Source organism: Algoriphagus sp. SE2 (genome assembly GCF_039563885.1).
GTDB lineage: Bacteria > Bacteroidota > Bacteroidia > Cytophagales > Cyclobacteriaceae > Algoriphagus.
Genome location: NZ_JBCLWJ010000005.1, coordinates 1 through 230,686, shown reverse-complemented (window position 1 = coordinate 230,686; position 230,686 = coordinate 1). Strand labels below are relative to the sequence as shown.

Genomic DNA, 230,686 nt, shown 5'->3' with positions numbered 1-230,686 from the left:
CTCAGCATCTGTAAATCCAAATAGTTTCTTAAATAGTCAATCTCCCTAGAAAGCGGGATTTTATCCATTTGGTTTTCATGAAGCATAAAGCGCATCATATCGCCCAACTTTTGAATCCCATCAGAAGTCTTTTCCGCATTTTCAATCAATGCAGTGCCGTAAAGCGTGTTTAGAGCATTAAAAAGAAAGTGAGGATTAATTTGTGATCGAAGGAAACTTAGGTTAGCCGAACTCTGATTTACTTGAACTGAAAGGGTATCTATTTTTCCGATAACGCTGTCATACTTTCTAAATACGAGCTCCGAGAGTGGGAAAATCACGAAAAATAAAAGGGCAATAAGTCCGAATCCAAAAAGGATGATTTCTGGAACATTATTTTCAGCAGAAATAATTATAAATAGTAAAATAATAAAACCAAATAAGCACCATAGATACCAACGATAAGGTTTGATTTTTCCCGCTAATTTGTTTTTATACAATAGGAAATAATTATACAAAACAACTAACAAGACTCCTGGTACAATCATTAAAATGACAACCAAAACTACGTCATTTACAAATATTTGCGATATAAATAGAAAAATTGAGATGAAGACAAAAACCATAATTAGCCTCAGACCATTATAGATTTGAAAGTCATTAAAGGCTGGTGGATAAAAGATCCTTTTGATCAAAATCGCAGTCAATAAATACCCGGGATAAAGGGCGATGACACTAAAAAAGAATCTAAAGAACTGAGTGTGTACATTTCCTATTGCTGAGGCAGCTAAACCGGAAAGAGCTCCCATAATTGCAGTAGTCAAAACACTGAACAGAATCAGATGTAAAACATTTTTATCTCGCAGGTATTTAGGGATAATTACCAAATGCATCAGGTAGAAGCCTAGGTATACGATGATAGGCATGGCTACTTTTCCAAAAAACCGCATCATATCATGATATCCATTACCCATTCCCATTAAAATATTGGTAATGATAATTATCAAAAATACAAAGGTTACCGACCACCATTCAATATCCCGAAATACAAGACTTTTAGATTTCATAAGTATCTGTAAATAAATAAGTTGATTTACTTTAATTCAATTGGAGTAGAAGCTGAAGTTAAAGTAGTCTCCTGTTTCTTTTCGGCTTTGTTTGTGCAGGATTTGAGGTTGATCAAATTGTACAAGGCGGCCAAGAAGATTAACAAATAAAAGACTTTCTTCGTGTTCATTAAATCTATTCGTAAATGATACACCAAGAATACTCGGTCAAATTAGCCTCTGCAAAAGTATGGGACGAAAAGTGGGAAATGTGGGATGGAAATAAATAATGGAGATACGCAAGCCCTAGGCTTTCGAAATATAACTCCCTGCAGTCGTTGAAATATGCCTTCGGCGAGATAAGGGAAAGTTTGAAGTAAGAAATATGAAATGTAATTCAAAGCATGGCATTAGTAACGTCATTGAGAACGCAGTGAAGCAATCTCGGGAGACTTTGAACTTCTTATAACGGGACTGCCACGCTTCGCTCGCAGTGACGGATTAAAATGAGATTGGGCAAAATGACTGCATTAATGTCCTTATCAACTCAGTGAAGCAATCTCGAATAGAATTACTTATTTATTAGGGATACGTTACGAATCGAAATCAACTCCCCGTTTAAAAGGGGGCTAGGGGGATTAAATTTTAATTTTGCACAATCTAATCTAAGGTTTAACATAGATTGCCTGCCGGCCGGTAGGTTGGCCACATCAGCTTTTTAAGCCCCCTTCCTCCTTCGGAGGACAGGTGCTATGACGTTACATCAGCTTTCTCATTTCAACTTTATGACTTTAAAAAGGATTGCTCAACAAATCGATTCCCCACAACCAAGGAAGTACAATAAACACCATCAGCGTCACTAAAATGACAGAAATGATATTCAACCAAAAACCAGCGCTCACCATATCTTTCATCCGTAAATAACCGGAACCGAAAACCACTGCATTTGGAGGGGTGGCAACAGGAAGCATAAAGGCACAACTTGCAGCTAGAGTAGCACCAATCATCAACCCAAAAGGATGTAAATCAAGTTTTAAAGCTACCGAAGCTAAGATTGGCAAAAGCATGGAAGCGGTTGCAACATTGGATGTCACCTCGGTCAGGAAATTAACCGAAGCCACAATAATCAGTAACAGCAATATAAAACTTACTCCTTCCAATAGGGTGAATTTCTGACCGATCCATTCCGCCAAACCTGTACTTTGGAACCCTTCAGCCAAAGCTAAACCACCACCAAAAAGTATCAATATTCCCCAAGGAATTCGCTCCGCTGTTTTCCAGTCAAGAATCCGATCCTCTTTAGATGAAGAGGGGAGAACGAAGAGTATTACGACTCCAACTAATACGATTATTGTATCATTAATTGAAGGAAGGAAATTTACCAACACATAATCTTTGATTATCCAGGAGATACAAACTAAACCAAAAACAATAAGGACATTCCATTCCTCATAGGTTGTTTTTCCTAAATCAATTAACTGTTTCCCGATAATACTTTTTTCATCCGATAGACTAAAGCGTTTTGGAAGTGGGTTTGCCGATGAAACCAAATAGTACCAGCAAATCATCAAAAGAACAAGGGATAAAGGCAAACCGAACATAAACCATTCGTTGAAGCCAATTGTATAGCCGTATAAGTCCTGTATTACAGCAACCATAATGGTATTTGTAGGCGTGCCAATTAAAGTTGCCACGCCACCTATAGAAGCGCTATAGGCGATCCCGAGCATGATGTTTTTACCAAGTCTATCTGCAATTGACGTATTGGATTCCCCTAAATGAGCTTTAAATTGACCAACAACAGCCAATCCAATCGGTAGCATCATCAGCGAGGTGGCTGAATTGGAAATCCACATCGAAAGAATTCCTGTAGCTAGAATAAAGCCTAAAACGATTCGTCGGAGATCTGTTCCTAGTAAATTAATAATGTTAAGAGCAATCCGACGATGCAGTCCCCATTTTTCAATTCCAGTAGCGAGTAAAAAGCCTCCCATATATAGCATCACGGTTGGATGCATGTAATTGGCAGATACTTTTGAGATTGGAAGAATCTCGAGCAATGGCATAAAAATTAGGGGTAGAAAAGCAGTAGCAGCAATAGGTAAGGCTTCCGAAATCCACCAAATAGCCATCCAGGCAGCGAGTCCTAACATAGCTTGGGCAGCTGGATTGAGGTCATTAAAACCCACAAAAAAAGTAATTAAAACGAAGGCTAGAGGCCCCAAGTAAAGCCCCAGTGATTTGATATTGACTTTCATGAAGCCTCAAAGCTAAAACTTTTCATTTCATAATCTTTGACAAGGAAAAAAATGAAGCCTTAAAATTCAAATTTTTATTTTAAGCAATACCCATACGTTTCTTAATCTCCGCTTCAATAGAAGCTGATAATTTCCGAATCGTATCCTGCTCAAAAAAGTCTTGAATAGAAATTTCCAGATTAAGCCTTTTGCTCAGTAAAGAAACGATTCGTATGGCCGAAAGAGAATTACCACCAAGAGGAATGAAAGAGTCTGTCACATCGATACTGTCCAGCTTTAAGACAGTACACCAGGTGCTATGTACCAACTCTTCAATTTTATTTTTAGGTTTTACAATTGCTTTGTTTTTTCTGGGAGCACTTTTAGTCTGACTTCTCAAGAGTGCTTGCTTGTCTACCTTTCCATTTGAAGTGAGAGGGAAGGAGTCAACTTGAATATAAGTTGAAGGAATCATGTTTGTAGGCAGGAAAGTTTTGAGGTATTCAACCAACTCATTCTTATCCACTTGAGAAGAAGCTTTGAAATAAGCCCGGATTTCTTTGGAATCAGAATTTTGATCTTCTAGGCCAATCTCTTGCATGAGTTTTTTTATCTCTTGAGTACCTAGCTCATCATTCAACTCATCAATAGTTTCTTCCCTTTTTTTATGCCCAACCCGAACATCCCAGCTATATGGGAATGCATAATTATGATACCCTTTCTTTCGCTTATGAACAAAAATCCCAAGATCATTAATGATGCAATTTGTACTACGACCTGTATCTGTTGGTCTTCTCCATCCAATTTTCTCCTCCAAATAAGAATACATCTCAGAAAGGCTTACGTCGCTGAAACGATAAAAATCAACAAAAGAAACCTTGGTAAAAACATCATCTGTTTCAAACATCGAAACATCCAAATACTCGCTTACCGCATCTTTGCTTCTGTGGTAGGATTTACGAGTTTCTAAAATTATTTTATCTATATCTGCCGGATCAAAATGATCTTTTAAGAAAAGCTCTTCAGTTAAACGAGTTTCAAAGAATTGTCCCCTAGAAAGTCCTGTGACAATCACCGGGATATTTTTATCAAGAGCAAGCTTGGTACTGAGTGTATAAACGGTTTTAAAACAGCCGTTACACACATTTTGATGCCTTTCTAAACTATCTCTGAAAATAGCATTCATTGCATCTGTTCTGCCATAAATATGGTCGACACCAAGTTTCGTAACCGTATTATTAATATTCTCTTTGGCATTATCAGAAATGAACCCATTGTCTAGAGTCCAAGCAAGTACATTGAGTCCAAGTTCTACCAGTCGTGCCAACGCATAACTACTGTCTTTTCCTCCACTTAAGAGCATCAGACAATCGTATTCTTTTTCTTTATTTTCGCCTAAGCCCAAAATCTCAGATTTTAGGTTGTCAATGGATTTAAAGTAAGAAGAAACATTTTTTTGATATTCTTCAAATGATTCACACAAGTTGCAGATTCCCTCTTCATTAAAGGTTGCATCAGGATAATTAGATGGTATTCCGCAGTTTTTACAGTAAAAATCAGGGGCTTCGTATAAATCCTCATTTGAATCTGCCACGATGATATGAGTTTCCTCCACACCAGGAAATTCGGAAAGCAACATTTCCAACTCTGCCGATTCAATTCTTACTCCATTTAACTTGATCTGCTCATCTATTCTTCCAAAATATTCGAGTATCCCTGAGACGTTTAACCTTACCAAGTCTCCGGTTTTATAAATCTTTTGACCTTCCCGAAAAGGGTTAGTAATAAAAGACTCAGCTGTACGGTTGGGGTTTTTATAATATCCTTTTGCAAGTACTTCACCCCCAAGGTATAAGTTCCCTTGTACTCCTTGAGGCACTAGATTTAAACCTTCATCCAAGATATAGTAATAACAGCCCGAAATAGGCTTTCCAATTGGTACTGAAGGAGCTTTTTCACCGAGATCAAATTTATGAACTATACATCCTACTGTCGCTTCAGTAGGTCCGTATTCATTAAATATTTCTGCACCTTCAGGTAGATTATTTTGAAAATCTGTAGCCAGCTTTGTTTCGAGATTCTCACCTCCAAAAATTACTGTTTTAAGATTCGATTCAATTAATGAAGTCCCCAGGATAATTCTCGCATGAGAAGGGGTAAGCTTAATTGTGTTTATCTCTTTGTTTTTGATTACTTCCAAGATAGAAACGTCAGGTCCAGTTTTTCCTTCCGGGTAAATATGAATTGTTCCATCAGAAATTAGTGGTAGAAATAAGGAAGTGATTGTTAGATCAAAACCTATGGAAGTGAAGAAAGGCATGTGTACTTCTTTCCCTCTGCTGTACAACCTATTGGCTTCACTTAAATAATTTGCCAATGAAGTCAGTGATACTTCAACACCTTTTGGTTTACCCGTAGAACCTGAAGTAAAAAGAATATATCCCGTTCGATTCGGATCGAGTTCTAAGTCTAAATCATGATCTTTCAATTCATAAGAAAGAAGGTCGTTTAGTTTTACATCAATTTTTGGAAAGGATCCGAATTCTGAAGATGAACTAACGATTAATGAAGGACTCAAATCTTCCAAAATACTCTCCATCCGTTTTTTGGGAAGATCGACAGGCATAGGAACAAATGTGGCTCCTAAACGCAAGATGCCAAGGACTGAGAGAATATATTCAAAGGACCTTTCTTTATGAACGACAACAATATCTTGCTCCTTAACTCCTTTTTCTTTAAAGATTTGACTCGCTTTATTTATCAATTCCCCAAGTTCTTTGTAGGAAATTATTTTGTCTTTCAGAACTATGGCAGGGTTTTTTGAACATTGTTCAAAAATATGTTTTATAAGTTCATCGAACGTTTTTGTATCACCCTTTTCACTTTCATCATTAGAAATCAGTTCTTTTTCCTCTTCCTCCGAAACTAGCTTTACTTCCGTAATTTTCGATTGGTCGTCAGCGATAAACCCTTGAACCATCTTTTCAAAATGGAGTGGGAGTAGGGTTATCTGGTCAGCGGTAAAATAAGCTTCATTGATATCGAAATAATAATCCAGGTTTGATTTATCATTAAAATCAAATGCCTGAAAACGAAGTCGGTGTCCTGAATCTAATTGTCCGGGGAAAAGCCATTTAGTCTTGGTTGGGATTTCCCCAAAGTCACCAAAATAAAGCGGAATGTAATTGACTACTAATTGAATCCCTCTAGAGCTTTCCATGGTTTGAGCGCCAGGATATCCATTTTTAAAGAAATCGAAAAGCTCTTGTCTCACCTTCTCATACAGACTTTGGAAAGTATCTTCGTTAGTTATCTGAAGATCAATAGGTAAAACTTCTATAAGTAAGCCAGCCGTATTTTTAAATTTACTGAGATTTCGGTTTGGGAATGGGCTTCCTATTCTTAATACAGATTCTCCTGATATTCTGGAAATAAAAGCGGCGAAAATAGTGGACCAAATCGTAAATTTTGTGAGATCCGGATTAAAGGACCTAAAGCCTTCCGTGGAAAGTTTTTCATCTAAAAGTCTTTTTAAATCGGCACTTATAGGAATTCTTACTCTTCTTGCACTGCTTTGATTTTTAGATTTTCTGTTTCCATATAAGGATAATTCCTTAACTGGAACTTGCCCCTTAGACTTCCAATATTCAGCAGCTGGAGTATTTTTATTATCTCTTTTTTTCTGCTCAAAGGCTCGATATTCTCTGAAGCTTGTTATGCTTTCAGCATTACTTCCAATTTTCTTTAATTCCGAATCGTAGAGCTTGGCCAATTCTTCAAAAAGAACTTTAAAGGTGGTAGCATCTGCAAGAATGTGATGAATATTCAAATACCATAAATAACACCCCTCATCTAGCTTTAAAAGAGTAGAATCAAAACATTGGTTTGAAAGGTCAATTGGAGTTTGGATTCGAGATTCAATAAAAGAATCAAGTTCTGCAGTAGAAATCTCTTCGAAAGAAAGATCAAAGTCCAGATGGGGCAATACGATTTGCTCGACAACTGAATCTTCATTTTCCTTAAAAACAGTTCTCAAGCAATCATGATTGGCAATCAATTGCTTAAAAGCCAGCTGAAACGTATGCGAATCAATTTCTCCACTAAATTCAAATGTATGAGGAAGGTAATTTGAAGTTGAGCTAGGGTCGATCTTATGACTGGCCCAAATACTTTGCTGACTTCCAGTTAGGCTGGAAATAGAGTCTTGTGATACTTGCAATCTTTATCTATTTATTCTGCTGCTGGGCAATATATTCTATAATGGATGAAACTGTATTAAAGTTTTCTATTACCATATCCTGAGGTGGAACTTTAATTTCATAGGTTTCTTCCAAATGAGCTATAAGTTTCATAATAGTAATGCTATCAATCAACCCACTGCTCAATAGTTCTTCTTCTTGGGTGACAAGGACGTCAATTTCCTCATTTATATAATTTGTAATCTCTTCGACCATTACTTTGGATTTAATGCTGTAAGGTTTCTTTTAACCATATAATCTGGTCTGGGGTCTGAAACTTCTTTAATATTATCAATGGGGTTGAAGGTAAACATTAAAAGTTTTCTGTCAATTACTCCCATGTTTTGATAAGAGCTATGAAGTAAATTACAATGGAATATATGTATATCTCCGGCTTTTCCTGTAAATGGAATAATCGGGCTATATTTTTTCACCATTTCCGATAAGGTACTTTGAGTGATCATATATTTTAAATTCTCATCATGCACTCCATCTGGGTTATTCAGATACGACTCAACTTCTCCCTCTTTTTGCGAGGATGGTATTGCCAATATCGGACCATTTGCTACATCTACGTCTGATAATAAAATAGCAACTGTCAATGCATTGGGAGCGATCATCCCATCATCTTTCCAAAACTTGAAATCCTGATGCCAACTCCATACACCTGATTCAAGACTGCTTTTGGTGTTCAGTTTGGACTGAAATAGATAAAAGTCAGTCCTCAAAAGTTGTTCAATAATTTTGGGAAGTGAAGAATTTTTAAGTAATGCCAGAATAGAAGAATCAAATTTTTCTGGAGCAAAAATAGTTCGGATCTTACCGGAAGATTTTTCTCTGAAAAACTCTGGTCCATCAAGTTGCTCAATTTTTTCAATGGCCTGAATGACTTGATCCAATTCTTTGCCTTCTAGCCAGTTACTTATCTGTAAATAACCTTGTTGATCGTATGTGTTGATTTGATCTTGACTAAGCATAGTTTTTATCACTTCTCTATTTTAATTAGAAAACTGTTTTTCCAACTTTCGATAATGAACTTTCCCATTAACTGAATGGGGTAGAGATTGAACTTCAAAGAAGTGTTTCGGAATACTTGTTTTTGGGAGAAGTTTTAATAACCTCTTTCTCAATGAATCAATATTCAACGGAATTTCATTTGGGACTAAAGCTGCACACAATTCTTTCATTCCATTTGATTTACAAGTGAAAACAGCTACGTCTTTTACCTCTGGACATTGAATTAAAACCTGTTCAATGGCTCCAAGTTCAATTCTGTACCCACTAATTTTCACTTGACGGTCCATTCTCCCCACAAAAACCAACTCATTATTCTTATTCAAATAGACATAATCACCTGTTCGATAATATTTTACTTCTTTTCCTTTTTGAGCATCTATAAAAAAGGATTTTTCATTCAATGGTTCATTATTCCAATAACCTTGCATCATAGTGACAGAATGAACAAGAAATTCTCCTTGTTCCCCAAGAGCAACTGGTTGGTCTTCAGAATTCAAAATCAAATAGCTTGTATTGTCCCAAACCTGACCTATCGGAACTTCTTTTTCTGGGTCAACAGGCTTTGAAATTGTATAATAAGTACATTGATTTACTTCTGCAGGGCCATAAACATTTGAAACCTTTGCTCTAGGAGCTTTTCTGAGCAATTCATTTAATTTGATTGCTGGGAAGGATTCGCCCCCATATTTAATCCATCTTACAGACGGAAAGTCTAAATCAAAGCCCCCTTCGATTAAAGAAATGAAAAGGGAAGGGACCGAATATAAAATCGTAATTCCATTTTTTCTTACCGCTTCACAAAAACTTCCCAGCATAACAAGTTCGCTGGTTCTGAAAATATAGGTAGTACAACTTGCATAGATGGCCGAAAAGTATCCGAATGTGCTTTGATCAAAATGCAAGGAGGCGACATTTCCTATGATATCATCTTCTGATACTTCATAAAGTGAAGCAGATTGCTTGGCGTATGCCAAACCGCTTGCATGCGTATGAACAATTCCCTTTGGTTCTCCTGTAGAGCCCGAAGTGTAAAGGATGTAAGCGAGATCCGAGGACTTTATTTCTAAATTCAATGGAGAAGGACTAGCTTTCCGAAATATAGTTTCCCAAGAGAGGCCATTATCTGACCCTACCAGAATTAGCTCTCTTTTATCAATTTGATTTACTATCCTTTGATGAGAAGGGATGGTGAGAACTATTTTAATATTGCAATCAGCAATGATTGCGTCAAGCCTTTCACTGGGTTGACTAGGATCCAAAGCTACTAAAACAGCTCCTGCTTTTAAAATACCGTAAACTGCATAAGCTGTATAGATATTCTTTTCAATAAGAATGCCGACGCGGTCTCCTTTTTTTATCTGATTCCCAGCAAGCCAATTTGCTAATTGATTGCTTCGAGATTCTAATTCTTGATAGGTGATTTGGCCTTCAGCACTCTTGAAAGCAAGTTTTTCAGGCGTTTTCTTTGCACCTGCTGAGATGAGTTCACTTAATGTTTGACTCTTTGAATTCATAGTAAACCATCCAATTTAGCAATAATATTTCGCTGAATATCTGATGTGCCTGAGTAAATTAATCCGCCTAATCCATCGCGAAGATCACGCTCAACTTCATATTCTGTTACTACTCCTTTGGCTCCAAAGATTCTAATAAAATCCAGACTGGATTCCACAAAAGCCTCACTGATGTATAGTTTAGCCATAGCAGCTTCTCGCATTAATGGCAAATCATTTTTATCTAAATATGCTACCTTATAAAGGTGCATTTTGGAGGTTTCAAGTCGAAGTCTCATATCGGCAATCCGGTTGGAAATAGACTGGAATTTTCCAATACTTTGTCCAAAGGACTTACGATCATTAGCATAGGCAATTGAAAGTTCTAATTGCTTTTCCATTCGCCCAATCTGGCTCGCGAAGATATAACCTCGTTCTGATTCCATAGCTGAGCTAAACAGACTTAAACCAGAGCCTTCTCTGCCCAATCGGTTTTCGTCAGGGACAAAACAGTTTTTTAAATAGAGGTTCCCCATTGGGGTGGTTCTCATTCCCACTTTATCCCGTACATCGCTACTTGTAAAACCTTCCATGGTTTTATCCACTATGAAAGCCGTGATTCCCCACTTGCCTAACTTGACATTTGTTGTGGCAAAAACAACTGCTATTTCACAGATAGGAGCTAGGGTGATGTAATGCTTTTCTCCATTTAGAATATAACCACCTTCAACTTTCTCGGCGGTCATTTCTAACCCATATGTATCTGATCCAGAGCCTTCTTCTGTAATTCCAAAAGCACCGATTGTTCCGGAGATAAGTCTGGTTAAATACTTTTGTTTCTGTTCCTCTGTACCAAAAGCATCTATTGCTACTTGCGTACTCCAGATCTGAGAATTGAGAGAAAAGGGGAGACCATTGTCTTTACTTCCGTATCCCAGACCTTCAAGCATCAAAACAGTGGTTAGGGGATCAAAACCTGCTCCTCCATATTCTTTTTTGAAAGGCCAACCTAAAACTCCGAATTCGGCACATTTGTCCCACTCTTCCTTGGGAAATATATTGTTGCGATCTTTCTGAGAAATGTTTTTATTCAGATTCTCTTCGGAGAAAACCTTAGCCTTCTCACGTAATTCTATTTGTTCTTTGCTCCAGCTAAAATCCATTAAATTAGAATGTGAATTTCACAAATCCTCTAAAGTTGAACGGAGTACCAGGAGTGAAATGAATTTCGCTAACTGGATTAGGTTCCAGGTTTCCATTTGCAAGTCTTATTCTTGATTCTGTATCAAACTGGGTTTCTTTCCAATCTGTGTCAAGTAGATTTTCTATGAAAAAACCAAGAGTGAAGGCATTGAAAGTGTAGCTGGCATTCATATCTACAACTGTATAGCCTTCCGCGACAACGCTGTTATCTTCATTAGCAGGGCGATCTTGTAAATATCGTGCTCTTATTGCACCCGCAAAACCATTTTTCTCAAAACTCATTCCTCCAGTTGTGGTAATTCTTGGGGCCAATGGGATAAAGTTATCACCCTCTGGATCATCGATACTTCTTGCATAAGAATAAGTGAAATCCCCATCAAAGTATAACCATTTGTTAGCTTGCCAACGTAATCCTAAATCTACTCCTCTTCTTGCTGTTCTTCCACTCGCCTCAACAATACCTGCATCACCTACATAAACAAATTCCTGTTCAAGTCTTAAATACCAAAGAGCTCCATTTACTATCAAGCGGGGCATCAATTTAAAATTACCTCCTAAATCAGCACCAAAGGCTCTTGGAAGGATGGATTCATTATTTGGTCTTTCAAGAACTAAACGAGTATCATTCGAGTGAAAACCTATTCCTGATTTTAAGAAAACTTGAACATCTTCGTTCACCGTGTAAATGAAGTTAAGTTTTGGACTTACTACTGCCGCGTTTAATGACTCTGGGTCATATTCTGGAGTAAGATCATCTTGATATAGATAATTGAAATAGTCAACTCTTATTCCTGGATTGATTCTCAGCTTTTTTAAGTAAAGATCAAAATTTATGTAGCTATAATAATTTGACTCGGTAATGTCACCTCTCTGAGTTACAAATCGAACGCTATCTCTATTTTTTGTTCCTGCTAGTTCATTATCCCGAATGTCATCACTTCTAAGACCTACACCAACTTGAAGCGCATATTCGCCACCATTGAATGTGTTGCTGTAAGTAAGCTGACTTTCTGCTCCAAAAATTGCTCTATTCTCGCGTTGTCTGATTTGATCTCCATTAACAGAATCTTCAAGGAAGAAAGTGAAGTTTGAGAATAGCTCAAAATCGTAGGTTGAGTAATAGGCGTTATTTTTAATAAATAGGCGATCGTTGATCAGCTTCGTATGATTTAAAGCAATGTTTGTTCTACTAGTATAACCACCTTCTGTATCGTCCAATGCTCCGAAATTCGATATTTGACCACTTTCAACAGCTCTGATAGGTATTTGGCCTGAGGCATCCCATTTACTAGTAAAATGTGAAGCGATCAAACTGATATCACTACCATCATCTAATGTAAGACCATATCGTCCCATTAAATTCAATCTGTTGAAATTTTGACTGGATTCAAATGGGCCATCACTTGCTAAATATTCCGCTGCTACGTAAGCATTATTTTTCTTATCATTGATCAGGTTGAAAAGTCCCACAGTACGCACACTGTTAAAACTTCCACCCTGTACAGATACAGAGCTTTTATCTAATCCTCTTTTTGTTTGAAAATTCACATAACCTGCTGTAGCAAAATTTCCTTTGTCAGCATTGTAAGGTCCTTTGTCAAAATCTACTCGTTCTACCGTTTCTGGAATCAAGAAATGCAGATCCGAATAGCCTTGCCCATGTGCATGGGAAACCATGTTAACCGGCATGCCATCCACAGTGATATTTATATCTGTTCCATGATCAATATCAAAACCACGGAGGAAGATCTGTTCAGCTTTCCCTCCACCCGCATGCTGACCTATGAAAAGGCCTGGGACTTTTCTTAAGATATCCTGAGAAGTATTAACCGGGTTTGTCTTAAGATCAATTCTGGAAAGTGTATTAACCGGATTAACGTCTTGACTAAATACCACCTCTCCAAGTTCAATGGCTGATTCATCCATTCGAATTGTTACTTCTCTTGAAAGATTATCTACTACAATGATCTGAGTTTCATAGCCGATGTGACTTACTTGAAGAGAATCTCCGTTTTCTACACCGGAAAGAACAAAATACCCTGCTTCATTCGTATGGGCATGATGTTCAGAGGCATTGTGAATAATATAAGCACCGATGATTGGAGAACTTGCCCTATCTAACACTCGTCCTTTGAGTGCCTGAGCATTGACTTGGCTTATTAATGAAATAATAAGAAAGATTGTGGGGAGTACTTTTTTTAACATAATTATACTTTATAAAGCCGGTTTGAAAATCATACCACTGGGTTTTGTGATTTATTTCTGTTAAAACCTTACTTTATTTCTACTGTTTTTGTTTAAAATAATTTTAAACTTTTAAGAGAATATTATTCTGATACATTAATTAACTGGTGAATAGTCCCGTAGGGATTTTTTTCATCTGAACTAAAAGACTCAATATTCATTTTAGTTCCAAGATTTAAATCTTCGGCATAATTGGCAAATAATCTTGCCACGACTTGATCTTCTAAAGCCCATCCAGTAGAGTCAAATACGCTAATCCCTGATTGGTAATTTTTTTTCAAATCTTCATCATGGATTAGTTCGTCCCAAGAAGAACCAATATCAGATTTATTCAATTGCTGGCATTCTCCTTCGATAACAGCTTGATCAAGAAAGTCGGGACAAACAAATGCTTTTTCTAAAAGTGATTTTGGAAGTTCAAATTTTCCAGGAAAATCTGCTCCCACGGCATTAATATGAAGATGTGGCTTTGATTTAAATTCAGAAAATAGAGGACCTTTTTCAGGGGCAATGGAGGTTGCGGTACATATAATATCAGACAGCTCCATGATTTCAGAAATATGAGAAGCCTTAGGTGAAATTCCTAGATTAATGGGAGCAATTCGATCTGCTATACTATTCATGCAGCTTTGGTCGATATCATATATCAATATCTCCTCAATTGGAAATAATCTGCATATAGCATGTATCTGGGTGATGGATTGTGCTCCACAACCAATTATACCTAGTGTTTTTGAATTTGGTTTTGCCATTAATTTACTTGCTACTGCACTAGAGGCTCCAGTTCGTAAAGCAGTAAGCAAAACTCCATCTACTAAATAATTCAAATGACCAGTGTGCGCGTCGTAGGAAGAAATAGTCGATAAAATGGTAGGTAATTTAAAAATGTCTGGGTTTTCCGGATGATAACCGACTACCTTAATCAATACTTCCTCGCCTTTCTTCATGATTGGCATCCATTCCACCAAACCTAGAAAAGGTTTTTTATAATTAAAACCTGAGCGAATAGGGACCTCAGTTTCTTCTTTATTATAGTTTTTTATTGCTTCTTCTAATTCTGCAATTAGGTCATCCATTACTCTGTTTAACCCAATTTTTGTGATAATCTTATTAACAGCAATGCTGTCTATTATGATACTTTCTTGATTCTTCTCCATTGCTTAATTTAACCAATCCCCAATATACTATTTTGAATTAAGGTGTCAATTCATTTTTTTAGCCGATCTAAATTCTTAGGATTTAAGAACCTTTGAATTAAAAGTTTGTTACACCCAAATAATCCTTCCTACACTAAGATATATGTCATCAACCAAATTTATTAGAACAAGTTTTTTTTTCTTCCTATTATTTACACTCGCGGTCAACGTAGAAGCACATAGGCCAAACCAAAATTTTATTTACCTAAGCATTTACGAAGGTAAAATGGATTGTCGTGTGGAACTAAGGAAGAGTGATATCACCAAAGTATTTGGATTTGAAATTGGTCCTGGAGTAGTGCCAGATGAGAATGACCCTAAAGTCCAGCAGATGGTGGATTATATTCTTAGCCATCTCAACTTTAAATCTACACAAGGAGATCATGCACTGATTTTCACTGATTTGGGTCTTTTAGATTTAAATGACGGAGATGATTTTCTTTTATTTAATTTTTCCATGGAGAATATGAATCCCGTTCCTTCTGATTTGGAAGTATATGATCAGATTTTTGTAGAAGAATTAAGTAATCATGAATCATTACTTCACATTGAGAGAAATTGGAAAACCGGTGTTTTAGCCAATGAATCCCTTCCTTCTTTGATCTTTGGGACTTCCTCTCCAAATCAAACGCTTGACATTGAGGAGGGATCTATACTTACTGGATTTTTGGCAATGGTTAAATCCGGAATCTACCATATTTGGATCGGATTGGATCATATCCTGTTCTTAATAGCGCTACTGATTCCATCGGTGATTGTCTTTAGACCAAAACATGATCCTAAAAAACGCTGGTTGGGGATCAAATACACTGATTTTTATCCAGAGCCAAGTTTTAAAACTGCGTTTATTTCTGTGGTCAAAATCATTACAATTTTTACACTTGCCCATTCTGTTACTTTGAGTTTAGCAGCTTTGGAATTAATCAATCTGCCTTCAAGACTTGTCGAATCGATTATAGCCATTTCCATTGCCATGGCTGCGTTTCATAATATTGTCCCATTTTTAAATAAACGTGAGTGGCTGATTATTTTGGTATTTGGCCTCTTTCATGGATTCGGATTTGCTTCGGTTTTGGCGGAGCAATCAAGAGGAGGGGAGTACCTCGTTTATTCTTTGATTGGTTTTAATCTAGGAGTAGAAATTGGTCAGTTAGGTATTATAGTTATTGCCTTTCCGCTTCTTTTCTTAATTAGTAGGCTCAAGCAATACCACGTCATTGTAGTGGGATTTTCTCTTTTATTGATGGCAATATCAGCTTATTGGATCATTGAAAGAGCTTTCGGGTACGATTTGAAACTTCATACTTGGTTGCTCGAAAAAGGAATCCTTTAGTAGATTAGTGTATGGAAGGAAATTCGGATGATCTTCTTGATCAGTGGCTAAATTTTAACGAAAACGAACAACAATCAGAGAATTTAGCAGAGGAGCAGATTCCTAAAGCTGGCTCATCAGACTATTATCCATTATCTGTAGCTCAACAGCGTCTTTGGTTTGTTTATCAAAAGAATCCGAAAAGTCCTGTTTATAATTATTCTGAGATCTGGAATTTTCAGGAACCCTCTTTTGATCAGGAAGTTTTTACAAAAGCTTTTGAAAACTTAGTTGCAAAGCACCAGGTTTTAAAAAGTAACTATGTTGTTTTCCAAGAAGAACCTGTGATGGTTTTTCAACGAGAAACAAGTTTTGAGCTACATGTAGCAGAAGGAAAAAGAAGCGAATCTGATGCTAGAAACTGGCTTAAAAAACTAGCAAGCAAGCCTTTTAGACTTGAAACTGACCCTTTGATTCGGGTAGGGGTTTGTTATCTTGAAAATAACCAATATGCTATAGGTGTTACCTTTCATCATATAATAATTGATGCCTGGTCTATGGGCATTTTAAGGCAAGATTTCGCTGATTTTTATGCAAGGATTTCCAAGGATAAGCAAAACCCAGACTTCGCTAGAAATAAATCAGATTTACAATATCAAGATTTTACAACTTGGCAGAAAGGACTTTCCAAAGATGATCCCGAATCCAATACAAATGAAGCGCTTTCAGACTCATTTTTAGATCTTCCGCTTGATTATCCAAGACCAGCTAGTCCAAGCTATCAAGGAAGTTTAATTCGCTTTTCCTTGCCTAAAAATTTAACTGAAAAAGTAGGGAAGCTCTTAAAAGAGTTCCAAACCACAGATTTCAACCTTTTTCTTGCTTGCTTCCAGATTTTGCTAGGGAAATATGCAAAAAGCGATTCGGTAACAGTTGGAATACCTGTTCTAAATAGAGATAAGGAAGAGTTTAAATCTATGGTTGGGTATTTTGTAGATACCCAGGTCATTGAGGCCAGAGTAAATGATCAAAAACCGTTTTCTGAGCTTATTAAAGAAATCAAAAATGATGTTTTAAAGGCAATTTCTTCCCAAAAGCCTAGCTATGAGGAGTTGGTCAGTAAGTCCCAAAAAATAAAGGATCAAAGCTATAACCCTCTGTTTCAAGCCATGTTTGTGGGACATTCCTCTGGAGAAAACCCATTTAAAAACCATGGTCTTCCAGTAGATTTTGAAGTATTGGATTTAGATGTCTCTAAATTTGATTTGACGTTACATCATTTTGGTTTAGTACAGGGAGCATATCAAATCGGAGTTGAGATTAGCCAAGATTTATTCAGTCCAGTTTTTGCAGAGCGCTTGAGTCAGCATTTTGCGACACTTCTTGATAGGATTTGTGAGAACCCAAACAGATCGATTGAGTCTTACTCCATTATTTCTGCAGAAGAGAATCAATTTCTTACTTCAGGCCTAAGTCATGAGTTCCATCCGGAAAGTGAAGGAACTGTTCTAACTGATATACTTGAAAACTTAACAAGAAATAAGGACCAGATTGCTGTGGTTTGTGGATCTGAGCGACTGAGTTATGGAGAACTGGATAAAAAAAGTAGAGTAATTGCAAATGAGTTAAGAGAGAAATCTGCTGATCCCAATCAACCCATAGGGATCTTTATGGAAAGATCAGTGGATTTTCTGGTTTCTATTGTGGCAATCTTGAGATATGGAGGGGCCTATTTGCCTTTAGACCCAGACTATCCGGATCAACGAATTAATCAATACCTAAAAGAATCCGGTGCAAATTTTGTCCTGACGCATCGTAATTTGATTGATTCAAAAAGCCAACTAATTGATTCTTCAAATGTCATAAAAATAGATTTACTTGATTACAATCAAGTTATTGATAATGAATTAGATAAAAATTCTATTGTTGGTGAAAATGTGTACCTTATTTTCACCTCGGGTAGCAGTAATAAACCCAAAGGAGTCTTGGTTAGCCATTCTAATTTGTATTCTTCCGTAGAAGCTAGAAAAACTTATTATAAAGAGAATCCAACTTCATTCTTATTGGTATCCTCATTTTCTTTTGACAGCTCAATTGCCGGAATCTTTTGGTCTTTGTGCACGGGTGGAAAACTCGTCATCACTCAACAAAATGAGACCCTAGACACGGCTGCACTTTCAGCAATTATGAGTAGGGAAGAAGTCAGTCACACCCTCATGCTGCCTTCTCTTTATGGGGCCTTGTTGCAAGGAAATGATAAAGTTTGGGAATCTCTGAAAGGAGTGATTTTGGCCGGAGAGGAGTTTCCAAATGAGTTAATTATAACACATTTTGAAAGGCATCCCAATGCCCGCCTTTTCAATGAATATGGTCCTACCGAGGGAACCGTTTGGTGTACTGTTCAGGAATTAAAAGCAGGAGATTCTTTTCATAGAGTTCCCATAGGATTGGCTACATCAAACACCTTAGCATATGTTCTCGATACGAATCAGAAATTAAGTCCTATTGGTATTCCCGGTGAACTTTGTATTGCTGGAGCTGGGGTAACAAAAGGCTATTTATCAAAAACTGAGACATCTCTAAAATTCTTAAAAAACCCATTTTCTGAGCAATGGGATACGATTTATAGGACCGGTGACCTTGTTAGAATCCAGAAAGATGGATTATTGGAATATCTTGGAAGAGAAGATAATCAAGTTAAAATTAGAGGGCATCGGGTTGAATTGACTGAGATTCAAGATTTAGCTCAGCGTTATCCTGAAGTTCATTCAGCGTTTGCAATGATTATTGGAGAATCTGATGCCCAAATATTCTTAGCTATTAAATCCCCGGCAGAATTAAAAGAGGAGGAGTTGAGGCAATTTTTCCGTCAAAATTTACCTCGATATATGGTTCCTGATATAATCCTGACCCTAAAGGAATTTCCATTACTGCCAAATGGAAAAGTGGATTTAAATACTTTAAAAGGCATTGCTCTTGCCAAGCCGCAGGCTTCAAATGTTGCTTTAAAAGTTCCTTCTACCTATTTGGAACGTCAGGTTGCAGGGATCTGGGCTGATGTGATGGGAGTAGAGGAAGTACCAGTCAACAAGGATTTCAACGAATTGGGTGGAAATTCTTTACAAAGTATCCGGATAATTGCAAGATGTAGAGACATTGGAATTAAAGTTACACCTGCTCAATTTTTACGGTATTCCACGGTAGAATCTCTGGTCAAGTCAATTCATCATGAAGAATATGCCAGACCTGAAAACACTTTAGAGCTAGAAGTTTTAAAAGTTTGGGAGAAATACCTCAATCAAAAATTAATCGGGGTTAGAGATAGTTTTCAAAAAAATGGAGGATCTGATTTTGAATGGCTTCAGGTGGAGAAGGAGCTAAACGCTGATTATGTTTTCAAAGAACCGATTAATATCGAGGATAATATTCAAGAGATTGCAGGTAAAATTTTAAATAATAAGAATTTAGTTGAATTGAGGTCAAAATCCTTGAAGAGGATCATTCCAATAAAAACAACCGGTCAGAAATTGCCTCTATTCTGTATTCATAGTGAGTTTTATTACGAAACAGTTTATAGTCAATTGACCAGGCACATGCCAGCAGAATACCCGATTTACAGTGTTTTATCGGTAAGTCCCGAATTGATTAAGGATTCTGTCCCAAAGGATATTGTCGAGATCGCGAGTTTATGTTTGAAAGACATCAAATTGATCCAAAGCAAAGGTCCATACCGCATTTTATCCTATTCAATAGGAAATGTTATAGCTTTTGAGATTGCAAAGCAATTACTAGAGGTAGGGGAGCAGGTAAATCTGATTATGATCGATCCGCCTTTGTTTTTTGATAAATCGAGAACATTTGGAAAGGGAGGATATAAAAAGCTATTTACCTATTTGGAATACTGGAATAAACCGGGAGAATTGCTGGAGAAGGTTCGAAAAAAGGTAAAGAAAGAACAGAATCAGCCCGCATTAATAAAGGATACAGGTTTATTGAAAAAGTATATTCTTAATTATAAGCCCGAAAAGATCGCATGCGATACCTTACTTATTACTACACCAAGGGAATTTAAACACACCTATGAATGGGATCCATTATTAAATATTGTAGATCGGGAAGAAATCCTGGGTCCACATTTGAAATTAATGCGAGAACCATATACTGGGCAACTCAATGAGGCAATTGTAAGAAACCTTAAAAAATGGGATCTTGAAAAGGAATAAAAGATCTTTTCATGAAAGTTGATTTATGGCTTGCCAAATTGGATGAATTACCTGAAGAAAGTGGGAAAGACCTCTCATCAGAAGAATTAGATCGTGCCGATCGGTTTCTTCGCCCTCATATAAAGACTCGTTTTATTAAACGAAGAAGCATTTTAAGAAAGCTATTTTCAGAATACCTTTCCATAAAACCCAAAGAGATAGTTATAAATCAATCAAAACTTGGAAAGCCATATGTAGCAAATCCTGGAGCTGAAATCTATTTTAATATTTCACATTCAAGAGATTATGTGATTTATGGATTTTCTCCGGAAGCTGAACTTGGAGTCGATATAGAATATTTAGATCCTGAGATTGAAGCAGAGCTAATTTCAACTCATTTTTTTTCTTCAGAGGAAATCTCCTTGATTAAAAATTCAAAAGGAAATAGGAGATCCGAAGCATTTTTTAGACTCTGGTGTATTAAGGAAGCCTACATCAAATTAGTTGGAAAAGGATTAACATTTCCATTGGATCAGGTTTTAGTGAAAGACACGATGAACCAACCAAGATTAGAGATTCCTTCAACAAGCCCTGAACACCAACAAGAAGTTTTGACTAGTATTTATTCTGATTGGGTGAAGGATTTTGGAATAGGGGTAGTAGTAGAGGGAAATAAGTTGGAAGTAGAATATAAGGTATATGGCTCGTAGGATAGATATCTCCCGAATCTATTTAACATAATATAAATTATATAACATTCATAGTGAATTCCAGTAATGCGGCAGCATTTAACATATAATCAGTTCTAGCATCTTCAGTGCTATAACGGCCGATTATATGTTAATGGAATTCACGCTTCCTCACAGTTCCTTATGTTTTATAATGATATTATGTCTGCGCTCCGTAAACTGCGCTTGCCCTCGCTACCGATAGCTATCGGTACTCGGGTAAATACATTACACAAACTGCCCCACCTATGTGGCTAAGGTTCTAATGAAGATCCCATGAAGGTTATATAATTAGTTTTATTTTAAATAGCCGCTTCGGCCAGCTCGCTCCCGATAGCCATCGGGACCAACGCTACCCAGCCCTGTTCCGAACTCGGCTATTTATTCTACCCACCGCGCTTTGGCTGTACCAGCCATTAGCCAACTCTACACAAGAGTTTCCCTCATACTTGATCATTGGATTGACCAGCCTGTCAAATCGAGCTTGCGAGATTCACGAGGGCCTGTGCGGCATGCCTTGAGCGTATGAGTAAAACACATGTGACCCTGCGCTTTGTTTAGCTGTGTCCTTAGCTGAGGCTCTCTAACGTAACGTCATTGCGAGCGTAGCGCGGCAATCTCCTGATAGCTATGCAGAGGCTATGTACGACTCGAATGATCTGTTGTTGTTCAGTAGCTTCTGTGAACGCTCAAGCCGCTAGGCTCATACTTTTTTCATTGATAAAAAAGTATGCAAAAAATCTAGAGAGAATAAATCGGCCAGCCCGCATGGCAGACGCATCCCCGCTATTCTCTCGGGCCACCCGCCTTCAAAATCAAACTCCTCTTCTACCTAAATATTTAGGTTTATAGTCCTCCCTAATTCAGAATAAAGTTTGAACTACATGATTTCTGTAAATACCACCTACAGGTACTCTAATTTCACCTAGATTAAGTTCATTCCCTTCCAAACTATTAACGTGTTTTATCGATACTATATAGGATTTATGTACACGCATAAATTGATTTCTAGGAAGTTTCTCCTCAAGGCTCTTTAACGAACCTAGAGACATGATTTTATCCTTTTTTGTATGATAAACCACATATTCTTTTTGGCTTTCAACATATATAAGATCCTTAATATCAATGCGAAAGACTTTATGATCTGCCTTAACAGTAAGTATTTCTGATGATTGGAAATCACCCTTTGGACGCTCTTGAGTGGAATTTGATTGGTTCTTTAGACTAACTAGTTCAGTAGCTTTATTTACGGCTTGCACAAAGCGTGTAAAATTGAATGGCTTAAGTAAGTAATCGATTACAGAAAACTCATATCCTTTGAGCGCATATTTGTCATAAGCAGTTGTGAAAATGATGGCAGGTGATTCAGGAAGTGATTGCAAAAATTCAATACCTGTCATTTCAGGCATTTGAATATCGAGAAAAATGATATCAATTGATTCGTCCTTTAGGCTACCCAGTGCTTGTAGCGGATTACTAAACTTCCCTTTAAGCTTCAAATGCTTAACGCGATTCACATAGTTTTCAAGCAAGTCTCTTGCTAATTCTTCGTCATCAATAATCAAACAAGAATAAGTACTCATTAGAATTGCAGGTTTAATTGAACTTTGAATGCATCAGCGGAATCTTCAATCTTCAAATTATGGCTTTCAGGGTATAATAACAGAAGCCTTTGTCTGATATTATTGAGGCCAATACCTCCTACTTGGTCCTTCTGATAGACATTTTTCGGATTACTATTTTCTATCTCAAAATGCAATTCCTTGTCTGACGTGCTCAGTTCCAAATGAATATATCCTTTTTGCACATCTTCAATCTTACTGTGTTTAAAGGCATTCTCAACAAATGGAATAAACAGTAAAGGAGCTATTTCAATCTGTTTTCCACTTAGCTGCTTATTGAATTTAATGTCCATGCCTCTACTGTCTTTGAGCTGTGCCAAATTCAGATAATTCTCCACATAATTGATTTCACGTTCTAGTGGCACCAATTCCTCATTGGACTCATACAGCATATAACGCAGCAATTCTGATAGCTTTAAAAGATGTTCTGATGCAAGGTCCGATTGTATAATCGTTAAGGCATAAATATTATGAAGTGAATTGAAGAGAAAATGTGGATTGATCTGTGTTTTCAAAAATTTGAGTTCTGCTTGGAGCTTAGATTTTTCAAGCATAACTGACTCTCTTTCCTTTTCTCTGGCAAAGGCTCCAATGGCTACAATTGAGCTCCCTAACAGACTGATAAACAAAGGCGGTAGATTTCTGATCAGCCATCTGAATTGTGAATCTGTTGCTGAATCACCATAATTCTCAATCTGCTCCCTTTTTTGCACTTGTTTTTTCCATGATAAAGCATCAGAATGTATACTCCAAACAATCATAAAAAGTAAGGCAATGGCTGATATATAGTAAGCCCCTCTCCTTTTTTGAAAGTATAGTCTAGGCAAGAGGATTTTTAGATTGATCAGTACGACCACTGACGAACCTAGAACGATTAGAATGGCCTTGGTCCAAAAGCGACTGTCAAATCCTGCTCCAGAATTTAAAATGATGAGTATCAACAACCAACCAAATCCCCAGATCAGAATTTGTTGAATGATGATCGGCCAAGAGCTCTTATGCATACTTAATGATTAAACTATTTTTCAAGAAACCCAAATTAATTCAATGAACCCAGGGATTTTCTCAATGAGTTAAAAGCATTATCCATCAAACTGGCTATTCCATCTTGTTTGGAAGAAATATTTTCGTTGAGGATTTCGCCTCGTTGGTTGAATATTTTTTTTAGCCTTATCTATTGTTGACACATTTGTTCATGATGAGAGCAAAGATTTTCCTATTACAGGGTTTTTTAGTGACAATCGGATTATTCGCTTGTATCGGTCAAAACGATTTTGATAGGGAAGACAATTTCGAATTAATAGTCTTTGATCAAACTATACAATTTGAACAGAAACTTTCTGCCTATGACCTCTTTCAGGGTAGTGTTTCTGACTTAATTCCAAACAATAACTTTCACTTAGTCGAATTGAGTTCTCCTTTATTTACAGATTATGCCCACAAGCAAAGGTTGATCAGGTTGCCAAATAGAGAAAAGATCGAGAAGGGCGCTCTAGATCGACTCGAGTTTCCCAATGGCACAATACTCGCAAAGACCTTCTTTTATTATCATGATGAAAGAGACACAAGTTTAGGTAAAAGAGTAATTGAGACAAGATTGTTGATCAAAGAAGCATCAAAGTGGAATGCTGCTACTTACGTTTGGAACAATGAACAAACTGACGCCTCCCTAACAATACGGGGTGCTGAAACTGAGGTTTCTTGGATAAACACTAATGGCAGAAGTTTATCAACGCTCTATAAAGTTCCCACACAGAATGATTGTGGAACTTGTCATCAGTCAAATACTCAAATAACTCCTCTTGGACCTAGTCTAATGAATTTAAATCGAACTGTATCTAGAAAAGGTGCTGATATCAATCAATTGAAACATCTTCAAAATGTTGGTCTGCTTAACGAATTTGCTCTTCAGGACATTCCATCAATTGTAAACTATAAAGACATAAATATTCCTTTAGATCAACGAGGAAGAGCTTATTTAGCAATGAACTGTGCTCATTGCCATAACCCTGATGGGTGGAATAGGTCGAGTGAAAGAAGGTTTGATTTTAGTTTTGAAACTCCATTAAGTCAAACTGGCATTTTAGATAAAAAGGAAAAAATCTCTAGAACAATGGCTAACGGACGGATGCCATTTAACGGCACTACTATGCTTGATGAAGAAGGACTTGAGTTAATTCAAGAATATTTACGTGGACTTTAAGTGCTGGTTAAATGCCACACACATGCGCCAGCAAAGCGTGTCACATAAGTGTGCCATTGCCTTCCCTCCTGCTTGGCTAATTGGCCAGCCGCTGCTTAGAATAAAATACCTCTGCCAAACCCCAAGCTGCTTAACATAAAACTGTAAACATTATATAACTAATATCAAAATATTCGATCAACTTGCTGATTATCATAAAATCAGTTTAAATACGAATTACGATAACGATTTGATCTTTCGTTTAAAATCGGTTAAAAATGTAACGCTCTATTTTTCTTTATCCGGGTATTAGTCCAGTTGGTTTTCATTTAAGCGATTCTCATGGCTTAGAATTCTATTTGTTCATTAGTCAGCTTGAGTTCTTTCATTATATTATCTTGCGAAAATTTTCAAAACAAGATCTTTTATCATGAGGCGAAAAATTCCGGAATCAACGCTACCAAAACTCAATCGCTCACAATTAATTACTTCCGAAGGCTTACAAAAGTTAAAGGAAGAACATGATCATTTGTGGCGAGTTGAACGACCAGATGTTACCGCTAAGGTGGCATGGGCAGCAAGTTTGGGAGATCGTTCAGAAAATGCCGATTACCATTACAACAAAAAACGTTTACGGGAAATTGATAATCGCCTTCGTTATTTGCGAAAGTGTATTGATGATTTTAAAGTGATTGACTACCATCCCAACCAAGAAGGAAAAGTGAATTTTGGTGCTTGGGTAGAAATTAAAAACGAAAAGAAAGGTCTTAAAAATCGCCTTCGTATTGTTGGTTACGAAGAGTTAATAGGTAATAAAAATTATATCTCTATGGACTCCCCCATGGCTAAATCACTTCTTGGGAAAGCTGTTGGAGATGAGGTGATCGTTCAAACCAAACTGGGTGATTTTATATGGAAAATTCTTAAAATAGAGTACCAAAAGTAGTTAGGCCAAAATAGATCTCAGGTACATACCTTGAGCAGTTGTTGCTTAATAATCAATTGGTTAGCTTAAATAAAAATCAATTGACTATGAATACGCTGATCTTCACTGAACCTGCTGATGACATCATTGACTTTTACCCAAGATTTAAAGAGGTATATGAGTCCAGATTGTTATCAATCGGTAAACGCATTACTTACGACTTGCAATTCAATAGTGCTTTTGGAACAAGGATGTTAGGAACAGCTATCACCTTAATTACCTCCTCAAATCGAATTGTCAAACGTATCATTGAATTTGCTGAGCATCTTGCAACACATGAGGAAGAGTTCATCCGCTTTAATGTCATCTTTATGTATCATCAATCTGGACAACAATCTATCCGCATATTTACGCGAGCGATGAAACTCCTTGATCATCATAGTAAATGGCGTAGCATGCCTAGAAGAACCGGAAAAATGGTATTAGTTGACCGGGTAGTTTTGATGTCTTGTGAAAGTGCAATAAACTTCGTAGATGATCCTCCAAAACAAGCACTTCAACGATATCACGTAGAAGCCCGTGAACTTCGGACTTCAGCAGCCAAAGCCTTTCACTTTGATTATGAGCATTTCTCCAATAATCATCCTCATACCTGGTCTTTCTCCACGGGTGATCCTATTAGAGGAGGAATAATAATGAATCCATTTGAAGTTACATTCAAAGATCTGGCATATCAACTTTCTCCTGAAGGAGTGATTGAAAAAATCCCAGATAGACCTGCTGAAGAATATGCGCCTGGTACTCCTATAGAGGGAACCATTCATATTTATGACTATCAAGATAATCGGTTAAATCCAATAACCGTTCCAGTAGGCGCCTTTCGAAATTTGATTGAACCATAGAATCTATAAAGCTAATTATGCCTCATTTGCTAATCATAACTAGAAGGAATTGTTAAGCATTAGGTAATTTATAAAATCACAACAATCACCACCCATTTGAGAATCTCCAAAGGCAGGTACTTTAAGAGTAATGCTAATAAGTTGGATTCATTAATAGCCATTGTTTAATTCCAATCATTTGGTCTACGCTATATTTTTTTGCCAATCTTAAATCAAATCGACTTTGGTTTTCCCCCAATTCAGGTGATTCTTCCTTGAGTTCATCTTATTACCCTGTTTACAAAGTGGATTAAACATCAAATTTGAATTCATCTAAATCTATATGCTGAAAAACATAATACGATGGAAACAACTAATAAAACATTCAAAATAACGCTAATAAGCGCCTTATTATTAATTTTTGTTGGGTTCCCTATACCTGGTTTGGTGGGAACAAAACTAGTGGAAGCAGGGATGCTTAAATCACATTGGCAAAGTGTGGTTCAAGGAATTATTTTTTGTTCATTGATCATTCCAACCATATTTATTATTCGGAAACGTATCCCCAATGCATTCTCAATAAATTTGGGTATCGGTGATTTGAAAAAAGTAATTCCTCAGTTTATGAAGGGAGCTGCAATTGTTTTTGTCCCATTTGTACTAACCATGACACTTAGTCTTCTGATGGGTTGGTCAGACTTTATTATTAATTTTAATACTAATGTAATTCTAGGTTTATTAATAGGTTTTCTTGCTGTCATAATTTATGAAGCTCTACCTGAAGAATTATTATTTAGAGGGTACCTTTTAGGTATTTTGCACTCGAAAATGAGTAAATGGGCGGCCATAATCACAAACATTGCGCTATTCGTTATCTCTCCATTAGTAATCGTAACAATTCAATCTGACCTACTGGGAATGAATATTAACATTGGTGGAGCAGACTCGATTACTTTAGGGTATATGATTAACATGTTACTATTTGCTTGTTTCACTATCTTTTTGAGACAAATATCTGGCTCTATATGGATGGGTGTCGGTTTTCATTGCTTTTTTGTTTATCAAAATTATTTTATTGGCACTACCGAACATAGTCTATTTCAATTAACAAGTAATGCAGGAGGTTCAGCCGTTCAAATTACTGCCATAGTTAGTTTTTTAATAACCTTCATAATTATCATCTTAAGTAGTTATCTCGATAGAAGGAAGACACAAGGTTTTGTTCAAGCTTCCATATAAAATACAATCATGATAGCATCAAAAAGAACGTATCTGCTAGAAATCATAGCTATAGCTTCTGTATTCATTGTCAATGAGCTTTTTTTCTCTACAATCAAATACTCTAGTCAGATGGCTGAGGTGATCTCCCTAATACTCATAACCTATTTTTTCAGCAAAAGAGGCTCAAGCTGGAAAGATGCTGGTTTTCAAAAACCAAAAAGCTGGTGGAAAGCTGTAGTGTATTTTATCTTATGTGTAGCCACTATTGGCCTTACTTTTAATTTTATAATTCAACCATTATTTCCAACTGGTGCCAATGGTATTAGCCATGAAGAACCCTTATCGTTAGCACAAATGATAATAGAGTTGTTATTAGTTGGAATCGGTACTGCGGCGATAGGTGAAGAAATGTTGTTTAGGGGTTTCTTGTTAAATAATATTAATAAACTGTTAGGTAAAAATTTGATGAGTACCCTACTTGCTATTCTTATACAAGCGATTTGCTTTGCAGTGTTGCATTCAGGACTTCAAGGCATGGTTTCAGCAGGAGTTATAGGCATCATTCTAGGAATATTCTATGTTTTATCAGGAAGAAACCTCTGGGTAGTAATGGCTGCTCATGCCGTTCCTGATGTTTTGTCTTTTATTTCTAGCTATCAGAATCAATAAAAAAAAGTATCTTTTAGATAAAATAGTGAATAATGCTGATGAATGGAAAATATAAAAACTTATAGGTTTTCTAGCTTTTGGTGGTTAATTCCTTTGATTATTTTCGATTTTTTCTACTACTATTTTGTAGAGCATTTAGTAGAAAGAAACTCTAATAATTTTGCTATTGAAATTCACGGTGAAGCACTGTTTTTCCTTTTTATTATTAGTTTGATATCTATCGGATGTGTGCGTTTAAGTCAGAGAATCCTTGATAAATTCAATTCTCAAAAGCTTGGCATAAAATACTTGCTTAGCATATTCTTAAGCTTCTTCATTTACATTGTCATTATTTTAGGATCTCAGTATTTATTGGAACAAAATAATAACAATAATAGTCCAATAGCTTTCTTATTTAACCAATCGCTTATTTTCCTTTTCCTTCATTTGATTGTGGGCAATGCAGCCATTGCCGTATCCTACTTTAAAACATCAAAACAATTGACTGAAAACTTACTTCGATTAGAGAAGGTGAAAATCGAAAAAGATTTAAAGATTTTGCAGCAACAGATGAGCCCTCATTTTCTATTTAACAACTTAAATACCTTGATTTCTCTGATCCCTGTTGACACCCAGAAAGCAATTGAGTTTACGAGTCATTTATCAGCCATTTTTAGACATGCCACAGATCATGCAAACAAAGATTTGATCAGCTTGAAAGAAGAACTGAGTTTTTTAAAAAATTACATGCATCTCCTGACTTTCCGTTTTGGAGACTCTTACGTTCTAAAAGAAGTAAAAATAGCTTCAAAGTACTATTCATTTTTATGCATCCCCCTGTCATTACAAGTTGTGATAGAAAACGTGATCAAGCATAATGTTGGTAGCAAAACCAATCCTTTGGTGATCATGATAGAAGAAAAAAAGGGCTATTTAACTGTCAAAAATGAAATAAGACCAAAATTAGATAAGGATGTGCATCGAATAGGTGTTGGTTTAAATAACCTCAATCAGCAATATGAATTAGTCTCTGGTCAGTCAATTATCGTCACAGAGGAACAACAACTGTTTATTGTTAAAATTCCATTAATTAAAGAAGTTCATGATGAAGATATTGATAATTGAAGACGAAATACCTGCTTCTGAACTACTTATAGCTTCTCTAAAAGCTCATGATGCCAGTATCGAAATTCTTGGAATTCTTGATAGTAATCAAGCCATTGTTAGCTGGTTTAAAAAGTCAAATATACTACCTGATTTAATATTCTCTGACATTGAACTTTTAGATGGAGTAGTTTTCAATTCTTTGATTCAGCTTAATATACAAGTTCCTATTATTTTCACCACAGCTTATCAAGATTTTACAATGGAAGCATTTGAAACAAGCGGTATTGCATACTTGCTAAAACCAATTGCTCCACAAGCATTGCAAAAAGCATTATTAAAGTATGAGCAGCTTACAAAAACGAACATAGCAAGTTTAAAAACGCTTTTAGATCAATTGAATATTGGCAGCCATAATACATTTAAGTCAAGGTTTTCAGTAAAAATTGGTCAAGGCATTTATCTGCTAAATACAGTGGATATTACATGCATGCGCATGAAAAATGGTGTATTGCATGCTTACAAAAGGAATGGAAAATCTTTCATTTTGTCATCAACGCTCAATGACACTTATGATCAGATCGATCCAAGAAATTTTTTCCTTTTGAACAGAAGTGATTTAGTACAAATCGATTTTATAGAAAAAGTTGAACCTTATTTTAATGATCGGCTAGCAGTTTTTGTGTCTGGTCAAAAGGACGCATTAATTACTAGCGCGGCTAAAACTTCTGAATTCAGAAAGTGGCTAGAAAAAGCATGATTTTATAAGTAAATTTTTAGTATTCGATATTTATTTTTGGATCTAAACAGAGGTAAACCCAAGGCTAAAATAACCGTGTCTCCCCCAAGCTGGCTCCAATCCCGATTGCGGGCAATCATAAAACCCTTGGTGGTTAAAAAGGCAATTCCCAAGGTCAATCAAAGATTCCGTTCCAAAAATTTGGAAACTAATCTCTGCCCAACAATGCCTTCTATTGCTACTAAGACATCTATGAGTGGATCTAGTTCTATGATCGTAATTGAAATTAAAGCTTTAAATAAAAAAAATCTGCGTGTGGAAAATCATTTACCCTCTCCCAATATTTAATGCTATCTACTTTTAAAAAATTCTACTTAACATAATGTTTATCTAATGCTTCTTGCAGAATCGGGTTGCTCTTAGTACCTCAAGGCTTTGAAAGTAATTAGATCAAATTCATCATTATTCTAAACTTGTCCTTTTCATAATCGTGGAAACTATCTTCGGAATTCTTACCGCAAAGATTTGTTTATTATTTTAGTTCTGATTTAGTCCTCACCTATCCCTCATATGTTTCTTTCGTTTTTTCAGATTTTATTGGCTGCACAATTTGGTATTAATCTATTTGTCATTTTTTTGTTAATCCGGCAGCAGAAGACTATGTATGTCACGATACGATGGGCAATTATTATCATGTTGTTATGGTGTCTTCGATATGTTTTCTTGTATATCAAGTTGGAAGACTGGACCTTGGATTACCCTTTCTTACTCATCATTGATCAGTACCTGTTTTTTTTGGATGGTTTATTATTATGGATGTACACAAGGAGTTTTTTGCAAAAAAAAATGCGTCTGACCTCCTATCTTCAATTTCTCCCATTTGTAGTTTTCCTTTCTTTGGCATTATTCTATTCGCTTCAAAATCCACAAGAAATCCGTGAAAATTTTACCAATACGATCTCATCGTTACTTCAGGGTGCGAGGATCATTCGACCTCAGATAATTGGGTTTTTCCTAGTAATATGGGGGCTATCCATTATTTACTTTATTAAAAGTCAGAAAGAAGTGACACGGTATAGTGCTTCTATCAAAGATACCTTCTCCAATATTGACCGAATTCAACTGGATTGGGTGCTTTCTTATCAAAAACTTTGGTTGGTTTTATTTCTGATACCGATGATATTTTACAGTATCAATTATATCTACCCTGCCTTGAGTGTATTTATTTCCAGCGGTGCTCTCGTTCTTTCAATGATGGTATTATCATTATACTTCAATGTCCATGTACTTTCTCAGGATCATATTCAAGTCAATCTTCCAAGGAAATTAATTGGGCCGAAAAATAAACAGGATATTTCGCCAAAAGAGCAGCAACAACTGGATCATTTGTATGAACAGCTTAAGGATCAAAAATATTATCAGAATGAGCAACTAAGCCTTAATGAATTAGCAGCTTATATGGAGTTGAAGCCTACGGAACTTACTGAGCTCATTAAAAAAAGTAAGTATGAAAACTTTTATGATCTCATCAATTCTTTTAGAGTGGAAGAAGTAAAAGATGCTTTAAAAACTTCTAGCGAACAGATCATTGTAATCGCTTATCAATGTGGCTTCAATAGTAAATCTGCTTTTAACAAGATTTTCAAGGATAAAACAGGTCAAACACCGAAAGAATTTAGAAATAATACGTCCATTTAAGATTAGTTGGACGTCTATCTGCTCTTTTTTAGGGTTTTTTGTCAAAATCAAATACAGATCAAGTGAAAAATATTTGGCAAAATATCCCTCCTTGGGGCAAGGCTTTACTTCTTATTCTCGTCTGGCTTTATCCTATTGTAGTTCTGGTTCGTACTATCTCACAGTACAATGTTCGTACTGAATCAACCTTTGGTTGGGGACTTTTTGTCATTGTAGTTGTATTATTTTTCTATTGGAAAGTAGCAAAAAAATGTAACCCTATTAAAGAGGATGATATACGGTTTACATTTATTATCCATGAGCCTTCCCGATACGAATGGTCTTCACTATTAGGGGTCGTCTTCACGATGTTGGGTGCGTTTTTATTAAGTGCCTTGATCTTTGATACAACAACGACAAATCAGCTAGCCTTTATCAACTCTTTCAAATCACTAACTCCCATGGTGGCAATTCCACTATTGGCTGGTCATGCATTAGCAGCCGGTGTGGTAGAGGAAATTACTTTTCGTGGAATTTTGCATAATGCAATGAGATCCTATACAGCTTGGGTGAGATATATGCTTGTCGCCGTCCTATTTACCTTCATGCATTTTCTTCCTATGCCACTTTTGATTCCATATATCCTTGTTTCATTATTGTTGAGTCATGTGGCAGAAAAGAATAAGTCAATTGGTGTAGTTCTGTACGCGCATTTCATAGTGGACCTTGTGATATTCTTGTGTCTCTATGAAGATGTAATTATCATCGGTCAACTCACTTCATTTCACCTGGTCTTAGGTTTAAGCTTCGTCCTCTCTGGTTTAGTCCTATGCTTTTATGGGTTATATGGTGTTCAGATTAAACCAAGCAAGTTATCTATTCATCCTTAGTAAAAACAGCAACTTCTATGAAACATATTTTTATTGACCCAAACACATCACTAGTGCGTGCAGGCTGGCGAATTTTACTATTCACCATAGTATTCATTTTGTTAAATCTCGGATTGTCCATTTTTGTACGCGCAATGCTAGGAAGCTTACGCGGAGGGAGTTTAATATCTTTTTTTATTCTCGGGGTTACTGCAACCATTTCAGCTTTTTTTACAAGAAAATACCTAGAAAAGGATTCAATTAGTACTTTAGGTATTTCTTTTAATATGTTAGCTATTAAGGACTTATTAATCGGTATTTGTATTAGTGCAGTGGTTATGTCAGGGATGTATGCTTTGCTATATTCATTGGGTTTGATACAGTTTGAAGGTTTTAGTTGGTGGTTAGAAAGTACGGAAAATAGTGGTTTCACTTCCGAATCATTAATAATCTTTTTTGGTGTTTTTATTCAATTTTCAATAGTTGCTTGGTGGGAAGAGCTTGCTTTTAGAGGTATTGTATTACAAAATATCTGCAAAGGGTTGAACCTTACTTGGGGTGTGGTATTATCAATATTGTTTTTTGGTTTAATACATGCAGGAAATCCCGGTTCTACCGTATTAAGCACAGTATTGATCATGTTAATCTCTACAAAACTGGTTTATGCCTATCTAAAAACCGAGCAATTATGGTTACCAATAGGATTGCACCTTGGTTGGAATTTTTTTCAGTCTTCTCTATTTGGCTTTTCATCCAGTGGGCACTCCTCACCTTCCCTTATTAAGCAGATGCCTTTGGGCCTTGATTGGCTAAGTGGTGGAGAATTCGGAGTTGAGAATAGTGTGCTAATCATCCCGTTTGTGCCAATAACCTGGATTTTAATCCATGTTTGGGTTAATCGATCCCGAAAAATTCCAGAACAAAAATGTTATCCTAAGAACCTTCAGCAATTTGTCCCTAGTATTCCTCCTATACATTAATTCTAAATTTTATTCCAATGAGTTTTTTTAGAAATAAAGACGATAATCGATTAAAATCTGGTTGGCGAATTTGTCTTTTCCTAATTCTCTTTTGGGTTTTTGCTGCGACCATTTTTGTAGTGAAGCCTTTACTTGGTGATTTGACAAAACGGGAATTTTTGCAGGGATATAGCTTATTGATTGTATCTATTTTAGCTATTGGGGCTACTATTAGTGTAAGAATAGCAAGAAAGTATTTTGATAAGAAGTCATGGATTTCATTGGGGTTGGTCGTTAGCAAAAAAACCTATCAGGATTTGTTGTTTGGTTTTGCTTTAAGTGGATTAATGGCAGGTATATTTTTTGTTCTGTTATTACTATTTGATTTAATAAGTTTTCAGGGGATAAATTTTTCAAATCAATTTTTTGGTAGTGGGTATTCCTATCTGGAATTTATGAAAGTCATGTCTTTGGGCACCTTACTACTTCTGCTTACTGAGCATATTCTCGTAGGATATTGGGAAGAACTTGTATTTAGGGGATATATATTACAAAATTTAATGGAGGGTTTAGGCCGTTACTTGGCCGTTCTGGTCTCTTGTCTGATCTATGGGTTGATTCATATGGCTAACCCCAATGCCGGAATTTTATCTTCAGCGATCATTGTTTTCTTCGGGTATCTGAGAATTTATGGTTACCTATCGACAAAAATGCTATGGCTTTCAATGGGCATGCATATAGGTTGGAATTTCTTCCAGGGACCGATATTCGGTTTTGCAGCAAGCGGGCATAGGCATGCTACATTATTGGAGATTTCAATTATTTCTGAGAAAACTTGGCTTACAGGTGGAGAATTCGGTCCAGAGGGAAGTGTTTTGATATTACCTATCCTTCTGTTTGCACTAATGATTATGAAGGCTTATTCTAAAAGGTAGATGTTGCCTTTTGAAGCAGTCTAGTGGAAATTCTTGTCAGTTTACGATTGAGCTGGTCACTCAAGAAATAATGAGAGAGATCTTTTCAACAAAAATAAATTAGCTCATGAAGTCAAATCATTCAGTTTTACTTTTGAGAAATTTTGGATGTTTTGATACTCATGAGCTAAATAGTTGGTAAGTTTATTTAGTGTTTCCTCTTGAACTTAATGTGTGTGTAAAGCCAAGCTGAAGTGCAACGTTATAGCTGCTGGTTGTTTTGTCTGGAACCATCCAGGATATTTTTGGACGCAGCCAAATCAAATTCCGTTTTCCGGTATTTTTTTCAAGGTCATATCCAATTCCCAAGGATATTGATGGCATAAAATAGACTGGATTAGCTCTTGACCCTTCAGACACATTACCTTCCTGATCGACCTCAAAAACTCCATCTGAATGAACGAAGGTTTGTAAAACTCCCACGCCAATACTTTCTTCTATGAAAATTCCAGATTTAAAATACTTTCTAGAGCCTACACTCACATCCAAAAATAGTGAAGAGGCAAAACGAGGTTGAACATAGAAACCTAGATCAGCACGGATAGGCATAGAGACTTTTTCAGAGAATACTTTTTCAAGTTCTCCATTGAAAACGACTCCTGGATATGTAACTGTCTGGCCATAATACCCCGCTCCTAAGTTGAAGTTGGTTTGAGCCATTGTTTCGAACAACATAAACATAAAAAGGCCTACAAAATATATTTTTTTCATGACTAGTTATTTTTATATGTTTCAACAAAACCGCTTACCTCCTGAAAGAATATTTCAGGTTGTTCATGTTGAGGTCCATGTGCACATTCAGCAATTTTCACAACTTCTTTTTCACTTGGGTCAGTACCCAAATTTTCGTAAACATAGTCCGCCAATACGGCCGGTACGACTCCATCATCTGCACCCCATAACATCAGAGAAGGAATTGTGATATTTTTCAGCTCTGGAGTATAATTCAGATCATCCCATAATTTCATGGTTTCAATGTCATAAAATGCGTCTGAGTAAAAAGACAGCGAGAACATGGACTTAAAAATTAAATCCATATAAGGAGTTGGGTTTTCAGCTTGAACAGCATCCCAATCATAGGCATCTCCTTTCAGTGCAGCAACGTACATGTAGGGTTCATATGCCGAGTAATTCCCTGGTGCTGGATTAGACTCGTAGTAATCAATAATGAATTGCCAATAAGCTAAATCTGACCCTGGTTTGGCCATCTCGGCAGGTACACGTTCTAAAATCCAATCTTTCATCATTTGGGATTCTAAATCACCATAAAGAGAGCCATCCAGATCAATCCATCCTTTAAAATTATTCGCATGACCATCTCTGCCTAAGTAACCAGCAGCTAACTGTCCACCCCAACTATGCCCTAACATAAACATCTTCTTATTAGGATATTTTTTCTGGATTAGTTGTACTATTTTCTCAGTGTCCTCAATGTATTGATCTGGGGTTTGGTACTTAGTATTCGATTTTCCTTGGGTCATTCCAGATAACCTTTGATCCCAATAAACCATCAAATAGTCATTTTCAAGCAATTTAAACCCTGTGGCAATATGCTGTTCCATTCCTGAGTCGCCTGGTCCTCCATGAACCGTAATAATAATAACATCAGAAGAGAAGTTGCCTTTTACCCAGACTGGCATTTTTGCTTCCTTATGTGAAAGATGAAAGAAGTCACCATCTGTTTGAAATTCTGTCTGCTGACAAGCACTCAGAAATAAAGTGACTAAGAAAATATATAAGTATGTCTTTCTAATTTTCATAATGACTTAGATTTAAATGTATGAGTAAATCCGATTTGTAAAGCCCAATAAGGGAGATTGAGCGGTCTGAATCCGAGGTCCCAATACACCTTAGGTCTAATCCATATTAAATCAATAGCTTCTTTTTCCTTTCCTATATTATAGCCTGCTCCCATTGTAACGGAGGGCATAAAGCCTACTACTGTTTTGCCACCATGTGGGATGTTATAGCCATAATCATCAAAGAACCACATGTCTGTTTTGAAATTTTTCGCAATCAGCCCAACCCCTATTGATTGCTCTAAGCTTAGTCCTGACTCGAAATATTTACGAAAGCCAGTATGAACATCAAAAGTTATTGCATTGAAATCTGAATTTGAATGAAATCCAAGATCAGATCTTATTGGAATAGAGTAGTCTAGAGCATGCATTTTTTCATATTCAAATTCCAGTACTATTCCTGGATTTGAAATATTCTCTCCAAAATATCCAATTCCTGCATTGACCCTTTTTTGGGCGACCGCAAACAATGAATAAAAGAGGAAGCAAATAAGTATCGTAACCCTTTTCATAATTATTTCGATAGTGATCAATTGGCATCAATCAGGTTCAATGATCCAGATACATTTTGTGTGATTGTAGGTTTTCCCTTGTAGGAAATTGTAGCAACCCCGTCAACATCAATGTCTAGTTTTGTGTCGCAGGATACCTCTATATCGCCTTCACCGGATATATCTAGGTTTGTAGACTGTGTTAACAGATTGAAATTATTTACTTCAGTTTGACCAGAACTGAATATGGATTGGGTTGTAGCTTTACCAGTTAGGGTTACTTTTGACTTTCCTGAGGTATAAATGAAAAGGTCACCCAAATCTAAGTCACCTTCTGACTCTATTCTATTATCACCCAAGGCTGCAATCTCTTTTATATCTGGAACTGTAATAGCTATCCAAACACCAAAATTGGTATTGAAACATCTGATGTTTTCTTCATATCCTATTTCCAGTTCTCGTCCGGCCACTTTATACTTAAGGGGTTGCATTAATTCAGGCTCTGCAAACACAGTTACCTTTTGAACAGGCCCTTGTTTTATTCTTAGATTAACTGGCCCTGAAATGGAAATTTTATCAAACTGGCTTACAGAAATATCATATTCATTTACGGTTCCTGAGCCAGTTAAACATAAGTCCTCATCTTCCATACAAGATTGTAGAAAAGCAGTACCGGCAAGTGCAAAAAGCAGCAGCATTTTTTGAATTAAAGTTTTCATGGTAGTTTTCATAGTTTTAGGTTCTATACTAAAGTTCGATAAAAAACCACCTAGGTTTGCTTTAATCAATGATTTTTCACTGAAGTCGATAAAAATTATGCTGAAGTCGATTCGGATTTAGCCGTTAATCCAGCTTCGGAAATTGGAAGCTCTTTTCTGGCTAACTTGTATGGTATCAAAAGCAGGAAAAATGACAACATTTACTTTTCCATTAGTTCCAGATGCAAAAGATTTGCAGGCTTCTCGGTTAAAAATAAATTGTCGGTTTGCCCGAAAAAAGTGACTGGAAGGCAAGGTTTTTTCGAAATGATCAAGATTCTCAGAGAGCAAAAATTCCTCACCATTAAATGTGATTAAGTAAACGATTCCTTGCTTAAGTTGAATAGCAGAAATATTTGATATCTGTACAGGTATTTTCTTCCCCCCTTTTCTTCCAATAATAAAGGGAGTTCGAGAAATATTCAAATCCTTCTCGGTGGGTATTCCCTTTTTAAAAAGATGAACAACTAAAAAAAATAAGTTGATAATAAGAATAAGTAATACCTGAGGAAAAAATTCATATTTAAAATAATTATGTTCGAACAGATCCTGATGCCAAATGAATTCCCATTGAATAAAGGTGATAAGAATGGTTAGTAATATCGGTACTATAATAGCAAATAAAAGTTGAAGGATAATTCTCTTAAAAGTGTCCTTTGTCCATTCATATTTCTTGTTTAGATATAGGTTTACTTGATCAATATATTCCAAAATAATATATACACTGATAAACGTTACCAGCATATCCAAATAGTGCATGGGATTCTTAAAGTGTTCTATCCAGCCGTCTTTCCCTATAAGAACAAGGATATTGGCTACAAATAGAGAAATAAGCGAATTTCGAATCCAACGATGGCTTGTGACTACTTTTTTTATTAAATCAGTCATTTCCTAACTAATTTAAAAAATATTTCGGTTACAATTAGAGTTTATTATGTCCTGCATAATAAGACCTTAATTTTTTTACTAAATGATTCTTCCTGCTTTTTCTTAAAAAATGGGCTATTCCTTCTTTCTTAAATAAAGGCGAACAAACGTCAACTAATTCACTTTTCACTTATTTCCATCCTCAAATCTCTTGTATTAAACCCTGCTCTAAGCATCACGGCAGAAGTATACAAAATCACCACGATCACTACCCATTTGAGAATCTCCAAAGGCAAGGACTTAACAACTAGGGCCGCAATCAGAACTGCAACCACACCTGGAATAGCCATGGCGATGGCTGCCTTTTTATTGTAAGCCCCCTCCCGGATAAATCGGATTGAGGCTGGTGGCATTAAAAAAGCACAGGAGCCCATCATGATGGGAAAGGCTACTTGAGGTGACATCCCTAAAGCAAAAACCAAAGCCATGCATGGCGCATACAATCCAATTCCAGCAGTCATTAATGCACCCAGGAAAAAGTTACCTATGATAGCAATGAGTAACTTGCCTCCCTGTAGACCAATGGCATCTCCCCCACCCTGGATCCATTCCAGATTACGGGCAATCATAAATATCGCTGTAGTCAATAAGGCAAATCCCATGGTCAATCGAATCTTTCGTTCCGAAAGCTTAGAAACTATTCCTGCGCCAACAATTGCTCCTACCGCAGCTGAGACAAGCATGAGTATCAGTGTTAAAGGATCAACTTCTATAATTGTAATAAAAATTAAAGCTTGAAAGAGAACAGGAACTGTGTTGGCTACATTGAGAGTCCCTGGAATTACCTTGTCTTCGGTTTGCTTGGTGAATTTCAATAAGGCGGTCTGAGGCGCAAAAGCACCGATTCCCAGTACATCAAAAAAATTGACTACAAAACCAATCAGGGATGTCTTAATCCAGCTTACTGGTTCTAAATTATTTTTATGCTTAAGGTAATCTCTTATGAGAGCAATGCAGAACCAGATTGTTAAAATGACAAGGGCAATCCATATAAATGTAATCATTGTCAGTAAGTTTGATATGCTTTCATTGAACTGAGATTTTCTTCTTTGAAACTATTAGAATTGAAAAAGACACCGGATTTTTCGATAGTTCAGATAAAAAGATTTATGATGTTAAGCAAAATTATTTAATATTCCTTCTATAAAGAGTTCAGTAACACCAACTCCCAAAGATTCTTCCTATGCAATATCATGATTATTTAAACTTTGAAAAGAGGAGCCTAAAAGTGCTGATCTCTATTCTGATGTTTTTCATTTTTCTTTCCACCGAGACTTATGCGCAGCAGCCTACTTCTCCTTTGGAAGCTTCCTTTAAAACCTATCAGAAAATGAAGGAAGAAACGACTTTCAAATTAAACTGGGTTGCATTAGGACCAACTGTCAATTCTGCACGCGCAGATATTGTTCAGGTGGATGAAACCAATCCGGGAACAATGTACGCAGGCTTTGGTTCGGGTGGGATTTGGAAAACCACAAATCATGGGGTGACTTGGAATTCTATCTTTGAAGAGCAGTCTTCTATCGGAATTGGGGATATGGAAATAGCTCCTTCTGATCCAAATATTCTATACCTAGGCACAGGAGAAAATCTAAAAAAGCCAAGAAACTTTACCTTACCCGGAACAGGGATGTTCCGATCGGATGATGCCGGTGAAACCTGGCGACACATCGGCTTGGAGGATTCCTGGGCTATTTCGGAGATAGAAATTCATCCGACTAATCCCGACATCGTATTTGTAGCTGTGCTGGGCCACCTTTGGTCCAAAAATGAAAACAGGGGACTCTACCGCACAATGGACGGTGGAAAAACCTGGGAACAGGTCTTATATAAAGACGAGATGACAGGTGCCAATGAGGTGCAGATCTCCCCTACTGACCCTCAAGTGATGTATGCCTCTTTATGGGAAGTGTATCCAGGAATCAGTGGCGAAAATAGTGGAGTATATCGAAGCAATGATGGTGGAAATACTTGGGAATTGTGTACGAACGGCTTACCTAGTGGACCAAATATCGGTCGAATTGGTCTTACCGTTTCCAAAACGAATCCAGACAAAGCTTATGCCCTCATTGATAATTTGAACAATGCCAGAAACGAAGCAGCGGAATTATATAAAACGATTGATGGAGGATTGAACTGGACGAAAACGCATTCGGGACCTCTCAAAATCTTTCCGGGAATCGGTTGGTATTTTACCGATGTGTATGTGAATCCTGAAAATGACGAGGAAGTATTTTGCCTTGGGGTTCGGCTGGCGCATAGTCTCGATGGTGGCAAGACTTTTTCATTTATTGGAGGCCAAGTTTCCCGAATGACGCCAAGCTTAGCGCAGGGACTCCATCTCGATCAAACTGAATTATGGATTAATCCAACAAACCCAAACCATTTGGCATTAGGAAATGATGGAGGCTTTTATGTGAGCTATGACAAAGGATTGACTTGGGTTCATTACAATAATATTCCAACGGGAGAATTTTATGATATCACGATAGATCAGGCAGATTACACCATTTATGGAGGAACTCAGGATGATGCGACGGTCTTTGGCCCGGCAAAAGAATTAAACACCAGGTTTCTTGATCCCTGGAAGTATGTATGGATTGATCCTTGGGATGGAGGCGATGGTTGCGTCACTCAAATTGACCCAGAGGATAAATCCATTATCTATTACAGTCGCCAACATGGAGATGCCATGCGCTTGGATAAATCCATCGACAAAGCAGTTTCAATCATGCCTAGCCTACCGGAAGATGTAAAAGACACGCTAGTGTTTAATTACATGACACCCTATTTTTTGTCAAAATATGATCATAAAACCTTGTATCATGGAGGTAATTACCTGATGAAAAGTATAGATCGTGGGGATACCTGGGATGCGATCAGTCCAAACCTTGCTGTTTCTTCCAATCCTGAAAAGCTATCATTTGCAACGGGAGATATTGCCCAATCAACTATAGATAAAGGATTACTTTATGCAGGGACCGATCATGGGGCCTTTTGGGTTTCAAAAGATGATGGTGAGTCTTGGGTAGAAAATTCAATTGGAATTTCTAATAACTACATTCGTAGTATATCTCCATCTCATCATAAGGCTTCACGGGTTTACATGGCGATGACTGGCATCAATTATGATGATCTGAAGGCCTATTTGTATGCTTCTGAAGATTTTGGGAAGACTTGGGAAAGTATTGCTTCTGGTTTGCCGGATGAGCCGGTGAATGTGATCAAAGAAGACCCTATAAATGAAAATATTCTTTATGCTGGCGGATTAAGAGGAGTCTATGTTTCTATAGACCGAGGAACAACTTGGTCATACTTAGGGAAAAACATGCCAGCTGCAGCAGTAGCAGATCTGGAGTTTCATTTACTGACCATGGATTTGGTAGTAGCTACCCATGGCCGAGGAATTTACAAAACAAACCTTCAGCCGATTCATGAAATGCTCAGTCAAAACCTAGCTACTAATACTGACCATTTCTTCGAAATTAAGCAAGCACCTAGACCTTGGTTCAATTCCTCGAGCGGTGAACCCGATTACCGCACGATTGAAAAAGCAAGCTTTTCATTTTGGCTCAACCAATCCAAACCGATTACGATTTCCATTTTGGATGAGACCAATCAAGAAGTCTGGAAGACAGCCTTTGTAGGTACTATGGGCTTGAACGAATACAGATGGGATTTGATCGTGAAAAAGCAAAAAAGTGATGCCCCATACTTTATCCATTATGATAGATTTATTGCAGCAGGAAAATATACTGTGAAAGTTTCTTCAGGAGATCATTCAATGGAACAAACATTTGAAGTGGTCGAAGCCACATCTCCCTATTTAGTCAGAGATGGATTTTGAGTAAGTAATTAAAAAAATGAGGCTTTTCTTTTAGACTAATAATTTAGTTTTAGAACCTATTGTAACCTTTTTTTTAAGTGTTTGTGCTTTTAATTTTTAATATCTAAGTAATTGATAATAAAATAATTAATGATTTTAGCTGAGGTCACTGGTTTTACTAACGAAAACAAAACTTTTATTCAGGATTAAGCAAAAGTAATTTGAACAAGTTAACTACTAACCTGTTAATAGATTTCATAACTACCTAAACCAATTTATTATGAAATCATTAAATTATTTATTCATTATAGGCTTACTATTCACATTTGCTTGTGGTGGTGGTGAATCAACTTCAACAGAAGAAACAGTAACAGTAGTAGAAGAAACTGTTGTTGAAGAAGCGCCACAAACTATCGTAGACTTAGCTGTTGGAACTGAATCCTTATCTACGCTGGTAGCAGCGTTAAAAGCAGGAGATCTAGTTGCAACTTTACAGGGTGATGGACCTTTCACAGTATTTGCACCCACAAATGATGCGTTCGCTGCGTTGCCTGAAGGTACTTTGGAAGACTTATTGAAGCCAGAGAATAAAGATAAACTTGTTGCGATTTTAACTTACCACGTAGTTTCTGGAAAAGTGATGTCATCTGATCTGTCTGATGGGATGAAAGCTGCTACAGTAAACGGAGCAGAAGTGACTATTACTACTGCAGGTGGAGCCAAAGTTAATGGTGCTAATGTGGTAATGGCGGATGTTGAAGCTTCCAATGGGGTTGTTCACGTAATTGATGCGGTTATCTTACCTCCTTCAGAATAAGTGATTAGTATAAAATATAATGATTAAAGCTCCTTTATGGAGCTTTTTTTATGCCCAATAGAATCCTTCACCCAGTCACCTCAAATCCTACCATCGTAAAGTCATCTTTGAAAGATTTTTGACCACTGTAACTGAGTCCAAATAACTTAATGCTTTCCAACAAATGGGCAATTGGTCTATCGGAATTTTTAATTAAAAAGGATGTGAAATCTTCCTTGTTCATCATCACATCGTTAGAATTCCATACTTCAAGAATTGCATCGGTATATAAAATTACTTTGTCCCCAGCTTTCAATTGAATATTTGATTCCGTGTAATTAACCGATTCACTGCTAAAGGCTCCAACCAGTGGACTTTGAGAAGTCAATGTGATAACTTCTTTCGAATCAGATCTTATCAGATATCCCTCAGGATGTCCGGCTTGAGTAAAAGTTAGAACCTTGTCATTTGAATTATAGACAGCATAAAACATTGTAATAAAAGAGCCTCTTGGCATTTTATTATAAAGTTTTTCGTTTGTTGCCGAAACGACTTTGGCTGGAGAGGCATTTTGCAACGCCGTGTTTTTGAATGCAAAAGAAGTCATGAAAGTCAATAAAGCCGCCTGTATCCCATGACCCGTTACATCAGCTATTAAAATCCCATAGATCCCCTTATCAATTTCAATGATATCATAAAAGTCACCTCCAATTTGATCCATGGGTTCAAAAATAGAAGCGAACCTAATTTTTTCAGTTTTTGGGAAAGATGTTGGAAGAATGAAATTCTGTACCCTCCTCGCTTCTTCCAGTTCAAAGTTGATTCTTTCCTGAAATTGCTCCAAATCCTTATTTGCTGCCTTTAGATTTTTTTGAGTTTCCCTTAGTTCGGTTATGTCAGATTGCACACCTACATAATGGGTCGTATTCCCTTTTTTATCCTTGAGTGGTGTAATGGAAAGCCTGTTCCAGAATGGTGTACCATCCTTTTTATAATTCAGTAATTCAACAGTAGCTTGTTCTCCTACTTTAATGGCTTTCCTAAGAATTTCAACCGGAGCTTCATCCGTTTCTTTTCCCTGCAGAAACCGACAATTCTTTCCTATTACATCTTCTTTTGAATATCCTGTCAATCGCTCAAATCCGTCATTCACAAATACAAGAGGGCGATCAGGCTGATCCATAGCACTAATAGTAATCCCTTCATTTGCCGTATTTGTTGCTTTAATCAACAAATCTTCAAACTCCTTAAATGAAACTATTTCTTTTGAGCTCATTCTCATCTGTGAACCAAAAATGTATCTATTAGCTATGGATAAAATTCCTAGTCTAAACTAATGATACCTTTGGTCAAACCAAAGCTATCTTATTTCAATAGGTTAAATTTTTGATTAATTAAAGAAATAGGAATCATTATCATCATCAATTAGGCCACTTTCAATAGCCAACCGAATAGGTGAATTTATCCTTTCAAAGTCAAACCTACGATAGTTTATGGATCCTATTTAAATATCTGACTTGCCTGCTAATCTGTTTATCAAATCAAAAAATTCTTCTCTATACTTGCTGCTAATCGGGATCTCTTTTCCATTTATTACTACACAATAGCTCTTAACTGTTTCGATATGTTTGAGTGCGACTACGTTTGATCGATGAATTTTAACAAATTGATTTGGAGGAAGTAAATCCAAAACTTCAGACAGTTTATAGCGCGCCAATATGGGGCTCTTATCTGAATGAAACGTCACATAATTCCCTTCACTTTCAATGTGTTTTATATTCTTGATGGCCAGCTGATGAAATTCAGAGCCACTTTTAATAAAAATAGTTTGCTCAGTTGAATCAGAAGGTACTTCAGAATCAGACTTTTTAGCTCCCCTATTTTGATTCAATGTGTCCTGTACTTTCATTGTTGCTTGAAGCAATCGATCAAACTCAATTGGCTTTAATAGATAGTCTATTGCTTTGAGCTCATAACTTTTCAGAGCATATTCCGAATAGGCTGTTGTGAAAATAATTAAGGGAGGTTTTTGTAAAAATTTCGGAAAACTAAGCCCTGATAATTTGGGCATATTGATGTCTAGGAAAATAAGATCGACTTCGTTTTCCTGCAAATATTCAAGCCCTTCTATCGGGTCTCTAAAAGTAGCCTTTAGTGAAAAGGAAGGAATCTTATTCAAATGAATTTGAAGTACTTCAATAGCCGAAGGCTCATCATCAATGATTACGTAGTTTATCATTATTTCTATTCAAGATTTAAGCTCAAGAATGATTTAAAAAATCCTTTTTCCTCTTTAGTTTCTAGCGTGTAAGCATTTGGGTAAAGAATGGAAAGTCTCTTTTTTAAATTGTCAAGCCCAAAACCTGAAGATTCATCTTCAATGCCATTCTTCAGTCCATGCACGGTATTATTTACTTCAAAATACAATTTATTCTTCCTGATTTCCAGTGAAATATCGATTACAGATTTGGTATTAGGTTCAATGCCATGCTTAATGGCATTTTCAACAAGAGGGATAAGTAACATGGGGCTAATTTTAACGGCATTCACATCTCCATTCACAGAAAAATTGATGAATACATCATCCTCTTCAGCAATTCGTAATTGGTACACTTGGATGAAGTTTTTAAGATGATGAATTTCTTTTTCAAGTATGACTTTATCTTCATTCGTTTCATAAACCATATATCGCATCAATTCGGCTAATCTTGCAATTCCATCAGCTAATTCAGGGACATCGTGTTTTAAGGATTTTGCATAAAAACTGTTTAGCACATTAAACAAAAAATGGGGGTTTATTTTCGACTTCAAAAAAGCCATTTCTGTGGATAATTTTTCTTCCAGCAGCACCCGTTTCATCTTTTCATTTTGTATCCAATATTTCAGCAAAGCATAGGATAAAGCAATTAGCAAAATGATGAAACCGACAAATAAATTATATAAAAAATAGACCGTAAAAGTCTCATTGTCAGAAGAGAAGAAATTTACCAGATAATTGTAATCTATAAAACTCTCGAATAAGGTGATCCCAATGAGTCCAGCTAAAACTAAAACGATTAGGGTTTTTGTCTTTTTCAGACGAAGAAATTTTGGGACAAGATAAAATGCCGTTGTATAAAAAATAGTTTGGTTTATAATCATACCAAAGAGTAAGGGAATCCAGTAAGGCCCTGTGTCTTTTCTGAAATCTCCTATAGTCGAAGTTTGGCTTAAAATTAAAAAGTACCCAATTACCCAGATCAAAATGTGGATTATGGCTTCTGTTTTCTTTTTCATGTTTATCCTAATTCCTATTCCCAATAAAGAGAATATTACTGATTTAAAAATAGGTAAGGGATGGTTTCCCCAATTCTAGTGACAAAACCATCCAATTCTGGGATTTCACCTTTTTCACATATTCTGGGCTTTCTATCCTATGAAACCGCCCGACAATCACATTCATTTTTAAGTGCTACCTGCTTGTGGTAATGTTGTTTCAAGTATTTATCTGTCACAAATAATTCAGGTAAAACAGTTAAGCAACAGCAGACAATAAATTATACTATCATGAAATGCCCATGAGAATGTCTTCTCACACAGGGGGATGATTATCAAGGGCATTCCATATGGCCTATAAAAATCAAATTATAAACAGATGAAAAAAACAATTGTCATCCTATTCATCTTGATCTCAGGGTATAGCTCCTTTGGACAAGTAAATTCTAATAAAGGATTGGGAAGAAACATTGACCAGCTATTTGAAAGCTATACAGCATACAACCGATTTATTGGAAACGTTTTGATCAGTGAAAACGATGAAATTATTTATCAAAAGAGTTTTGGTTATGCCGATTTTGATAAAGGAATAAAGAATAACCAAAAGTCTGTATTTGGCATTGCATCCTTAACAAAATCACTGACAGCAGTGGGTATTTTGAAATTGGTTGAAGAGGGCAAATTGACATTGGAGACTCCTCTTTCAACTTATTTTCCAGGTTTTTTGACTGAATTTTCTGATCAGATTACCATTCAACATTTACTAAATAATAGCTCTGGAATGCAGGCGAACATTGGTAGAATAGATGATGCAGGTAACGGACTTATGCCCGACACAAATGCAGTGACTCTTGATTCACTCTTGGCTGTTTTTAAAAATTCCCAATTGAATTTCGAACCGGGTACTGCTTATGAATACAATAATTTTGGCTATCTGCTTTTAGCGAATATTATTGAAAAGCTAAGTGGTCGGTCCTATGAGGATTATATGAAGCAGACTGTTTTTACTCCTGCTGGAATGAAGCATACCTCTTCGACTAGCAAGGATAAGTTTAGACAAAAAGCCTATCCTCATTTTGGATTGGGAATGGATGAAATTCAAAAATTCCAAGCTCCGTTCAACGTTTCCTGGCTTAGAGGAGCTGCCGATATGAATTCCACATCTGATGATTTATATCGTTTTATGCAAGCTCTTGAAGATGGAACAATCTTAAACCCCAATTCTGCAAATGAACTGTATTCCGCTACCCAAGAAATGGGGGTTAATTCAATGGCTTCAGGCCTAGGTTGGGTAATTGATCAAAAGGAAGGTGAAAAATGGATTTATAACAGCGGTTTACTTCCTGGATATGCATCTATGATGGGATCGCTTCCAGAAAAGAATATCAAAATCATAATCCTTTCCAATGCCACTTCTGTAAACCCCGTCACGGATGATTTTCAGGGAAATATATCCTTTGTAGAAGGAGAAATTACCGATAAGTTAATTGCCTTGGCTCTTGGAAAACCTATTGAACTTTCTCCCCTTCCCCTGCAAAATACCGGAAACTTTACTCAAATAAGCGAAACGTTTCAATTGGATGATGAACATACTTTAGCCTTGAAAAGCGAAGGAGATAGGTATTATTTGGAAACAGTGGGTGAAGAAAATTGGTCTGTATTCACCTATTCTTTTTCAAGAGATGCAAAGGAAGACAGCAAGAAAAGTGAAGTTGCATTGTTTTTTGCCAAAGCATTTAGCACCCAACAATTTGATGGTTTATCCGAAGTTGGAAATGATCAAATGAAAGCTTTTTTAGGCACAGAGCAAGGGCAAGAACAACTAAAAGGAATGTGGGCCAATTTTGTAAACCATGCTGGAAAATTTAGCTCATATAATATCTACAAAGTTGAGGGAGAAGAAGTTAAAAACGTTCACGTTAGATTTCACTTTGAAACTTTGGACATTGGAATGGTCCTAAGTATAAATGCAGAGGACAAAATACAAGGCATGTTTATGGATGACGCAGTTAAAACAAGTCATATATCCAAGGTTGTTTTGGTGCCAACCGGAGCTAATGAATTCTTTATTGATGGACATAGAAACGGAGGTATGCAAGATTTGAGAATTATTGTTTCAGATACCGAGCTTACCCTAATAGATGGATCTGAAAGGTTTGCTGGAAAAATTAAATCTTCCAACTAAGCAAAAGATAATTGAATAAAACAGGTCGAGGTTGGCTTGTTATCCAATGGGTAACGTGTTGTTCGGGTCCCGATTGCTATCGGGATGCAATCCCGAACCTATATTTCAGGATTTTGTAATTCCGTAAGTCACAACCTCTTGGATGATCTATACAATGGGAACAAAATGAACTTCGTTTCCATCCTCCCGCATGAACATACGAATCCAAAATATGGCTTTGGGCGGGAGGTTGGTTCACATGGGAATCTCTAAACCCCGGGTTAAAACCCGGGGCTATTAATGGTTTGACTACTTCGTAGTCGTTTATAACCAAATTTATTTGCGAACTACTACAAGCAATCACTAAATCATTTACCATAATCGCTATTCTTGTGGGCTCGTGCTGTTCGGGATTCGCAAACCCATATCTCAGGAATTTGTAATTCCGTAAATCATTCCCCCTCTAAGAGTAGAATGTTGATTAGAACTAAGCGTAGTCCCGTACAGCTTTCGGGAGCAGCTACGTTTTTATATTTTTCTGGGAATTGTAATTCCTTCTCTCCTATTTGATTATGCTTTTACGCTTTCAGAACGACTATCTTGAGGTTCGGAATGAGTATTTAGAAAATCAATAATTCAACAGTGAATTGAATTTAGCTTTAGTCCTCATACACCTCTACAACCAATTCAATTTCCACAGCTTGTCCTCTCGGTAAGGATGCCATACCAACTGCAGCTCTCGCATGCTTGCCTCGCTCACCAAACACTTCTACCATCAAATCAGAAAAGCCATTGATGACCTTAGGTTGATCGATAAAGTTTGGGTCTGAATTGACCATCCCCAATACTTTGACGATACGTTTTACCTTGTTTAAATCACCAAGCATCGCTTTTAACACCGCAAGCTGGTTGATGGCTGTTAGGCGTGCGCCTTCATACCCTTGCTCAATTGATACATCTTGACCTAGTTTCCCGGTGATTTCAGTTCCATCGGCATAGCGTGGCCCTTTGCCTGCGAGGAAAATCAAGTTTCCGGTTCGTACCCCGTTTACATAATTGGCTACAGGCTCTGGTGGCGTGGGTAAGGTAATATTCAATTCCTTTAAGCGAGCTTCTGGGTCGTAACTTGCTTCTGGTTTAGACTTTTGATCACATCCAAAAAAGCTCAGGGTTATGGCTGCAAGGATTAAAACCAAACGATATGTGTTTTTCATGTTTTAAAAATTTTAAAATAAAGTTCAATTTGAAAGGCTATTAAGTGGGATAAAGTATTGAATAGTAGCCGAAATACTACTTAAAGTCTTTTACTCCCAGTGAGTTATAGAGTTCTTTACTATAATAGAGGTTCCCTCCTTTCATGGTCCATTCGATCTTCCGAATATCACTAAAGTTCTGAAGTGGATTTCCATCTACTAGAATAAGATCTGCCTGTTTGCCAACCTCAATAGAACCTAAAGCATCTGATACACCAGTAATCTGGGCAGATTTAATGGTTGCCATTTTCAACACTTCAGTTGCCGGAATACCTGCTTTCACATACAGCTCAAGCTCTCTATGGTATAAAAACCCCGGCAATCCATCCGTTCCCGGAACAATGGCAACGCCTTGCTTAAATAAATCAGTCACTACCGCGAGCATCTTGTCAAAACTCCCCTTATACCGTGCTACCTGCGCCCCTTCTTTCGGAATCCCTCCGGTATAAAAACTGCGCTGTTCAATGATAGGAAACCTATTTGCAATAGCTTGATAGGTGGGGCTAAGCTCTCCTGCTTGAGAAACAAACATATTTTCAAAAATGGCTACTGTAGGGTCTACAAGAATGTTTTTTGTTTTAAGCAACTTTATAAAATCCAAATATTCTTGGGATTGAAGGTCAAGGTCTGCTCCATATTGGGCAGGCATCGTGAATCGTAAGGGCGTTCGGGTATCGATCGTGTCTGATAAAAAATTAAGGAACAACATATTAATATGCTGAATCTCATTGTAGCCTTGATTGATGGCCTGGGTTGCGGTCATATAAGCCGGTATATGTCCGCTGATTCTCATACCAAGTTCATGTGCCTTCGTTGTTAGAGGAAGAACCCATTTTGGTTTGATTGAACTGTATAATTTGATTTGCTGATAGCCTAAGTCTTTGTAATCTTGGATCTCTGCCAAGCCCTCATCAAGATTTTCAATGGCATTTCGTTGATTGGCAAAAGGTCCAGGCCCATCAATTATTCCTGAATAAATGACAATGCGTGGTCCGATGATCTCATTGCTATCGAACTGGGCGGCTAGGCTTTTCAATTGCTTATTATTCGCCAAATCCCTGACAGAAGTCACTCCACCTGCCAGATGCAGTAGGCCTCTAAATTTATCATTGTGGGTATGCATATCGAACATACCAGGCATTAGGGTTTTTCCTGTGCCATCAATGAGGGTAGCATCTTGATCAATTAGCTCTCCCCCAGTTGATCGGATAGCCTTAATTTTTTCTCCTTCAACAAATACATCTTGATTGGCAAGCAATGTTCCTTCTGCAGTAAATACATTCACGTTTTGGATCACTAGTTTACCCATTTTATGGGTCAGGGTTTCAGCTACTTCAAGTAGGCTTTTATCTTCAATATCGTCTTGCAGTGCTTTCATTTCAGAGCGCATTGCATTCAAATCTTGTCTTATGATATGTAGGTTTCCAGAAATCTTACAAACCATTTGGTCTCCCATCATCCAGATATAAGTAGGGTCTAGCTCTAATCCCTTTAGTACTAAAAGCTCAACGGAAGTACCATTTGAAAGCTCGATTGGTAGTTTTTTAGTTAGTTCAGCAGTGCCTTGGGGAAAAAGATCAACTTTACCCGTTTCTGATTTCAACAAGAGCTGCGCAAGAATTTCATAAATCGCGGGCGAGCCATCATAACGAAAGTAGAGTTTATCCCCTTTAAAGTTTCCTTGTGCCGTACCCATCAGGTTTTTGCTAGTTGCGCTGTTATCCTTACTGGAGAAACTTTCATCGATCGCTACATTCAAATAATTGACGCCTTTTATGCTTTGATCTGTAATAAAATTCTGCTGATTCAGCGAGATCTCTTCACTGTACTTCGGGCCTCGACCTCTATCGGTGTAGGTATAGAAATAGCCAAAACTATGATCAGAAGTTTTCCATTTTTCATATGTGCCTGCTAAGTTCTCCCGAAATACTACATCGTAAATGATCTTGTCTGATGGATTCGATTGGCTGAATCCTGTCAATCCAGTGAAAGCCAGAAGAATTAAAATAATTGAATGTTGCATGAGGAAAGGTTTAGGAAAAATGGGTTTGGAAATTGATTTCAAAAGCGCAAAATAGAAGATCAGGACTTTAAAGTTTCCCGAAAAAATCTCAGCCAGTTTTGTCCAAGAATTTTCTCAATATCTCCTGTGCTAAAGCCTCTTTTGTCTAATAACCTCACTACGTGACGATATCGATCTGTTGTATCAAGTTCAGGAATCCATGGAGGCCATTGTACTTTATAAGATGGTTTAAAACGAGTCAGGCGAGGCACGTACCAATTTTCTCTCGTTGCTCCTGAAGCCTGTAGCCCTTGGATTGCAAAGTCAGATGCCAAGCCAACATGATCAATCCCGCCAATTTTGACAGCATGTGCTATATGATCAACATAAGTTTCCAGGGTGGTGTCAATGCCTAAATTTGGTCCAATCATATAACCTAAACAGATAATGCCCATCACCCCACCTTTGTCTGCCATGGCTCGAATCTGTTCATCTGTTTTTGCACGTGGGTGATTTTTGTGCAATGCTTCGCACATAGAATGATTGATAGAAGCCCCTGTTTTGCTGAATTTGATACCATCATTGGTAGTTTGTACGCCACAATGCGAGAGGTCTATGATAATCCCCAGCTCATTCATGCGCGCGACAGCCTCGATTCCGAAATCGGAAAGACCGGCATTGGTTCGTTCGGTACAGCCATCTCCCAACAGGTTACGTTCGTTGTAGGTTAATTGCATCCAGCGAGTCCCGGCTTTATAGAGCGTATCCAGATTATCAATTGAGTTTTCGATGATCGTAGAATTCTGAAAACCCAGCATTACAGCCACTTTCTTCTCTTTCTTCGCATTGATGAAATCTTCAGCGCTTTTTGCCAGAACCAGTCGGCCAGGATTTTCTTTAATGCGATTCTGCCATTCGTTCAGGTTTTTTAGCGCATTGGCTAAATTGCCTGAATCTAAAGAAGCGTTGAAACCGGTATAACCGGATTTTTGAAGTGCTTCGAAAGAGGCCTCATTCCAATTGCGGGTAATAATTAACCCATCATGCACAATTGCTTCGTCATAGACTTTGTCAATATTCCCAGGTATCGGCATAGACTTTAAATTGTCTGCCGATGGATCATTCCTATCTATAGAATTCATTCCAAGGTTTTGTAGGGGTAAAAATTGTTCCGGTAAAATCCCTGCAAGTGCAAGAATTTTGACAAAATCCCTTCTTTTGATCTGCATGATTGTTGAATAGTTGAGTTGAGATTTTACTACATAAAGCAAACTACTATTTTTATCGATATTTATCTTTCGAGAAAGCCATAAAACAATAGCTTGTAGATAATTCTGAGTTTCTCCAAAGACTTCAAATCTATAAGGAAGAATTCCATGTGTTTGATTGGTCAGCTTCTGTGTGACGGGCTTCGTTTTATGAAATGGTTGTACTACAATAAAGAAAGTAATTCCATCAAATTTATTTACTCGCAAATTTCAATTCTATTTATTATTAACCCCTTCGTAAAGAGCATTATGACTTAAAAAGTAAAAGATTACAAAAGTGATAACTTGATTAAAATCAAATTAAGGTGTCAATTAATTATCAGGTTTTTTCAATTTGAAATTTGTTAGATTGTTTGTTTTGAATAGGGATAGCATCATAATTTTTTTTAAATTATTCGAAATGGCTATTTCTAAAATAAAAAATGTTCTATCGACAGGTGACTGATGTCAATTGTCTTGATTTCCCTTTCATCTAAATTCAATTTCATAATTTGGAATACATTGTAGACCATCCTTATCATGAGAAAATTAACTTTTCGTGTTCCCCTTTTACTTTTAATATTTCTGACGAGTCATCATGCATCTGCTTGGTTACTTCCAGAACATCGATTTATTTCTTTTTTTGCTATCCAGAGTTTATCAGCCGAAATGCGTAGTGCTTTGGATGAGCTTTGGTCTGAAGCTCGGAAAGGAAATTCTGACAGACTTTCAGAATTCGTAATTAACCCAAACCAAGGTTTGGAACCAAGCCAATTGGATTTTGCAACATGGGCTGGCATAGCTGGAGATCATAGTTGCTCCCCTTTTGAAATGATGGAAATAATATTGCATTCTGATTGGATATTGGAAGTAGCAGAAATCTCAGCAAGACTCGAAGTTAAAATCAATGAATCTAAAAACTTAAGTGATCGGATAAATGCTTTAAGAGATTCCGATATTAGGCTTCAACGTGCTGATGAAGAATATGCTTTAAGGGCAAGTTCAAATAATGTACATTTCTTATTAGCTCGTAATGATGTAAATATGAACGTAGATGAGTATCTAACGGATTGTTTGACTAACGGTCAACCCGTGAATGCTTTGGGTGGTTACTCTTGGTTTCATATGACTGCGATGAATAAGGCAGCTCGTTATGCAACTGAAAATTTAACAAATGATGAAAGATCACAACTAATCCTTTCGGCTTTTGCAGACGAAGCTTTTGCACTGCACTTCCTTCAAGATGCTTTTGCCGCTGGACATATTGCAGGAACATGGGGGGCTTCAGCAGTTAGAAAAGGAACTCACGATTATTACAATGAAAAAGGTCTTGAGATTCAAACTTGGGATGGAAAAAGATTCATTTCTTTAGGCGATGCTTTTATGCGTCAGGAAGATGTCGAGTTTGCAGCTGAAAGTGTAAAACTAAGTATTGAACAGCTTATCATGGCTGCGACAGGTGAATGGGAATTAGACTATAAATCGGATATTTTATCCTCACTTAATTCACCTGATACATTGAATGTATGTAAGAATTTTTTGATGCCGGAAAGAATCAATAAAACGGGCTTATTTACATCAGATAAAATGGATTGGATGGATTATCTACCTGAGGTTTTGTTGAAAACGCCAGTGCCCGGTATGGCTGAAGGAATTGGTGAAATTCCGCGTTATCGATCTGAGATGGGATTGTTTTATGGAGTTTCATCTTCTTTAAATGGTGGTTGGGTACTTGGTGGCTTTGGTCAAGAACAAAGTACGTCTGGTGCTTCAGGAGGACTTGAAATTAATTTTCGTTTAGGTCTTGGGCTAGATGGTGTGTTGAATAGATCTGGGGATGGTTTGATCTTCATCCAGGGAGGTTTCAGACAGGATGCTTCTACTTCAAACAAGTTTTCAAATAATGTAGGAACAATTCCTCAAGGAGCGGTACCCTCTGCAATCCCAGGCCGATCAGCTTATGCTTTTAGACTTCGGTTACCTTTTTGGTTAATCCCGGGCGATATGTTGGTTTTGGGACCGATCCTAGCATTGACATCACCTAATACATTGACAAAAATGGCAGTAACTTCTGCAAATGGAGGACTCATTCCGTGGCAGTCAGGTATCGCGACTCCTATTGGTAGGTTTCAATTTGTATTAGGAAGGGAAGTCGGAGTTAGTTTTTATGGAGAAAAGGAAACGGGCTTGTTGGTCCCTGGTGATAATGGAACATTATTTCTTTCTTACTCATCTACAAAATTTGAATTTCCAATTTTGGAGTATAATCCTATTCGTACTTTTTCAAAGAATCAAAGTTCAAGTATGATTATACAATTTACTACTGGCATTGATCTGCCTCGAAATGTTTCTGTCATAGCGCCAATAGGAGAACTTACTCCGGAATTACAACCTGTATGGAATCTGGGTATGCGAATCATATTTGACTGGAGACGTTATTTTTAATTATCCTGTTAATTAATGCTTATATCTTCCAATTAAATGATAATCTCATTTCTACGATTCATCATTTCATAAGGAGCATTATACCTCAAAAAGTAATTAGTAAAAGGAATACCTTTAGCCTTAGAGCTTTAATTAACTTTTATTTCATCTTCCCAGCTATTTCGGTTTTCTTCTCATTCGTATTCGCACTTTTCTTACTGTTTCAAAGCCTGACCAAAGAGTTTAACTAACCTACTCTAGCTTAATGAATAGGTATGAGTAATTGGTGAAAAAAAATGCAAAAATCATGATAAAATAATGAAGCCCAACCAATAGGAAACCACCTTCTTCCTGCAAACAAAACTCTTAATTAGTAATAAGCAAAAGTAATCTGAACAAGTTGTTTACTAATTTATTTTCATAATTAACTAAACCAATTTAGTTGATGCTAGAGAGATAGGGTCAGTTTTTATATTATTCAACTCACGAAATCTTGACATGAACTACCAAGTTCACTAACGTAATATTTCGATTGTTAATTCTTTTTAATCAATGGCGAGCAAACCATGTTTAAGAAGTTGTATCTGTTTCAATAAAAAAACCAAATAATCCCAAACTATCTTTTTAAATGTAGTAGGGGATTATTTTTATTTTGGTTTACAAAGCCTCAATTCAGAATTACGATTGTTGCAATAATATTAAAAGCGCATCAATTGCTCCCAATAGTTCATCTTTTGTAAAATTACAATGGCCATATCGTTGGTTAATTTTTATAGGATATAATAAAGAGGAGGGCCAAACCCCTCCAACTTTAGCCGCATAATAAGTTTGATGCCAAAACAATGAAACATGATCAAACTCTGTATGCATAGTTACAAGGGGCGTCAATAAATTACCGCTTGTTTCATAAAAATTAGCTACGTTTTGAGCAGATGCCTCCCATTCAGATCTTTTAATTCTTTCAACTGTTAAATTTAACTTTCTGTCATTGTCAGATCCTTCATAGATTCTTTTTGGGATTTTATTGTTAAATGGACTTCCTCCTAGCCTTTCAATGGCATCGTTTGTTGCCATTATTGGAAATCTTAATACCTCAAGTATGGCATTGATTACAGCAGGATGATTCGATCTGTCTACATGTTCCCCTATCCCCGAGGTATTTAAAAATTGCCTGATCTTATTCCCCCCATTATATTGGTAATCATCCTCCAACTCTTGTTTAATGGCTAAATATAAGGGCCCATTATTCCTCCAAGCTTTCATGGTATTTTTTGAAACTCCTTTTGGGCTGCCAAGATTAATACCTTTGATACTTGGTCCGAAAAAGTATTTAAATAATACATGGGCATCGCCATAATATTGTAATTGCTTATAAAAATCTCCAATCGGGCAGCAGGTTGCTATTGCACCTACAAACATCCCCGGGTTCTGCTCAATAGTAAGGACGGTAATCATGCCACCTTCTGAAGGCCCGACAAGAAAAATAGCATCATACGGCAAAGCAGGGTTTTCAGGATCGGCAAAGAATTCATCAATAGTCATTTTTAACTCCTTGATATCTTTGATGGCATCAAGGACTACCAGCCCATTGTCTCTATAACTGGTAGAGGCATAACCTCCTTTTTCAAGAATAATATCTTTGATGGCCACGGCTCCTCCCAATCCATCAGGAATAAGATCTGAAGGTAATTCTATAGGTTCTCCAGGGTCAACATAGCCATGAGCATATACAAACATAACTCTTTGACCATCAGGAATAGAATTCCAAAATATAGGTAATGCTATTTCATAGGTAGCTCCTCCATCGAGTGTTGATTGTAAAGAAAACGCTTCCTCCAGATTATTTTTTCTTGCATTAATATCAATATCCGAGTTTACTTTTAAATCAATAGGATCTTGAGCTAAGTCAATTGAGTCTTGCTGGCATCCAAAAAATATACTGGACAATAGTAAACCTATCAATAATGAAAGAGGTTTTTGGACAAAATTATAATGATTTTTCATAATGCTAAAGTATTGACAATAAGTTTTTTAATAGCATTTTCAAATTATTAATAACACTTAACTAATTAAATGATCTACATCAGTAAATAAAATGATCCACATCATTAACCTTGTTTTTTTCTAGGTTTTGAAAAAGATAAAAAGGTTTTAAAATTATTAAAGTACAGAATTTGAGTTTTATTCAACCTTTCTTCATACGCGCTGTATTATAGCCACTCGATTTCTAATATTAATAAGCCAAAAGCATACAATATTTGCCAGGCGGGTCTTCGTAAACTCCTTCAATTGGCACACCGCATTTTTGTTTTCAAAGGCCTCTGCCAGTTCCTCCGTATTTTTTATCATTTGCCTACCTACTTTTGTGATAATGAAGCCTTCTTGTTATTGAATCTTCCAAAAATATAGCGACAGGCAAAGTCATGGATAATTTTTACTTAGATAATTTCCGCCAAAAATTTATCCAACCAGTACGGAGAATCCTTTGCTGGAAGCACTTCTATAGCTATTAGAACTAAGCTTAACAGGAGTGAATAAAGTTTCTTAGAATTGCGGATTTTGAAAGAGCTTTACTTTTTCAGGACTTTTTAGGGATAGATTTCGATGTCCTTTCATGGCAAATAGCTACAGAACGTATTAAAAAGATTATTCCGAGTAAGATCAAAACAATTTTCATAGTAGGATTAATTTGCTAGCTAGTAAAAAAAGGATTTCTTTTTTGAAATTGTTCCTTTATTTCAACTTCCTCTTCTCGCTTTTTTAATTGATCCTTTGTTCAATTACCTTCCCTTTCGTCGAAAATATCCCCTTTAAAATTACTGGTATCAAAAACAAAAGTGCTTTCAGGAAGTCCTTGATTTATGATAATGTTTGAAAATTCGTATGTAGTATTTGTTTGCCTTCGATTGGTTATTATTATTTTCTCCATCAGGTTTGACTCGGTATTTATCCAAATCATGGCTTGGTTAAAGTCAAAATTGGGATCTGATACAAGAAAGCTTATTTGATCAAAAGTTCTTCCACCGATTAGTTGTTGGCCTTCGTATTGACCTTTGGTCTCTTGTCCTTCTGTAAATTTAAAAATTTGATTTATTGCTATTCCTTCATCTTCGTCGAAGTCCATAATATTTAATTCTTCTTCTTCAGGTAAATGAATCCACAAAGTTTTTCGATCGGTATATATCTCTTGATCTGGCATTTTTATGACATACTTTCCCTTGGAATAAAATAGCATACCGGTCTTAGATATACTGGAATTCAATCTAGTTGGGTTCTCAATGCTAAAGACAAATTCAGCTGAAAAATCCTGAAGCATCGAAAATCTTGCATTTGATTCTCGAAGTATCGCACTGGCATTCTGAGACATTACCGGCAAAGCCACAGCTAAAAAGCTAAAGAGAAAAAAAAGAGGAAGGATTATTTTTTTCATGGGTTTTCAAATTAGAATAATTGAAATCAGCGCATAATCAATTGAGTTAGCAATCCTATAAAAATAGCGAGGGTAAAGCTTACTAATGTTCCGATTAAAATATACTCTGTTTTCTTTTGCTCTTTTGCTTTCTTTAAATCTCCAAATCTAAAAACTGACTTGGCTGCCAATAAAAAACCTATAGGTTGCCATTGATTAAGTAGAATAAAAGTCAGGATAAGGATTCGCTCTATGATTCCGATCCATTTTCCTGCGTCTTTCAAGCTTTCATCCTTCTTTTTTTTGCTGAGTTGCTCTTGCCATGGCTTGGTAAGATACCCGATCAAAATGCCTGATGGAAGTGCCACTATAATATATGCGATGAGAATCAATTGGAAATTTGAATTCCATTCAAATACTCCTGAGTTGATTATATCCACTATACTCTGACTGGTTAAAAGTAACCAGAGAAAAATGAGACTGGCAAGATGGGCTATCTGATCTGCGACATAGACTCCTAAAGTATCTTTATTTAGCCTGATTTTTAACCAATCGATTAAGCCATGAACCAATCCTATTGTAATTGGTACCCACCAATTGGACCAATCGGCTAAGAAAAGATATGTCAAAACAGCAACAATGATCAGGTGCAAGAGAAATTGAGCAGAGACAGGACCTCCCTCCTTCTTTCCTTTCACCATGGCATTTGTTTGGAAAACAAAATCAGCTAAAAGATGTGCTAAAATAAGTCTAAACAGAAGGTCTAGTTGCTGAATTTCCATGTTATGATTTCTTTGAAGCGGTTAAAAAAATTAGAGAGGCTTTCTAAATTTCCTGATTCTAATCTTTTGCTGATTACCCGCTGTGTTTGGTTTAATTCCTCCCCTATTTCTGTTTGTGTGATTCCTTTAAGCAGGCTTAAATAAATTGCCTCTGCCTGACTTGTGGTCCACCTACTGATGATATGATCAGCTAAAGGACAGGTAGACTCAAATTCCCGGTCAATTTGTTCTTCTCCAGTGGTGATTTTAAGTCGAAGACCTTCTTTTTTCATGGTCTCTAATCCTCTTCCGGATCGTACGAAGGCCTCTCCTATCAGCTGTCCAAGTTTCCCATTGGGATCTGATGATATTTCTCCGATTCCCACGGATACCCGGGCGTCCCAGGCATCAGCAATCGAGGTACCATTGGAATACCTTCGAAGACCTGATCTCATAATAATACTGATCAATAAAGCCTTATTAGGATCGCTTACCAGAGCCTGAAAGCTGTCCCCCCGGTAGATGTCAAACTTGAAATCTTTGAGTTGATAGGCTTGAATGTCATCGGCTATTCTATATAATACATCATGATAATCTTTTGTGATCGCAGTGGAATTGACCAAATCTCCAGTAATCACTGCATGTATGTCTCTTCTTATCATGATTAAATATAGTACATCTGAAGGTACTAAACAAGAATTAGAACATTCAGAGGTACTAAATTCTGATTTTTGCTTTGATTTACTATATTTTTACTTGATTAAGATTAAGAACTCTCAAAGGTTCTAAAGTCAGATTAGAACTCTCAGAGGTACTTAAAAGCTTAAAAGTTTCGCTTCTGGATTGTTAATCAATCTAATTGTTTTGAAGAGTGACACAAACTAAGTTAGGGCAAAAGCGGAATGATTTAATTCGTTTTCGGAGTTTTAAATTGTAAATGGAGTAAGAGCCTATTTGTATTTCCTTTTGGAGAATTATCTGTTTCCTGAATCAAAAAAGCAGTATTCTATCTCTTAGCGACGAGCTTAAATTCCTCTAAAATTTATTATTTTAAGCAGGATTTACGATTCCTATTCCCTATTTAATCCCGATTTGCACCTATGAAACGATTGTTCCCTGTTCTTATTCAGTTTTTATTTATAAGCGCTGGGCTTTTGTTTTTTTCATGTAATAAGGAACCAGTACTGGAAGGTTTTCAACTTGAACCTGGGTTTATACTGGAAAGAGTAGCTATCGAACCACTGATAAGAGATCCAGTTGACTTGGAGTTTAATGAATTAGGTGATGCCCTAGTTTTGGAAATGCCGGGCTACCCTTTCGAGGATCAGCAAAGTCGAATCTTAGTATTAAAAGATAAAAACAAGGATGGGGTCTATGATGATAAAATTGTATTTATTGAAAACCTACAGCTTGCCAATTCATTTATGCCCTATAAAAAAGGGGTACTTGTGGCCGCTCCCCCTTATTTACTTTTTGTTCAAGATGACAATCAAGATTATAAGCCTGAAAAAGTAGATACGCTGATGGGAGGTTTTTCCACCGGTAATCTACAGCACAATTACAATGGCCTCACGATGGGGCTGGACAATTGGATATATGCGGCCAATGGGGGAAATGATGGTAAACCCTATTGGTGGGATGATCAAGAAAGTGAATTGGATTTACGGGGACAGGATTTTCGATTCAATTTGGAAACAAAAAGTCTGGAACGATTGGGAGAATCTTCCGGCGGTTTTGGACTTGCAATGGACGATTATGGGCGAGTATTTGAAACTCACAATCTAGAGCATATCTCTCAATTGGTATTTCCAGATCGATATATACAAGGAAGGCAAACTTTGAAAAGACATACTCTTGAAAATATTTCCGACCATGAAGAGAATGGCCTAGCGCGTATTTATCCGATTGGAGAACAGGAATCACGGGTGAATCATCCAGAGCAATCAGGATACTTTTCTGGAGCTTGTGGCATTACCTATTATGGAGGTAGTGCGTTTGGAGAAGACTATAACAAAACGGTTTGGGTGGCTGATGTGGTACTCAACCTGATCCATGTGGATAAAATCAAATCTTATGGTTCTGCATTTACTGCTTCGAGATTATTAGAAAAACGGGATTTTATGGCAAGCTCCGATCGCTCGTTTCGTCCTGTAAATATGAGTTTAGGACCGGATGGAAGCATATATGTGGTGGATATGCACCGCCAAGTGATTGAACATCCCGAATGGATCCCGGATGATATAGAAAGAACCTTAGATCTGGAGGCCGGAAAAGATCAGGGACGGGTTTACAAGATTTCAAAAGAGGGAGTTGATCAAGCTTTCGATTTGGGTCAATTCAATACACAGGACGGACTAGTAAAGAGTTTAGGACATTCGAATCAATGGGTTAGGAAAACTGCCCATCGTCTTTTGATGGACCAAAACTTATCAGATGAAACAATTGAACAATTAAATACAGGATTGAGTACAGCCAACGAATTTGCCAAGCTACATTCCTTATGGATTTTAAACCTAAAAGACGAACTAGAGGAGGAATCCTTACTAACTGCCCTAAAGAATGCCTCTCCCAATATCCGGGAAAGTGCCTTGGTGATTGCTGAGCAACAAATAAACTTAAATCCAGAATTAGCATTGGTAAGTTTGGAGCTTTTATCCGATTCTGATAGTCGGGTTCGAATGCAGGCGGCGCTTTCACTATCTACTTTAAAGCCAGAAAGACTTTCCGAGCTTAAAACAAAAATATTGAATGGAATTCAAAATGCAGCAAAACTTCCTTCAGATGATTGGAATATTGCTGCACTTACTTTGGCATCTGGTTATTATGGAACTGAATTACTAACTAACCTTCTAGCAAATCCTTCACCTCAAATCCCGGATCAGTTTCTTAGTTCCCTGGCTTTATCCTCAAACAGAACAGAAAGTGACGCTAAAAATATCCTTCAAGCTTTGGAAAATTCAGGCATTCAGATGAGCGCCAAGCAGCAAATCATCAAACAGTTCACTTTTGGTGTGATGGAAATAAAAGGAAAATCACTTGAGCCATATATTCAAAATCTAGAAAAATCGGGAGATCTGGGTTTGATCTCTGAATTAGCAATCCTTCGAAGAAAACTCGAACTTCCCACCTCCCCAGAATTTCTTCAATTAAGCCAAACAGCCCTAACAAAAGTATCTGACAAATCCTTGCAGGACAGTATTCGTTTGCAACAACTTGCTCTGATTGAGCTCCTTCCCTACCAGGTAAAATCCGAAGTTCTTTTTAAATGTTTAAAAAATACGGAGCCCCTCAAACTTCAGGAGAATGCTTTGCGTCAGCTTTCAACATACAACGAAAAAGAGATTGGTGAAAAAATTGTAAGCATGTGGCAAGAGTTGAGTCCGCAAACTCGAAGATATGCCGGCGATCTCTTACTTTACATTGAAATGCATCATGACGCACTGCTTACGGGTTTGGAGGATGGAAGCATCAATATTGGCGAAATGAATTTTGATTTGGAACGGAGAAGAACATTATTATGGTGGACAGATAATGAAGAAACAAAACGTCGGGCTGAGAAATTGTTTACTGACTCAGGTGTTACAAATCGAAAGGAAGCGATTGACCAAATGAAGCTTGCACTAGCATTGGAAGGGTCTGTTTTGCAAGGGGCTAAAGTATTTGAGAATATCTGTTCGAATTGCCATATCTATGGAACAATTGGAAATGAGGTAGGCCCAGTTTTGACAGAAATTAGCCGAAAAAGCAAAGAAACTAACCTTCATGATATCCTTGACCCGAATGCTGCAGTGGACACCAAGTATATCAATCACCGTCTGGAAACTAATGTAGGAATCGTTCATGTGGGGATTGTTGACAACGAAACTGACCAGGATATTACAATTAAAAAAACAGGCGGAGAAAGTGTAACAATCAATAAATCCGATATCAAAGCTTTTCGATCTTTAGGAACTTCCCTGATGATGGAAGGACTTGAAAATAGCATGTCCCCTCAGGAAATGGCAGATTTATTGGCTTTCTTACAAAATGGAGTTGAATAGCATACTGCATTGAAAAGGACTGGAAAGTTCTTAAATATGGACTTTTTCAAAAAATATTCTTTCGCAGTTCGCAGGGCTAATATTTTTTATGTTTGGGAATTTGAAATAGTTTAGTCCGTTGCTTTTGACCCCAACCTATGAATTTTGCTTTAATTTCAGAGATCAGTACTACTTCTTGGATTCTTAGTTTTTTAGCTGCTTTTGTGATTGGTATGTCTAAAGCTGGTATCAAAGGAATTGCCATTATCAATGTCACTTTTATGGCTATTGCTTTTGAAACCAAACAATCCACCGGAATCGTTTTACCACTTTTGGTAGTGGCAGATGTGTTTGCTGTGATTTATTACAACCGACATACCCAATGGAGCTATATCGCTAAATTCCTTCCTTGGATGATTTTAGGAATTATGCTGGGAAGCTGGGTGGGAATGGATCTCCCTGAGAAAGCCTTTAAATATGGGATGGTTATACTCATCTTCCTGATTTTGGCAGTTATTATCTGGTGGGATCAAAAGAAGGAGAAAACAGTGCCTACGCATTGGGCATTTTCCAGTGGAATCGGAACTTTGGCAGGGTTTACCACTATGGTAGGTAATTTGGCTGGCCCGATTTCCAATATTTATTTTCTTGCCATGCGACTGCCCAAAAATCACTTTATAGGTACCGCTGCCTGGCTTTTTCTGATTATCAATGTTCTCAAATTACCTCTTCATTTTTTTGTCTGGGAAACTATTTCAAAAGAAACATTACTACTGGATTTGAAACTAATTCCAGGCATTATTGTGGGTTTTGTCATTGGTATCAACATTGTAAAAAGGATCAATGAAGCGTTTTTCAGAAAAATGATTTTGGTGCTCACTGCTCTGGGAGCAATTATCATCCTATTTAAATAATACACATGATCGTAGGGAGTACCATAATTCTGCATCAATAGGTTTTGTACTCGAATTACATTTCATTTTTTGATTTATTCATTAAACTTTTCATGCCATCCATTTCAATAGAAGTAGATCCATTTAACTTCAAAAGACAGCTTCTATTAGAAATCTTCCTTAATGCTTTTAACGCAAGCCATATTTTCACTCAAAGCTAAATTCGGTATTCAAACAGGCAAAGGATGTTATTTGATTTGGTTGCTCAAAAATCCATCTGATTTTTTTAAATTTCTTCTTAAATCAAAATCAATCATGATTCAATTAATCCAAAATCACTTATCTGAAAGCAAAGAGACAAAAGAAAATACAAAAGTACGGGGATTCATCCCTGTTCCAGGTACTTCTGTAGAAATGCCCTTTACCTTTATTCAGGGGGCTAAACCTGGGAAAGCGATTTTGATCACTGCTGGGGTGCATGGTGGGGAATATCCTTGTATTGAGACTGCAATTCAATTGGCCAAAGAAATTGATCCTGCAGAAGTTTCAGGAACGATCCTGATTATCCATCCGGTTAATCCAGCGGCTTTTCTTGCAAGAATGCAATATTACGGACCATTTGATGGGAAGAATCTAAATCGTGTTTTCCCTGGTAAAGCCACTGGAACAGTAAGTGAACGAATTGCTTATGAAGTGCATCAATTTCAGCAAGCAGCTGATTTCTATTTGGATCTTCATGGAGGAGATATCCATGAGGGCCTGGTTCCATTTGTGATATATTCAAAACTGGGAAATAAGGAACAAGTTGAACACTCCCGTTTAGCATCTGCCCTACTTGGCTTTCCATATGTGGTAGGTTCAGTTTCTGAAAATGGGTCAATCGGAGCTGCTGCCAAAGCTGGTACTCCTGGTTTTTTGGCAGAACTGGGACAATGTGGTCGCTGGAGTGTTTCAGAAGTTAATGAATATAAATCTGCTGTTTTGAATGTCCTTCGATCCTTACATGTGATTTCAGGAGAGGTAATACATTCAAAAGTGGAGTTTTTGGATAAAATGTTGGTGACTACAGCCACTGCCGATGGTTGCTGGTATCCTGCTGTTCAATTGGAGCAAAAGGTAAAAATAGGGGAGAAACTTGGTGAGGTCCGTGATTACTTCGGCAATGTAAAAGAAGAATATCTCTCTGAATCAGATGGTGTCGTTCTTTATTTGGTTACCTCTTTGGCAATTACTTCAAATGATCCCCTTGCTGCAGTCGGGGTTTCTGTTACTTAGCAGTTTACTCATACTAATTTTACTTTTTGCTTACTAACTCGTTTCTATCTGCTAGCTGGTTTTGAGTGTTATAAACAAGACTAATTTCTCAGGTCTTAACCTATTCTCAATCGTTTATTCTATTTTCTCAAAACAAGTGAAGTGATTTTTTAGCTACGAATTTATAAGAATAATCAAAAACCATTATAGCCATATCTTGACCTGGTTGATGAAGATTTGGAATTTTGATCGGTAAAAAAGAAGGTTTTTCTATTTTTTTGAAATCTATTGAATTAATAAATATGTATTTCAAATAAATTATTATACATTTCGTACCTTAAAAAAAGCATTAAGTATTTTCTAAGTGCCTTTTTTATTTTAGAGTTTTTTTAAAAGTGTCTTTACTTCAAAATCTAATGACCAATCCCAAAAAACTAAAAAGAATCATATTTGGATTTTTCGCTCTGTCTTTTATGATTCTTACATCTTGCGAATTAGAGCCAAGTGAAAAAATTGATCCAATTGCTCCAGAATTACTTTATACAGAAAGAAATGAAAGCCAAACTATTCAAGATTTTTCAAAACTTGGGGAGCTACTAATAAGAACGAACTCTAGATTAAAAAATGGATCAGAATCGGCCCGAATGAAGGGCTTGGGAGCCAATTCAGGACCCAATTATCTGGAAATAGTCGAAAGGGTTTTACAAGTAGTCAATCCATCTCCTTGTGGACCGACGGATTATACGGAATGGCTAGAGGAAGAAAATTCAGATTGGAGTAGTGTTTCTAGAAATTTTGCAGAACTCACCTTAATGTATGTTTTGCCGACCTATAATGCACTTCTTTTTGAAAATAATACTCGAGATCAATATTTCGGAAAGGATGGAGAATTTACTCAATCTGTGAATAAGACCTTTAAAGATTTGAAACGCTTTTGGGATATTCCTTCTAATGATATTGTTTTGACTGCAATGCATGGAAATATACTTCTGGAAAGAGAAAAACTAATCAGGACATACACCGATTTTTTTGGCTTAAGCCCTGAAAGTGCGGAAAATTTAGCAGATGCCATTTCGTTTTTATTGGAAACTTTCCCAGAATATAGAAATGGTGATCATCCTAATTTTACTTTAAATGCCTTGGCCCTGGAAGGTTTGAATTTTATGGGAGAAGATCTTCCGAATAAAATTATTTTGGGAGATGGTTTTTTGGAAGGTTTTGCTGCTTTGGGCTTTAATGATATAGCTCCTAAGGCTATTTTGGCTCATGAATTTGCCCATCAAATCCAGTTTAAACTAAATATTGTTGATAGTCCTACAACTGATCTCGCTGAGGCTTCCAGAAGAGTTGAGTTAATGGCAGATGCTTATGCAGCCTACTATCTTTCCCATGCACGCGGAGCTAGCATGCAATGGAAAAGAGTTCAACAATTTCTTGAGGTTTTTTTCCTTCTAGGCGATTGTGAATTCGGAGATCCCGGACACCATGGTACTCCTCTACAAAGGATGGCTGCTGCCAAATGGGGAAACCAACTAGCAGAAAAAGCTAGGAAACAAGGTCATATAATGAGTAGTAAAAAATTTGCTGACCTATTTGAAGCACAGTTACCTATTATTGTTTCTCCTTAATTCAATTCATTTAATTATTAGTACCTAGGGCGTAATTTATTTCAAGGTTTTACATCCGAATCAAACCTAAGATTTTATCCAAAGTCAGATATGGCTTTGGATTTTCTTTTGCCCAATTACTCCTTGAAATCAGATAATTACAAAAATATTTACTTTCCCTAAATCCAAAGCGAATAGTCACTTCGTAACTGATAACGCGACCAATAAAATTGGAAGCTTTACTGGTTTATAATTTTAACTAACCTTACGAAAATGAATTATTCAAAACTTTTAATGGGAGGAATACTATTTATCTTTTCTCTTATTTTCATTAGCTGCGATGACAAAATAGATCCTATACCTATGCCGACAGGATCCAGTTCCATCTTTAATCTTGCATCTGTTTCCAATCCGGGTATCTCTGGAAAAGCTGAATTTATTGAGAATGATGATAATACTACAACTATCAATTTAATGCTTTCGGGAACTTCTTCCGGAGCAATGCACCCTGCGCATATTCACCTTAATACGGCAGCAGAAGGCGGAGATATTGCACTAACACTTGGTACTGTTATGGGAGGAACGGGAATGAGCAGTGTTACTGTAAGCACCTTGGATGATGGAACGCCTATCTCCTATTCACAGCTAATTAATTTTGATGGATATATCAACGTGCATGCCTCAAGCTCCGATTTAGTGACTCTAGTCGCCCAAGGTGATATTGGAGAAAATGTACTAACAGGAGAATCTAAAACTTATAATCTTGGAACTGTAGCGGTACCCGGTATTAGCGGAACAGCAACGTTTAGCAAGCGAATTAATGATGAGACCCTAGTTAAAATCATGCTGACAGGGACTCCCGATGGTGAAATGCATCCTGGACATATACATTTTAATACCTCAGCAGAAGGAGGTGCTATTGCCGTATCATTTACTCCTGTTAATGGTTCTACCGGAATGAGTGTTACTAATATTTCATCTTTGGACGATAATACACAAATTACATATGATGAATTATTAGAATTTGATGGATATATAAACATTCACCTTTCTGCAGACGAATTAGGAACTCTGGTTGCTCAAGGGGATATAGGTGAAAATGAGTTGACAGGAGAAGAAAAAAGCTTTGTATTAGGTGAGAAGGATGTGGATGGAATCAGTGGAACGGCTACATTTAAAGAGCGAATGAATGGGGAAGCATTGGCAATACTCGAGTTGATGAATACCCCTGATAACGGAATTCACCCTGCTCATATTCATGCAAATACAGCCAATGAAGGAGGTGGTATTTTATTCACTTTTAATCCAGTTAATGGAATGACAGGAATGAGCCAAACTAACTTCTCTATGCTTGATGACGGTATGATGGTTGGCTATGAGGATATTATGGATTTTGACGGATATATTAATGTACACCTTTCTGCCGAAGAACTCGGGACATTAGTTGCGCAAGGTGATATTGGACAAAATGAATTGACCGGAGAATCAAAAACCTATGTTTTGGCTGAAAAAGATGTCCCAGGCATCAATGGAACAGCCACCTTCAAAGAGCGCGCAAATGGATCTACCTTAGCTATTTTGGAAGTTCAAAATACGATTGTAGGAAGTAGTCATCCGGTTCATATCCATGAAAATACTGCTGATATGGGTGGAGGTTTTAAATTCACATTTAATCCAGTCAATGGAACCACCGGTATGAGTATGACAAATATTGTTGCTTTAGATGACATGACAGCCATTACATTTGATGGATTGTTAGAATTTAACGGTTATATCAATGTGCACCTTTCTATGGATGAACTTGGAGTAGTTGTTGCCCAAGGAAACATCGGAAGTAATTCGAATTAATTTTAAATAAGTTGAATATTAGAAAGCCCAGGTTTTAAAACTTGGGCTTTTTTTGGTAATACTTAATGTTTGATAAGTAAATGAAATATCTCCCTTTTCAATTTTGAATTGAGTTACTGAGCTCTAAAAAGGATGATTTTAGAAATATTAATATCAAGATTTTAATTGATAGTCAATTAATTCTAAACCAAAAACCGGATTCTTTCTAATTTCTTCTTCTGGCATCGCTGGTATGTTCTTTGTACCTTAAAGGATAATGCAACACAATTACAAAGTTTATATAGGTCTAGTATTTCTAACAGTTTTAGCAATGTTTTCTCTTAAATCTGACAATGAAAACTCTAAGGTCAAAAACTCGCTTGCCTTCTCTTCAGGAATCAATGGAAAAATTAAAAATGCCTTTCTGGAAGTCTGGCAGCAATACAAAACACTTCATCGCTATGGATTTGAAGTAGTTCAAAAGCGTCTGGCCGGTTCTACGATGCAGGCACAACCAGTGATTGATTTCAGCCAGGTTTTTGGTACGAAAAGAGGGTATAGATTGGATGTTGCTGAGAGGGTTTTAGATTCTGGCGAACTAAATGTTGCTGATTTGCCCGAAGAAGTGTTGAGGGGTTGGTTTGCGCATGAACTTGGCCATATGATTGATTATGAAAATCATTCTAATTTGGGAATGATTGCCTATGGTATCCGATATTCTATTTCTGATCAATACAAGCGAGAGCGTGAGCATGAAGCAGATAGTATTGCGATCAGATATGGTTTTAAAAAGGAAATAATAGCCACCAAAAAATACCTATTGGAAAATGATTTTATTTCTCCAAAATATCAGGATCAGATAAAGAAGTTTTATATGTCTATAAGAGGTGCAGAACTTTGTCCTGACGATCGAACCCCTGTTTTGCCTAAAATTGATTTATAAAATTTAGAAGCGCTTCCATCTTTTCCGGCTTCATCACTTTGGGTGTTTTGGTTTGCCCTCCTTTTTTATTTTTTTGTGATAAATAACTGGTATACATTTTTTTAGAAATAACTTTTAAAGAAATACTTTTAAGTGCCTTGGATCGTGCAACTGCATAATTTTTATTCGCTGATTTCAAAAGTTCATCCAGTTTTTCTGATAAGCCTTCCGCATCTACTTCGGAAACAATTACCCATTGATGCATGTAATCTCCATCTTCATTTTTCATTGCTGCAACCATATATTCATTTATGGTGGTTTTATATAGCTCAGCTAATTTCAAAATAGCTTTATCCATTTTCTCTTCCGAAAGCTGGGATCCTACCACATTTAAAAAGAATTTGGTTCGACCTGTAATTCTTATCTGAGGAGGATTTAGACTTTCAAAGCGGATCACATCGCCAATGATATAGCGCCATGCACCAGCGCAAGAGCTTAACAATAACACGTATTCCTGCCCCACTTCGACTTCATCAATACCTAGAACCATTGGCTTTTTCAATATTTCACCTGATTCATTTACTCCCCTATTATCAAATGGAATGAACTCGAAAAAATACCCATGGTTTAGGGCCAATTTCATAGCCAAGGTATCTGGTTTACTGGTATAGGCAATAAAGCCTTCAGAGGCCAAATAGGTATCCAATATGGTGATAGGTTTTTCGCAAATAGCCTCGAAATCTTCCCTGTATGTTTCGAAAGCTACTCCTCCTGAAGCATATACCTGAAAGTTTGGCCAGATTTCATGGATATTTTTAAGATTATGTCTTTCTATGATTTTTTGTAGCATAAGAAGTACCCATGAAGGAATCCCTGCAATAGCTCCTATATTCCATTGGGGTGCTTGATCTGCAATAGCAGATATTCTTTCATCCCAATCATTAATAGAAGCGATTTCTTTTCCTGGTCTGTAGAAAATTTGGTACCATTCGGGGAAATTACTCACGTTGATTCCTGAAATCTCCCCTTCTTGAAACCCATGTTTATTTTTGTCCAGATTGGCTGAACTACTCAACATTAAAACCTCAGATTCAAAGAGGGACTCAGAAAAGCTAAATTCATGAAGCGAACTGATCATTGAGGTCCCAACCGATCTCATAGAAGCAATAAATTCATTAGTAATAGGAATTCGCTTACTTTTTTTGCCTGTTGTACCACTACTTCTTGCAAAGAAATCAGGTTTACCAGGCCAGGTAATATCTTCCAATCGTTGCTGCCTGTGCCACCACTTGCTATCTATCTCCTTGTAGTTAAAAATTGGCACTTCATTTCTAAAGCTTGAAATAAGGTCTTTTGACTTCAAAATTTCATAGAAACCATAATACTTACCAAAGACAGTGTCCTTTGCTTGTGTTAAAAGTTCACGAAGTTGATTTTCTTGAGAGATTTTCGGGTTTTCCTCTTCGGATTGAAGTTTAGCAGTTATATCTAAACCAGCTTTTACGAGCTTTCCAATAATGGCCATTTGAATTCTTTTATTAATCTAAGAGAACAAAGGCTATGCCTTTAAGAAGAAAAAATTGGCTAAATGACTTCACATGGTATGAATAGAAAGAAGACAGATAACTTATAATTTTGATTTAGCCAGAGGGTTTTGCCTGCTTTGAAGGATAAACTTATCTAAACATTCGGAGAAACCCCGCTTGAAGCTTCTAGATTCCCATCAGCAAATCGCCAACTAATGTTCCTGTATGCAAAAGATATAATTTCTAATTCAGGAACAGGAGATAATGCAGGATTTGCTAATTGCTGCTTAATGGAAGTAATTCTGGCATTTTCTAATTCTATCGTGTAATACAGGGATAAGACACCTTCAAGTCCGGTGTTATAGCATTCCAATCGAAATAAATTAATTTGATCATTTTTGTCCCAGGAATCATATAATAGCACAGTGGCTTTATCAATACCTTTGGTTACTTCCAGTGCCTCATGCTTGTTTCTGCCTCTGGCACGTCTTCCGCTTTGGTTTGAATCAGTTGAGGATACTTCATGACTTGTGGAATAGACTTCAATAAGACCTTCAAAACCTGATCGGTTTACAGAACCAGAAATGGTTCCATTTCGAGAACTTTCCAGTATTAAAACAATTAGATGTGACATGAATTTTTGGTTTTATTATTTAATATAAGAAAAATTGCCATTAATAGATTAATAATCAGGCATATAACGATGGCTGAAAATATTTTTATATAGCCAAATCTTAAAGAAGTGTTATTCGAAAAAAAAATATGGTTTCTGCCTTCGTTTCGGAATGACAATTTATACAGACATGCGAATAATTTGAAAAAAGTACTTAGATTCCAAGTATAGAGCGAATTTCAACAGCTTCGCCTCCCCTTCTTTTGCTTTCATCGGCAGCTTCCATAAAGGCATAGATTTCTAAAGTTTCAGTAGAATCTACCGGTGAAATGCCGGATTTAAAAAACTCAGCAATTTTTTCTGCCAAGGGTTCATAGCCCTCATATTTGCCGAGCACCAAGTTTCCTTCCGATCCGAAAGCCGTTCCTCCATACTCGTGTTTTCCAGCCCTCATTCCTCTAAATGTACCAATTCTTCCATCTTTCCATTTTCCAACCACAATATCTGTTTCTCCCGTACTTGTCCGGGTTACCGATTCACACCCTGGTCCCATCACTGTAAAAAGAATTTCAACCCCATGTATTCCATACCAAAACAAATCCGGATGACCTGCTTCCAATGTGGCGGGACTAAATGAATCACAACCAAGTACCTTTCCGATTTTAGAATCGTGCCTCACCGCCTGGGCATTTTTCATATATCTTAAAGAGGATGCAGAAAAAATTGGTACTTGATTTTCAGTTGCCTCTTTATAGATTTCTTTTGTATCTGCGAAACTTGCCGCTACTGGTTTATCAATAAAGAAAGGTTTTTTGGCTCGGATCACTTTCCTTGCCTGTTCGAACCTTGGCTTTCCATCATTTGTTTCCAGTAAAACCACATCTACTTTTTCTAATAAATCCTCAATGGAGTCTGTAATTTCTACTCCAAATTCTTTGACTTGTTGGATGTAGTCAGGGATCCGGGAATAGCTTGATTCTATATCTTTACTTCCGTAAGGATAGGCTGCTACCACTTTAAATCCTGCTAATTCAGTTATTGGATTTTCTGCATTAAAAAGTTTGGTGAATGCAGGTGAATGAGAAGTATCCAATCCAATTATTCCAATTTTAATGGGATCTACTTTTGGTGAAGCTGATAGTGAAAAAGGAGATATTCCAAAGGTGGAAAGTGCTCCCAATACGGTTGAATTTTTAATAAACCTTCTTCTATTTAATTTCATAAATTATTGATATTCAATTATTAATTAAATTATATTTAAAGTATTAATATAAATCAAACCTTAAAGAATATTTTCTTTTTGTAAAGGAAAAAAAGGAATAACCAAACTAAAAGTAAAGCTCCCAAACTTTCCATGACTGGAAACCAATTTTCCCCTAAAGGTTTGTAAAGTCCTTCAAATAGAAGCCTTGAAGTATTTCTAAAACTAACGAATCGGTAAATGAGGTAAATCGTCAAACTATTCATCCCTATTACTACGAAAAAGAATGCCCATTTCTGAAATTTGAGAATATCGATTACCAAATAAAATAAACCAAGGCTTAGAAATGCCATTCCACCTGTCAATAGAATATAGGAACTTGTCCATAACCTCTTAAATATCGGAAAGTGAAAGTTCCAAATAAGAGCTAGAACAACGCAGATGAACCCACTTAAAAGTAGTCGCTTTAGTTTCTGGTTCTGAGAAAGGCTGTAATTTTTAAGGATTTCTCCAGCGAAAGCCCCTAAAATTGTAAGGCAGATTGCAGGAAAAGTTGTCAAAATCCCAAGTTCATCATATTGTCCTTGGAGTAATCTACCAGGGAGGAAATTTCTATCAAACCATCCCACTAAATTACCTTCAAAACTAAGGTTACCAGCTCCGAATCCAGGAACAGGAATCAGGAAAATTGCAGCATAGTAGACCAATAAAATCGCTCCTGCTATTAAAAGTCGTTTTTTCGAGTCAAAATTTAAGAAAAGAAAAATAGTGATAAAGCCAGCAATCCCTATTCTACCCAATACTGATCCTAATCGAATTTGTTCCCAATCGAAAAAAGGAAAAGGAGCATTTTTAACCAATAAGCCAAACCCTATCAGCATCAGCATTCGGATAAAGGCTTTTCTATAAATCTCTTTTCTAGGAACTTCGGTTTCTAATGCCTTTCCTATTGAAAAGGGTATAGATACACCTGAAATGAAAAGAAATAGAGGAAAAATAAAGTCATAAAAGGTAAAGCCAATCCATTCTGGATGCTCAAATTGAAGAGCAAGTCCATTTAGCCAGCCCCATGAAGTTTTTCCTTCAAGGCTAGAGAAAAAAGCATCTGCCCCACAAATCATCAGCATGTCAAAACCCCTTAATGCATCAATAGAAGTAAGGCGTTTTGATTTTGGTGTTAAGCTTAATGCCATGTGGATTAGATTTTAGGTTTCCATCCTTTTTCATATTCCCGGCCCCACAGATTCATAGCTGCTTTATCTTTCACAATTCTACCTGAACTTTGGTCAATTTCTAAAGCTCGACCCGTCCTGTAGGAAATATTGCCTAAATGGCAAAGCAAAACACTTTTCTGAATCTCAGGATAAGGAGAGATTTGGCTTTCTCCTTTGTCAATTGCATTAATGAAATTGGTGAAGTGTGCAATATCCATATCAAACCCTGCACCTTTTTGATCTACAACTGTGTTAGTGGTGGGCTCTGCAGATTTTATCAGCTTGTTTTTATTGTCATAGATTTTATATGAATTGTTAAGCAGTTCCAAAGTCCCGTTTTCACCATGAAAAGACACACCGGACCCCATACCATTGATATCTCTGCCATTGCAGCTTCTCCCTTCCCAGGCAATCGATTTACCGTCTGCAAAATCAAAAGATGCAATCTGCGTGTCTGGAGTTTCCCAGTCGTCATTGTATTGATATCGCCCTCCGCTAGAATAGGCCTTGATTGGATAATCTTCCTGTAGTCCCCATCTGGCTAAATCCAAAAAATGAACGCCATTATTCACAATCTCCCCCGTTCCCCAGTGCCAATGCCAATGCCAGTTATAGTGAATTAAATTGTCCTTATAATCAGCTCTTGGTGCCGGACCTTGCCAAAGCTCATAATTTAACCAATCAGGAGGCAAGGTAATTTCACCTTTCCCAATAGATGGTCGTGTATTTGTGTACCAAGTTCTGGCATAATAAGTATGGCCTAGAACCCCAGAATGAAGTTCTTGAATTGCCTCCTGAACCCTAGGCCAGGACCTTCGCTGGTTTCCCATCTGAACTATTTTCCCATATTTCTTAGTAGCTTCTATTAGAAGTTCGGATTCTGCAGGATTATGTGATCCAGGTTTTTCCAGATAAACATGTTTGCCAGCCTGAAGCGCCATCATTGCTGCTGGTGTATGCCAATGGTCGGGCATGGCGATTGAAACCGCATCCAGCGTTTGATCTTCCAATGCTTTTCGAAAATCTCCCAAACCTATAGGTATAGTTTTTACGCCTAAAGTCTTTGCTAATTCAATTCCTTTCTCTCGAGCCCTAGAGTCCACATCGCAGATATAAGCGATTTCAACATTTGGAATTTGGGCGAAAGCTTGAATGTGTTGGGAACCTCTACTGTTCACCCCGATTACAGCAACCCGATATTTATCTTTTAAGGGGTATTCAGATAAAATATTAAAGCCAAAAGTAGAGGACATCGCTCCTAATCCCATTATTCCTGTTGTGGCTGTTTTTATGAATTTTCGGCGTTTAGGTTCGTTTTTCATAAGTTGATTTTTTGAACAAGGGTTAAGTGGAATAAACTACTGTTCCGTTTTTGATGGTTTTTAGTATTTGAAAATGCTTATCAATATTAATTCTTGCCACTACCAAGTCCGCGTTTTCCCCAACCATAAATGAGTCAAAACCTTTATCGAAAAGTTGATAGGGTCTTATTGACGCCATTTCCCAAGCTTCTTGAATGGTCGCAAGATTATTTTTTAGAAGAAAAGTGACTCCTTGTCTTAGGTTCATTGCTGACCCTGCAAGAATTTTTGGATTTGAACTTAAATGTAATTTTCCCTCAGAAGTCAAGGTTACTTCCCCTCCAATTGGGCTATTGTAGTCACCAGGAGGCATTCCTGCCAGTGAAACAGAGTCACTTACTAGAATTAAATTTTTATCCTTTACCTTTTTAAATACCTTGATAACTTCCCTAGGAAGATGAAAACCGTCAGCGATTATTGTTGCAGAAAGTCCTTCTTCAGCAAGTTGGGACCATAGATAATTCGGGTGTCTGGCTAAGGTTGGATGCATTCCATTACCTAAATGAGTAGAAAGACTAGCTCCGGCCCTCACTGCATCTACTATTTGTTTTGGACTTGCATTTGTATGACCAATAGAGACTAAAATTCCGTGCTTGACACAGGATTCGACAAACTGAACTGAGTTTTCCCATTCGGGAGAAAAAGTGATCATCCGAATCAATCCCTCTGCTTCTTTCTGCCAATTCTCGATTAAACCCCAGTTAGGTTGTATCACATGCTCACGGGGATGTGCTCCGCGTGGACCATCTTCAGGCGAGATAAAAGGACCTTCGATATGAAGTCCTGCTATGCTTTCCTTGGCCAATTCATCAAGTTCACGTAGCTGCATAACCTGATGAATCAATTTTGAAAATTGATCAGGACTAGCGGTAATAATTGTTGGAAAATGGCTCGTAACACCTTGCTCATAGAGCTTTTTAGAGATCTTTGCCAAGTCAATAAGATTCTTTTGGATCTCATTGTAATCCAAACCTGCATACCCGTTGACCTGAATATCGAATAGTCCGGGACCAATGTAAATATCCTCAGGAAAAATACCTGATGCTGGTTTAACTGCGGAGATTTTACCATTAGAAATATTGATTTCCAATGGTTTACCATTTAAATAGGAACGTCCTATTAATGTCAGATCATTTTCCATGTTCTGATTTTATGTCCATAAACTGCATAAAAAACCAAATACAAATAGCAAGGAAAAAGTACCCAATAAGCTATTCGAACATTAAAACTATCTGCCAAGGCTCCATAAATCAAAGGCATGATTGCATTTCCACAAAGCCCCATAATCATAATTGAAGCCCCGAGTTTGGTGAACCTGCCAAGTCCATCTAAAGCCAAGGGCCAAATCCCTGCCCAAACCAAGGAATTGGCTAGTCCAAGAAGTACAACAAACCAAATTGAAACATCTGAAGTAATACCAAAAAGAGTAACCTCACCTGAAGTGAAGATGATCAATAGGGTGAATATCGTACCTAAAAGGGTACATATTCTTAAAATATTAACTTGAGAAATCACTTTAGGAATCAGTGAAATCCCTATCAGATAACCAATGATGGTAAATGCTAAAGTAAAAGATGGAAAGACTTTCGCTTCCATTAACCCAATCCCAAATGAATTAGCATAACCGATAACGGTATCTATTGCGATTACTTGCGTACCGACATGGAGAAAAATAGCTAAAGCACCTAAAATCAAATGTGGGAATTGAAGTATTGATTTTTTGCTGGAATTAGCCTCGGCAAGCTCCTCACTTTCATGTTCGGTATCTATCTCCGGAAGTGGTGAAAAACGTACCAAAATCCCCAATCCCACTAAAACGGTACCTACAAAAGCATATGGAGTAATTACTCTTCGAATCAATTCATCCAACACAGCATTTTTCTCCACTTCACCCATTGTTTCCAATTGGTTGAAAAGTTCTGTATCACCCACTCTCAAAACCACTGCAGCAAAAATAATAGGTGCTAATATGCCTGCTCCTTTATTGAATATTCCCATGATGCTGATGCGCTGCACCGCTTTATCTTTAGGTCCCAATATGGTTACATAAGGGTTGGCAGCTGTTTGTAGTACTGCCAGCCCTGTACCTAATGTGAAAAGGCCTAATAAAAACACTTCATAAGTTCTTCCCAAAGCAGCAGGAATAAAGGTATAAGCTCCGACTGCCATTATGAAAAATCCATACATCATCCCCTTTTTAAAACCAACCGCTTTGAGCAAGTAAGAAGAAGGAACAGACATTACCAGGTAGGAAATATAAAAAGCGAAAGCGACTAGATAGGAATCAAAGTTGCTCAGCGTAAAAGCTATTTTGAAATATGGAATGAGGATTGCATTAATCCAGGATACAAAACCAAAAACAAAAAATAAGACTCCAATTATTGCTATTGATATCCAAGTGTCTTTTTGGCTTAATGATTCCGCTTTTACGGCCACTGATTTTGAGGACATAGTTCTTTTGGGCTGAAAACAAATTCAAGAAATCTCAAAATGAATATTTGAGAATTACTTTAAATACAAAATTTTTTCTTTTCAAAACAAGACTTTTCCGATCAATGACCTGAAAGAAGTGACGAAGAACCTTGGTCTATAAACAATTGATAATGGGGATGACTTTGCAGAATAGAAGCTGGATAATCTGGAGTGATTGGACCTTCTATGCAGTTTTTGATGGCCAAAGCTTTTCTGGTATCAGGAACGGAGCAAATAATTGCTTTTGATTTCATGATTTGGCGGATAGACATACTAATTGCCCTGTGAGGAACTGCCTCTAAATCAGGAAACCAACCTTCTCCTAGCTGTTGCATTCGACAAGCATGATCTAGGTCCACTATGATATAAGGATGTTCAGTTTCAAAATCTGCCGGGGGATCATTAAAAGCGAGATGTCCGTTTTCTCCTATCCCCACAAAGGCGACATCAATTGAGTGTTTGCTGATCAATTCTCCCAAACGGACACATTCTTCAGCTGGATTTACTTCTCCGTTTATTAAGTGATAAGCTTTTAACTGAGGTATATGATTGAAAAAACGCTCCAATAAATATTTTCTAAAACTTGCAGGATGAGTAATTGGAAGACCTATATATTCATCCAAGTGAAAAACAGTCACTTTAGACCAATCGATATTCTTTTCTGAAAGCAATTGTTTTAAGGTTTCAAATTGACTGGTGCCTGTGGCTAAAATGATATTGGCAAATCCCTGCTTTTCGATGGCCTCACGGATTAAGATACCCCCTTTTTTACCAGCTAGATTACCTAATTCCACGGGGTTTTGGCATTGAGTTAAATTCATAGAATTCGGATCAAGATTAATTTTTAATTACTTCTCAAAGTATCGAAATAAATTATAAAACAAGACATTTCTCTCTGCGGTCGAAATGACTTCAAGAAAAATCCTAATTAAAATGATAATTTTCAGACCAAGCAATTTCATTTTTCGGTTGCAAATACATCCAATTGACTTAATTTTGAAATTCAATTTTGATCTATGACTGAAGAATCCGCATCACTTAATTTTATTGAACAAATCATTGCAGACGATTTAGCAGCAGGCTTATCTCCTGATAAACTTCGTTTTCGATTTCCCCCGGAGCCCAATGGCTATTTGCATATAGGTCATGCTGCCTCCATATGTCTGAATTTCGGATTAGGAGAAAAATATAATGCCCCGGTTAATCTGCGATTTGATGATACTAACCCTGCAAAAGAAGAACAGGAATATGTTGATGCTATAAAAAGAGATATCCAATGGTTAGGTTTTAAATGGGCTGAAGAATGTTATTCTTCAGATTATTTCCAACAGCTGTATGATTGGGCTATTCAATTGATTAAAGAAGGAAAGGCTTATGTGGATGGGCAATCTGCAGAAGCAATGGCGGAGCAAAAAGGAACACCCACTACTCCAGGAGTTGCTGGTCCTTACCGTGATACATCTGTGCAAGAAAATCTGGATTTATTCGAACGGATGAAAGCTGGTGAATTTGAGCAGGGAAGTTATGTGCTTCGAGCCAAAATTGACATGGCCTCTCCCAATATGTTGATGCGGGATCCAATATTGTACAGAGTTGTAAAGAAATCTCATCACCGTACAGGAAGTGACTGGTGTATTTATCCTATGTATGATTGGACACATGGCGAGTCGGATTATATTGAGCAGATTTCTCATTCGCTATGTACCCTTGAGTTTAAGATGCACAGGGAATTATATGATTGGTTTTTGGATCAAATCATTGACCCAACCAAACTGAGACCGATTCAGAGGGAATTTGCAAGAAGAAACTTGACCTATACCGTGATGAGTAAGCGAAAGCTTTTAGAATTGGTACAGAGTAAAACGGTTTCGGGCTGGGATGATCCAAGGATGCCAACAATATCAGGATTGAGAAGAAGAGGATATACTCCTGAATCTATCCGAAACTTCAGTGATCTTTCGGGAATATCAAAGCGAGATAGTGTTACTGATGTTTCATTATTGGAATATTGCATCCGAGAGGATTTGAATAAGACTGCAACTCGAGTAATGGCAGTTCTTGATCCTGTAAAATTGATTATTACTAATTACCCTGAAGGTAAAATCGAAATGCTTTCTACAGAAAACAACCCGGAGGATCCTGATTCAGGAACTCATGAGGTACCATTTACCCGAGAGCTATATATTGAGCGAGAAGATTTTAAAGAAGAAGCAGGTAATAAGTTTTTCCGTTTGACTTTAGGAAATGAGGTTCGTTTAAAGAGTGCCTACATCATTAAGGGTGAATCTGTAGTGAAGGATCAGGATGGTAACATCACAGAAATTCATTGTACTGCTGATTTGGACTCTAGATCAGGGAGCGGAACTGAGGCAAGTATGAGAAAAGTAAAAGGAACACTTCATTGGGTTTCTATTCAGCATGCGATTAAAGCTGAAGTTCGAGAGTATGACCGCCTTTTCCTGGATGAAGCTCCAGATAGCCATGAAGACAAAAATTTTATGGAATTTGTCAATCCCGAGTCTCTAAAAATAATTAAAGAAGCCTATTTAGAACCCTTTTTAAAGGATGCTACATTAGATGATAAATACCAATTTCAGCGATTGGGTTATTTTACTTTGGATAAGGATTCTTCCTCAGATAATATTGTTTTCAATAAAACAGTGGGCTTGAGAGATTCGTGGGCTAAAAAAGCGCCTTCAGCACAACCTCAGAAAGGCCAACCAGCAAAACAAAATAATTTAGGAGCCAATCTTCAGCAAGGTCAGCGCAGCGCTATAAGTGAAATACAAAAGATAGCTAAGAAATATACTAACCTCTCAGGAGATAAACTTACTTCAGCAAGGGAAGATATTGCCAGACTAGCTGAAGATGTGACTTATGATGAATTGGAACCCTTATTCAATACAGCAGCTAAAAAGGTTGGGACTAGAATTGGTGTGATGATCACCCTTGGTGTTTTATTGAACAAAGGTCAAGAAAGAAATTCTGAAATAGATCAATTTATTCAAGCTGGGCTTGAGGATGGAAATGAGCAATTAGTGGAGGAAGCAAAAGCCATAAATAAGTAAACAGGAATCAATTTTAAAAAATTTTGAAAGTTAGGCTCGTTGGAATTATCCAACGAGCTTTTTTTATGATTTTTGATATTGATATTATACTTCATACATTGATTTTATCTGAAACCCAGAGATTTAAATTTTCCGTTCCTTTTTGAAACCCATGTCACATTTTCAGAATAAGATAATATGGATTACTGGTGCCTCTTCTGGGATAGGTGAGGAAATGTGTTATCAATTTTCTGCATTAGGTGCAAAGTTGATTATTTCCGCCAGAAATGAGGGAAAATTAAAACGAGTAAATGCCCAGTTACCGAGGAATCCCGGTTCGGCGAAAGTTTTACCCTTAGATCTTGAAAAACTATCCGAACTCCCCGATAAAGTACATGAAGCAATAAGCTATTTAGGAAAAATAGATTTCCTCATCAACAATGCCGGAATGGCCGTCCGGGATTTTGCAAAAAATACAGAATTAGAAATTGATCAGAAATTAATGAATATCAATTATTTCGGCTCAGTGGCATTGACCAAAGGATTGCTCCCCTATTTTGAATCTCAAAAATCTGGACATATTGTGGTGATTAGTAGTCTTTCAGGAAAATATGGTGTACCAAAGCTAGCGGCTTATGCTGCTCCAAAACATGCGCTTCACGGCTTTTATGATTCATTAAGAAATGAAATAGTCGATTCTGGGATTTACATTTCTGTAATAATTCCTGGCATTATCCAAACCGAAATAACAGCTCATGCAGTTTTAGGAAAAGGAGAAAATTATGGCAAAGTAGAGACTGCTTTTTTGAAAGCTTACCCAGTCGAAAAAGCAGTAAAAAAAATGATTGGAGCCATACAAAAAAGAAGTGAAGAATATTATGTAGGAGGTTCTGAAGGAATTACTCTTTGGATAAACAGATTTTCTCCATGGCTTCTTCGTAGAATCATCAGAAATCATCCTCTAAAGAAAATCCGATCTTTTAAGAAAAAGATGAAGTTTTGGAATTAGGTTAGTAAAGACTTCTGTAAGTACGATTTTCAAACATCTTTCAAGAAATACATTTTCCAAATTCCGCGATTTTTCACATCGATGCTTCCTCGATATTCACAGTCAAATTCACTTTTGATAAGTTCGTAAGTCGTTTCAGAAAGATTGATTTTACCTGGCACTGAATTGGTTTCCATTCTTGAAGCAATATTGACTGTGTCTCCCCAGATATCATATTGCCATTTCTTAATTCCAACAATTCCTGCTACAATCGGGCCTGTATGAATCCCGATGCGCATTTCGAAGTGAGTTAGGTCATCAACTACTTTCTTTTTCACAAAAGCCATCATTTCCTTTGCTGCTAATACCACATCCCTAGCATGACTTTGATTTTCTATTGGAAGCCCTCCTGCGCACATGTAAGAATCGCCGATTGTTTTAATTTTCTCAAGATTGTACTTCATGCTTATCCGATCAAATTCCTTGAAATAATAGTCAATACTTTTGACAAGTTGCTCCGGAGTAATATGTTCAGAAATTGCAGAAAAGCTTTTGAAATCCGTGAAGAGAACCGTCGCAGAATTGATCCGTTGAGCTTTGACCTTACCATTTTCCTTTAATTCTTCTGCCGTTTCTGCTGGAAGGATATTTAATAATAGCTCTTCCGATCTATTTTTTTCTTTCTCTATGATTTGTTTGGTTTCTTTTTCATAGCGGTATCTACGAAATGTAAGGAATGCTAGAAGTGCCACTAGAATTAACAGAATCAAAACACCATATATTATAAATCGCTGTCTTTTGGTTTGTAGGTCTTTGATCAAAGCTTCCTTTTCCAACAGGTCAACTTTGATCTGTTTTTGAGAAACTTCGTAATCTGTTCTCAGATTAGCCATTTCTTGGACTGCATCGATATTATTGACGCTATCGCGATAAAGAATATGGTTTTTATAATATTCAAAAGCCTTTGAAGTATTTCCTATTTGCTCATGGATGTTAGAAAGTGTCAGATTCGACTGACTGATCTGATCTTTTATACCATACTGATTTGCTAAATCAAGACTCCTTTGTGCATAGTTCAGTGCTCGAGTTAAGTCTCCATTATCAAGATAAATGGAAGACATAAACTCAAGATAAACGGATATGGGATAGTAATCTTTATATTCTTCTAAAATGCTAATTGCATTATTGATGCTTTCTTCAGCTACTGAATTATTCCCGTTTTTAGCAAAGATCATCCCTTTATTCCCAAAGCAATATGCTTCACCTAAAGGATAATTAACCTTGCCGAATATTATTAGGGCTTCCTGCGTATAAAGTAACGCAGAATCCAATTTCCCCATTGTCAGATATTCATCACCAGCGTTAAAAATGGCACTTGCCAATGCTAAAGAATCATTTCCTTCTCTTAAAATATCAATACTTCTTCCATAATAAACGGTAGCATTTTGACTATTCCCGCTTTGCGAATAAGTGTTTGCAATTGCAATAAATAATTTCCCTCTTCCTTCCTCATATCCTGCATCTTCGGCATATTTCATACCTTGGAAGTAATTCTCTAAACCTTGTGAGAGTTCACCTTTTAAAACATAGGCATTTCCAAGGTGTAGGAATGCCTGAAAAGTGAATAAATCTGCCGAATCCTTTATTGATTTATCAAGAAGAATACGACCATACTTGAGCATGCTATCAGGATTTGGATCTTCTTGAAGCATATTTACTAAGAGGTTTACGTTTTTTTCTTCGGATAGAAAGTAAACCTGTTTTAAGCTATCAAGTAAGTTTTGATGATCCAAAGCTTCACCAGTGGATTGAGCATAGCTTAAGTTCAAACCCAAAAACAACACAAATATTGCTGAGATTGTCCTCAAAATAGAAAAGTGAAATTGTAAAATATCAGATAACTCTAAGTTTGGGATCGATTGTAAAAGTTTTCTCTTCCCCTTCATGATTCACTAAAAATTTAATAGAATAACTCTCTTCAGGATAGTTTTTGCGTTTTACTTTTCTAACATGCCCATCTACATGGGTATTTCCTGAGCTTAATTTGGAATCGTAAATTTTCAGGAGTTTTTTACCCTTCTGAGGTTTGATTTTTTTCACAATTACAAAGTCTTCACTGTTATCCTTAATATGCATCGCAGCACCTACCCACGCAATCTTTGTATTAGGATGAATATTGCTAGTGAATTCCTCTCTGCTTGGGTGATCATAATGATTATCACAAAGTAGAATAAATGGTAAAATTTCGTCTCTATCCGTATTTTTGGTGCTACATTTTATTATCTCTTTTGTATTAACATATAAAGTGATGATTGTGTCTTTCTTTTTTGACATGTTCTTGAAGTCTTAGTGAGTAAAAATTGTATAAATATTCTACTATCATTTTTGGTTAATGAATAGTATTCCTTTTCAAAAAATAGAAGAGGTTATTCAAATTAGAAATAAATCCCCAATAATCAATAAAACATCTGATTTGAAAATGTATTGGTTATAAGGGATTTACATTTAAAAGTTAAACTAAATGTAGTTATCCAAAATCAGATAATCCCGCTCTTTTTTAGAGACACTATTTCTACTTTTAGCAGAAACCTTCCAGAAAATCAAACCTAGCAAAGTAAAAGCCGAGAATATTCCCCATTCAAGAGGCCATGCAAGAGCTGCTGGGCTTCCTGGAAATACCATAGCTGTGAGCATAGATAGCGTTCCCAAAATAGATAATAAGCCTAGAAATCTCCCGCTTGGGGCATAAAAAGGGCGATGTATGTTAGGGAATTTCTTTCGAAGATTTAAAAAAGAAAATGAAACTCCGAAGAATGCAATTACAATGCATAAGGACCCAACATTAACAAATGCAACCATTGCACCTTGGCCCATAAGAGACGCAAGAAAAGTGATTAGACCACTGAAAAGAACAGCTTTGTATGGTGTTTGGTATGTTGGATGTGACTTTCCAAATTGAGGTGAAATTATTTTTCCTCTTCCCAATGCAAACAAAACTCTGGAGCCGGCCAGAAAAAAGCCATTCCAACTGGTAAGTAAGCCTACTAAAGCTGTAACCAATATAATTTTTACCATTATTGGCGAATTGGTGGCCTTTTCAAATGCTCTTGCTGTTGGTAATTTTTCATTCAATATTTCATTCCACGGTGCGGCAGTTGAAGTACTCAAAATAAGGAGTATATAAAAGCATATAGCAGAAATTATAGAAACAAGTATGAGTAAACCAATGGTTTTAAATGGTATAGATTGATCTGCCTCTTCTGCTGCTTGCGGAATTGTGTCAAACCCGACAAACCAAAATGGTACGGTAACCAATACCATTGCAATACCAGCAGTTATGGAACCCGATGAATTTCCGGAAAATAAAGGAGTAAGATTTTTCCACTCTCCCATAACTAGTCCAGTAATCACAAAAATAAAAGTGAGTAGTACGAATAAAATTGTCAGTCCTACTTGAAATCTGGCAGAATTCCTTACACCAGTGTAATTTATGATACTAATCACTATCACAAAGAAAGCACTGATGATGATGTGCAAAAGGTATACAGTACTTCCATTGACTGAATAGATAGGGATGAAATCAATGGAGGGAATTAAATAACTGAGTACTTTATTAATAGATACAGCCTCAAATGCAGAAACTGATAAATAGCCAAAGGTCAAGAACCATCCAACTACAAATGATTTTGAGACCCCAAATGCTTTATAGGCATATGCTACTTCTCCTCCTGAAAGTGGCAATGCGGCGGTAACTTCCGCATAACAAATTCCTATCACCAATATGATAAGTCCTCCCAAGAAAAAAGCGATTATTGCACCCAAAGGGCCCGCATTTGAAAGCCAAGAACCCATGGCTGTAACCCAACCAACGCCTATCATAGCACCAAAAGCTAGGCTAAATAGCCCAGCTTTTCCAATACCTTTATGCAACTTTGGTCTTTGAAAATCAGATTGAAGGTTCATAAGTGGAGCTATTTACGGATTACTTTTTTAAGCCTTTACGTAAATAGTCTTCCTGTTTATAAATTCCATCATCCCATCTTTTGCAAGCTCTCTTCCATAACCAGAGCGCTTCGTTCCTCCAAAAGGTAATCTTGGATCTGATTTTACTAATTCGTTGATAAAATAAGCTCCATCACTTACTCTGTCAGCCATTTGCAAAGCGAGGTCAATATTAGTGGTACAAACTGTAACTCCTAAACCATATTTTGAATTTTCTGAGAGTTCAAAGGCCTCATCTAAATCTTTTGCACGGATCATGGCAGCTAATGGCCCAAATGTTTCTTCATCAAATGCTGGCATTCCTGGCTTTACATTTCCCAGAACTGTGGGCTCATGGAAACTTCCTTTTTGACGCCCTCCAGCTAGCAAAGTAGCACCTGCTTCAATAGATTGCTGAACTTGAGCCTGCAATTGATCCGCTAAGTCCTCTCTGGCCAATGTTCCAATTTTTGTAGAATCGTCCATCGTATCTCCTGCTTTAAGTTTTTCAACCTCTTTTAGGAATTTTGATACAAACTCATCATAAATTTCATCTACTAGAATAAAACGTTTAGCAGCGATACAACTTTGCCCGCAATTCATCATTCGAGCGGTAATAGCGGTTTTAACTACCTCATCAATATTGGCATCTTTCCAAACTATAAATGCATTGTTGCCTCCAAGTTCCATGAGAGATTTTTTTAGATATTTCCCCGCTAAAGATGCCACTGCAGATCCTGCACGTTCACTGCCGGTTAACGTTACAGCTTTGATCGCATCATTTGCTATTATGTTTTCAGTTTCATCATGATCAACAAATAGATTTTGAAAAACCCCATTTGGAAAACCAGCTTTAAGGAAGATTTCTTCAATCATTTTAGCACATCCAAACACATTGGAAGCATGTTTTAAAACACCAGTATTTCCGGCCATCAAACTCGGTGCTGCAAAACGAAAAACTTGCCAAAATGGGAAATTCCAAGGCATTATGGCTAAAATTGGCCCGATAGGTTCATGCTTTACAAAACTCTTGCTCGCATCAGTTTCAATTATTTCGTCTGCCAAAAAAGCCGCTGTATTTTTCGCATAATAATCACATGCTAAAGCACACTTATTAACCTCACCCCTTGATTCCGAGATTGGCTTTCCCATTTCCAAAGTGATCATTTTAGCATAAGTTTCTACATTTTCCCGAAGTATTTCCCCTGCTTTGATCATAAGTTTTGCCCGCTCCGCTATAGGGACTATTCGCCAGGAATTGAATGCTATTTGAGATTTTTCTAAAATGGATTTTACTTCATCCGAAGAATGAGCTTGGTGTTTATTTATTAGGTTTCCGTTATAAGGATTTACACTCTTGAATTCCATAAGTAAAGGGCTGATTATACTAATAAGCAGTATTAAACTGCAATAGATTTGTGGTGATTGAATGTGATTACTTTGTGTACTTCGGTAAAATTATCAAATGTTTGGATCATTTTATCCTGAGGCCAATGAAGTTCTACCAAACCTTCAATAGGCTTATAAACTGCTGTATAAAGGGTTCCATACCCTTCTGAAAAATTTGTGTTATAAAGAGGAGGTTTTAAAAAAACCTTAGTCAATTTTTCTATGGAGAATCCTCTGTTCAAGATTGCCTGAAGAAAAGTTGCCCTTTCTCTGGTCTTATTAAAGTCTGCTGTTTCTTTCCAATCAGCTTCCCCTTGGTGATTCGTAGCAAATCCGGATTCAAAAATTATAGTTTTCTTATCTGGAGCAATTTGAGCAGTTCGGTATTCCCCGCTTCTATCAGCTATAGTGACATTATAAGACATATGTGAAGGAACATGATGAAGCACCTCTATAGCCTCTTTAACAGTGGTGCAGAATTCAAGTATATATCTCAAAATAAATGGAATTCCAAAACCATAGCCTAGCGTTTGTCTACCTCCAAATGTAAGTGAGATAGCCAGCCCATCTTCGTTCATTCCGTCCAATACTCCTATTAGGCAATCACTATTGGCAATTACTTTTCGACCGCTCCAAGCGGTATTTAAAACTGTTCCTTCAAATCGATCTAAATGGTAGTCATAATTTCGAATCAAGGCGATGTTTCCTAAAGTAGAAACAGCCTGAGAACAGGCACTAAAATAAGCAGGAGGCTGAAATCCCGTCAAAAACGTTCTGGCATGTTCATCGGCACTGACCATATTACAAAGGTTCTCATGAATAGGAACCATTTCGGGCATATAATTTTTAAGCGCCTCAAGAGATGTTTTATAATCAATTATACTCTTGCTGGAATTAAGCCAAGTTTTATAGGCAGGCCATCGCTCATAAAATAATTTTCGCCACTTATAATCTGCTATCGGCTCAGAAATAGATGTGAAATAGCGTTTCATTCTGATAAATTAATCCTTTAAAGAACTGTGGTTTTTTGAGTTAAATAAAACTCAATCCACTTCATAGAATTAAAAGTGGATTGATTAAGTTTATTTTGTCAAGCTACCCTTTAATTTACTCTGTTCTCTTTTATCCTCGATCAATTCTGAAGAATATTGGGATTTTATGGCGTTAATCCAACCTTTAGCTCTCGTGGTCAATTTGAAATCATCCGTCATCATTCGACCTCTTGAAACCAAGATTCCCATATCAGCACCTTCATATAGATAATCCCCTTTCTTCGTAATTCGAAGGAAAAAGGCTTCTTTCTCAGATTCTACTGCTCTTCTATGGGTATCCATTCTATCAAATTTGATATGTCCATTATCAAACATATGCCAGATCCCCGAGGCGGGTGCTTCATGAACGTATTCAATGGTGTCTTCAGTATGTTTGATTACCATTTGACTCCAGTCGTCAATGTTTTCTTGTTTACCCCAACGATCATTAAGTGCTTTTACACTGAAATCATAATCGATGTCCATCCATTCCAAAATATGAAATAAATACAACGGCGCATCTGCGAGAGCAAAAACAGCATGATTGGTTATAGAACTGGCTCCTGTTATTCTAGGGTTTAATTCACCTAAATATATTTCTCCATTATCTTGGTCGATCAGGAAGTCAAGTTCAAAATATCCTTTATAACCTTCCTTTCGAAGTTGATCACCAAATAGCTGGGTGTATTTTCTAGCTTTTTGCCTGATGGAAGGAGAAAAAGCCCCAGGATATATTTCATTTCCACACCAACCCCCTTTATAAGGGGTAAGTTCTTTGAAACCTACAAGTTCTGTCATCAAAGGGGCCACAATTGTACCATTCTTAGTAACACAAGCTTCAATAGCTGATCCACGACAATTGATTCGTTTCATGATCTTAACTTCATCCTCCTGCTCAATTTCTTCAGCATATTTCAAATACTCTTTTTCATTGGAAATGAAAAAGGTGGTATGGCCAGAATCACCAAATGGAGTTTGTATCACCAAATCATCACCAAGTGCCTTTTTTGAAACTTCGCTCAGGTGCTTGTAATTATTAACCGGAGATAACACGTAAGGCACACATGGAACCCCTGCTTTCTCAGCAATTCGATTAGTGTTCACCTTATTATCCATAGCGTTACGCATCTTGGCGCTTGGAAAAATAACTTCAAGCCCCAGCTTTTTAGCTAGCTTTTCTGTTTTTTCATCAAACATCAGGAACATTGCCTTTCCTGCTTTTCCTTTTACTTTCCTCGATTGGATATAAGCTTGTACTTCTGGGTGTTGAAGTAGATAGTTGTTTATATCTTCAATACTTTCAAAATCATCGTGGGGTATTTCTTCTTTCGGTGCAAAAACATTAGGATGAAGACCATCAAAACATTCGATGTTCATAATGAATTTGAAACCTTTAATCCATTCGTCAGCACCTAATAGATTAAAATTAGTGGCGCTAATAAAGTAAATTGGTGTTTCGTTTTTATAAAAAAACCTTCTAATGTCCGAGATGCCTTTTAAAATTGGTTTTGTAGGTATGTCTTTTTTAGTCGTTGTCATATTTTTATTTGTATCGATTTAAATTTCTGTTAGCTTTTTCTTTTTTGAGAATCCCATTGCTCCCATGGCAGTTGCCGTTTTTTGTCTGTTTAAAACTGAATCTTTGAAAACTCGAAGTCCAAGGTCAGCTCTATAACCGTGGATTTCTGAAACATCCAAAGCAAGCATAAAGCGAATAATTTCTTCACTTACTACCTGTCCTGGGACGAGTACAGGGAATCCAGGAGGATAGGGAATTACAAATGATGATGCCACAAGCTCTTTTCCTTCTTCAATGGCAAGTTTACAATCAATCATGGAAATATATTCACAATTATCCTCACTGTATGCTAGAAAATATGCTGCTCTTAAATTACCTCCGGGTACTCCTGGTACTGCGAGAAAAGAAGAATGGAATCGGCTAAAATCCGGTAATGGAGGGACATCTTTTGTCAACGATTGAATATGTGCATCAGCAATTTCTTTCTCTCGTTTATTGAGTGATTCGAAATGTTTATCCAGATCAGCAGCAATTTCTAATAAAACTTTAGTCAAATAAGCGACACTACCTCTTGTAGTTCCAATATTTGTCATAAAGAGGACTGTATTTCGAGATGTTTTATTGATCTGAATGTTATACTTATCCATCAGATATTTATTCTTGAAAGTATCCCCGTCTATGCCAGTCCTTCCTATAAAAAGGGTTATTTTGGTAGGATCAAGCATAAATTCGTCTTTTTCCCAAGCTTCCTCCATCCGGTTCCATCCTACAGCTGTGTCAAAATACTCTTTTAACCCGCTGTCCCGATATTGGTCTGGAATGAAATCTTTTACTGTAAGAACATCAAAATATTTACTTAGAAGTGGATTAACTACTACTTTGGCTCTAAGTACCATGGCAAGTTCGATGCTTCGCTCTACCATCTCATATCCTTCAAATTGCGTTTGCCTTCTACCGACATCAAGGGATGCAAGCATTTGATAATTTGGAGAGGTAGAGGTGTGAGTCATGTAAGCTTCCAGAAAGGTATTTTCTGCCTTTTTCCTGAAGTCCTCATCCCAAATATGAATCATGGAACCCTGCCTAAAACTACTTAAAGTTTTGTGAGTACTTTGTGTGGCAAAAACTCGTATTCGGACCTTATCTGGATCCGGAAGCGAAGAGCTTTCATCTGTCTTTAAGCTTTTAATATGTTTTTGATATTCTTTGCGATACTCTTCAGACTGATATTTGGTGTGCAGTTTTTTTGCACTAAACATTCCAGTTCGCTGCTTGTAGGTATAGGTAAATCCAGCAAAAGCAAACCAAGCCTCATCCCATAAAAAAATCATATCCGGTTTAATAGCTAATACAGCTTCCATAACTCGCTGTACGTTATAAACCATCCCATCAAAAGTACAATTGGTCAGTAATAGCATTTTTACCTTATCTAACCTACCGGCTTTTTTTAGGACTAACAATTTCTCGAGAATTTGCTCCAAAGGCACTGCTCCATAGATTGAATATTGCTCAATCGGATAAGAATCAAGATATACAGGATAAGCGCCAGATAAAACCAGTCCATAATGATGAGACTTGTGGCAGTCTCTATCGATTAAAACAAGATCTCCAGGCTCCACCAATGCTTGCAGCACAATTTTATTGGCAGTAGAGGTTCCATTTGTCACAAAAAACGTACGCTGAGATCCATAAGCAACGGCTGCCATTTCTTGTGCTTTTTTCAAGGGACCAGTAGGTTGGAGTAATGAATCTAAACCACCAGTCGTAGATGAGGATTCAGCCAAAAACATATTTCTTCCATAGAAATCTCCAAAATCTTTAATCCACTTTGATTTAAACACCGAGTTCCCTCTAGAAATAGGCATTGCATGGAAGATTCCTGTAGGTTTTTGACTGTATTCTTTAAGAGCAGTGAAAAAAGGTGTATGGTATCTTTCGTTAATACCTCTTATGATCGCGAGATGTAATTCTTGGAGATCTTCCTTTCTGTAGTAAATTCTTCGGAATGTTTCCAGAGTACTATCTTTCAAATCCCCTAATGCAGTATCTGTTACATAATAAGTGTCAATCTCAGGCCTAAATTGCTTAATTAATTGTCCAAGTTTAGGTCCAAGTTGAGCCTCAGATAATTCATGAACGTCTATATTAAGGACATTTTGAATGTATGGTGTAATCAGTGGACTGATGTTTTCAGAACGATAAGGAGGTGCATATCGAATGACAACGGATTGAATATTCGGGTTGAAAAACAATGCTATGAGAGCATCTTGGAAAGAATGCTGAACGACCAAATTATAGGTGAATTTATCATTTGGATCATGTAGTTCTCTTATTCTTTCTTGAAGGGTCGTTTCATCTACTGAATTGAGATTTTCCAAAAAGAGTACCTCAAAATAGTTTTTTCTATTGTTTTGAGTGGAACTACTCACAAATTCAGTTTCTAATTGTTCCGCATCATCTTCTTTTTGGAAGTAGGGATTACCACTATATACATCATTGATTAATTGTCGAGTAGTGTTATTAATGTGATGCGCAAAAACGCTATGTTCACCATTATCAAAACATTTTTTTAGCTTCTCTACAACTATTTTTCCTGGTATTGCAAAATAATGTTCTACCGTTTCCAGTTCGTTTAGCAGCTGCTTTATTCTCTCTTTGTGTTTTAATTTATTCTTAGGATCAGTTTCTTCAAGTGATAAAGCTTCACTTTCATTTTTAAGTTCATTCCACCTATCAAGCCTAAGTTGACCAATACTATAATAAGGGGCACTAACGGATTTTTGAGGGCTTTTCATGGATTAGTTTTTAGAGTGTAATGCTAATTTATTCCCTTCTGTATCAATGAATAGGGCAAAATAACCTTCGTCTTCGCTAATCAGCGTTTTACCCATTATTACTCTTCCACCTGCCTGCTCAATTCTTTCAAGAACCGGCGCTAAATCCTTCCCTGCATTTAAATAAATTAAAGGTCCTGTTTCACTTGGGACGCTTCCTTCACCTACTACAATAGCTCCTCCGATTCCATTTTCAGCCGGAAAGAATGCCATAGCATAGCCGTTGGACTCTGTAGTTTCCATTTCTATGCCGTAGATGAAATTATAAAAGCCAACCGCTCTCAGGAGATTAAGTGCAGGTATTTCAAACCAACTGACATAGTGTCTTAATTTCGTGCTCTTTTTTCCTGTCGATGGGTTTCCCATAATGTTATTTTGGTTTAGTTAAAATTTATTTTAATCCTTTATAGCCTACAATTGGCTCATTTTGATTGAACTCACTTTCTTTCTGGCGTAACTCAGAAAGCTTTTCAAGTTTCGTCGGTTTAATAAGTGGACCGAGTGCATTTAGGTAAGAGAGGTCTGCACCTTGTTGATATATTTCAAAGTTTCCAATATGGTCTCTAAAGCTTTTTAGGGGCTGCCCTAATCTCAATAAACCTAATTCTCTACTTCGCCTTACCCTCTCAATATCAAGTTCAATTGGAATTATTTCTTCGGTACTTCCTGCTTGATACAATACTCTCCCATCTGGACCGCAGACAATCGAACATCCACTCCCGCCTGTGTCAAGCCCATTGACATCAAACATGTAACATTGATTGACACTCGCCATGGCTCTAGCAATGGAAAGTTCAATATCACGGTCTATAGTACCTGTAAGCGTTGGATGTAAAATTACTTCTGCTCCCATTACAGCTAGCGTTCTTATTGTTTCTGGGAACCACATATCATAGCAAATTGAGATTCCAAACCTTCCTACATCTGGCACATCAAATACACAAAACTCAGTTCCAGCTGTCACTCCAGTTTCATAAGGATAAAAAGGAAACATTTTACTGTATCGCTTAATTACCTCTCCTTCAGGATTTATCACTGAAGCAGTATTATAAATCTTATCTTCCTTTTTTTCAAAGATGGACCCAGGAATAAGCCAGATACCATATTTTTTGGCCATTTTTTGCATTTCGTGTTCAAAGTGTCCAGGGATTTCTTTGGCGGTATGTAAAAGAGGTCCATACCCACATAGCTCGCTAAACACAACCATCTGAACCCAAGGGTAAAGATTCATTGTGATATCAAGTTTCAACTTCATCATTTCCACATTGGAATGAATTGCTGATACTTTCATCTGAATTCCGGCTATTGCGAATGGTTTCATAGTCTGTTTTGGATTTCCTTCTGAATTTGATTTTCAATAATATCAAGTCCTTTAATTAGAAGATCATTTTCAATAACAAGAGGTGATAAAATCCGAATGACATTTTTATAAGTTCCAGCGCTTATGATGATTAAGCCATTTTTTGCACAACCCTTAACGATGGCATTGCACAATTCAGAATCCGGTTGATCGGGATCCCCATTTTTCACAAACTCAATGGCATTCATCGCTCCAAAGCCCCTGACGTCCCCAACTTCTTTGAATTTTTTTTTGATCTTTTCAAATCGCTGCATTATTATATCTCCAACTTCATTAGCTCTGCTATTAAGATTTATATCCTTCATGTATTGGATAGTAGCTAATGCCGCTACACAAGCTAAAGGACTCCCTATGTAAGTGCCTCCAATTGTCCCACCTGCTGCGGAATCCATGATTTCAGCTTTTCCTACAACTGCTGCAATGGGTAAGCCGGAACCCAAAGATTTGGCATAAGTACTAAGGTCTGGTTGAACTTTGAATTGCTGCCAGCTTGCCCAATTTCCTGTTCGTGCAAAACCGCTTTGGATTTCATCAGCGATGAGTAAAATTCCATGATCATCACAGAATTTTCGAAGGCCTTCAAAATATTTATGAGGAACAGCATTAAAGCCGCCTTCTCCTTGAACGGGCTCTATTATTACAGCGGCAATACTTTTTGGGTCAAAAAGATTTTTAGCCGATGCATGGAGATTTTTTAGACTAGACTCTACAAAATTATCAAGAGATTCACCTTTACCATAACGGTAGAAGTTAGGGAATGGGATTCTATAAACTTCTGGTGAAAATGGGCCACAGTCAATTTTGTAATCTATTTTACTGGTTAGTGTCATAGCCATCATTGTTCTACCATGATAAGCGTCGGTAAAACAAACTACGCCTTGTCTCTTAGTTGCTTGTCTAGCAATTTTTATTGCATTTTCTACTGCCTCGGCTCCTGTGCTGATTAACATGGCTTTGGTCTTATCCCCATGTGGAAGAATTTCACAAAGCTCCTCGCATAACTTTATGTAAGGTTCATAAGTGACAACATTGAAGCTGGTATGTAAGTATTTATCAGCTTGATTCTTAATTGCCTGAACTACTGGCTCCGGACAATGCCCGGCATTAACCACTCCTATGCCTCCAGCAAAATCGATTAATTCATTTCCATCTTCGTCAATAATAATAGCACCTTTAGCTTCCCTTACGGTAGCTGTATTAAAAACACCTACTCCATTTGCCACGGCGTTTTTTCGTCTTTCAAACAAAGTTTGAGACTTTGAAATAGTTTTTAACATTTGATTTATTAGGGGTTAAGATATTTAAATTTCAAAAGAGATGATTGAGTTATAATAAAACACAAAACATTTACTTTTATCAAGTCAGCTATGTATCTGACCGATAAAGTTTTGCAAAAAAGTATGGAAAATCTAAATACAGAAATGCTTTGTTTAATACCGAAATAGCTGTTTGATTATTTTAATCCTCAATTTTGAGACAGTCTTAATATAGGCATTTTTAATGGATTAAAGGCATTTTTAAGCCTATTTTTAAATTGATTGAAAAAATATGTTAGTTCAATCTTATTAATGAGGTCGCTTTAAAAACCAAAAGATCTGTTAAACTAAAATGTGTTTTTATATACTAATGGGGGAATTTTATTTCTAAGTCGAAAAAATAAAAATTAGTAAAATTAAAAATGAATCATACCAGCTTAAATAAACTAGTATGATTCAATAAATTCTACCCTATTAAACTCTCTTGAAATGAATGCTTGTATCCATAAGGTTTAAAAATCATAGGAATATAAAAGCATTGAGCAATTGCAATAATTACTCCGATCTGGTCAGTGATTCCATGCGGTTCCCCTGAATAGAGTAAGATGAACAATAAAGGCAACATGGCTAAAAAGATATTTAATAGTGTGCTGTTTTTCTTTGTCCATGAAATGGAAATATCTTCCTTTTCTGTACGAACTACTTGAATTATTAAAAACATTGCTATTGCAGCCAAGGGTACTATGATAGTTGTGATTGAGATATGAACATTTAAGGTATCTCCATGAAACATGGTGTCTCCATTTTTGAGAATGTCGAACAACAGATTTCCAAATACATTTAGCCACCAAATTCCAAGTAAGGCAAAGTATAATTTTCTGTTTCTCATCCTGTAAAGTCCAAAAATGACTAAAGCATATAAACTCATTTGGATAATAAGAAATAGAAATGAAGGTGTAATCCCTGCGCCAGTCAATTTTAATCCGAAATACTCAGTTCCCCACACATAGGATGTTCCATCAAAAAGCGACCGTATAAATGGAAGCCATACAATCATAAATGTGATGGAAATGAAAAACGATAGGACATTAGTCCAAAGATTAGGTGTTCTGAAAGCGATAAAATTTTTCATAGTCTTGTGATTTTTATTCTCTATGATCGTGAAAAATGTCTCTTCGTTACAGTATTCAATCGTTTTGGGGTGAAAATCGACTATATGGGATAAATGAATTATTTAAGTCGAAATAGAATATTTGAAACGTAGGATTTAGAGACAGGAATTGAATCTGTTATGTGCTTTAGTGTGATTAAACCTTGTTGTTTATTTCCATCATACTTAGCAAGATGGATAAGATTGACAATGTAGGAACGATGACATCTCACTAAAGCTGAATGCAATTTCAAGTCATCAATTTTTTTTAGGGTGGTCCGGATAAGAGTCTTAGAAGGTATTTCTTTATGGATAAAATGAACTGCAACATAGTTGTCTTCAGATTCTATATAAAGAATATTTTCCAGGGAATAGGAATTAAGGCTGTTTTGATTATCTGAAGGAATTTGGATAATAACATTTGAATCCTGATGATAGTCCACTTCAGTTTCCGTTAATTCCTGCATTTGTTTCATTTTCCCATAAAGAAAAATTGCAGTCAATGGAATGATGCTTAACGCGGTGAAATTGAGAATAAATTCTAACCAACTTGAGAGTCTGAAATCATGCCATCCTCCTAGAAAATTATAAAATAAAAAAAGACCCGTAGCGGAATAGATATTTGACCAGAACAACCAAATCAAGATTTGCCACCGGTAAATATCCGCTTTAAAAATCAAAGGAAAGATCACGAACTCATTAAATATTAAAAGCAATACCAAATAGAGTCCCATGAATACCATTATCAAAGCAAAGAGTAGTGTAATGGATTCTTTAGGGTCGTAATTATTTACTCCAAAGGGTTGGAAAAAAATCATGAAAAAACTAAAAAACAACCCTATAAGAAGAATAGAATATAATTTTTCTCTCTTGCTGAGTAGAAAGAAACGTCCTTTTAGGAAAGAAATCATTGCTAAGGAAATATCATTTTATTTACATAGATTAATTTGTTGTTGTTATTAATTCCGCCTTCTATTGACCACCTCTAAATAAGCATCTAAGAATTTCTTGTCATTTTCGTCACTGTCCCCATATTTTGATCTTAATTCTTGAAGTCGTTCATGCATCATTTTTTTTACATCGGCATAGGCAGGATCATCATAAATATTTTTTAATTCTTGAGGGTCAGTTTTCAGATCATACATTTCCCATTCATCGATGTCATAGTAGAAATGCATTAATTTATAACGCTCTGTAGCAACTCCATAATGTCTTTTTACCATATGGACAGACGGATATTCATAATAGGTATAATAAACTGCATCTCTCCATTCCCCGCTTTCTCCACTAACCAACTTTCTAAATGACTCTCCTTGCATATCTTCTGGTATTGCTACCCCTGCGTAATCCAATAAAGTCGGAGCAAAATCTAGATTTTGAACCAATTTGTCTATTCTAGTTCCAGCTTTAATTTCTTTTGGATATCGTACCAGTAAAGGAGTTCGAAATGATTCCTCGTACATAAATCTTTTGTCAAACCAGCCATGTTCACCTAAATAAAATCCTTGATCGGAGGTATAGACAACAATCGTGTTTTCGGCTAATCCATTTTTTTCAAGATAATCCAAGACTTCCCCTACCCCATCATCCACAGACTTGATAGTTCTCAAATAATCTTTGATGTATCGATTAAATTTCCAAAGAGCAATTTCTCTTTTTTTCTCTGTACTAAAAGTGGATTCATCTCCTTGTCCGTATGCTTTTTTGAAAGCTTCATTTTTTGGATTATACGCTGCATTCCAATCTACCAATTGTTTTGGTGTCAATCGTGCTAATTGTCTGTCGAAGCCGGTGCTATCCCCATTTGGACCTATTACCATCTTAAAATCATGTCCCCACATCGCTTCACCATCTACTTCCATTTCTTGTGTTCTGGCTGCCGTACCTCTTCCTGCATAATTGGTTTCCTGATCAAAAAAGGTTGCTGGAGGTGTAAAATCCTTATCATCATATAAGGTCAAATATTCAGGTGCTGGCATCCAATTTCTATGAGGGGCTTTTTGATGATACATCAAAACAAATGGTTTCTCTTTATCTCTCCCTTGGTCTAACCACTTCAATGCTTCTTCCGTAGTAATGTCAGTCACATAGCCTTCAAACCTTTTTCTTTCACCATTAACCAAAAAATCAGGATTATAATATTGGCCTTGACCCGGCAAAACCATAGAATAGTCAAAACCTGTTGGTAGGCCATCCAAGTGAATTTTTCCAATTAATGCCGTTTGGTATCCATTTGCCTGTAAAAGTTTAGGGAAATTATCTTGTTCCCAATCAAATGGTTGAACGTTATCGACTTTTCCATTTATAAAGCTGTGTTTTCCAGTAAGCAATACAGCACGACTCGGAGCACAAATAGAATTAGTTACGGTAGCTCTTGTGAATAAAGCTCCTTCTTTTGCAATGCGATCGATATTTGGAGTTTCATTTAAACCCGTTCCATAAGCACTAATTGCCTGATAAGCATGATCATCAGACATAATGAAAAGGATATTTGGTGGGGTTTCATCCACCTTTTCCTCTATTTTACTACTACATCCTATTGAAGAGAAAATCAAAATTGTTGCTATGAAAAAGTAGGTCAACTTGTTGAAATACATGGCTTTAAAGTTTATAGTTTGCATTGGATTTACCATATCTTGATTCTTTCATTTTCAGGTTTATAGTTTTTGTCTCCCGATTGAATGTTAAAAGATTGATAAAATGGCTCGAAATTCATTAATGGACCATTGACTCGCCACATGGCAGGAGAATGCGAATTTGTATTTACATATGTTCTCATGAATTCATCCCTCACTTTTACTTTCCAAATATTTGCAATGGATAAACAAAAACGTTGATCGGGAGTATATCCATCGATTTTGGTAGTATCCTGACCTTGTTCGGTCAATTTGAAGGCGTCATAGGCAATGTAAATCCCTCCATTATCAGCCGTATTTTCACCGATGGTCATTGCGCCTTTGATATGTAAAGAGTCCAAAACAGTAAATGTATCATAGCGCTCGATAAGTTGTTGGGTCTTCGTTTTGAACTTGGCATAATCTTCTTCCGTCCACCAGTTCTTCACATTTCCATCTTTGTCAAATTGTGCCCCTTGATCATCGAAAGCATGGGTCAATTCATGTCCGATAACCATTCCAATTCCACCGTAATTGACGGCATCATCCGCATAAAGATCAAAATAGGGATATTGTAGGATTCCTGCTGGGAAGACGATTTCATTCAAAGAAGGATTATAATAAGCCGTAACAGTACTTGGCGTGGTTCCCCATTCATCTCTATTTGGTGCTTTGCCAAATTTCTCCAATTGATAACGGCTCTCATCTTTCCTTAAAGCTAATACATTTTCAAAATAATTCTCTCTAGTAATTTTCACCGGATATTCTCTCCATACGTCAGGATAACCGATTTTCTTGTTGATTGCGTATAGCTTTTCTTTAGCTTTAGTTTTGGTACTATCACTCATCCAATCCAATTGATTAATCCTATTTTCGAAGGATTTTTGAAGATTATTTACCAGATCCAAAACACGCTTCTTTGCATCTTCATTAAAATATCTTTTCACATAAAGTTGTCCCAAATCAAAGCCCAACTGACGATCCACTTGTTGGACCATTTGCTGTGCACGCGTCAATTGTTTGGATTGGCCAGAGACTACTTTATTGTATTCAAAAGCGGCATTTTCAAAGTCTGTACTCAGGTAACTTGCATAGGTAGATAAGGTATGTGCCTTTAGATAAGTTTTCCAATCCTCCAAAGGAACAGAAGAAAGCATGCCATTCAATTTTTGATAATAAGCAGGTTGGCGGACATCGATGGAGTCGGCATCTAAACTTAGTATTTCCAAAATTGATTTAATCCCAAGCTGAGGATTGCTTTTTTCAAGCTCTGCAACAGACATTTTGTGGTAGTTTTCCTTGACTACACGTCGTTCGATTCGGGTTTTATGAGATTCTGCCAACGCCTTTTCGATCGCATAAACTTCCTTGGCAGCATCGGTAGCTTCTTTAGTGGTACTTCCTGTCAGCTCAAAAAGTGTTGCTGTATAAGTTTGATAAGCTTTTTGGATTCCTAAAGTTGAGGAATCTGATTTGAAATAATAATCGCGATCCGGTAGGCCAATTCCTGTTTGGCTAAGGTGTGCAATATTTATGCTGCTGTTTTCATCATCTGGAGAAATGCTTAATCCAATCAAAGATCGAGTGTTTGATTGAAGTTCAGAAGCGATAAATTGATGAAAACTATTTAAATCAGAGATGCTTTGAATTTGATTCAAAATTGGTAGTACTGGTTCATAACCCCGAGAGTTGATAGAAACAGTATCCATTCCCGATGCATAAAAATCTCCAATCTTTTGTTCAATGCTTCCCTCAGGATGTTCTTCTTTTGAAACTTCCGACAGAATATTTTCCAATAGCTGCTTTTGTGGGATATTCAGGAATGAGTAAGAACCCACCCCCGACTGGTCATCAGCAATTTTTGCAGAATCATACCAAGTCCCATTGACATGCATGAAAAAATTATCCCCTGGCTTTATCGCTGGATTGATTTCATCTACTTTAATAAATTGTTTTTGGGTTTCTGCTTGATCCTTTGATGTTTCTGTTCCGCAGGCTGCGAAAAGAATTAAAGAGGCAATGGCTATTTTTTTCATAAGAAAATTGGTGGTTTGACGGAATTTAGATCAAATTCACAGCTTTTCCACTGTGATTTATTTAAAAAGTGAAAATGAGGGATTAACTAAATCACCGATATCTAAAAAAAATACCCCAACTCAAAAGATGAATTGGGGTAGTAATGGAAATCCTCTATAACTATTTGAAATCCTTTTTGCTGACCTCAAGAACTCTACTAACCTCTTGAACCGTTGCAGGAGAATCCAATTTGAAATAACCCGAAAGCCCCCTTTCAATTCTAGAAGCTCTTACAGCCGATTTGATGGCAAAAAACACTGATGTTGCCAAAACCAGTGGTGGTTCGCCTACTTCTTTTGATGAAAACAAGCCATTTGGATTTTCGGGAACCTCTGAAGAATTATTCCTAGGATATAAATAAGTATTCATTTCCAAAGGAATGGTTGTGATCGCTGGTGGTTTATAAGTCCAGGTGTTTAAGGTGTTTAACCTTCCTTTGTTTTCCCCTTCCGGCTCAAAAACCAATTTCTCGGTCAACACATAACCAACACCCTGAACAAATGCTCCTTCTACTTGTCCGATATCAATGGCTGGATTTAAACTCCACCCCATGTCAAAAATGATATCAGCTTTTAGAATTTTCACTTCGCCTGTAAGGATATCAACTTCTACTTCGGCACAGGCTGCGGAGAAAGTAAATCCTACAAAGGAATCCACTGCTCCAGCTGTTGATTGAACTTCGGCAAGTTCAATTCCCGGAATCGCTTTGTTTTCTTCAATTGATTTGAATGTCATCGCCGGAATCGGTGTAGTTCCACCTGGAATCGGTGCTGTAAAGGAGGCAATCAGATCAATCCTGTTTTGATATGCCAAGGAGACCAAATTCTGCCAAATTAGCTTTGGAAACTGATCAATTGGCCTTTTTACTGAGGCAGACCACCCTTCTTTCCTATAATTCCAGAAATCAATACCTTGCTCTTTGCACCATTCTTCTCCATTATCTTTTAACAGCTTGTATCCAAACTCAGTCATTCTGGAACGCATTTTCTCACAAGCCTGCTTGACAGCTTCTCCATTATAAGCAGTTCCTGTTGATCCTCCGGTGCTGGTAGGATTTGGGATAGCTTTAGTATTGGGACTATGAATTTGGATCAGTTCCATCGGAATGTTTAGCACATAAGAAGCAACCTGCTCAATTTTAGTCATCATCCCTTGCCCCATGTCAACTCCACCTTGGTTGATAGAAACACTTCCGTCTCCGGAATAAACAGATACAATTGCGGCTGCTTGCTCGATCATCACAAGGTTATATCCAGATCCATATTTTACAGGGATCATATAGACTCCTCTCTTTTTCCATTTATTGTTCTTGTTGAATTCATTTACTTCTTGGAGCTTCTTTTGGTATTGGCTTTTTTCCTCAGCATACTTCCAAACATCCTTCATGTAGCAAAAAGAAAGCGCCTGTCCAAAAGGTGTCACATCTCCCCTGACATACATGTTTTTTCTCCTGAATTCTACTGGATCCATGCCAATAGAAAAAGCTCCGTCATCAATGGCATTTTCTAAAATCAATTTGCCTTGAATATCACCAAAAGCCCTCATTGCTGTGTTTGGAGCCTTATTTGTTCGACAAACATCCAATTGACTTTCAAAATTCTTGACCATATAAGCATTGTCAATTCTCAGTTGAACGCAGTTGCTGACGATATAGGAACAATCATAAAAAGCTCCACCATCTGCCCATATTTTCAGAAATAATCCTCTGATTATGCCTCGATCTTCTTCTCGCAATTTTCCCTGATCCACAGCAATTTGATATTGTCCATAGTAACCATGACGTTTTCCTATCATAGCTGTATCATGTTCCCGTTTCATCGCCAAACGGATCGGTTTATTTAAGACATGAACAGCAACTGACACCGGTGCTGCTATAAACTTTGCCTGCTCGGTTTTTCCTCCATAACCACCACCCAGTTGCTTGATATCTACATTTATTTTGTTGTGCTCTGCAGCCAATGTACTTGCCACTGTTTGGTGCATTTCCATTGGGCTTTGAGAAGATGGATGTACCAAGATTTGATTATCATCCTCCGGAAATGCTACACAGGCTTGAGTTTCCATGTAGAAATGAACTTGTTCTCCAGAAATCTGGGTATTTTCTACCACCAAGCAAGGAGCTCCATCTACTTTTTGTTTCCTAGTGCTTGGATTTTTTTCCAATGGATCCTTTTCCAAATCTGCCCAATACAATTCCGTTCCAGGTCTGGTTATTTTCCATATATGTGAAACAAAAGATGCAGTACTTGGGCAATCAGGAAAAATACTACCCATTTTTATGGCTTCGTCGATGCTGATGATAGGGTTTTCCCAGGATTTATCCCATTTCTGATTTCCATTATTCTTCCATTGAATTGGGAAATACTTTACGCAGGTAGCAGAGGCATATTCGGCTATTTCTATGGCATCTTTCTCTGTATTTGCAATAATCAAGGCAATAGCCTGACCCGGATAAAGAATACTATCTTTAGCAAATACCGGTTGATCAAAAGCCATCCCCTGCAAATTCAATCCTCCTTTAGGAATGTCCAGATGGGTTATCAATTTGAAAAACGTTGGAAATTTTGAGCCAAGAAAACCTTCTAATTCATCAATATTAATTTCATTTTTTGTTTCGGGATGAATGAAAGAAAAATTTGCTAGAGATCTTGAGGATTGAATAAATGCTGCATTTTTCCCTATTGGTGGAAGTTTGATTTCATGAGTATAATGAACCTGTCCCATAGCTTGATGGAAGGCCATTAATTTAATATAGGGTTGGGAAACAGGGGTTTTAAACTCCTGATTTACATACTTTTGTATTCCATTACTTAAACCCCAATTTCCCCAATTTATTTCTCCAGCTGATTGAATTTCTTTTGGTACATCTTGTTTAGATTTTTCAAGAAGGGTCCTAATGATAGCCTTATAAATAAAAGAAATGGCCAGGTTAATTTTGTATTCATCTGTAAATCCTTCTGAAGGAATGAATTCATATCGCCCTATACTTTCCCAGTAATTCAATTCTTTATTAAGCTCCCTTTTCAAGATCTTAGTCATTCGAGGTAATAAGTCCAGACTTAGCGTTTTCCCTTTCAGCCATTGTTCTGTATTGGAAGCTGACCATGCAATGGGGGCAATTCCAGCAAAGACGATTGAGACCTGCTGAACCTCCAAAGATTTATCAACTTCAATTCTGGTACAATTATTTACTATCGAATGTGAATTAACTTCACGAATTGCAACTTTCTGGGAAAGTACTACTTCGTTTTTTGTACCAAATGGCAGGAAATAACCCAGGATAACCATATCAAATGCCATCTCTGGTGACTTTAATAATCGGTTGACCAATTCAGAAACCTTTAACCTAGACTCTTTTCCTGATTTAATTCTTAGAAAACGTATTTCTGAATCTGTTCCAAGGAGCGCTGTAAATAAATCTGATGGAAATGGAGCCCCACAAAGAATATGTTTCAGCTCTAACATGGTATTTCCAGCAATAGAGGCCGCATTTCGTACGATCATCCCTGCAGTTCTATGAACCATATATTGTAAAGCACCAATTCTGGAAGTTGGAGAAAAGCTTTTTTCTTCAATTACCTGATTTAAGAATATCAATAGTTCAGAATAAGTGGTCGATGCACCGAGTTCAATACCATTTTTTGAAATCGAAATGCCATACAATCCTGTAATTAGCTTGAGATCAACAAATAGTTTGAAATAAGGGAATTCTTCCGCGTAAACCCCAAAGGAAGTATTACCGAAAACCAGTCTGGTAGTCTCAGGAGGGTTATTTCTAAGGATATTTTTCAGTTCATCTAGTGTATCAGGACTCAGCCATTTCTGGGCTGAGTTTAAAATTGAAACCGGCGGCAATGCCATTTTCGCAGCTTTTGGAAAAGGGATATTGATGGAGTCATGAACCATCACCTCTTTGCATTTGTCCTCCGTGACACAAACCATTCTATTTGCTTCATCTTCTTCCGTCCAATCCGAAGCAAAGGTTTTCATTCCTGTCAAAATAGATCGATATCCGGTGCATCGACAGATATTTCCATCAAAAATCTCTTCTATTTCCTTTTTCGTTGGTGATGGATTTTCAGCTAAAAATGCAGACATATTCATCACAAAACCCACAGTACAATATCCACATTGAGTTCCATTGTTTATTGCCAATCTATGCGCTACAGGATTGATTCCTTCATGCAAATCCTCATTTTCTTCTTCAGAGAGGCATTTGGAAGTGATTTTATTGTTTATGATTGCTTTCAGGCTTTGAAAAGTTCTCTCTGCTCTTTCTTCGCTAACTTCTATTAGTTCCATCTTTGCTTGATTCCAATGTGGCGGAGCTACTACTGTTTTTCCTCCCGCTCCTCTGGAAGCTGATGGAGTAAAAGTCAGGTGTTTATTTTCGGGTCGTTTGATACCACCGGTTCCTTCTATAGTAGTAATTGCCATGCCGCCTAAGGCACATACGGGCCTCAAGCAGGAGTTGATTGACTTGTGTTCAGCAACTTGTTTTTTCTCATTCCAGGTAGACAAGATTACGGTACAAGCTCCACAACCACCTTGACCACAGCCTTTTTTGGCGCCTGTCAAACCCAATTCGTCTGATCTGAGATAGTCCAACAAAAGCAAATCAGGACTTGGATTATTGATGGTTATTTCTTCTCCATTGAGGAAAAATGAAACACTGTTATTCATAGTATTGACTTTAAAAATTTCGATTAATCAAGTTTTTAGGCTTGACTTTTTTTGATAAAAAGTTTGTTGAAATTGCTCTGTAGGTAATCCAGAATTTTCTCTCCATCTGTAGAAGGAACACCACTGAGTTGACTGACTACATTTGCCATTGTTCTATGAAGATCATTGACATGGCTTAGGTTAACTTTAGTGTCCCAAATTAATGGAGTAACTTCAGGAAAGTCTGTTCTAGCTGTGTCTAAGGTTAAAACCCCAGATAAACTTGGAGCAGCCTTATCCCGCTCCGTTAGATTACCATCTAATTGAAAGCATTCCTGAACAGTTTTAATAATCGAGGTATGGTCGTAAGGCACATTGCCGCTTGGTCTGGCTATGAGTCCTTGAGAAATGTATGGATTAACTAAAATACAGGGAACGCGGACTCCAAATCGATTAAATAAAAAACCATCTTGACCAGCGGTGTTTGTAGGATCAGGATTTTTTGCTTCACCTGGAGGAGCAACATGGTCATAACAACCTCCATGTTCATCGTAAGTAATAATCAATAAGGTTGAATCAAAAGCTTTCGAATTTTTTACAGCATTGTACACATCAGCAATCAGCTTTTCACCTGGTCTAATATCATTCGGGGGATGTTGATCATTTTGTCCCTCTCCTCCATAAGTAGGCTCCAGAAAAGAATAGCTCGGTAAAGTACAGTTGTTACATTTTTGGATAAAATCATCTAGTGTTCCAAAGTTTGAATCAAATTTTGGATCGTGTAATTGAGTCATACATAGCCTGGTCAAAGAGAAATATCCCTTTCCAAAGGCCCCACTTGCATCTTCTTCTTTCTTTTTCTCGGAAGTAGACATCAGATTATTACCAAAAATCCCCCAACTCAAATCTTTCCGGTTTTGATTGTCAATAGCATCTTGGATTTGATTGTAAATGGTCTTTTGGGTGCAAAAGGCATTTGGAGAATTGTTGACACTTCCATCAGAAGTTGCCGCGTGCACAAAACTTCGATTTGGTAAAGTTTGGCTAGGAATAGAACAATGGTAATTATCACAGACTGCAAAACCTTTTGCCAAACCAGAAAGTACCGGAGTTTGTGCAGGAGTATAACATTTCATGATATCCCTTGGATTAGAAGGCGCATCTCCAAAACTATAAGCACCATATAACATGGCATTTTGGTAATTCTCGACAAAGCCCATGTTGATTGGCGCAGGAGTATAATTTTGAGCTACATTATAATGGCTAAAAAGCTGATAATTCGTGTCTTTGAAACCTTCTCCCGGATCTGGATTAGGTAGACAGAAATTCTCTGGATTCGGAATTTCTCTTCCGTAGCTATACTTCTTCTCACCATTTTGTTCGATCCCTACTTTTTCGATAAAAGGGATTCCATCTGAGTCGACATTGTTTAGTGGATTCCAGAGCCCATAGTTTAAACCTTCAAATTCCTGATTATCCGATGGCTTCTCATCGTAATAAAGCCATCCTAAAAGGTTGTCAAATGATCTATTTTCCAACATCAATACCACGATGTGTTTAATATTCTTCTGCAACCTTGCTGTTTGATCTTCTAAATTCTGGCTCATTTCAATTCATTTTGTGGTGTAGAAGCCTTCAATGTTCCATCGCGATGCATTTGAATAGGTAACTTTTCAAACTCATCGTCCCAATAGCCGGCAACATCCTGATCCTTCCATTCTGTGAAGTATCCAAGTGCTAAAGAAACCTGTAATGAAAAGTCGCATGAAGTTGCCTCTGGCGTATAGGAAGTCGCACATTCAAGATTTTGGAAATACTCTTTAAATGCTGCTGCTTGTGTATCGGTTAACTTGGTAAGTTGTCCCAAAGCATTTGTATCTCCTATAAATGCTTGTTTCGGAACCAATGGGGCTACTTGAGGAAATTCTGCAGTCGCATGGCAAGACATACAAGATGCCGTATTTAAATCCACAGGACCATCCAGTCTTCCACCCCAACCTAAATGTTGTGGTGGTAATTGAGTCGAGTCAGGATTGATCTTAGTCTGTTTTAAATTGGGATTGATAATGGTTCTTGTTACCGGATAAGGATTGATAAAGTTTGTGGTGTCCTGAGGGTCATTTCCAAACTGTATTCCTACAGGAACCAGGTTTTCTGCCCTTCTGGATCCTTCTTTTCCATTATTAAGTTTGCCGTTGTAACAAAACGTACCAAAAACCCAACCTGTACCGTATTTCTCTGCTCGGCGGTCTCTCACCATAACATCCATTTGGATCAGATGCATTTGCTTGACAATTCTACCCGTGTCTAAGCCATTGTTCCATGAGGGTGTGATATAGGCATTCCAAGTCATTGGATTTACTAAATAATCAACTTCGGACTCGTCAGCATCGGTGAAAAGAAGCTTGAAGATCACCGTACCGACAGGAAAACCATTTGGTTTCTGAGTAGCATTTGGATCTGGATTGTCACCATCTTTCCACATTTGCGCGAGCGTATATCCCGCAAATTCATTGTAAAATCCCAAGGCATAAGTTTGATGCTCTTTTGTTTGATTGGGACCTAGTTGGTAAGGTCCTATTTCTGCTTCTTTGGCAAGACCATGAAAGCCTTCCGAACCTTGAGGTCCCCAATGCATCCAAGGCATATGGTACCATTTTCTGACTTTGCTTTCTTGGGCCACAAAATCTACCTCAATCATTCCTTCAAAAGAATAATCTCTGACTGCATTGATGTATTCCATCCAGTGTTCATCCTCATCAAATGGAATATTAAGGAATTCTGGTAGCTGGGAATCAACAGGCATCGTCAAGGGATAAGCTTGGCTTAGTTCAAAAACTTTTTCCCCGGGATATTTTTCTTGGAACTCAGCGGGGGAAATCATTTTTCCAAAATCAGGAAAATTGTTGTTGACAGTTTTACCATCACCTTCTTTCTCAGTGGAATGTTCGATGGAAGTACTGGTACAGGATTGTAAAAGGATTGCTGAAAAGAAAAAGCATATGAAGGCTATTTCCCTTCTTTGAAAACAGTTAGAAAACATCTGTAAAAGAGTTAATGGATAAAAAATTCATTTAAAAATAAACCTTAATATAAAAGATTAAATTCTGAAAGAACAGGTTATTCGAGTTTTTTACTCGAAATAAGTATCAGATTTTCAGACAATTATGGTATTGAATTATGACGATATTTATTTTCCTTAAGTATGAAATTCCTTTTCCTATTTATCAAATAGAAGAAGTTGTGTATAAACAGAAATTTGATTCTAAATCCTGAGAATTGTGGATTTAAGAAATAGATGGATAATCCAAAAAATGTTTCTTGGGGATTATAATTTGATTTAAAAAATGATGGAATTGAGGTTTTTGAAAACAGAAAAACCAGAACTAGATTAATCCTGGTCTTTTTGTTGTACAAACTCATTTATTTATAATCATTAATTACTAATGATTGCTTCCTCATCATACGAACTTTTAAAATGGTTTCGATTTACTAAACTTTAAATAATTATTTTTTTTACTCAGTCCTCCGAAGAGGAAGATAATTATACCGTCCAAAAAAAGTATTTGCTCATCTTCGATTCACTTTTTGTAATTTAAGATTACATAACCATCAACCAAATGAAATACAATTACAAATCAATTCAGGCATTGATAATTTGTCTGAGTATCGGATTTACAGAAAGTGATGTATTGGCTCAAAGTCAATCAAGTCCTGTAGACCCTTCATTTTACAGTAGCTATAGTTGGCGCAATATTGGTCCGGATCGTGGGGGAAGATCCCTAGGTGCTTCGGGAAGTCCTGGGAGAAGAAATGAGTATTATTTTGGAGCAACTGGTGGAGGTCTTTGGAAAACTGTAGATGGTGGAAATGAATGGTTTCCCGTTACAGATGGGAAAATCACTTCCTCCAGTATTGGAGCCGTGGCAGTTGCAGAAACAAATCCAGATGTAGTATATATCGGAGGAGGCGAAACGCAATTAAGAGGAAGTATAACCCAAGGTGACGGAGTCTACAAGACAAACGACGGAGGTGAAACTTGGAGACATTTAGGATTGGAAGAAACCCAAGCCATTTCAAGAATTAGAGTTCATCCAACAAATCCCGATATTGTATATGTGGCTGCTTTAGGTCATCCTTATGGAGAGAATGAAGAAAGAGGCGTTTTCAGATCTAAAGATGGAGGTAACAACTGGGAGAAAGTATTATTTGTAAGTGATAAAGCAGGAGCTGCAGATTTGATCATTGACAGGACAAATCCAAACGTTATTTATGCTTCAACCTGGCAGGTTTACAGAAAAGCATGGAAAATGTGGGGAGGTGGGCCTGACTCTAAACTTTGGAAATCAACAGATGGAGGTGATACCTGGACAGATTTGACTTCAAATCCTGGCATGCCCGAAGGTCCTATTGGAAAAATTGGAGTGACTGTCTCCCCCCCAGATCCGAATCGGGTTTGGGCAATTGTAGAAGCCAATGAAGGAGGCGTTTTCAGATCAGATGATGCCGGCAAGACTTGGAAGCGTGTAAACGATGAAAGAAAGCTAAGACAAAGAGCATTTTATTATTCTCGAATTTATGCAGATCCTATAGACAAGAATACAGTTTATGGTCTGAATGTGGATTTTTGGAAATCTACCGATGGAGGAGAGACTTTTGATGTAGAGATTTCTGTTCCCCATGGCGATAATCATGATTTATGGATTGATCCGAATGATCCCATGAGAATGATCAGCTCCAATGATGGGGGTGGAATCGTCAGTATTAATGGAGGCAAAACTTGGACAGAAGAAGACTACCCTACTTCCCAGTTTTACCATGTAATGACTACTTCAGATGTTCCATATCATGTGGCTGGTGCTCAGCAAGATAACAGTACCCTAGCAATGCCTTCTGAAGGTTGGCGACATATGTTAGGAAGAGGCCCAGGACATGGCTATCATTATGCAGTAGGAGGTGGAGAAAGTGGTTGGATTACTCAAAGTCCCACTGATCCTGATGTGTTTTATGCAGGTTCCCAAGGGGCTTTATTGACGAGATATAACCGTAAAACAGGCCAATACAGGGATATTCAAGTTTATCCAAGATTCTTTTCAGGTGAACCGGCTTCTGCCCTACCTGAGCGTTGGCAATGGACTTTTCCTATCATGTTTTCCCCATTGGATCCAAATATCATGTATACTACTTCACAGCATGTATGGAAAACCACAAATGACGGTCAGTCCTGGGAGAAAATCAGTCCAGATTTAACTTATGCTGACCCTGAGACCTTAGGCAAAACAGGTGGTGTGATCACCATGGATATGAATGGGCCGGAAATTTATGCTACCGTATTTGCTCTAGCACCTTCCATGCATGATATCAATACTATTTGGGCTGGTTCTGATGACGGTATGGTCCATATAACTAGAGATGGAGGTAAAAACTGGGAGAATATCACTCCACCTGACCTTCCTAAATTTTCAAGGATTAGTATTATTGATGAAGGAAAATTTGCCCCTGGAACGTTGTATTTAGCAGCTAACAGATATCAAGTGGATGACAGACAACCTTATGTATTCAAAACCAAGGATTTTGGTAAAACTTGGACAAAAATTATTAATGGGATCGAAGATGGTCATTTTGCCAGAGCGATTAGGGAGGATTTGCAGAAACCGGGACTTTTATATTTAGCGACGGAGCATGGAGTATACGTTTCTTTTGATGATGGAGAAAACTGGCAATCTCTTCAGTTGAACCTACCAGATACACCAATACGTGACCTTGTTTTGAAAAATGACGATGTGGTTTTAGGATCACACGGCAGAGGTTTTTGGATTTTGGATGATATCAGACCTTTGAGAGATGCTGTTGAAGTGATTGAAAAAAATGAGATAACCTTATTTAAACCAGCCAATCCTATCCGTGGCGTTTATAATGCTGCGATTCAATATTACTTGCCTGAAGAAGGTGAATCAATAACAATTGAAATTAAAGATGCTGATGGGAATATCATTAATACATATACTGGCACCAAGGATAAAGAAGGGCGAAATACACCAGCTTTAAAAGCTGGCCTAAATACCTTCACTTGGGATATGCGTTATCCTGGGGCTACAGTTTTTGATGGAATGATAATTTGGTCTGCGAGACCACAAAGAGGTCCAATGGCCCCAATTGGAGAGTATTATGTGACTTTAAAAACTGCTGAAGTAGAAAAGAACACCTCTTTTGAATTGGAAATGGATCCAAATCTCGAGGGAGTTTCTGCTGCTGATATTCAAGAACAATTTGATTTAGCAATCCAGATTCGGGATAAAGTTTCCGCAGCCAATGAAGCTGTGATTTTAATTAGAAACATCAAATCACAGGCAAAAGATGTGAAAGCAAATGCAAAAGTTCAAATACAAATTGATGAACTTCTGACAAAACTACAGGTTGTAGAAGAGGATTTATACCAAGTTCAAAATCAATCTGGACAGGACCCACTAAATTTCCCTATCAAGCTAAATAATAGATTGGCCTCCTTGCAGAGAAGTGTGGAATCAGGTCAGGCAAAACCCACCGATGCTGCCTACGTGGTATTTGAGGAGCTTTCCGGTGAATTGGAAACTCATTTGACAATATTAAATGAAATCTTAAACTCTGAGTTAAAGGAAGTTAATGACAAGCTACCTAAGAAGATTTCCCTCGATAAGAAATGATTTAAATATAGCAGGTTTCGGATTTCGGAGCCTGCTTTTTTTGTGAAAATGCGAACGTATCCTTCCATACAGAAATTGAAAGAATATCAAGAGCAAAATGGAATCAAAATTTCGCTTTTGGGATCTAGAGATGAATTGCTCCATATTCAACTAGAATCAAATAAAGGGAACTGGAAGCTTTATATCCAGGACGAGTGTGGTGATTTTGATGAAAAAAACCAACTGGTTTGTCTTTATCTAACCTTAAAGTCTTTGGAAGATTATGTGGAAGAAACCGATTTTCTAGCCTGGTCTAACTTTTATGACCTAGATGATTTTGATACCTATTGGCTGGATTATTATAAAAGTCTGGACAAAATCAGATATGAAATCGAATTTCATTTCGGAAAGATTGACTCCTTTATTGATTCATTGGATTATGAATTAAGGGCTGGTGCTTTTCAGGAATTGACTAGAGAATAGTGGTTACCACATATTAAGGCACCTCTTATTTTTTCAAACTAAGCAGTTGATCGCAAAGAACAAGGAAGAAACTCTACCCATGGATTCATTTTGAGTAAGTTGTTTTTTATTGAAAGATACTCCGCGACCCTCCCATCAAAATATTTAATATCAATTCCAGAATATGAATCCAGTAAGGTTTTATGCTGAACAATAAGGTCTCTTTGTGCTCTAAAATCTGATTTTATCAAATGGATAACAATCTCCCTCACAGGATCTCTACTGACCAAAAAGTCAGAAATCCCTTTTTTTAGTTTTTTATTCTTTTTTTTGACTTCACTCGGATAATCTACCACAGCGAAAGGTGGAATGGGGCCATAATGAGCGACAAAAGTATGTTCAGGTCCATAAGCTTTAGTTCCATATTCTTTTTTCCAGTCATCCATTCTTGAAATACTAGGCAGATCTAATTTTCTAATTACTAGTGTATCATACCAAAAGCGCTTTCCACTTGGAAGAAACCTATGCGATCTAATTGGAATATTTTTTTCATTAGACCATTCATGCATAAACTTAAAAAGCGGGAAATTAAAAGTGAGTACATCATGATGGGAGGTCAAATGATCAGGTTCTCGTCCAAAAATTCGTTTAAACTTATCGTATTGTGCCTGAAATTCCATTTTTATTTGACTGATGCACTGATCAGATTCATATGTCTTATCTATATCAGTAAACTTGGAAAACCTTCCTTTCTTGTCCAGAAGTAATGCAATGTCTTTTGCCTTTGAAACGGGCTTACCTGAAGTCATGGTAAAGTGTAAACCAACATGCGTGGTTTCAAACAATGGTAGATTAGTATTTACACCAATTGTTGTATTCAAAAATTTTGCGAAATCAATCAGATTCGCTTCACTCTCACCATTGACTAAAATTGCGACTGAATTTATCCAACCTTCTTTCAATGCAATTTTAGCGCCTAGGTCTATTTCCTTTACTATTCCAATATCATCGGCAGTAAGCAGGAGTTTTTTGGAAATCAATGGAATATCCTCACCGATATGAATGGCTTCACTCCAAACGAATGTCTTATTAGTTAATACATACCATATATCTGAGGTACGATACATTTCGCCTTTAATGGCATGCGATATTTCAATCTCTGAATTTGGCGTTAAGGAAATTCCTTTTTTAGCATTGATTGAGGGATAATCAAGGCGGGTATTAATCAATTTGCTGACTAGTCCTTTAAATACTTCCATTACCCAACAGCTTTAGCTTTATTACTTCCAGAAGCATTTACTTGCTGTTCAGAATTAGCAGGGATTGGAATGGAGGGTCTTACTTTCATGATTTTATTTAGCATATCAAACCAAAAAGGAGCTCCCAATGAAATTGCAAAGGCAGTGATCAGCCAGCCTAGAATCGCAGGATAATTATCGTTTTTATTTGAAGCTAGAATTGAATTATAATTATCCATTTCCTCTTTAACATCTTCAATGTATTGTTTTTGTCCATTTTTGCTGACATCTGTTATGCCATCAGGATTATTGGCAATGAATTCCTGAGCACTATTAACTAAAAGAGTCCTCATGGTTTCATTGGTTGATAAATCCTTAACTAAATGGATGGTATCCACATTGAATAAAACTGCAATGATGAAGCCTACTATAAAGGTAAAATAAGTGACCTTTCGTTTATACCATCCCGTAATCCTATCCATTTGTTCCTCATACCAATTGCTTACAAGCCCACTGAATTTATCAATATCATCAGAAGCTTCATCCCATAAATTCTTCAATTGATATTTTGTGTCTGGGTCAATGTTCAGGGTTTCATTTAAAAATTTAGGGAATTCATTCAATCGCTTTTGAAGATCAGCATTCAAAAAATCAAGCTCCTCTTTTGTAGATTCTATTTCAAAGGTATTTGTTGGATCATTGGCCTGTAAGTTTTTTAAGTCCTCCAGAAGTTTGGCTATTCGCTCTTTTAGTGCTTTTATATCAAATGGAAGTAGATCGCCTAATGCAGTACTTATATTATCCTGAGGTTCTTCATGAAGTCCTTTCCTTAAAATATCTACTAAAGTTGAGCTAAAGCGATCGGCTGAAATGTAAGAGGGTTTTGTATTTATTCCTTTGTGACCAAGGTATTTTATAGAAGGGTGTTTATAAAAGGTTTTGGTGAAGGAATTAGTAGCGAAAGAATAGAATAAATTTAAAATTGTATGATTCCAGCGACTAGAGTTCTTGTCATCTGATAATAGTCTATCTATACCGGTTTGCAAGTTTTTGGATCTTGATCCAAAAGCGGAGGTAATCGACTCGATAACAGTCATAGCGAAAAGACTGTAAAGCAAATAAACAAATACTAAACTTATAAAAACATCTAAAACAGTTAGTCCGGTCATATTTTACTAGTTAAAAAGAACACATGAATGAAAAGTATGACTTAATTTAAGCATTTTTCTAAATGGATCATAACTAATTGCAATTCAGCTTGATATAGTATAAAAAGTCAAATGCTTTAAACTGTATCAAAAAAAAGAATAAATGAAATAGTAAATGAGAAACTATCTATTCTAGAACTCTCCTTCTATGGCAGGAGTTTAAAGTTTAATCACTTTATGGATTTAACTTTAGAATAGATTAGTTTTAGATCAATGAGAAAACAGTTTGGAGGAAAGGTCACCAAAAAGGAAATTGAGAAATTTAAGCATATCCAGAACTGGGATGGTGAAAAGTTTCTGAACTTGGAGCCTACAAGTATGGATTTCAGTTTACAGGCACTTCCTAAATTTTTATATAAACAATTTTGTGAAAAAGAAGGAAGGGAACCTACTCAGAAACTACCTATTCAATCTTTTGATAAAGAATCATTTTTAGCCCCATCTGAAAAGGCCAAATTTATTTGGTATGGACATTCTGTCTTATTAATCAGGATAAACAATAAGACTATTTTGATTGATCCAATGCTTGGTCCTGATGCATCCCCCATAGCGCCTTTTTCCACCAAACGATTCAGTGAAAATACATTAAATCTGATTGAAGATTTTCCTGAAATTGACCTTTTAATGATGACGCATGATCATTACGATCATTTGGATTTGAAAAGTATGAATCTCTTGAAACCGAAAGTAAATAATTTTTTTGTTGGGTTGGGAGTCGGAAGACATCTTAAAAAATGGGGATTTGAAGAGAAAAATATCACCGAGTTTCACTGGTGGAAGTCAGCTTCCTTTGAGGATATCCATATAACATACACTCCCACAAGGCATTTTTCTGGAAGAGGTATTTCAGATCGAGCTAAATCAATGTGGGGTGGTTGGGCTTTTAAGACCGAACGAGAAAACATTTGGTTTAGTGGAGATGGTGGATATGGAAACCATTTTATCGAAGTAGGAAAACGCCTAGGACCTTTTGATTTCGCTTGGATGGAATGTGGGCAGTACAATGAAAATTGGAAACTGATCCATATGTTTCCCGACGAAAGTGTAAAAGCGGCAAAGGACGCAAATGCAACCCATATTATGCCTGTTCATTGGGCTGGTTTCTCTTTGGCGCAGCATCACTGGACAGAACCTGTTGAACAATTTGTGGAATTTGCTGAAAAAGAATCAATAGAATATATGACTCCGAGTTTAGGCGAACTTGTAGATTTGGCAAAAGAAAGAAAAAATGAATTTTGGTGGAGAGCGTAATTTTGTTTTCTAGTCTATAGCTTCTATCCTTCCCTCATAATCAAATTGAAGATCTTCATGAAGTCCAGAAATTAATTTCTTTACTTTGGCCACTTGCGTATTATATAGGTTATCAAGGACTAGATTTCCGTGTTTTAGAAATCCTTTTTCTTTCATTTTCTCGCAAAAAAACAGAATCACTTCTATTTGATCCGTCTTCTCCTTACTGAGCCTCAAGAGTTTATTCATTTTTCTTCGAATCTTCTGAGCGGATTTTTTTGCATAATAGGAGTGATCATCTCGAGCATTTTGAAATTCTAATTCTAATTCTTCCTGAACCATTTGCACATAAAGTCCTTGCTGTTCTCTTCCATAGAGCTTAAAAAATAGATATGCCTTGTTGTCTCTACTAAACTTACTTAAGTCAATAATAAATTCTCTCAGCTCTTTTTCATTCAAATAGCTTAATTCTCTTTTTATCTCAGCTAGACTTGGTATTTGCATTGGAAATTTAATTTATTTGCTCAAACAGATAAATGGTTAACATCCCCCAGCCCGTTCCTGTTACCATACTGAGGATAGCGAGTAAAATGGCGTGCGGCATCAAATCCTTACGATATGCAGCTGTAACTGCTGGAGCAGTGGAGATTCCTCCCAGATTTGCCATAGAGGCAATTGGAACCCAAACTAAATTAAGCTTTAGGATTTTAGCACAAATCAACATTCCTACAAAATGGAGAATGAGCCAAATCACAACCAAAAATATAAATATCATTGGTAGGCTTAGGTTGCTAAAGTCTAGTCGTAATCCTAAGATTGCCATGACAAGTATAATACAGATTCCTCCTAATTGTAATGAAAATCTAGTATTCCAAACTTTGATAAAGTTTCCCAAAACCAGCCCTATGATTGATAAGCTCACGACCATACTCAAGAAGGAGATATTTAGAAAAAAAATAATGACTACTATCCCCGTGAAAATTAAGATTGTAATTAGTGGGAAAATTTTTCTGCCGCCCTTATTCAAAGTAACTTCAGACTGATCAGGGATAGGATCTTTGATTCCAAAAATAACATTTAATACTTCTCCTTTTTTTATAAACTGAAACATAAGGATTGTCCAGATATTGACTAGAATATTGTCTAATACCAAGACCGAAAGAAATAGGGATTCTGGAGTTTGAGCTAATTCCTTTAATATCAATTGGCTTGTACTTCCTCCGATCCATCCGCCTACTATTGGTACCAAACCTTTCCAAAATCCTTGTCCAATAAACAGGTCAGATGAACTTGGATCTACGATTGAAATAAGCAAAACCAAGATGATGGGCAAGGTTGCAATAATCGCTGACCCAATAAAAAATAATACTAAAGGACGAATACCAACTATAGCCAATTGGCGAAAAGGTAAAGCGCTCATCACGGCTAAAATTGTGACAGGTATTATCCAATTACGGCTTAGGTTATGTAAGTAAACTGAAGAAAGATCCCATCCAAAAAGATGTGTAAAACCTGCAGGAATGACATAAGCGAATAGAATAGCAGGAAACCAGTCCAGTATTTTTTCGATAATCCGATTTTTTATCTTGCTAATTCTTAGAACAAAAACGACGGTAAATAATACTATACCAAAAGCTATTAGGTCAAGATTACCCATTATTGGAAGGTTTGGGTAAGTATCCCTAAACAGGTTTGAATTCCTTCTAAATAATTTCCTATTCGAATGTTTTCGTTCGGACCATGAATATTGTTGTCAGGATTAGGAATTCGAACAGATACTGCTGGAGCTTCGAGTATATTGATAAAAGGAGCCATTGGTTGAGAACCTCCAGTTAAGCGTGTTTTTATGTATGCTTCTCCAAAAACTAAAGACATCCCTTTTTCTAGCCAATTTCCAAATTCAGACTCCATTTCTGCCCGAAACGGTTCTGATCCAATTCGGTAGTCAAAGAAAACCAATTTTGGGAAAGTCTTTCGCTCTTCATCAGTGGGTTCTCCCGAAATGATATGGAACCCTTGGTCTTTAATAAACTCTCTAACTAAGTCAATTTGTCTATCTGCTGGAGTTTCTTTTACTGTTCTCATATCGATTTCTATAGTAACCTCTGAGGGAATGATTGTACGAACCTCATCCCCTACCCAAGCGGCCCTTATTCCTCTTATATTGAGAGATGGAAACTGCATAGCTTCTTGATAACTAGTTCCAACTTTTTCGGCTTCTGCTATTCCAAGTTCATCTTGAATCTGTTCTAAACTTTCTGGAACTGCAGCCATGGCTATTAAATCTGATTCAGAAAACTTGACTCCATCATAAAACCCCGGGATTAGTACTTTTCCTGTATCATCTTTCATAGCTGAAAGTAGCCTAGATGCTGTAAAAACAGGATTGGGAGCAAAATTACCGTATTGACCGCTATGTAGATTATCTTTTGCACCAAATACCTTCAAAGTGATAGTAGCAATTCCTCTGGCTCCAAAAGCCAAATTTGGAAGATTGGAAAAATGGCGAGTACCATCCATTATTAGGATACCATCTGCCTCAAATAATTTCTTGTTTTCCGAAACGACTTTCGCAAGTTCAGGTGAACTCATTTCTTCCTGGAAATCCAAAATGAATTTAAGGTTGACTGCAGGAGTTATTTTTTTCTGTTGAAGAATATCCAAAGCAGAAAAAAAGGTCATGGTGGGACCCTTAGAATCAGAAGCCGATCTCGCAAATACCTTCCATTCCGGATTAATGGGGCCTTCTATGAAATTCCAATTAATTTCTTCCCATCCATCACCCTCTTTCATCTTCAAGGCTGGAATATAAGGGCTTTCCTGATTCCAGGCTGAGGAATCAACTGGTTGACCATCTACCTGCATGTATACAAGAATTGTTTTCTTCTTTGGATCAATTTTACCAGATGCAAAGAGATGTGGTATTTCACCTGATTTTAAGATCTGAGTTTCGAATCCTCTACTTTGAAGGGCATTTTGGCACCAACTCAAATTGGCTTCTATATCTGCTGTTACTTTTCCGTTGTTTGGGATGCTTAAATATTCCCGAAAAGATAAAAGAGACGTCCTAAGTTCCTTCTTAGAATCAGCAATGATTTCTTCCTTCGATAGCTGTGCAAACGTGTTTTGAATAGCTAAGAATAAAATGATTGAAATAAGTGAAAAGTGTTTTGTCTTCATCATTGTATTTGGTCAAAAGGAAGTTAGCATTATTTTAAAAAATCAATTCCATGCTCATCGAAAAGAAGTTTATTTATTGCCCCTAAATTTATTCAAAGTTCAGAGATTGTAAATCTCTTGAATAATAAGAAGTGTATTAATATGTAAAAATCATTTGATTTTAATTGAATCCTCTCATTCATCACTAAATCTTTTGAATAAGATAACTTGTAGCTTAACTTAATCCGAAATAAATCCAATAACCCATTAATTTCCTATGAAAGAATTTCAGGCCATAATTAAAGCTTACGATCACTACCTAAATTCAGGAAAAAAAATTGCATTAGCTACGGTAGTCCATGTGGATGGTTCTGCTTATAGAAGACCAGGTGCCAGAATGTTGGTTTCTGAAGATGGGGAATTAACAGGTGCAATCAGCGGTGGATGTTTGGAAGGCGATGCTTTGCGAAAAGCCCAGTCTGTTATTTTCCAACAAAAGTCCATGCTTGTGACTTACGACACAACAGATGAAGATGATCAGAAATTTGGTGTTGGCTTAGGTTGTAATGGAATTATTCATGTTTTAATTGAGCCTATCGATTTTGAAGATTCTCTTAATTCTGTTAATCTCTTGAAAGCTGCTCTTTCAGATCGGAATATTGGAACATTAATTACCTTATTTTCTATCAAAAATTCCAAGTCTGAACAAATAGGAACTGTACTTCTATCCAAAAATGGAAGTTTGAAAGGTTATCCAGAGAGAGTGAACCCTGGTCTTTTAAAATCGATTTCGGATCAAACGACTGATGAATCTCATTTAGAAAATGTAATAAAGAGTTATACGGAATTTGATTCGATTCAGGTCTTTTATGAAAAAATAAAACCAACGACCAGACTATTACTTTTTGGTGCTGGTAATGATACGATTCCATTAGTTCAAATTGCTGATATTTTAGGTTTTGAAGTGACCTTAATTGATGGGAGAGCCAATCATGCTACTAAAGCTAGGTTTCCAAAAGCACGGAAGATTGTGATTGGCACAGCTGATAAGGTTGTAGGAAAACTTGAAATAGATTCTCAGACTGTAGCACTTTTGATGACCCATAATTTTGAATATGAATGTGTTGTCTTGGAACAACTTATTTCAAAGTCTCTTCCTTACATCGGAATTCTGGGCCCTAAAAAGAAATCCGAGAAGATGATTGATAGATTAGAAAACAAGGGAACAGTCAAAGTAAATCAGGAATCAATTTATTCTCCAATGGGATTGGATATTGGTGCGGAGGGATCGGAAGAAATTGCTTTGTCGGTATTGTCTGAAATAAAAGCAGTATTAGCAAAAAAAGAAGGTACCTTTCTACGAAATAAGACAGGCCCAATACATTAAAGAGAATTATGAAAACTGGAATTATTATTCTTGCTGCAGGAGAATCTTCAAGATTAGGTTATCCAAAACAAATCGCCAGGTATAAGGATAAAACCTTACTTCAATATGCAATTGATGCAGCAAATGGTTCAAAAGCAGATAAAAGAGTTTTGGTACTTGGTGCCTATAAAGACGAAATAAAAAAAACATTTCCAGGGGCCAGTATCCCGAATATACCAAACCCAAATTGGGAAAAAGGGATGGCAAGTACGCTTATAAAAGGACTCGAATATCTTCAGAAAATCAATCCTGTGGATCAAGTTATCATCATGCTTTGTGATCAGCCATTTGTGGATTCCAAACTTCTGAATAAGCTAATTGCAATACAAAAAAAGACTGGAAAAGGTATTGTAGCATGTGAATATGCAAAAACCTTTGGAGTCCCGATTCTATTTGGAAGCGCCTATTTCCATGAATTGAAGACGCTGACAGGAGATGAAGGGGCCAAAAAGATTGCTCAAGCGCATAATGATGATATGGAATTGGTATCCTTTCCTAAAGGAAAAACAGATGTAGATACAGAAGCAGATTTAAGGGATTTAAACCTTTGATGTTTTGATTCTAATTCAATTGCCTCTCAATTCCTTTACTACTTTTATTACCCAGGCAACTGTTTCCAAGATGTCTTTACCAGATGTGCTTTTTCCTAAGGAAAAGCGAATGGACGCTCGACCTAAATCAGAATCTAAACCCATAGCATGAAGTACATGAGATGGTTTTGGAGAGATGCTAGTACATGCCGAACCAGAGCTCACTGCTACTTTTTGACATACTTTCCGAAGTAGCTCCTCCCCTTCCACTCCTTCAAATGCTATATTGGACACGTGTGAAAGCCTTCCTTTTTGACTTCCATTCAATCTAGTGTTTGGGATTTCCAGTAATAAAAATTCCAATTGATCTCTTAACGATTTTAGGCGATCTGATTCAGATTTCATTACTTCCATCCGAAGTTGTGCAGCCTTACCAATCCCTACTATACCAGGAACGTTCAAAGTCCCACTTCTGAAACCTTTTTCATGCCCACCTCCCGAGATTTGTCCCAGTGGTTTTGGGAGTTTATGATTATGACGGATATATAAGGCCCCAATCCCTTTTGGGCCATAAAATTTATGAGCTGAAATAGCCATCAGATGAATCCCGGAAACTGATAATGGTATCTTGCCTGCTGCTTGTACAGCATCTGTAAAAAAAATTATTTCCTTTACTTCTGCAATTTTTGAGATTTCTTCTACTGGATGAATGATACCAGTTTCATTGTTTGCCAACATCAAAGCAATCATTTTTGTTTCCGGAAGAATTGCGGACTTAAGGGTTTCAAGATTTAGTTTTCCTTCTCTATCAACCGGAAGGTAAGTAACTGATGCTCCCTTTTTTTCCAGGTCAGCAAAGCAATCCAAAACTGCTTTATGCTCAGTTTGAGCTGTAATATAATGCTGCTTCTCACCTTGGTAAACCTCATAAGTCCCCTTTATAGCTAAATTGATTGCTTCTGTTGCACCTGAGGTGAAAATGATTTCTTTGGACTTAGCTCCAATTAAATTGGCTATTTGTTCCCTAGATTTCTCAACAGCCTCTTCTGCTATCCAGCCATATGGATGACTTTTGCTAGCAGCATTTCCAAAATGTTGACTGAACCAAGGTAGCATTTCTTCTAATACTTCTGGTGCGCAAGGAGTTGTCGCGTTATAATCCAAATAAATCGGGTAATTCATACAATCAAAATAGAGGTTTCAACTGAAGTAAAAAAGGCTTTATTTACAAGGAACTAATTTTAAGGTATTTAGTCTTTTTAGGAATATAAAATTCAAACAGTTTTAGGATGCAGGAAAAATGGACTTTTAAATTTGAAGAGGAAAATCTTGAAGAAGTTTTAAAAAATGAAGAGAAGGACTTGGGTATTTTCCTTTCTTATTATTTCAAACGAGAAGGCGCAATAGCGGAAAAAGTGAGTTTAAAAGGTCAGACTAACTATGAAACAGATTTTTCTGGAAGTTTAATCTTAGAATTTGATTTGATCCATTTCAATGCTTGCCTAGCTATCCATGAGCAAAAGCGTGAAGAAATGAAAGTTGATTTTATGATTGATAAAAGAAAGAAGCAATTGATATTAATTGGACCTAACTGGCCTGAAAGAGGAGTTGATGAGATATAAAAAAAAGTGTCAATTTAAATTGACACTTTTTTTGAAAAAGCAATTGACCTTTTACCCTCTTCGAATTTCGAGGTTGATATCCTGAAACTCTTTTTGTTCAATAAATGGTTGAGACCTCAATCTGCGTTGAGTTGCTTTAAAGATAGCATTGGCTACAGCTCCTCCAGTTGGTGGTAAAGCAGGTTCACCTAATCCTGTTGGATCATAACCACTAGCCACATAGTGTACGTCTACTTGAGGCACTTCCTTCATTCGGATCAATCGATATTTATCAAAGTTGGTTTGTGTAGGAAGGCCGTTTTCGAAAGTCAAGTTTCCGTACATGGCATGTCCCATTCCATCCACGATTCCACCTCTTACTTGATGATTAGCACCAGTTGGGTTTATGACCATACCACAGTCCGTTGCCGCAGTGATTTTTTTCAAAACTGGAGCTCCGTTTTCAATTTCAATGTCAGCCACTTGAGCGACATAAGTTCTATGAGAAAAGTAAACAGAAAACCCTTGGCTTACATTTGGGTTTTTACCCCAGTTTGATTTTTCAGCCACAGTTTTAATCACTCCGATCATTCTGTCAGCATTATAACTTAATTCTCCTCCAACAGGATTTGCTTTAGCTTTTTCCAAAAGGTCTAATCTGAATTGAACCGGATCTTTTTTAGCTACTAAAGCTACTTCATCCAAAAAGGATTGCTCAGCATAAGCCAAGAAGTTGGTAATTGGAGCTCTCCAGGCATTGGTGGTAATACTGGATTCATGATTTACACTTTCTATTAAAACGTTGTCCACAGCTCCGGAAGGAAAATTATTTTGACGTGTACTATTACCGGTGTTTATTCCAGCACCTTTTAATTTGTACCCTACCATATCTCCTTTTGCATCCAAAGCAGCTTCGAATCTGTATCTAACAGCAGGCCTGTAAGCCCCTCCGGTGATATCATCTTCCCTACTCCAGGTTACTTTAACTGGAGCATTAATAGCTTTTGAAACTTTTACTGCTTCTTCTACAAAATCCGCTCTTAGCCTTCTACCAAAACCACCTCCTAAACGGGTGATTTCTACAGTTATATTTTCTTTTGGAATGCCAAGAATTTGTGCAGCGGTAGATGCAGCGCGGTCAGGCGTTTGTGTTGGACCAATTAACTCTGCTGAATTTTCCTTTACATGAGCAAAGAAATTCATCGGCTCCATAGGAGAATGGGACAAGAATGGACATTGATATTCTGCAGTTACTACTTGAGCTGCATTCTTAAATGCCATTTCAACATTCCCATCTCTTCTTCTTTCGTCTGCTTTCCAAGAATCCAGCATTTCACGGAATAACCTATCGTGGTCACTTGAACTTTCGACCAATCCATCCGCCTCATATTCCACCTTCAACAGCTTTTTAGCCTTCATCAAAGGCCAAGTTGAATCCCCGATTATAGCTACGTTGTTATCAAATGTAAATACATCAGTAACACCCTTTACATTTCTGGCTCCCGCATCATTCACTGATTTGATTTTCATTCCGAATGGAGGGCGCTGAATCATGGCATGCTTCATACCTTCTCGATAGAAGTCGAGCCCAAAAAGTGGCTTCCCGGTAAAAATTGCAGCATTATCTACATTTTTTACTGGTGTGCCTATAATTTTAAAATCTTTAGGGTCTTTTAATTTAATATCTTCGGGAGCTTCCATCATAGAAGCTGCTGTAGCCATATCACCATAGCTTGCTTCTTTTCCACTCCCTTTGTGATAAATCATCCCTTCAGAAGTAGTGATTTCTGAAGATGGAACTACCCACTCCTTTGCTGCAGCAGCAATCAAAAGATATCTGGCAGTAGCTCCCGCTTTTCTGAGTCTTCCCCATGAATGCGGCATGGCTCCTGAACCACCCGTTAATTGTCTATCATACTTTTCAGTATCCAGATTAGCCTGAAGTACCCTTACCTTATTCCAATCTGCATCTAGCTCCTCTGCTACTACCATTGGAAAAGAAGTCTTGATATTTTGTCCTAATTCAGGATTAGGAGAATAAATTACGATATCTCCACTAGGAGCTATAGAGAGGTAAGCGTTAAAATTCTTTGCTTGAGACAGAACTTGTTCATTGCTTAAAACCTCCATTTTAGGAGATTCGCAACCAAGCCAATTAAAGCCTATAAATAGACCTCCAGCTGTGGTTCCTGCAATCTTGAGAAAATCTCTTCTATTTGTTTTTGTTCGTGTAGCCATAGTTTTTAGATTTTAGCGGCCTTAGCGACAGCTTCTCTGATTTTATGATAAGTTCCACATCGACAGAGGTTTCTGTTCATTGCATTTTCAATTTCTTCCATACTAGGCGATGGGTTTTTCTTTAAAAATGCTGCTGCATTCATAATTTGACCTGACTGACAATACCCACATTGAGCTACATCTATTTCTTCCCACGCTTTTTGCACGGGATGATCACCCTCTTCTGAGAGTCCCTCAATAGTAGTTATTTCATCAGAACCTACACTCGAAATTGGCATGGTACATGAAAAAATAGCAGCCCCATTCAAATGAACAGTACATGCTCCGCATTGTGCGATACCACATGAATATTTTGTACCCACTAAACCGAGATGATCCCGAAGGACCCATAATAATGGAGTATCTTCTTCAACATCAACGGTATGTGCTTTTCCGTTAATTTTAAGATTAAATGTTGCCATGGTTTTTATAGTTTGGACATTAAGTTAAAGAAAATCAAAAGTTAATCGAAGCCGTCTATGGAATTTACAAATTACTTCGAATTTTAAAACTGTTTTAGAAAGAACCTTGTTTGCCAATAACTTATTGACATTTTAAGATCTACTTTGATTCCTTACTCTAATTTAAAAATTATTTATGAGATGAATTTGATTCAAAAACTACCCTATGCTTAAATCCTCTTTAAAGGCAATAAGAAAATTATTCATTTTTATTCTGTTGTCAATAATTATCTTAATCATTTTAGGCTTTCTTTTCGTCAATTTAAGTCCTCAATTTGGAGCAAACCCGAGCGATGAACAAATGGCTGAATTTGAAAAACTCGAGCATTACTCAAATGGAGAATTTCACAATCTAGTGCCTACAAGTATGATGATGGATTTCAAACAAACGGCTAAGATGATTCCTGAATTTTTTAAAAATGATCCATCTAGAATTCCAGATTTCGAAATCCCAGTTGTAAAAATAGATTCCATTGATTTGACACCTGATCGTATTTCTCCTCGATTGATTTGGTTCGGTCATTCTGCCTTTTTGCTTCAGATTAATGGTAAAAACATCCTATTGGACCCCATGTTAGGAGATGTCCCTGCTCCGCATCCTTGGTTGGGAAAGAAACGCTTCAGTAAAGAACTACCTATAGAAATAGAGCAGCTTCCTGAAATTGATATGATTCTTTTTTCACATGATCATTATGACCATTTGGATTACGAATCAGTTAAGCGATTAATGAGTAAAACCAAAGCCTTTTATGTCCCTTTAGGTGTCGGAGCACATTTGGAATCTTGGGGAATTGAGCCTAATATAATCCATGAAATGGATTGGTGGGATGAAATTCAAGTGGGTGATTTAAAACTTGCTTTTGCACCTTCGCGTCATTTCTCAGGAAGGGGCTTAAACAATCGCTTCTCTACACTTTGGGGTTCTTGGATAATTCAGGGGAATACCCACAATATTTATTTTAGTGGAGATGGTGGCTACGGTCCCCATTTTAAAGAAATCGGGGAGAAATATGGGCCATTTGATTTTGCCATGATGGAGTGTGGGCAATATAATGAGCGTTGGAAAGAAATTCACATGATGCCAGAAGAAACAGCCCAGGCTGGATTAGATATTCAAGCAAAACTTATTATGCCTATTCATTGGGCTGCCTTTAGTTTGGCCATGCATTCTTGGACGGATCCAGTAGAACGAGTTCTGAAAAAAGCCAATGAATTACAAATTCCAATTATGGTACCAAAGATTGGCTCTTTCATCGAGCTGGAAGGAAAAAATCAAGAAACCGAGAAATGGTGGATAAAACCCTAATTTTTTTGATCTGATTGATTTCCAGGGAAAAAGATTAAATATCAGCTGTGTATTATTTAGAATTATCGAGTTTTTCTAGCATTTATAATGAAATGACAATTTATTCTTTACCTATTTTTCAATCAAAATTCCTAATTTGAGGTTTTAATTTTATTTTAAATCAACCTAAAAAAACCGATGTCTCAGACAATAAATGTTGCTATCGTAGGAACTGGATTTATTGGTCCAGCTCATTTAGAAGCACTTAGAAGAATCCCAAATATTCTGGTTACAGGACTTGTAGAAGTTAATCAGGAAGTAGCTGATGCTAAAGCAAAAGAGTTAGGCATTCCAAATGCATATACTTTTGAAAATATGCTAAAAGATGACAGCATACAGGTAGTTCACATCTGTACTCCTAACTTCTTGCATTTCCCACAGACCAAGGCCTGCTTACTTGCCGGTAAGCATGTCGTATGTGAAAAACCATTAGCAAACACCATTGAAGAAGCTGAGGAGTTGGTTGCATTGGCAGAAGAAAAGGGATTGGTGAATGCTGTTCATTTTAATCTTCGTTATTATCCTATGGTTCGCCAAATGAAGGTAATGCGTGAAAAAGGTGAATTGGGAGAAGTTAATTCCGTAATGGGTTCTTACCTACAGGATTGGCTTTTCTTCAAAACCGATTATAACTGGAGGCTGGAGCCTGACCAATCTGGTGGATCGAGAGCAATCGCTGATATTGGCTCTCATTTATTGGATATGACTGAGTATGTAACTGGGTTAAAAATTACTGCTGTGATGGCAGATTTCTCCACCGTTCACAAAACAAGATTAAAGCCTTTAAAAGCGATTGAGACGTTCTCAGGAAAGGCATTGGATCCTTCGGATTATAAGGAATATCCGGTAACTTCTGAAGATTATGCTACCGTTTTACTTCGTTTTGACAATGGTAGAACAGGATCTATCACGGTCAGCCAAATCAATGCGGGTAGAAAAAATCGCTTGAATATTGAGATTTCCGGTTCCAAAGCCAACTTCGAATTTAATGCTGAAAAGCCAAATGAATTATGGATTGGGAAGCGTGATGCACCGAACGCAGTAATGATGAAAGACCCTGCATTAGTAGATGAAGGCGCACGGTCTCTGGTAAGTTTCCCTGGTGGACACCAAGAAGGTTTTCCAGATACTTCCAAGCAATTGTTTAAAGAAGTTTATGCTGCGGTGAGAGAAGGCAAGCAGCCGGAATCTCCAACTTTCCCAACATTTGCAGATGGATTGAGAGAATTGATCATCGGTGAAGCGATTGTTGAAAGCAATGCAAAAGAAGCTTGGGTTAAAATTCCTTAAACAAAAGTCCAATTGTCCAGTATAAGACAAGTAATTCTAAAAAATAAACCTTAATTACCATCTCAAATTATTATCACATGAAAACAATAAATTTAAAGAAGAGTTTATTTGGTTTTGTCCTTATAGTCTTTATCGGATTTTCCGCATCTGCTCAAGAAAAACCTAGCCCTGCCAAAACAGCTGAAGGTACTGTAGGCGATGCAAAAATCACAATCAATTATAGTAGCCCAGCAGTGAAGGGAAGAGTAATATGGGGTGACTTGGTTCCTTTGGGTCAAGTATGGAGAGCTGGCGCTAATGAAGCGACAACTTTTACTACTACGAAAGACATCATGGTAGAAGGAAAAAAATTGCCTGCAGGAACTTATGGATTCTTTATTATTCCGGGTGAAACTGAGTCCACTTTAATTTTCAACAAAGTTGCTAAGCAATGGGGCGCATTTGATTACGACTCAAGTCAGGATGTATTAAGAGTTACTGTACCATCTCAGCAGACTTCAACAATGGAAGAGCGTTTGGTATATGAAGTAAAACCATCCAGTTTTGAAATTAGATGGGAATATGGAAAAGCTTCTGCTAAGCTAGGCTCATAAGACCCTAAAACTGAAAAAATGAAACCACGGGATTATTCCCGTGGTTTTTTTATTTTGATTAGTCCAAATGGCAATTTGAACTACTTATAATTGCTTTACCAATGGTCGCTTTTTTTCCTTAACTTTTTCTAAATAATTAACCAAGGCTCTTCCCATTCCTTCCCAAGAGACTTTCATTTCATCACCCTCTTCAAGCATAATTTCATTTCCAAAACTAAAGGCATCTGCTCCATAAAAATGAACATGAGCTTGAAAGGGAATTCGATGTGAATCGTATTTAAAATGATGAAATTCTAGATTTTCTAAATTATGACACATATTCTGCTGACCCGTATTGATTTTTGAACTCCAGATAGCTTGCCCTTTTCTAGATACAGACACTTCACCAGTATAGCTATCAAAATCGGCATCAACTACCAATTCCGGTCCAATCGAACAAGTTCTGATTTTTGAAGGAGCCAAATAGAGATAGTTCATTTTTTCCATCACATGGTCAGAAAACTCATTTCCGATAGTTAAACCAATCCGAAATGGATTACCCTGTTTGTCAATAATATAAACCCCGGCAATTTCCGGCTCTTCTCCCCCATCATTCCCAAAATATGGGATATAAAGCTTTTCTCCATGAGCTCTTAATACAGCTCCATTTCCCTTATAAAACCATTCCGGTTGAACGCCGATTTCTCCTGACGCAGGATTTCCTCCCTTTACACCCATCTCATACATTTTAAGGCTATCAGTAGCTTGCTCTTTCTGATCGCTATGCATCATTTGCCTGTTTAAGGCGCTATTATGATGGGTCAAACCTGTACCGGAAACCATGCAATTAAATGGGGAGTTTGGATGATCAAAGGATGGTAATAATTTCCATTCGCTGTTTCCTTGATAAATTGAATCATAGTCCAATTTTTCTTCAGAAAGACTTTTTAGGATTAAGTCACTTAACTTTTGATTAGATTCCAAAGCCCTTAATGCAAGTTCATAAATTGAACCAAATCCATTAAGAAATAGCAATTCAGGTTCCTGAACTGCAGCTATTCTTCGTCCAAATTTTGGATGGATCAATTGGACTAGTCTACAATTATTATTCATTTTAAGTTTATTTGATAGTGGGAAGCGTCTCCAATTTGTATAGATTAAAATTATAGGGACACTTACTATTGCAATAGAATTCTATTTCTAAGATAAAAAAAGAAAGCTAGTCCCAAATTCTATTTTATTGATACTTGCCTAGCTCCAACCTATTTCCTTAAAGGGAGGCTTAGATTTCAGAAATTTGATCTGTCCATTAGGATTGGACATATGTTTACAGGAATGAAACCATCGTCAAAACCTGTTGATAGGAGTTTCATGTGAGGTCATCAAGTGGGCTTCAGCTAAGAGTCAATTATTATCATTTTCTTTCAATCCTGCCTGTGTATCTTTTCTTACTTCATCAATTATAGACGAGTACTAAGTTATCTCAGGACCTTTTATATTCTTGGTTTCAAGCAAATCCAAACTTCTTGCTGGTTCCCATAATTTATGTTGTTCTTCATTTAATTTCCTTTCCTCAAGAATACATACCTGATGGAATTTTTCACTTGAAATGATACGAAAGGTCAAGGCATCGATTTTATTGGATTTCTCATCAAACTGATAGTCCAGTTCTTCCATTGTAAAATTCTTAATTGAAATTTTTACTTGATTACTCATATCCTCTAGCATGCACACCATAGTTCCAATTAAAGGTGAAAATCCTTGTTTTGGACCAATAATATAAACCCTTAATCAATCCAAGTTGCTCCGCTATTTGGCGTGAAAAAAAATCCTGACAAGGTCATGGCTGAAGTTGTGACATATGTTTTTGGTTTAAATGAGCTTCTTGAAGTTTCTTTCATATTATCGTTCTTAAAAAATCAATTTTTGGTGGGGTTATAGAATAGCCAAAATTTATATGTTGCATTTCAATTTATAAAAAGTATATGATTCTCTGGCTGAAAAAAAATCGAGGACTCTGACAATTTTGACTAAAAGTTGATTAGTTGAAACAATTTCTATCCAAAAAGATTTTGGCTTATTTTACTTACAGAAAAGTTTATTGAATTCCCTCAATTAATGTTCGAGAGCTTAATTTTTTACTTATTTAAGTCCAATGGTAAGGCATCAAGGGCATTTTAATGCCCTTGATGCCTTCTTATAGATAATTATTCTATATCAAAAACCACCTTGTGTAATTGTCCTTCTGTGAAGATAAATTTTCCTTTATCGGCATATTCTTCATTGACAGGCATGCCTTCATCTCTTCCGATATCAAAAGTCTCGTGACCTGTGAAGGCCGCATAGACTGTGGCAATTATATCCATTTCACCCACTTTTTGGTCATTGATAAAGAATTCCACTAAGGAAGGCCCATTCAGCCGGGCTTCTTTCATGGTATGCTTCAGAGTGATTTTTACCTCTCCCTCCGGAATTGGCACATTTCCTTGGAAGTCATGCCAATAAAGGCCAAGGGTGGAATAACTGTAACGCAGTTTACCATCTTTGATAAATAGCACCTGTCCACCGAGTCTTTCCCCCACAGCATAAATTACGCCTTCCGTTGTTTTATCAGCGGTGATGTAGGCATTGATTTCATAGTTGGTGGATTTGATCTCTGGACCGGCAAGTTCAGGTACGCGATAAACATTTGGTGTTAGCTCCCAGTGCTTTTTAGCCGCCCTCTGTGGGTTTGATTCGGGTTGGAGTGATCTTCCCATGGAACCACCAACCGGAAAGACGTCATATTTTTCAGCCTCCTGCCAAAACAATTCTTCCAGTTCCTTCACCTTCTCAGGATACTTATCTGCAAGATTAACTGATTGAATTGGGTCTTCGTCGATATTATACAACTCCCATTGTGTGTTCAGTGGGTCAAAATTAGCCAAAGCCGAAGGGTCAACTGACCATGGAACACGATAAGGTTTTCCGCTAAGGGTCCATCCCTCATGATATATCCCCATGAATCCGGTCATTTCAAAATATTGGGTGGGGTGATTGGTTTTAGCTTCCGGGTCATCCCATGCATAGGTGAGTGACTTTCCTGGATACTCCACTTTTTTCTGACCATTTACATAATCCGGTTCAGGCACACCAGTCACTTCTAAAATGGTAGGAACAAGATCTGTGACATTCTGAAATTGTGTTCGCCATTCTCCTTTGGCTTTTATAGCTTTTGGGTAGCGAATGGCAGTTGCAGACATTGTTCCACCAAAATGAGAAGCAATTTGTTTCGTCCATTGATAAGGTGTTGAACCTGCGTAAGACCAACCAACAGAATAGTGATTGGCTAAATGTGGTCCTCCCCAGGCATCCATTCCTCCAAACTCTTCAAGCTTCTCTAATTGTTGTTCCATAGTCAACGGAGGAAAGCCATTCTGAAAAAGTAACTCAGAAAAAGTGCCTGTAGGGGTTCCCTCTGCAGTATTTCCATTGTCAGCAGTCAGATAGATGACTAAGGTGTTGTCTAGCTCACCTAGCTCCTCCAGGTGTTCGATTACACGCCCTGCATGATAATCAACATGCTCCATAAAGGCGGCATTGACCTCCATTTGTCGGGATAAATATTTCTTTCCTTCTTCACTGAAAGAATCCCAGGTTGGAATATTTTCAGGCCAATCCACCAACTTTGCATTTTCAGGAACCAGCCCCAATTTCTTTTGACGCTCCAGAAGTTGCTCGCGATATACATGCCACCCCTCGTCAAACTGGCCTTTATATTTGTCTCGCCACTCTTTAGGCACCTGAATAGGCGCATGAACTGCACCTGGAGTGTAGTACATAAAAAAAGGATCATCCCTCAGACCTTTCCAGTTGTCCAGCCATTTGATAGCCTGATCAGCCATGCCATGTGAAAGATGGAAAGTAGAACCGTCAGCATTGGTTTTTGGAGTTTCAATAGCTGTTGTATTTTCATATAGGAGCGGATGAAATTGATTGGTTTCTCCACCCAAGAAACCCCAGAAATAGTCAAATCCCCAGATACCTGTTGGCCAACTTTCATAAGGTCCGGCAGGTGAAGCCTCTTCCATGGGCGTATTGTGCCATTTTCCAAAAGCTGCGGTCGCATAGCCATTATCGCTTAGAATTTTTGCGATAGAAGGGGTGGTGTAATCAATTTGTGAGTTGTAACCAGGATAACCTGTTGCAAATTCAGAGATAATACCTGTTCCTATTTGATGAATATTATATCCAGTTAATAATGAAGCCCGAGTTGGTGAACATACTGCTGCCACTGAAAAATGTGTATATCTAATACCCTCATCACCAATACGGTCGAAAGTTGGAGTCTGCATTACTCCCCCAAAAGAACTGGCATTGGAAAATCCTGCATCGTCCAGCATAATGATCAAAACATTGGGAGCTCCTTCAGGTGCTTTCGGCTGACCAATAAAATATGGTTCTGAGTCTTCCAGAGTTTTTCCCTGTATCCCTTTCCATTCTGCTTTTGGATAAGGTATGGCGTTTGTACCTCCTTTTTCGGATTCATTTTCTGGATTCGATGTACATCCTGCAAGAAGGGCAAAGCAGATACAAAAAATAGGGATTTTCGTTTTCATATATAAAATCTGTTTTGGTGCATTATTATTCCTAAAAGCCTAAAATGATTTATGGCATGATTTCGTTTGCAACTGAATATAAACAATTCCTAAGTTACTTTCCACCATTGATTATTTTGAACAAAGACATAGACATAAAATTTACCTCCTGCTCAGTTTCAGAATCCAAGTTCTAAACCTTAATAATTGTAGATTAAAAATAGGACACTATCGGACTAATCTATAGACAGACCTGTACAGATACCCTAGACTAGAAATCAATATTTCTGAGATGGTTTAAATGGAGGTGAAAAGCCTGGAACGAGTAAGGAAAGAAATCTCATTTAAGATATCTTCTGCATGAGATTGTATGGCTGCAGCTGAAAGATCCTGAGGATCCAGTCGGGAATACCAAGACTCCACCAGAGTTAAAAAAAGGTGGTTTAGGTTTTTTCTGGGAAGGTTTAAATCTAAGTATTCATCAAACAAATCTAATAAAAAAGCTTCTGCGCTTGATTCATAAGTGGTTAGAAAAATAAGGTTGTATTTTGGGATATGACGGTTTCGGAAGAGCTGATGATTAAATTTTAAAGGTATGGGGTACTGTGCCAATAAATTATAGAGATCGGGAATTAGATTTTTGCAGTTTTGTTTTCCTGATAGATTATACTCTTTAACGATCTCTAAGTGGCGAGTCAGCAACTCATCTACAAAAAAATCTATCTCAGCAAAATAATGATAAAATGAAGATCGGGCAGCACCGATTTCCCTAGCCATATGATTGATACTTAATCCCGTAGGGCCATTTTTCGCAAAATCGTTGTACCCCTGTTCCAGCCACTGTTCCTTCATTTTAATCTTATTAATCTTCTAAATAATTTTATTATCTATTCGATATTTATTTTTCTAATGATCTCCTAGGTGAGCATTTTCCGTGGGGCGGTAGTTTGTTATTAATTTTCCGTTAATCCCAAATAATTATCAATATGTGTTAATAGAAACTCTGTCCGTAACAATGATTCACTTTTATTTTGAATAGCCACTTCCCTTAAATGTCTCCTGTTGGTAATCATATTTATATATGTCTTATCATTTAAAAGCGCTTCATAATCAACTGGTTTTAAAGTGTTTCCAATCATTCGAAAATGGGTATGCCAAATTGGAAGAACTGAAGATGACCAAAACTGATTTTCTAATCTTACAGTCTCACTTATCAAATTGGAGTATGTCTCATCATATAAACCTACGATTTCTTTTCGTAGTGAATCAGATTGAATAAGTTCAAACCCTTTGGATTTTATAGCTTCAAATGCGGAAGAAGAAATTACTATGTCATATGCTCTAAAAGCTTGTCGGAAATAAGTGTCTAATGAATCATGATAGGGTTTTCTATTGTCAATGTGTTCAACTACTAAATTTATTGATTTGATGGAACTATGTTCTTTGAGTATTTCATCTTGGAGTCGATTTTGGTTGAAATTTAGATTTTCTTTTAATTCAATTAGTAGTTTATTCTCAACTTTTCTATCCTTATTATTCTCATTCCAATTGTTAACTTGTAATGCTAGTAGAATCCCAATCATAACAAGGAAGATCTCTCCAATAGTATAAATCAGATATCGTTTCAGATTTCCTTTATCAATTAATTTTCTTCTTATTGTTCGAAAGAATTTTAACATCTATTCTTCATTTGTTTTGCTAATGTCAACCAACATGAGCATTTGTGGTAGTGGAGATGAATAGGAGACATGAACATTTTATGGTTTGCTCTGCACAGTTTGGTTCAAATCTATTTGACAAAATACATTTCAATTTGTCTTCCATCTTTAACCTCTATTCTGCCACGATATTCACAATCATAAATATTCTTGATCAAAGTAAAGGTGTCAGATGAAATATTAATTCTATTTGATTCACTTGAACTTTCAATTCTACTTGCAATATTTCCTGAAGAGATAGTGCACTTTGTTGTTCGCAAGAGTCCCACATTATATTAAAATATTCTATAGCCTCCTTTTCATATGGAGTCATTCTATATAGTTTCTTCTATTTGAGCAAGAGGTTCTAGCATTGTAACTGTATCCCACTGAGTGGGATATACTTTGTTGCAATAAGTTTATTCTCTTTCTTCAAATGGGATAATAATTCCTTTTTCTAAATAATTCTTTAATCCATTCAGTAATATGGCCCAACAAAAGGAAGACCTTTTATAATGAGCATTACATTCTGGCCACCCTATATGCCAAAAATTGACCTTAACATTAGATGCATTCTGTTCCAACTCAAAGCCAAAAGAGGTTGAATCCCAATCCGAGTCAGATTTAGTCATCTTGATTTGGAAAGATCTCTCCTTTTCGGATTTAACAACTTTACCATACCAATCATATTCCGATGTAAAGAAGAAATTATAAACTTCACCTTCTCTTGGTTTTCCTTTGCACTCAAGAGGCCACCAATTAACTAAATGCTTTGGTTCAGTAATGGCTTCATAAATTTTTTTAATGGGGGCATTAATTACCAATAGGTGATAAATTGAGTATGTCATATTAATTGGTCTATTAAGGATTTACCCAGTACTTATTATAATTATTTCAAGCATTTTTAGAACCTCAATTACTAACTGCCTATTGTGTTTATATCATCCTAATCTACATGTTCAGGTTCAATTTTATCAATTTAATTAATTCTTAATGAATGGGCGTTATCTCAATCTTTTAAAGCTCCTATCAGAGTATTTTTGACAACATAGAAATGAGTTCTCATTATTTTTTCAATTCGTGGATTTTAAGAACCTATCTTTGTGAATGTCCAATCCCACTAAAAGCCAAACAGATATTCTTTCCAAACTGGGAATTAGCGATCTTAACCTGATGCAGTTGGCTGCAAAAGCAGCGATCAATACCGATCAAGATCTGATTCTTTTATCTCCTACAGGGACAGGAAAAACCTTGGCTTTCTTACTGCCTTTGATCCAAAATCTGGATGAACAAATCGCTGAAATTCAGTTGCTCATCATTGTTCCATCCCGTGAACTTGCCATTCAAATAGAGCAGGTGATGCGTGAAATGGGAACCGGTTTTAAAGTAAATGCAGTCTATGGGGGACGAGCCGGTTCAAAAGATCGAATAGAGATCAAACACCGTCCGGCAGTTTTGATAGGTACGCCAGGAAGGGTTGCTGATCATTTGCAGCGGGAAGCTTTCGAAAAGCGATTTATTAAAACGCTAGTTTTGGATGAGTTTGATAAGTCGCTTGAAATCGGCTTCGAAGTGGAAATGAAATTGATTCTTGAAATGCTTCCTCATTTGAAGAAGCGGATTCTAACCTCTGCTACCCAGGATGTTCAATTCCCTAAGTTTATACATCTTAAATCTCCTATCAAAATTGATTTTCTAAATGAGAAAATCTCTCAGTTGACAGTGAAGCGGGTGCTCTCTCCTTCCAATAATAAACTGGAAACTCTGGTCCAATTGATTAGTAATCTAGGACAGCAGAATGGAATTATCTTTTGCAACTTTAAGGATTCTATTCAGCAGATCAGTGATTATTTGCTAGATCATGGAATCTCCCACGGTCCCTTTCATGGGGATATGGAGCAGCTGGATAGAGAGCGATCGTTGATCAAATTCAGAAATGGTACGCATCAACTTTTGCTAGCTACAGATTTGGCTGCCAGAGGAATTGACGTACCTGAATTGAGCTTTATCATCCATTATCAACTTCCGAATCGTGAATCAGAATTCATTCATAGAAATGGACGAACTGCCAGAATGAATGAGGAAGGAACAGCGTTTATCCTTCAGCATGAAAAGGAAAAGTTGCCCGAATTTGCAGCAGATGCAGCTTTGGAAACTCTCAGTCCAGAAACTCCACCTACTGCATCGGAATGGTCTACCTTATTTATTTCTGGAGGAAGGAGCAATAAAATTTCAAAAGGAGATATCGCAGGTTTGTTTCTAAAGCAAGGCAAACTTAAATCAGATCAACTGGGTGTCATCGAACTTAAGACAGATTGTGCTTTTGTGGCCGTAAAAACAGATCAGGTGGAATCGCTTTTACCAAAAGTAAATCAGACTAAGCTGAAAGAGAAAAAGGTAAGAATAAGAGTGATTTAATAGTTATTAAAGTATTAAGCACTTAATAAATTTCTGAATTCTAGAAAACCTGTAGAATAATCGATTTCAATTAGAGTCTAAGAATTTTTAAAAAGGAAGATATCAGAAGAAATAAAAGAACTAGTCTTCTTTCATTTCAATATTGAATAATAAATTATTATTCAATTAAATTTTACTTTTCCTCTTGGCAATAGAATCTGCTACTTTTGTACCGCATGCTTAAAGATTTCAATCCTAATTCTTTTGATCTTCCAGTTGCGGAGATTATACATCAAGTAAAAAGCCAGCTTTCCAAAGCTAATTCTCTAATTATCCAGGCACCTCCTGGAGCAGGAAAAAGTACGCTTTTGCCATTGGCCTTGTTGAACGAACCTTGGCTTCAGGGAAAGAAAATCCTGATGCTTGAACCTCGAAGGTTGGCTACTAAATCCATTGCACAACGCATGGCTTTTATGTCCAACACCAAAGTAGGTGACTTGATTGGATATCGAATCCGATTTGAGTCGGTTGTTTCCAAAAACACCAGATTGGAGGTAATCACGGAAGGCATTTTGACTCGAATGTTACATTCTGATAATTCATTGGAAGATGTGGGATTGGTGATATTTGATGAGTTTCACGAGCGAAATCTTCATTCAGAAGTGGCTTTAGCACTATGCAGAGAAGTTCAGGAAGTGCTTAGGCCTAATCTGAGAATTTTGCTGATGTCTGCAACCATCGATGCGGTTTTACTTTCGGATTTGATCAAAGCGGAAGTGGTTCAAAGTTTAGGAAGACAATATCCAGTGGAAATTAGATATCTAAGTGAAGTGGATGAATATGCCATCGGGGAAGATACAGCGAGGCAAATTATTCCTTTGACGAAAAAGCATGAAGGCGATTTTTTGGTGTTTTTGCCCGGTCAGGGGGATATTAAAAAGGCAGAAGCTGTTCTTCGGAAAGCATTGCCTCATGATCTGGTGTTGCCGCTCTATGGCCAGCTTTCTCCTGCTGCTCAGAATCGAGCAATTATGCCTGATCCTTCCGGGAAAAGAAAAATTGTGCTCTCCACAGACATTGCAGAAACTTCCTTGACCATAGAAGGAATCAAAGTCGTGGTAGATTCTGGCTTTGCCAAATCTTCCAGATTCGATCCTCGAACAGGTCTTTCCAGATTGGTATTGCATCGAATCAGTAAAGATTCTGCTGACCAAAGATCCGGTCGGGCTGGGAGATTGACCGCGGGTCATTCTTATCGATTATGGACCAAAGCAATAGAAAATCAATTAGCTGAGTTTCGTACTCCTGAGCTTCTGAAGGCTGATTTAACTCCCATGGTCTTGGATATGAAAGCTTGGGGTCAGGAAGATATCCGAAAAATGACATGGCTCACTCCTCCTCCGGTGGGTACTTTACATTTGGCAGAAAAAACATTGGAAGCCATTGATGCTTTGAAAGATGAAAGCTTAACGGAACATGGGAAAGAAATTCATAAGGTGCCAACACACCCTAGAATAGCTCATATGTTGCTTTATGCTAAGAAGCATGACGAATTGGGTCTAGGAACCGATATTGCTGCAATTCTAGATGAAAGAGATCCATTGACTCCTAATGCTGGAGTAGATTTAAACCTGAGGATTGAAGCCTTACGAAGATTTCGAGAACGTGGAGTGACTATTCCTAGAATTAAAAAATTAGAGAAATTGGCAGCATCCTATCGATCCATGTTCAAGATTGTTGCAGAGAATAAACCGGTGGATCCTTGGATGACGGGATTACTTTTGGCCTATGCCTATCCTGAAAGAATCGCAGCTGCAAGACCTGGAAATAATGCTCAATTCCAATTGGCAAATGGAAAGATTGCGCAGATCGGACATCGGGATGATTTGGCACATGAGTCTTGGTTAGCGGTGGCACATGTGGATGCACGTGAAGGAATGGGAAAGATTTTGTTGGCAGCACCTTTAAATCCAAAAGATCTGGCACCTATGCTGAAGACCAAAGAGGTTTTGGAGTGGGATCGTAAAAAAGGAGGACTGATAGCGCATACGGAAGTTCGAATAGGAGCAATAATTTTAGGGAAAAGACCATTAGCAAAATTTGATTCAAGCCAGGCTAAACAGGCAATACTAGAAGCAGTAAAAGAAGAAGGAGAATTGCTGTTAGACTGGAATGAGGGTGTAGTCCAGTTGATGAACCGGGTACAATCGCTACAAAAATGGAATCCTGAGCAGAATTGGCCTACCTGGACGATGGCGAATTTATGCGATACAGCAGATTTATGGCTGGAGCCCTATGTTACCAACATCAAGCAAAATGAGGATTTTAAGAAGTTAAATCTTCAGGAAATCTTGATTTCAAGTTTAGATTATGAGATGCAACAAAAGTTGGATCACTTGGCTCCAAAAACGATCCCTGTACCTTCAGGAAGCAAGATTTCTATAGAATATAAAGAGGATGGGGATCCCCCACTCCTATCAGTTCGATTACAGGAACTTTTTGGTTTGTTAGAAACACCAACAGTCAATGAAGGAAAAATTCCGTTATTGATAGAAATGCTTTCTCCTGGATTCAAACCCGTTCAATTAACCCAAGATTTAAAAAGTTTCTGGACTAATGGGTACTTTGAGGTGAAGAAAGAATTAAAAAGAAGATATCCAAAACATGAATGGCCGGATAATCCAGTTTCGGCGGAAGCTGAACGTGGAGTCAAAAGGAGACACTAAGCGGCTTCCATATTTAGATTATCTAAATAATTCAAGAATTGTAAGAATGAAGCAATGCTAAATGGCGTCAATTCAAGAGAGTTTATTTTTTTTAAGAAAGTCCTCCTTAAAATAGGGTAATCAATAGGATTAAAAATCTTACTTAATGCAGTGGATCGAAAAGCATTCTCTACTAAACTGCAGTCTTCAAATGCGATCTCTTTTTGATGGAGAAATTCTTGCTCAAGTTTGATGGGATCTATCATTTTATCCAACCACTTAAAACCAGTTTCTAGAAAAAATATCTTAATCGAGTTTATCAAACTGGGTAACTCTTCAATATTCGAAATTTTAATTTCTTTTGGATAAGTACTCCCCAATTTGTCCGGGGTTTGGGCTAATGTAATGGATTGTGCTTTGTATCCACAAATGGTAGAAGTGTACTGCTTAATTAATTCTTCTACGACATTAATATAAACACCTAGTTGATATTCTAGATATTTTTCGTTCTTACAATCTATGATTTGTATGGAAATAACTTGTTTTCCATTTGGAAAATCCTTTTCAAATTGATTTAGAGAAGGATTTAAGGTAAACCCATGGTCTTTAAAAAATTCTGTGTGCAATTTAGCAACCTTCGTTTTAAGCATAACAAACATCTTTTTACTGCCTTTATAAAACACAATAATTAGGCTAATGTTTGTTGCTACTCTGAAAATAATTCTCGCATTTCATTTAGGATAGGTTCAACCTCAAGTTTTTTCAACTGTAAGCTACCTGGATCCTCAGGATTATGTAAATAGTGATTCCAATGTTTTTCAGCTTTTCGGATAGTCCGAGGGGTTATTTCAAATTCTACAGTATCAAGATATTCTTTCGCTAAGGTTTCAGCTTTGAAATTTCCAAAAAGAAATATCCTAAAAATGTCTACAAAGCTTTCACTTAGGTCAAACTCTTCCAAAATCTGAACGAAAGCACCTTGATGATTTTGATTTTTTTTATCTCGGATGGCCTCAAAAATTGCATCCAATGACTCTTTATTAAAACTGGTTTTAGACAAAGCCTTGCAAGCTAAATAAGCTATTTCCCAATTATCTCCTTTTACCAATTTGATTAATTTATCTCTAACCTCTTCGGTATTTATTTTTCCTATTTTTTCTGCAAAATAAAATGCCTCTTTCTCATTAGGATCACAGATTTTGTCAAAAAGTTTTTGGGTTTCCTCCTGCATAAAATTTCAGTTTATTTGTACAAAGATAACTGAATTGATATTCGAATCATGTCCTCCGGCCAATTCCTAGAAATTAACATAGAAAAATTTAAATCTCTACAAAATAAAGTAATTGAGATGGATTTGGAACAAGTCTATTTACCAGTCTCTCATCAATTGGAATTTTCGTTTAATAACGAATGGGTAGCAAAAGTTTTACTTCCCTGGAATATGTATTTTGATGAATCAGGACAAGTTTTCAAGAAAGAAGATTATCACTTGGCTTTAGTGATGATTCGTGCGGGAATTGCTGCAACTGGCTATATTCATAATGGGGCTCTGATAGATCATAAAGTTTTTAGAGCCTATATGGTACGACAGAAACAAGGTAAGAGTCAGATAAAATATCTTAAAACAAAAGGCAAATCGAGAGCTGGATCCAGAGTAAGATTAGGTGAATCCGAAATGTTTTTTGAAGAGATTAATGAGCGTCTATCAAGCTATGCTACAAACTATCCAATTGATTTTTGGGGGATATCCTGTAGCAAAACACTTTGGCCCTATTTCTTTGGCTCTAGAACACCACCCCCATTCGACAAAAAACAGGCAAATCTATTATCCATCCCATTTCATATACAGCATCCCGACTTTGAAACCCTCCAACTAATACATAAAAAGATTGAATCGTTTCATTTGTTGCTTTCTGATAAAGGAAAAAGCATGCTTGGAAGTTTTGGGGATACAAATAATTCCTTTGAAGGAAATCAAGAGGATGAAAATTGGTAACTCTTTTATCTCAATAGCATATTCCTTTTCTGTAAGTTTTAATGAATCGAGCTATTTTAAGTCTGATTTTGAATTGAAGGCATCTTCAATTTTAACATTGAATTTTATTCTTGCTTTAGGGCTATTTTTTTCAGCTAAGGGGAAAAAACCAAATAAAAGAAAATTGATTCTTGGGATTTAATTGGTCCTAATTATTATAGCTTCCTTTAAAATGATGGAGTTTTTAATTGATGAATTTATCTGTCAAATCACGAATTGATATTCTTCATTTATTCTCTTTAAAGGAAGTATTTGAAGAGCAAATAAATCACTGAACCTTATAAACCTCTGCTTTTTATTTTTAGAATAAAAAAAGGCCTGAATTTCTTCAGGCCTACTGGTTAGCGGTTAAGTTTATAATCAGTCTTTAGAATCCTGTCCCATATCAAATGAAGTGGAAAGCATATTAATGGTTTCATGAGCAACTTTGATATTATACTCATAAGCCAAACTTTTATAGTTGACCAAGTCAACGATAGTACCAATAAAGCATAGACCTACAGTCAAAATATAGAGAATACCCAAGCCAATTTGCCCAAGAATGAATCGATGTAAACCAGCAAAGCCAAAGAAGCCAAGCAAGGTTAGAATCAGAATCATTTGCGCATCTTTTCTTCTTGCACGATATACTTGAGCAAATAGAGAAGCTTGATCTTCATCCATGTTTTTCATCAATCCCTGGATATATCCCAGTTCCATACCTTCCAGTTCAGGAAGGTGTCTCAATACATTAGCCATAATTGTGTGTTGTTTTAAGGTTTTTAATTAGTTGCCAAATTCTAGAGAAAATCACTACGTACGCTAGCATTGCCAAGGGATGCATAGACCAGGAGGCTTGAAAATCTCCTTTTGCTAGGAGATTCATTGATCTTCCTAATCCACAACCCGGACACCAGTTGAATCCCAACTGATCCAATGGACAGAGACTAAAATGAGTCCCTGAATTTGGTTCTAGAAATAGGATTGCTATCAAACTTCCAACCCAAAATATCAGTTCCACTGGGATTCTTTGAAGACGTTGTGTTATTTCCTTCATGCCATTAAGAAAACGAAAAAGATGCCATTACTAAAAAGTAGCCTTTACAGCCTAATTTCGATGGTTGTTAAAAATGAATGATTAGTAAACGAACAAAAAAGTGTACGGTTATGGACGCTTTCGTTCAGGTAAATTAAGTATCGGGTAGGCTCCGAATTGCTGAAAATAGCTTTGCTCGAATTCATAACTAAATCTAGCATGAGATTTCTTTCCTCCATAATTTTTCCATCCCAAAAGCTTAAAGATAGATCCCATAACTTCTGAACTTAAAGGAAGCTCTGATTGAATTCCTAGCGCATTAGAAGCTTCTTTACCGACCATATAAGCAACCAATGATTCAGATTTCCCCTTTAAGAATTCTTCTTTTTGATTTTCCTCGTAATAATTTAATAAAGATCGGATCAGCTTCTCTCCTGCCATTGAGTTTTTCATATGGCGTTTTCGAATTAGTTTTTCTAACTCAAATGCTTCCTTTGCAGTTTCTGGCCAGAAATCTTCCTGAATTCCCATCAATTTTCCCAAATACTTCCAGTAAGCTAAAATCAATTCTGTTTCAGAAGTAGATATCGTTAGTCCAATCTTTCGCATTCCTCTTAAAACCAATAAACTAAATGCCAAATTAGTCCCAAGTAGATCTTCTTGGTTAATAGGTTTTCCATATTCATCTTTCCAATCTTTTGCATATTGATTTATAAAATATCTGCTAAAAGCGTGAATCAAGCGGATTTTAGCGCAGACCAGGAAAGCATGGTTGGATGAAATGAAAGCCCCAGGTTTGAATATTTCAAGTAAAAATTTTGCTGTTTCTCCCAGACGCTTTCCCGATTCTTCCATAATTCTTTTTGACCGAACCAATACTTCAGCTCCATCTGCAAATGCATAGCAATAAGGAAGAGAGTAAAATCCTAGCATAGCTAAATAAATATCTCCCCGCTCATTGAAGAAAGCTTGTCCCCTTTCCAAAATCCTTTGTTCTTCAGGAGAAGGTTTAATATTGTAATCTTTGAAAAGGGATTTAACGGTTTTTGGGAAGTTAGATGGTATTTCTATGGGGATGGAATCCCAGTCATTAATCTGAGAAATAATTTCAGAATTCTGAATTAAATCCAAAACTGCTTGATCTGCAGACGAATCCATTTCTTTTCTCAGATCATTTAAACGATCATTAGTATACAATTTCAGTTTACTCACAGCATTCTAACATCCATTTTGTAATTTGGTTGATCAATTTTAGAAATAAATGAAATTTCTCTACATACTTTCGATATTAAGTTGTTTCACTATTGCTAACTCTGTCTTGGCGCAAGGTGGATTTGATCTATGGGTGGTGGAAACTTCAGGTAAAGCAGGAAATTTTAAAATCTTCCCAGAAACAGCCTATGCTTTAACTGATAGGCCGGAATATGATAATCAACCCAGCTTTATCAACGAGTATCAAATGGTATTTTCTGCTGCAGATGAAAATGACAATTTTGATATCATAGTATATAATTTCAATTCCAAGAAGTTTACAAATATGAGTAGGACTTCTGACAGAAATGAAAATTCTCCAATGATTACAGACTGTGGAATGTATATTTCTGCAGTAGTTTCTGAGCCCGATAAAGAGCAACGAATTTGGTTATATCCGCTTACATTTGAACCAGCAGAATTGCTTTATGATGATATTGAACCTGTAGGATATTATGATTGGTATGACAACAAAGCAGCGATGTTTGTTTTGGGAGACCCAAATCACCTTATTTATGCTAGAGGAAGAAATGATATCGTTATGATTGATTCGGCCGTGGCTAGAGCTATTAAGAAAAGACCAAAGACGAGTGAAATCAGCTACCTTTCCACAGAGGAATTTCGTAATCTTGGCGAAGAAAAAGCATTGATGTTAAAAAGCTACGATATAGAATCAGGAGAAAGGTCTGAATATTATTTTGGAGTTCAGGGTGCCCAGGATTTCATTTGGCTAGATAAGAATTACTTATTAATGGCATCCGGAAATAATATTTATAAAAGAAAATATACAGATAGTAACTGGGAATTGGTTGGAACAATTAACTCCGAAACCCATCAAAATATATCCAGAATGGCTTATAGCAAGGACTTGGATGTTTTGGTATTAGCTATGGAAAGAAAATAATCAATTAGACGATATGAACCCTTTTAAACAGGCTGTTTTAATAACAGCATTATTTGCCTCTCACTCTCTTTCAGCACAAATCGAAGAACGAGGAGGTGTTATCGACAAAAAGGCCGAACTTATTAAGATTCAAGATGGATTTACCTTCACAGAAGGTCCGGCCATCAACCGAATGGGAGATGTTTTTTTTACAGATCAACCCAATAATAAAATCTATAAATGGTCAGCGGGAAGCGATAAGATTACATTATTCAAGGAAAATGCAGGCCGTTCTAATGGAATGTATTTTATGTTGAATAATACCTTGATAACCTGTGCCGATGAAAAAAATGAACTATGGGCCATAGATCAAGATGGAAACGAAGAAGTAATTCTTTCAGGGTTTAAAGGAAATAAATTGAATGGTCCGAATGATCTTTGGGTAAGACCTCAAGGTGGTTTATACTTTACTGATCCCTTATATCCACGAGACTATTGGGAAGGAATCCGAGAACCAGAAATGGAGCAAGATGGCCAACACGTATATTATGTTTCGGAAGATAGATCTGAATTTTTTAGAGTTACCGATGATTTGGTAAAACCGAATGGAATAGTAGGAAGCCCAGATGGAAAAACACTATATGTTGCTGACATAGGCGCCAATAAGACCTATAAATATGATATCCGGGAAGATGGTTATTTAACCAATAAAACATTATTCTGTGAGAAAGGCTCTGATGGAATGACCATTGACTTCAAAGGTAATTTGTATCTCACAGGTGATGGGGTGACTGTGTTTAATAAAAGAGGAGAACAAATCGCGCATATACCCGTTCCCGCAAAATGGACTGCAAATGTGGTTTTCGGTGCATTGGATAGAAAAACACTATTTATAACAGCTATGGATGCTGTTTATAAGCTAGAAATGAAGACAAGAGGAGTTTGGTAAAAAAAATGAGGACTAGCAGTCCCCATCTATTTCACATGAATCATTTGGATTACCCTTGACAATCTCTAGTTCAGGGTTTTCTTTTTTGTATTCATTCCAAGCTTTTTCTATTGTTTGATCAAAAACTTCATCTGGCTGAGCGCCGGATATTCCGAATTTCCTATCTAAAACAAAAAAAGGAACACCTTGAACCCCTAATTGACGGGATTCATAGATATCTCTTTCCACTTCATTTTCAAATTTATCAGAATTTAGTATTTCTTTTATTTGGGATTCCTCTAAGCCAATTTCTAACCCAATATTCAACAATGCATCTGCATCATCGACGTTTATCCCTTCATTGAAATAAGCTTTTAAAAGCCTCTCTTTCATCTCACTACCTTTACTAGATTCTTGGGCTAAGTGAATTAGCCTATGAGCATTCTTTGTATTAGCTACAACGGTTTTATCCATTTGAAATTCTAGACCTTCATTTTTGGCCATATCCATCACTTGTTGCGTGATTTGCAAGGTTTGTGACATGGACCATCCTTTTGATTTAGATAAATATTCTAAGGAATTGAGACTTGGATCGGTCACCTGATCTGGATTCAATTGAAAGCTTTTCCATTCAATTTCGATCTTATCTTTAAAAGGATATTTTTCTAAGGACTTTTCTAGTTTTCTTTTGCCTATGTAACAAAAAGGACAAACTACATCAGACCATATTTCGATTTTCATAACTTTTTAATTTACTTAAGCTTCAAATAGAATTTTTCACAAAAGAGTTCACTTGAATCATTGAAAACGAAAGAATGTCCTTCCTGTGCCATGGAAGTTGATGAAAAGGCTAAAATCTGCCCTATTTGTCAATTTGAATTTCCCAAAAGATCTCCTTGGATCATATATATGGCCATTTTTCTATTGATTGTCTGGTTGATTTCTTACATTTTATAACTTATCAAAACCATTTACTATGAATAAGCGCTCATTTATTAAGGCTTTGGCATTACTAGGCTTTAGTACCGGATCAATAATTAATACGAAAGCTAAGACAATAAGCATTAATGATTTGGATTTTTCTTCCCCAGATATCTGGGAACAAATGAGAGCTGCTTATAAATTAAAACCAGATTATATCAATCTGGAAAATGGATATTATTGTTTTTTACCTGAAGAAACTTTAGAAAAATATATTCAGCACTTACGGGATGTAAACTATCATGCATCTAGTTATATGCGAACAGTACAATGGGAAAATAAAGCAAAATCTGCAGCAAAAGTAGCAGAACTTGTGGGGGCAAGCCCTGAAGAAGTCGTATTAACTCGAAACACAACTGAATCAATTGATTTGATCATTTCAGGTTATCCTTGGAATAAAGGAGATGAAGCCATAGTGTCCAATCAGGACTATGGAAGTTTGCTTAATATGTTTGAATTGGCAGAAAGAAGGTATGGGATAAAAGTGAAGAAAATAGATATCCCAATGCATCCTAAAAATGATGAGGAAATCGTATCGGTTTATGAGCAGGCGATTACGCCTAAAACAAAACTGATGATGGTTCCACATATTGTGAATATTACGGGACATATTCTACCTGTGAGGAAAATAGCTGATATGGCTCATACTCACGGAGTGGAGATTATGCTAGATGGAGCTCATGCAGTAGGACATTTTGATTTTAATATTTCAGAATTGAATTGTGATTACTACGGGTCAAGTCTTCATAAATGGCTCAGCGTTCCACTCGGTTGTGGAATGTTATATGTGAAAAAGGGCAAAAGCCAAAAAATCAAACCTCTTTTGGCTCCATATCAATTAGATCAACAAACTTTACTGAATTTGAATCATACGGGAACTCATCCGGTTTCCACAGATTTGGCAGTTATTGATGCGATTGACTTCCTCAATAAAATGGGAATTAAAAGAAAAGAGGAACGGTTGAGATACATTCAAAAATATTGGTCTGACCAGGTAAGGGATTTACCTGGGGTAATAGTGAATACACCCCTAGAAGCTCATAGGTCTTGTGGTATCGCGAATGTGGGCCTTGAAAAAGTGTCTCCAGGAGATATGGCAAAGACATTAATGGATAAATACCAAATCTACACGGTAGGTATTAATGGTTCTGGAGGAGTGTTTGGATGTAGGATCTCACCCAACGTATATACTTCAGAAAATGAAATGGATAAATTTATTGAGGCATTGAAAGAAATGTCTGGAAATACGTAACGAAATAATATTTGGAATTACAGACTGATCAAAAATTAAAGTAAGTCTACATGTTTTTGGCAATATTTTTGGGCTGGAAGGTTAAAAAATTAAAAAATTACTTGCAATTAGTTTTCAAAGAGTTCAAATTTGCTATCCGAAACGAATGAACACAATTTCTTACATAACGCCTTCTTTTAACTATGCTCTTTATGTAGCTGTTGCGAAGCCTGTTATGTTATTTTTCACTCCCTTGAGGAGGTATAGGTTCTTTTTTAGGGTCTAACCCTTATTGTTATACATCGTTTTCCTGTGTGGAAAACATCCTCGCCTTAATTATTCTATTCTATTTAAATCTCCGAATACTTTCGGAAAATCCTTCATGCATTCAAACATGGAAAATATATCATTTCAAATCATAATGGCTGAGCCATCCCACAAAAAATATGCATCCATCATCACAGATGAGATGGAGAATTCTGCGAAAGCTCGAGGGACTGGTATTGCCAAAAGAAGCCCTGAATACATTGAAAAAAAGATGGATGAGGGAAAAGCTGTGATTGCTCTAACTAAAGATGGAACATGGGCAGGCTTCTGTTATATTGAAGCATGGGGTCATGGGAAGTATGTCGCAAATTCCGGTTTGATTGTCGCACCTGAATTCAGAAAATTTGGATTAGCACGCATGATCAAGCAGGAAATTTTCAAATTAAGTCGTTTAAAATATCCTGATTCTAAAATTTTTGGATTAACGACTGGTGCAGCAGTGATGAAAATCAACTCAGGTTTAGGATATATTCCAGTTTCTTATGAGGATTTAACGGATGATAATGAGTTTTGGAAGGGATGCCAAAGTTGTGTGAATTATGAGATTTTGATGAGCAAGCAGCGTCAAAACTGTCTTTGTACTGCGATGCTATATGATCCAAATGCTAAGAAAAGCCAAGTTGAAGAAATTGCTTTAAGACAGAATTTCAAAAAAGAAATCAAATTATTTGACCGTTGGGTCAGACTAAAAAGATATCTCATGCTTAAATTGAACAAATCAAAGGATTCAGTTACAAACATATTCCTATAATCATTTACCTAGTATCAACTATTGTCAAACCTAAATAATTGATGAAAAAAGTAGTTTTAGCCTATAGCGGCGGTTTAGATACCACATTTTGTGCCTTACACCTTTCCAAGGAACTTGGATATGAAGTTCATGCTGTATTGGTCAATACAGGAGGTTTTTCAAACAAGGAATTAGAAACAATCCAGTCTAGGGCTGAGAGCTTAGGTATTGCTTCTTTTAAAGTTCTTGATGTAGTTGAAACTTATTATCAAGAAGTTATCAAATACTTGATTTTTGGGAACGTCCTGAAAAATCAGACCTACCCTCTTTCTGTTTCAGCAGAAAGAATCTTACAAGCCAAATCTTTGGCTGAATACGCCAAATCCATAGGTGCCAAGTCTGTTGCTCATGGTTCTACAGGAGCTGGTAATGATCAAGTACGATTTGATATGATTTTTCAAACTATTGTACCGGATATTGAAATCATCACTCCTATCCGTGATCTAAAGCTTAGCAGACAAGAAGAAATTGATTATTTGAGGAAACATGGCGTTTCGATGAATTTCGAAAAAGCTGCCTATTCTATTAATAAAGGAATCTGGGGAACCTCTGTAGGTGGTAAAGAAACTTTAACCTCATCCGATTACTTGCCTGAGTCTGCTTGGCCAACTCAAATGACTGCAACAGAGGCCAAGGAAATTACCCTAGGATTTGAAAAAGGGGAATTAAAATCTGTAAATGGAAAAGCTTATGAGCATGCTGTAGATGCCATTCAAGAAGTTCAAAAATTGGCCTCACCTTTCGGGATTGGAAGAGATATTCATGTAGGTGATACCATCATCGGGATTAAAGGAAGAGTTGGTTTTGAAGCAGCTGCTCCCATTGTGATAATCAAAGCACATCAATTGCTTGAAAAACACACCTTAACTAAATGGCAAATGTTCTGGAAGAATCAGCAGGCTGAATTCTATGGTAACCATCTGCATGAAGGTCATTACTTGGATCCAGTGATGCGAAACTTGGAGGCATTTCTACAAAGCACTCAAGAATATGTGACAGGAACGGTTCGAGTTCTTTTGCAGCCTTATCGCTTTACTCTATTGGGGATTATCTCTGATCATGATTTGATGTCAGCTAAGTTTGGAAGCTATGGGGAGATGAATAAAGGGTATACAGCTGAAGACGTGAAAGGATTTACTCGAATTCTGGGTAACCAAACAGCAATATTCCATAAAGTAAATAGCAGCGATGACTAAAATTAAAACAGCCATTATTGGTGCCGCTGGCTATACCGGTGGAGAGTTATTGAGGATTTTAGTGAATCATCCAAACTGTGAGTTGGTATGTGTCCACAGTAATAGCCAAAAAGGAAAAAAAGTGTCAGAAGTACATCCAGATTTAATTGGAGATTGTGACCTTGTTTTTACAGATGAAGTTCCTCAATCTGGAATAGATGCAGTTTTCCTTGGGCTACCACATGGACAAACTAAGTCATTTTTAGATGAAAATTCATTTACTGAAGAAACCGTCATCATTGATTTATCAACAGATTTTAGAGACCAATCTCATAGTTTTGTATATGGATTGCCAGAGGTCAATAAAGATCAAATAACAGGTTCTAAAAAGATAGCAAATCCTGGTTGTTTTGCTACAGGTATCCAATTGGCTTTAGCTCCGGCTATCACTGCGGGTTGGGCCACTGGAACTGTTCACATTTCAGGAATCACAGGTAGTACAGGCGCTGGTAAAAAACTGGCTGAAACATCCCATTTTAGTTACAGGTCTTCCAATATGTCTGTTTACAAATTATTTACTCATCAGCATCTGAAAGAGATAAGACAGACTTTTAAGCAGTTGAATTCAGAATTCGATGCTGAATTGCTTTTCGTCCCATATCGTGGGAATTTCCCAAGGGGTATTTGGGTGACTGCCTACCTCCCGTTTGAAGGAACTGTTGAAGAGGCCAGAAAAGTCTATCATGAATTCTATAAGAACGCTGCATTTACGCATGTTTCGGATCAGGATATAGATATGAAGCTAGCCGTCAATACAAATAAGTGTATCATCCATGTTCAAAAAGAATTAGGTCAATTGGTGATTTATTCCGCCATTGATAATTTATTAAAAGGAGCTTCTGGTCAAGCTGTACAAAATTTCAACTTGGCTTTTGGTTTGGATGAGAAAACTGGATTAAATCTCAAAAGCATTGCTTTTTAATCAATTGACCTTGGGTCAAATTTTCTATTTCTTTACTCATATTTCTAATTCAAGATGAATTTATTTGATGTATATCCACTCATTCCTGTAAAACTCGTAAGAGCGGAAGGTGCCAAGCTTTGGGACGATCAAGAACAAGAATATTTGGATCTTTATGGTGGACATGCAGTCATTTCCATTGGGCATACGCATCCACATTATGTAAAGCGTATTGAAGATCAACTAAATCAAATCGCATTTTATTCTAATTCTGTTCACATTCCTATTCAAAAGCAATACGCTGAAATTTTAGGACGTATATCTGGATATCCTGATTACAATTTGTTTTTGTGTAATTCGGGAGCCGAAGCAAATGAAAATGCGATTAAGTTGGCTTCCTTTGGTACGGGTAAATCCGGTTTTATTTCTTTTACAGGAGCATTTCATGGAAGAACATCTGCAGCCGTTGCATTGACGGATAATCCTAAAATTGTAGCTCCTTGCAACGCAAGAGAAGATTTTGAAATTTTGCCTTGGGGTGATTTGCAAGCAGTGGAACTCCGTGTCAAACAAGGGAATATTGCAGGAATTATTATAGAAGGTATCCAGGGTGTAGGTGGTATTCAGGTTCCATCACCTGAATTTTTAACTGGTTTGACCAATATCTGTAAGGATTTTGGAGTGAAATTGATCTTAGATGAGGTTCAGTCAGGGTTTGGTAGAACAGGAAAGTTTTTTGCCCACCAATGGGTGAAAAACATAAAGCCTGATATCATCAGCATGGCCAAAGGTATGGGAAATGGTTTTCCAATTGGGGGAATCCTTATTTCTCCTGATTTTGAATCAAGCTATGGATTGCTGGGGACTACTTTTGGAGGGAACCATCTGGCTTGTGCTGCAGGAATTGCTGTATTGGAAGTTTTAGAAGCAGAAAATTTAATTCAGAAGGCTCATGAACTGGGGACCAAAGTCATGGAAGAATTAAAAACTATTCCTGGAATTATTGATGTTCGAGGAAACGGTTTAATGATTGGGATCGATCTGGACCGGGAAGCTGGACCAGTTAGATCTGAATTGGTGAAGAAATACCACATATTCACAGGAAGTGCAGCCTCCTCTAATACCATTAGACTACTTCCTCCTTTAAATATTGAATTGAATCAGCTAAATTCGTTTATATCAGCATTGACTCAAATTTTAGCACAATCACCTATTCTCAAATAAATGGACTCAAGTTCAATAAAAATTCAAAAATTCACTCAGTTCGAATCCCAGGCTTTAGGTCAACAATTAATAGATAAAGCATTATTTTATAAAGCAGACCCTAGAATTGACATCCAAAGAGGAATGGGAAAGAGAATCGGTTGTATTTTTTTGAATCCTTCTCTTCGGACAAGAGTTTCTACTCAAATTGCCGCTTCCAATTTAGGTGTGGAGCCAATTGTCCTCAATATGGACAAAGAAGGCTGGGCACTTGAAATGAATGAAGGCGCTATCATGAATAAAGGTACTGTGGAGCATATTAAAGATGCTGCAGGTGTTTTGGGAAGTTATTTTGATATTCTGGCAATTCGAGCTTTTCCTTCTTTAACGAATAAGGATGAGGATATGAGTGATTTTGTTTTCAGTCAATTTGTCAAGTATTCTGGGATTCCCGTGATTAGTTTGGAATCGGCCATTCGTCATCCTTTACAAAGTCTCGCGGATCAGATTACCATTCAGGAATATTCTAAAGAAATCAAGAAGCCTAAAGTTGTTCTTACATGGGGGCCTCATATCAAAGCAATTCCACATGCTGTTGTAAATAGTTTTGCAGAATGGACACTAGGCATGGGACATGATTTGACAATTACCCATCCTGCTGGATATGAGCTAGATGATAAATTTATAAAAGGAGCTACTATAGAATATAATCAAAGTGAAGCATTACAAGATGCTGATTTTGTGTATGTTAAGAACTGGTCTGGATTTAATGATTATGGAAAAATTATTTCTACCGATCACTCGTGGATGCTGACAGAAAATCATCTCAAAGCTGCAACAAACGCCAAAGTAATGCATTGTTTGCCAGTTAGAAGAAATTTGGAATTATCGGATGAAATCCTAGACGGACCAAGATCTCTGGTACAAAAACAAGCCGAAAATAGAATCTATGCTGCTCAATCTGTAATCAGCCATTTGATTTAATGAAGCCCCAAACCTATCGACCTATGAAAATCAGTATTATTAAAATTGGCGGCAATGTCATTGACTTTCCAGAAAAACTAGATGAGTTTTTGAGTCTTTTTTCAAAATTCCCTGGTCATAAGATCCTAGTCCATGGAGGTGGAATCATGGCTTCGAGGTTCGGAGAATCCCTTGGGGTAATGCCTGAAATGGTAGATGGGCGAAGGATAACGGATAAAGATACATTGGATGTGGTGACGATGGTATATGCGGGTCTGATCAACAAACAGATAGTTGCGAAACTACAGGCTCTTAAAGTGAATGCTTTGGGAATGACAGGAGCTGATGGCAATTTGATTCGATCCATCAAAAGACCTGTCAAAGGAATAGATTATGGATTTGTAGGCGATATAAAAGAAGTAAATATAAAACTGATTGATCATTTACTACAAGCTGATTTGTTACCTGTAGTCAATGCAATAACTCATGATCAAAAAGGTCAGTTATTGAACACAAATGCAGATAGCATCGCTTCTGCCCTAGCTACAAGCTTAGCAGCGGAGCATCAGGTGAATCTGTATTTCTGTTTCAACAAAAGTGGAGTCCTAATTGACGAGAAAAATGAAAACTCTATCATTCCATTGATCAATGAGGATATTTATCAGGAGCTTAAAAAAGAAAATGTCATCCATTCAGGTATGATTCCTAAGCTTGATAATGCTTTCGAAGCTTTGATGAAGGGTGTCAATCATGTTTGGATTGGCAAAGCTGAAAACCTATTACTAGCTGCCAAAGGAAAATTATCTGGTACAACCATAGAGAGACATCGTTACGATCTTTATTGATCTTGACAGGAAGCCGTGAAGACTATCGAAAATTTATATGAGGATGCTATTCAGCTTTTAAAACAGTTGATTTCTATCCAATCTTTTTCTAAAGAAGAGGATCAAACTGCAGCGCTACTAGAAGAATTTTTTAAAACCCGGTCAATTTCTTTTCAACGATCAGGAAATAATATCTGGGCTTTTGCGAATGATTATAATCCTGAAAAGCCTACCATATGGCTTAATTCCCACCAAGACACCGTAAAACCAAATTCCGGTTATTCCCTTGATCCTTTCTCACCTATAGAAAAGGATGGTAAATTATTTGGATTAGGAAGTAATGATGCCGGTGGGCCTTTAGTAAGCTTGATTGCGGCATTTTGTTATTTCTTCGAAAAAGAATTGCCTTTCAATTTGATTTTAATTGCATCAGCAGAAGAAGAGATTTCAGGTCCTCAAGGAATTGCCTCCGTTATTTCAAAAATCCCAGCTTGTGATTTGGCAATAGTAGGCGAACCCACGCTGATGGATTTGGCGGTTGCAGAGAAAGGTTTGATGGTGATTGATGCCAAAATGAAAGGGAAAGCTGGACATGCCGCCCGAGAAGAGGGCGTAAATGCCTTGTATTTAGCTTTGGATGATCTTGAAAAGATTAGAAATTTTATCTTTAAAAAGGAATCTGCTTTTCTGGGGAAAACAAAGGTTTCGGCAACAGTTATTCATGCAGGAAAGCAACACAACGTAGTACCTGATCTTTGTGAATTCACATTGGATGTCCGTGTTACAGATGCTTATACTTTAGAGGAAGCATTAGATGAATTGAAGAAGAACTTAAAATCTGAATTGTATCCGCGATCTGTGAGATTACAATCCTCAAGTATTCCTGAATCTCATTTTATTTGGAAGATCGCAGAGAAATTGGGTTTAAAGACCTATGGTAGCCCTACCCTATCAGATCAAGCCTTAATTCCTTTTCCATCGGTAAAAATAGGTCCAGGCGATTCAGCAAGATCTCATACAGCAAACGAATTCATCTATTTAAATGAAATTCAAAATGGAATTACTGGATACATAGCTATTTTGGATACTTATACTAAATTATTAACGGAAGTACAGTAAATCGCACTATGAAACTTTGGCAAAAAGCAACTGGAAATAAGAAGGAAGTAGAAAATTTCACCATAGGTAGAGATCCTGAGTTCGATATAATTTTGGCACCTTTTGATGTGTTAGGTTCCATGGCACATGCCCATATGCTTACCAAAGTAGGTTTGTTGACTTCAGAAGATAATCAGCTTTTACAAAAAGGTCTAAAGGAAATTTACTATGAAATTGAAAAGGGCCAATTTGAAATTGCTTCTGGAGTAGAGGATGTGCACTCTCAGATTGAATTTCTACTAACTGATCGATACGGAGAGGTAGGAAAAAAACTACATAGTGGTAGAAGTAGGAATGATCAGGTGCTTGTGGACTTGAAACTATATTACAGAGCTGCCATACGAGAATTAGTAGAAGAGGCCACTACTCTTTTTGATTTACTAATCAAATTAGCTGATCAACATAAAGATGATCTTATGCCCGGATATACCCATACCCAATTAGCGATGCCATCATCTTTTGGTCTTTGGTTTGGCTCTTTTGCAGAAGGCTTAAGTGAGGATATGGGTATGTTGCAAGCTGCGTTTGATTTAGCTAATAAAAACCCATTGGGTTCTGCTGCGGGTTATGGTTCAAGTTTTCCTTTGGATAGAACCTATACCACTGAATTGCTAGGTTTTGCTGATCTACATCATAATGTAATTAATGCCCAAAATAGCCGAGGGAAAGCCGAAAAAACCTTGGCTTTTGCATTGGCTGGAATTGCTGGAACTTTAAATAAACTGGCAAGCGATATTTGCCTGTTTATGAATCAACATTTTGGTTTTATAAGTTTCCCGGATGATTTAACTACGGGAAGTAGCATAATGCCCCATAAAAAGAACCCAGATGTATTTGAGTTAATGCGGGCTAAAACCAATCAAATTCAAGCTGTCCCCACGACAATCTCCTTATTGTTAACAAATACGACTACTGGATATCATCGCGATTTGCAGTTATTAAAAGAAGAGATTTTTCCTGCTATAGATACGATTAGCAATTGCTTAAGTATGTGCACATTTATGCTGAAATCCATAAAAGTCAAAAAAGGAATTCTGCAGGACCCATTTTTCAAACATGTCTTTTCAGTGGAAGTGGTTAATGAACTAGTGTTGAAAGGAATTCCATTCAGAGACGCATATAAGCAAGTTGGGATGGGTATTGAAGCAAATAATTTTTCACCAGACCAAAACAAAATTTCTCACTCACACGAAGGAAGTATCGGAAATCTTGGATTACCAGAGATTTCTCAAAAAATGAAAAAAGCTGTTAAGGGATTCAACTTTGAAGAAATTGATGCCGCATTTTTAAAACTATTAAGCTAGTCTTGAATGATACTGGAAAATTTGTAATAGTCTAGTCGAAAAATTATAATTTACACAAGTGTTTATTTTAAACGCATTTATATAATTTTAATATTCTTTCATGGAAAGCCTATTTGGTAAGAACATCAAATATGATCTTAAGTCAAGTTTGGTGGTATTTTTAGTAGCACTTCCGCTATGTCTTGGGATTGCAATCGCAAGTGGTGCCCCTCCTATGTCTGGATTGATTGCAGGAATTGTTGGTGGAATCGTCGTGGGTGCTTTTTCAGGATCTCATGTAAGTGTCAGCGGTCCTGCAGCAGGACTCACAGTAGTTGTTTTGGATTCTATTTCTTCCTTAGGGACTTTTGAATTGTTCCTAGCTAGCTTGGTTGTAGCAGGATTGATACAACTTGTTTTGGGAATAATGAAAGCTGGGGTTTTAGGATATTATTTCCCGCATGCTGTAATTAAAGGAATGCTCACCGCCATAGGTTTGATATTAATATTGAAGCAGATCCCTCATGCATTAGGATATGATAAAGATACTATGGGTGATGAGACATTTTTACAGTCTGATAATCATAATACTTTTACAGAAATCTGGTATGCGATAGAGTTTAATAGCCCGGGAGCTATTTTAATTGTTTTAGTAGCATTGGCGATAATTATATTTTTTGAACGACCCAAAATCACAAATCACAGAATTTTGGGTGTTGTTCCTGGAGCACTTTGGGCAGTATTATCAGGAATTTTAATTAACGAAACTTATCAATATTGGAAACCTGACTGGTATTTGGACAGAGAACATTTAGTAATGCTTCCATCTGTAAACAATTTTGGGGAATTAAGTAATTTAATAACCTTCCCTGATTTTTCTTTAATTTCAGATAGTGCTTTCTGGATCATAGCTGTAACAATTGCAGTGATCGCATCAATAGAAACACTGCTTTCAATAGACGCTGCAGATAAGATGGATCCTCAAAAAAGGATTACACCTAACTCAAGGGAATTAGTTGCCCAAGGAATTGGTAATACTGTTTCTGGTTTAATTGGTGGGTTGCCAGTGACGGCCGTAATAGTAAGAAGCTCTGCAAATATTACCAGTGGTGCCAAAACAAAACTTTCGGCTATTTTACATGGAATTTTACTGATTGTTTTAATCTTGGCTATACCTGGGATATTAAGTAAAATACCACTCAGCTGCCTAGCAGCGATTCTGTTTTTTGTAGGTTATAAACTAGCCAAACCAACTATTTTCATTTCAATTTATAAGCAAGGCAAAGATCAATTCATACCATTTATTGTGACTGTATTGGCGATTCTATTAACTGATTTATTGATTGGAATAGGAATAGGCATGGCATTTGGATTATTCTTTGTGATTAAAACTAACTTTCAAAAATCAATCAGGATTACGGAGCATAATGGAAATTATTTGGTACAACTTCAAAAAGACGTTAGTTTTTTAAATAAAGCTCCTTTAATGAAAGAATTGGAAAAAATCCCATATGGGGCTCAGGTGGTAATAAATGCGGAAAAAGCAAGATTTATAGATCATGACATTCAAGAGGTTTTGAATGATTTTATCTTGACCTCTTTTGATAAAAATATTGAAGTAACGACGGAAGGATTCCGTTATAAATTGACAAATTCACTATGAAACCTTACGAAAAACTTCTGCTGCAGAATAAGGCCTGGTCTGAAGAAATGAATGAAACAGATAATACATTTTTTCAAAGATTGGCTCAACAGCAAAAACCTAAGTTTTTATGGATTGGCTGTTCAGATAGCCGAGTTCCTGCAAATCAGATCACAGGTACTGAACCAGGTGAAATTTTTGTACATAGAAATATAGCAAACATGGTGGTGCACACAGATCTTAATATGTTAAGTGTGCTACAATATGCAGTAGAAGTCTTAAAGGTTGAGCATATTATTGTTTGTGGTCATTATGGATGCGGAGGAGTAGCTGCAGCACTCACCAATAATAATTTGGGATTGATCAATAAATGGCTTCGTAATATAAAAGAGGTCTATAAAATGTATAAAGATGAAATTGATGCCATCGAGAACCCTTCTGAAAAAGCAAATAAATTAGTTGAGTATAATGTCATTGAACAATGTCAAGATTTAATTAAAACCTCCATTATTCAAAAATCTTGGAATCAAAGAAAAGCACCTCACGTTTATGGTTGGGTATATGGATTAAATAATGGATTAGTTTCTGAGTTAGTTAAAATTGAACCTGATTTTGAAAATATCAATCCCATTTTCAGGTATGATAAAGATCAATTGGGATAATCATTTCAGAATAATCATCTGAAATTGATAATTCATTTTGAAAATCCAATTACGGTCTATTTATTTGTGTAATCCTTCTCTTTTTTTAGTGTAAGGATTTATAAAGAAGAGGCGAGAGACAGGCTCAATGACCCTCTGGCAACCTGGAAAATCCAAGGTGCCAATTCCTGCCAATTGAGATGGTCTCAATTGGAACTATAAATTCTTTACAATATGTACAGCGGATTTTCTTCTCTTTTTCCCTCAAGACCTTTTCAGTTTACACTTACTCTTTTTCCAACTGCCATACCAATTAGCAGTCAAAAAATGATAAGCCCTTTTATACTTAAACAAGCCTTATCATTTTGTATAAAATCGTATACTCTAAATTTTAACAATAAACTCTCAAATCTATGTCTACTTTAAAATTTGAAACACTTCAGCTTCATGCTGGACAGGAACCTGATTCTACTACAAACTCGAGAGCAGTTCCCATTTATCAGACCACTTCTTATGTTTTCAACAGTGCCGAGCACGGTGCAAACCTCTTTGGATTAAAAGAATTTGGTAACATATATACCCGAATTATGAATCCGACGACGGACGTTTTCGAAAAAAGAATGGCCGCTCTTGAAGGAGGTGTTGCTGCCGTGGCAACAGCTTCAGGACAAGCTGCACAATTTTTAGCTTTGAATAATATTCTTGGTGAAGGAGATAATTTTGTTTCTACCTCTTTCTTATATGGAGGTACTTATAATCAATTTAAAGTCGCTTTCAAGAGAATCGGGATTGATGCAAGATTTGCAAAGGGAAATGATGCGGCATCTTTTGAAAGTTTAATTGATGATAAAACCAAAGCAATTTACCTGGAGACTATAGGAAATCCCGAATTCAATATTCCTGATTTTGAGTCTATTTCTGCGTTAGCAAAAAAATATGATATTCCCTTGGTTGTAGATAATACATTTGGAGCAGGTGGGTATTTATTTCAGCCCATTGCACATGGTGCAAATATTGTCACCTCTTCAGCTACAAAGTGGATAGGTGGGCACGGAACTTCTATAGGAGGCATTATCATTGATGCGGGGAATTTCAACTGGGGAAATGGAAAATATCCTCAGTTTTCAGAGCCTTCAGAAGGATATCATGGTTTAAATTTTTGGGAAGTATTTGGTGAGAATAATCCTTTAGGTCTTCCAAACATTGCTTTTGCAATCAGAGCTAGAGTCGAAGGGCTTAGAGATTTTGGTCCAGCTATTTCACCATTTAATTCTTTTTTACTCCTACAAGGTTTAGAGACGCTTTCCTTGAGAGTTCAAAGAACAGTTGACAATGCTCTTGCAGTTGCAACTTGGTTGGAAAACCATCCAAAAGTACAGAAAGTAAATTACCCGGGACTTTCATCTTCTCCTTACCATACTTTAGCAAAGAAATATCTAAGAAATGGTTTTGGAGGTGTTTTAAGCTTTGAAGTGAAAGGTGATAAAGAAGAAGCTTCTAAATTTATTAACAGTTTGGAGTTGATTTCTCACCTAGCTAATGTAGGTGATGCTAAGACTTTGATAATCCAACCATCGGCTACAACCCATCAGCAACTTTCGGATGAAGAGCAATTGGCTGCAGGTGTGACTCCTACTCTATTGCGAATTTCCGTTGGGATAGAACATATTGATGATATCAAAGCTGATTTGCAGCAAGCTTTTGAAAAAATATAAGTGTTAATGAATTTAAAAAGTCAATTCGCAACGATTACCATGTCTCAGGAATTGTTTCATTCGAGTACCCCATTAGAATTAGAATCAGGTGAGATTCTTTCAGAGTTTGATTTAACATATACGACCTATGGGCAATTAAATGAGAAGAAATCGAATGTAATCTGGGTCATTCATGCTTTGACTGGAGATTCAAATGCTTCGGAATGGTGGAGTGGGTTAATAGGGGAAGATAAATTCTATGACCCATCCTACTATTTTATTATTTGTGCAAATCTTCTTGGATCTTGTTATGGTTCAACCAGCCCTTTGAGTACTATTCCTAACTCGGAGCAATCATACTATTATGATTTCCCTGAACTAACTACAAGAGACTTAGCAGCAAGTTTGGAAAGGCTTAGGGAATATCTAAAAATTGAACAAATTCATACACTTATTGGAGGCTCCCTAGGAGGTCAAGTTAGCTTAGAGTGGGCTTATACCTTAGGGAAAAAACTTACAAATGCTGTGATACTTGCGTCAACAGCAAAAACGAGTCCTTGGGTTATTGGAATAAATGAAGCTCAAAGAATGGCAATTGAGGCGGATAATTCTTGGGGTAAAAAAACAATAGATGCTGGAAAAAAAGGGTTAGAAGCAGCTAGAGCTATAGCAATGCTTAGTTATCGTCATCCAGATGATTTTCAAAAGAAGCAGTTAGATTTTGAGGAAAAATTAGATGGATTTAGAGCTGCATCCTATATAAGATATCAGGGAAATAAAATTTCTAAAAGATTTAATGCTTTATCTTACTGGACCTTAAGTAAAACTATGGACAGTCATGATCTAGGTAGAAAAAGAGGAGGAGTGAAAAAGGCCTTAAGTGAAATTACCGCAAAGGTATTAGCTATTGGAGTTAATTCAGACTTATTATTTCTTTCTGAGGAGTCACGGTTTATATGTGAACATGCTCAAAAAGGAACTTTCAAAGAAATTAATTCAACTGCAGGGCATGATGCTTTTTTAATTGAGTTTGAGCAACTCTCATATTTCTTGAAATCATTTTATTTAGAAAATAAGTAAAGAGGGAGATTACCACATTACTTATTTACTTTAGTCCATTCCACTGTTTTACCAATCCAGGAGAATCCTAAATACCCCTTCACCTCTAACTTCTCCTGTCCTTTAAGTTTTAGCTCGCATGAATAGGTTTTCCCTGAATTGGGATCGTATATTTTACCACCCTTCCAGATTCCATCATCATATTTTAATCCCTCTAGAATGGTTAAACCCATAACAGGCCTATTTCTTAATTCTTCATTTTCGTTTGCTTTATCAAGTACAGGGGTACCATCTTTGTTAGGGTTATCTAACCAAATAATTTTACCTAAGTATTGATCGCCTGCATTCATAATTTCAATTTGAGCAGTCTTCTCTGTATTAAGCCAAGTACCCAAAATAAGTGAGTCTGATTGTGCTTGTATATCAAAGGGATTCAAAAAAAGAATACAAATTAGAAGCGAAGCAAAATGACAATTTTTCATAAAAACCTCTTTAGTAATGATCTATTTCAATATAGCTTTAGATTTAATTAAATAATTTATAAAGATAATACATGATTTTAGCATCTCAACAGATTAAATTTGAGGAACTTACTCTGATTCTATTAAAAGAAAAAGCTGTTTGGGTACCTGAAATTAATTCAATCTTTATAGCAGATTTACATTTTGGTAAAGCCGCACATTTCAGAAAATCAGGAATCCCAATCCCCGAACCAATTCATCAGGAGGATTTAAATATTCTTTATAGTTTATTAACTACTTATGATCCTAAAAATGTTTACTTCCTAGGAGATTTATTTCACAGTGACTTGAATAATCAATGGAATACGCTGAATCATTTTTTAAGAGGGTTTCCGAATATCAATTTTAACCTGGTTTTAGGAAACCATGACATCCTACCCTCTTCAACCTATGATCTATCTACTTTTAGCGTTTTCAAAGAACCTTTGGAAATAGAAAACCTTATTTTATCTCACGAGCCTTTAGAAGAAATTAGAGATGGCAAAATAAATTTATGCGGACATATCCATCCAGGCATAAGACTTGTGGGAAAAGCTAGACAATCAGTCAGGCTTTCCTGTTTCTTTTACCGACCAAATCAATTAATTCTTCCCGCATTTGGAAGGTTTACAGGCTTGGCATTAATACAGCCAAGTTCAAAAGATCAGGTTTACGGAATCACAAAAGAAAAGGTGATTCCAATCCTTTCCTGATTTTAGATTGGTTATAAGTTATGCACTGATTATTTTTGACCAGAAATTTTATTTTATGGCGAACCAACCTCGAAAGAAAAAAATACTAGGTCACTTCAAATTCGGAAGTGTTTTATTTAGTACTACACTTTCCCTTTTCATCGTTGGGTTATTTGGAGTGATTCTGATTCAAGCGAAATCATTAACCAGCATGATCCGAGAAAATATTGAGGTTCAGATTTTTCTGGATAAAAATTTAGAGGAAAGTGAAATTTCAGAGATCAAAGAAAATCTGCAAAGTCGTCCATTTATCCTTAGTAAAAGTGACACTATAGGTCTAAAATTCATCTCTGATGAGGAAGCTGCAGCCACTTTTATTGAAAGTACCGGTGAAGACTTCACAAAATTCCTTGATGATAATCCACTTCGGGATAGTTTCGTAATAACTATTGCTGAAGAATTTCAAACTTCCGAACAATTGGATGCAATTGTAGCAGAAATTCAAGCGATTGATGGGGTTTTTGAAGTTTCTTACATGACTGATTTGGTTGACTCAATCAATAAAAATTTGTTAAAAGTCAGCTTAGTTTTGGGTGGGTTTATTTTAATCCTCATCATTACAGTAATTATGTTGATTAATAATACCATCCGTTTGGCCTTGTTTTCACAGCGATTTTTGATCAGATCCATGCAATTAGTTGGTGCCACTAGAGCCTTTATTAGAAAACCGTTTTTAACAAGAGCTTGGTTTTTTGGAATGCTTGCCGGGGGTATTGCATCTCTGACTTTATATGGTTTAGTGAAATATACTCAAGCAAATATTGAAGGATTTGGCCTTCTTCACAACGAAGAAATGTTGATGATTCTTTTTGCCATATTAGTTGGCGTTGGAGGAGTTTTATCGGCTTTGAGTACCTTAAGAGCAGTAAATAAGTATTTAAACATGTCTTTGGACGAATTATATTAACATGAGCAAATCACATTTCCCTTTCTCTAAAAAAAATTATCAGCTCATGGCCATAGGTTTTGCTCTGATCGTTGTGGGATTTATAATAATTGGATTGGATAAGGAGCCTCATGGAAATGGTTTCCTTGGATTAACCCTTGGCCCTATTATTACACTTTCAGGTTTTATTTTTGAGTTTTACGCCATCTTCGCTAAAACAGAGAAAAACTAGGAATGGAAATTATCGATGCTATAATCCTTGGAATCATTCAAGGGTTGACTGAGTTTTTACCTGTGTCGTCAAGTGGTCATTTGGAGTTAGGAAAAGCAATTTTAGGAGAATCTAAAATGCCAGCAGAAGGGCTAATGTTTACTGTCGTTGTTCATTTCGCTACAGCTTTGAGCACCGCTTTGGTTTATAGAAAAGATATCGTTGAAATTCTTACAGGGATATTCAAAAATAAATGGAATGAAGAGACTCAATTTGCAGTAAAAATCTTTATTTCCATGATTCCAGCCGGGATTGTAGGATTATTTTTTGAAAAGCAATTAGAATCCCTATTCGGAGGAAGTGTGGTATTTGTAGGATATATGTTGATTTTAACTGCCATCCTCCTTTTTCTCGCCGATAAAGCTAAAACTACCAATAAGCCTGTCACATTTTTCAAATCATTTTTAATAGGGATTGCTCAAGCAATAGCTATTCTTCCTGGAATTTCAAGATCTGGAGCAACAATATCGGCTTCAGTAATATTAGGAGTTGATAAATCCAAAGCAGCTAGATTTTCCTTTTTAATGGTTGTTCCTTTGATTTTAGGAAAGATTGCAAAAGATCTTTTAGATGGAGCTATTTCTATGGAAACTCAGGGAATAGGATATTTAACAGCTGGATTTATTGCGGCATTTATTTCGGGTGTGATAGCATGTACTTGGATGGTGCAATTGGTGAGAAGAAGTAAACTAAGCTATTTTTCAATCTATTGTCTTGTGGTAGGAATTGTTGCAATTTTTTCAGGCTTATATTTGTAGAATGCAGGAGCAGAAACCTTATGGAGAAGTATTTTTGATTAATAAACCTCTTGAATGGACTTCATTTGATGTGGTGAAAAAAGTCAGGAATGCACTTAAAATTAAAAAAGTTGGACATGCTGGGACTTTAGATCCCTTGGCAACTGGCCTTTTAATTATTTGCGCTGGAAAAATGACCAAGCAAATCGAAGGTTTTATGGGCAAAGAAAAAGAATATACCGGAACATTTATTCTTGGTGCCACAACCGAATCTTTTGATTTAGAGAAGCCTGTAATCCCAGTTGCAGATCCTTCACATCTCACCTTATCTGATATCGAATCCGCAGTAGCTGAACTGACAGGAGATATTCTTCAAATTCCTCCCATGCATTCAGCAATTAAAGTTGACGGAAAAAGAGTTTATGAATCTGCCAGAAAAGGAATAGATGTGAAAATGGATCCAAGGCCAGTTCACGTGAGGGAATTTGAAATTACAAGATTTGAGGAAAATGAAATTGATTTTCGTATTTCCTGCTCAAAAGGAACCTACATCAGAAGTCTAGCCCGGGACCTAGGAGAGAAATTAAAAGTTGGGGCATATATGAGTGCTTTGTGCAGAACAAGAATTGGTGAATTCAAACTACAAGAATCTCGTGAGTTACTCCCTTTGATAGAAGAAATTAAGGAGAGGCATCAACCTCAATAAAAGAAAAAAACAAAGATGAAAATCTACGAAGGCTTAAGTGATATTCCATCAATTCCAAACCCTGTTGTTACTAGCGGGACTTTTGACGGAGTTCATTTGGGGCATCAAAAGATTTTGTACAGAATCAGAGAAATTGCCAGAGAAATAGAAGGGGAAACATTACTGATTACTTTTTGGCCCCATCCAAGACTTGTTCTCTACCCTGATGAGCACAAACTTCGATTACTCAGTACTTTTGAAGAAAAAACAAAGCTCTTACGCTCATTCGGGATTGATCATTTGATCACAATTCCTTTTACCAAGGAATTTTCTCAATTAAGTTCTCGGGAATTTATAGAGAAGGTTTTGGTAGAAAAAATTAAAACGAAAAGACTGATCATTGGGTATGACCATCGTTTTGGTAAAAACAGAGAAGGAAGTTTTGAATACTTACAGCAACATCATTCAGAGTTTGGCTTTGAATTGGAAGAAATTTCAAGACAAGATGTAGATGAAATTGGCGTTTCCAGTACTAAAATTAGGAGAGCCCTAGAAACTGGAGAGGTAACAACCGCCACAAATTACCTAGGGAGGCCTTACGAATTAAATGGTCTTGTGATAAAGGGTCAGCAAATTGGAAGATCTATTGGCTTCCCAACTGCCAATATTCATATTCCAAATGACTATAAACTTATCCCTATGGACGGAGTTTATGCAGTAGAAGCTCTGGTAAATGGTTCTTTGTTTAAGGCAATGTTGAATATTGGTAATAGGCCAACAGTTGGTGGTACAAAGAAAACTGTAGAAGCTCACTTATTTGATTTTCAAGGTGATTTATATGATAAGCAAATCACGATTTATTTAAAGGAATTCCTTAGGAAAGAGAAAAAGTTTGATAACCTTGAAGAGTTAAAGAAACAATTGGCTTTAGATCAAAAGAAGGCCAAATCATTATTATAAACCCAAAATATTATGATTAACAAAACGGTTAAGGATGTCAAAGAAGCAGTGGCAGATATTCCGTCTGGAGCGATGCTAATGATGGGTGGTTTTGGTTTATCCGGAATTCCGGAGAATTGCATTTCTGCGCTACTTCAACGTGAAATTAACGAATTAACCATCGTGTCAAATAATGCTGGCGTGGATGATTTTGGAATAGGTTTATTGTTGAAGAAGCGAATGGTGAAGAAAATGATTTCAAGTTATGTTGGGGAAAATGCAGAGTTTGAAAGGCAATTGCTTCAAGGCGAGCTTGAAGTTGATTTAGTTCCTCAAGGAACTTTGGCAGAAAGGATCAGAGCTGGTGGTGCAGGTATTCCAGCCTTTTATACACCTGCAGGATTTGGAACTGAAGTAGCAGAAGGAAAAGAAACCCGTGAATTTAATGGTAAGATGTATTTGCTTGAGAAAGCATTGATCGCAGATTTTTCAATAGTTAAAGCTTGGAAAGGTGACACAGCCGGAAACCTTATTTTTAAAGGAACTGCTAGAAATTTTAATCCTATCATGGCTGCAGCGGGAAAAATTTGTATTGCAGAAGTGGAAGAACTCGTTGAAGTGGGTGGGTTAGATCCAAACGAAATTCATTGCCCAGGGATTTATGTTCAGCGTATTTTCCAAGGCAAGGATTATGAAAAAAGAATAGAACAAAGAACTGTTTCCAATAATTAAACCCAAAGCTCATGTTAAGTAAAAATCAAATTGCTCAGCGGATTGCCAAAGAGGTTAAAAACGGGCAGTATATCAACTTAGGAATTGGTATTCCAACACTAGTTGCAAATTACATTCCTGATGATTTAGAGGTTGTTTTACAATCAGAAAACGGTTTGCTGGGTATTGGGCCGTTTCCAAAGGAGGAGGATGTTGATCCTGATTTGATAAATGCAGGTAAACAAACTATCACAATGCTTAAAGGTTCGGTCCTATTTGATTCTGCTGAATCTTTTGCTATGATTCGAGGTGGTCATATTCATTTGACAATTCTTGGAGCCATGGAGGTTTCTGAAAATGGAGATATTGCCAATTGGAAAATCCCTGGTAAAATGGTTAAAGGTATGGGTGGAGCAATGGATTTAGTGGCTTCAGCAGAAAATATTATTGTTGCCATGCAACACTGTTCAAGAACAGGTGAATCTAAATTATTGTCTAAATGCAATCTACCTATCACAGGCCTAAAATGTGTAAAAAAAATCGTAACTGATTTAGCAGTTTTAGAAATTGATCCAGAAGGTGGATTTATTCTAAAAGAAAGAGCACCAGGAGTTAGTGTAGAAGAAATTATGGAAAAGACCTCGGGTAAATTAATTGTGCCAGGTGACATACCAGAAATGGTATTTGAATAATTTAAAAAAGAATTGAACTCCTAAGCTCGGGCTTTGGTTTATCAAAAAAAATTTCCAAGGATGAAAAAATCAGATATTAAATTTCAAGTAGAATTAGACGAAAAGAGTCTTCCAAAATCCATCACCTGGGATGCCTCAGATAAAGAAGGCGAAGGAATGGAATCAACAAAAAGTATTAGCTTGAATATTTGGGATAATTTAAATCAAAGTACACTTAGAATTGATCTTTGGACAGAGGAAATGTCTGTCGTCGAAATGAAAAGATTTTATATCGATATACTTGGAGGAATGGGACAGACAATATTAAATAGTACAGGAGATGAGTATATGTCTGAAGAAATAAAGGATTTATGTGATCGACTTGTAAAGCATGTGAATGAAGAAAATAGAAAAAGCAAATAACTAATAGAAAAACTACAGAGTTAAGCCCGATTTTAATCGGGCTTTTTTGTTTGACTTAGATCAATTTAAAAAAACATAATTTTGATTTTTTTTTAATAGAATCTTCACCCTAAAATAGGATCAATAAAGATTTGGCGTTTTTTTTGATTTTTACTTAAAAATAGCCTCAACATTCAATCTAGCGACTTTTTTGATTGAAAACTATTTTATTAAAATTTACATTATTATCATTTTTTTATTCCCTGTTTAGGATATATTTCGAGAATTATTCGCGCTTAATCCCAATTTAAAAATTCTCATTTAATATTTAAACCCAAAAAATACATGATGAATTCTACTCCAAATAAATTGCGGGTAGTTGTACTACTATGCATGCTGGTTTTCATTTGCTCTGGCAAAATTTTAGCCCAAACAGTGATCTCTGGTACAATCACAGATATTGATACCAAAGAGACATTAATTGGGGTTAATATTTTAGTTAAAGGAAAAGTGATAGGAACTATATCAGATCTTTCTGGTAACTACAATTTAAGTGTTAATCAAGAACCTCCTTTTACTCTAGTATTTTCTATGATTGGTTATAATACTCAAGAAGTTGAGATCACTGGAGGAGTTAGTAATCTTGATATCCAAATGTCTGAGACAACAATCTTAGGTCAAGAAGTTGTGGTATCAGCCTCTAGAATGGAGGAAAGCGTATTGCAATCCCCAGTTTCTGTAGAAAAAATGGATATCATCGCTATTAGAGACGTGCCTCAAGCAAGTTTTTATGATGCGTTAAACAATTTGAAAGGTGTTGAAATGACCACTCAATCCTTGACATTTAAATCTTTTAATACAAGAGGATTTAATGCTAATGGAAATGTTAGGACAGTTCAACTTATAGATGGTATGGATAACCAGGCCCCTGGACTTAATTTCTCTGTAGGAAATATTTTGGGGATCTCTGAACTTGATCTGGAAAGTGTAGAATTATTACCTGGCGCTTCATCTGCCCTATACGGACCAAATGCAATTAATGGAATATTATTAATGAATAGTAAAAATCCATTCCTGTATCAAGGATTATCTGCAAATGTAAAAACTGGTGTGATGAGCGAAGATGGAAGAACTACTGCTACAACAGGGTTTTACGATTTTAGCGCACGATATGCTAAGGCATTTAATAATAAAATTGCCTTCAAGATGAATGTAGCTTATTTGAGGGCTGATGACTGGCAGGCAAATGATTTCCGGGATCAATCATTATTAAATGGATTTGATATTGAATCTGGTAACCCAATGAATAACCCTGGATATAATGGGGTTAATACATATGGAGATGAGACAAATGTAAATATGAATTCAATAGCCCAGTCCATGGTGGCCGCAGGGGTTTTGCCAGCAGGTGCATTATCAATAGTTCCTCAGACTGCAGTTTCCAGAACTGGCTACAGAGAAAGTGATTTGGCAGATTACGGAACAAAATCTTTAAAATTGAATGCAGCGCTACACTGGAGATTAAACGACCGAGTTGAAGCCGTTCTTCAAGGAAATTATGGATATGGTACTACTGTCTATACAGGAGCTGACAGATATTCCATTGCGAACTTTAACATGGGACAGTATAAGGCCGAATTAAGAGGATCCAATTGGTATCTAAGAGCATACACAACTCAGGAACGATCTGGAGATGCATATGCAGTTGGAATAGCGGCTCAAGGTATAAATGAGGCCTATAACCCAAGTACAGTTTGGTTTCCTGAATATGTGGGAGCTTATGTTCAAGGGATTCAAGGTGGTTTAGCTTCAGATGCCGCTCATGCGGCTGCCAGAGCATTTGCTGATAGAAATAGGTTTGCGCCAGGTTCTTCTCAATTCAATCAGGCTTTAGAAGATGTGAGATCAAGACCTATCCCAGGAAATCAAGAAGGTGTAGGAGCAAAATTCGTAGATAAAACTAATTTGTATCACTTTGAAGGGTCGTATAATTTTTCTGAGGATATAAAATTTGCAGAGTTTGTAGTTGGTGCTAATTATAGAATTTACCAATTGAATTCAGAAAAGACCCTTTTTGCCACAGATGAAAATGGCGATGAATTTAGCATCAAAGAGTTTGGGGGGTATCTTCAAGGAACCAAAAAATTATTTAACGATCGTTTCAAGTTAACGGCCTCTGTACGCTATGATAAAAATGAGAATTTTGAAGGTCAATGGTCTCCAAGAGTTTCTGGAGTTTATACAGTAGGAAATCATAATTTCAGAGCATCATATCAGACTGGATTTAGAATACCGACTACTCAAGATCAATACATAGATTTATTTACACCTCAAGCGAGATTGATTGGCGGCCTTCCTCTGTTTAGGGATAGAAATAATTTTGGTTCAAACCCTGTTTATTCCTTAGCAACAGTCACAAATTTTGGCACAGGTGTATTAACTTCTGCACAGGACCCGGCAGTTCAGCAACAAGCAATTGCAACTGCAACCCAGCTTGTATTACAGCAAGTAGAGGCAGGTTTAATTCCTAATGATCCTGCAGTAATTCAAGCAGCCATAGGAGCTCTAGCTCCTCAGTTAGTGCCGGTAGTGGCAGCTCAAAATAATCAAGATAAACTTCAGGCTTATGAATTAACAGCATTTAAGCCAGAAAGAGTAAAGTCTTTTGAAGTAGGATACAAGTCTCTTATTTCAAATAAACTATTGATTGATGCTTATGCTTATTTCAATAATTTTGAAGACTTCATCGGAGGCCAGGTTCTAATTCAGGATGCCAATCCTAACCCTGAAAACCCGGCTTCTGCCTTAGGATTAAACTTGTTAAGTGCAAATACAAGAAACGTTTTTTCTATGCCTGTTAATAGAACTGAAGTAATCAAGTCTTGGGGCTGGGCAGTTGGTTTGGATTACAAGCTACCTAAAGGTTATACCTTGGGTGGAAATGTTTCCTATAATACGCTCTCAAACTTAGAGGAGTTAGCTGAAACTGGTTTCCAACCAAGTTTCAACACCCCGGAATATAGATATGTGATCAACTTCGCAAACAGAGAGGTAATTGATAATCTTGGATTTGCAATGTCTTACAGGTGGCAAGGAGATTTTGTTTGGCAATCTTCCTTTGTAGGAGCATCAGTATCAAGCCAGCAGTTGTCTAAAATACCTTCATTTGGAACATTTGATGCACAAGTAAGCTATAAGTTGAAAAGTATGAAGTCTATACTAAAAGTTGTAGCTTCCAATTTATTTAGTGACGGATACAGACAAGCATGGGGAAATCCAACTGTAGGAACCATGTATTTTGTTAGCCTTACATTTGATGAATTCCTGAATTAATAAAACTTCGCTTTAATGAAATAGCCCTTTTGAAAATTCAAAGGGGCTATTTTTTTATCCATTTCATTATTAAAGATCAATGGGTCTATGCTTTACCCCCTAAGAATTTCTAAGTTCAAATATTAGGGAATAAACAAATGGAAGAATTTCTTCTTAAAATAGCAATAGAACTTTTGAGGTTTAAAGCCGATTCAAGAAGGGTTTTTTTTGGGATTCTTAGAATTATTGAAGTCTAAATACCCTTTATAATAAAAAAGATAGGGATCGCCACAGTTGTGACGATCCCTATCCATAAAAGCAATTTCAGAACTTACCTTATTCCCATTCTCTCGTCAAAACACTTAAGAAACTCACCAAATCCCTGATTTCTCTTTTGCTGAGTACTTCTTTCATGTCCGGCATACTAGATGGCGAATTCTTTCTTTCTGAAATTTCAGAATTAGAAATTAATCGCTCTGGTTTAGAAGCTTCTTTAACCACTACCCCATTTTCTTTCTCTTCTATTAATGTACCATTTACAGAAGTTCCATCTTTTAGTGTTAACTGAACAAAACCATAGCCTGGAGCTAATCTTTTGCTTGGATCAATTAAAGCTTCGAGCATCTGGGTTTTAGAAATTCTATTTGCAATCCCATTCAAATGCGGTCCTGCTGTTCCACCCATATCATCATATCCATGGCAACGAATACATTGGGCAGCTTGATTTTGAAAGAATATGGTTCTACCTGCCCTGACACTTCCGCCTTCTAAGGCACCGCTATAAAGTGCCACTAAGTCTCCATTGGTGCGCTCTTGTTGGATTTGATCAAATTTAGTCTTTAGATCCTCAGAACCGGTTTCATCTATTGCCTCTTCCAGTTCAATCATCACTTCATTTGGCAATTTATCTGCCTTCAAGTCAGCGAGCAAGGTATTCCAAAGTTCAAGGTTTGCAGAATTTGGAAGATTCCCCAGACTTAAAAGTGCTGCCTGCCTTTCTTCAATAGTTCTGTTTTGTATTACATCTTGTAGCAAATTCACCATCAGCTCTTCCGAAATATCTGTTTTTGTCAACAGATCTAAGCCTACTACTCTTACAGCTTTTGATTTATCATTCATTGCAATCTCAATCGGTCCTGAGATGTTATCCGGGACGATTTTGGATAAAGATAAAATAGCTTCTACCCTTACTGGGTCAATAGGATCAGATTTAAGCAATGCTAACAATTTTGGTTCTGCTTCTTTAATTTTCAATTTGCCTATCGACTTAGCTGCAGCTATTTTCACAATCTCACTTTGATCCGATAAGGAATTTATCAATGTAGTTGAAGCAGCTGCTTGAATTGGAGCTAATTCTCTTTCAATGGCCCCTCTATTTCTACCGTCTACTCTATCCAAAACGGAAGGTTTTGCCCAAGTTCCTATTGTAGCTATTGCTTCTGCTTTTAAAACTGGAGAGATTCCAGGCTTAGAAATGTAAGTTTTTAAATTTTCCAAGGCTTTTGGAGATCCTACCCGAAGATTAGCGCCAATAGCTCTTCGGATCAAAGGCTCATTTTGGAATTTAGTGCTGACCAAAAGGTCTCCTAAAGCAGGTAATGCAGGCTCGATTGAAAAATCATCATTTATAGCTCTTGCAACCTCAGTGACAATATATTCATCGGAATCTGATAGGAAAGCAGTTATTCCTGGCTCAGCCATTCTTCTTAAAGCCAATACTGCTCCTAATCTTACTGCTGGAGAAGGGTTTGAAGCCAATGCAATCAAAGGCTCCTTTTTATTGATTCTAGCCAAGGCAAGACTCGCAGCATGTCTTAAGAATGCATCTTCATCATTATTTTCTTCCAACACTCCAATCAATCCATTTATTGCAGGTTCATATGCTATTCTTCCTAAAGCCTCAGAAGCAAAAAATCGAACTCTAATTTCAGAGTCACTTAAAAGTGGCATTAAAGATTCACCAGCGTTTGCATACTTGATATCTCCTAACCATTTCGCTGCCTGAGCCCTGATTTCTGGGTCTGAATCTTTAAGTAAAGGAATTAAAGCTTCAGCATACTCCATTTTGTTTGATCGTGCTAATTGGCTAATTCCTACAATAGCATGAATTCTTGCTAATTGATTTGATTTTTGTGCAATTGCATTTTGGAAAACCTTGAAGCCATCCTCTCCCCTTTTTGCTAATTCAAATTGGGCTTTCCGACGGATTCTCATATCCTCATCTCCTAAATATCCACTCAAAGCTTCATCGGTAAGAGTTTTGAAGTCTGTCTTTATCACTTGGGCAGTGATCTTTCTAGCTTCCCAATTTTTCCCTCCTTCATCATCCAATTTCCAGACTCGACCGTAATTTTTTGTATTCCAGCCTTGAATCCAGTCAGCAAAATATAAAGATCCATCTGGGCCAAAATCTAATCCAGTCGCCAAAACACCACCCATTACTTTCTCTGTTTGGGACATTTTAAAAGATGCTCCATCAGGTTTCAGCTTGAATGCATGAATACCAGAAGAAGTGGGGTTTCCTACAAATGATGCTACAAAAAAGGTGTTTCTCCATTTTTCAGCCAAAGCCGTCCCCGGATTGAAAACCATTCCTGTTGGGCCGTTGATGTAATTTTGAATTGGAGGAGTTATATAAGCCGCCTGACCTTCATGTCTAGGTAAATATAACTTCTCATCCATCCATACTTTATAGGTGTTATTATCAGGGTCTCTATACTTTCCAAATTGCCAGTTGGTTCTCCAGCCTGTATCTGATCCATTTACTAGATAAACCAATCTTTCGCTTTCTCCGGCATGATCTCCATCATTATCAACAGAAATGAGGTTATTATATTGGTCAAAGGTGAATTCGTGTGTATTTCTTACCCCCATGGCAAAAATCTCAAAATCACTTCCGTCAGGATTGGCTCTTGCGATTACACCTCTATTAGGGTATTTCCATTCTGTACCATCAGGGCCTTTTCCATTAAATCCAATATCTCCAATTCCCCAATAAATCCTTCCATCAGGCCCCATTTCCAATCCGGACATTCCATGGCCACCAAAACCGATATGGATCCCGTATCCATGAGAAATAGATTCTTTCTCATCCATGATGCCATCATTATTAGTATCAGTTAGTCTCCAAAGATCTGGTCCCACTCCGATAAAAAGATTATCTTCCAATTTCAACAAAGCTCCAGCTACGTCCGTAGTAACATCATTGAAATCCTGTACCATCATCTGGGAATAGTCAGCCATTCCATCACCATCCTTATCTTCAAGTCTATAAAGCTCTTCCCGCTCTACTGTCATATCACGCCAGTCATGATACCCATCACCATTTACATCAGCAAGCCAAGTATTCTTGTCTGACATTTCTGGAGATAGGGTTTTTTGCAAAAAAGATCTTTTCTCATTTATCGTTTGAAGACTGATTGATTCGATCTCCCAATCTTGATGTCCTCTAATATCAAATTCAGAATTTTTCTGCCGGTTTGTTCTGGTATAATACAAACTTCCATCGTCAGTAACTTGGATAGATATTGGATCATAAACCAAAGAATCAACTGCCCAAAGAGAAAGTTTTAAGCCTTCAGCCAATGTTGGGCTAATCTGTGATTCAGCTGCTTGAGCCATCGTAGAAATTTCCTCTTTAGTGAGATTTTTTTCTCTAAGGTCTACTTCTTCTTTTTTACATGAAAAAAGTAGTGGAATTGAAATTGCCAAAATTAATATGGCATATGTTTTTTTCATTTTGGGTAGGTACTTTTTATGAGATTCCATTAGGTCACAAAATAAGAAATTTCAATGAGGGATAATTGCCATTAAAAAAATGATAGGACTATAAACAAAAATCCCGATCAAGGATCGGGATTTTGTTCACTTTAACCACTAACAACCATAAAACAATAATTTAAATAGACCTAGAAGGGATTGCCCATTAAGCCTTGGTAGTCGGTACGGGAATCGAACCCGTGTTTTATCCGTGAAAGGGATACGTCCTAACCCCTAGACGAACCGACCATCGGGGTATTAACTCTAACTTAACCACCTAACTAACTGATAATAAGCTATTTGTAGTCCGTACGGGAATCGAACCCGTGTTTCATCCGTGAAAGGGATGCGTCCTAACCCCTAGACGAACGGACCATTTAAAACCGCTGAAAAACTTGCCTTTTCAAATGGTTGTGCAAATATAGAAGGTTCAATTAATAATACCAATTCAGCTCCCAAAAATTTCTTTGGTTTTTTGCTAAAAAGCTGAGTTAAAAGGAATAATATTTTCTTCAATGTGGTTTCAGTCTTTTGACTAATTTTGAATTGAATTATATTTCAACCCAATGAATTCTATATCCGGAAAAAGAGTTGCCATCAATGGTTTTGGCAGAATAGGCAGGTTTACTGCTAAGTTAATATTAGAGAATAAATTATTAAACCTGATCGCTATCAATGATTTAGCAGAGCCAAAAGCAATTGCTCATTTATTAAAATATGATTCTATTCATGGTAAAACCGATGTTCAAATCAACTTGGAAAAGAATCAATTAATTGTTGGAGGACAAGAAATTCAATTGTTTGGAAAATCAAATCCTGAAGACTTACCTTGGAATGATCTTGATATAGACTTGGTAATTGAATGTACCGGGAGATTCACAGATCGAAATGGATCCGAAAAACATTTGAAAGCAGGGGCAAAAAAAGTAATCATTTCAGCACCATCCCTTGATCCAAGTATCAAAATGATTGTATTAGGGGTTAATGATGAAATTCTTACAGGAGAGGAGAAAATAATATCAAATGCATCTTGTACCACAAACTGCCTCGCTCCAATGGTAAAGATTCTAAATGATAAATTTGGGTTAGTGAAAGGCTATGCTTCCACAGTTCATTCTTATACCAATGATCAAAACTTACATGATGCTCCTCATAGGGATTTAAGGCGCGCAAGGGCTGCGGCCTATTCAATAATTCCAACTACCACTAATGCAGGCAAAGCTTTAGATATAGTTCTCCCATATCTTGCAGGGAAAGTAGAAGCTTCAGCAATGAGAGTTCCTGTTCCAGATGGTTCTTTGACCGATCTTATAGTTGAATTAAGCCAGAAAGTCACTGCCTCCCAAATTAACCAAGCATTCCTTGAAGCCAGTAGAACAAATTTAAAAGGCTTCTTGGAAGTAGAAGATAGCCCGATAGTATCAATAGATATCATCGGGAATCCTCACTCTTGCATAATTGATTCTGAATTGACTTCGACAAAAGGCAATATGGCCAAAGTTGTTGGTTGGTATGACAATGAAGCGGGCTATGCCAATCGATTATTGAATTTGGCAATCAAAATAACAAAAGCATCTTAGGGTTTAACCCTATTTAATGAAAGCATTTTGACGACAAAGTCTGGAAGATTTTTGCCTTGCTTCCTTTTTTGAAGATTAAGGAATAGGCCCCATTTTTCAATAATGGGGATTTTATGTGTTTCTACCATTTCTACTAAAGTCCCATCGGGATCTTCAATATAAGCAAAATGGCCCGCAGCTTTTCCCATATCAAAACCATTATTGCTATCTACTGTAAAAGGGAAACCGGACTCTTGAAGATTCGATCTAAGGGTTTTCATTCCACTTACATCAAAGCAAACATGGATAAAACCCAAATCTCCCCATAACCTACCTTTGTAGATTTTTTCCCTTTTAGAATTCTTTACTGCGATTAACTCTACTGTTGTTTGGCAAAGTAGCTTACCAAATGCACCTGTTCTTTTTTCAGGACTTCTCAATATTACTCTTGAGAAGGTTCCATTTTCTTCACAAAGTGGAGAAAAGTCATCCCATACCTTTGTATCATTAAATAAAACTTCGCTATGCTGGTAATTATATTTATAAAGTGGTAAAGATTTCTCTATGTCTGTCACACCTAATACCACTCCTGAAACCCCTCCCGTCAAATCATTATTTTTAGAAAACCAAGAGTGATTTTCTTCTATTTCAAATAAATTTCCAAATGGATCCCTTAAATAAAAATGCCATATTCCGATAGGGTTTTTTGTTGGTTTACCTAATAGTTCAACCCCCATGGATTCCATATAAGCATAGGTTTCCTTAATTTCTTTGCATCGGATTTTAACTGCAAGTATCCCTAAATCTCCCCATAAAATCTCTTTTTCAGGTGCTGCAGGAGTACGCGAAGTAAATTGCCAAATTTCAAATCCCCCTCCTCCTTGCATATTCATTGCAAGTATTGCATGTCGTTTTTCAACTTTTCCGGCAGTATACTTAGTCATTAAACCTGCCTCTGCACTATCTTGAAATATAGGGACATCCATTTTAAAAATCTTCCTATACCATTCCCATGCTTTATTGGCATCTTTCACTCCTATTCCAACTTGCTGAATGCCATTAATGGTTGCTTTATTCATTCCTATTTAATTACTATTTCTTTGGCTGATTTAATAGACTACAATATATACTTTTGATCGATTCAGGTTTTGAATTAATAGAAAAAAGTAAGAATGCAAGTAGGTTTGTAATTTGAACTTTTAACCATCCATTATATTCATACTTTCTAGCAGAAACTTTAATATTCCTAGGAAAAACATAAAGTTTAGATACTTTTCTGATCCTTTTAACTATCTCAAAATCTTCCATGATGACATATTCTTCATCAAAACCCTTTAATTTTTCAAAAAGATTGCGCGTAATATAAAGCGTTTGATCTCCACCTCCAGCAAAAATTCCATTAAAGCGTGTAAAAAATGAATTAATTTTTAATAAAAAGTTATCCTTATCAAATACATATCTATAGCATGCAGCTTCCTTACCAAGGAAATAATATTCTAATATATCTGTAGAGAATTGAGGCACAGGCTGAATATCAGCATGCATAAAATAAAAAATATCAGATTTCGCATTTTGAGCTCCAATGTTTAATTGATGTGCTCTAGATGCTTTCTTAGTACGTATTATTTTGGCACCAAAACTTTTTGCGATCTCAACAGTCTTATCAATACTTCCACCATCGACCACTAATACCTCCGAAATTTTATCTCCTCCGAATTTCGAAATCAATGGAATTACACCTTTTATATTTTCTTCTTCATTGTATGTAGGGATAATTACCGAGATAGTTACTTTACTAGTCATTCGACCTTCGAATTACATAATTCTTGAGAGAGTTTTCCAAAACTACTTTTTGCAAAGCTCCATTTTCGTAGTAAAAAGTATTTGTATTGCCATTTACGTTAATAGAATATACCCCAGGCTTTTCTTCGATGATTTTGGTGAGCATACCGAAATTTTCTGAAATGAGAACATCTCCATTCTTAGGTTCTTCAAAATAAAGCTTAGCAGGACTTGAGTAAACCTTTTGATAAATTGGCTCAGTATTTTCAAACTTGTAAGTTTCAGCATCCACTTTGTAATGATCTTGAGACCATTTTACACTAGTCTCGAAATCGCCTCTATTTGAGTTAGAATGAGTATAAGCCTCAACTAGTTGAGTTTCCTGATAGGTAGCAGTCTGTAGAAATTCAACATGTACTTTCCCGAAAAACCAAAACTCGACAAGACTATTTATCTCGAATTTTGTTTGATTCGAGTTTTCAGTTTTTTCAGCTTTCATGTCACCAATTTTGAATCCTGCTACAACGATATCAAAATCTTGGGACGTTTCCATTTCTTGACTAGCCCCAAGAGAAATAACTGAAAAATATAAAAATATTAATATATAAATTTTTAATAATGAGCTATTTAATGTCATATATATAAAGCTAAGAATGATATTATACATTCCTGTTTTGTTTAATTAATTTCTTTTGTTTGAGTCAATTTATCTTTAAGTCTTTCCCAATCTTCAATATGGTCAACGTCTGAAAGCACAGGCAATAGTGAATGTTTTATTTCATTAAGTTTTAAAAAATCCTGAGTTGATTTTAAAACCTGATCACTACTCCATCTAATATTCTTAAAGATACCAGGGATAAATCTATTCATTCCAAGTAAATAATAACCGCCATCCATAGCTGGGCCAATAACTACTTCAGATTGGTCCAACTCATCAAACGCTTTTTCAATGATCTCAGAGTTGATTTCCGGACAGTCTGTACCTATGATCAATAATTTATCATAACCCTTTTCAAATTGATCTAGAAAAGCATTACACATTTTATCCCCAAGGTTTCCACTTGATTGGATAAAAAATTGAACCTGGCTATCATTTTCTCTAAATTCTGATTCAATATAATTTGAGAAATAGACCAACTTTTTGGCAATAACTGGTTGAATCTGTCGGTGTGTAAAATTGATGAGTATTTTATAGATTTCCAAAGCCCTATGATCTCCAACAATGGCAGCTAAACGGGTTTTCACTTTTCCCAATTCTGCGTTCTTCTGAAATATGATAATTCCTCTTTTCATATTAGGTCAATAACGGCATGTTTCTACATTTAGACTAATTAAAAATCCTTAAAATTAATCCAGAGTAATGATGAATAAGCATTTAATAATTCCATTGATAAAATTTTGTAATCTAGAATACTGTCAACTAATTCATATTAATTAGGAACAGGGATTTTTTGAAAAGCTTATTAAAATTCATACAATTTTTTGAATTAAGTTAAACGCATCTCTTTTACTATCGTTAAATCATTGTTACATCAAGTTAATTTAATACTAAAATAATTTTCATTATGGCATTACGATTAGGCGATATTGCACCAAACTTTATAGCCGAAACATCTGAGGGAAAAATTGATTTTTACGATTATTTAGGAGATGGATGGGGAATCTTATTTTCTCACCCAGCCGATTATACTCCAGTTTGTACTACGGAATTAGGCACAGTGGCATAGCTTCAGGATGAGTTTAAAAAGCGAAATACTAAAGTAATGGCTTTAAGTGTGGATGGTTTAGAAAGTCATAAAGGTTGGATTAAAGATATTAATGAGGCCCAACATACTAATGTTAATTTCCCAATAATTGCTGATGAGGATAAGCGGATTTCAAATCTTTATGACATGATCCACCCAAATTCCAATGAGAATTTTACCGTCAGATCTGTTTTTGTACTTGGAAATGATAAAAAAATCAAACTAATAATTACTTATCCTGCTAGTACTGGTAGAAATTTTGATGAATTATTAAAGGTAATTGATTCACTTCAGTTAACTGCAAATTACTCAGTAGCTACACCGGCAAATTGGAAGCAGGGTGAAGACGTTTTTATTGCTCCAGCGATAAAGAATGAAGATATTCCAGCTAAGTTTCCAAAAGGGCATAAAGTTATTAAACCTTATTTGAGAACTACACCGCAGCCAGATTTATAAAAAAAAGGGATTAAAATCTCTTTTTTTATTACCTAATTGAATCAATCAAATCAACAGTAAACTTAATTTTCTCTTTTATTTGATTAAAGTCCCCAGCTTGAATTAAATCCTTTCGAAATAATTGCGAGCCCATTCCCACACAGCATACACCAGCTTTAAACCAAGAATTTAAGCTTTCGGCAGTTGGTTCAACACCACCAGTAGGAATTAATTCTATTTTAGGTAAAACCGCATGCACAGCTTTAACAAACTCTGTAGAGAGTATATTGGCAGGGTAAATTTTTACTAGTTCAGCACCTAACTCTTGAGCAAAATAAACTTCTGAAACCGTCCCGCAACCAGGAATCCAGGGTATATCAAGATTCCTGCAAAATTCTCCCAATTTCGGGTTCATAACTGGTGCCACAATAAACTCTGCACCCATATCCAGAAATACTTCTGCTTGTTTAGGCTCATAGATTGTCCCTACACCTAGACTAAGTCCCGACATTTGATCAGCTGCCTTTCTTAAGGCTGGAAAGATTGTTCTTGCTTCAGCTCCCCGGTCTACCATTTCTATCACTCTAATTCCACCTTCATAAGCAACTTCAAGCATTTTTAGGCATTTACTTTCATCTGGAGTAAAAAAAATTGGCATTACACCAGCTGAATACATTCTTTTAATAAATGGAGTTGGATTTCGCATTTTATCTTTTAATTTTTCCTATGGATTCGCCTAAAACTAATTCTTGTATTTCTGATTCTGAACAAAGCAAAATATCCCCAGGAACACTGTGTTTTAATGCACCTGCGGCCATTCCGAATTCAATAGCCTGTTGTGGATCATGATGAAGTAAACCATGAATCAAGCCACCCGCAAAAGCATCCCCACTTCCTACCCTATCTACAATATGACTTAAGTTATATTCTTTTGACCTAAAAGTATTATTTCTCGAAGCAATCTTTGCCGATAATTTATTATGAGAAGAACTGATTGATTCTCTTTTTGTAGTGGAAATATACTTTAAGTTTTCAAACCGTATAAAGAGGTCATTTTTTGCTTCATCAAAAGACTCAAACTCCTCATTTAAACAGTTATTAAAATCTCTCGTGCCTGCAATCATTACATGGGTGAACGCCATCAATTCTGGCATTACTTCTTGAGGTTTTTTACCAAAATTCCAAAGGTTACTTCTATAGTTAAGATCTCCGAAAACTGTAACCTTTCTTTTATTCGCTTCTTCCAGAGCTTTCAGTGTGAAATCTGCACATACTTGCGATAATGCAGGCGTAATTCCAGACCAATGCAAAGCATCGGCATTTTCTAAAATTTCATCCCAGTCAAAGTCTTCGATGTCAAGTTTTGTAAATGCAGAGTCTTCCCTATCGTAAATAATTTTGGAACTTCTTTGCATGGCTCCTTGCTCTAAAAAATAGACGCCTATTCTTCCAGGGTAATACTTAATGAATTTGGTGTCAATCCCATTCCTTCTCAAATTTGCCGAAGCGGTTAGTCCTATTTCATGATCTGGGAATGCAGTTAGATGGATAACATGGTTTCCCCAAAATGCCAAAGCTGCTCCAACATTAGCTTCAGAACCTCCAAATTCAATATTGAATTGCTTTGCTTGAAAAAACCGCTCGTTCGATGGCGGGGAAAGGCGAAGCATCACTTCACCCAGAGAAACAATTTTTTTCATTAGGAAATTTATTTTCTATAATTTCAAAGTTGAAAACTAAGTTAAGAAAATTACCATATGATAAACAAAGCTCTTTGTTTAGACCCGATCGATAATGTCGGAGTAGCTTTAATGGATCTGAAAGTGGGTGAAGTCTTTGATTTAAATGGCTTTAAAGGTAACATTATCAATGAGGTAGCAGCCAAGCACAAGTTTGCTTTAAAAGATTTTCAAGCTGGTGAGGATGTTTTAATGTATGGAACAATAGTAGGTGAAACTACTAAAAATGTGAAGGTTGGAGAGGCTATTACACTTGAAAACATAAAACATAAAATCCGTGATTTCAAAGAATTAGGTACAACTTATTCTTGGATAAAACCAGATATAGAGAATTGGAAAAACAAAACTTTTCTTGGATATCAAAGGTCTGATGGACAGGTTGGTACTGCGAACTACTGGCTTGTATTGCCCATGGTTTTTTGTGAGAATACCAATGTAAAATTACTTCAGGAAGCTTTCGAAAAAGCATTAGGTTTTGCTGTTCAGAACCCCTACGAAAACTATGTACGTAAACTTGTAGCAGCATTTCAACACGAAAAACTTACGGAATCGCTTTCGGAAAACGATAATATTTCTGAGTCAAAAATTTTTGAAAATATTGATGGAATTAGGTTTTTAACCCATGAAGGCGGTTGCGGAGGTACTAGAAGAGACTCAGAAACCTTATGTGCATTACTTGCCGGATACGTCAATCATCCCAATGTTGCAGGCGCGACAGTCTTAAGCCTTGGCTGCCAAAATGCAGAGGTTTCTATCCTCCAAGAAAAATTGAATAAAATTCAAAAAGGAACAAAGAAACCGCTAATCATTTGTGAACAGCAGCAAGAAGGTACTACAGAGGTACTCTTAAAGAAAGCCATTGACGAAACTTTTCAAGGATTGGTAGAAGCTAATAAAATTAAAAGAACTCCCTCTCCACTCTCCAAATTGGTAATTGGACTTGAGTGCGGAGGATCTGATGGATTTTCCGGAATTTCTGCCAATCCTACATTGGGACAGGTTTCTGATTTAGTTGTTGCGTTGGGTGGCTCTGCCATACTTTCCGAATTTCCCGAGTTATGTGGAGCAGAGCAGCCATTAATTAACCGATGTATTAACAAAGATGTATCTGGTAAATTTATCCGTTTAATGGATGAATATGCTCAAGCAGCAGAAAATGCCGGTAGTGGTTTTGATATGAACCCTAGTCCGGGAAATATAAAAGATGGTCTTTTGACCGATGCAATAAAATCATGCGGTGCTGCAAAAAAAGGAGGAACTGCCCCTGTTTCAGATGTCCTTGATTATACAGAATATTTAAAAACCCCGGGTTTGAATCTCTTATGTACTCCAGGGAATGATGTTGAAAGCACCACAGGATTGGCTGGAAGTGGTGCCAATATTATCTTATTCTCTACTGGTTTGGGAACTCCAACGGGGAATCCTGTTTGTCCAGTAATCAAAGTAGCTACAAATGACAAATTGACTTCAAGAATGCCAGATATAATTGACTTTAATACCGGTGGGATTATCTCAGGAAAAGAAACTATTGAAACTTCAGGAGAAAAACTTTTGGATTTAATTATTGAAGTAGCTTCTGGAAAAATAAAGACAAAAGCAGAGCAAAAAAGGAATTTTGACTTTATTCCTTGGAAAAGAGGCGTGTCATTATAAAAAAAGGATGCCACAATTTGGCACCCTTTTTTTGTTAGACTGATTTAGTATACAATTTTACCTTTAATTGTATTTTCTCCCTCACCGGTATTTGGGTTAAATGAACCTTCTACGATACCATCGCCTGCTGCATTTTCAAATTTTCCAGTGCCACCTATTATTTCAACTTTTGCAATAAATACGCTTCTATCTTCACTAATAGGTGTAACTATATTTTCGATATTTTTGAACCAAACTGAATTTCCATTCCCATCTGTAGTAATAGAACTAACCTCATCTGGAATATCAGTTAGTCCAATTTCAGCTAATTCTGAAGCATAAAATTGGGTAACGGGAGCTCCTACCGTATTTAATCCATTTTCTGAAACAAAGGCAAATTGATTCAAGAAAGTCAAAGCCTTACCCATATGGGTTGAATTGCCTTCACCAGTTCCTGGGAAATAAGCAGGGATATTTTGTGTAAAAATTCCATTTTCATCAACCTGTATGAGTTGATTGCTAAAATGTTCAAAGTAATTTCTTTCTACTGCTACTTTCTTTCTAGCATTTATATCCTCATTCGGTGAAAGTACTTCTGAAGTGACTTCTGTAGGATTTTGCAACTGCATCGGCTCTTCCATAATAGGCGAACAAGAAGCGAATATTACTGATCCTACAAGAGTCAATAAGCCAATTTTTGACAAAAATGATTTTTTCATAAATAATAAGATTGAAGGTGGGTGATAAGTTAATTTGTTTTTACTCCAAAGTTTGGTGTAAAGAAAAAGATATAATCATAAACTAAATTGCATTTATGTAAGCAAAATACGATTTTTTATGATTCAATAACAAAAAAATTAGCTTTTGAGGCTTTCAATCTGATTTTTCTTGCTTTTGTGTATTTCTCAGAATAATACCAATTTTCTGCAGTGACTTTGTCTTTAAATTCTAACATCACAAATCTATCGTGATTCCACTCGCCTTCTAAAACTTTTACAGGATTACCACGAATAACAAATTTGCCTCCAAAATCCGAAATTGATTCTGGTGTAAGCTTTTTATATTCTTCATAAAGCTCAGGATCATGAATATCTATTTCGACAATAACATAAGCTGGCATATCATATATTTTTAAAATTTAAACTAGAATCCTAATCCCGCTGCATATCTAGACTTTGCATACGCTATCTTTCTTTTTGAAATTAGTTCATTCAAAGTAAGTATGGAATTAAATACGGATACTTCTCTTGAGTTGACTAAAAACAAACTACTCTCACCTATTTCGAATCTTCTCATTTCGCCATTGAGTAAGGTTTCCAAACTCACTACATTTTGCTGATATGTAAGGATTTGACGATTCAAATTTTCATAATTATTTAATTCACTTTCTAATTTGGTTCGAAGTTGAATCTCTTTTAAATCCCTTGAGTTTTCTTTCGAATAAATTTTTGCTTTCGTAAGTCCCAAAGAACCTCTTGACTTACGCCAAAGTAAAGGAGTATAAACTGAAAGGCCCCATTTATAATTATTTTCAAAGAAACCAACATCCTCAAAATCATTCACATTCTCTGTTATAAAATTGTATTTTAATTTTACAACGGGAATAATTTGCTGAGCCTTTAGTCTTCTTTCAACATCTAAGCTGGCAAGTTCAAAATCTACAATCTGTAAATCTGGATGACTTGCAACCATTGTCCTCAGCTCGGCTTCATTTAAAATATTAAAGTTACTTATTTTTAAGCTTTCAGGGATAATTGTTTCATTTAAAATAATTGGGTTTCCTTCCTCATCCCATAAATAAGTATTTAATTCTTGGGTTACTTTAAAAAGGGTGTTTTCTGCCTCTTGGAATTTATATTGTCGATTTAAAACTTGAGAGAATGCCTCAACAGTATCTATTGCGGCTACATCTCCAAACTTAAAGCTTGATTTTACAGCATTATATCTAGTTTCAGCTAACTCAACACCTTCCCTAAGTACGCGAAGGTTTGTGTGCGCCAGTGCCCATCTCCAATACATATCTGTAGCTTGTAAATAGAGTGAATTGAGCATTTGTCTCCTCTGTGACTCTGTAGATTGTTGATAAATCTGTGCTTGTCGTAAGGAAGCCCTCCTTTGATCCATCAATAAACCTTGACCTAGATTCAAAGAAGCGCCAGCAGCAAATAATCCATCACTCGGAACTGTTCCTTCAGCATTTAAGTACTTTCCTGAATTTTGTTCGAATGTACCATTCAATTCAATCCCTGCCCAAGTTGGAATTGAAATTCCAGCTTCTCTTTTGTCGTAGTATAGTGTTTCGTTAAAGGATTTCTTATCAAGATTACCATAAATCATGGGATCAAAACCACCCCTTGCAGTCCTGACTTCCATATTACCCATGACCAAATTTATTTCAGCCTGCGTAGCAATCGGGTGATATTCAACCACCCATTCCAAAAACGAATCATAGCTCAAGGTGTCCTGTTCTTGTGAAAACCCATGAACAAATAGGTTGAAGAAAAGCAAGGTGAAAACTACAACTCTCATCATTTCTTTTTCTCTGCTTTTGCTGCAGCCTCTTTTTCATCGCGGGTATAGTAATCCGCAGGGAATCCATTTAATTGTCTCCAGAGTTCATACCAAACTGGTACATCATTAAGAAGTGCAATTCCATCGGCACCTGAACCTATTCTTAACATTTCTGGCCAAGCTTCTTCCTCTGGATCTTGAGCCACTAATACTCTGTATTGATTGTTTGTACCTGCATATTGATCAATGGCCACTACCACTCCACCAAATGTACCGTTCGATATTCTAGGCCACCCAGAGAATACGATTGCTGGCCAACCATCAAAAATAAAGCGCACTTTATTACCTAGTTTCACTAAAGGTAAATCTACCGGTTGTACGTACATCTCTACTGCCAAATCCGCATCTGAAGGAATAATATTTAAAATTTGATCTCCTTCTTTAATGGTTTCTCCAATACCTACTTGAATAGCTTTTGCCAAATAACCATTTTGTGGAGCTAGAATATATCTAAACCCCGTCCTGGCCTCATAATTTGAGTATTGATTTTCCAGTTTAGTCGTAGTTGCTTCCGCGTCATACTGGGAGGACATAGCTGTATAAATATCAGACCGGGTTTTTGCTATTTTATCTCTAAACTCATTATCAATGGTATTCAACTCAATTCTGGCCGAAATCATCGCATTTTGACTAATCAAATAGTCATTTTCAACAGACAATAATTTAGCTTGGACATCTTGGAATTTCAGCCTTCTTGACTCTAAATCTGTCAAAGATCGTAGACCTTCAGCATATAATTGCTCTGCTCTATCCAACTGTTGTTTTCCAATATCAAAATTAACTTTGGCTTGTTGAAACTTAATGCTGTCAGATTGAACTTTCAGTTCTGCCATTTTGAGTTTATTCTCAGCCTGTTGAATTTTAAGAACATTATTTTCTCTCAATGCTTGTAATTGAGCTTGAAGTGCTCCAACTTTTTCTTTATAGGCTTCTACAGAGAGTGCTTTTGCATCTACTTGCATCTGTGTTCTGGGTAAAAGCATGGAATCAAAATACTCATCTTTTATCTCAGAAATTCTTAGAATAGTATCTCCCTTATTTACGAAAGCTCCTTCTGTCACATACCATTTTTCAATTCTACCTGCAATGACTGAGTGAATAGTTTGCGCTCTTTGCTCAGGCCTTAGTGCAGTTACATATCCTTTAGACCGGATGCTTTGTGTCCATGGTAGAAAAAGGGAAATAAATATTATGGCTATTAACCAGACTAGAAGGCGAATTCTTTTTTGACTTTCCTTTACAGGCAAGGTCATAATTAAACTTTTAGCCCCGCTAAAAGGAATTCGGTCTTTAATTTTATTGCTGGAGATGTTCAGCATAGCTTATCAATTCTTTCTTGTATAATTAACATAATCTTCATAGGATCCTTGAATACCAACTTTACCAGAATCCATTACAATGACTTCATCAGATCTTTGAAGGATTACAGGGTCATCTGTAATCATCACCAATGTCCAATCACCACTCATTAAATATTCGGTAATTTTTGGTTTAACTTCTGGATTAACATACCTCAAGGCATTTTCCATAATAATTGCTTTAGGCTCACCAACTAAGCTCCTGGCAATCAATATACTTTGCGCTACTGCTCTCGACAATCCTTTCCCCTCTGGCTGAAGCTCAGTTTCTAAGTCATCGGGTAGTTGATATATATAATCTTTTAGACCTACTAAATCCAATACCAAATCAAACTGTGCTGAATTCACATCTCTCCCTACCAGAATATTTTCCTTTAATGTCCCTTGAAATATTTCACCAAATTCTAAGCAATCTCCTACAATAGCACGGTACTTTTCAAGTTGAATCATATCAATCGATAGATCATTAACCTTAACCTTACCTTGATAATCTTCATAAAGTCCTGAGAACAATGCCAAGAGAGCACTCTTCCCACTTCCGCTTTTTCCAGTTACCGCAACTTTTTTACCTGGGGCAATAGTTAAATTAGCTCCGTTTAAAATAGGATTTCTTGCATCATGGGGCTGGAACACTACATTTTCCATAGCCAATTTCAAGCCTTCCGGTTGAGAAACAATTAATTTATCAGTACCCTCACTCCTTTCCAATTCCAAATCCATGACAACTCCAAGTTTTTCTACTGCAACTAATGTATCATAGACAGTTTCAAGAGAAAGGATCACCTTTTCTACAGAGTTTATCACGAGAACAATTATTACTTCAGCAGCAACGAACTGACCAATACTAATTTGGTCATTTATTAAAAGTAAACTTCCTGCAATTAAGAGGCTTGTGATGATTAGGACCTTAAAACCTACCATTATTTTGTATTGTAGGATAAGAACGGCAAAGTGCTTTGTCCTAAAATCAACATACCGTTGAATAAGCTTATCAGCTCTAAGAATCGGTAATCTGGTATTACCAACTAATTTAAATGTATTAAGTGTTCTACCGATTTCCTGAAGCCAAAATGCAGTCTGATATTTATAGGACGACTCTTTTAGAGCAGTCTCCATCCCCTTGGGACTTGTAAAATAAAATATCAAAATCAGTATTATGAATAAAACGATCCCGAATACAATAAATGTAGGGTGGTAAAATGAAAGAAGTAATAATCCAAAAATCATTTGGAGAACTGCGGTTGTGAATTCTACCAAAAGCTTTGAGATACCCTTCTGTAAGTTGACCGTATCAAAAAACCTATTGACAATTTCAGGTCCATATTCTCCATGCAAGATTTCAGTTTTTACCCGGGGTAATCTGTAGGCAAAGGATAAACCTGCTTTAGAAAATATTCTTTGTTGAAATTTTTCCGTTATCTGTAACTGCGAGATTTGTAAGAAACCACCGAAAGCTACTCCTATCGCAACGACGATTACTAATAGAACCCACGAAGTGGTCATCCTTCCACCCAAAATAAAGTTCAGAATTGCCTGAATTCCCAATGGCAATGAAAGTGCTACCAATCCATTTAGTATGGCGTAAAAATAAATCGCATATACTTGATTCTTCTCTTCTTCAAGAAGATTAAAGAACCTTTTTAGAGGCGTTGTTGAACTTGTACTATTCATGGATGATGGTTTTTAATACCAAATGATGAAAGAATTCAAACCTTCCTTCTTTATCCAAACTTGATTCTGTCATTCCTGGGAGGTGTTTTGAATTATATGATTGAAGTAAACTAGCTTCCAAAACAGTAGAAACCAAAGTTTTCGGGTATTTATAAGAGGGATTAATTTCTCGTATCATTTGAGCTATTCTTTCGCCAAATGCATAAAGCTGAGAAAAGATCCCACTTTCATGTTCAAGGTCTACACTTTTGGTTAAATAACCTTTTAATGATTCATTAACCACAATATTTTTTATCTCAATTGGATTCAAATAATCATTATGAGTAATAATCGGACCTTCAACTAAAAGCCTGATAGCTAGTTCTAACTTTTCCTTAGGATCAGGCAAATTCGCCGTTCTAAATGCCAAATTATGTTCCATCCAAGCCCAATGCCATCCCGTAAGATATAGAAGGAATTTATGCTTGTTTTCAAAATATCTATAAATAGCAGGCTCTGTGCCGCCTATCTCTTGAGCTAGTTTTTTAAAAGTGAAATTTTCTACGCCTAACTCTAGTAAAAGCTTAGCTCCTATTTGCACTATAGCTATTCCTAGTTCTGAGCTAAATGGATCTTTTAAATAAAGATGCTCATTTACTTCCACTTTTAATTTCCGGAGAATACTTTCCATTATTATAAGATTTTGGAAGATTAACGAGCAGGATTAAAAATGGTTTAGTAAAACAAGTATTTTTGTTAGTAATATTCACAAAATGTTAATAAAACCAATTTTAAGTATCTTTTTAGAATAAAAAAGCTCCCATTTTTTCAATTCAAGACTATATCAAAAAGTTTTAAAAATGATATTCTGTTAGCATTCATTTATATGAGATTTTAATTTATACCCATATAAAAAACCATTATCTTAAACTCTAATGAGCAAAAGGAAGTCATTTTTTGAATTCAATATCCGCCTTTGGGTTTTTTGGCCTCCATTCATTTTACTTATTCTGGCTGTTTTTCTTAGTCTCGTAATTCCTGATTTTTTTATTAGTTCATTAGAATCAATTCAGGAATTTCTTCTAATCAACTTCAGCTTGGGCTTTAGCTGGGTTTCTTTTGCAATGACCCTTTTAGGATTAATAGTATTCTTCTCTCCTCTGGGAAAAAGAAGAATAGGTGGTCAAAATGCTAAACCCAGATTGAATAGGCTAAGTTGGTTCGCAATTGTCTTGTGCACCACAATAGCTGTAGGAATTCTTTTTTGGGGAAGCGCGGAACCACTTTCTCATTTTATATATCCTCCCGATTTTTTAAATAATGAACCACTATCTAAGGATGCAGCAAATTTTTCTCTAGGTGCTCTCTTTTTTCACTGGGGGTTCACTCCTTACGCGATTTATATAATTCCTTCGCTTTCTTTCGGACTCTTTTACTACCATGGAAAAAATAATCCTAGTATAAGTTTGGCTGCTCGGCCTATTTTAGGTTCCAAGCCCAGGAAAAACTGGGAAAATATAATTGATGGAATCAGTCTCTTTTCTTTGGTCACAGGAATGGCAGGTTCATTAGGAGCAGGGATCTTAAGCCTCACAGGAGGATTTCTCAAGTTTTTCCCAGAATGGAATATGGGAGTTTCATCAGGAATTATCACTCTCATTATTCTTTTGACCTTCATCGTCTCATCCTCTACAGGGATTGAAAAAGGAATCAAAAATCTCTCGTTGTTCAACCTGTTCTTCTTTTTTTTGATTGCTATTCTATTTGTATTCGTTGGAGAGAAATCAAAAATTATAGATTCTATTTTAATGGGATTTAAAGAATATGGTAAAAACTTTATTGATTTAAGTCTTCAATTAAGCGGTAAAGGAAATACTTGGACCTATGATTGGTCTATATTTAATTTTGCAATTTGGATGGCCTGGGCACCTGTAACATCCTTGTTTTTAGGTAAAATAGCATTGGGAAGAACTGTAAGAGAATTTTTGCTTTTTAATTGGTTTCTCCCAGCCTTATTCTGTCTTGTTTGGATGGGGATATTTGGAGGAACTACATTGGACCTGGCAATCCTCAAACCAGAATTCTATCAGAACTTATATGAAACATCTGGTCCAGAATCCATTATCTATCAAGTTTTTGAGGATTTGGGCTACTTTAAGCTTTTTGCTAGATTATTTATTCTTGCAATATTCATTTCCTATGTAACTGCTGCTGATTCTAGTACAGATGCTTTGGCAAGCTTAAGTATGAAGAATATAGGAAATGACCCTTTTCAGTCAGATACGAATCTAAAAATAGTATGGGGAACTCTGATAGCTTTTTTAGCCTGGATCATGGTCTTATTTTCAGGTATAGACGGGGTAAGAATCTTATCTGTTATTGGAGGAGTTCCTGCCCTTTTCTATCTGATTTTAGTTACATTAAGCCTGACAAGAGTTTTGATAAAGCCATCTAACTTTTTAAAAAATTAATGTCCTCTATATTTTAATTTGCCTACTCCATACAGATAAAGGACTTTAGAATATCGAAGCATTGCTGGAAACAGTAGCAAATTACCGACTACCACTATTGTCAAATACATCCACAATTCAGGTTTTTCTATCAAAATATTGATGGCAGTGAGTGCTGTAATTACCAGTGCAACGGAGAACGCATAACTTATATACATCGCTCCGTAGTAAAAATCTGGTTCAGGATTTAAATTTGCGTTACAATTTGGACAGGTTTGATTAATTGCAGAAATTTTTCTAAAACTAAAAGGAGAAACCGGAAATAAGTTACCTTCTCTGCATTGAGGACATTTTGCTCCAAGAATTGCTTGAAAACCGCTTTTTTTACTCATTTCTTAAATTTTCCTCAAAGTTAAAATCTTAAATGACAGTTTCTGTATTTAGAAGCACATATTGAGATTATAGACTTTGAAGACGTTATCGGATTTCGTCGAGATCGTAATCTTTTCCTTTTCCCCATTGTAGCAGTTCAAATATTGTATAATACTCTAATGTGTCAAGGTCCTTTACTTTAAAATTATCCCCACTTAATCTGTCAATGATCTGTAATTTTCTTACTTCACCCTGATTGATCAATAGGTAATTACGACCAACTCTCAAATTATCCAATGCAATTGCCATTATCAGGCTTTATCTTTTATTTTGACACCAACTGCTTCAAAAGTGATTTCCCTTTTTGGTTCTGTAATTTTTTCAATTTCTTCAACAGGTTTTCCAGCATCCTTGGCATAATGTCTTTGAGTCTCAACATCTGTTTCAGTAAGAATAGCAACGCCTTCCAAAATCACAGGATATCCTTGGGAGTTTTTTGGAACAAAAAATTCATAATCTTTAAAAGTAACTCTCATGCTATTGCCGTTTGGCAACTCCATGGTTAGCCAGCATCCTTTGCTACTGCAAACTTCATCAATCTCACCAATTATTTTCCCTTCAAAAGTTCCTTGCTCTTCAACAAGACTTACCATTTCAGATATATTGGTGATGTTGTTTTCATTTACATCTGCGCCATAAACTCCTGCAACCTTTTCTTGGGTAGGTTGATCTTGCTTTTCTTTAACAGGAGAAGAACAAGCTACAGCTACAGTGATACTGGCAATTGAAAATACTGATAGAATTCTATTCATGGGGTCATATTTTATAATTTCAAAAATAATTCATTGCTCGGTAGTTTAAAAGATTTAAGTCGTCAATTCCTAAAAAATAAAGTCAATTTTAATTTTGATTTTCTATTGAGATTGCAAAAATCTTTAGAAGTAAAACTTGTAGGAACAATTTATTCAATAAAGCTTCTATATTTTTAACAATACTGTAATTTTACTTCCTAATAAAAATTAGACCCTGCTCATGCCTCAAACCAAAAAATTCATCATTGACTTTGATAGTACTTTCACACAAGTGGAAGCATTAGACATCTTGGGAGAAATAAGTCTGGAAAATGACCCTGAAAAAGAAAGTAAACTTCAAGCTATCAAGGACATAACCGACAAAGGAATGGAAGGTTCCGTAACTTTTAGGGATAGTTTAATCCAAAGACTCGAAATTCTTAATGCCAGCAAAAATCAAATTATTGATTTGATTAATGCATTAAAATTAAAAGTTTCAAAATCCTTCGAAAGGAATAAGGAATTTTTGCAAGAAAATGCTGAAGATATTTTCATAATATCTAATGGATTTAAAGATTTTATTATCCCAATTGTCGGAGATTATGGAATAAAAGAAGAGAATGTTTTTGCTAATGAATTTGTCTATGATGATGCGGGTAACATAATTGATTTTAATAGAGAAAACCCGCTTTCACTTAATAATGGAAAAGCTGAAACGATTAAAAGGATTAATTTAGATGGTGATATTTATGTGATTGGGGATGGATATACCGACTATGAAATTAAAGCTTCTGGCTTAGCAAATAAGTTTTATGCATTTACAGAAAACGTTTCACGTCCTAAAGTAACAAGTCAGGCAGATCATATCGCCCCAAGTTTAGATGAAATTTTATATATCAATAAATTGAACACAAAATTTTCATATCCAAAAAGTAGAATAAAAGTATTGCTTTTAGAAAACGTCCATCAAATAGGTGTTGAACTACTTAAAGAAGAAGGATACGATGTTGAGGTAATAAGTTCTGCCATGAGTGAAGAAGAACTCTGTGAGAAAATTAAAAATGTCTCAATTATCGGAATTCGCTCCAAAACCAATATAACTAAGAAAGTATTAGAAAATGCAAACCGGCTCATTGCAATAGGGGCATTTTGTATTGGAACCAATCAGATTGATCTGGAGACTTGTCAAGAGAAAGGAATTGCGGTTTTTAATGCGCCTTTCAGCAATACAAGATCAGTAGTGGAAATGGCAATTGCCGAAATTATTTTTCTGATGCGGAATTTTACCGATAAAACGGTTTTAATGCATCAAGGAAAATGGGATAAATCCGCAAGTGGAAGTTTTGAAGTGAGAGGGAAAAAACTAGGTATTGTGGGTTATGGGAATATTGGAGCCCAACTTTCTGTCTTAGCAGAAAATATGGGTATGAATGTTTTTTATTACGATGTCATTGAAAGGCTTGCCTTAGGAAATGCTACGAAATTAAATTCTCTTGGAGAGCTTTTGAGCACCTGTGATATGATTTCCTTGCATGTTGACGGTAGAAAGTCAAATAAAAACTTGATTGACAAGAAAATGATCTCCAAAATGAAAAAAGGAGCCATTTTGGTTAATTTAAGTCGAGGGCATGTTGTAGAAATACCAGCTTTGAAAGAGGCAATTCTATCAGGTCATTTGGCAGGATGTGCCGTAGATGTTTTCCCGGAAGAACCCAAAAACAATTCTGAGCCTTTTGTATCTGAATTAATTGGTTTGCCCAATACTATTTTGACCCCGCATATAGGAGGAAGTACTCTGGAAGCACAGGAAAATATCGCACGATTTGTTCCTGGAAAAATCATGGAATATGTCAATACAGGAAACACGTATAATTCAGTAAATTTCCCTAATATTCAACTACCATTTTTGAATGATGCACATAGATTGATTCATATTCACATGAATGAACCCGGAGTATTAGCAAAAATAAATCAGGTTTTGGCAAACTATGAGATTAATATCGTAGGTCAATATCTTAAGACTAATGAAAAAATAGGATATGTAATTACCGATATTGATAAAGCATATTCACCAGATGCAATTGATGCTCTAAAGTCAATTCCAGGTACTATTCGATTCAGAACTTTATACTAATAAAAGCCCCAAACAGGGCTTTTTTCTTAGTTATTCAGTAATCTTCTGTGATAATTAATTTGACCTAAATGATAATTGAAATGTCCATATAGATGGATTAAAAAGAATTCATTTGTCATGGGCTTCCCAAAAATTTCTTTTGGGTAATTTTTTGTAATCAATGATTCATCCATTCCTTCCAAACTACTAATCATAATCCGTTTCAAATTTATAATGTCTGCAAGAAGTTTTGATTTAGGGACATTTTTCCCTGCAAATTCAAATTCCCTATCTCGTTCATAATTAAAACCTCCTAATTCATGCCCAACAAAAGCTTGGAGATTACCTAAAAGATGGAGGCAAAGATTACCAGCAGAATTATTTATTTTATGATCTGTTTTCCACAAGGTATCTTCATCTGAGTAAGCTTCTATTTCCTTGTAGAGCCTGTCTATATCTCGTTCAAAAAGTTGAATTAATTGAGTCAATAACATTTACTTGAATTTTTGTTATAAAAATTTCCTTTGGTCGTAATTTTAAGAGGATGTTTGCTACATTTTCGCAAACACATTTAAAAAAAAGAGCTACTTCAATTTAGTCGAAGTAGCTTAAAAAAACAATTCAAATTCTATTCAGGTTTAATGACATTCTTTCTATTTCCAAATCTAGAAGGTTTTGAAGATGGATTCTGCTCATTTGAACTTGATTCAACTCTCCCTGCTTCAGAGTTAGAAGTTATCTGTTTTTCAGTTTGATTTTCTTTTTTTGTATTGATATCCTGTGGCTTTTGTCTTTTGGGAAATTTCTTTTTCCCTTTTGAAGACTTTGATGGAACTTCATTCCTTGGTTTATCAAATTTTCTATTTGATTTAAAGGAATCACCACTGTATACTGGACCTTTTTCAAAACCCTCTGGCAAAGGATTTTGAGTGATTTTCATACCAATTAATTTCTCAATTCTACCAAATTTCTGTTGATCTTTTGGATTAACAAAAGTAATGGCTTCTCCTTCCATATCTGCTCTTGCAGTTCTTCCAACTCTGTGGACATAATCCTCTGGATCACTTGGAGTATCAAAATTGATGACTAATTCTATCCCAACTACATCAATACCTCTGGATATAATATCAGTTCCAATAAGAATTTTAACTGCCTTATTTTTAAATGCGGACATGATCTTTTCCCGATCTATCTGTTCTAGATCCGAATGGAAAGCTTCGACGTCAAATTGTTTTCTCAGAACTTTATATAATGCTTTTACTTTATCTTTTGTAGATGCAAAAATAATGACTGCTTCGTATGATTTTTGAGAAAGAATATGTTTTACCAAAGCCTCTTTTTGAGTATCATAAACAGAATACATTACCTGAGTTACTCCTTCCGCAGTCTTCCCCATTGCAATTGAAATCTCTTCTGGGTTTTTCAGAATTTTCATACTGAATTGACGGATCTTTGAAGGCATTGTCGCAGAAAATAGAATAGTCTGTCTTTCTTTTGGTAAGTAGTTGACAATTTTTAGAATATCATCCGAAAAGCCCATATCCATCATCCTGTCAGCCTCATCTAAGATTAGGTGCTGCAAGGAACTCAAATCCATTTTACCACCTGCCAGAAGAGCTATTAATCTTCCTGGTGTTGCGACAACTATTTCAGCCCCTGTTTCTAAGGCCTTTTTCTGCTGCTCCCATACAATACCATCTCCTCCTCCATAAATTGGAATACAACTGATGCCCAGAAAGTAAGCGAATCCTTGAACTTGCTGGTCAATTTGAATAGCAAGCTCACGAGTTGGAGCCAACACTAATGTGTTGATTTTTTCAGAACTGGATTTTGATATTTTATTGAGTACTGGGAGAATAAAAGCAGCCGTTTTGCCCGTTCCTGTCTGAGCACAGGCAATTAAATCTTTATTGTCTAAAATTACAGGAATTGCTTTTTCTTGTATAGGAGTGGGCTTATCAAAACCCATTGCGTCTAAACCCTCTTGTAAAGAAGGTTCAAAATTAAATGAAGAGAAATCCAAAGGTTGGTGTATTTTTCAAATTGTAAAAAACTGGTAACAATCAGCTCGATTAGTTCAAATATAAGTCTTTATTAAGGATAAACATAAAATATAAATTTTAGCTGAATTACTATCCATATTATCACATTAATAAATAGTATCTAGTAATAAACTGGAATCGTTACATCATTTTAAGTTATATTTCTATTGAAACATACAAAAGACCAACTATGAAGGATTTCAAAAAAAAAATGATTCTATTGATCTTCCTGATTTCAGTAGGTTCTTTTTACTGCTTTCCTCTTGCTGGGCAAACATTTCAAATTAAAGGGAGAATTCTAGATGCTGATACGAAAGAATACATCGATGGTGTAAATGTTACTTTGAGAGGAACCGCATATGGAGTGGTTTCCAGCAGTGGTGGCAATTTCACATTAGAAAAAGTTTTGGAGGATAAATACACCTTGGCTTTGAATATGCCTGGATATAATCAATATGAGCAAATAGTCAGGCTAAGTAAAGATCTGGATTTAGGAGATCTTTTTTTAGTTAAATATGGGGCAGAGGGCTCCGGGGCAGCTTTACAAAAAACCATCCGGGCCAATAATATTACTAACCTATTCAATGATCGACCTAATATGATCGGGGGCAATGCAGTTTACGGGATCCCTCCAGAACCGAAAAAACTTGAAGGAAATTATTTTTTAGATACCAAATGGAATTCGGCCTCACTCCTATTATATAGAGATCAACAATTATTAGAGGGGTTTAGAGTACGATACAATATTGTCTCAAATATGTTCGAATTAATGGAACCTGAAAATAATTTGGTTTCGGTAATGCCCGGATTGAGAATCCAAAACTTTGTTTTTGTTGATTCCACCTATAAAGTTCCTAGATATTTTGTAAACGGAATGGATTTCAAAGATGAAGGTTCGCCAATAGCTGGTTTCTTCGAAGTTCTAGTTGATGGAGAATTACCGCTTATGAGAAGAACGATGGCAGTATTTAAAGAATCGAATTATAATACCGCCCTCATGGTAGGAAATAGAAATGATCAAATCATAAAAAGGAATATTTACTACTTTCTAAGAGGTAAAGATATTTATGAAGTCCCAAGAGGAAGGAAAAAGATCTTTGCAGTTTTTGGAGATCAGGCTAAAGAAATGTCTGATTACGCAGAAAAAAATGGTATTGATCTAAAAGACCCGAGTGGGCTATTTCAATTATTTACGCACTACAACTCTCAATTTCCAGGTTTTAGGCCAATAATGAGCCAATTACTTGATGGAACGAACTAAAACACTCAATCTATTAACATGAAAAAGTTTTACTTATTAATCTTCACACTTCTTTTAACTTGGAATCTTCATGCTCAAGGTCTACCCGGATTAGGAGCTGGAACTACACCAAATAATAAGCCTATTCTACACGGCAAAAACTGGGTAGCGATTACCGGTAAACCTTTAGGAGCCACTGCTGGAGCAGCAATTTTTCAGCAAGGAGGAAATGCCGTAGATGCTGCCTGTGCCATGATTGCAGCTACTTCCACGATGTGGGATGTGCTCTCTTGGGGTGGGGAAACCCAGGCTTTAATCTATAATCCAAATACTAAAAAAGTCATAGCAATTAATGCATTAGGCTATGCCCCTACGGGTGCAACTGTAGAATTCTATAAATCCCAAGGAATGGATTATCCTCCTCAATATGGACCTTTGGCAGCGACAACTCCTGGAACACCCGGTGGTATAATGACTATGCTTGCGGAGTTTGGAACCATGAGTTTAGAGCAGGTATTGAAACCATCTATGGAATTAGCGATGGGATATCCAATCGAAGCCCAAACTGCCAATGCAATGGAGGCTCAAAAAGCAAGAATCAAACAATGGCCTTATTCTAAGAAAATTTTCCTTCCACACTTAGGAGAAGAAAGAGAAGCTCCATCACCAGGAGAAATTTTTGTTCAGGAAGATTTATATAAAACCTTATCGAAATTAGTGGAAACTGAAAAAGAAGCTTTAGCAGCTGGTAAATCAAGAAAAGAAGCCATCTATGCTGCTTATGATAGGTTTTACAAAGGTGATATTGCTAAGGAGATTGTAAGAGGAACCCGTGAACAAGGTGGCTTATTTACAGAAGCTGATTTGGCTAACTGGAAAGTGAAAATTGAAGAGCCTCTTCATGTAAACTACAAGGGAATTGATGTATATAAGTTGCAGGAATGGACACAGGGACCCGCTTTACTTCAGTCTTTAAATATTTTAGAAAATTTTGATTTAAAGTCCATGGGCTATAATTCTGCTAACTACATTCATACGGTTTATCAGGCGATGAATCTAGCTTTTGCAGATAGAGATTTTTATTATGGAGATCCTGCATTTGTAAATTCTCCAATGAAAGGCTTGCTATCCAAAGAATACGCGAAGGAGCGCGCAAAACTGATTGGTGAATCAAATGATCCTAAAATAGGAGCTGGTGACCCTTATCCTTTCCAAGGTGAAACAAACCCTTACATAGATCTATTGAAGAAAAATCAGCAGGCAATGGCAATGCTTTCTCCAGAAGAATTAAACAGCAAGCTGGATCAGCAGTTTATCGCTGACTTCCAAAGTGGTACTACTTCTGTAGAAACTGCTGATGCGGAAGGATGGGTTGTTTCAGTTACTCCTAGCGGTGGTTGGATTCCTGCTGTAGTGGCTGGTAATTCTGGTGTTGGACTTTCACAGCGTATGCAGAGCTTTGTTTTAGATGAGAATTTGAACCCATATAATTTACCCGAACCTGGTAAAAGACCAAGGGTAACGCTTACTCCAAGTTTAGCCATGAAAGATGGAAAACCTTTTCTTGCATTTGCAGTACAAGGTGGTGATTCGCAAGATCAAAACTTGTTACAACTATTTCTAAATGTAGTTGAATTTGGTATGGAGATCCAAGAAGCAACGGAAGCAGCCAATTTCAATTCTTATCAAATGCAGAGTTCTTTTGGAGCCCATGAAATTCGTCCTGGAGCTATTGTGTTGAGAAAGGATTCTCCTGATTGGATCAATAAGGAATTGGCATCCAAGGGTTATTCGATTGAACTATGGAACAAAACTTCAGGGCCTATAAACGCCATTTGGTTTGACTGGAAGCATGGAAGTTTCTGGGGTGGATCTAGTGATTATGGCGATGATTATGGAATAGCTTGGTAAGAGATTAAAAAAGATATTGAAAGCAGCTGAAAGGCTGCTTTTTCTTTATCCTTTATCGCCTGCATTCAATTCTTGAATCAAAATTTTCCTTACCTTAAAAACACAAAAAAACCATCTACCTATGAAAAAAATTTACCCTTCCCTCCTCCTATTTGCATTTGGAATTGGGAGCAGTATTCCTTTGCAGGCGCAGAAAAAAGAAAAACCAAACCCTTTAAAAACAGAGGTCATTCAATCTGTAGATACACGCTTTGAAGCACTGACAGAATTGAGTGATAAGATCTGGTCATTTGAAGAAATTGCATTTCAAGAAACCCAATCCGCAGCTGCTCTTTCAGACTATGCTGAAAGTCTAGGATTTAAAGTAACCAGAGGCGTAGGCGAAATACCAACCGCATTCGTTGCAGAGTACGGTTCTGGTTCCCCGGTGATTGGTATCTTAGGAGAGTTTGATGCACTTCCGGGACTTTCTCAAAATAAAGTGCCTTACAAAAGTCCATTACACGAAGATGCTCCTGGCCATGGTTGCGGACATAATTTGTTTGGAGTTGCCTCCTTAGGAGCTGCTGCAGCAATTAAAGATCTGATAGAAGAAGGAAAAATCCAGGGCACAGTTCGTTTTTATGGCACCCCTGCAGAAGAGAAGTTCTTTGGTAAACTTTGGATGATCCGAGCAGGTTTGTTTGAGGATGTGGATGTAGTAATGGATTGGCATCCTGCGGCAGAAACTAAGGCCGCAGTACAAAAAGGTCTAGCTTTAGTCGATTTTCAAGTGGAATTCAAAGGGCAGGCAGCTCATGCGGCTGCTGACCCTTGGAACGGCAGATCCGCTTCTGATGCTTTGGAGCTCTATACTACTGGTATAAATTATTATAGAGAGCATATCAAACCTACGGTGAGAATCCATTATCATATTCAGGATGCTGGTCAAGTGGTCAATGTTGTCCCTGATTACAGCAGAATTTGGGTTCGAGTCAGAGATAGCAGCCGTGACGGTTTGATGCCGGTTTATGAACAAGTTATGAAAATGGCAGAAGGAGCAGCCATCATGGCGAATGTGGATTACGAAGTGAATTTGATTTCAGGTATTCATGAAGTTTTGGTCAATAGAACTGGATCTGCAGCATTACAGAAGAATTTGGAGACTTTGGGACCAATATCTTATACAGAAGAGGAACAGGAATTTGCAAAAAAGATTCAAGAGGCAACAGGAAAACCCCAGATAGGTTTAGTGTCAAAAATTGAACCGATGGAAGAAACTGCTGTGCATAGCATGGGTGGAAGTACTGATGTCGGAGATGTGAGTTATGTTGTTCCTACAATCAGGCTTTCAGCAACCACTGCTCCTAACGGGACACCTTGGCATTCTTGGGCAGTGGTAGCTGCCGGCGGGATGTCTATAGGTCATAAAGGAATGGCTTATGCTGCAAAAGCATTATCAATGACGATGGTAGATTTATTCCAAAATCCAGAACTTGTAGAGGCAGTTAAAGCAGATTTTAAAGAGCATTTGGGAGATTATGTGTATAAAGGGATGGTTCCTCCAGGTCCCCCTCCAATCAACTCTAACCTTCAATAGAAAAACAAAAGAGCCACTCAAAACTGAGTGGCTCTTTTGTTTTTGAAGCAGTTTTCGTTCAAGCTTCTTTAAATCCTAATTCCAGTATTTTGCTTTTTTAATTACTGGGAACCTCCAGATGAAACCTTCTTCCAGTTGTACAGATACATGCAAGACAAAACTGTTGTTCTGCTTCATCGGAAAAACCAATGATCCTAGCCTTCTTCACACCTTCGGATTTCAAATAGTCTAAAATTGCCAATTTTAATTCTTCTTCAGAATTTCCTTCCATGCTTGCCCAAGGGTCAGCACATCCTGTTTGATCCCAATAAAATTCAGTATTTCCAATTTCACTTTGTTCACCAAAGCTCTGGAAAATGCAAAAGCCTAAAAATAAAAGATATACCATTATTCTGCGCATGAGTTGGTCAATTTAATTCGCAGAAAAATGACGAAATAAAAAGGCTACCTGTTAAAAAGCAGCCTAGATTTTAGGAAAACAACTTCTCCAATATTTTAAAAGTAATTAAGTAGGTTGGCCTTACTCCATCCATCCCCAATGCACCGGAAGCTAATGTACTTCCAGTTTCTAATGGGTTGTCTGATGCGTAGTAAGCATAAAGAATTTTTACATTGGAAGGAATGCTTCTTCTGATTTTTGAAGCTGATTGTATCGCTTTTTGATAATGTGCACCTTCCATTTCAAGACCAACTGCATGCCAACTAGATTCCATAAAATAGGTCAGGATATCCTTATTTTGAAGGGAAGTACCCAATACAGTAATCATAGATCCTTGGTAAACTCCCAATCCAAATCCTTCAAAATCAGATTTCTTCAGCTCATTTTTAAACGGATAATTATCAGCGGTACCTTCAAAAATATGTGAAGACGGGATCATCAAATCACCTTTTCCTCCATATAAAATTCCTGCTTTGCCCATGATGCTGGTTGACACTACATTCAATGGTATGTCTTTTTTCCCTTTTTTGAAGGGTTTCAATAATTCATCAAAGCATTCATAAGCCTGTTCTCCAAATGCATAATCCATAACCACGAAAACTGGACGTTTTTCCCTTTCTTCAGGCAATTTGATCCCAGGCAATAACTCATCTTTTTCAAGTAAAGCTGTATCTATAATTTGAGTGCCAATATTCGTCCCAGACTCGTCAGGTAGATCTATAAAACCATGTTTTAAAGCATAATCATAAATAGCCTTTCCTTTATTGCCTTTTGTCTTAACACTGATATCCAAAACCACTTTTTCAAGTGATTCATAATCTTTTACCCCCAAAAGTTGAGGGGCATAAATAGTATTTAAAACAGAATGAAGATTAGCTGAAATCACATGAATAGGCCGTTTGATCAAATTGTGTTTATCCAAAGACAATTTGATTCTTCTTGCCCACATCTCACCATATACGTGATGTCCTATTCTTTCTCGGAGTGTTGCTGAAAAGGAAATTTCTCGATCTAGATTTTTTGTATTTTCATCATAGGCTAATCTTCCCATGTGATAAACAATGGAGAAAAGACTATTGGAATTAGCAGATTTTTCAAATTTGTCAACAGCTGAAACTGTTTCTTCGAAAGTTCTGCCTATTAAATGACTTAAATAAGCACTAGCAGCTTCCTTTTCGAAGTCCTCACCATTTGCTTCCTTTTTAACCAGCTCCTCTAGCATGATCCAATTCTGTGAAATTTTACCCTTTGGATCAGTACTATTACGAAGTATTTTGCGAGACTCTATGTAAAGAAAAGTAAGGTGAGTTAATATATCATAAATATCAGATCTTCCACGCGTCATCTCTACATACATCACTTGCTCATCGAGTCTGTAGCAGTTCCGCTTTCGTTTTGCAGGAATAATAGGCTCTAAATGAGATATTTCATATCCTTCCCTGCTAATCAATCGAACATACCTACATTCTTCTATCCCTCGGGGCAAACGCTCCATAACATAAAGCAATCCATCTAATTCTAATTTTTCCGAATCTGTAATGGTCCCATAGATTTCTGGACTTAATACCATGAGCGCATTTACAAGACTTTCCCCAGAAATACCCATGGGTTTATAACTGCCTCTTGTAAACAAATGGCGCATGGTAATGTACATACGCTCAATGGCAGCTCTGGATTCTTGTGCCCTGGTTCGCTTCATTGTCAGCATAAATTTTTTTAATTCTAAGACTTAATTTCTTCCTTAAAGAACTTCTCCAATTTATTGACTTTAGGCTTGATCACAAATTGGCAATAAGGTTGATATCCATTTAAATTATAATAATCCTGATGGAAGTTTTCTGCTGGATAAAAACTCAATAATGGGGCAATTTCTGTTACAATCCTCTTTCCAAAAACCCCAGATTCGTTGAGTTGATTTACTAATTCAGTTATTATTTTTTTCTGATCATCCGTCACATAATAGATGGCAGATCTATATTGAGGACCCGTATCGGCTCCTTGCTTATTCAATGTGGTCGGATCGTGAGTTGCAAAAAAGATTTCCAAAATCTTATGTAAACTGATGATTTTAGGATCAAAATAAACCTCTACAACTTCGGCATGCCCCGTAGTGCCAGAACATATTTCTCTGTAGCTTGGGTTTTCTACTATTCCATTGGAATAACCTGAAATAACTGATTCTACTCCATTGAGTCTCTGAAACACAGCTTCCGTACACCAAAAACAGCCTGCGCCTAACGTAATCAATTCCATACCTTCAGGTACAGTTATTTTTGTTTGCGGTAATTTTAACTCATTATCCATTTTTTCTCTCTATTAATTGGTGGTAGAACAGTCCTGTTAGGATTTAGGTTTAGCAATGCATCTTATTTTGACACTATTCTTTTCATTAATAGAAATTAAGCTTTTGTTGAAAGTTTCTTCCACCTCAATTACACCTCTTTTGTAAAGAGAATTAATTAAGGATTCCAATTCTGGTAAAAAATGTCTCCAATCTTCCGGAAACATTTCACGAATAATATCTTCAGGATAAAAAAAAATATTTCTTCTTTTTCTGCACATTTCCAAAAGAGCAGTTTGCAGAATATCCATGATTATTTTATTTACAAACCATTACAAAAGCTGGGGGCAAATTCTTTAGGGTAAAGCTCGAACTCACAGACTTAAAATGCTTTTTGAATAAGTTTTTCAATAGATAGGAATAGCAAATTTGGATAAAGTAACCACTGCTATTTAGAGCCGAACTACTTTGCCTTAGAATTTCATCCCTGATTTCAGGAGAAATAAAACTAAATGGAAGTGAGGAGAAAATATAATCTACTTTTTTCCCTTCAAGGTACAAATGAATATTTTCAGCAGAATCATTGATGATTTTAACATTTTCTTGAGGAAACTGCTTTTCCATCGCTTCACAAAAAGACGTACTTATCTCAAAAACCAAAAGTTCAGCATCAGGAGCTAATCTATCCACAATACCCTGTGTAATGCTTCCATCTCCCCCTCCCATTTCGACTATCAGTTTTGCATTTGATAAGTCGGAAAAAGAAAGCATCTTATTGACTAATGATTTTGAACTGAAAGTAAGAGCGCCAGTAGTACTCAAGTTACTGTAAAGCTCAAATAAGAGATCTGATTTACCCATAAATTTAATTTGAGAAGGTGAAGATACCCGATTTTGCCCTATCTTTTGAGTCTTAACCCAAAAAGTTATTGATCAAATATGGCTCAGAAAGCTGAAATTAGGTCTACTTTACCTTATAAATTAAAAACAATACTTGGAAATTTCTGGGGGATGGCCCTCATTTTTAGTGGAATAGTAATTCTCTTTCGATTTCTTGAACTATACCTAGTATTCGATCAACACGTATTAAGTTTTTCTTTCAGAGATGTCGCTTTAAAGAGTTTTATCAGAGATTTAAATTGGTTACTCTATTTTTTTGGATTAGTAATGATCATTTATCTTATAATTAGTCTCCTTTCAATAAAGATTTCTAAAATCACCCTTGATTTAATTTTCCTGGTTGCAATTTCCTTACAGATTTCACTGATATTTTATTTTGTCCGGACCCTGCAGCCTTTAGGAAGTGATATTTTTGCTTACAGTTATGACGACTTAATTATTACTGTCAGCAGTTCTGGAGTATTAACTCCACTTACTTTAATCCTAAGTATTGCTTCACTGGTAGTAATAGGATTTATCCTTTGGTTTGCTGCTAACCGGATTAACTTAAGTCTGAAAACCTATCTTTGGATGACTGGTTTTGGAGTTATTTTATTGTTGGCTTTTGTCTATTTTCCCGTCTCTGAATCTGATAGTGTAAATGAAAACAGATTTAATGTAGAGCAAAATAAAACCAATTTCTTGGTGCAGCAGTCATTTAACTATTTCATGTTTTCAGACGATTATTATTTTGACTTTTACTTGCGACCATCTGGAAAAAATCTAACTGTCAAAAAGACCTTCACGGATAACAATTACCCATTTATGCACACTGCGGAGTATCCAGACGTGCTAAGCCCATTTTTTGACAGCCTAACTTCCAAGCCAGATATCGTTTTCATTTTTGCAGAAAGTCTTGGAAGAGCTTATTCAGGAGAAAATGCTTATTTGGGCAGTTTTACCCCTTATTTAGATTCCTTGTCAAATTATAGTTTGGTCTGGGATAATGCCATTTCATCAACAGGAAGAACTTTTGGAATTTTGCCTGGGATTTTTGCTGGACTGCCTTTTGGTCAAAATGGATTTCTTGAATTTGCCACGGAATTTCCAAATCACGATTCATTCTTAAGTATTTTGAAGAAAAATAATTATACCATTGATTTCTTTATAGGTTCGGATAAAAACTTCGACAATGAGGGAGATTTTTTAGTCTATCAAGGTGTAGACCTTATTGTAGATCAACGTGATTATGGTCCACAATATCAAAAGACTCCATCCTCTACTGGATTTTCTTGGGGATATCCAGATAAAGCTATGTTTTCTAATGGCTTGGATAAACTTCCTGAATCTGATTCTTTACCTCAGATCAGAATTTTCCAAACACAGACTTCTCACGATCCATATATTGTTCCCAACCCAGAAATATTTAAACCAAAATTGCTGAATCACTTAGAAAATAATTTAAATTTTTCTGAAAGTAAGGTTCAAGATTATTTATCATACGAGGACATTTACATGACTATTCTTTATGTAGATGAAGCTATTAAGGAATTCATGAATGAGTATAGTAAAAGGACGGAGTTTGAGAACACCATTTTTGTAATAACTGGAGACCATCGTTTACCTGAAGTCCCTATGTCCTCAAGGCTAGATAGATTTCATGTCCCATTGATAATTTATTCTCCTAAGCTAAAAAGAAGAACTCATTTCAAAGGATTGACATCACATTTTGAGGTCACTCCTTCTCTACTTTCATTCTTAGATAAACAAGTCGGTTTGGATCAACCTGAAGAAGTAGTATGGTTGGGACAAGTATTTGATACTGCACAAGTTTTCCAATCAAAGCTTGCTATGCCTCTTATGAGGAATAAAAACCAATTGGTTGACTATATAAATGAAGAGTTTTTTCTTTCCGACGGACAATTGTTTTTGATCAGTGATAGACTGAACATAGACCCGATTAATGATACCGAAAATCTGACACGATTGATTGGAGAGTTTGAAGAGTTTAAGAATAGAAACAATTATGTAATTCAGACTTCCAAACTTTTACCTGAGGGACAAGAGTAGTTTTTACCTTTTTTCAGAATAAGCTCTTTCTAGAATTTTAGAAGTCAAAGGATAATAATAATTCCAAAAGAAACTTTCTCTATCAGTATAATCAGTCACCAGATGAAGACCTTTCCATAAAAAAGGTAACCCAGAAAATCTAGAAGATCCAAGGTCAGATCGGAGGTCTGAAAAATCTCCTGCAAAATAATATAAGTTCCCTATTCCATTGGGTTTTGCAACTGCTGCAGGAAAAAACCTTGGCAGTCCCAGACTTCTTAATTTCTCCAATCCATCAGCTGTAGGGTTAATGTCGTAATAAGAAATTACTTGATAATCTCTTTCAATCAATACCACGTCAAACCAATCAGGATAAGGTACAATATCAGGTAAATTTTCTGCAAGTGGATTTCTTTTTTGAGAACGAATCAACGGTATTTTATTCAAATAATCCTCCTCAAATTTCATCCCTTCCACAACTCCATCTTCATGAATGAAAATGAGTCCCGGTCCTGGTGTCATCCAATTTCCTTCATGTTGTTCTTTGTATTGATTCCGAAGCCAAACTGGAATTTCATCATTTACTAATGTATCCAACTCATCAAAATATCTACCGATCCATCCAGTCCATTTTATCCCCATCAGATTTTCAAATTCCGTCCTATTTTCCTTTGTTGTAGGGCTAGCCATGGTGTTAAACTCAGCAATTATTGTTTTTTCTTGGGATTTAGCCTCTCTTAAAAGTTCAATATCTTTGGTATCAAGACCTCCATAAATAATCCTTGGCCTTAAAGAATTTCTATCTGCGAGATCATTCGAGGAAGCCATCACTCCATACGCATCTGCAATAAAAATAAGATCGTTTTTTTCAACCATTTCCTTAACCTTCTCATTGGTTAATTTCGACAAATCCTTGATCTCAGGTTCAGACTTTTCGCCTGCAGGGTAATAACCTAAATAGTCTGTCTTTTTATCATAAAAATCTTTGCTCTCTTTCGTGAATTTAAGGTGTTCTAAAACCCAAAAAAAAGAACTATGCTCCAACAGTCCCGGTCCTAATACAGTTTTGTCAATAACTATGATATTGAGGTTTTTCTTAGGAACAACTAACCAAACTGAATAGCTCAGTAATGGTACCAAAACTAAGATCAATACGATTGGAAAAATACGCCTGAGTAAGATTTTTAGTTCTTCTGAGATCATCCGATGGTTTTTAAAATCTATACTCTAAGCCTAATGTAAAATTAAGATCGTTTCTAAAGATATCCGTAGATAGTTCATCTCTACTATATCCAGTGAAAGCGTAAATCATAAATCTACTGGTCAACAATTGTTGATACCCTACTCTGGCTCTATAGGAATTCAAAAGCTGGGTTTGATCTCTGTTTTCTTCATCAGGTGAAACACCCGAACTCAGTTGTAAACTGAAGAAGTCCTCTGCGGTTTTGAAATAATATCTTGCCTGAAAATTGGCAGAAGTACTGACCTTTCGATTGTCAGGAATTACATTTGCCCGGAGATTAAGCCACCAGTTACCAACATATTTTCCAAGTGAACCAGTATATATATGAGTTGCCTCTCCAAAACCTAAATACCGGTAGCCGGCTTCTACTTCCCAAGCTTTCTCCAAATTGTAATATATAGACGTCCCAAATCTAAGCTTTGGAAAAAAGTTAGCACCAGAACCTCCTAAATTTATATAAGCATACATGTTTTTTCCTAGGGAAGGATATGCATCTATCTCAAATAATGTTCCTTGAGAATCAAATCGATAGGCCTGAGTAACCCGAGCTATCAAAGCACCCGTAAGGTTTGTCCGAGTTCTTCCATAAAAAGAAAATGTATTCCAAGGGGTAAGATCTCCCTGGAAATTATCATAATCGTAAGTCACCCCAACTGCATTGGTTCTTTTTAGCCGTTGAAGATTTTGAATAAACCCCAATAAACCTTCCTGATCATATTCTTTATCAAATAATTCTTCGGCTATTTCATAGGCTTTAGCATAATCCTCGCGATAATACAATAATCTGGATTCTTTATATCTAAGATTATCAGGCAATGGGGTACCAAAGTTATCTTTTGCTCTTGCTAGAATAGTATCGGCTTGATCGTATTGATCAGACCACATGAGGTTATCAAGATAAGCTGAATAACCATCTTCATAGGTTGGAGAAGCTACAATCGCTTTTTCTAGATAAATAGAAGCAGAATCATTTTTCCCTTCCCAGGCATAACTTCTTCCCACCAAAATCAGAATGTCAGCATATTCAGGATATCTCTCTAATGCTCTAAAAGCTATTGCCCTTCCTTCTTGATATTTTTTATCAAAAATAAGCTCTCTTGCCTCAAAAAATAGTTCATCAGGATCAAAGGAATCTTGAGCCAGCAAATTACCAAAAGCGGCAAATCCAATAAATAAAATAATTGCTGCTTTTTTCATAGCTCAGGAATTCGTTTCAGCTTCAAACTTTTTTCTGTCTTCAGATTTTTTAAATCCAGTGCGGATCATTTGGCCCCAACCACCTTTACCTTTAATAAAGTCAAGGTGACCTTTCAAACCCCATAAAACTATCTTTGGGTGAATAAGAAATGGTTCTACCAAGACAGTGAAAATTAAATTCTTGAGGTCATCCTTCTCTTTATAATTATTGAAGGCTATTTGCTCATATAATATGCTAAATGAGGTAACCAACAATGAAAGTAAATACAGCATCGCATAAAGCGCTATGAAATAAAAAGCACTGAAATCACCAATTAAAATTAGAATAATGGTGTAGAGTAAACCCAATAATTCTATGATTGGAGCAGACTTCTCAAACAAACTCCAATAAGGATAAGACAACATCCCCATCACCCCATATTTGGGGTTAAATCTTACTTTTTGGTGAAGCTGTAAAGTTTCAATTGTACCCCTAATCCATCTGTTTCGTTGTCTGGATAAAACTACCTCATCTTCAGGAACTTCTGTCCAACAAAGTGGATCAGGAACAAAGCCAACTTTATAAGGAATATCTTTTTCTTCCATGTACCTTCTCATCCTAACTACGAGCTCCATATCTTCCCCAACAGTCTTTGGAAAGTAGCCTCCTACTGCTAAGACAAGTTCCCTATTAAAGAATCCAAATGCCCCGGAAATAAGCATCAAGCCATTAATCCTGGTCCAGGCCATTCTGCCCATTAAAAAGGCTCTGAAATATTCGATAACTTGAAACCTCCCCAGGAGACTTGTTGGAATTCGATATTTTGTTACCATCCCATCTTGCACATCACAGTTATTTGCAATTCCTATTACTCCTCCTACCGCTATAACTTTTCGGTTTGTTTCTTCCATAAAAGGTCTTACCATACGAGTAAGTGACTCATGAGAGAGAATACAATCCACATCAATACAAGCAATAATTTCTTGTGAAGAAATATTAATTCCAGCATTTAAAGCATCAGCCTTTCCCCCATTCTTTTTATCCACAATGATCAATTTGCTGAAAGACTCATTTCTAGATTTATAAACACCTCTAACTGTCTTACAATCAATCTGATAATTATAAGCATAGTTTGTTTTCTCTAATTCAAAAGCCTCAATCAATTTTTCTAAGGTGTTATCTTTTGAACCATCATTCACTATTATTACTTCGAACTTGCCATAATGCAGGGACATTAAGCTTTTTGCATTCTGGACAATGTTCTGGGCTTCATTGTAAGCTGGAGCTATGATAGAAACCCCCGGGGCAATTGGTGAGGTAATGATATCCTGGTAATCTGCAAACCGGTTTCTTCGCAAATGGTCTCTCAATTCCAAAGCACTCATAATCATTGTCACAAAATAAATCACGATTACAGTGAAGCTTAAAATGAGGAAAAATACACCCAAGACCTCTAGAAGTAGATAAAAAAGAAAATTATACATGTTGAAGAAGAGGGTCTAAAAGATGTGCATTGATTTGATTGAGCTCCTTATCATTTGAAGTCGAAACAAATTGCTGATACATGGATTTATCCAGCCTAAGTATGCTGTCCAGATAGATCATTTTTAAATTAAAACTTGGGTTTTCGTTTAATAACTCGATTAAAATAAATGCTGAAGCCTGATCTCCCACCTGACCAGAAGCTTTAGCTGCCGCCACTACTAGGTTTATATTGTCCGATCTTAAACATTTATTGATGAAGGTAGACTCGGTGTGTACTCCTATCATTTGATAGGTTTTAAGAATTTCTATTTTTTCAATATCAGAAACATTCGGAGCTAGTTTTGACAACTTCTCCAATAAATCAACTCTTCCCAATAATCCCACTAGCTTGTATGCAAATAATCGGATTGTTTGATTTTCACCTTCAAAAAGTGTTTCTATTTGAATAGTCTTTTGAATGTGCAAATATTTAATAATCCTTAGATAATTCATCTGTTGCCACCTGGAGAGAGGAAATGATTGTTTTTTAATCGTTTTCAAATCCACATTTTCAGAAAGATTTAAAAGTGTGGCAATAGCGTGTGATCTTATATAAAAATTTGAAGAATCAGTTAATTCTTGAACTTGGGGCAAAGCTTCTACTAAATCCATTTCATTAATTTGGACCAAACCCGTAGTAATCACATCCCATCGTTTACTCTTAAGCTTCTTGATAGATATTTCATCCAGTTTAAATTTTTTATATAAGGCCTTTAGTTTATCCTTAAAATCTCCTTTCATTTTCTTATTAAGAGAAATGATCTTATTGATTAATACATGTTTGAAATGCTTTCCTCTCAAATCCTTTTCAGGAAAAAATTCAAATATTTCAGCATCTGAAAGATTATTAATTTCCTCTTCCGTTTTTTCGAATAAAAGCTCTGATAAAGGACCTATTATTTGGCTTTCATATATTTTTTCTTTGGCTTCAACTTTGGAAGATCGCATCTTAATAAAAATCATGTAGAGGATCATGACAATCGCCATGATCAAGAAAAACCCAATGATACTGGTGACTAATAAAAGTTTATAATCTGAAAAAAACTGGAACCTGTATTTAAACATAGGTTCATATGGAACCATATTGGCCAGTATCACCAAAACATCTCCTACTTCAGGTTTTTTTTCGTTAATAAAAATATCTTTATTTCTCCAAAGATTATCGACATAATCCCTTGCTGCACTGAGATTTGAAGGTTCTTCATAAATCAAAAAATCAGGCGTTAGCATTACCTCCTCTTTTAAAAGGTATTTTTCACCTGCACTATACCAAGATGAAAATTTTTCGAATGCTTGTGATTGATAGATTCCCAGTTCATCTTTTTCAAAGTTTAGCGTGGAATCATTTAATAAATCATTACTAGGGTTAGGATTGGTTATTTTATACCTGAATTTCAATGAGGGAATTTCTTCCTTAGATTCTAGGAATTTAAAAAATGTGGTGGAATCAGTATATGGTAAATTATCCTGAGCAAAAGATGGGTTTGCACAGAAAACCATAAATGAAAAGAATATTAGAAATTGAATAAATCTTTTCTTCATTTACAATTACCTGAAAATTCGTTTGACTCTAATCGCTAATTCGTTCGGATTAAAAGGCTTTGGAATAAAATCAGCCACGCCTAAATTAAATGCCTCCAAGACTATCTTTTCTTCCTCTCCCAATGAGCTCAATACTATTATTGGCGTATCAGGTTTGGACTTCCTTGCATAGTGAATTATTTCAATCCCATTCTTAAAAGGAATCATCACATCCGTAATGATTAAATCTGGATTAAACGAATCAATTGCTTTTGTTCCTTCATTTCCGTCTTGTACCAATAAGGTTTCGTATCCATCTTTTTTCAACCGAAACTGAACTAGACTTGAAATCAATAAATCATCCTCTATAATCAGGATTTTCTTCATAATTAATCACTAAACTCTCGCTTAAAGATAATAGAGGAATACTAATTTATATAGTGATTTACCAGTCGAGTAAATCTTTCAAACACACATTGCATTTAGAGGTACTTAAATAGTATTTCGACCCAAATACAATGCCATTAATCAAAAAAATAGATTCAAAAAATAATTCCAAAAGGATTCTGCCTAGGCTTTTATTAGATTGCCTATAAGTCTAACCATCAATTAATATGAAAAAAACATTACTGAAAGCAAGCGTTCTTGGTCTTTTAGTGTTTGGATGGATTTCAGAAAATTCCCTTTTGGCTCAAAGTGATCCAACGGGTAAGAAACCTATTACAAGTACTTATGCCATAACAAATGCAACAGTCTTTTCAGAACCGGGAAAATCGGGAATGAAAGCGACCGTTCTGATAAAAGACGGAGTTATACAAGGAGTAGGGTCTAATCTCAGCTTACCCATTGAAACAAAAGTAATACCTGGAGATTCACTTTTCGTTTATCCTGGTTTTATTGATGGAGGAAGTGATGCTGGAATTACTGCTCCAAAAGACCCGGAAAGACCTAAAGATTTTGTGTCCTCAAATCCTCCGGATGAAATAGCAGGTATCACTCCATGGAGATCAGCTGTAGATCAATATTCTGGAGATGACAATAAAGTTGAAGATTTTAGAAAAGCCGGTTTTACTGTTGCGCAAATTCTTCCTGATGGAGGAATGATAGCTGGTAAGGCTGCAATTGTAGTTTTTGGATCCGAATATTCCAATAATGTCTTAAAAACAAATACTGCATTGGTATCTAGTTTTAGAGGATCAAGAGGGATGTATCCAGGCACAGCAGTTGGTGTCATGGCAAAATTTAGAGATATCTACCAAAACACCAAACTAACACAACAAAGAGGTGAGAAATACCAAACCGTTTCTGGAGTATCCAGACCAGAAATGACACCTACTTACACTGCTATGATGGATGTGATCAATGGTCAAGTTCCGGTCATGTACACGGCTCCTTCTGAATTAGAAGTTAGAAGAGCTATTAGTCTGCAAAAAGAATTGGGATTCAAATTAATCTTAAAAGGTTTAGATGACTATGCTACAGTAATTGATGTAATAAAAGAAGCCAATGTTCCTGTTTTGATTTCTTTAGAGATTCCAGATGATAAAGCTATTAAAGCTCAAAAAGAAGATGTAAGTGAGGATGTAAAACAACAATATGCTCGTGTGAAGGAAGCTTATGATAATAGTATCAAACAAGCTGCTATGCTGGAGGCTGCAGGAATTCCATTTGCTTTCACCACTTCTGGAACTAAAGCAGGAGATGTCATGAAATCACTTAAAACCATGATCGAAAATGGCTTAAGTGAACAGGCTGCTCTAGCGGCTCTGACAACAAATGCAGCTAGCATTTTGGGAATGAGCAGAGTTGCTGGCACCATTGAAAAAGGGAAAATGGCCAATTTGGTGATTAGCACTGATCTTTTATTCGCTGAAGACAGTCAAATAAAACATGTGGTTGTGGATGGGTATATCTTTGATTATGAGATAAAACCTAAGAAAAAAGCATCGGAAGAAGGAGATGGAACACCTGCAAAAGTTGATGGATCTTGGGATTATGTTACTGAGTCACCAGCAGGTAGTTCAGGAGGAGTTTTCCAAATAAGCAAGGATGGTTCTGATTATAAAGGTACCATCACTTTAGATGATCCATCTGGATCAGGTAAAATAAACTCAGATTTGAAGGAAGTAACTGTGAATGGCAAATCCATGTCATTTTCCTTTGATATCGCTGCAGGTGGAATGAATATCACGATCAACGTATCTGGTGAAGTGGAAGGCGAAAGCTACGACGGAACCATGTCAGTAGATCAATTTGGTTCATTCCCTTTCAGTGCAACACTTAACCCAACCTTAATCGCAAATAAGTAAAGACATGAAAAAGTTTAATTATTTTCTTGCTGTTTTGTTGGGCCTAAGTATTACTTATGCTTCAGCTCAAACAAAAAAAGGCAGCGTACTTATAAAAAATGCAACTGTCATTACCGTTACTAACGGAACGCTGGAAAACTCTGATGTTTTGGTGCAAGATGGTATCATCAAACAAGTTGGACAGAATATTTCTGCTCCGTCCGGTATAGAAACGATAGATGCAACAGGCAAATATTTAATGCCAGGAATTATTGATGCTCACTCTCATGTGGCATTGGATGTAGTCAATGAAGCAACCTCCCCAATTGTAGCGGAAGTTAGAATGAGGGATGTCGTAAATCCATTTGAAGTTGGAATATACCGTGCATTGGCAGGTGGGGTTACTATTTCACACGCAATGCACGGTTCTGCCAATGTGGTAGGAGGCCAAAATGTTACGCTAAAGCATAGATGGGGCTCTGAGGATCCTGCAGATATTATTATGCAAGATGCTCCAAGAACTATCAAGTTTGCTTTAGGAGAAAACCCAACCCGTGTGCATGGAAGAGGAAGAGGCATTCAACCTCGTACTAGAATGGGTGTAGAAGCCATCTTAAGAAATGGATTCAATGAAGCGTTACAATACAAAAAAGCTTGGGAAGATTACAATAGTGCTTCATCTGAAAAAGGGAATACTATGGTAGCCCCTGAATATGATGAAAGGCTTCAGACCTTGGTAGATATTTTAGATGGTAAGATTATTATTCATTGTCACTCCTATCGAGCAGATGAAATCTATATGTTAATCAATGTGGCAAGAGATTTCGGTATCACGAAACTTGTTTTCCAACATACAAATGAAGGATTCAAAGTGGCACCTGAAATCGCTGAATATACCATGGGAGCTTCTGTATTTGCAGATTGGTGGGCATATAAATTCGAGGTGTATTATTCTACCGCCTTTAATGCTGCAATCCTTCAAAAGAATGGTGCGATTACATCAATTAATTCCGATTCAGCTGAGCTTATTCGTCACTTATACCATGAAGCTGCCAAAACTCAACGTTATGGTGGTTTGACAGATGATGAGGCATTAGCAATGATCACAATGAATCCAGCAAAACAACTTGGTATTTCTGATAAAGTAGGTTCTATTGAAGTAGGTAAGCAAGGCGATTTAGTGATTTTTGAAGGTCATCCCCTATCAGTATATGCAATACCTCAAAAGACTTTCGTGGATGGAGTGAAATACTTTGATATAGAAACTGATGAAGATGATCAGCGTCTTCGAGTGAGTCCTACTGAAATGGTAGAACCAATTTATATGACTCAAGAAGATCATAGATGTATGCAAGGTGTGGAGTTAAATTTCTCTGACATCTCTCAAACTTTATTTAACACTAATTATTAATTCTCCGAAAATCAAAAGAAGACATGAAAAGAATAACTAAAGCCTTTTTCGCCTTCCTGATAGCGCTTTTGCCCGTATTGGCAATGGCTCAAATTGACGGGGAATTTGTAAAACCTCGTACTGGAAAGTTTTTACTTCAAAATGCCACGGTGGTAACTATCACAAAAGGCACTTTGAATAATGCATCTGTTTTAATAGAAAACGGAAAAATAGCTCAGGTAGGAACAAATATTTCTGCTGATGGTGCTGAAGTGATCGATTGTACCGGAATGTTTATTTATCCGGGAATGATTGATAGCGGTACTCGATTAGGACTTGTTGAAGTAAGTTCAGTTGCTGAAACAACTGACTATTCAGAAGTTGGGAATGTTTCGCCAAACATGCAGGCTTTGACAGCAGTCAATCCAAACTCTGAGGAAATCCCAGTTACGAGAGTTTCTGGTGTTACAACAGCTTTAACCGTTCCATCCGGAGGATTATTTCCAGGAACAGCAGCATTGATTAATCTTGTTGGTTATACACCGGATCAAATGTATGCCGGCTTCAAAGCTGTGGTAATGAATTTCCCATCTTCGGCAAGAAGAGGAAGATTTGACAGAAGATCTGATGATGACATAAAAAAGGATAGCGAGAAAGCATTAAAAGAAGCGAATGAACTTTGGGAAAAAGCAACTTCTTATCATTCCTTGAAAAGTGCCGGAGCTGAGCTTCAGTATTATCCAGAAATGGATCAATTGGCAAAAGTGATTTCAGGTGAATTACCAATGATGATTGAAGTCAATGCCGCAGCTGATATTCAAAATGCATTGGAATGGATTGAAGGAAAGGATGCAAAATTCATCTTCTCAGGGGTAGCTGAAGGATGGAGAGTTGCAGATGAAATCGCAGAAGCAGGTATCCCCGTTTTAGCTGGTCCTGTTCAGGAACTTCCAACTCGTGATTCAGATCGCTATGATGCAGCCTATACCAACCCTGGAAAAATGGCAAAAGCCGGAGTGAAAGTTGCCATCAGAACTGATGAAGAAGAAAATGTGAGAAATCTACCTTTCCATGCCGCTTTTGCTGCTGCTTATGGAATGGGCAAAGAAGAAGCATGGAAGGCAGTTACCATCAATCCTGCAGAAATCTTTGGATTATCAGATATGTATGGCTCAGTGGAAGCAGGAAAAATAGCCAACTTAATTGTGGCTACTGAAGATCCTTTTGAAACCAGAGCACAGATTATGCATGTATTTATTAATGGATACAGAATTCCATTATCCAATAGACACATCAGATTATATCAAGAATTCTTGGATCGATCTCCAGGATTGGAGTCGAATTAATCTGTAATTAACTTCCAATAAAACCACATTAAACCCCAACTGTCAGGTTGGTGTTTCTTGTGGTTTTTTTTTGCTTTATATTCCCGCATGAAGTACAGTTATTATCTACTAATCCCTTTACTATCTATTCTTTTTGCCTGTCGGGAAAATCATGATCAGGAAGTCCAAGAATTGATAGAAAACTATAAAAGCGAACTTGCCCCTGATAAAAGGGTAGCGCTTTGGGATGTTCAATTTGAAAATGATTCACTAAAAGGAGAAACAGATCAAATTGAAGGTCTTGCAAATCTCGTTGCAGATTTGAATCAAAAGGAAATCAAGTTTACCAATGCTGTAAAGCAATTACCTGACTCAGAACTGGAGGACAAGACAAAGGCTTTGGTTACAATTTCTGTGGCAAACATTCGATCTAACCCGAGACACTCAGCTGAATTAGCTACACAGGCTCTGATGGGAACACCCCTCAATGTATTAAAACAATCCGATGGTTGGTTCTTGGTACAAACCCCAGATGGATATCTTTCTTGGGTAGATCGAGCTGGAATTCAATTATTGAGTCCTGAGGAATTGGAAGATTGGCATGGTAAGCCAAAAGTAGTTTATACAGAATTGACTGGCCATGTGTGGTCGTCTCCGAAGCAGGAGGAAATGGTTTCAGATCTGGTAGCAGGAGATATCCTGACTTTAGAGGATGAAGAAGGAATCTATCTTAAAGTTGCATTACCCGATGGAAGGCTTGGCTATATCCCTTCGAGGTCAAGTATGTTATTCGAAGATTGGATCGCTACGAGAAGTACTTCGCCAGAAAAATTGATTTCTACAGCGAAGCAAATGATGGGGGTACCCTACTTATGGGGCGGAACATCTATAAAGGGTGTAGATTGTAGTGGCTTTACCAAAACCATTTATTTCCTTAATGGAAAAATTATTCCTAGGGATGCCTCGCAACAAGTAAATGAAGGTGAAGAAATAGATACCGAGAAAAACTGGGAGAAGCTGGAAGTTGGAGATCTGTTATTCTTCGGAGAGAAGGCAACGGAAGAAAAAAAGGAACGCGTTGTCCATGTAGGTATGTGGATTGGAAATGGTGAATTTATCCATTCCAGAGGAAGAGTAAGAATTTCAAGTTTTGACCCAAGTAGCCCAAATTACGATGAGTATGAGCTCAATCGATATTTAAGAACAAAAAGAATCATCAACAAACAATCTGATGGGGTAATTTCCGTCTCTGAATTTTTGACAAATGAGTAAACTAAGATTTAATTTAAAGAAATCCCTTGTATTAGGGACCTTGGCCTTGGCAATATCTGCTCAAGCTCAGGATGGGTTTTTCGAAAGTAATCTTGAAAAACAGAAAGCAATAGAAAGTGAATTTCTTAAGTCGGTAGATTTTGGCAGTTTCAAAACCCATCTAAAAGAAATCACAAAAAACCCTCACATTGCCGGCACGCCTGAGAATGAACTCGTTCAACAATATATGGCAAAAGTGATGTCTGATGCTGGGATGGATGTGAAATTATACCCCTATGACGTCTACCTGCCAAATCATCCCGGAGAGTCTCACCTAGAAATTGTATCTCCGGTAAAAATGACACTTTCTCAGCAGGAAGCGATTTTAGATGAAGATCCATTCACATCAGATAAAAGATTGTATCTCGGTTTTAATGCCTTTTCCGGTTCGGGTGACGTGACCGCAGAAGTAGTTTATGTCAACTATGGAACACGAGAGGATTTTGCTAAGCTAAAAGAAATGGGCGTTGATTTAACAGGGAAAGTTGTCATTGCGCGCTATGGTGGCAATTTCCGTGGCTACAAAGCAAAATATGCAGAAGAAGCAGGAGCTATTGGATTGGTAGTTTACACCGATCCAAAAGACAATGGCTTTACAAAAGGAGATGTTTATCCAGATGGTCCTTATTACAATGAGACCACCATTCAGAGAGGTTCTATGTTGACCTTGGATTGGACTGGTGACCCTTTGACACCCAATGAGCCGGCTTTGCCATTGGATGGACCTGTAAAAGTAAATCGTTTGGATCCCAAAGATGTAGCTTTTCATACCATTCCTGTCACTCCTATTGGTTATGGTGCAGCAAAAGAAATTTTATCAAGAATGAAGGGGCAGGCTGTTCCAGAAGCTTGGCAGGGAGGTTTGCCTTTTGATTATAAAATAGAAGGAGGCGATGATCTAAAGGTTCGTGTAATGGTAGATCAGCCGGTTGATTTTATTCGGGCAAATAATGTAGTCGGTACATTTAGAGGTTCTAAATATCCTGATGAATGGATCATTTTAGGAGCTCATTTTGATGCTTGGAGCTTTGGTGCGACTGACCCTAATTCAGGTACAGCGATGTTGCTTACGTTAGCTGAGGCTTTAGGCAAATTGGTGAAAGATGGAAAAGCTCCAGAGAGATCCATTATGATCGGACATTGGGATGCAGAGGAACAAGGTGTCATGGGTTCTACGGAATGGGTAGAGCAAATGAGAGATGAATTAAAGGCTAATGCCATCGCTTATATGAACTTTGATGGAGGAGTAAATGGAAGGAATTTCGGTGCTTCTGCCGCTCCTACTTTGAAAAAAATCATCATGGAAGCAGCGAAAGACGTAGCTTATCCGGATTCTTCCAAGACAGTCTATCAGGTTTGGGCAGGTAAGAATGAAGAGCCAAGAATGGGAAATCTCGGCGGTGGTTCTGATCACATTGCATTTTATATGCATGTTGGGGTACCAAGTTTAGGTGGTGGTACAGGTGGTTTGACGCCTTACCACTCCAACTATGACAATTTCCATTATTACAGCAAGTTTGTCGATCCAAGTTTCAAAATGGGAGGAACAGTGGCACAAGTCTTTGGTTTGGTAGCCTTGAGATTGGCCAATGGAGATGTAATCCCTTATGATGTTCCAAGATATGCGCAGGATTTAAAAGGGCATGTTGAAAATGCTGTTAAGAGTGTACAAACTATAGCACCTGATTTCAAAGGATTTGATAAGGTCGATAAAGCTATGGTAAAGCTTGCATCCACTTCCAATAGCTACCAAACAGCTTTAAATGAAGCGCTAGAAAGTGGGGATATTTCTGAGAAAGATTTAGAGAAAATCAACGAAGAATTGATAGGCTTGGAGAAAAGCTGGATTGATCCAAAAGGAATGTATTATGGTGAATGGTATAAGTCTCTATATGTTTGTAATGATCCTTTCTCTGGCTATGCTTCATGGATTCTTCCAGGCATTCAATATGAAGTAGCGATCAACCGCACTGAAAAATTGGGTGAATGGGATAAACGTTATGCAAAAGCTATCCTTGATCTCAGTAAAAAAGTGAAGAAGATTACAAAGACCTTATAGTTTGAAAACTTTAAAAAAAGCCCTGAATCAAGTGAATGATTCAGGGCTTTAATTTTTTATAGCTTCACTTAAATAAGCTTTGCGAAATATAGCTTCGCTGAAATACGCCTTCGACGAGATAGATTCTATCTTGGCTTTAGCCATGTCTTTTTTTATCTGCGAAGCTATCTTTAATAAATTACATAGGCTTCGCTAAATACAGCTTCCTTCGGTCGCTGAAATACGCCTTCGGCTAGATAGACGGTATCTTGGCATTAGCCATATTTTTTTTTATCTGAGAAGCTATCTTTCATTTTTCAGATATACCTTCACCGAGATAGAAACTATTTTTGTTAATAAATCCCCAAAGCAGCTCCAGCGTCAAGATTTCCCCATCCATATTGAGAGCTTCTAGATGGATAAAGGTCAGAGGTTGTTTTCAACTGCTCAAGGACTTGATCCCGGTTCCAAGCTGGATTTTTTGACCAAAGTAAAGCGGCTATACCTGAAGCCGTTGCAGTAGCAACTGAAGAGCCTCCAACAGTGGATGGATCATTAGTTGATAAAGCCAAAGTTAGCGGCTTGTTCTCAGAACCAGCTCGCTCCATAACCACTGTAAAATCAACCTGAGATCCTGAATGGCATGTATTACATCTTTGATATCCTGAACCTTCTTTAATTCCGGTTACTGCAACTGTTTCCGACATGGTAGCTGGGAAAATCACACCATACCAATTCGTAAAGGAAGTGGAAGTCCCAGCTGCGGCAAAAATAAGCTTTCCTCGATTATAGGCATAACGGACTGCATCAGCTACTTTGGAATTTGAGAAGACATCCCCTATTGACATGCTGATAATTCTCACATCTGATCTTTTGCCTAATAATACCAAAGCTTCTGCTACTCCATCTTTCTCATTCCCAGAATTGATAATCACATCACTTGTTCCTCTTACTGAAATCAAGTCAGCATCATACGCCACGCCAACAGCATTTCCGACAGCATTTCTTGGAGATGAAATGACTCCAGCCATCGCCGTGCCATGACCGCATTGATCGTTTGGTCCATCATATCTTTTCCACCACCAAAATCCAGTTTTATAGGTTCCGAATTTTTCAATACTTCTAGGAGCTGATTCTCCACTTTGAAAAGATCCACCAAGCAAGGGTTGATTGGGAGATACACCCGTATCGATCAATCCAACAGTTATATTATCTCCGGTGCTTTGAGCCCAGGCTTGGGAAATGCCCATTTGATAGTAATTCCAAGAAGCTTTTGCATTTGGGCTAATTACTGAATAATCCACAATTGGTAAATTAGTCTCGGGATCATTTGAACAGCCTGAATCTGAAAAATACCGTGCATCTGAACCTTCATTTAATAAGGTGTAATTAAACTCATAGCTCAAAGGTTCGAAGTAGCGTACTTCCTCCATATTTCGAAGATTCTGCAATACTTCAAGGCTTACCACCTTTACTTCTAAAAAAGGTAAATCCGCATGAATCTCAGAAAATTCATTTCCGATTCGAAGCTGTGGCGCCCCAGATCGTTCAATCGTCTCAGAGATCATTCCTAGTATCTTTTGAGCTGATTCCTGCCATGCAGGACTTTGTACTGATTCAATTCCAATTCTGGAATTTGGAGTTTCCATTTCGGCAGGACTATACCCTATCGTCAAAATAGAATCGCTTTGAACCAATGCACTCCAAATCAATTGATCGCTTTGACTCATCCAAAGAAAGTCTCCGCTTTCCCGCAGAGATTGTAGGATTATTTGATCAATTTCTGGACTTGGAATAATCTTTTGAATTTCTTCCTCAGTTTGACCCTGAGTAACCGCTGGCGTCGTATCTTCCTGTTCACAGGAAAATATAAAAAGGGCTATAAAAAGTAGCCCAAATGAAATTTTTTGTAGTTTGATCATTTGAAAAAAGTTTAGGTTAATTGATACTCAATAAGTTAAAAAAATACTGCCTATAAAACCATGAATTCCAAATGAAAAATGCCTTTGTCTTTAATTAAACGAAATTAATTAAAATGATACTCGCTCCAATTGCTCGGCTAAATAACCTTTCATTTCCTCCCCTTCTTCTACTTTAACTTCCCCTGGTAATCCCAATATAAAACGTGCCAATCCGGGTAATTGCGGAACTTCCCCATTGAAGTAAAACTGATTCCTGTTTTTTATCTCCATAAAAGGCCTGGCATTCGGATGCTCTTCCATCATTAATTGATAGGCCTTTTTCGAAAGTTTCAACTTCACTTTAAACTGACTTTTCCCAGAAAAACCAAAGAGTTGGGTTCCTGGCAATTGATGTTTCGATTCAAATTTCCATGGAAGCGAGGAAACCACCACTTCCCCAATCCGCTCAATTTTAAATACCTTCATCGTTTTGCTTTCCGGTTCAAAAGCATGAATTGATTCATAATTTGCAGAAAAAGCTACCGGCTCCACCAATCGATCACTGGTGGTATCGCTACTCAACGAGTAATACTCCTTTAACCAAACCTGTTTTTTGTTCTGAATTCCTTTTCCAAGTTCGTCCACAAAGCGTCCTAAATTTGCTTTAAATAATTGTTCAGAGCCTTTTTTCACTTCCGATCTTACCTGTAATTTTTGGAGAATGGAATCATGCAGCAAATTCCCTTTTCCTTGGCTTTCAATCATCGATCTCAACCACTGACTTTCTTCCTGGGAGAAAGTGCCATAATGTAAGGTCTGGTCTACACCAGCTCTTTGCTGAATTTTGTATTTGCTGAATTCCTTTACGACCTCAAAACCAAGTGCTTCTAACAATTTGAAATAGCGATAGATCGTACGCTCGTCCGTTCCCAAAAGCTCTGCGAGCCTATGAACAGGTTTCCCTATATTTCCTTGAAGTAGGTTTATAAGTTTAAATACCCGTAAGATCTTTTGTTGTTCGATTTTTCCTGCTTGAGCCATTTCTTCAAAAATTAGTCTCTAAATCTAGAGAAAGAGAGTTGGTTATAAAAGTTTTTGACGGTTATTGTCAAAGGAAAAGATGGAGGGTTTGGTTTTATCACGGGGCTAAATCCCCCTATCCCCCTTTAAAAGGGGGACTTAGATTCGTTTTCAAAAATTGAGGTTAAAAGGTCGAATCATTTTGAATACATTTGATTTAACGACTTGATCTAAAAACAATAAAGTTACTTTCGCCGGAATCCCCCTTAATAAGGGGGCAAGGGGGATTAATCAAGTTTAAGATATTTGGTAAAGAGTTGAGGTTTCAACAAAATAAATCTGAATTTTTCACTATAAATAATTTATAACCCTTCGCCTAATTCCCCCTTAGTAAGGGGGCAAGGGGGATTTCCAATTATTTAAATTAAGTTCTTTCCAATCCTTTCTCTATTTCTATTTTGTCTACCGAATCATTCAATAAATTAAGTACAGTTGACATCCTATTTTTAACATCAATGTCAAGGATGCGAAAGAAAATAAGTCCAGAATTCTCTAGGATTTGTTGTCTTTTCTGGTCATTTACAACTGATGTTTCATGAAAATGTGAATCACCATCAATTTCAATTACCAAATCGAGTTTTTTACAATAAAAATCTACTATAAAATTTCCCAATGGTTTTTGACGGTTGAATTGATAGCCACGAAATTGTTTGCCCTTTATTCTTTGCCAAAAAAGAACTTCTGATAAAGTGGAATGTTTCCTTAGTTCTCTTGAAAAATCTTTAAGAGAATATGAATAAGGTAAAAAATGCATCGATTAAATTTAAAGGAAATAGTTAGTAAATCCCCCTAACCCCCTTAAAAAGGGGGATTGGTTTCGTTAACAAATTATGAGAAATGGTAAATTAAATTAGAACAAGAATTTACTTTTAAAATATAAAACTTTCTTGGAAATCCCCCTAACACCTTTACAAGGGAAATTGATTGCGTCTTTACTTATAGCGATGAGTTTAAATATTTCAAATCAAGTATTCACTTATTATTACTAAAAACGATTAAGCACCCTTCGCCTAATCCCCCTTGACAAGGGGGCTAGGGGGATTTCTCTCTGATATTGTAAAATTTTAATACTATTGTTTTAATCATAACCATAAACAAATCCTCTATTTTTAACCACCCAATGAAAAACCCCAATTCTCCTCTTCAACTTAAAACAGCAAACAATATCCCGGTTTTAACTGGACTCTTGTTTCTGGTAGGATATTGGGTTTTTGGATTTGATGGGATCACTTTCAGCGATGATGTCTACTACTTGCTGGCAGGAAAAAGTTTCTGGGCAGGAACCATGGAGGTGAACTCATACCATTTTTCCAGCAGATGGGGAGCTTATGTGCCATCAGGTTTGATCGGTTATATATTTGGCTTTCATCCGCATATCATCTCAGGGTTTTCCCTACTCTCCTACTTGTGCACGCTTTTCATTTTGTATCAGGTTTTACCTGACAAAAAACTGACTTGGATCCTTGTCATTTGGTTTTGTACCCAAGTCTATTTCCTGCATTTTTTAACCAAAGTATATCCAGATTCCGCTTTGGTGCTTTGGGTAACCATAATTCCTGTTGCTGCTAGTTATAGAAATAAACAGCCCATTCTTTCAGGTACTTTGCTAGTCTTGGCCTTGTTTATAGGTTTTCTGACAAAGGAAACTATTATTTTCCTTGCTCCTTTAGTGCTTATTTTATTTCTCTTTGATCGAAAAAACAAATCAGTCTCTGCTGCTTTTTATGTCAGCCTTGTGATTTCAGGACTTCTTTTGGCAGGGCTTTACTTGGCTTACTTTTGGATTCAATTTGGAGATCCCCTTTATCGAATCACTTCCATCAATGCGGGACATTATATTTCTGAATTCACCTATGCAGATAAAGGATTTTGGTCCATTTTAGAACGCCTTACCATCACACCAATTACCACCTTTGTGGAGCGAGCTTATTGGCCTTGGCTGGTTTTTGCAATTCCTGGAATCTACCAAGGACTGAAATCCAAGAAATCTTTCGAGTTTACTTTTGCACTTGCTTTTCTATGTCTTTTTGTGGGATTCTGGTTTATGAGTTCGACCCTGGAGTTTTATAATCCTATTTATCTCAACCCAAGACATCTAATCATTCTGGTTCCAATCTTGGCTTTTCTTATTACAATCGGATGGAAAACTTGGCAAAATTCCAAGCAATGGAAAATCACATTATACACCTTAATTTCTCTTGGAGCCATCATAACTGCGATTCTTGGAGATGAAAAGCAGGCCTTATTTTTATGTGCCTTTTTTCCTGTGATCTGGATTAAAAATAGAACCTATCAATATGCCCTTCTGGGAACGATTCTGCTTCTTCCAGCCATCTTTTCTATTTATTATCAGAAACAATTAAAGCAGTATAAGAACTTAACTGATACTATAGAATCAATAACTCAAGATATTGACAAAAAGACTGTTATAATCACCAATAACTTTGTGCATTTCTCTCGAGAAATTCTTATACCAGGGAATAAACCAGCGCAAGAAAAACTTTTCCCCATAGAGTCAGTAGAGGAACTGAACCAGAAACTTCCAAAGAAAATTGAGGTCCTAATTTATGACTATTACATGCATGCTTATCCCAAAGAGGAAGAGGATGTAGAAAAGCTAGAAAATTGGCTTAAAATGAAAAACTATCAACTGGAATCTGAAAAGGAGCTTGGAAATCTCCAGATCAGAACCTACCAATTAAATTCCCAATAAGTCTATTTGGTGATAGTCAATGTATTTCCGGTTACTGCAGTGTCATAAACTTTTAAAGGTTGGGTCGCAGGTCCTGAAATCACATTTCCTTGTGCATCAAACTTAGATCCATGACAGGAACAGTTGTAGGTAGAATCGGAAAAACTCCAATTATTATCGCAGCCTGAATGGGTACAAACAGAAGTAAGTGCCACAAATTCACTTCCCACTTTAGAAACCAAAGTCTTTCCGGCTGTAATCAGCAACCATCCTCCATCTGCATTTAGATTCGTTTGAACGGTTAAATCTACCGTGATGGTATTTCCAGAAACTGTAATCCCTGTACTTCCGCCAGATCCCGGATTCATGGGTGTTCCAGGACTGCCAGTAGGCTGCATATCGTCAGAATTTGTACATGATGTGAAAAACCCAATGCCAAATAGAGTAAGAGCTGCTGTCAAGCCAGACTTCTCAATAAATTCTCTTCTTGATTTGGTGAGTTTGCCTGATTGGTTGGTAGATAATTGCTTCATGATTTCAAGGTATGTTTAGTAGTAAACATATACGAGACCTAGTTGTTATTTGGATTACTTAAAAAAACAATGGAAGACAATAGGTTATATTTCCACCAATGATGAATTATCTAAATACTCAGGGAGATAATTCCTTTAAAAAATTGGAAACAAACTACTTTACGACTGAAAATCCTAAAAATGCTTGCGGTTTAAAATCTCTGATAAAACAACCGCATCCTTGATAGACTGGGGGGTTTTCAACAAATCTGCATAGCGATTTACTTTCACTTCTTTTTTACTGTAGGCTTTCAAACCCATATCTGTAAATTCCAATTGCGAAATAGGAACTGCGTTTTCCCCTGCAGCTTTTGCCTTTTCATAGGCCCCGTCATAATAGGAAATCTCATCATCCGCTGTTTCTTCGTACCACTTTTTCTTAACAGGCTCTGGCTTAATCTCATCAATTTCTATCCGTTCTGCTTTTGGTTTTGAAGCGGGTTGCGGACGATTTGGATTTTGTGCTTCCCGGATTTCCCGCATCAAATCCTCAAACGTCGTGGGGCGCTGAGGTTCATTCAACTCTCCTTCAGGACCTTCTATATCCCCAGGCTTCTTTTTCTTACTCAATTGGTAAATAAAGTAACCGATGATAGCAATGATGTAGATGATGTTTCCTAAATCCATAGGGGGAAGTTAAGTTATTTTTTTAAAAAGGAGGAAAGATGGGAATTGTTGTTAAAAAAAGTTGTCATTATTGTCGTTGTTGAGAGAGAAATGGATTGTTAGGGATTAGTGATTGAGAGGTGGTAATGGTTGGGAAAAAAGTTGTCGTTGTTATCTTTGTTGTAATTGTTGAGAGGGAGGTAGTATGTTCTGTCTTCTTAGGCTATATCGATTTAGTTGATTTGAATGTAGAGTTGATTTTTGAAGGTT

The 230,686-nt window shown here is 36.7% G+C and carries 184 protein-coding genes, 2 tRNA genes, 1 pseudogene and 1 riboswitch (1 of these 188 cut by a window edge); of the genes and pseudogenes, 78 read left to right on the top strand and 109 right to left on the bottom strand.

Features of this window, described 5'->3' with window-relative positions; all coding sequences use genetic code 11:
- The 9 genes from AAGF08_RS08520 to AAGF08_RS08480 form a co-directional block, all read right to left on the bottom strand.
- Positions 1 to 1,046 carry the 5' portion of a histidine kinase gene (locus tag AAGF08_RS08520; protein WP_343510734.1) on the bottom strand. Its footprint begins 358 nt before the window's first position, so only the first 1,046 of its 1,404 coding nucleotides appear in the window; it begins with the start codon at positions 1,044 to 1,046; the stop codon falls past the left edge of the window.
- A 770-nt stretch (positions 1,047 to 1,816) separates the two neighbouring features.
- Complete coding sequence (locus tag AAGF08_RS08515; RefSeq protein ID WP_343510733.1) at positions 1,817 to 3,283, bottom strand: SLC13 family permease; 1,467 nt, start codon at positions 3,281 to 3,283, stop codon at positions 1,817 to 1,819.
- A gap of 79 nt (positions 3,284 to 3,362) precedes the next feature.
- Complete coding sequence (locus tag AAGF08_RS08510; protein ID WP_343510732.1) at positions 3,363 to 7,481, bottom strand: amino acid adenylation domain-containing protein; 4,119 nt, start codon at positions 7,479 to 7,481, stop codon at positions 3,363 to 3,365.
- Positions 7,482 to 7,488: 7 nt separating this feature from the next.
- A complete protein-coding gene (locus AAGF08_RS08505; protein ID WP_343510731.1) occupies positions 7,489 to 7,716 on the bottom strand; it encodes a phosphopantetheine-binding protein in 228 nt (75 codons plus the stop codon).
- A complete protein-coding gene (locus AAGF08_RS08500; RefSeq protein ID WP_343510730.1) occupies positions 7,716 to 8,477 on the bottom strand; it encodes a phytanoyl-CoA dioxygenase family protein in 762 nt (253 codons plus the stop codon). The genes AAGF08_RS08505 and AAGF08_RS08500 overlap by 1 nt, the downstream gene beginning before the upstream one ends.
- Before the next feature lie 21 nt (positions 8,478 to 8,498).
- Positions 8,499 to 10,031 carry an amino acid adenylation domain-containing protein gene (locus AAGF08_RS08495; RefSeq protein ID WP_343510729.1) on the bottom strand — a complete coding sequence of 511 codons (1,533 nt, stop codon included), beginning with the start codon at positions 10,029 to 10,031 and terminating at the stop codon, positions 8,499 to 8,501.
- Positions 10,028 to 11,173 carry an acyl-CoA dehydrogenase family protein gene (locus AAGF08_RS08490; RefSeq protein WP_343510728.1) on the bottom strand — a complete coding sequence of 382 codons (1,146 nt, stop codon included), beginning with the start codon at positions 11,171 to 11,173 and terminating at the stop codon, positions 10,028 to 10,030. Before AAGF08_RS08490 ends, AAGF08_RS08495 begins: the two co-directional genes overlap by 4 nt.
- A 4-nt stretch (positions 11,174 to 11,177) precedes the next feature.
- A complete protein-coding gene (locus AAGF08_RS08485; protein WP_343510727.1) occupies positions 11,178 to 13,418 on the bottom strand; it encodes a TonB-dependent receptor in 2,241 nt (746 codons plus the stop codon).
- A gap of 122 nt (positions 13,419 to 13,540) precedes the next feature.
- Positions 13,541 to 14,614 carry an ornithine cyclodeaminase family protein gene (locus AAGF08_RS08480; protein WP_343510726.1) on the bottom strand — a complete coding sequence of 358 codons (1,074 nt, stop codon included), beginning with the start codon at positions 14,612 to 14,614 and terminating at the stop codon, positions 13,541 to 13,543.
- A 142-nt stretch (positions 14,615 to 14,756) separates the two neighbouring features.
- Between AAGF08_RS08480 and AAGF08_RS08475 the strand changes: the two genes are divergently transcribed.
- From AAGF08_RS08475 to AAGF08_RS08465, 3 genes are read left to right on the top strand one after another with little or no spacing between them, the layout of a single operon-like run.
- Entirely contained in the window at positions 14,757 to 15,986 is a 1,230-nt protein-coding gene (locus tag AAGF08_RS08475; protein WP_343510725.1) for a HupE/UreJ family protein, read from the top strand.
- Between the two features lie 11 nt (positions 15,987 to 15,997).
- Entirely contained in the window at positions 15,998 to 20,188 is a 4,191-nt protein-coding gene (locus AAGF08_RS08470) for an amino acid adenylation domain-containing protein (RefSeq protein ID WP_343510724.1), read from the top strand.
- A gap of 11 nt (positions 20,189 to 20,199) precedes the next feature.
- Entirely contained in the window at positions 20,200 to 20,877 is a 678-nt protein-coding gene (locus tag AAGF08_RS08465) for a 4'-phosphopantetheinyl transferase superfamily protein (protein WP_343510723.1), read from the top strand.
- Positions 20,878 to 21,758: 881 nt separating this feature from the next.
- Here the strand turns inward: AAGF08_RS08465 and AAGF08_RS08460 are convergent.
- Both AAGF08_RS08460 and AAGF08_RS08455 read right to left on the bottom strand, forming a co-directional pair.
- A complete protein-coding gene (locus tag AAGF08_RS08460) occupies positions 21,759 to 22,478 on the bottom strand; it encodes a LytTR family DNA-binding domain-containing protein (RefSeq protein WP_343510722.1) in 720 nt (239 codons plus the stop codon).
- Positions 22,478 to 23,521, bottom strand: coding sequence for a histidine kinase (locus AAGF08_RS08455; RefSeq protein ID WP_343510721.1), 1,044 nt, complete (start codon positions 23,519 to 23,521; stop codon positions 22,478 to 22,480). Before AAGF08_RS08455 ends, AAGF08_RS08460 begins: the two co-directional genes overlap by 1 nt.
- Positions 23,522 to 23,712: 191 nt before the next feature.
- Here AAGF08_RS08455 and AAGF08_RS08450 point away from each other — a divergent pair, with 191 nt between their 5' ends.
- From AAGF08_RS08450 to AAGF08_RS08400, 11 genes are all read left to right on the top strand, one after another.
- Positions 23,713 to 24,720, top strand: a complete 1,008-nt coding sequence (locus AAGF08_RS08450; RefSeq protein ID WP_343510720.1) for a hypothetical protein — start codon at positions 23,713 to 23,715, stop codon at positions 24,718 to 24,720.
- A 409-nt stretch (positions 24,721 to 25,129) separates the two neighbouring features.
- A complete protein-coding gene (gene greB / locus AAGF08_RS08445) occupies positions 25,130 to 25,645 on the top strand; it encodes a transcription elongation factor GreB (RefSeq protein WP_343510719.1) in 516 nt (171 codons plus the stop codon).
- Between the two features lie 86 nt (positions 25,646 to 25,731).
- A complete protein-coding gene (locus tag AAGF08_RS08440; protein ID WP_343510718.1) occupies positions 25,732 to 26,526 on the top strand; it encodes a hypothetical protein in 795 nt (264 codons plus the stop codon).
- Positions 26,527 to 26,868: 342 nt separating this feature from the next.
- Complete coding sequence (locus AAGF08_RS08435; protein ID WP_343510717.1) at positions 26,869 to 27,744, top strand: CPBP family intramembrane glutamic endopeptidase; 876 nt, start codon at positions 26,869 to 26,871, stop codon at positions 27,742 to 27,744.
- 9 nt (positions 27,745 to 27,753) lie between these two features.
- Positions 27,754 to 28,395 (top strand): type II CAAX endopeptidase family protein, encoded by a 642-nt coding sequence (locus AAGF08_RS08430; RefSeq protein WP_343510716.1) that lies wholly within the window; start codon positions 27,754 to 27,756, stop codon positions 28,393 to 28,395.
- 42 nt (positions 28,396 to 28,437) lie between these two features.
- Positions 28,438 to 29,499 (top strand): histidine kinase, encoded by a 1,062-nt coding sequence (locus AAGF08_RS08425; RefSeq protein ID WP_343510715.1) that lies wholly within the window; start codon positions 28,438 to 28,440, stop codon positions 29,497 to 29,499.
- On the top strand, positions 29,477 to 30,238 hold the full coding sequence (locus AAGF08_RS08420; RefSeq protein WP_343510714.1) for a LytTR family DNA-binding domain-containing protein: 762 nt from the start codon (positions 29,477 to 29,479) through the stop codon (positions 30,236 to 30,238). The genes AAGF08_RS08425 and AAGF08_RS08420 overlap by 23 nt, the downstream gene beginning before the upstream one ends.
- A 549-nt stretch (positions 30,239 to 30,787) precedes the next feature.
- A complete protein-coding gene (locus tag AAGF08_RS08415; RefSeq protein ID WP_343510713.1) occupies positions 30,788 to 31,915 on the top strand; it encodes a helix-turn-helix transcriptional regulator in 1,128 nt (375 codons plus the stop codon).
- 62 nt (positions 31,916 to 31,977) lie between these two features.
- A complete protein-coding gene (locus AAGF08_RS08410) occupies positions 31,978 to 32,784 on the top strand; it encodes a CPBP family intramembrane glutamic endopeptidase (RefSeq protein WP_343510712.1) in 807 nt (268 codons plus the stop codon).
- 17 nt (positions 32,785 to 32,801) lie between these two features.
- Positions 32,802 to 33,743, top strand: a complete 942-nt coding sequence (locus AAGF08_RS08405; RefSeq protein ID WP_343510711.1) for a type II CAAX endopeptidase family protein — start codon at positions 32,802 to 32,804, stop codon at positions 33,741 to 33,743.
- Between the two features lie 17 nt (positions 33,744 to 33,760).
- Positions 33,761 to 34,657, top strand: coding sequence for a type II CAAX endopeptidase family protein (locus AAGF08_RS08400; protein ID WP_343510710.1), 897 nt, complete (start codon positions 33,761 to 33,763; stop codon positions 34,655 to 34,657).
- Positions 34,658 to 34,840: 183 nt separating this feature from the next.
- On the opposite strand, the gene AAGF08_RS08395 is transcribed toward AAGF08_RS08400, so the two are convergent.
- The 6 genes from AAGF08_RS08395 to AAGF08_RS08370 all read right to left on the bottom strand — a co-directional run bounded on the left by AAGF08_RS08395 (position 34,841) and on the right by AAGF08_RS08370 (position 39,675).
- Positions 34,841 to 35,407, bottom strand: coding sequence for a hypothetical protein (locus tag AAGF08_RS08395; RefSeq protein WP_343510709.1), 567 nt, complete (start codon positions 35,405 to 35,407; stop codon positions 34,841 to 34,843).
- A gap of 2 nt (positions 35,408 to 35,409) precedes the next feature.
- Positions 35,410 to 36,456 (bottom strand): alpha/beta hydrolase, encoded by a 1,047-nt coding sequence (locus tag AAGF08_RS08390; protein WP_343510708.1) that lies wholly within the window; start codon positions 36,454 to 36,456, stop codon positions 35,410 to 35,412.
- Positions 36,453 to 37,007 (bottom strand): hypothetical protein, encoded by a 555-nt coding sequence (locus AAGF08_RS08385; RefSeq protein ID WP_343510707.1) that lies wholly within the window; start codon positions 37,005 to 37,007, stop codon positions 36,453 to 36,455. Before AAGF08_RS08385 ends, AAGF08_RS08390 begins: the two co-directional genes overlap by 4 nt.
- A gap of 17 nt (positions 37,008 to 37,024) precedes the next feature.
- Positions 37,025 to 37,705 carry a DUF2807 domain-containing protein gene (locus AAGF08_RS08380; RefSeq protein WP_343510706.1) on the bottom strand — a complete coding sequence of 227 codons (681 nt, stop codon included), beginning with the start codon at positions 37,703 to 37,705 and terminating at the stop codon, positions 37,025 to 37,027.
- A 117-nt stretch (positions 37,706 to 37,822) separates the two neighbouring features.
- Positions 37,823 to 38,632: a LytTR family DNA-binding domain-containing protein gene (locus tag AAGF08_RS08375; RefSeq protein ID WP_343510705.1), complete on the bottom strand. Its 810-nt coding sequence runs from the start codon at positions 38,630 to 38,632 to the stop codon at positions 37,823 to 37,825.
- A 158-nt stretch (positions 38,633 to 38,790) separates the two neighbouring features.
- Entirely contained in the window at positions 38,791 to 39,675 is an 885-nt protein-coding gene (locus AAGF08_RS08370; protein ID WP_343510704.1) for a sulfite exporter TauE/SafE family protein, read from the bottom strand.
- A 179-nt stretch (positions 39,676 to 39,854) separates the two neighbouring features.
- Here AAGF08_RS08370 and AAGF08_RS08365 point away from each other — a divergent pair, with 179 nt between their 5' ends.
- Both AAGF08_RS08365 and AAGF08_RS08360 read left to right on the top strand, forming a co-directional pair.
- On the top strand, positions 39,855 to 42,518 hold the full coding sequence (locus AAGF08_RS08365; RefSeq protein WP_343510703.1) for a hypothetical protein: 2,664 nt from the start codon (positions 39,855 to 39,857) through the stop codon (positions 42,516 to 42,518).
- 259 nt (positions 42,519 to 42,777) lie between these two features.
- The gene (locus AAGF08_RS08360; protein ID WP_343510702.1) at positions 42,778 to 43,314 is read left to right on the top strand and encodes a fasciclin domain-containing protein; all 537 of its coding nucleotides are present in this window, start codon (positions 42,778 to 42,780) and stop codon (positions 43,312 to 43,314) included.
- Between the two features lie 67 nt (positions 43,315 to 43,381).
- On the opposite strand, the gene AAGF08_RS08355 is transcribed toward AAGF08_RS08360, so the two are convergent.
- The 3 genes from AAGF08_RS08355 to AAGF08_RS08345 all read right to left on the bottom strand — a co-directional run bounded on the left by AAGF08_RS08355 (position 43,382) and on the right by AAGF08_RS08345 (position 46,569).
- Positions 43,382 to 44,569, bottom strand: coding sequence for a SpoIIE family protein phosphatase (locus tag AAGF08_RS08355; protein ID WP_343510701.1), 1,188 nt, complete (start codon positions 44,567 to 44,569; stop codon positions 43,382 to 43,384).
- Between the two features lie 228 nt (positions 44,570 to 44,797).
- Positions 44,798 to 45,532 (bottom strand): response regulator transcription factor, encoded by a 735-nt coding sequence (locus tag AAGF08_RS08350; protein ID WP_343510700.1) that lies wholly within the window; start codon positions 45,530 to 45,532, stop codon positions 44,798 to 44,800.
- A 5-nt stretch (positions 45,533 to 45,537) separates the two neighbouring features.
- Positions 45,538 to 46,569, bottom strand: a complete 1,032-nt coding sequence (locus tag AAGF08_RS08345) for a histidine kinase (protein WP_343510699.1) — start codon at positions 46,567 to 46,569, stop codon at positions 45,538 to 45,540.
- A 358-nt stretch (positions 46,570 to 46,927) separates the two neighbouring features.
- Here AAGF08_RS08345 and AAGF08_RS08340 point away from each other — a divergent pair, with 358 nt between their 5' ends.
- Positions 46,928 to 48,733: a serine hydrolase domain-containing protein gene (locus tag AAGF08_RS08340; protein WP_343510698.1), complete on the top strand. Its 1,806-nt coding sequence runs from the start codon at positions 46,928 to 46,930 to the stop codon at positions 48,731 to 48,733.
- A 638-nt stretch (positions 48,734 to 49,371) separates the two neighbouring features.
- On the opposite strand, the gene AAGF08_RS08335 is transcribed toward AAGF08_RS08340, so the two are convergent.
- From AAGF08_RS08335 to AAGF08_RS08325, 3 genes are all read right to left on the bottom strand, one after another.
- Complete coding sequence (locus AAGF08_RS08335) at positions 49,372 to 49,926, bottom strand: RidA family protein (protein ID WP_343510697.1); 555 nt, start codon at positions 49,924 to 49,926, stop codon at positions 49,372 to 49,374.
- A gap of 76 nt (positions 49,927 to 50,002) precedes the next feature.
- The gene (locus AAGF08_RS08330) at positions 50,003 to 51,988 is read right to left on the bottom strand and encodes an amidohydrolase family protein (RefSeq protein WP_343510696.1); all 1,986 of its coding nucleotides are present in this window, start codon (positions 51,986 to 51,988) and stop codon (positions 50,003 to 50,005) included.
- A 59-nt stretch (positions 51,989 to 52,047) separates the two neighbouring features.
- Positions 52,048 to 53,442, bottom strand: a complete 1,395-nt coding sequence (locus tag AAGF08_RS08325; RefSeq protein WP_343510695.1) for a membrane dipeptidase — start codon at positions 53,440 to 53,442, stop codon at positions 52,048 to 52,050.
- Positions 53,443 to 53,754: 312 nt separating this feature from the next.
- Between AAGF08_RS08325 and AAGF08_RS08320 the strand changes: the two genes are divergently transcribed.
- Positions 53,755 to 55,659: a hypothetical protein gene (locus AAGF08_RS08320; RefSeq protein ID WP_343510694.1), complete on the top strand. Its 1,905-nt coding sequence runs from the start codon at positions 53,755 to 53,757 to the stop codon at positions 55,657 to 55,659.
- 657 nt (positions 55,660 to 56,316) lie between these two features.
- On the opposite strand, the gene AAGF08_RS08315 is transcribed toward AAGF08_RS08320, so the two are convergent.
- The 4 genes from AAGF08_RS08315 to AAGF08_RS08300 form a co-directional block, all read right to left on the bottom strand.
- Positions 56,317 to 57,642, bottom strand: coding sequence for a hypothetical protein (locus tag AAGF08_RS08315; RefSeq protein ID WP_343510693.1), 1,326 nt, complete (start codon positions 57,640 to 57,642; stop codon positions 56,317 to 56,319).
- 772 nt (positions 57,643 to 58,414) lie between these two features.
- Complete coding sequence (locus AAGF08_RS08310; RefSeq protein ID WP_343510692.1) at positions 58,415 to 59,068, bottom strand: outer membrane lipoprotein carrier protein LolA; 654 nt, start codon at positions 59,066 to 59,068, stop codon at positions 58,415 to 58,417.
- Positions 59,069 to 59,094: 26 nt separating this feature from the next.
- The gene (locus AAGF08_RS08305; RefSeq protein WP_343510691.1) at positions 59,095 to 59,829 is read right to left on the bottom strand and encodes a DUF3307 domain-containing protein; all 735 of its coding nucleotides are present in this window, start codon (positions 59,827 to 59,829) and stop codon (positions 59,095 to 59,097) included.
- Complete coding sequence (locus tag AAGF08_RS08300; RefSeq protein ID WP_343510690.1) at positions 59,811 to 60,470, bottom strand: SatD family protein; 660 nt, start codon at positions 60,468 to 60,470, stop codon at positions 59,811 to 59,813. The genes AAGF08_RS08305 and AAGF08_RS08300 overlap by 19 nt, the downstream gene beginning before the upstream one ends.
- A gap of 438 nt (positions 60,471 to 60,908) precedes the next feature.
- On the opposite strand from AAGF08_RS08300, the gene AAGF08_RS08295 reads away from it, so the two are divergent.
- From AAGF08_RS08295 to AAGF08_RS08270, 6 genes are all read left to right on the top strand, one after another.
- Entirely contained in the window at positions 60,909 to 63,848 is a 2,940-nt protein-coding gene (locus AAGF08_RS08295; RefSeq protein WP_343510689.1) for a PVC-type heme-binding CxxCH protein, read from the top strand.
- A gap of 137 nt (positions 63,849 to 63,985) precedes the next feature.
- Positions 63,986 to 64,741 (top strand): sulfite exporter TauE/SafE family protein, encoded by a 756-nt coding sequence (locus AAGF08_RS08290; protein WP_343510688.1) that lies wholly within the window; start codon positions 63,986 to 63,988, stop codon positions 64,739 to 64,741.
- 294 nt (positions 64,742 to 65,035) lie between these two features.
- The gene (locus AAGF08_RS08285) at positions 65,036 to 65,995 is read left to right on the top strand and encodes a M14 family metallopeptidase (RefSeq protein ID WP_343510687.1); all 960 of its coding nucleotides are present in this window, start codon (positions 65,036 to 65,038) and stop codon (positions 65,993 to 65,995) included.
- Between the two features lie 395 nt (positions 65,996 to 66,390).
- Positions 66,391 to 67,602, top strand: a complete 1,212-nt coding sequence (locus AAGF08_RS08280) for a hypothetical protein (protein WP_343510686.1) — start codon at positions 66,391 to 66,393, stop codon at positions 67,600 to 67,602.
- Positions 67,603 to 67,854: 252 nt separating this feature from the next.
- Positions 67,855 to 69,429, top strand: a complete 1,575-nt coding sequence (locus tag AAGF08_RS08275; RefSeq protein ID WP_343510685.1) for a CHRD domain-containing protein — start codon at positions 67,855 to 67,857, stop codon at positions 69,427 to 69,429.
- Positions 69,430 to 69,739: 310 nt separating this feature from the next.
- Complete coding sequence (locus AAGF08_RS08270; RefSeq protein ID WP_343510684.1) at positions 69,740 to 70,351, top strand: hypothetical protein; 612 nt, start codon at positions 69,740 to 69,742, stop codon at positions 70,349 to 70,351.
- On the opposite strand, the gene AAGF08_RS08265 is transcribed toward AAGF08_RS08270, so the two are convergent.
- The 8 genes from AAGF08_RS08265 to AAGF08_RS08230 form a co-directional block, all read right to left on the bottom strand.
- Entirely contained in the window at positions 70,335 to 71,855 is a 1,521-nt protein-coding gene (locus AAGF08_RS08265) for a GH3 auxin-responsive promoter family protein (RefSeq protein ID WP_343510683.1), read from the bottom strand. The two genes, AAGF08_RS08270 and AAGF08_RS08265, sit on opposite strands and share 17 nt — an antisense overlap.
- Positions 71,856 to 72,010: 155 nt before the next feature.
- Positions 72,011 to 72,490, bottom strand: coding sequence for a type VI secretion system tube protein TssD (tssD, locus tag AAGF08_RS08260; protein WP_343510682.1), 480 nt, complete (start codon positions 72,488 to 72,490; stop codon positions 72,011 to 72,013).
- Between the two features lie 193 nt (positions 72,491 to 72,683).
- Positions 72,684 to 73,691: a Gfo/Idh/MocA family oxidoreductase gene (locus AAGF08_RS08255; RefSeq protein ID WP_343510681.1), complete on the bottom strand. Its 1,008-nt coding sequence runs from the start codon at positions 73,689 to 73,691 to the stop codon at positions 72,684 to 72,686.
- Between the two features lie 53 nt (positions 73,692 to 73,744).
- Complete coding sequence (locus tag AAGF08_RS08250) at positions 73,745 to 74,863, bottom strand: DUF5009 domain-containing protein (protein WP_343510680.1); 1,119 nt, start codon at positions 74,861 to 74,863, stop codon at positions 73,745 to 73,747.
- 5 nt (positions 74,864 to 74,868) lie between these two features.
- Positions 74,869 to 76,206 carry a Gfo/Idh/MocA family oxidoreductase gene (locus AAGF08_RS08245; RefSeq protein ID WP_343510679.1) on the bottom strand — a complete coding sequence of 446 codons (1,338 nt, stop codon included), beginning with the start codon at positions 76,204 to 76,206 and terminating at the stop codon, positions 74,869 to 74,871.
- A 22-nt stretch (positions 76,207 to 76,228) separates the two neighbouring features.
- Positions 76,229 to 77,386, bottom strand: coding sequence for an amidohydrolase family protein (locus tag AAGF08_RS08240; RefSeq protein WP_343510678.1), 1,158 nt, complete (start codon positions 77,384 to 77,386; stop codon positions 76,229 to 76,231).
- Positions 77,371 to 78,696 (bottom strand): sugar MFS transporter, encoded by a 1,326-nt coding sequence (locus AAGF08_RS08235; protein ID WP_343510677.1) that lies wholly within the window; start codon positions 78,694 to 78,696, stop codon positions 77,371 to 77,373. The genes AAGF08_RS08240 and AAGF08_RS08235 overlap by 16 nt, the downstream gene beginning before the upstream one ends.
- A 101-nt stretch (positions 78,697 to 78,797) precedes the next feature.
- The gene (locus tag AAGF08_RS08230) at positions 78,798 to 79,538 is read right to left on the bottom strand and encodes a glucosamine-6-phosphate deaminase (protein WP_343510676.1); all 741 of its coding nucleotides are present in this window, start codon (positions 79,536 to 79,538) and stop codon (positions 78,798 to 78,800) included.
- A gap of 195 nt (positions 79,539 to 79,733) precedes the next feature.
- Here AAGF08_RS08230 and AAGF08_RS08225 point away from each other — a divergent pair, with 195 nt between their 5' ends.
- Together AAGF08_RS08225 and AAGF08_RS08220 are read left to right on the top strand one after the other, a co-directional pair.
- On the top strand, positions 79,734 to 81,785 hold the full coding sequence (locus AAGF08_RS08225; RefSeq protein WP_343510675.1) for a glutamine--tRNA ligase/YqeY domain fusion protein: 2,052 nt from the start codon (positions 79,734 to 79,736) through the stop codon (positions 81,783 to 81,785).
- A gap of 151 nt (positions 81,786 to 81,936) precedes the next feature.
- The gene (locus tag AAGF08_RS08220; RefSeq protein ID WP_343510674.1) at positions 81,937 to 82,773 is read left to right on the top strand and encodes an SDR family oxidoreductase; all 837 of its coding nucleotides are present in this window, start codon (positions 81,937 to 81,939) and stop codon (positions 82,771 to 82,773) included.
- 29 nt (positions 82,774 to 82,802) lie between these two features.
- On the opposite strand, the gene AAGF08_RS08215 is transcribed toward AAGF08_RS08220, so the two are convergent.
- The 17 genes from AAGF08_RS08215 to AAGF08_RS08135 all read right to left on the bottom strand — a co-directional run bounded on the left by AAGF08_RS08215 (position 82,803) and on the right by AAGF08_RS08135 (position 109,668).
- On the bottom strand, positions 82,803 to 84,698 hold the full coding sequence (locus AAGF08_RS08215; RefSeq protein ID WP_343510673.1) for an adenylate/guanylate cyclase domain-containing protein: 1,896 nt from the start codon (positions 84,696 to 84,698) through the stop codon (positions 82,803 to 82,805).
- Positions 84,646 to 85,086 (bottom strand): hypothetical protein, encoded by a 441-nt coding sequence (locus AAGF08_RS08210; protein WP_343510672.1) that lies wholly within the window; start codon positions 85,084 to 85,086, stop codon positions 84,646 to 84,648. The genes AAGF08_RS08215 and AAGF08_RS08210 overlap by 53 nt, the downstream gene beginning before the upstream one ends.
- A gap of 183 nt (positions 85,087 to 85,269) precedes the next feature.
- Entirely contained in the window at positions 85,270 to 86,715 is a 1,446-nt protein-coding gene (locus AAGF08_RS08205; protein WP_343510671.1) for an APC family permease, read from the bottom strand.
- A gap of 27 nt (positions 86,716 to 86,742) precedes the next feature.
- The gene (locus AAGF08_RS08200; protein WP_343510670.1) at positions 86,743 to 88,101 is read right to left on the bottom strand and encodes an NAD-dependent succinate-semialdehyde dehydrogenase; all 1,359 of its coding nucleotides are present in this window, start codon (positions 88,099 to 88,101) and stop codon (positions 86,743 to 86,745) included.
- Between the two features lie 32 nt (positions 88,102 to 88,133).
- Positions 88,134 to 89,114 (bottom strand): C45 family peptidase, encoded by a 981-nt coding sequence (locus AAGF08_RS08195; protein WP_343510669.1) that lies wholly within the window; start codon positions 89,112 to 89,114, stop codon positions 88,134 to 88,136.
- A 90-nt stretch (positions 89,115 to 89,204) separates the two neighbouring features.
- Positions 89,205 to 90,692 carry a biotin carboxylase gene (locus tag AAGF08_RS08190; RefSeq protein ID WP_343510668.1) on the bottom strand — a complete coding sequence of 496 codons (1,488 nt, stop codon included), beginning with the start codon at positions 90,690 to 90,692 and terminating at the stop codon, positions 89,205 to 89,207.
- Positions 90,693 to 90,710: 18 nt separating this feature from the next.
- Positions 90,711 to 93,467: an aminotransferase class I/II-fold pyridoxal phosphate-dependent enzyme gene (locus tag AAGF08_RS08185; protein ID WP_343510667.1), complete on the bottom strand. Its 2,757-nt coding sequence runs from the start codon at positions 93,465 to 93,467 to the stop codon at positions 90,711 to 90,713.
- A gap of 3 nt (positions 93,468 to 93,470) precedes the next feature.
- Positions 93,471 to 93,872, bottom strand: coding sequence for a VOC family protein (locus AAGF08_RS08180; protein ID WP_343510666.1), 402 nt, complete (start codon positions 93,870 to 93,872; stop codon positions 93,471 to 93,473).
- Positions 93,873 to 93,897: 25 nt separating this feature from the next.
- The gene (locus AAGF08_RS08175) at positions 93,898 to 94,827 is read right to left on the bottom strand and encodes a carbon-nitrogen hydrolase family protein (protein ID WP_343510665.1); all 930 of its coding nucleotides are present in this window, start codon (positions 94,825 to 94,827) and stop codon (positions 93,898 to 93,900) included.
- Positions 94,824 to 96,143 carry an aminotransferase class III-fold pyridoxal phosphate-dependent enzyme gene (locus AAGF08_RS08170; RefSeq protein WP_343510664.1) on the bottom strand — a complete coding sequence of 440 codons (1,320 nt, stop codon included), beginning with the start codon at positions 96,141 to 96,143 and terminating at the stop codon, positions 94,824 to 94,826. The genes AAGF08_RS08175 and AAGF08_RS08170 overlap by 4 nt, the downstream gene beginning before the upstream one ends.
- A gap of 445 nt (positions 96,144 to 96,588) precedes the next feature.
- Complete coding sequence (locus AAGF08_RS08165; RefSeq protein ID WP_343510663.1) at positions 96,589 to 97,254, bottom strand: ubiquinol cytochrome C oxidoreductase; 666 nt, start codon at positions 97,252 to 97,254, stop codon at positions 96,589 to 96,591.
- A gap of 98 nt (positions 97,255 to 97,352) precedes the next feature.
- Entirely contained in the window at positions 97,353 to 98,090 is a 738-nt protein-coding gene (locus AAGF08_RS08160; protein WP_343510662.1) for a LytTR family DNA-binding domain-containing protein, read from the bottom strand.
- A 141-nt stretch (positions 98,091 to 98,231) separates the two neighbouring features.
- A complete protein-coding gene (locus tag AAGF08_RS08155; RefSeq protein ID WP_343510661.1) occupies positions 98,232 to 99,893 on the bottom strand; it encodes a sulfatase in 1,662 nt (553 codons plus the stop codon).
- Between the two features lie 5 nt (positions 99,894 to 99,898).
- On the bottom strand, positions 99,899 to 101,923 hold the full coding sequence (locus AAGF08_RS08150; protein ID WP_343510660.1) for a M13 family metallopeptidase: 2,025 nt from the start codon (positions 101,921 to 101,923) through the stop codon (positions 99,899 to 99,901).
- 160 nt (positions 101,924 to 102,083) lie between these two features.
- Positions 102,084 to 106,646 carry a molybdopterin cofactor-binding domain-containing protein gene (locus AAGF08_RS08145; RefSeq protein WP_343510659.1) on the bottom strand — a complete coding sequence of 1,521 codons (4,563 nt, stop codon included), beginning with the start codon at positions 106,644 to 106,646 and terminating at the stop codon, positions 102,084 to 102,086.
- A gap of 35 nt (positions 106,647 to 106,681) precedes the next feature.
- Positions 106,682 to 108,232: an alkaline phosphatase family protein gene (locus AAGF08_RS08140; protein ID WP_343510658.1), complete on the bottom strand. Its 1,551-nt coding sequence runs from the start codon at positions 108,230 to 108,232 to the stop codon at positions 106,682 to 106,684.
- Positions 108,229 to 109,668 (bottom strand): hypothetical protein, encoded by a 1,440-nt coding sequence (locus tag AAGF08_RS08135; RefSeq protein WP_343510657.1) that lies wholly within the window; start codon positions 109,666 to 109,668, stop codon positions 108,229 to 108,231. Before AAGF08_RS08135 ends, AAGF08_RS08140 begins: the two co-directional genes overlap by 4 nt.
- Positions 109,669 to 110,245: 577 nt before the next feature.
- Here AAGF08_RS08135 and AAGF08_RS08130 point away from each other — a divergent pair.
- Complete coding sequence (locus tag AAGF08_RS08130) at positions 110,246 to 113,308, top strand: glycosyl hydrolase (RefSeq protein ID WP_343510656.1); 3,063 nt, start codon at positions 110,246 to 110,248, stop codon at positions 113,306 to 113,308.
- Positions 113,309 to 113,356: 48 nt separating this feature from the next.
- Complete coding sequence (locus AAGF08_RS08125) at positions 113,357 to 113,770, top strand: hypothetical protein (RefSeq protein WP_343510655.1); 414 nt, start codon at positions 113,357 to 113,359, stop codon at positions 113,768 to 113,770.
- 38 nt (positions 113,771 to 113,808) lie between these two features.
- Here the strand turns inward: AAGF08_RS08125 and AAGF08_RS08120 are convergent, their stop codons facing one another.
- Together AAGF08_RS08120 and AAGF08_RS08115 are read right to left on the bottom strand one after the other, a co-directional pair.
- Positions 113,809 to 115,008 (bottom strand): ChbG/HpnK family deacetylase, encoded by a 1,200-nt coding sequence (locus tag AAGF08_RS08120; RefSeq protein ID WP_343510654.1) that lies wholly within the window; start codon positions 115,006 to 115,008, stop codon positions 113,809 to 113,811.
- Positions 115,008 to 116,156, bottom strand: coding sequence for a hypothetical protein (locus AAGF08_RS08115; RefSeq protein ID WP_343510653.1), 1,149 nt, complete (start codon positions 116,154 to 116,156; stop codon positions 115,008 to 115,010). Before AAGF08_RS08115 ends, AAGF08_RS08120 begins: the two co-directional genes overlap by 1 nt.
- A 252-nt stretch (positions 116,157 to 116,408) precedes the next feature.
- On the opposite strand from AAGF08_RS08115, the gene AAGF08_RS08110 reads away from it, so the two are divergent.
- Complete coding sequence (locus AAGF08_RS08110) at positions 116,409 to 117,446, top strand: MBL fold metallo-hydrolase (protein WP_343510652.1); 1,038 nt, start codon at positions 116,409 to 116,411, stop codon at positions 117,444 to 117,446.
- A gap of 9 nt (positions 117,447 to 117,455) precedes the next feature.
- Here the strand turns inward: AAGF08_RS08110 and AAGF08_RS08105 are convergent, their stop codons facing one another.
- The 3 genes from AAGF08_RS08105 to AAGF08_RS08095 are packed head-to-tail and all read right to left on the bottom strand — an operon-like array spanning position 117,456 to position 120,608.
- Entirely contained in the window at positions 117,456 to 117,929 is a 474-nt protein-coding gene (locus AAGF08_RS08105) for a hypothetical protein (protein ID WP_343510651.1), read from the bottom strand.
- Between the two features lie 7 nt (positions 117,930 to 117,936).
- Positions 117,937 to 119,082, bottom strand: coding sequence for a DUF819 family protein (locus AAGF08_RS08100; protein WP_343510650.1), 1,146 nt, complete (start codon positions 119,080 to 119,082; stop codon positions 117,937 to 117,939).
- Positions 119,082 to 120,608, bottom strand: coding sequence for a M20/M25/M40 family metallo-hydrolase (locus AAGF08_RS08095; protein ID WP_343510649.1), 1,527 nt, complete (start codon positions 120,606 to 120,608; stop codon positions 119,082 to 119,084). Before AAGF08_RS08095 ends, AAGF08_RS08100 begins: the two co-directional genes overlap by 1 nt.
- 253 nt (positions 120,609 to 120,861) lie before the next feature.
- On the opposite strand from AAGF08_RS08095, the gene AAGF08_RS08090 reads away from it, so the two are divergent.
- Together AAGF08_RS08090 and AAGF08_RS08085 are read left to right on the top strand one after the other, a co-directional pair.
- Positions 120,862 to 121,971: an XdhC/CoxI family protein gene (locus AAGF08_RS08090; protein WP_343510648.1), complete on the top strand. Its 1,110-nt coding sequence runs from the start codon at positions 120,862 to 120,864 to the stop codon at positions 121,969 to 121,971.
- Positions 121,972 to 121,979: 8 nt separating this feature from the next.
- The gene (locus AAGF08_RS08085) at positions 121,980 to 122,561 is read left to right on the top strand and encodes a nucleotidyltransferase family protein (protein ID WP_343510647.1); all 582 of its coding nucleotides are present in this window, start codon (positions 121,980 to 121,982) and stop codon (positions 122,559 to 122,561) included.
- A gap of 15 nt (positions 122,562 to 122,576) precedes the next feature.
- Here AAGF08_RS08085 and AAGF08_RS08080 read toward each other — a convergent pair whose 3' ends face one another.
- The gene (locus tag AAGF08_RS08080; protein WP_343510646.1) at positions 122,577 to 123,722 is read right to left on the bottom strand and encodes a cysteine desulfurase family protein; all 1,146 of its coding nucleotides are present in this window, start codon (positions 123,720 to 123,722) and stop codon (positions 122,577 to 122,579) included.
- A 107-nt stretch (positions 123,723 to 123,829) separates the two neighbouring features.
- On the opposite strand from AAGF08_RS08080, the gene AAGF08_RS08075 reads away from it, so the two are divergent.
- The gene (locus tag AAGF08_RS08075; RefSeq protein ID WP_343510645.1) at positions 123,830 to 124,162 is read left to right on the top strand and encodes a hypothetical protein; all 333 of its coding nucleotides are present in this window, start codon (positions 123,830 to 123,832) and stop codon (positions 124,160 to 124,162) included.
- Between the two features lie 51 nt (positions 124,163 to 124,213).
- Here AAGF08_RS08075 and AAGF08_RS08070 read toward each other — a convergent pair whose 3' ends face one another.
- Together AAGF08_RS08070 and AAGF08_RS08065 are read right to left on the bottom strand one after the other, a co-directional pair.
- On the bottom strand, positions 124,214 to 126,379 hold the full coding sequence (locus AAGF08_RS08070) for a molybdopterin cofactor-binding domain-containing protein (RefSeq protein WP_343510644.1): 2,166 nt from the start codon (positions 126,377 to 126,379) through the stop codon (positions 124,214 to 124,216).
- Positions 126,380 to 126,384: 5 nt separating this feature from the next.
- Positions 126,385 to 126,840 (bottom strand): (2Fe-2S)-binding protein, encoded by a 456-nt coding sequence (locus AAGF08_RS08065; RefSeq protein WP_343510643.1) that lies wholly within the window; start codon positions 126,838 to 126,840, stop codon positions 126,385 to 126,387.
- A 205-nt stretch (positions 126,841 to 127,045) separates the two neighbouring features.
- Between AAGF08_RS08065 and AAGF08_RS08060 the strand changes: the two genes are divergently transcribed.
- From AAGF08_RS08060 to AAGF08_RS08050, 3 genes are all read left to right on the top strand, one after another.
- The gene (locus AAGF08_RS08060; protein WP_343510642.1) at positions 127,046 to 128,185 is read left to right on the top strand and encodes an MBL fold metallo-hydrolase; all 1,140 of its coding nucleotides are present in this window, start codon (positions 127,046 to 127,048) and stop codon (positions 128,183 to 128,185) included.
- Between the two features lie 177 nt (positions 128,186 to 128,362).
- Complete coding sequence (locus tag AAGF08_RS08055) at positions 128,363 to 129,514, top strand: Gfo/Idh/MocA family oxidoreductase (RefSeq protein WP_343510641.1); 1,152 nt, start codon at positions 128,363 to 128,365, stop codon at positions 129,512 to 129,514.
- Between the two features lie 77 nt (positions 129,515 to 129,591).
- A complete protein-coding gene (locus tag AAGF08_RS08050) occupies positions 129,592 to 130,107 on the top strand; it encodes a DUF2911 domain-containing protein (protein ID WP_343510640.1) in 516 nt (171 codons plus the stop codon).
- Positions 130,108 to 130,191: 84 nt separating this feature from the next.
- Here the strand turns inward: AAGF08_RS08050 and araD1 are convergent, their stop codons facing one another.
- The 7 genes from araD1 to AAGF08_RS08020 form a co-directional block, all read right to left on the bottom strand.
- Positions 130,192 to 131,199: an AraD1 family protein gene (araD1, locus tag AAGF08_RS08045; RefSeq protein WP_343510639.1), complete on the bottom strand. Its 1,008-nt coding sequence runs from the start codon at positions 131,197 to 131,199 to the stop codon at positions 130,192 to 130,194.
- 360 nt (positions 131,200 to 131,559) lie between these two features.
- On the bottom strand, positions 131,560 to 131,802 hold the full coding sequence (locus tag AAGF08_RS08040) for a hypothetical protein (protein WP_343510638.1): 243 nt from the start codon (positions 131,800 to 131,802) through the stop codon (positions 131,560 to 131,562).
- Positions 131,803 to 132,293: 491 nt separating this feature from the next.
- On the bottom strand, positions 132,294 to 134,684 hold the full coding sequence (locus AAGF08_RS08035) for an arylsulfatase (protein ID WP_343510637.1): 2,391 nt from the start codon (positions 134,682 to 134,684) through the stop codon (positions 132,294 to 132,296).
- A 276-nt stretch (positions 134,685 to 134,960) separates the two neighbouring features.
- Entirely contained in the window at positions 134,961 to 135,515 is a 555-nt protein-coding gene (locus tag AAGF08_RS08030; protein WP_343510636.1) for a TetR/AcrR family transcriptional regulator, read from the bottom strand.
- 101 nt (positions 135,516 to 135,616) lie between these two features.
- Positions 135,617 to 136,342: a DUF6090 family protein gene (locus AAGF08_RS08025; RefSeq protein ID WP_343510635.1), complete on the bottom strand. Its 726-nt coding sequence runs from the start codon at positions 136,340 to 136,342 to the stop codon at positions 135,617 to 135,619.
- A gap of 110 nt (positions 136,343 to 136,452) precedes the next feature.
- Positions 136,453 to 136,650: an adenylate/guanylate cyclase domain-containing protein gene (locus AAGF08_RS20555; protein ID WP_353527394.1), complete on the bottom strand. Its 198-nt coding sequence runs from the start codon at positions 136,648 to 136,650 to the stop codon at positions 136,453 to 136,455.
- 129 nt (positions 136,651 to 136,779) lie between these two features.
- Positions 136,780 to 137,208: an SRPBCC domain-containing protein gene (locus AAGF08_RS08020; protein WP_343510634.1), complete on the bottom strand. Its 429-nt coding sequence runs from the start codon at positions 137,206 to 137,208 to the stop codon at positions 136,780 to 136,782.
- Between the two features lie 259 nt (positions 137,209 to 137,467).
- On the opposite strand from AAGF08_RS08020, the gene AAGF08_RS08015 reads away from it, so the two are divergent.
- Positions 137,468 to 138,778, top strand: a complete 1,311-nt coding sequence (locus AAGF08_RS08015) for a DEAD/DEAH box helicase (protein ID WP_343510633.1) — start codon at positions 137,468 to 137,470, stop codon at positions 138,776 to 138,778.
- A 215-nt stretch (positions 138,779 to 138,993) separates the two neighbouring features.
- Positions 138,994 to 141,483: an ATP-dependent helicase HrpB gene (gene hrpB, locus AAGF08_RS08010; protein WP_343510632.1), complete on the top strand. Its 2,490-nt coding sequence runs from the start codon at positions 138,994 to 138,996 to the stop codon at positions 141,481 to 141,483.
- Here hrpB and AAGF08_RS08005 read toward each other — a convergent pair.
- Positions 141,480 to 142,112 carry a hypothetical protein gene (locus tag AAGF08_RS08005; protein ID WP_343510631.1) on the bottom strand — a complete coding sequence of 211 codons (633 nt, stop codon included), beginning with the start codon at positions 142,110 to 142,112 and terminating at the stop codon, positions 141,480 to 141,482. The genes hrpB and AAGF08_RS08005 overlap by 4 nt on opposite strands.
- A 56-nt stretch (positions 142,113 to 142,168) precedes the next feature.
- Complete coding sequence (locus AAGF08_RS08000; protein WP_343510630.1) at positions 142,169 to 142,693, bottom strand: HEAT repeat domain-containing protein; 525 nt, start codon at positions 142,691 to 142,693, stop codon at positions 142,169 to 142,171.
- Between the two features lie 48 nt (positions 142,694 to 142,741).
- Here AAGF08_RS08000 and AAGF08_RS07995 point away from each other — a divergent pair, with 48 nt between their 5' ends.
- Positions 142,742 to 143,458, top strand: a complete 717-nt coding sequence (locus AAGF08_RS07995; RefSeq protein WP_343510629.1) for a hypothetical protein — start codon at positions 142,742 to 142,744, stop codon at positions 143,456 to 143,458.
- A 399-nt stretch (positions 143,459 to 143,857) separates the two neighbouring features.
- On the opposite strand, the gene AAGF08_RS07990 is transcribed toward AAGF08_RS07995, so the two are convergent.
- From AAGF08_RS07990 to AAGF08_RS07980, 3 genes are all read right to left on the bottom strand, one after another.
- Positions 143,858 to 144,235: a TM2 domain-containing protein gene (locus AAGF08_RS07990; RefSeq protein ID WP_343510628.1), complete on the bottom strand. Its 378-nt coding sequence runs from the start codon at positions 144,233 to 144,235 to the stop codon at positions 143,858 to 143,860.
- On the bottom strand, positions 144,228 to 144,533 hold the full coding sequence (locus AAGF08_RS07985) for a DUF2752 domain-containing protein (RefSeq protein WP_343510627.1): 306 nt from the start codon (positions 144,531 to 144,533) through the stop codon (positions 144,228 to 144,230). Before AAGF08_RS07985 ends, AAGF08_RS07990 begins: the two co-directional genes overlap by 8 nt.
- Before the next feature lie 108 nt (positions 144,534 to 144,641).
- Positions 144,642 to 145,724 (bottom strand): oxygenase MpaB family protein, encoded by a 1,083-nt coding sequence (locus AAGF08_RS07980; protein ID WP_343510626.1) that lies wholly within the window; start codon positions 145,722 to 145,724, stop codon positions 144,642 to 144,644.
- A gap of 49 nt (positions 145,725 to 145,773) precedes the next feature.
- Here AAGF08_RS07980 and AAGF08_RS07975 point away from each other — a divergent pair, with 49 nt between their 5' ends.
- Complete coding sequence (locus AAGF08_RS07975; RefSeq protein ID WP_343510625.1) at positions 145,774 to 146,667, top strand: hypothetical protein; 894 nt, start codon at positions 145,774 to 145,776, stop codon at positions 146,665 to 146,667.
- Positions 146,668 to 146,680: 13 nt separating this feature from the next.
- The gene (locus AAGF08_RS07970) at positions 146,681 to 147,595 is read left to right on the top strand and encodes an SMP-30/gluconolactonase/LRE family protein (protein WP_343510624.1); all 915 of its coding nucleotides are present in this window, start codon (positions 146,681 to 146,683) and stop codon (positions 147,593 to 147,595) included.
- 12 nt (positions 147,596 to 147,607) lie between these two features.
- Here the strand turns inward: AAGF08_RS07970 and AAGF08_RS07965 are convergent, their stop codons facing one another.
- Entirely contained in the window at positions 147,608 to 148,315 is a 708-nt protein-coding gene (locus AAGF08_RS07965) for a DsbA family oxidoreductase (RefSeq protein WP_343510623.1), read from the bottom strand.
- Between the two features lie 235 nt (positions 148,316 to 148,550).
- Between AAGF08_RS07965 and AAGF08_RS07960 the strand changes: the two genes are divergently transcribed.
- The 13 genes from AAGF08_RS07960 (at position 148,551) to metX (ending at position 163,527) form a co-directional block, all read left to right on the top strand.
- Complete coding sequence (locus AAGF08_RS07960; protein ID WP_343510622.1) at positions 148,551 to 149,807, top strand: aminotransferase class V-fold PLP-dependent enzyme; 1,257 nt, start codon at positions 148,551 to 148,553, stop codon at positions 149,805 to 149,807.
- A 373-nt stretch (positions 149,808 to 150,180) separates the two neighbouring features.
- Positions 150,181 to 150,864, top strand: coding sequence for a GNAT family N-acetyltransferase (locus tag AAGF08_RS07955; protein ID WP_343510621.1), 684 nt, complete (start codon positions 150,181 to 150,183; stop codon positions 150,862 to 150,864).
- 41 nt (positions 150,865 to 150,905) lie between these two features.
- A complete protein-coding gene (locus tag AAGF08_RS07950) occupies positions 150,906 to 152,099 on the top strand; it encodes an argininosuccinate synthase domain-containing protein (protein WP_343510620.1) in 1,194 nt (397 codons plus the stop codon).
- Positions 152,092 to 153,060: an N-acetyl-gamma-glutamyl-phosphate reductase gene (gene argC, locus AAGF08_RS07945; RefSeq protein WP_343510619.1), complete on the top strand. Its 969-nt coding sequence runs from the start codon at positions 152,092 to 152,094 to the stop codon at positions 153,058 to 153,060. The genes AAGF08_RS07950 and argC overlap by 8 nt, the downstream gene beginning before the upstream one ends.
- A 54-nt stretch (positions 153,061 to 153,114) precedes the next feature.
- Positions 153,115 to 154,263: an aminotransferase class III-fold pyridoxal phosphate-dependent enzyme gene (locus AAGF08_RS07940; protein ID WP_343510618.1), complete on the top strand. Its 1,149-nt coding sequence runs from the start codon at positions 153,115 to 153,117 to the stop codon at positions 154,261 to 154,263.
- On the top strand, positions 154,264 to 155,226 hold the full coding sequence (locus tag AAGF08_RS07935) for an acetylornithine carbamoyltransferase (RefSeq protein WP_343510617.1): 963 nt from the start codon (positions 154,264 to 154,266) through the stop codon (positions 155,224 to 155,226).
- Positions 155,227 to 155,249: 23 nt separating this feature from the next.
- On the top strand, positions 155,250 to 156,050 hold the full coding sequence (gene argB / locus AAGF08_RS07930; protein WP_206587394.1) for an acetylglutamate kinase: 801 nt from the start codon (positions 155,250 to 155,252) through the stop codon (positions 156,048 to 156,050).
- 15 nt (positions 156,051 to 156,065) lie between these two features.
- The gene (locus AAGF08_RS07925; protein WP_343510616.1) at positions 156,066 to 157,148 is read left to right on the top strand and encodes a M20 family metallo-hydrolase; all 1,083 of its coding nucleotides are present in this window, start codon (positions 156,066 to 156,068) and stop codon (positions 157,146 to 157,148) included.
- Positions 157,149 to 157,156: 8 nt separating this feature from the next.
- Complete coding sequence (gene argH, locus AAGF08_RS07920; RefSeq protein ID WP_343510615.1) at positions 157,157 to 158,491, top strand: argininosuccinate lyase; 1,335 nt, start codon at positions 157,157 to 157,159, stop codon at positions 158,489 to 158,491.
- Positions 158,492 to 158,591: 100 nt separating this feature from the next.
- The gene (locus tag AAGF08_RS07915; RefSeq protein WP_343510614.1) at positions 158,592 to 160,133 is read left to right on the top strand and encodes a SulP family inorganic anion transporter; all 1,542 of its coding nucleotides are present in this window, start codon (positions 158,592 to 158,594) and stop codon (positions 160,131 to 160,133) included.
- Positions 160,130 to 160,774, top strand: a complete 645-nt coding sequence (gene can, locus AAGF08_RS07910; RefSeq protein ID WP_343510613.1) for a carbonate dehydratase — start codon at positions 160,130 to 160,132, stop codon at positions 160,772 to 160,774. Before AAGF08_RS07915 ends, can begins: the two co-directional genes overlap by 4 nt.
- 95 nt (positions 160,775 to 160,869) lie before the next feature.
- Positions 160,870 to 160,978: riboswitch (SAM riboswitch) on the top strand.
- Positions 160,979 to 161,166: 188 nt separating this feature from the next.
- Positions 161,167 to 162,468 carry an O-acetylhomoserine aminocarboxypropyltransferase/cysteine synthase gene (locus tag AAGF08_RS07905; RefSeq protein ID WP_343510612.1) on the top strand — a complete coding sequence of 434 codons (1,302 nt, stop codon included), beginning with the start codon at positions 161,167 to 161,169 and terminating at the stop codon, positions 162,466 to 162,468.
- A gap of 6 nt (positions 162,469 to 162,474) precedes the next feature.
- A complete protein-coding gene (gene metX / locus AAGF08_RS07900; RefSeq protein ID WP_343510611.1) occupies positions 162,475 to 163,527 on the top strand; it encodes a homoserine O-acetyltransferase in 1,053 nt (350 codons plus the stop codon).
- A gap of 17 nt (positions 163,528 to 163,544) precedes the next feature.
- Here metX and AAGF08_RS07895 read toward each other — a convergent pair whose 3' ends face one another.
- On the bottom strand, positions 163,545 to 163,988 hold the full coding sequence (locus AAGF08_RS07895) for a DUF2147 domain-containing protein (RefSeq protein ID WP_343510610.1): 444 nt from the start codon (positions 163,986 to 163,988) through the stop codon (positions 163,545 to 163,547).
- Between the two features lie 71 nt (positions 163,989 to 164,059).
- On the opposite strand from AAGF08_RS07895, the gene pdeM reads away from it, so the two are divergent.
- The 10 genes from pdeM (at position 164,060) to AAGF08_RS07845 (ending at position 173,393) form a co-directional block, all read left to right on the top strand.
- On the top strand, positions 164,060 to 164,719 hold the full coding sequence (pdeM, locus tag AAGF08_RS07890) for a ligase-associated DNA damage response endonuclease PdeM (RefSeq protein WP_343510609.1): 660 nt from the start codon (positions 164,060 to 164,062) through the stop codon (positions 164,717 to 164,719).
- A 55-nt stretch (positions 164,720 to 164,774) separates the two neighbouring features.
- The gene (locus AAGF08_RS07885; protein ID WP_343510608.1) at positions 164,775 to 165,665 is read left to right on the top strand and encodes a permease-like cell division protein FtsX; all 891 of its coding nucleotides are present in this window, start codon (positions 164,775 to 164,777) and stop codon (positions 165,663 to 165,665) included.
- Between the two features lies 1 nt (position 165,666).
- Positions 165,667 to 165,876 carry a DUF3098 domain-containing protein gene (locus AAGF08_RS07880; protein WP_343510607.1) on the top strand — a complete coding sequence of 70 codons (210 nt, stop codon included), beginning with the start codon at positions 165,667 to 165,669 and terminating at the stop codon, positions 165,874 to 165,876.
- A 2-nt stretch (positions 165,877 to 165,878) separates the two neighbouring features.
- Positions 165,879 to 166,673 (top strand): undecaprenyl-diphosphate phosphatase, encoded by a 795-nt coding sequence (locus AAGF08_RS07875; protein ID WP_343510606.1) that lies wholly within the window; start codon positions 165,879 to 165,881, stop codon positions 166,671 to 166,673.
- 1 nt (position 166,674) lies between these two features.
- A complete protein-coding gene (gene truB / locus AAGF08_RS07870) occupies positions 166,675 to 167,358 on the top strand; it encodes a tRNA pseudouridine(55) synthase TruB (RefSeq protein WP_343510605.1) in 684 nt (227 codons plus the stop codon).
- Positions 167,359 to 167,373: 15 nt separating this feature from the next.
- Positions 167,374 to 168,297 carry a bifunctional riboflavin kinase/FAD synthetase gene (locus AAGF08_RS07865; RefSeq protein ID WP_343510604.1) on the top strand — a complete coding sequence of 308 codons (924 nt, stop codon included), beginning with the start codon at positions 167,374 to 167,376 and terminating at the stop codon, positions 168,295 to 168,297.
- Positions 168,298 to 168,309: 12 nt separating this feature from the next.
- Positions 168,310 to 169,008, top strand: a complete 699-nt coding sequence (locus tag AAGF08_RS07860; RefSeq protein ID WP_343510603.1) for a CoA transferase subunit A — start codon at positions 168,310 to 168,312, stop codon at positions 169,006 to 169,008.
- Between the two features lie 11 nt (positions 169,009 to 169,019).
- Positions 169,020 to 169,679, top strand: coding sequence for a 3-oxoacid CoA-transferase subunit B (locus AAGF08_RS07855; RefSeq protein WP_343510602.1), 660 nt, complete (start codon positions 169,020 to 169,022; stop codon positions 169,677 to 169,679).
- Between the two features lie 60 nt (positions 169,680 to 169,739).
- Positions 169,740 to 170,081 carry a gliding motility protein GldC gene (gldC, locus tag AAGF08_RS07850; protein WP_343510601.1) on the top strand — a complete coding sequence of 114 codons (342 nt, stop codon included), beginning with the start codon at positions 169,740 to 169,742 and terminating at the stop codon, positions 170,079 to 170,081.
- A gap of 324 nt (positions 170,082 to 170,405) precedes the next feature.
- Positions 170,406 to 173,393: a TonB-dependent receptor gene (locus AAGF08_RS07845; protein WP_343510600.1), complete on the top strand. Its 2,988-nt coding sequence runs from the start codon at positions 170,406 to 170,408 to the stop codon at positions 173,391 to 173,393.
- A 315-nt stretch (positions 173,394 to 173,708) separates the two neighbouring features.
- Here AAGF08_RS07845 and AAGF08_RS07840 read toward each other — a convergent pair whose 3' ends face one another.
- The 3 genes from AAGF08_RS07840 to AAGF08_RS07830 all read right to left on the bottom strand — a co-directional run bounded on the left by AAGF08_RS07840 (position 173,709) and on the right by AAGF08_RS07830 (position 177,506).
- Positions 173,709 to 177,110 carry a HEAT repeat domain-containing protein gene (locus tag AAGF08_RS07840; protein ID WP_343510599.1) on the bottom strand — a complete coding sequence of 1,134 codons (3,402 nt, stop codon included), beginning with the start codon at positions 177,108 to 177,110 and terminating at the stop codon, positions 173,709 to 173,711.
- 195 nt (positions 177,111 to 177,305) lie between these two features.
- Positions 177,306 to 177,380 (bottom strand) — tRNA-Glu (locus tag AAGF08_RS07835).
- 54 nt (positions 177,381 to 177,434) lie between these two features.
- Positions 177,435 to 177,506 (bottom strand) — tRNA-Glu (locus AAGF08_RS07830).
- A gap of 200 nt (positions 177,507 to 177,706) precedes the next feature.
- On the opposite strand from AAGF08_RS07830, the gene gap reads away from it, so the two are divergent.
- Entirely contained in the window at positions 177,707 to 178,711 is a 1,005-nt protein-coding gene (gene gap / locus AAGF08_RS07825; RefSeq protein ID WP_343510797.1) for a type I glyceraldehyde-3-phosphate dehydrogenase, read from the top strand.
- Here the strand turns inward: gap and AAGF08_RS07820 are convergent.
- The 4 genes from AAGF08_RS07820 to AAGF08_RS07805 all read right to left on the bottom strand — a co-directional run bounded on the left by AAGF08_RS07820 (position 178,708) and on the right by AAGF08_RS07805 (position 181,765).
- Positions 178,708 to 179,769: a VOC family protein gene (locus tag AAGF08_RS07820; protein WP_343510598.1), complete on the bottom strand. Its 1,062-nt coding sequence runs from the start codon at positions 179,767 to 179,769 to the stop codon at positions 178,708 to 178,710. The genes gap and AAGF08_RS07820 overlap by 4 nt on opposite strands.
- A 13-nt stretch (positions 179,770 to 179,782) precedes the next feature.
- Positions 179,783 to 180,493, bottom strand: a complete 711-nt coding sequence (locus tag AAGF08_RS07815) for a TIGR04283 family arsenosugar biosynthesis glycosyltransferase (RefSeq protein WP_343510597.1) — start codon at positions 180,491 to 180,493, stop codon at positions 179,783 to 179,785.
- Positions 180,486 to 181,025, bottom strand: coding sequence for a DUF6134 family protein (locus AAGF08_RS07810; RefSeq protein WP_343510596.1), 540 nt, complete (start codon positions 181,023 to 181,025; stop codon positions 180,486 to 180,488). The genes AAGF08_RS07815 and AAGF08_RS07810 overlap by 8 nt, the downstream gene beginning before the upstream one ends.
- A gap of 125 nt (positions 181,026 to 181,150) precedes the next feature.
- Positions 181,151 to 181,765: a TIGR04282 family arsenosugar biosynthesis glycosyltransferase gene (locus tag AAGF08_RS07805; protein WP_343510595.1), complete on the bottom strand. Its 615-nt coding sequence runs from the start codon at positions 181,763 to 181,765 to the stop codon at positions 181,151 to 181,153.
- A 272-nt stretch (positions 181,766 to 182,037) separates the two neighbouring features.
- Between AAGF08_RS07805 and AAGF08_RS07800 the strand changes: the two are divergent.
- Positions 182,038 to 182,673, top strand: a pseudogene (locus AAGF08_RS07800) (peroxiredoxin).
- A gap of 28 nt (positions 182,674 to 182,701) precedes the next feature.
- Here AAGF08_RS07800 and AAGF08_RS07795 read toward each other — a convergent pair.
- Together AAGF08_RS07795 and AAGF08_RS07790 are read right to left on the bottom strand one after the other, a co-directional pair.
- Complete coding sequence (locus tag AAGF08_RS07795; protein ID WP_343510594.1) at positions 182,702 to 183,358, bottom strand: bifunctional 4-hydroxy-2-oxoglutarate aldolase/2-dehydro-3-deoxy-phosphogluconate aldolase; 657 nt, start codon at positions 183,356 to 183,358, stop codon at positions 182,702 to 182,704.
- A 1-nt stretch (position 183,359) separates the two neighbouring features.
- Positions 183,360 to 184,352: a sugar kinase gene (locus AAGF08_RS07790; RefSeq protein ID WP_343510593.1), complete on the bottom strand. Its 993-nt coding sequence runs from the start codon at positions 184,350 to 184,352 to the stop codon at positions 183,360 to 183,362.
- A 57-nt stretch (positions 184,353 to 184,409) separates the two neighbouring features.
- Here AAGF08_RS07790 and AAGF08_RS07785 point away from each other — a divergent pair, with 57 nt between their 5' ends.
- On the top strand, positions 184,410 to 186,044 hold the full coding sequence (locus AAGF08_RS07785) for an altronate dehydratase family protein (RefSeq protein WP_343510592.1): 1,635 nt from the start codon (positions 184,410 to 184,412) through the stop codon (positions 186,042 to 186,044).
- 44 nt (positions 186,045 to 186,088) lie between these two features.
- On the opposite strand, the gene AAGF08_RS07780 is transcribed toward AAGF08_RS07785, so the two are convergent.
- The 6 genes from AAGF08_RS07780 to AAGF08_RS07755 all read right to left on the bottom strand — a co-directional run bounded on the left by AAGF08_RS07780 (position 186,089) and on the right by AAGF08_RS07755 (position 192,293).
- Entirely contained in the window at positions 186,089 to 186,742 is a 654-nt protein-coding gene (locus tag AAGF08_RS07780; RefSeq protein WP_343510591.1) for a hypothetical protein, read from the bottom strand.
- A gap of 116 nt (positions 186,743 to 186,858) precedes the next feature.
- Positions 186,859 to 187,143, bottom strand: a complete 285-nt coding sequence (locus tag AAGF08_RS07775; RefSeq protein ID WP_343510590.1) for a DUF1330 domain-containing protein — start codon at positions 187,141 to 187,143, stop codon at positions 186,859 to 186,861.
- 23 nt (positions 187,144 to 187,166) lie between these two features.
- Positions 187,167 to 188,555 carry a TolC family protein gene (locus tag AAGF08_RS07770; RefSeq protein ID WP_343510589.1) on the bottom strand — a complete coding sequence of 463 codons (1,389 nt, stop codon included), beginning with the start codon at positions 188,553 to 188,555 and terminating at the stop codon, positions 187,167 to 187,169.
- Positions 188,552 to 189,913: an HlyD family efflux transporter periplasmic adaptor subunit gene (locus AAGF08_RS07765; RefSeq protein ID WP_343510588.1), complete on the bottom strand. Its 1,362-nt coding sequence runs from the start codon at positions 189,911 to 189,913 to the stop codon at positions 188,552 to 188,554. The genes AAGF08_RS07770 and AAGF08_RS07765 overlap by 4 nt, the downstream gene beginning before the upstream one ends.
- 6 nt (positions 189,914 to 189,919) lie before the next feature.
- Positions 189,920 to 191,623: an ATP-binding cassette domain-containing protein gene (locus AAGF08_RS07760; RefSeq protein WP_343510587.1), complete on the bottom strand. Its 1,704-nt coding sequence runs from the start codon at positions 191,621 to 191,623 to the stop codon at positions 189,920 to 189,922.
- Complete coding sequence (locus AAGF08_RS07755; protein ID WP_343510586.1) at positions 191,616 to 192,293, bottom strand: TetR/AcrR family transcriptional regulator; 678 nt, start codon at positions 192,291 to 192,293, stop codon at positions 191,616 to 191,618. The genes AAGF08_RS07760 and AAGF08_RS07755 overlap by 8 nt, the downstream gene beginning before the upstream one ends.
- Before the next feature lie 244 nt (positions 192,294 to 192,537).
- Between AAGF08_RS07755 and AAGF08_RS07750 the strand changes: the two genes are divergently transcribed.
- On the top strand, positions 192,538 to 194,073 hold the full coding sequence (locus AAGF08_RS07750) for a BCCT family transporter (RefSeq protein ID WP_343510585.1): 1,536 nt from the start codon (positions 192,538 to 192,540) through the stop codon (positions 194,071 to 194,073).
- Here AAGF08_RS07750 and AAGF08_RS07745 read toward each other — a convergent pair.
- From AAGF08_RS07745 to AAGF08_RS07735, 3 genes are all read right to left on the bottom strand, one after another.
- Positions 194,070 to 194,444 (bottom strand): DUF983 domain-containing protein, encoded by a 375-nt coding sequence (locus AAGF08_RS07745; RefSeq protein WP_343510584.1) that lies wholly within the window; start codon positions 194,442 to 194,444, stop codon positions 194,070 to 194,072. The two genes, AAGF08_RS07750 and AAGF08_RS07745, sit on opposite strands and share 4 nt — an antisense overlap.
- An 85-nt stretch (positions 194,445 to 194,529) precedes the next feature.
- A complete protein-coding gene (locus tag AAGF08_RS07740; RefSeq protein WP_343510583.1) occupies positions 194,530 to 194,733 on the bottom strand; it encodes a hypothetical protein in 204 nt (67 codons plus the stop codon).
- 2 nt (positions 194,734 to 194,735) lie between these two features.
- Positions 194,736 to 195,236, bottom strand: a complete 501-nt coding sequence (locus AAGF08_RS07735; protein ID WP_343510582.1) for a DUF4920 domain-containing protein — start codon at positions 195,234 to 195,236, stop codon at positions 194,736 to 194,738.
- Between the two features lie 220 nt (positions 195,237 to 195,456).
- Between AAGF08_RS07735 and serA the strand changes: the two genes are divergently transcribed.
- Positions 195,457 to 197,349 carry a phosphoglycerate dehydrogenase gene (serA, locus tag AAGF08_RS07730; RefSeq protein WP_343510581.1) on the top strand — a complete coding sequence of 631 codons (1,893 nt, stop codon included), beginning with the start codon at positions 195,457 to 195,459 and terminating at the stop codon, positions 197,347 to 197,349.
- A gap of 26 nt (positions 197,350 to 197,375) precedes the next feature.
- On the opposite strand, the gene AAGF08_RS07725 is transcribed toward serA, so the two are convergent.
- Positions 197,376 to 197,822, bottom strand: a complete 447-nt coding sequence (locus AAGF08_RS07725; protein ID WP_343510580.1) for a DUF1572 family protein — start codon at positions 197,820 to 197,822, stop codon at positions 197,376 to 197,378.
- 134 nt (positions 197,823 to 197,956) lie between these two features.
- Positions 197,957 to 199,351: a DEAD/DEAH box helicase gene (locus AAGF08_RS07720; protein WP_343510579.1), complete on the bottom strand. Its 1,395-nt coding sequence runs from the start codon at positions 199,349 to 199,351 to the stop codon at positions 197,957 to 197,959.
- Positions 199,352 to 199,560: 209 nt separating this feature from the next.
- Here AAGF08_RS07720 and AAGF08_RS07715 point away from each other — a divergent pair, with 209 nt between their 5' ends.
- The 3 genes from AAGF08_RS07715 (at position 199,561) to AAGF08_RS07705 (ending at position 204,100) form a co-directional block, all read left to right on the top strand.
- Positions 199,561 to 200,631: a carboxypeptidase-like regulatory domain-containing protein gene (locus AAGF08_RS07715; RefSeq protein ID WP_343510578.1), complete on the top strand. Its 1,071-nt coding sequence runs from the start codon at positions 199,561 to 199,563 to the stop codon at positions 200,629 to 200,631.
- 18 nt (positions 200,632 to 200,649) lie between these two features.
- A complete protein-coding gene (locus tag AAGF08_RS07710) occupies positions 200,650 to 202,521 on the top strand; it encodes a gamma-glutamyltransferase (protein ID WP_343510577.1) in 1,872 nt (623 codons plus the stop codon).
- 121 nt (positions 202,522 to 202,642) lie between these two features.
- The gene (locus AAGF08_RS07705; RefSeq protein ID WP_343510576.1) at positions 202,643 to 204,100 is read left to right on the top strand and encodes an amidohydrolase; all 1,458 of its coding nucleotides are present in this window, start codon (positions 202,643 to 202,645) and stop codon (positions 204,098 to 204,100) included.
- A 97-nt stretch (positions 204,101 to 204,197) separates the two neighbouring features.
- Here the strand turns inward: AAGF08_RS07705 and AAGF08_RS07700 are convergent, their stop codons facing one another.
- From AAGF08_RS07700 to AAGF08_RS07680, 5 genes are all read right to left on the bottom strand, one after another.
- Positions 204,198 to 204,500 carry a hypothetical protein gene (locus AAGF08_RS07700; protein ID WP_343510575.1) on the bottom strand — a complete coding sequence of 101 codons (303 nt, stop codon included), beginning with the start codon at positions 204,498 to 204,500 and terminating at the stop codon, positions 204,198 to 204,200.
- Between the two features lie 70 nt (positions 204,501 to 204,570).
- Positions 204,571 to 206,238, bottom strand: a complete 1,668-nt coding sequence (locus tag AAGF08_RS07695; RefSeq protein ID WP_343510574.1) for a hypothetical protein — start codon at positions 206,236 to 206,238, stop codon at positions 204,571 to 204,573.
- A gap of 23 nt (positions 206,239 to 206,261) precedes the next feature.
- On the bottom strand, positions 206,262 to 206,843 hold the full coding sequence (gene msrA, locus AAGF08_RS07690; protein ID WP_343510573.1) for a peptide-methionine (S)-S-oxide reductase MsrA: 582 nt from the start codon (positions 206,841 to 206,843) through the stop codon (positions 206,262 to 206,264).
- Between the two features lie 36 nt (positions 206,844 to 206,879).
- On the bottom strand, positions 206,880 to 207,131 hold the full coding sequence (locus AAGF08_RS07685; protein ID WP_343510572.1) for a hypothetical protein: 252 nt from the start codon (positions 207,129 to 207,131) through the stop codon (positions 206,880 to 206,882).
- A 7-nt stretch (positions 207,132 to 207,138) separates the two neighbouring features.
- Positions 207,139 to 207,681, bottom strand: coding sequence for a methyltransferase domain-containing protein (locus AAGF08_RS07680; protein ID WP_343510571.1), 543 nt, complete (start codon positions 207,679 to 207,681; stop codon positions 207,139 to 207,141).
- A gap of 78 nt (positions 207,682 to 207,759) precedes the next feature.
- Here AAGF08_RS07680 and AAGF08_RS07675 point away from each other — a divergent pair, with 78 nt between their 5' ends.
- A complete protein-coding gene (locus AAGF08_RS07675; protein ID WP_343510570.1) occupies positions 207,760 to 209,769 on the top strand; it encodes an LTA synthase family protein in 2,010 nt (669 codons plus the stop codon).
- A gap of 3 nt (positions 209,770 to 209,772) precedes the next feature.
- Here the strand turns inward: AAGF08_RS07675 and AAGF08_RS07670 are convergent, their stop codons facing one another.
- The 5 genes from AAGF08_RS07670 to AAGF08_RS07650 are packed head-to-tail and all read right to left on the bottom strand — an operon-like array spanning position 209,773 to position 215,600.
- Positions 209,773 to 210,951 (bottom strand): hypothetical protein, encoded by a 1,179-nt coding sequence (locus tag AAGF08_RS07670; RefSeq protein WP_343510569.1) that lies wholly within the window; start codon positions 210,949 to 210,951, stop codon positions 209,773 to 209,775.
- 10 nt (positions 210,952 to 210,961) lie between these two features.
- The gene (locus AAGF08_RS07665) at positions 210,962 to 212,188 is read right to left on the bottom strand and encodes a YaiO family outer membrane beta-barrel protein (RefSeq protein ID WP_343510568.1); all 1,227 of its coding nucleotides are present in this window, start codon (positions 212,186 to 212,188) and stop codon (positions 210,962 to 210,964) included.
- 3 nt (positions 212,189 to 212,191) lie between these two features.
- Positions 212,192 to 213,652, bottom strand: coding sequence for a glycosyltransferase (locus AAGF08_RS07660; RefSeq protein ID WP_343510567.1), 1,461 nt, complete (start codon positions 213,650 to 213,652; stop codon positions 212,192 to 212,194).
- Positions 213,645 to 215,234 (bottom strand): hypothetical protein, encoded by a 1,590-nt coding sequence (locus AAGF08_RS07655; protein ID WP_343510566.1) that lies wholly within the window; start codon positions 215,232 to 215,234, stop codon positions 213,645 to 213,647. The genes AAGF08_RS07660 and AAGF08_RS07655 overlap by 8 nt, the downstream gene beginning before the upstream one ends.
- Before the next feature lie 6 nt (positions 215,235 to 215,240).
- Entirely contained in the window at positions 215,241 to 215,600 is a 360-nt protein-coding gene (locus AAGF08_RS07650; RefSeq protein WP_343510565.1) for a response regulator transcription factor, read from the bottom strand.
- A gap of 227 nt (positions 215,601 to 215,827) precedes the next feature.
- Between AAGF08_RS07650 and AAGF08_RS07645 the strand changes: the two genes are divergently transcribed.
- The 5 genes from AAGF08_RS07645 (at position 215,828) to AAGF08_RS07625 (ending at position 223,586) form a co-directional block, all read left to right on the top strand.
- Positions 215,828 to 217,522 carry an amidohydrolase family protein gene (locus tag AAGF08_RS07645; RefSeq protein WP_343510564.1) on the top strand — a complete coding sequence of 565 codons (1,695 nt, stop codon included), beginning with the start codon at positions 215,828 to 215,830 and terminating at the stop codon, positions 217,520 to 217,522.
- 4 nt (positions 217,523 to 217,526) lie between these two features.
- The gene (locus AAGF08_RS07640; RefSeq protein ID WP_343510563.1) at positions 217,527 to 218,912 is read left to right on the top strand and encodes an amidohydrolase family protein; all 1,386 of its coding nucleotides are present in this window, start codon (positions 217,527 to 217,529) and stop codon (positions 218,910 to 218,912) included.
- A gap of 23 nt (positions 218,913 to 218,935) precedes the next feature.
- A complete protein-coding gene (locus AAGF08_RS07635; protein ID WP_343510562.1) occupies positions 218,936 to 220,237 on the top strand; it encodes an amidohydrolase family protein in 1,302 nt (433 codons plus the stop codon).
- 87 nt (positions 220,238 to 220,324) lie between these two features.
- Positions 220,325 to 221,488, top strand: coding sequence for a C40 family peptidase (locus tag AAGF08_RS07630; RefSeq protein ID WP_343510561.1), 1,164 nt, complete (start codon positions 220,325 to 220,327; stop codon positions 221,486 to 221,488).
- Entirely contained in the window at positions 221,481 to 223,586 is a 2,106-nt protein-coding gene (locus tag AAGF08_RS07625; RefSeq protein ID WP_343510560.1) for a M28 family peptidase, read from the top strand. Before AAGF08_RS07630 ends, AAGF08_RS07625 begins: the two co-directional genes overlap by 8 nt.
- 332 nt (positions 223,587 to 223,918) lie before the next feature.
- Here the strand turns inward: AAGF08_RS07625 and AAGF08_RS07620 are convergent, their stop codons facing one another.
- The 3 genes from AAGF08_RS07620 to AAGF08_RS07610 all read right to left on the bottom strand — a co-directional run bounded on the left by AAGF08_RS07620 (position 223,919) and on the right by AAGF08_RS07610 (position 227,300).
- Positions 223,919 to 225,487, bottom strand: a complete 1,569-nt coding sequence (locus tag AAGF08_RS07620; RefSeq protein WP_343510559.1) for a S8/S53 family peptidase — start codon at positions 225,485 to 225,487, stop codon at positions 223,919 to 223,921.
- A gap of 108 nt (positions 225,488 to 225,595) precedes the next feature.
- On the bottom strand, positions 225,596 to 226,507 hold the full coding sequence (locus tag AAGF08_RS07615; RefSeq protein WP_343510558.1) for a WYL domain-containing protein: 912 nt from the start codon (positions 226,505 to 226,507) through the stop codon (positions 225,596 to 225,598).
- 403 nt (positions 226,508 to 226,910) lie between these two features.
- Positions 226,911 to 227,300 carry an endonuclease domain-containing protein gene (locus tag AAGF08_RS07610; protein WP_343510557.1) on the bottom strand — a complete coding sequence of 130 codons (390 nt, stop codon included), beginning with the start codon at positions 227,298 to 227,300 and terminating at the stop codon, positions 226,911 to 226,913.
- A 366-nt stretch (positions 227,301 to 227,666) separates the two neighbouring features.
- On the opposite strand from AAGF08_RS07610, the gene AAGF08_RS07605 reads away from it, so the two are divergent.
- On the top strand, positions 227,667 to 229,259 hold the full coding sequence (locus AAGF08_RS07605; RefSeq protein WP_343510556.1) for a hypothetical protein: 1,593 nt from the start codon (positions 227,667 to 227,669) through the stop codon (positions 229,257 to 229,259).
- Between the two features lie 2 nt (positions 229,260 to 229,261).
- Here the strand turns inward: AAGF08_RS07605 and AAGF08_RS07600 are convergent, their stop codons facing one another.
- Both AAGF08_RS07600 and AAGF08_RS07595 read right to left on the bottom strand, forming a co-directional pair.
- On the bottom strand, positions 229,262 to 229,771 hold the full coding sequence (locus AAGF08_RS07600) for a Rieske (2Fe-2S) protein (RefSeq protein WP_343510555.1): 510 nt from the start codon (positions 229,769 to 229,771) through the stop codon (positions 229,262 to 229,264).
- A 174-nt stretch (positions 229,772 to 229,945) separates the two neighbouring features.
- The gene (locus tag AAGF08_RS07595; RefSeq protein ID WP_343510554.1) at positions 229,946 to 230,437 is read right to left on the bottom strand and encodes a hypothetical protein; all 492 of its coding nucleotides are present in this window, start codon (positions 230,435 to 230,437) and stop codon (positions 229,946 to 229,948) included.
- Positions 230,438 to 230,686: the final 249 nt, after the last annotated feature.

Excerpts from the sequence above, each read along its gene's own strand:
- AAGF08_RS07785 (WP_343510592.1), top strand. The coding sequence starts at position 184,410 with ATGATAAACAAAGCTCTTTGTTTAGACCCGATCGATAATGTCGGAGTA.
- AAGF08_RS08310 (WP_343510692.1), bottom strand. The coding sequence starts at position 59,068 with ATGAAAAAAATAATCCTTCCTCTTTTTTTTCTCTTTAGCTTTTTAGCT.
- araD1 (WP_343510639.1), bottom strand. The coding sequence starts at position 131,199 with ATGAATAATAATTGTAGACTAGTCCAATTGATCCATCCAAAATTTGGA.
- AAGF08_RS07860 (WP_343510603.1), top strand. The coding sequence starts at position 168,310 with ATGATTAACAAAACGGTTAAGGATGTCAAAGAAGCAGTGGCAGATATT.
- serA (WP_343510581.1), top strand. The coding sequence starts at position 195,457 with ATGCCTCAAACCAAAAAATTCATCATTGACTTTGATAGTACTTTCACA.
- AAGF08_RS07630 (WP_343510561.1), top strand. The coding sequence starts at position 220,325 with ATGAAGTACAGTTATTATCTACTAATCCCTTTACTATCTATTCTTTTT.
- AAGF08_RS07605 (WP_343510556.1), top strand. The coding sequence starts at position 227,667 with ATGAAAAACCCCAATTCTCCTCTTCAACTTAAAACAGCAAACAATATC.
- AAGF08_RS07735 (WP_343510582.1), bottom strand. The coding sequence starts at position 195,236 with ATGAATAGAATTCTATCAGTATTTTCAATTGCCAGTATCACTGTAGCT.
- AAGF08_RS07615 (WP_343510558.1), bottom strand. The coding sequence starts at position 226,507 with ATGGCTCAAGCAGGAAAAATCGAACAACAAAAGATCTTACGGGTATTT.
- AAGF08_RS08515 (WP_343510733.1), bottom strand. The coding sequence starts at position 3,283 with ATGAAAGTCAATATCAAATCACTGGGGCTTTACTTGGGGCCTCTAGCC.
- AAGF08_RS08150 (WP_343510660.1), bottom strand. The coding sequence starts at position 101,923 with ATGAAAAAAATAGCCATTGCCTCTTTAATTCTTTTCGCAGCCTGCGGA.
- AAGF08_RS08415 (WP_343510713.1), top strand. The coding sequence starts at position 30,788 with ATGTTTCTTTCGTTTTTTCAGATTTTATTGGCTGCACAATTTGGTATT.
- AAGF08_RS07795 (WP_343510594.1), bottom strand. The coding sequence starts at position 183,358 with ATGCGAAATCCAACTCCATTTATTAAAAGAATGTATTCAGCTGGTGTA.
- AAGF08_RS08185 (WP_343510667.1), bottom strand. The coding sequence starts at position 93,467 with ATGAAAAGCCCTCAAAAATCCGTTAGTGCCCCTTATTATAGTATTGGT.
- AAGF08_RS07745 (WP_343510584.1), bottom strand. The coding sequence starts at position 194,444 with ATGAGTAAAAAAAGCGGTTTTCAAGCAATTCTTGGAGCAAAATGTCCT.
- AAGF08_RS07820 (WP_343510598.1), bottom strand. The coding sequence starts at position 179,769 with ATGAATAAAGCAACCATTAATGGCATTCAGCAAGTTGGAATAGGAGTG.
- AAGF08_RS08095 (WP_343510649.1), bottom strand. The coding sequence starts at position 120,608 with ATGATGAAGACAAAACACTTTTCACTTATTTCAATCATTTTATTCTTA.
- AAGF08_RS08205 (WP_343510671.1), bottom strand. The coding sequence starts at position 86,715 with ATGAACCTTCAATCTGATTTTCAAAGACCAAAGTTGCATAAAGGTATT.
- AAGF08_RS07845 (WP_343510600.1), top strand. The coding sequence starts at position 170,406 with ATGATGAATTCTACTCCAAATAAATTGCGGGTAGTTGTACTACTATGC.
- AAGF08_RS08005 (WP_343510631.1), bottom strand. The coding sequence starts at position 142,112 with ATGCTTAAAACGAAGGTTGCTAAATTGCACACAGAATTTTTTAAAGAC.
- AAGF08_RS07665 (WP_343510568.1), bottom strand. The coding sequence starts at position 212,188 with ATGAAAAAAGCAGCAATTATTTTATTTATTGGATTTGCCGCTTTTGGT.
- AAGF08_RS08390 (WP_343510708.1), bottom strand. The coding sequence starts at position 36,456 with ATGAAAATTAGAAAGACATACTTATATATTTTCTTAGTCACTTTATTT.
- AAGF08_RS07760 (WP_343510587.1), bottom strand. The coding sequence starts at position 191,623 with ATGAATAGTACAAGTTCAACAACGCCTCTAAAAAGGTTCTTTAATCTT.
- AAGF08_RS07960 (WP_343510622.1), top strand. The coding sequence starts at position 148,551 with ATGAATAAGCGCTCATTTATTAAGGCTTTGGCATTACTAGGCTTTAGT.
- AAGF08_RS07740 (WP_343510583.1), bottom strand. The coding sequence starts at position 194,733 with ATGGCAATTGCATTGGATAATTTGAGAGTTGGTCGTAATTACCTATTG.
- AAGF08_RS08100 (WP_343510650.1), bottom strand. The coding sequence starts at position 119,082 with ATGGGTAATCTTGACCTAATAGCTTTTGGTATAGTATTATTTACCGTC.
- AAGF08_RS07715 (WP_343510578.1), top strand. The coding sequence starts at position 199,561 with ATGAAGGATTTCAAAAAAAAAATGATTCTATTGATCTTCCTGATTTCA.
- AAGF08_RS07780 (WP_343510591.1), bottom strand. The coding sequence starts at position 186,742 with ATGAAAAAATCATTTTTGTCAAAAATTGGCTTATTGACTCTTGTAGGA.
- AAGF08_RS08110 (WP_343510652.1), top strand. The coding sequence starts at position 116,409 with ATGAGAAAACAGTTTGGAGGAAAGGTCACCAAAAAGGAAATTGAGAAA.
- AAGF08_RS08215 (WP_343510673.1), bottom strand. The coding sequence starts at position 84,698 with ATGAAGGGGAAGAGAAAACTTTTACAATCGATCCCAAACTTAGAGTTA.
- AAGF08_RS07970 (WP_343510624.1), top strand. The coding sequence starts at position 146,681 with ATGAACCCTTTTAAACAGGCTGTTTTAATAACAGCATTATTTGCCTCT.
- AAGF08_RS07680 (WP_343510571.1), bottom strand. The coding sequence starts at position 207,681 with ATGGGTAAATCAGATCTCTTATTTGAGCTTTACAGTAACTTGAGTACT.
- AAGF08_RS07805 (WP_343510595.1), bottom strand. The coding sequence starts at position 181,765 with ATGAAAAGAGGAATTATCATATTTCAGAAGAACGCAGAATTGGGAAAA.
- AAGF08_RS08280 (WP_343510686.1), top strand. The coding sequence starts at position 66,391 with ATGACCAATCCCAAAAAACTAAAAAGAATCATATTTGGATTTTTCGCT.
- AAGF08_RS08455 (WP_343510721.1), bottom strand. The coding sequence starts at position 23,521 with ATGCATAAGAGCTCTTGGCCGATCATCATTCAACAAATTCTGATCTGG.
- AAGF08_RS07855 (WP_343510602.1), top strand. The coding sequence starts at position 169,020 with ATGTTAAGTAAAAATCAAATTGCTCAGCGGATTGCCAAAGAGGTTAAA.
- AAGF08_RS08255 (WP_343510681.1), bottom strand. The coding sequence starts at position 73,691 with ATGAAATTAAATAGAAGAAGGTTTATTAAAAATTCAACCGTATTGGGA.
- AAGF08_RS08360 (WP_343510702.1), top strand. The coding sequence starts at position 42,778 with ATGAAATCATTAAATTATTTATTCATTATAGGCTTACTATTCACATTT.
- AAGF08_RS07620 (WP_343510559.1), bottom strand. The coding sequence starts at position 225,487 with ATGATCAAACTACAAAAAATTTCATTTGGGCTACTTTTTATAGCCCTT.
- AAGF08_RS07675 (WP_343510570.1), top strand. The coding sequence starts at position 207,760 with ATGGCTCAGAAAGCTGAAATTAGGTCTACTTTACCTTATAAATTAAAA.
- AAGF08_RS08340 (WP_343510698.1), top strand. The coding sequence starts at position 46,928 with ATGAAAAAAACAATTGTCATCCTATTCATCTTGATCTCAGGGTATAGC.
- AAGF08_RS08115 (WP_343510653.1), bottom strand. The coding sequence starts at position 116,156 with ATGACCGGACTAACTGTTTTAGATGTTTTTATAAGTTTAGTATTTGTT.
- AAGF08_RS08300 (WP_343510690.1), bottom strand. The coding sequence starts at position 60,470 with ATGATAAGAAGAGACATACATGCAGTGATTACTGGAGATTTGGTCAAT.
- AAGF08_RS08025 (WP_343510635.1), bottom strand. The coding sequence starts at position 136,342 with ATGTTAAAATTCTTTCGAACAATAAGAAGAAAATTAATTGATAAAGGA.
- AAGF08_RS07810 (WP_343510596.1), bottom strand. The coding sequence starts at position 181,025 with ATGGAAACGTCCCAAGATTTTGATATCGTTGTAGCAGGATTCAAAATT.
- AAGF08_RS08470 (WP_343510724.1), top strand. The coding sequence starts at position 15,998 with ATGGAAGGAAATTCGGATGATCTTCTTGATCAGTGGCTAAATTTTAAC.
- msrA (WP_343510573.1), bottom strand. The coding sequence starts at position 206,843 with ATGGATAATGAGTTAAAATTACCGCAAACAAAAATAACTGTACCTGAA.
- AAGF08_RS08440 (WP_343510718.1), top strand. The coding sequence starts at position 25,732 with ATGAATACGCTGATCTTCACTGAACCTGCTGATGACATCATTGACTTT.
- can (WP_343510613.1), top strand. The coding sequence starts at position 160,130 with ATGAAACCTTACGAAAAACTTCTGCTGCAGAATAAGGCCTGGTCTGAA.
- AAGF08_RS08365 (WP_343510703.1), top strand. The coding sequence starts at position 39,855 with ATGCAATATCATGATTATTTAAACTTTGAAAAGAGGAGCCTAAAAGTG.
- AAGF08_RS07660 (WP_343510567.1), bottom strand. The coding sequence starts at position 213,652 with ATGTATAATTTTCTTTTTTATCTACTTCTAGAGGTCTTGGGTGTATTT.
- AAGF08_RS08355 (WP_343510701.1), bottom strand. The coding sequence starts at position 44,569 with ATGAGCTCAAAAGAAATAGTTTCATTTAAGGAGTTTGAAGATTTGTTG.
- AAGF08_RS08485 (WP_343510727.1), bottom strand. The coding sequence starts at position 13,418 with ATGTTAAAAAAAGTACTCCCCACAATCTTTCTTATTATTTCATTAATA.
- AAGF08_RS08475 (WP_343510725.1), top strand. The coding sequence starts at position 14,757 with ATGTCATCAACCAAATTTATTAGAACAAGTTTTTTTTTCTTCCTATTA.
- AAGF08_RS08050 (WP_343510640.1), top strand. The coding sequence starts at position 129,592 with ATGAAAACAATAAATTTAAAGAAGAGTTTATTTGGTTTTGTCCTTATA.
- AAGF08_RS08015 (WP_343510633.1), top strand. The coding sequence starts at position 137,468 with ATGTCCAATCCCACTAAAAGCCAAACAGATATTCTTTCCAAACTGGGA.
- AAGF08_RS08020 (WP_343510634.1), bottom strand. The coding sequence starts at position 137,208 with ATGACATACTCAATTTATCACCTATTGGTAATTAATGCCCCCATTAAA.
- AAGF08_RS07695 (WP_343510574.1), bottom strand. The coding sequence starts at position 206,238 with ATGAAGCGAACCAGGGCACAAGAATCCAGAGCTGCCATTGAGCGTATG.
- AAGF08_RS08160 (WP_343510662.1), bottom strand. The coding sequence starts at position 98,090 with ATGATTTTTTTCCAACCCTTTGGAGTAAATAATTACGACCCTAAAGAA.
- AAGF08_RS08375 (WP_343510705.1), bottom strand. The coding sequence starts at position 38,632 with ATGACTGATTTAATAAAAAAAGTAGTCACAAGCCATCGTTGGATTCGA.
- AAGF08_RS07635 (WP_343510562.1), top strand. The coding sequence starts at position 218,936 with ATGAAAAGAATAACTAAAGCCTTTTTCGCCTTCCTGATAGCGCTTTTG.
- AAGF08_RS07770 (WP_343510589.1), bottom strand. The coding sequence starts at position 188,555 with ATGATGAGAGTTGTAGTTTTCACCTTGCTTTTCTTCAACCTATTTGTT.
- AAGF08_RS07995 (WP_343510629.1), top strand. The coding sequence starts at position 142,742 with ATGTCCTCCGGCCAATTCCTAGAAATTAACATAGAAAAATTTAAATCT.
- AAGF08_RS07710 (WP_343510577.1), top strand. The coding sequence starts at position 200,650 with ATGAAAAAGTTTTACTTATTAATCTTCACACTTCTTTTAACTTGGAAT.
- AAGF08_RS07775 (WP_343510590.1), bottom strand. The coding sequence starts at position 187,143 with ATGCCAGCTTATGTTATTGTCGAAATAGATATTCATGATCCTGAGCTT.
- AAGF08_RS08275 (WP_343510685.1), top strand. The coding sequence starts at position 67,855 with ATGAATTATTCAAAACTTTTAATGGGAGGAATACTATTTATCTTTTCT.
- AAGF08_RS08000 (WP_343510630.1), bottom strand. The coding sequence starts at position 142,693 with ATGCAGGAGGAAACCCAAAAACTTTTTGACAAAATCTGTGATCCTAAT.
- AAGF08_RS08230 (WP_343510676.1), bottom strand. The coding sequence starts at position 79,538 with ATGAATTTAACTCAATGCCAAAACCCCGTGGAATTAGGTAATCTAGCT.
- AAGF08_RS08165 (WP_343510663.1), bottom strand. The coding sequence starts at position 97,254 with ATGAAAAATTTTATCGCTTTCAGAACACCTAATCTTTGGACTAATGTC.
- AAGF08_RS08105 (WP_343510651.1), bottom strand. The coding sequence starts at position 117,929 with ATGCAAATACCAAGTCTAGCTGAGATAAAAAGAGAATTAAGCTATTTG.
- AAGF08_RS07700 (WP_343510575.1), bottom strand. The coding sequence starts at position 204,500 with ATGCGCAGAATAATGGTATATCTTTTATTTTTAGGCTTTTGCATTTTC.
- AAGF08_RS08240 (WP_343510678.1), bottom strand. The coding sequence starts at position 77,386 with ATGGAAAATGATCTGACATTAATAGGACGTTCCTATTTAAATGGTAAA.
- AAGF08_RS08075 (WP_343510645.1), top strand. The coding sequence starts at position 123,830 with ATGCAGGAAAAATGGACTTTTAAATTTGAAGAGGAAAATCTTGAAGAA.
- AAGF08_RS07975 (WP_343510625.1), top strand. The coding sequence starts at position 145,774 with ATGAAATTTCTCTACATACTTTCGATATTAAGTTGTTTCACTATTGCT.
- AAGF08_RS08245 (WP_343510679.1), bottom strand. The coding sequence starts at position 76,206 with ATGAAAAACGAACCTAAACGCCGAAAATTCATAAAAACAGCCACAACA.
- AAGF08_RS08330 (WP_343510696.1), bottom strand. The coding sequence starts at position 51,988 with ATGCAACATTCAATTATTTTAATTCTTCTGGCTTTCACTGGATTGACA.
- AAGF08_RS07955 (WP_343510621.1), top strand. The coding sequence starts at position 150,181 with ATGGAAAATATATCATTTCAAATCATAATGGCTGAGCCATCCCACAAA.
- AAGF08_RS08225 (WP_343510675.1), top strand. The coding sequence starts at position 79,734 with ATGACTGAAGAATCCGCATCACTTAATTTTATTGAACAAATCATTGCA.
- AAGF08_RS08285 (WP_343510687.1), top strand. The coding sequence starts at position 65,036 with ATGATTCAATTAATCCAAAATCACTTATCTGAAAGCAAAGAGACAAAA.
- AAGF08_RS07790 (WP_343510593.1), bottom strand. The coding sequence starts at position 184,352 with ATGAAAAAAATTGTTTCTCTGGGTGAAGTGATGCTTCGCCTTTCCCCG.
- AAGF08_RS07840 (WP_343510599.1), bottom strand. The coding sequence starts at position 177,110 with ATGAAAAAAACATATGCCATATTAATTTTGGCAATTTCAATTCCACTA.
- AAGF08_RS08210 (WP_343510672.1), bottom strand. The coding sequence starts at position 85,086 with ATGTCAAAAAAGAAAGACACAATCATCACTTTATATGTTAATACAAAA.
- AAGF08_RS08405 (WP_343510711.1), top strand. The coding sequence starts at position 32,802 with ATGAAACATATTTTTATTGACCCAAACACATCACTAGTGCGTGCAGGC.
- AAGF08_RS08175 (WP_343510665.1), bottom strand. The coding sequence starts at position 94,827 with ATGAAACCATTCGCAATAGCCGGAATTCAGATGAAAGTATCAGCAATT.
- AAGF08_RS07935 (WP_343510617.1), top strand. The coding sequence starts at position 154,264 with ATGGACTCAAGTTCAATAAAAATTCAAAAATTCACTCAGTTCGAATCC.
- AAGF08_RS08090 (WP_343510648.1), top strand. The coding sequence starts at position 120,862 with ATGAAAGAATTTCAGGCCATAATTAAAGCTTACGATCACTACCTAAAT.
- AAGF08_RS08070 (WP_343510644.1), bottom strand. The coding sequence starts at position 126,379 with ATGGCTACACGAACAAAAACAAATAGAAGAGATTTTCTCAAGATTGCA.
- AAGF08_RS07600 (WP_343510555.1), bottom strand. The coding sequence starts at position 229,771 with ATGAAGCAATTATCTACCAACCAATCAGGCAAACTCACCAAATCAAGA.
- AAGF08_RS08320 (WP_343510694.1), top strand. The coding sequence starts at position 53,755 with ATGAGAAAATTAACTTTTCGTGTTCCCCTTTTACTTTTAATATTTCTG.
- AAGF08_RS07610 (WP_343510557.1), bottom strand. The coding sequence starts at position 227,300 with ATGCATTTTTTACCTTATTCATATTCTCTTAAAGATTTTTCAAGAGAA.
- AAGF08_RS08500 (WP_343510730.1), bottom strand. The coding sequence starts at position 8,477 with ATGCTTAGTCAAGATCAAATCAACACATACGATCAACAAGGTTATTTA.
- AAGF08_RS08155 (WP_343510661.1), bottom strand. The coding sequence starts at position 99,893 with ATGCAAACTATAAACTTTAAAGCCATGTATTTCAACAAGTTGACCTAC.
- AAGF08_RS07625 (WP_343510560.1), top strand. The coding sequence starts at position 221,481 with ATGAGTAAACTAAGATTTAATTTAAAGAAATCCCTTGTATTAGGGACC.
- greB (WP_343510719.1), top strand. The coding sequence starts at position 25,130 with ATGAGGCGAAAAATTCCGGAATCAACGCTACCAAAACTCAATCGCTCA.
- AAGF08_RS08385 (WP_343510707.1), bottom strand. The coding sequence starts at position 37,007 with ATGAAAAGGGTTACGATACTTATTTGCTTCCTCTTTTATTCATTGTTT.
- AAGF08_RS08120 (WP_343510654.1), bottom strand. The coding sequence starts at position 115,008 with ATGGAAGTATTTAAAGGACTAGTCAGCAAATTGATTAATACCCGCCTT.
- AAGF08_RS08315 (WP_343510693.1), bottom strand. The coding sequence starts at position 57,642 with ATGAAAAATCATTATAATTTTGTCCAAAAACCTCTTTCATTATTGATA.
- AAGF08_RS08140 (WP_343510658.1), bottom strand. The coding sequence starts at position 108,232 with ATGAGCCAGAATTTAGAAGATCAAACAGCAAGGTTGCAGAAGAATATT.
- AAGF08_RS08130 (WP_343510656.1), top strand. The coding sequence starts at position 110,246 with ATGAAATACAATTACAAATCAATTCAGGCATTGATAATTTGTCTGAGT.
- AAGF08_RS08350 (WP_343510700.1), bottom strand. The coding sequence starts at position 45,532 with ATGATAAACTACGTAATCATTGATGATGAGCCTTCGGCTATTGAAGTA.
- AAGF08_RS07755 (WP_343510586.1), bottom strand. The coding sequence starts at position 192,293 with ATGGAAAGTATTCTCCGGAAATTAAAAGTGGAAGTAAATGAGCATCTT.
- AAGF08_RS08450 (WP_343510720.1), top strand. The coding sequence starts at position 23,713 with ATGATGAGAGCAAAGATTTTCCTATTACAGGGTTTTTTAGTGACAATC.
- gldC (WP_343510601.1), top strand. The coding sequence starts at position 169,740 with ATGAAAAAATCAGATATTAAATTTCAAGTAGAATTAGACGAAAAGAGT.
- AAGF08_RS08495 (WP_343510729.1), bottom strand. The coding sequence starts at position 10,031 with ATGAATTCAAAGAGTCAAACATTAAGTGAACTCATCTCAGCAGGTGCA.
- AAGF08_RS08055 (WP_343510641.1), top strand. The coding sequence starts at position 128,363 with ATGTCTCAGACAATAAATGTTGCTATCGTAGGAACTGGATTTATTGGT.
- AAGF08_RS08460 (WP_343510722.1), bottom strand. The coding sequence starts at position 22,478 with ATGAGTACTTATTCTTGTTTGATTATTGATGACGAAGAATTAGCAAGA.
- AAGF08_RS08465 (WP_343510723.1), top strand. The coding sequence starts at position 20,200 with ATGAAAGTTGATTTATGGCTTGCCAAATTGGATGAATTACCTGAAGAA.
- AAGF08_RS08085 (WP_343510647.1), top strand. The coding sequence starts at position 121,980 with ATGAAAACTGGAATTATTATTCTTGCTGCAGGAGAATCTTCAAGATTA.
- AAGF08_RS08250 (WP_343510680.1), bottom strand. The coding sequence starts at position 74,863 with ATGGCATTAAGCTTAACACCAAAATCAAAACGCCTTACTTCTATTGAT.
- AAGF08_RS08135 (WP_343510657.1), bottom strand. The coding sequence starts at position 109,668 with ATGTTTTCTAACTGTTTTCAAAGAAGGGAAATAGCCTTCATATGCTTT.
- metX (WP_343510611.1), top strand. The coding sequence starts at position 162,475 with ATGAATTTAAAAAGTCAATTCGCAACGATTACCATGTCTCAGGAATTG.
- AAGF08_RS08505 (WP_343510731.1), bottom strand. The coding sequence starts at position 7,716 with ATGGTCGAAGAGATTACAAATTATATAAATGAGGAAATTGACGTCCTT.
- AAGF08_RS07645 (WP_343510564.1), top strand. The coding sequence starts at position 215,828 with ATGAAAAAAACATTACTGAAAGCAAGCGTTCTTGGTCTTTTAGTGTTT.
- AAGF08_RS08200 (WP_343510670.1), bottom strand. The coding sequence starts at position 88,101 with ATGGAATTCAAGAGTGTAAATCCTTATAACGGAAACCTAATAAATAAA.
- argH (WP_343510615.1), top strand. The coding sequence starts at position 157,157 with ATGAAACTTTGGCAAAAAGCAACTGGAAATAAGAAGGAAGTAGAAAAT.
- AAGF08_RS08370 (WP_343510704.1), bottom strand. The coding sequence starts at position 39,675 with ATGATTACATTTATATGGATTGCCCTTGTCATTTTAACAATCTGGTTC.
- AAGF08_RS07940 (WP_343510618.1), top strand. The coding sequence starts at position 153,115 with ATGAATTTATTTGATGTATATCCACTCATTCCTGTAAAACTCGTAAGA.
- AAGF08_RS08295 (WP_343510689.1), top strand. The coding sequence starts at position 60,909 with ATGAAACGATTGTTCCCTGTTCTTATTCAGTTTTTATTTATAAGCGCT.
- AAGF08_RS07915 (WP_343510614.1), top strand. The coding sequence starts at position 158,592 with ATGGAAAGCCTATTTGGTAAGAACATCAAATATGATCTTAAGTCAAGT.
- AAGF08_RS07595 (WP_343510554.1), bottom strand. The coding sequence starts at position 230,437 with ATGGATTTAGGAAACATCATCTACATCATTGCTATCATCGGTTACTTT.
- AAGF08_RS07985 (WP_343510627.1), bottom strand. The coding sequence starts at position 144,533 with ATGAAGGAAATAACACAACGTCTTCAAAGAATCCCAGTGGAACTGATA.
- AAGF08_RS07765 (WP_343510588.1), bottom strand. The coding sequence starts at position 189,913 with ATGCTGAACATCTCCAGCAATAAAATTAAAGACCGAATTCCTTTTAGC.
- pdeM (WP_343510609.1), top strand. The coding sequence starts at position 164,060 with ATGATTTTAGCATCTCAACAGATTAAATTTGAGGAACTTACTCTGATT.
- argB (WP_206587394.1), top strand. The coding sequence starts at position 155,250 with ATGAAAATCAGTATTATTAAAATTGGCGGCAATGTCATTGACTTTCCA.
- truB (WP_343510605.1), top strand. The coding sequence starts at position 166,675 with ATGCAGGAGCAGAAACCTTATGGAGAAGTATTTTTGATTAATAAACCT.
- AAGF08_RS07650 (WP_343510565.1), bottom strand. The coding sequence starts at position 215,600 with ATGAAGAAAATCCTGATTATAGAGGATGATTTATTGATTTCAAGTCTA.
- AAGF08_RS08270 (WP_343510684.1), top strand. The coding sequence starts at position 69,740 with ATGTTTTCTCTTAAATCTGACAATGAAAACTCTAAGGTCAAAAACTCG.
- AAGF08_RS07750 (WP_343510585.1), top strand. The coding sequence starts at position 192,538 with ATGAGCAAAAGGAAGTCATTTTTTGAATTCAATATCCGCCTTTGGGTT.
- AAGF08_RS08030 (WP_343510636.1), bottom strand. The coding sequence starts at position 135,515 with ATGAAGGAACAGTGGCTGGAACAGGGGTACAACGATTTTGCGAAAAAT.
- AAGF08_RS08380 (WP_343510706.1), bottom strand. The coding sequence starts at position 37,705 with ATGAAAACTTTAATTCAAAAAATGCTGCTGCTTTTTGCACTTGCCGGT.
- AAGF08_RS08490 (WP_343510728.1), bottom strand. The coding sequence starts at position 11,173 with ATGGATTTTAGCTGGAGCAAAGAACAAATAGAATTACGTGAGAAGGCT.
- AAGF08_RS08305 (WP_343510691.1), bottom strand. The coding sequence starts at position 59,829 with ATGGAAATTCAGCAACTAGACCTTCTGTTTAGACTTATTTTAGCACAT.
- AAGF08_RS07705 (WP_343510576.1), top strand. The coding sequence starts at position 202,643 with ATGAAAAAAATTTACCCTTCCCTCCTCCTATTTGCATTTGGAATTGGG.
- AAGF08_RS08290 (WP_343510688.1), top strand. The coding sequence starts at position 63,986 with ATGAATTTTGCTTTAATTTCAGAGATCAGTACTACTTCTTGGATTCTT.
- AAGF08_RS08265 (WP_343510683.1), bottom strand. The coding sequence starts at position 71,855 with ATGGCCATTATTGGAAAGCTCGTAAAAGCTGGTTTAGATATAACTGCT.
- AAGF08_RS08125 (WP_343510655.1), top strand. The coding sequence starts at position 113,357 with ATGCGAACGTATCCTTCCATACAGAAATTGAAAGAATATCAAGAGCAA.
- AAGF08_RS08435 (WP_343510717.1), top strand. The coding sequence starts at position 26,869 with ATGGAAACAACTAATAAAACATTCAAAATAACGCTAATAAGCGCCTTA.
- AAGF08_RS08395 (WP_343510709.1), bottom strand. The coding sequence starts at position 35,407 with ATGAAAAAAATATATTTTGTAGGCCTTTTTATGTTTATGTTGTTCGAA.
- AAGF08_RS07670 (WP_343510569.1), bottom strand. The coding sequence starts at position 210,951 with ATGATCTCAGAAGAACTAAAAATCTTACTCAGGCGTATTTTTCCAATC.
- AAGF08_RS07965 (WP_343510623.1), bottom strand. The coding sequence starts at position 148,315 with ATGAAAATCGAAATATGGTCTGATGTAGTTTGTCCTTTTTGTTACATA.
- AAGF08_RS08040 (WP_343510638.1), bottom strand. The coding sequence starts at position 131,802 with ATGAGTAATCAAGTAAAAATTTCAATTAAGAATTTTACAATGGAAGAA.
- AAGF08_RS08195 (WP_343510669.1), bottom strand. The coding sequence starts at position 89,114 with ATGAAACGCTATTTCACATCTATTTCTGAGCCGATAGCAGATTATAAG.
- AAGF08_RS08080 (WP_343510646.1), bottom strand. The coding sequence starts at position 123,722 with ATGAATTACCCGATTTATTTGGATTATAACGCGACAACTCCTTGCGCA.
- AAGF08_RS07725 (WP_343510580.1), bottom strand. The coding sequence starts at position 197,822 with ATGTTATTGACTCAATTAATTCAACTTTTTGAACGAGATATAGACAGG.
- AAGF08_RS08065 (WP_343510643.1), bottom strand. The coding sequence starts at position 126,840 with ATGGCAACATTTAATCTTAAAATTAACGGAAAAGCACATACCGTTGAT.
- AAGF08_RS08235 (WP_343510677.1), bottom strand. The coding sequence starts at position 78,696 with ATGTCCTCAAAATCAGTGGCCGTAAAAGCGGAATCATTAAGCCAAAAA.
- AAGF08_RS07950 (WP_343510620.1), top strand. The coding sequence starts at position 150,906 with ATGAAAAAAGTAGTTTTAGCCTATAGCGGCGGTTTAGATACCACATTT.
- AAGF08_RS08180 (WP_343510666.1), bottom strand. The coding sequence starts at position 93,872 with ATGGGAAACCCATCGACAGGAAAAAAGAGCACGAAATTAAGACACTAT.
- AAGF08_RS07815 (WP_343510597.1), bottom strand. The coding sequence starts at position 180,493 with ATGACTAGTAAAGTAACTATCTCGGTAATTATCCCTACATACAATGAA.
- AAGF08_RS08430 (WP_343510716.1), top strand. The coding sequence starts at position 27,754 with ATGATAGCATCAAAAAGAACGTATCTGCTAGAAATCATAGCTATAGCT.
- AAGF08_RS07885 (WP_343510608.1), top strand. The coding sequence starts at position 164,775 with ATGGCGAACCAACCTCGAAAGAAAAAAATACTAGGTCACTTCAAATTC.
- AAGF08_RS08420 (WP_343510714.1), top strand. The coding sequence starts at position 29,477 with ATGATGAAGATATTGATAATTGAAGACGAAATACCTGCTTCTGAACTA.
- AAGF08_RS07875 (WP_343510606.1), top strand. The coding sequence starts at position 165,879 with ATGGAAATTATCGATGCTATAATCCTTGGAATCATTCAAGGGTTGACT.
- AAGF08_RS08035 (WP_343510637.1), bottom strand. The coding sequence starts at position 134,684 with ATGAAAACGAAAATCCCTATTTTTTGTATCTGCTTTGCCCTTCTTGCA.
- hrpB (WP_343510632.1), top strand. The coding sequence starts at position 138,994 with ATGCTTAAAGATTTCAATCCTAATTCTTTTGATCTTCCAGTTGCGGAG.
- AAGF08_RS07880 (WP_343510607.1), top strand. The coding sequence starts at position 165,667 with ATGAGCAAATCACATTTCCCTTTCTCTAAAAAAAATTATCAGCTCATG.
- AAGF08_RS07640 (WP_343510563.1), top strand. The coding sequence starts at position 217,527 with ATGAAAAAGTTTAATTATTTTCTTGCTGTTTTGTTGGGCCTAAGTATT.
- argC (WP_343510619.1), top strand. The coding sequence starts at position 152,092 with ATGACTAAAATTAAAACAGCCATTATTGGTGCCGCTGGCTATACCGGT.
- AAGF08_RS08170 (WP_343510664.1), bottom strand. The coding sequence starts at position 96,143 with ATGTTAAAAACTATTTCAAAGTCTCAAACTTTGTTTGAAAGACGAAAA.
- AAGF08_RS08345 (WP_343510699.1), bottom strand. The coding sequence starts at position 46,569 with ATGAAAAAGAAAACAGAAGCCATAATCCACATTTTGATCTGGGTAATT.
- tssD (WP_343510682.1), bottom strand. The coding sequence starts at position 72,490 with ATGTCACATCTAATTGTTTTAATACTGGAAAGTTCTCGAAATGGAACC.
- AAGF08_RS08400 (WP_343510710.1), top strand. The coding sequence starts at position 33,761 with ATGAGTTTTTTTAGAAATAAAGACGATAATCGATTAAAATCTGGTTGG.
- AAGF08_RS08220 (WP_343510674.1), top strand. The coding sequence starts at position 81,937 with ATGTCACATTTTCAGAATAAGATAATATGGATTACTGGTGCCTCTTCT.
- AAGF08_RS07865 (WP_343510604.1), top strand. The coding sequence starts at position 167,374 with ATGAAAATCTACGAAGGCTTAAGTGATATTCCATCAATTCCAAACCCT.
- AAGF08_RS08060 (WP_343510642.1), top strand. The coding sequence starts at position 127,046 with ATGCTTAAATCCTCTTTAAAGGCAATAAGAAAATTATTCATTTTTATT.
- AAGF08_RS08145 (WP_343510659.1), bottom strand. The coding sequence starts at position 106,646 with ATGAATAACAGTGTTTCATTTTTCCTCAATGGAGAAGAAATAACCATC.
- AAGF08_RS07990 (WP_343510628.1), bottom strand. The coding sequence starts at position 144,235 with ATGGCTAATGTATTGAGACACCTTCCTGAACTGGAAGGTATGGAACTG.
- AAGF08_RS07905 (WP_343510612.1), top strand. The coding sequence starts at position 161,167 with ATGTCTACTTTAAAATTTGAAACACTTCAGCTTCATGCTGGACAGGAA.
- AAGF08_RS08425 (WP_343510715.1), top strand. The coding sequence starts at position 28,438 with ATGGAAAATATAAAAACTTATAGGTTTTCTAGCTTTTGGTGGTTAATT.
- AAGF08_RS07655 (WP_343510566.1), bottom strand. The coding sequence starts at position 215,234 with ATGAAGAAAAGATTTATTCAATTTCTAATATTCTTTTCATTTATGGTT.
- AAGF08_RS08335 (WP_343510697.1), bottom strand. The coding sequence starts at position 49,926 with ATGAAAAACACATATCGTTTGGTTTTAATCCTTGCAGCCATAACCCTG.
- AAGF08_RS07685 (WP_343510572.1), bottom strand. The coding sequence starts at position 207,131 with ATGGATATTCTGCAAACTGCTCTTTTGGAAATGTGCAGAAAAAGAAGA.
- AAGF08_RS08190 (WP_343510668.1), bottom strand. The coding sequence starts at position 90,692 with ATGACAACGACTAAAAAAGACATACCTACAAAACCAATTTTAAAAGGC.
- AAGF08_RS08480 (WP_343510726.1), bottom strand. The coding sequence starts at position 14,614 with ATGGAGAAGAATCAAGAAAGTATCATAATAGACAGCATTGCTGTTAAT.
- AAGF08_RS07895 (WP_343510610.1), bottom strand. The coding sequence starts at position 163,988 with ATGAAAAATTGTCATTTTGCTTCGCTTCTAATTTGTATTCTTTTTTTG.